A 230686-nucleotide genomic window follows, 5' to 3' on the forward strand; every position below is an offset into this window, starting at 1 on the left:
GGCTGGCTATTGCGCGTAGCCTTGATCTTTTTTTGTTACTTTTTTTGCATCAAGGCAAAAAAAGTAAACAGAGTCTTCGGCCTCCCGTCGAAAAAAAACGCCCTTGCCCGTCCGGCAAAAAATGTAATCAGAATCTTCGCGGCAACCCCTCGAAAAAAAAGCGCCCTTGCCCGCCCGGCAACCCCTATATTTAGAAAATGTTATCATCACCAAACCCCTCCCCATGCGCTCTACTCCACTCCTCGCCTTTGTAATAGCTTTCACTATAACATCGTGTAACCAACCACCCAAAAATCCGGAAACGCTTACGGATTACTTTTCCTACAATGACTCGATCGAAGGAGCCGGAGTAAAGATGATCCCCATCCAAACGCCCGTGGGCGATTTCAAGGTTTGGACAAAACGCTTCGGTTCAAATCCCAAAATAAAAGTGCTTTTACTGCATGGCGGCCCATCATTGACCCACGAATACATGGAATGCTTTGAAACCTTTTTTCAGCGCCAGGGGTTCGAGTTTTATGAATATGATCAGCTAGGCTCCTATTATAGTGATCAACCGACGGACAGCAGCTTATGGACAACGGAAAGATTTGTAGAAGAAGTAGAGCAGGTGCGGCAGGCTATTGGTGCCGACAGTACAAATTTCTATATACTTGGCAACTCCTGGGGTGGTATTCTCGGAATGGAGTATGCGCTAAAGTATCAGCAGAACCTGAAAGGCCTGATCGTCGCCAATATGATGGCAAGCGCCCCTGAATACACCAGGTATGCAGAAGACGTGTTAATGAAACAAATGAAGCCGGAAGTACTTGCCGAAATAAAATCCATCGAAGCAAAAAAAGACTATGCCAATCCCAGGTATTTCGAGCTGCTGATGCCCAACTACTACACAGAACATGTTTGTCGCCTCAAAGAATGGCCTGATGCCGTAAACCGTGCACTAAAACATGCAAACAACGCCGTATACACTTTAATGCAAGGTCCAAGCGAAATGGGTATGACACCGGAAGCGCGACTGGCAAACTGGGATATCAAAGCAAGATTGAAAGAAATTGCCGTCCCCACCCTGATGATCGGTGCAAAACATGACACCATGGATCCCAAAGCAATGGAAGAACAAAGCAAGATGGTTCAAAAAGGCAGATACCTCTACTGCCCTGATGGAAGCCACCTCGCGATGTGGGATGATCAAAAAGTATTTATGCAGGGTGTAATCGGATTTATTAATGATGTTGATGATAACAAATTCTAGCCGCACTGTTATTCAGCATTTTTCATAAAGCGGGTAGCGTGACTGAACGCATCAATACTCAGAGAACTTCTCAATTGTTTTAACTGATACAGCATTCAGGGCGTTATCCGCTTTACACACAAGGATTTTCTTCCCAAAGCCATCTAAGAAAGTATTCGCGGGCATATTAAACTTTATTGTTTTAATGCCCTGGGTTGGATGATAAAGTCCGTTTGCATCTTTAAAATACAAGGTAAGCTCTACCTGTTCGATCTTCCACGCATCAAGCAGAAAATTTGCTTTGTATTCCATTGCCAGTCCAAGCCCGTTTTGATTAAAGGAAGCGAGACTCGTTGCCGGGTTCACCAAATTTGCCGTGGCGGACATGAATAGGTTCAGTGGAAATGTAGCAGATGAGTTGGGTGAGAATGATTGCTGGTTTTTTGGAACTTTAGCAATGAACTCATTCTGCGTATTGCTTAAGTCTTTTGTCATTGCAGGGATCAAACGAAAATTCACCTCAGATTCTTTCTCTTTATTATCAGCCCCTGTCCGGATGGTAATAAACGCGTTCGTCAGGTAATATTGAGAAGCAGATACAGCTGGTTGATATTGGCCCTGGTAACCTCTGAATTTGTACACTGCGAAATTATTGGCCTCATTGGCTTCACTGATCTTTTTGTCTTTATCAACCCAAACCATATAAGTATACTCAGCCGCCGTATTGAAATAATGATCCCTCGCAAGGTTGAAGCAATTGAACACCCCCTCCTTCTCCTGCCCCGGACTCAGCACCGCAGGCATGCTTGACAGAACATGACCTCCCGCTATAAAATAATTCTTGCCATTGACCGGCCATGATGGCGCAGGATCGGTTGGTCTGGCGGGACTGTAATCAAGGTAACCCTGAATACCAATGTTATTAATGTCCAGTGCTTCTGTACCGTTATTCTTAACAACATAATTCACCTGAACCGATCCGCCATTAGCCGGGTTATACTGCAAGCTCCTGATCTGGACGCTGAGATCCTTCCCAGGCGTGAGATTAGCTGTCGACACAGGATCCGGAGTTGACGCAACCGGCGAAGGGAGCGTATTGACAGGTGTTTTCCTCATCACTTCAGTAGACTGCAGCTTTTTGACTTCTGTGGGTCGTTGCACCGAAACCTGGGAACTGGCAGTTAATGATAGCAGGAGTATCGTGGTGGTAAGGCTTGCGATCTTCATATCTTATTTTGCTGTAAATATGATAACTCAGCAGACAGGTTGCAATCGCTGAAAAGTGGTATTTTTCAACGCCCGCTGTGAATGATCACCCCACTGAACGACCGGCTGAACTTTCGCCCCAGCTTCCTGAACATAAAACCTTCAAAAAAGATTATCCCATCAAAATCAACACCCTCATTCCACTTTATACCGTTCAAAGAACGCCTTCTCCAAAGCTTCCCGGTGATCCGGATGAGCAATGCTTATGAGCGCATGCCCGCGCTGCTTGAGATTCTTTCCAAATAAATTGACTTTTCCGTATTCAGTTACAACCCAGTGAATATGCCCGCGCGTAGTGACCACCCCCGCTCCTTCTTTCAGATAAGGAACAATGCGCGATTGATTTTTTGAAGTAACAGAAGGCAGTGCAATGATCGGCTTTCCATCTTCCGACAAAGACGCGCCCCGCATAAAATCCATTTGCCCGCCAATACCCGAGTACTGATACACTCCGATGGAATCAGCACAAACCTGGCCAGTCAGATCAACTTCGATTGCACTATTGATCGCCGTTGCTTTAGGATTCTGACGAATAACGCTTGTATCATTTACATAAGCAATATCCATTACCCGGATCTGCGGATTGTCATTAACAAAATCGTACAATTTGCGGGTACCCGCCATAAAACCCGTCACGGTTCTCCCTACATTCAGCTTCTTCTTACGGTTATTGATCACACCTTTCTCCAACAAAGGGATGATACCATCAGACAACATCTCCGTATGAATACCCAGATCTTTATGATTAAGAAGATTCTGCAACACCTGGTCGGGAATACTGCCGATCCCCATCTGCAGTGTGGCACCATCATCGATCAGCGAGGCGACATTCTTTCCGATCTCTGCAATAGCCGGAGAGATCTTTGCAGAGTAATTCACTTCCGGAAGCTCCGCCTCCTCCCACACCATGTAATTGATCCGGTCTTTATGAATAAAACCATCGCCATGCGTTCTGGGCATTTTCGGATTTACCTGTGCAACGATGATCTTTGCAGTATCAACTGCGGCCTTCGCTATATCTACAGAAGTACCGAGAGAACAATAACCATGACTATCCGGAGGAGAGACATGTATCAATGCCACATCTATCGGAAGAATATTACGCCGGAACAATTGCGGGATCTGACTTAAGAAGACCGGTACATAATCGCCCGCACTGCTATTGACCACAGCTCTCGTATTGGCGGACACAAACAAAGAGTTAAAATAAAAACTTCTGCTGAAATCTTCGCCTGTAAAATCAACCTCACCAAGATTGGTAATACTTACCAGCTCTACATTCTTTAGCCTGTCATGCATCGTCAGCAATTCTTTGATCAAAGCAACGGGCGTGGCCGCACTGCCATGAATAAAAACACGATTACCGGACTGAATGCAATCCAGTGCCTGCTTTGCCGAAATAAAACCCTCTCCGTTGAACATGCTGAAAAGTTTATTAAAAGATGTGGTGTAAAGATAATTGAACAGTTTGCAGCATTTGATCAATCGGTAGCAGATCAGCTTCAGAAATGACAATAATCATACTTCGTACAAGATAAAGCACGATCGGTCCGAAGGGCACCGGCGACTTCCCGGAAGGGCTATCATTGCATCAGAAAAACGGACCGTTCTTTGCCGTTCAAACAGGCGGCGATCAGGCCTGGGCCCATAGCAATATCACCGTGAAGCCCCGCACACAACCTTGCCCGATACGCGACAACTACGCTGCTAATACGCGACAACCACGCCTGAAGAACGCGACAAGCATACAGATAGAGCAAAGAAACATAGGAGATACAGCAAATATGCAATACTTCTGACAAGCCTAAAATATACAGGCGTTGACCAATCGTAGTACATAATCATGAAAATCAGCCATTTGCAAAACGCTACTATCCAGCTGAAGGCAGGCTCACCCTTCTTTCAAAAAAACCAATGTCGTTTAGTTCAATGATTTTCCCGAAAGTTCATTCGATCGCCGATGACTGATGGCCGTTGGCCAAAATACATATCCCTACTCGTGTCAATATCCTATACCAATTAGCAGCAATAGCTTCCATCCAAATGCGGCACCCGGCCATCGGCCATCAGTCATCGGCCATCGAGCCAGTGTAGGATGATCTCCAACTAAACGACATTGCATAAAAAACCCCGGCTTCTGTAAAGCCGGGGTCGAATGACCACCATTAAGGTTTATAAGGTTAAGGTTGTACGATCGGTTAATTGAATTTCCTGGTAATGATGATGATCACACTATTATAAAGAAGATAAAGTCTATGCCTTAGAGGATTTCTTGTAAACGCTCCACTGAGAACCATTCTCCGATTTCAGTATAACTTTTGAATCGGCCTGCTCAAGCGTAATGTAGTAGCTGGTTCCTTCTGCGTTAGACATTTCAAACAGCTCTGTGATCCAGCGTCCACCATATTCTTTCTTCAAAGAACGCTGGAGGCTCATCGGAAGATCCAGTGATCTGATATTTCTCGCCAGACCAAGCATTTCACCTTCATAAGAATAGAAAGCGGCAACATGCTGCTCATTGTAAACAAATGAGGCTTTATAGAAACCCGTTCCGCTTGTCCAGCTCACTTCTTTTGCACCGGCAAATTCACGGCTAAAGGCGGTCTGTACGGCTGCGCTGACATTTGTTTCATTGGCAAATGCGAGGAAACTGCTGATTGCGATTGCGATTGTAAGGATGATCTTTTTCATAATGTTGTATTTGTGTGGTTTACTTTTTTGTTTTTCCCGTTACCGTGTTCAGCAACGATGACAGGACAAAAGTAAAACGCAAATGCACTGAAGGCAAGGCAATTGTGAAGGATGGAACGCCATGTTAAACAGCGTTAATGAGCGTTACGATCCTTTAACAATGGAAGAAAAAACCGGTGTTTTTGTACGGGAAAATGCAGGAAGGTTAATCTCCGTTAACATTAAAAGCAGGGAGATGATCCGAAAACCGGAAGAAGGTTGGACTGGTGGCAGAACAGCCAGGGGAAACTGGCTGGCCAGTGAATGATCAGGATGAACGTGTGGGCCGCTCAGCCTTATCCAAAGTCTGTTCAACTATCCAGTTGAATACAGAACGCTCGCTTTTTAATCCAACAGGAAGATTATAGGCGATCTTATTTTCTATTTCATGAACCTGTTTCAATGTCAGACTGCCGGCCTCAAAGCCATAACAATTGATCAGGAACAGTACCTGGTTGCCATTGAAGGGATCAAATGTCCTGCGGGTTGGGCCACCTGAATAAATAGTCCCTTCTTCATCAACCTCCGGCACCCATCTGTAATGCAAAAAATTCAGATCGTTTTTACAAAATATCATAACAAGTCTTAGGTGAAGGCGTGGAAATGATCCACACCAAATTCATTATCATTTCAGGAAGACCTGTTCCCCCTGAAACGGCCAATGGAAGGAATATTGATAAAATGGTTCATGCTGTTTTCAATACCGATCCCGATAACCGGATACAAGTCAGGCAGACCTTGATCTCTTATCATCCATTAAAGTCAGATTGAAAGATCCAGCCAGATCTATGCACTACAGTGAATCAACTTTACCCATGAACGCAGAAATATTATGAGATACCTGCTCGGTCAAACATACTCTCAATCCTTGCTTATTTCCCTGGAAATTGATCAACAGTTTTTCAGCCGTTTGCTGCAATGAAGTTTTCAAAGCTTCTGCATAGCGGGTGCGCAACTGCTGAAATACATTTTCATCTTCTTTTCTGTTCAGGTTTTTCACCTTTAGTTCAAAATCATACCAAAAGAAAAGAAACGATCTTACTGCTGATTCCCTGAAATTGGCCACAGTTATCTCTGAATTCGACCTCATACTGATTCCGTTTTACGTTTAAAATAAAAAGTGTTTAAGCATCCTTAAGCTCCATATCAAACACATGCTTGCCACGCACACAATTTTGAAATAAGCTGACAACGAAAGCGTACATAGAGACTACAATAAGCAAAAGAGAGAGGGCAGGTAAGGAAAGATCTTTCGGATCTGGCGAATCTGTCTGTGAATATCGATAAATAACTCTTCTGTACTTGAATGAAGATAAGCTTAATAATCGGGCTTTCCCGGAAACTTCGATAATACATGGCGCACCGGAACGCCTGAGGCAAAGTTGTTGGTCAGGCCCCGATCTTCCTTTTCCGGGTTTCAGAGACCGGTTTTGGGTACTCTTTCTTTGATTTGCACTTCTCCTGCCCTGCCATTTTCCCAGATCTTCTCAAACTCACTGGCGGATATGAAGTCCTTTTGATCCGGATCGAGGTCATCTATTGATTGATCGTATAGTGTAGTATCATCAGCGTCTGGCTGTTCTGATGACAGATACACTTTTTTTACCGGAGTCAGCTCAATTTGCCTTACCGCCCTTGCATTATGAAAATGAAGATAGAACAACGTATTTTCTTCTTCCCAGTACTTTTTGATGAATTGATCTTGCATAGCTAACATTTCAGGAAAAGGTGCGAAAAGGGTGCCGCTGTCTGAGCTAATTTATCAGCATGTTATAAAAACGATCAGCACCAATTTGCCCATACCAGACGTAAATACCCAATTTCCTGTCATAAAGACCCCTTAACAGGGCCAAACAGCCAACTGTCCGGCCACGTGAACAACAAAGCCGTTTGATGATCGTTTTAACAGCTGAAGTCCCCCCGGTCATTCTAACCGAAGGCTCAAACCACCCAATTGCCATGAAAAAAAAGACTGTACTTATTTGCGATGACGATCCCGGTATACTTGAAGTGCTGGACCTGATGATCGGACGACATTACAAGACTATCGCGGAGCCTGACAGCTCAAAAGTGCTGCAACTGATCCTCACACATTCTCCGGACCTTTTACTGGTAGATCTATGGATGCCCGTTCTTCCGGGAGATCAACTGACACGGTTGATCAGAAAGGAAGAAGCAGGTAAAAAAATAAAGATCGTTGCGATCTCTGCCAATACTGACGGGTCCGCCGTCGCTCTTTCTGCGGGTGCAGACAGCTTTATTCCTAAGCCTTTTGAAATGCATGAATTAATGAATGAACTCAGCAGGCTGATCGATGAAGCATAGAAAGCACCTCTGTTGATAACCAGAGAGGTCTTCATGAAGAACGATCACCTGCTTTCAGGCAACTTTACCGGAAGCATCCGCTGAGATCTTATAACATAGCTTTCCGTCAGCACCAACCTGCATGCTCACTTCATATCCCTGGAACCGGAGTTCATCTACCATCAACGCATAATATTCGCTGTAGCCGATGGCAAGCGCCTCCTGTTCCCTGGCTGCACCGAAATGCTGAGCAACCACAAAACGGAATATATCAATATCGATCATCGGTTGATAAATTGACTCAGTCGGAATTACTGACTCCGGGTTTTCATTTTGACGGATGAAAACTGATTGGAAAAATTTACGCCAGGTTGTCATTTCAGGGATATTAGCGGGTGATGGATAATTTTGATCGACAGTCCAAAGCTACCCATCCAAATTATCTTCAGCTGTAGTCCATTCAAGGAAAATGGCTGTCGGATGATGACTACAAAATGCCGCTGATTGACCGTTTGCCACTACCGAAGGCTGCTTGATCAGCCGTATAATTATTGCGGAGTAAGCTGAGAAACCAAAGAGCGCTTCGTCGTTTGCTACAACGTAACAAAACCAGCGTCAAGACAAAACTGTTAACGCCTTGCAACAAACGACATTGGATTATAATCATTCGCCTTTTTGCTCTATCTTCACTTCCGATGAAATTATTCGCCTGTATCATGACCATGATAATCTTTGCAGTGAGCCTTGCTCCCTGTAAAGACCTGTCTGCCGGCTTGAAAGACAGTAAGGCGAAAACACAACTCGTCCAGGACGACCATCATGAACATGAAGATGGCTCTGACGACTGCCCGCCATTCTGCGCCTGCTCCTGCTGCGCAGCCTATGGATACCCGAAGTCCTACACCGGCAGTCTCCAGGCAACCCTTTCCTTTGCACCAGCATATGCCGACCGCTATACGGGTGCGTTGATCTCCATCTCGCTCCCTATCTGGCAGCCGCCTCAATTAGTATCCTAAGCGTCATCGCACAAAGGTTATCATTCGTAACCCGGATTTTACTACCGATCAAATTTCCTGACACCCTTGTTCTATGACTTAGCAAAAGTCATCAGACCGTCAGCGTAACACAATATTTAGAGCCGGAGAACATATGCGTCCCAAAGGATGCGGATGGCCGGTATCATTACCATTGTACCGTTCTCTATTGTCGTTTCGCTGCCGGTGATGATGTCTGTTTACAGATACTATTACCTCTTTATATCATTGATCCGTCATGCTAAATAAGATAATTGATTTCTCGATCAGGAATAAACTGATCATAGGATTGTTCACACTTGCCCTGATCATCTGGGGTCTCTGGAGCGCCGGAAAATTACCGGTCGATGCTGTACCCGATATTACCAACAACCAGGTACAGATCATCACTTCCACGCCCACGCTCGCTGCGCAGGAAACCGAACAACTGGTTACCTATCCCATTGAACAAAGTCTTGCCAATTTACCTGACCTGGAAGAAATGCGTTCTATTTCCCGGTTTGGCTTATCGGTGATCACGGTCGTCTTCAGAGACGAAGTTGACATTTACTTCGCGCGGCAGCTCATCTCGGAAAAATTAAAGGAAGCCGGAGAAAAGATCCCGAAGGGGATCGGCAATCCGGAACTTGCTCCTGTGAGCACCGGCCTCGGTGAGATCTATCAGTATGTAGTGCATCCCAAAAAGGGATCGGAAGATAAGTATACTGCCATGGACCTGCGCACTATGCAGGACTGGATCGTTGCCCGTCAGCTATATGGCACCGAGGGTGTTGCCGAGGTCAACAGCTTTGGCGGCTTACTGAAACAATACGAAGTGGCCATCAATCCCGATCGCCTGAAAGGGATGAACATTAATATGGCGGAAGTATTCACCGCACTCGAAAAGAATAATGCCAATACCGGCGGTGCTTATATCGATAAAAAACCAAACGCGTATTTCATCCGCGGGATCGGCCTTGTTTCATCACTACAGGATATTGAGAATATCGTGATCAAAACAGTAAGCGGCATCCCTGTGTTGATCAAAGATGTTGCAACCGTTCAACTCGGAAGCGCAGTCCGCTATGGCGCTGTCACCTTCAACGGCGAAAAGGAAGTAGTGGGAGGAATTGTAATGATGCTGAAAGGTTCCAACAGCGCAGCCGTGGTAACAAGGGTCAAAGAAAAGATGAAGACCATACAGCAATCGCTTCCGCCTGACGTGATCATCGAAGCTTATCTCGACAGGACAGATCTTGTAAACCGCGCGGTTGATACAGTAAAGAAAAACCTGATCGAGGGGGCGTTGATCGTGATCCTGGTACTTGTGCTGTTTCTCGGAAACTTCCGCGCAGGCCTCATCGTTGCTTCCGCCATTCCGCTTTCCCTGTTATTCGCACTGGGAATGATGAATGCCTTTGGCGTAAGTGCTAACCTGATGAGCCTTGGAGCGATCGATTTCGGACTGATCGTGGATGGTGCCGTGATCATTGTGGAAGCCACGTTGCATCACCTGGCATCCCGAAAATCTACCAGCACGCTGACTCAGCAGCAAATGGATGATGAAGTATTCGCATCAGCATCAAAGATCCGCAGCAGTGCTGCATTCGGCGAGATCATCATCCTGATCGTATATATCCCGATCCTGACGCTCGTTGGCATAGAAGGGAAAATGTTCCGCCCGATGGCGCAAACAGTGAGCTTTGCAATCCTTGGAGCGCTGATACTTTCGCTTACCTATATCCCGATGATGTCTGCACTGATCCTCCCTAAAAGACCATTGCATAAGAAAACATTATCTGATAAGATGATAAACTTCCTGCAACGCGCGTATACACCATTGCTGAAGAAAGCCGTAAAGGTCCGTATGGCCCTCGTGGCGGTGACCGTAGGCATATTTGCAGTTGCGCTGTTTTTATTCTCGCGTTTGGGTGGTGAGTTCATTCCCCAATTGCGCGAAGGAGATTATGCATTTCACTGTATCCTCCCCCAGGGAACATCGCTTTCTCAAAGCGTGGAAACATCCATGCAGGCAAGCCGGATCATCAAGTCATTTCCCGAAGTGAAAATGGTTGTTGGCAAAACAGGTTCCGCGGAAGTGCCAACCGACCCGATGCCTCCTGAAGCCACTGACCTGATCATTGTACTGAAGCCACAGAAAGAATGGACAACCACAAAAGATTATGATGAGCTTGCAGAAATGATCAGGGAAAAACTGGAAGTGATCCCGGGTGTTTTTTTTGAAGCAAATCAGCCGATCCAAATGCGTTTCAACGAACTGATGACCGGTGTCCGCCAGGATGTGGCCGTGAAGATCTTCGGAGAGAATATCGACACACTCGCCAGCCTGGCAAACCGTGCAGCACGCCTGGTCCAATCTGTAAAAGGCACCACCTCTCCGCAGATAGAACGCACTACAGGATTGCCACAGATCACGATCAATTATGATCGTGCACGCATTGCTGCGTATGTCATGAACATCGATGATATCAACCGGACCATCAGTACCGCATTTGCCGGACAGGCCGCTGGTGTTGTTTTTGAGAATGAGCGGAAGTTTGATCTCGTTGTAAGGCTGGATAGTGCAAACCGTACATCCATTGATGATGTTAGCAATCTTTTCCTTTCAACAACGGATAGCAAACAGATCCCGCTGTCACAAGTCGCATCTGTATCATTTAAAGAGGGACCGGCGCAGATCAGCCGGGAAGATGGCAAACGACGGATCGTTGTTGGATTCAATGTAGCTGGCCGCGACGTAGAGAGTGTTGTGGAAGAGATCCGGCAAAAACTGAATGCCGCCAACTTGTTGCCACCGGGATATTACTACACTTATGGTGGAACGTTTGAAAACCTTCAGCAGGCTTCCGCACGTTTACAGATCGCCGTACCTGTCGCCCTGGCGCTGATCTTCCTGTTACTCTTTTTAACCTTCAATTCCATGCGCGAAGCTCTGTTGATCTATACCGCGATCCCGATGAGTGCTATCGGCGGAGTGTTTGCACTGCTGATAAGAGGGATGCCTTTCAGTATCTCTGCGGGCGTTGGTTTTATTGCACTGTTTGGTGTGGCCGTCCTGAACGGGATCGTTCTGATCAGCACATTCAATCAACTGGAAAAAGAGGGCATGCACGATGTTTTTCAGCGGGTATTCGAAGGAACCAAAACGCGCCTCCGCCCCGTACTCATGACAGCACTGGTTGCATCGCTGGGCTTCATCCCGATGGCACTCTCCACAGGTGCGGGTGCGGAAGTTCAAAAACCACTCGCAACCGTAGTGATCGGAGGACTCATCAGTGCGACCTTCCTCACGCTCTTCGTTCTCCCACTGCTCTACATTATTTTCTCCAACAAGAAAAAACGCAGCATGAAAATACCGGTAAGTCCTGCATTGATCACAATCGGATTATTCATTTCAGTTTTATCCAATGCACAGCAGGAAACCAACACACGCGTAACGATCCGGCAGGTGCTGACCGCGGCAGACAACAATATGCAACTGGACATTAATAAAGAACAGATCCAACGTGGTAAAGCAATGGTGAATACAGCAAGCGCATTACCAAAGACGGGTGTATTCGCAGAAAACGAAGATCTGCGCCCAGGTGATAAAAAAGGCATCATGAAGATCGGGCTTTCACAATCCGTCGCATGGCCCGGCTTATACAAAGCACAGCGCAATCTGTACCAGGAACAGCTTGAATATTCTGAACTGAATACGGATGTACTGCATACAGAGATCAAACGCAACGTCCGTTCAGTTTACTACCAGCTTTGGTATCTGCAGGACAAACAGGGCCTGTATCGCCGCCTGGATAGCATCTACCGTTCCCTTAGTGATGCTTCGACATTAAAAGTCAAGACCGGTGACAGCCCCGGCCTTGACAGTATTGCCGCAAACGTTCGCCGGAATGAACTACAGGCCATGCTGGAGCAGATCGAAACGGACGTGGAAGTACAACAACAATCGCTGATGCAACTATTGAACACAGACACCAGTTTTCTTCCCGCAGATACGCGGCTTGAAAAGTTAACGATGCCCGTGCTGTCAACAGACTCATCACATCCCCTGATGATCCTGCAAAAGCAGAACCTGGATATCGCCAATGCCGGCATTGCCGTCGTTAAAAATGAGAACCGGCCTGAGTTCTCCGGGCGCTTCTTCAGTCAGCGGTTGTATGGCCTTAATGATCCGTTCTCCGGTTTTTCTGTATCGGTTGCGGTTCCTTTATTCGGTGCAGGCGCTAATCGAAACAGGATAAAAGCCGCCCAGGCTGAAGCAATAATTCAACGGAAGCAATACGAATACGGGCAGCAGGTCTTCAAAACAGAATTGATCAAGGCAGAAAAAGAGGTCAGAAAAAATAACGCCATGCTAAAATTCTATGAAGCGACGGGGCTTCGACAGGCGGGTGAGATCATCAAAGCTTCTTCATTAGCCTATCGCGCAGGCGAGATCAGCTTCGCTGAGCTATCACAATTCCTTTCACAGGCTATCGATATTCAGCGCAATTACCTGGAGAACCTGAATGCATACAATCAATCCGTCATCCAGCTTTATTACTACAATAATCAATAAGATCAAAAGAATACAGATGAAAAATGCAGCAACAATATTAATTTTCACCCTTCTTGCTTGGAAACTGCAATCATGCGGAAGCGCAGACGAAAAATCGCCGGCAGCGCAAACAGAGGAAAAGGGGCACAATGACGAATACGGAAACGGCAATACTGCAACGCTTACGGCGGAGCAGATCAAAAGCATCGGCATTGAGATCGGTGGTATTGAAGAAAAACAACTGACTGCTTCTATCAGGGCGAACGGGGCTCTTCGCGTACCAAACCAAAACAAAGCATCTGTCAACTCGCTATACAGCGGCATCATCAGATCCTTACTGATCCAACCTGGTAACATTGTCAAAAAAGGACAGGTGATCGCAACTGTTGCCAATCCGGATTTTATCCAGTCGCAGGAAGAATATCTTAGTATCAATCCCCGCATTACACTGGCTGAGCAGGAATATAGCAGGCAGAAAGAACTTAATGCGGGAAATGCAGGGGCCCTGAAAAATCTGCAATCCGCCGAATCATCCCTGAACGCGTTGCGTACCAGGAAATCAGCCTTAGCGCAGCAGATCCTGTTAATGGGCATCAATCCATCATCGCTGGAAAATGGCCAGCTGATCTCCGTGCTGTCTCTTCGTGCTCCCATCTCAGGCATCGTCAGCAATGTGTCCGTAAAGATCGGCAGCTACATTGACCTGAATACACCTGTGGCAGATATCGTCGACAACAGCCAGCTTCACCTGGATCTTTTTGTATACGAAAAAGATCTGCCGAGACTGAAAGATAACCAGAGCATTCATTTCACGCTCACCAACAACCCGGGCAAAGAATACGATGCCGAGATCTATTCACTTGGTTCATCGTTTGAAGATGAAAGTAAAGCAGTAAGTGTTCACGCAACAGTGAAGGGAGATAAAACAGGCCTGATCGACGGAATGAATATCACCGCCCTTATCAGTCTTGATAAGATCACCACACCAGCTGTACCGAACGATGCTATCGTGACCCATCAGGGACAGGACTATATATTCCTTGTAAAAGAACCGCAGGATCATAAAGAAACACATGAAGAAACGGGCAATAGCACGACATTTGAAAAAATACCGGTGGCAAAGGGAACTTCTGAAGTCGGCTATACACAGATCACCGTTCTGAAACAAATCCCGGCAAATGCAAGGATCGTCACCAAAGGCGCATTCTTTGTATTAGCCAGGATCACCAATTCCGGCGAGGGAGAGCATGGCCATTGACGAACGATGATCGTTGACCAGGCTTTAAGATTTCAGGAAGGCCGTCAGGATCAGGAATTCCCTGCAGCTATCCGTTTAATTACGCAGGCACGAACGCGGAGGATGCAGCGACATGCAACAGACGTGGTGTGTCGTTGCTCCGCCGCAGGGCCTGCTTCGCAAGAACGTGTAATCTGACCGCGTTCTCTTCCGGCAATACAGCTGGAGTTCTCGCACAACCATCCGTTGACCCGGCTGATCAATAGACATTTTGCCTTAACTTTCGCGCGTGAAACCCTTCTATCCGCAAAAATTCCCGGTCAGCGCGCTGGTCTTTGTGTTCATTATCTGCCTCTGCTTCTGCTCAATCACCGAAGCACAGGAGACCGCTTCCGATACGATCCGCCGCCCATCATTTATCAGACGGCAGATCAATCGCGTATTCAACGATACCGCTGATGAGAACCAGCCAAGTTTCACTTATTATCCTTCCCTGGGCTATTCCCCTGAAACAGGTGTAGAAATGGGTGGCTCGATCCTCAAACTCTTCCGCGCAAAGAAAAACATCAATAACCGCCTCAGTGAGATCAAGGCCAGCGGATTCTTTACTTTCAAAGCACAATATGGAGCCATGCTGGAAAACGCCATCTATGGCGATAAAGACAAATGGTTCTTTCTTGGCCGTACAACCATTCAACGTTTCCCTTTATTTTACTATGGAATTGGCCCGGATACAAAATCCGATAACTATGCAGTGGTTGACGCTCATAATATCATCTTCCGTCAACGCATCCTGCGGAAAGTGAAGAAAAACTTTTTCATTGGACCGGAAATAGACTTCCAGTCATTGTGGAATGTACATTTTGAGCAGCCCCTGCAACAGCCGCATGTCTTACCTGCAGGAAGTGATGGATCAACCAATCTCGGGCTTGGCGTTGCACTGGTTTATGACACACGACATAATGTACTCAACGTCCGGAAGGGCATGTTCGCAGAACTTGCCTTTCTGCAGTATGCTCCGGCCTGGGGAAGTGATTTTCGTTTCAATGTTATCAATGCAGACCTGCGTTCGTATCACAGGCTCAGTCTTCGCAATACACTTGCCTGGCAGGTTTACGGAACTTTTGTAAATGGCAATGCCCCGTTCAACCAACTTGCCTTAATGGGCGGAGACCTGCTGATGCGGGGTTACTACCAGGGTCGCTTCCGCGACAAGAACCTGATAGGCACACAAACAGAATTCAGGATGCTCCCATTCGCATTCCATAAAAGATTTGGCGCGGCGGTATTTGCGGGCGCCGCGGTAGTCGGACCAAAGATCGGCGATATGCGCGTGGCCAACCTGCGCTATTCCGGCGGCTTCGGTATCCGTTACCTGTTGTTCAGGAAAAAAGATATCTATTTAAGATTTGATATAGGATTTACCTCTGAAGGATCGAGCTTCTATTTTCATAGTGGCGAAGCCTTCTGACCACATCAAATCACAGAACACCCAATGAAACTAATTCTAATCTATTTCTTCTGTCCGTTCCCTTTTTGAACGCGTTCATAAAGCACATCAATCAGGAAGACCCTGACGCCCTGACTAACCAAGTCGAAGTAAATGACCTGGGTATTGGCTCTCTTACCGTAAAGCAATAGTTTCTGATCAGGGTCAAGCTACTGTTTCTTTTTCTTTCGCTTGCCCCACCAGATACAAAATCCTGTAACCGGCAATGAAGCAGCGATCAGCGCCACACAAAAAATAAGTATGCGCGTCGCCAGTCCGCCTATTCCACCTGTATGGATATCATACGTCATGCGGTTAGCTTTCTCCCCGCCATTTGCATCTTCGTACAGTCCCCAGTTAGCAGGTTTAAAACGTTGCCCGCTATATTGATCAAAGTACAGGTTATCTGTTCGTGCAAATTTACCTTCATCATAATACATCATCACCTGGTAAGAGGCTGAGTCTGTTTCCGGAAGTCTTACCTGATAATGTTCGAAACCGGGATAAGCCGCTGTGGCCGATGCCAGCACTTCATCGATAACCGATACGTCCGCAGCAGTATCGTCTTTGTAAGATTTGAATACTGGCGGTTTCGGTCTTGTCTTACCTCCGCTGAACACCCAGTATTCCGCAGCCATTACATTTTCAAAGCTCCATGCAAGTCCTGTTACGAGGGTGAATATGAGCACCCAGCTGGCATAAAAGCCCAACACATTGTGGAGATCATAATTCAGTCGCTTTGGAGACGCCCCCATTTCACTTTGAAGCTCGTTTTTCGTGCGCCACGGTTACGGGGCCACCACAAAACGATACCGCTGATGATCATGATTGTAAAAATGATCATGGAAATTCCGGTGATCGTCTTCCCGACAGTCTGCGGAAACCATAGATACATATGGCCACGGAGCATGAACCGGAAGAATTCATCATCCATATTCTGCACTTTCAATACCTCGCCGGAATATGGATTCAGGAATACAGCCCAGTAGTAAGCTTCCTTACCGCGTTTTATAAAATGAACGACCACCGGTTCATCCCGATCTTTATAAATGATCCGTGTCGGCTTTTTATCCGGCAATTGCTGTGCGGCTATTTCTTTTAATCGCGATACCGCCAAATATGGACCGGTTTCTTTTTTGATGCTCAGATGAGATTGCGTCAGCTTTGACAACTCGGGTTGAAAGCAATAGATCGCGCCGGTCAGGGCCATTATAAAAAACACCAGCCCGGACACAAGTCCGAGCCAGAGGTGGATAAAACCCACAATATTTTTGAACCGTCGCTTAGAATTTGAACGAGACACTGCTTATAAAATTTGCTGGTTTCTGTGGTGAACCGTTATTATTCCAGTAACGTTCATTTGAAAGATTATTTCCTTTTAACGAGATCCGGAATTTTGGCGCATCATAAAAAATGGTGCTGCTCAACAGCGTGTACGCAGGGATCTTGAAAGAGTTGGCTGCATCAAACCAGGAAGCACCTGTATAATTCACACCTGCCCCGATCCCCAATCCTTTTATCTCGCCAGCCGGCACTGTATAGCTCACCCACATATTGCCGATATGGTTAGGGCTGAAAATAACATTCTTGTCTTTTAATGCAACTGCTGAGTTCACATATTTGTTCTCATTATAACCATAGCCGGCAACGATCGTCAATCCTTTAACCGGGCTTGCAATAATTTCGGCCTCTATACCACGGCTCCGTTGCGTTCCATCCTGACGGGTGAAATTCAGTCCGTTTACCAGTTCAGTCCTTGTCGAGTTCGTTACATCGATATTATAGAAGCTGACACTACCATTCAGATGAGTATTGAACAGATCGAATTTCACGCCTCCCTCCCATTGATTGCCATATTGCGGCTTCAATTCCAGGATCGTATTATCTGGTTGTGTAACGGGTGCGACATTCACAAAACCGTTCATATAGTTTCCAAACAGAGAGATGCGGTTGCGGATGATCTGATAAACAAGACCAAACTTCGGCGAAACGGAAGTCTGTTCATAGGCTCCGGTGTAGATCCCTGTTGCCGGCGCGTAAGTTCCTTTCGTCGAAAACCGGTCGACACGTACACTCAGCATCGCCATTAACTCTTCCGTAATATTTACAACGTCGGAAACATATACGCTTGCATTCCTGGACACCGTATTGGTAGCTGCAAAGCGGGTTGCTGAAGCGGCTTCGAGAGCCGGCACACTCATTACGCGTGTCGGCCGAAGAATATTGATAGTATCGAAATTAACGGTCGCACGATACAGTTCATTATAGTTATAGTTGTAATCGATACCGGCTACCACGCGGTTTCGGATACCGGCGATCTTGAAATCGCCAATAAAATTCTGCTGGATCTCGATATTGCCGAATGTTTCCGGCGTCTGGTTTCTTACCACGCGGGCAAACATAGAATCATTGATCATGTTCAGCGCGGTCCAGTAAAGATCTTTATAGAAGCCTACGGAATACAAATAGTTAGTTTGGGATTTCCACTGATCAGATATTTTATACTCTATCTGCGCCTGCAGGTTATTGATACCGTTGTTAACATCAACGCTGTTGTTGATATAAGATTTCTTGTAATCCAGCGGAAGATCTTTGAAATTGCGCGCGGTGATATTTGCAAGATTTCCCAAACCGAATGAAACAACGGTATAGTTGCCTCTTGTCATTTCCATATCCAGGGTGAACTTCAAACGATCATTCACCTGGTAGGAGAAGGTTGGTGCAAACGTGTAGTTCTTATTAAATCCCTGATCCTGGAAACTTCCTTCCGATTGGGCCGCTGCATTCATGCGCAGGAGTATGGTCTTCTCTTTATTCAGGGGTGTATTGATATCAGCCGTGATCCTTCCGAACTCGTAACTACCGGCAGCAAAACTGATCTCACCACCGAATTGGTCATACGGGCGTTTGGTGACATAATTGTATACTCCCCCAAAAGTAACGTTCCGGTTGCTGCCAAACAGGGTTCCTGACGGGCCTTTGATCGATTCTATTCTTTCCAGTATCGCAGGATTCAGGGGCACGATCGCACTGGTCGCCATCCCATTCCTCATACCGATGGTAGTGGAAAAGCCACGCATGCTCAATCCCATTGATCCTCCGGCCGAAAAATTCGGTACAGCGCCGGGAATGTTCCGGAACAGATCGGTACGCTCGATGATCACCTGGTCTTGCATCAGTGCCCTGCCTACCACATTATATACCTGTGGATTTTCCAGGTTGCGCAAAGGCATGCGCGCAACATATTCGCTTGATTTGAAAACAAACTTGCTTTTGGAGCTTGTAACCGTTACTTCCTGCAGCTGACTGTTAGAGATCGTAACCTGCAGGTCTGCACTGGCGGCCTGATTTTCTACAATCTCCACCGGCTGACGCAGTGTTTCATAACCAATAAGGGAAACCTCAAGTTGTTGTGCCCCCACCGGTACCTTATTGATTGAAAAATATCCGCCTTCATCACTGATCGCATTCCGGTCAGTGCCGATAACAATAATGGAAACAAAAGCAGCCGGTTGATTATCCTTTGTGGTAACACGTCCTTTCACAGAGCCAGTCGATGTATTTTTCTGCGCAACCCCTACCATCGGTAGTAGTGCGAAGAACAGGTACAGGATCTTCTTCATAACAGTCAGTAAATTTTTTGCAAATGTCCTGCATGATGATCTTGCTACCTTTACACATTAGGAAAACCGATTTACTAGATCGGGAAAACTGTTACTGCACAATAACGACTGTTAGTATTATCGTTAGATTATGACTAGGATTTTTATACACTATTCATACACCACTTTCAGCAATGACACCGCCTGCCTCGGCAACCTCACACTCAACTTCAACTCCCCATTCACCACTTTCTGCCCAGCTGGCTTTGTCAACATCTCCAACTGCCCTGCCTTTTCAAGCACCGCATACTGCTTCGGCGTTGGCGATTCCGGTGAGCCCATCTTCTTCCATACTTCATAGGAATTGCTATGGTCCTGATCGATCCGGTAATGGAAGACCTTTACCTTCTTTGCCGGGATATTCTTCAGGGATAGCTCCACCAGCGCTTCCCCTTCTAAAATATCATCGTCATGATAATTCCAGAGCATTACGGCAGTTGCCTTTTTATCGGTGGATGCCAGGGCGTTTACATCCGTAGCTGTTCCCCGCACACCAGATTCCAGTATCGACTTTGCATCATATGGCAGATCCCCGGAAACGCTTACCCGGTTTCCCGACATCATTCCCAGCATTCTGAAAACGTTCAGCACTGGCTTATCGACGCCATTGGTAGCAAGATCCCTGAAGCCATAGAACCAGGGCTGGTTCTCGAATTCAAAAGACCAGTTCACCGCACCGATGATATTCGTTCCATACGACTCATCGAGATCCATGATCCTTGCAAGCGAAGCTGCCGTATAGCTGGAATACATGGTTCCATTCCTGTACGCATTCTGCGGATCAGTCTTCATACCGCAGGCCGCACATCCTTCAGGGTCGGATTCTCCTATAATGATCGGGATATTCTTCAATTCAGGAAAGGAACTGATGATCTTCAGATGCCTGTTCACATCTTTCAGCTGGTTGCTCATCCCCATTCTCACCCTGTTATTGGTGAACGTCGGCCAACCTTTTGCATGGAAGGCGAGGAAATCGAATGGGGCGCCGGTCTTACCCGTTGCGGCATTCTTTTCATTAAGACAATGCGCAATGAATTTTCTCATAAACTCGCCCGCGCCGCCTGTCGCGTGCGGCCCACCCATCTTCGCAGTTGGCAATGCTCTTTTCACCGCGTCGGCTGCATAATCATACATCTTGCAGTATGTCCCGATCTTATCCTCTACCATCAGGTAATATCCGTCGGCTTCATTCCAGAGTTCCCAGTACCAGGACTCTACTTCTTCCTTTCCATAGCGGTCCACGCAGTGTCTGACCCATTGATAGATCAGCTCTGCCCATTTATTATAATCCTTCGGAGGGTAGGCCCAACCTGTGCAGATCTCCTTATAGTTGATCCCGGGCTTCCAGTAGTGCCTGTATGGCGTCGGATTGGTCGATAAGGCCTCGGGCATAAAACCGATCTGGGCGAGCGGTTTCATTTTACGCTGGATATAGGTATCAAAGATCGAATCGACGATCGTCCAGCTATAAACAGGGTTTCCATCTTTATCTTCCGTATACATATTGGTGGAACCCCATTTCAGGGCCGCAGCACCATCACCGGTGTTCATGAGATTATGAGCACGAACATAAACAGGTACCGGGCTTAATGCCGACAGCTCAGAAAGCAATTTCCTGCCGTCTTTCATATAGGTATAATTCGGCTCGTCGTAGCCAAACCAGGCCCAGATCGGTTTCAGCGGGGATCTTTGCTTTGCAATGTCTACTTCGATGGGAACGACCTGGGTTTGGGCAAGCGCCGGAAAACAAAAAACAGGTAAGAGCAGAAGGGAGAATAAAAGCTTTTTCATAAACAAGAGGAACGCATTTCGTTAAAATGGTCCGGTGAATTTAATTATTTTTTGCGCAGCCCGGGAGCAATGTTGCTTCCTCAGGAATCAACAGTTTGTTCTCCCATCCGGCAGCTTATGCTGATTGCGGTTACGGAGTAGTAAAACCAGTCTAATCTCCTGGAGATCGATGAATGAAGAACGGCACTGGTGCCTGCAGCGCCACGGGCAGGAATAAAAGCTGTTTGCCTGTACCAAAAAACCTTGTCACAAAAACACACAAATAGAAAACCCTTTCGCCACCACGAAAGGGTTTTAACAGCTAAGACTGCTAACAAGCCACCATCTACAAACTTAATCAGTCAGAAGCTAATAATATGATTAGGAAACAACTATTTCAGCAATTAAGCATATTCACTTGTTTGTAAAAAACAAAACACTTAGTTCTTTATGTTTTTGGTGAATCGTCATGGGTATCATTTGACTTATCCAACAAAGCATCTGCATCCTGGTGTAAAGCCTGCAACTGCTCGCAGGTCTTTTTAGACTCTTCCTTCAATTCGCGGCTCTTCTCGATCAGCTGATCGATCGTTGGCTTATCCGGAGTGAATGGTGAAGATATTTTATCATTCATAACGTGCATTTTGACTCAACAAATAGGCTGAATGACGTTACTGAACAATAATGGAGCCACGTGCACTGTCCTGGCATTAAAATGACGAAAGAAAGAGGATAAAGGTAGATATGCCGGTAACTTTCAGGGTTTTCCATGAATCCGAACAAATCTAATCACGCCCCAATGAGAATACTTTTGTTTTTCCCGCCATGCGCTCAATAGCATAAATTCACCTACATTAAAACCTTAACTATGCCACAACATTCATCCTCAGAACACGAACCAAAAGAGCTCAATGTCATCACACTCGAAGAAGCGATGACAAAAACAAATAACTGGCGCGAGGCGATCAAAAGCCAGTTTGATAATAGACCAGGCAAGGTCCCACATGGTTTCTACATCAGTCTAACTGATCTTACCGAGATTGTGAACGATTTTAAGGATCACAAAGTGAATGGCCAGCCTAGACCTTGCGTTGGTGCACGTATTTATTTCACCCTCCCTGACGCAGTCGCTCCGGGAGGCAGTATTCCCGCTGACGCGATCTCCGGCATACTTGTCCCCTGCTATGAAGAAGCTATTCGTACCTCCAGTCAAACAAACAACGATTCTCTTTTCCGGGACATCATTGTTCCGGTAAAATCGGCTGTCAAAGGAGCATACTCGATCTATAATGTTACACAACCCTGTCCCCCTATGTGCGATCCCAATAGTCCCCTGGTATAATTTTCTTACAACCAACCGGAATGAAATACATATTCGCGGGAATAATTGTGCCAGCCAGCATTATTATTCCCGTTATCACGGCTATTGTAAAATGGCGCAAATGGAACAACGCGTTTGGGTTCATCTTTCTTTATCTGTGTTTCTCCCTCGCAGCCAATATTGCCTCGCATATCATGGCCAGGCATGGTATCAATAATATGCCTTTGCTACATGCGGATACTATTATTGAAATGCTGCTGTTCGGTTTCTTCTTTATCAAACTATTTAAAGAACGCCGGGTGCGGCAGTTCATTGGTATCTGCCTGGTACTTTTCTGCCTGTTTACTCTGATCAACTTCCTCTTTATTCAAAGCATATATCAATTCAATACCTATCCCAGGCCGGTTGAAGCGATCCTGATCATCAGCTTCGCGCTGATCTACTGGTGGCAGGGAGATTTCGATCAGGTTTCGGAAGAAAGATGGACAGATATTCCCGTAAACTGGATCATCAGCGGCATCCTGCTTTATTTCTCCAGTACGATGTTCCTGTTCATTTTCTCCAACTACCTGATCCATCAGTTCAGTAAACAGGCCAATATCTTTATCTGGAATCTTCACGCAGCGATGGCGATGCTGATGTATTTACTTTTTTCTATCGGTTTTTATAAATGCAGGAAATGACAGACAATCTTTACATTCTCATCCTACTGGCAATGACAGGCACAGCTATACTTGTGTTCTTCTTCATCCTCCTGCAAATGCGTCATCAGAACAGGATGCATAGCGGAAGAAGAAAGATGCAGGAAGCCGAAATACAACATCAGAAAGAATTGCTCGAATCAGTCATCACTTCGCAGGAGGCGGAACGAAAACGGATCGGCATGGACCTTCATGATGAAATAGGCGCAGCATTGTCCGCGCTCCGCATCAATATCGAAAGAAAATCAGCGGAACTATCATATCCTGTTTTCTTTTCGCAATGCAAAACAGAGATCGATCAGATCATTGATAATATGCGCAACATCGCTCACCACCTGTCTCCCCGGATATCAGGCAGCTTCGGGCTTCATGATGCCATTCACGAGCTGGCGGATATGATCAACAAAACAGGGAAAATAAAGATGCAGGTCCTTTTTGATGAAAACAAAATCCCCGTGTTTACCAATGAGCAATCGCCCATGGCGCTTTACCGCGTATTGGCGGAGCTCGTAAATAACACCCTGAAGCATGCATCGGCCAGCCAGATCATACTATCAGTTGAGATCAAGGACGGCAAAATGGAGTTGATCTACCAGGATAATGGCGATGGCCTGCAAACCACTGATATGGGCAAACAGGGTATGGGTATGCGCAATATCGAAAGCCGCCTCAGTATTATCGGCGCTGGCTGGAAGTTAGCTCAACTACAGTTACAAGGCTATCAAATGATCATAAATGTACCGGTGGATACGCGCCATTTTAAACAACTCCAAAAACCAAACCCAGATGACCAGCATACGCATTGGACTGGTTGATGACCAGGTCCTTTTTCGCCAGGGGCTTTCAGCATTGATCCGCTCAGAACCAGGTTTTTTACTCATACTGGAAGCCGGAGACGGATCGGATTGCCTGCAGCAACTGGCAAATACAAAGGAGTTGCCGGATATCATCCTTGCCGATATGGAAATGCCCGGCATGGACGGGATAGAGTTAAATGAACGCCTGCAAAAAGAATATCCCTCTGTTAAGATCATCGTCGTATCAGTACATACAACAGAAAGACTTATTGCAAGGATGATCGAACAGGGAGCTTCCGGATATCTTGCAAAAAATTGTGATAAAGCGGAGTTGCTGATAGCGATCAAGACGGTTGCCTCAACAGGTTTCTATATAAATGCGCGGGTGTTAAAAGCGATACAAAACACATCAGCCATTCATCATAATCAATCACTGAAAAATATGAATGGCATACCCGTGGAACTTTCTCCCCGGGAAAAAGAGATCCTGCTGCTGATCTGCAAAGAATACACAGCAGGAGAAATTGCCTCACAATTATTTTTAAGCGCCCGCACGGTAGAAGGACACCGTAATAACCTGCTGCAAAAAACCGGCAGGCGGAATACGGCCGGCCTCGTATTATTTGCCGTCAAATACCATCTTCATGAAGTAACATTCTAACGATCACACTATTTACAGATCGCTTTGCGCCCCCGCAATACGGAAACGTCATCAGGTATTTCTACCTGTTCTGAATTAACGCATTTCTGCCTGCATAAAGCATTGGATTGCCCTGTACTTTGGACATCTGTTGCAGTTGACCCGCCCCTGCGGCAAACTGATCAGTTAACCATTTTTTTACAGGAAAAATCTTTATATGCAAACGCTTTCCAAAAACAACTCGGACATTCATTTCCCCGGAAGCAAAATGACCCGGATCGTGGATACAACAAATTTCATCTTCCCTTTCATCTGCTTACTGCAAATAAAATTCGGATCTGGCATTAAGGGACATGCCACCGGCACATTGATCAACGGAAAATATGTACTCACTGCTGCCCATAATGTACACAACAAACAATATGGAAAAGCTATTGAAGTGACCGTAATCCCTGGTCAGAATGGCGATCTGAAACCCTTTGGGGAATTCCAGATGGAAAGATTTTTTGTCCCGGATGAATATGCTGACGATCCGGCTTCTATTCCGGCTGAAGAAGAAAACATCGTGCAGGAAGATCATGTATATGATTATGCTTTGATCGAGTTAAAGGAAGCAGACAACAGGCAAAACCCACTATCCATTCATGTAGCGACAAACGAGGAACTCACCCAGGGAGATGCGTCGATCACCGGCTACCCTGGTGATAAACCAGCAGGCTCTATGTGGGAAGCATCAGGCCAGTTGCGCATTAAGAAGGAAGTTCCTGCATTGCTTTTCTATCAGATCTCCACCTTCCGCGGTGACAGCGGTTCGGGCATCCAAAAGAATATCGATAAAAATTGTTTCATCACCGGCATACACGTGGCAGGTTCAAGTGAAGAGAACACCAATTTCGGTGTACGCATTACACAGGAAGTATCAGCGCGCATCAGCCAGTGGATGCAACAGAAATGATAGCTGTCCGGTAAATAACATGTTCTAAAATTCTAATTTTTAACCATAAAACCTTAATAAAATGGGACAAGGACCAACAATCCAGGAACTCGCGGACAAAGACACAGAATTCCGGAAATATCTTGCACAGATCAATGACGAGGTGCAGGCGGATAAAACGAGGGATATTGATTCCCTGAAAGAAAAGATGACCGAATTCTATAAAGAAGGCGGGTGGAATGATCATAAACCAATCATGCAGCTCGACAAAGTGGAGGTGCAACAGGTCTCATCCTGGTCACTTGATAACGTCACCAAGATGATCACCGCTGTTAAAGATGCTATCTTCGGAAATTCGGAACCTCCTGATGGCGTACAAATAGAGAAACCGGCAGAGTTGCTGCAATCCGTCGCACAGATGAGCAATCTTGGCCTGATGGTCATGAACAAAGCATTTTCAGCAATCCAGGGAATCCTGCAGGCGTTTGCAACCGAAAGCTCCTACAAGGGATCGGCCATTCAGCGTATAGAGGTGATCGCTCCCGGTCTGACTTTGTTTATTTCCATCCGTTCCGACGTGTGGAGAAGCAAAGGCTTCTTTAACAATGATTCCATCGCTCAGTACCTGTTCGTGATCAGATCTCAATTTTCACTTAAACAGGCTGGTGACCTGGCCGACTACAACGCACTAATCGGCTACCAGGAAGTGCATTCCGCTTTTGTAACCCGGTTAAAGGCTTTAGCCAAAGTGATCGCCGATCCGGCAACACCTTACAGGGCACTCCTGGAGCTGGAGGAAGAAATGGGATATTATGCTGAGCAGATCAGTGAACTACAGGCAATGATCAATGCACTGTCAAGTGAAAAGATCAGAAAACACCTCGCTGACGCGAAAGGCGCCATTCACGAACGGAGAAGGGCTGCCGCCTTACAGGAAGCTTAGAAAGTAGCATATGCTTAAACATAAAGCGACAAAGGGAAATTCGGTTACTTTCCCTTTGTCGCTTGTTTATTTTCAAGAAAAAACTCCACCACTACAGAAAAATAAAGCGGTAATATGACTACGGATCTTTCGCTGATAGACTTCCGCTGCTGTTGCCGAAGTGTAAGCAATTACCTCCCTGCAAAGCTGGTACTGTCAAAATAAACATCTTTCAATTTGCCTTCCTTTGTTTTTATCCGGACAACATCATAATGCTTTGCCCCCCGCTTAACCTCTGATCTTTTTACCAGGCTATACCCCGGATACAGATTCTTAAGCCATTTATATTCTTCATCCTTACCCTCTCTCTCAGTAGTAACCTTAAGCACCACGGCGTTGCTGAAAGAAGTCCCGCCATTCAACAGATCGGCACGCGTTACAGTCGGCTCCGCCTTTACCGGCGCCTTTTTAGGGGAGGAACAGGAAGCTAAGGCGATAAGAAGAATAAAGAGTGGTTTTATGATCTTCATAGCAGCCGCATTGCTTTTAGGGAAAAAATTTGCCTTTAAACTCATGTCACATAACGTTTATGTCATCCATGTATACAAACAATATACCTTTTTCCTGCCGCCGGGCATTTGTTTTTCCGGCATCGCAGGTTTCCTGACATTTTCGCCCTGGATCCCTGTTATTTTTACAGGCTTGATCCTATGTATTTGTATTGTCAGCCAAATTGTTAATTACCGTCAGGCTTGCTTAGAGGACGCACTGAACTTTGCGGCAATGTCCAGTTCTCATACGGCATCGGCTTCGCCGGATCGAAATTAAATGCAGGAGATCGCAGCTGTTTTGCCAATTCCGGAATTTTCCGTTTTATTTCCATTACCACGCAGCTCGCCAACTCATACGCGCCATAGGAAGTAAAATGTGTATTATCTTTCAACTCATTGGGCTGGTTAGGGAAACTGTTCGCCGGAAAATGCACAAACGCTTTCAGCGATCTCTCCGGCCCCCATGCTTCATATAAGATCTTACTCATCGCATTCAGATCGATCAGCGGAGTTCCTTCTTCAGCAGCCACCTGCCGCATCGCTTCGGGATAGTCACCAAGTGTATTATTGATCTTCCCAGTTGAATCGAAACTTCTTCGGTGCATGGAAGTAACCAATACCGGAGCCACCCTCCTGCTTTTCGCCGCAGCGATCCACGATCTCAGCGTATCCTTATAACTGGTAAAAGCATCGAGGTGATTACCGCCAGGCTTTTGATCGTTATGGGTAAACTCGATGAATAAGTAGTCGCCGGGTTGAGCACGTGACCAGATCTTTTCAAGCCGTTTTTCTCTTGCAAATGCTTTCAATGTCTCTCCCGATTCAGCATAATTAGCTACAGCAATTTTATGCGGCACAAAGAATGCCGGGATCATTTGCCCCCATGCAGCCCATGGTTCATGTGCCTGATCAACTACCGTAGAGTTGCCGGCCAGAAAGATCGTCTTAGATGAATTGTTCGGAAGGATCTCCAACTGCCGGATCAGGGGAGCTTCATTATTGAATTCGATCGTGAGTTTATTATCCCAATGGCGATAATCCCGTTCTCCCGGCTTTAACCGAACGACTTCCTTTGCCGGTCTGATGATACTGTCACGCACATGCACCGTAAACCATTCTGCACTGAATTTCCCCGGAGCTGTCTCTACCCTTTCCAGCATCAAACGCCTGTTCTCCACTTTGACCGTTGTAACAGTTCGCTGCCTTTCATCTCCCAGCACGAGCTTCATATCATAATTACCTTCCGGCAGGTTCACCGAGAAATAAAGAGGTTTGAATACGGCTGCGTTCGTCACTGTCCGGGAAACAGCAGAGGTATCAAGCCAGCTTTCAGGCTCCCAACCGTATCCTTTTATGGGATCATAAATATCCCCGCGGCTGACATAAATTATTCCCTTTGCTTTTACAGGTTGACTGAAAGAAAATTTCCAGTTGGATTGCGCAGCGCCATTCATTGTGCTGGCAAGTAAGAGTAATAGGCATATAGCAAAAGCAAGTACGTTCTTCATCGTCGCTTGATTAAATAGCAGGACCGGGTTACACAATGCAGGTATACTCTGTTGCGTATCTCAGTAACGCCGCATTGAATTTAGAAAGAAAAAATCATCGTTCGTCCTGTACTGTCAGTTGACCGCACAGGATGAATGATGACATAGTGGACAGATACGCGACATTCAGAGAAATCTGTACCGATCTTATTTATTTATTGCTGAAGATGCCGTTGACGAAAGTTTTATGCGACCTTCTTTCAACTTATCCCCTGTAACAACCAGTTCTATTGGCCCGGCGGATTCACCTGCCTGTACAAGCACCACCAGTTTCCCATTGAACACCTTCATCGTTGGTAAATGAAATTGCTCCACCGAAGTTGCATCACCATTGCATGCGGCCCTGTACTTCCCAGCGCCTTTCACCGAAAACTTCAGCTGATTTGCAGCCTGCGGGCATTCATTTCCGTTCTTATCAACGATCGAAACAGTGACGAAAGAAAGATCTTCTCCATCAGCCTGGATCGTTCTTCTATCCGGATCCAGTTTGATCGCGTAAGGTTTGCCCGGAGTAGAGATCGTTTTCTCAGCAGCAACCTTGCCATCGTTGCCGTAAGCAACCACTTTTACGGTTCCTGGTTCGTATTTTACATCCATCCACATCAACCGGTAACGGTGCTGCGGGGAAGTATTATTTTTTTTCTGAACACCCATGCTTTTCCCATTGATGAACAACTCGGCACTTTCGTAATTGGTATATACGAAGATGGGTGTCACCTCGCCTTCACGCCCTTTCCAATCCCAGTGCGGCAATATGTGCAATGTTTCTTTTTCCTTATTCCACCGGCTCCGGTAGAGATAATAACGGTCTTTAGGCAGACCGGCAAGATCATTGATGCCAAAATAAGAACTACGGGAAGGCCATTTGTCATCATAAGGTGTCGGCTCGCCAAGATAGTCGAATCCCGTCCACACAAACTCCCCGATCACCCATGGCTTATCGTCCTGCAATACAAAATCATCCTCCGGCAGATTTGACCAGCTGCAATACTCAAGATCATAAGACGAAGATTGATTGTCGGGATATTGCTTTTCAACCTGTTTTTGAACAGGGAACTTATACACGCCTCTCGAACTTACTGTTGACGCGGTTTCTGACCCGAGAATGAATCCCTGCGGGAAAACGCGATATGCCTCCTCATATAAATGTGTGCGGTAATTCAGTCCCGGAATATCCAGCAATGCACCAAACCCGGATTGCAGCGTGGCTTTTACCTGGTCCATACCCACTGTTACCGGCCTGGTCGGATCCTCCCGGTGAAACAGTTCCTGCAACCATTTGGCACGTTTCACTCCTTCGGCACCATGCTGATCCGGCACTTCATTGCCTGCGCTCCACATGATGATCGATGGATGATTCTTAGTTGCACGCACCAGGTTTACCACATCCTTTTCCGCATCCGCGTTAAAAAAACGGGCGTATCCGTTTTTCACTTTAGGCTTAGCCCATTCATCAAAAGATTCTGCCAGGAACATAAAGCCCATTTCATCTGCCAGCTCCAGTTGCTCCAATGATGGCATATTATGCGAACTTCGGATCGCATCGCAGCCCATCTCTTTAAGAATACGCATCTGTCTTCTCAGGGCTGCAACATTTACCGCAGCACCTAAGGGGCCAAGATCATGATGCAGGCACACCCCTTTGAATTTCCGCGTCTTTCCATTCAGACTGAACCCGGTTGACGGACTGTATTCGATCTGCCTGATGCCAAAACGCGTTTTCAGCTCATCTTTCAATTCATTACCTGCATAAACTTTTGAAACAGCATAGTACAGGTTAGGTGATTCAGGGCTCCATAGCTTTGGATCTTTGATCAGGAAATTCTGATCAAATTCTTTTCCAAACCGGATATCAGTTTGCCCGGCCACTACCCTGACGCCTGCCGGATCAAAGATCTCTGTAACAAGCCGTACGTTTTCGCCGGATACAGCTGTCCGGATATTCACTTTTGCCAGATCCGTTGTTGCCATTGGCGTCGTAACAGTAGTTCCCCATTGGTCAATGCTTTCTTCATTTTTGAAGATCACGCTGACCTTCCGGTAAAGACCTGCTCCCGGATACCATCTCGATGACTGATCAGGATTATTCAAATGCACAGCCAGTACATTTACTCCGTCATTTTTTATGTAAGAGGTTATATCAAAATAAAAATAGCTGTAGCCATAATTCCACTGACCCACTTTCTGATCATTGAGATAAACCACAGGTTCACTCATCGCCCCTTCGAACAGCAGTATAACACGTTTATTTTTGCCGGAAGCAGGAATACTGAACTTCTGGCGGTACCATCCCTGACCAATATAGGGCAACGATCCGGTCCTTCCTGTTTTCTCCGTTGCAACCTTTTCATTGTTTTGCGTTACAGCAACCGTTTGCTTGTCGATCTCCTTATCAAATGGTCCGTAAATAGCCCAGTCGTGCGGCACGGAGACGGTTTCCCAGCCAGCATCGTCATACTGTGAGCGATAGGCGGCTTCATCAGCATTTCGCGTAAATTTCCAACCACTTTTCAACTCCATCACTTCACGGGATTGTGCCTGTGCCAGCCCGGAAAAACACACCGTCAACAGAATGAAAAAACTGATACTCTTCAGCAATCTCATAGAATCAATTTAAATGTCTGCGTAAACAATTATACTGATGCAAGTTACTGGTAAGTATCGTCTGAACCTCAGCTTATTTTTTCGCCGGAAATTGGTAAAGTTTGAGAATGATGCAAACTTCTCGCCTATGATCTGGGTCCGATGTGCTTTTGTTATAACATCAATGCTTTGGCGCAGGAGTTTAAGAATTCAGTTGGCGAAAATTTCGGACACATCATAAAAGAAGAACAATCATTGTTGCTATTTCGACAACAGATCACGGGTAAAAATCAGCTTAAAAAAATGAATTCATTGCACGTACCATTACAGGTTCAGGGAAACTCCAGTGACGAATTGCTCACCACCAGCATGCTTATTTAATATTCCGTTTACTGATCACCTTATCTATCCCGAGTTTTTTGATCCTTGAAGTAAGGGTATTAGGATTGATCTTAAGTATCTCGGCGGCTCCGCCCGGCCCGGACACTTTCCATTGGCAACTTTCAAGTACACTGATGATATGATCCCGTTCGTTTTCCATGATAGATTTAGGGCGCGCCTTTTCACTGCTGTCGGTTAGAAGCCAGTTGACAGGAAATTTCACGATGGTATCGATCACTTCATCCTTCGTGAGCAGGATCGTTCGTTCAATCGTATTCTCCAGCTCGCGGATATTGCCAGGCCAGTCATATGCCTCCAGCAATTGCATGGCTTCCGCCGAAAAAGACTTCGGAGCATCCTTTTTTATATCGCGGTATTTCTTCAGAAAATATTGGGCCAGCAAAGGAATATCTGTTCTCCTGTCGCGCAGCGAGGGCATTATGATCGGGAAAATATTCAAGCGGTAGTAGAGATCCATCCTGAATCGGCCTGAAGCGACTTCTTCTTCAAGCACACGGTTGGTTGCAGCAATGACCCGTACATCGATCTTCCGGGGCGCACCTCCGATCGATTCGATCTCTTTCTCCTGTAATACACGGAGAAATCTTATCTGAAGATCCAACGGCAACTCGCCCACTTCATCCAGGAAGATTGTGCCGCCCTCCGCCATTTCAAATTTCCCTGTCTTCTTTTGCAGCGCGCCGGTGAAAGCCCCTTTCTCATGACCAAATAATTCAGATTCGATCAGATGTGGCGGAATAGCGGCGCAGTTCACCACCACAAATGGCCCTTTCGATCTTGGAGAGATATCATGAATTGACTTTGCGATCAGTTCTTTACCCGTGCCGCTTTCGCCAAAGATCAATACAGAAGTACCGGACACACCCACCGTTTTTGCCAGCTCAAGGATCTTCAGGAATTGTGGACTTTCTCCTATGAGATGCCTAAACGATATTACCGGCGCTTCGGCAATCACGCCTGGAGACTGCGCACTACCCATTTTTTGCTTTTCCTTTATGCTATGCAGATGAAGCGCAATATCCAGCATGATCAATACATCTTTTGCCCTGAAGGGTTTGATCATATATCCATAAGGTTCGGTCTGCTTTGCTTCATCGAGTATGGAACGATTGGAGTTCGCTGTAAGATATACAAATGCAATACTTCGCCGCTGCAGGATCCTTCCCAGGTCAATACCTGTCCTATCCCCTTTGAGAAAAATATCAACAAGCACGATATCCGGCTTCTGCAGGCCGATCGCCTCCAATGCGGAAGAAACGGAATTAGCAATTCCACAAACAAAAAAACCAGCCGCTTTCAGGATCACGTTGAGGCTCCTGGCTTCGATATATTGGTCTTCTACAATAAGTATTTTGGGCTTCACTACACTAAGTTGAATAAGGTTATCTCAGGCTAAATGTACGATGCAAATCAATTTCAGATCCGGATTCGTTGATCAGAAAAGTGATTAGCGAAAAAACAAAATCGGTTTTACGATATTTCAAAAATGAACAGTGCCAATAAAATCCACCTCGCTGATATGCAGCCATTTATTTTTCGGGCACAATATTGTAAAATGATAAGAGATCATCACTGCTTTCAATCGAAAGCACGATAAAAAATATTATAAAGTCAACGAGAAAATATGAAAAGCTCATACAACAAGCAGTAATTACAGAAAAGCAACTGGTAGAAGTTCGTTTTCTTTATCATGGAGAAGTTCCACGGAAACAAAGACAACCAAACCACTATAACATGATAACATAAGTAAAATCAGGATCAATAGTTATGGACGGGTCGGCTTATTCTCAAGTTAGAGCCATAGCATTAGTATATAAGTTTTCACTCGCGTAAGCATAAGAAAATAATTATATCAATATTAGTGTGAACCAGATTGACGCAACGGTCTACGAAGTAGTTGAAAATATACCGAATGAAATATATGTGAATGTTTGCTACCGGGCTGATACCTGGTCCGAAGATCCGGACCAAATTATTCAACAGTAAACACGCCTTAGATAATGCATACCGGCTTGATCTGAACAGCAGAACATGAAGGCAACGCAGCCTGGATAATTTGCATGCAAACAAATTCTTGAAATATCAAAAACGCATGGACCACAGCGGGCAAGTTGCTCAGTTTCAGAGCAACCAACTACCGGAGTTCTCTTAACCTCTCGGCTTTGAATAAAAGTCCGGGCTTACTTCCACGCTTACTTACCGGTATGTCGCAGCCAAATCAGCCCTGCTCTATTGCTCCTTCCGGCAGATTAAAATTGATCTCTATCCTCGTTCCTTTGTCCGAGGAGATATTAAGGTAACCACCGATCTCTTCTGTAAGTCCCTGCAGCAGATCCATTCCCATTGATCCGCCATTATCAGTCAGCTGATTCATATTGATCCCCTTCCCATCATCCTGAATAACCATGCACAACTCAGATGCAGAAACCAGCTTTAACATCACACGGATCTTTCCTGGATGATCACCGGGAAAAGCATACTTGATCGAATTCGTCACACATTCATTCAGGATCAATCCAAGATTTGTCGCCAGCGAATGATTAAGCCTGATCTGCTCTACTTCCAGCATGATCATGATCCTTCCGCGTATACCAAAACTATCCTGCAAATATTCGATCAGCTCACGAACGTATTCCGGCATATGAATGAATGAAAGCATTTCTGACTGATACAATTTCTGATGCACCAATGACATGGAATAGATCCTGTGCTGACTTTCCTTGATCGAAGACAAAACATCTTCCGTTGCAGGATAGCTTGATTGGATCTCCAGTAAACTGGACACAACCTGGAAGTTATTTTTAACCCGGTGATGGATCTCTTTGATCAACCACTCCTTCTCGGCAACCAGGTGTTGAAGCTGATCGTTTTTGACTGAAATGATCCCGTTAACCCGTTTCTTCAGCTTATACTGCCGGTACACAAGGGCAAAAACCAGCAGCAGGATCACAATGCCGGTAATAGTTATATTGATCAGCAGGTTGGCTCTTTTGGCAGACTGATCCTGCAATTCATTTCTTTGTCTAAGCATCAGGATATCCTGTTCACGGATCCTTAGCTCCTTTCTTGCATTTTCTGTTTCGTATTCCACTTCCAGCTGCTGGATCTGCTTCTTACTTGTCTCGGTATAGATGGAATCGTTAATTACATTATACGCAAGAATGTTGTCAATGGCAGAACTATATCTTTTCATTGCGGTATCAAGCCGAAACCGGTACAGATAAGCGATCCGCATATTATAAGGTTGGCCCATTTTACCACTAAGGGAATCCAGCTTCCGTACATAAACCGACGCATTTACATAGTCGCCCTTTTCGATATAAAGTCTCGACATGCTATGATAAAAATTATGAAGGTTATTATCCAGAGGAGGATAAAGCTCCATCAGTCTAAAAACTTCCCGGCCATACCTCTCAGCACGGGGATAATCTTTCAACATTGTATAAATGATCAGGTAGCAGGATGGGATCACGAACTTCTTTTCATTGGAGGGAGACACCAGGAATTTCGGGTCGATGCTCTCTAAAAAATGCAGTGCCTTTTTTCCCTCGTCCAGGTAAATGTAACTGTTCACTACATTCTGAGCGATCGTAAGAACAGCTTCATTATCATTAAGCCGTTTGGCCACTTCCAGCGCTTCGATAAAATAGCCGATGGATTTTTCCGGCTCTTTAAGATTTGTGTAAGTAACGCCTATCCGGTTATTGATCTGGCACATGGTCATCGTGCTGTCTTTCGCCGCCTTCGCGTCCTTCAATGCCATCAGGCTGTACTGGATCGACTTCTTGAAATTTGCATCATCAAAATAGGCAGAGGCATACATGATATAAACGGCCGACAATCTTGTATATCCTATGGACTGATAGATCAGCAATGCCCGGTCAAGCAGCTCTATCGTTTGTTGCCTTTTGCCGCGCAAAATATAAAGGTCTGCCAGGTAAACCAGTGTGGCGGCATACTTCGCACGATCCGTCGACGCAGACAGTGCTTCAACTGCGAGGTTCGTCAAACGGATCTTCTCTTCATACTCCTTCTCTTTTTCATAATGATAGTATCCCCCGACTGCCAGGTAAGCATTTCCGAGGTATAACTTATTCGTTCCTTTGAGCAGTACCGCAAGTGCTTCCTCCGCCAGTTTCTTTCCGCGATCATATTGCTTCAGTTCCCTGGCCAGTTGGGATCGCTGGAGCAGATGATTCCCCATGAGATCATCGCTCTTACGTTTTGCGATCAGCCGCCCCGATTCATTTATAAAGCGATTCGCTTTATCCAGATCAGCGGGATACTCACCGGGCTTTAGCATGTAATGATCCGCCAGTTCGAAAAGCGTGTTGATCTGACCAGTATCCGTTTTATCAATAGAAAGTGCGTGCATAAGAGAATCCGCTTTTAGATCGGCGACTGCTTGCGCATTGCCCGCAAGCGGTATCACAAGGGATAGCATCAGAAAGCAAATCAGGACTCGCTTCATTAGATTGGCGGTTTAAAAAAAGACAAACCAATATTATACAATTCCGGGCAAATAATATGCTGTTATTCTGCAGCAGGATCTTAAGATCAAGAAGCAATCAGTAACCGTGCTCACTTGCATCGCCAATACAAACCACGAAGAAGGAATTATACATGAAAAACAACAGGAAGTACATTTACGCAGAACAGGCTTTATCTCATCTTTGATCATGGCTCAGATCTCTGCAAAATGCAGGTAAGAACCCGGGTGCGCTTATCTGCTTAAAACAAAAAAAACATAAAACATGTCCACTAAAAAAACATTTGGATTGGGTATGCCATGGGAAAAGGAATATGGGTATGCACAGGGCGTAAGAATAGACAACATGGCCTGGATATCAGGGCAGCTTGGCCATGATGAACAAGGCAATCTTGCCGAAGGGATGGACAAACAATTTGCGTATAGTTACACAAATATTGAACGGGTTCTTGCGGGACTGGAAATGTCCATAGATGATGTAGTGGAAGAAGTGATCTATGTACTGGATATGGCATCCGCGTTCGAAGCGAGAAGCCGGTATGGCCAGGTGTTCTATAAAGAACCGATGCAGGTAGCCAGTACGATTGTTGTGGTACAGGCACTGGCGATACCCGGACAGCTGGTGGAAATAAAGGTGGTAGCCAAAAAAGCGTAAACGACATTTGGACTGCCTGTGCGGTCGTCGGGTTGAAAAGTTCCGCAGCGGCTTTCATGATATTCAACGATAAATTCAGCGATCAAACAACTGACCTCCCTGCGTTCCCTTCACCATACCTCAGTGGGAAGACCATTCGCGTTCCTTCGCGGCCATTCGCGCCCCATTCGCGTTCCTTCGCGGCCATTCGCGCCCATTCGCGTATGTTAAATTATTATTACCTCCCTCCAATTCCCATTCCGCCCACCCACTTTTGCAAAATGAAAACATTTCCCGCCTGGCCAGGCATCTTCCTTAGCTGGTGCATTTGCCTCATCATGCCATCAGCAGTTGATGCGCAAACAAACTCACTGGCCGTTCCGGTGAGTCAACCTTATCTATCCAGCCTGCATCCAGACTCCGCATTCAACCTCATCAAAGAAAAAATGGCGGCATATATACAGGAGAAAGATGAAGCCGGCCAGGCGCATTGCCTGCAACAAATGGGGCAACTGCTTTTTCACCTCGGCAGCTATACACAGGCCGTCGATCATCTCCTGCAGGCGGATAAGATCCTTCGCCAACAACAGCCCGCATCGCTGGCAGCGAACCTGAACATTCTTGGCACTGTATATTATTATAACCAGCAACCAACTCAGGCACGCTTACAGTTTGATGAAGCGCTGGATATATATAAGAAGCAAAACAATGGATCGGGAATTGCCGAAACCTACGGCCTGATCGGCCATATGTTTGAAAAACAATTGAAATACGATTCCTCTTACCTGTTCCAGCGCACGGCACTTTCCTATGCATTGTCAGCAGGAGACACCGTTGTTACTGCCAAGATCTATGAAAATATCGGCAGCATTTATGAAGACAAGGCCATGTACGATTCCGCTGAATATTATTTCGCCCTCTCCCTGCATGCTTATCAGCACTCCGGGCGTGTGATCGAACAGATCGAAGTGATCAACAATCTTGGTGATGTTTGGAGCAAAAGAGGCAACTATAGTAAAGGAATGGTTTATGCCAGGCAGGCTGCCGCCCTCGCCATTCTCACCGGTGAAAAATACCAGTTACAGAGCGCTTATCGCGATATCGCACAAAACTTTGAAGGCCTCAAACAATATGACAGCGCGTATCATTACCTGGAAAAAAGCCGTCAGCTTGTTCAATCGATCTACAGTTTGGAGAACAGCTACCAGATCGGCGTACTTCAGACATTATATGATACTGAAAAAAAGAATGCACAGATCCTTAGCCTGAATGCAGCCAGAAAAGCCAATAAGGTATTGAGTTGGGCCAGTATCATTGTACTGATCCTGATCGCACTGCTCGCTGCTGTCATTATCAACCATCAAAAGCTCAGGATCCGGAATGAAAAAGCGATCAATCTCACCCGCAGCAAAGTATACGAAACAGAAAAAGGCCTGATGGAGTCCGAATTGAAACGCCAGCAACTGGAAGAAAACTCCTTAAAAGAACAACTTGATCTTAAAAGCCGGCAGCTTTCTTCCCACCTGCTTCATCTGATCCAGAAGAACGAAGTGATGGAAGAGCTCAAACAAGGCCTCGCCACGATCATCCGCGATGATAAACGCGATCAGAAAAAACAGATCCGCCAGTTATTACAGCAGATCAATGTCAGCTTCACACAGGATTCATACTGGGAAGAATTCCGGCTGATCTTCGACAAGGTGCACCCTTCATTTGTAACAAGCCTGCAACAAAAATATGCCGGACTGACTGCCGGGGAAATGCGGCTCATGACTTTGATCAAAATGAACTTAAGCTCCGGAGACATGTCCACTTTATTGGGTGTTACGCCTGACAGCCTGCGTGTGCAGCGCTATCGCCTGAAGAAAAAGCTGAACCTGGGACAGGATGATTCGCTGACTTCTTTTGTGCAGGCAGTTTCTTGATATGATCGCGTGTCAGAGCAAGGCAGAGGACGCAAGTAGACCGCCAGGTTCGCAAAGATCTCCTGGCTCTCTTGCGATACTCCACATCTAAAACGGAGGAAATATTCCGGCAACATTGGCGTAATAATTCCTTAATGTACGTTTCTCCGTTTCCCAATCCGATGATTACCAAACAATAAACCTTGATTGATACATGCTTGTTGCTGCCCTGTATACGGTCCAAACCACCCTGTTGCCTTATTGTTCACGCCCCGGATCAGCATCCCTCCGTTTTCATCTTAACATTTGCTGACGAAAATGTTTTTTATGAAAAAACTGATACTTCTTCTTTCCACCATCGTGCCGGCGCTGATCGGGTTCAGTCAATCGGCTGCCGAAACGGCTTTGCTCAAAGGCACCATTTCCGATGCAGCTAACCGGAGCAAACTCGCCGGAGCATCTGTCAGAATTTCCGGTACCACCAACGGCACGGTCGCCGATCTCAACGGGCAATTCACTTTGTACTGTCCGCCGGGAAACGCCTCTGTTGTTATAAGCTTTCTCGGTTATCGGGATACAACCCTCCAGGTAACCCTCCAACAAAACCAGGTGACCACGCTTTCTGTTTCCCTTTCAAGTGGCGTGGCTCAGTTAGGAAATGTACTGATCACCGGCTTTTTGCAGGGACAAGCCAAAGCACTGACCCAGCAAAAAAATGCTGACAATATCCGCAATATCATCTCCTCTGACCAGATCGGCCGTTTCCCCGATCCCAATGCAGCAGAAGCGCTGCAACGTGTTCCGGGGGTGAACATCGAACGCGACCAGGGAGAGGGACGCTATGTACTGATCCGTGGTCTGGCACCGCAGTTCACCAACATCAATATCAACGGCGAACAGATCCCTTCTCCTGAAGCAGATGTCCGCTTTGTTGCACTGGATGCCATCCCAAGCGATCAGCTCGCTTCTATCGAAGTAAGCAAAACCCTTACACCGGATATGGACGGCGATGCAGTAGGCGGATCCGTAAACCTCATCACGCGGACCGCACAAAACAAGTTCACGCATATCAACGGTTCTCTCGCCGGCGGCTATAATAACCTTACAGGGAAACCCAACGTGCAAGGCCAGCTCCAGTTTGACCAGCGCTTTGGCGCCAGAGAAAAACTTGGGGTCATGATCAATGGGAACTATTATCATAATCATCTCGCCAGCGACAACTGGGAATACGCACCGTCTGATAATGAACTCGAATTGCGCGACTATGAACTGGTAAGAACCAGAACGGGATTAAGCTCAACGATCGACTATAAGTTCAACGATCGCCATGAGATCTATTTCCGTTCTATTTACAGCCGGTTCACTGACCGTGAATGGAGAAGACGATATGTATTCATACCGGAAGATGATGAGATCGAGAAACTGATGAAAGATCGTTTTGAAGCTCAATCCATCGCATCTTTCAACCTTGGAGGCAAACACAACTTCCGCAAGTTCTATTTGAACTATGAAGGCCAGTATTCTCAAGGTCGTCAGAACACGCCTTATGATCACGAAGTAGGTTTTATCGCAGGAATGCCATCCAGCTTTGATGTAACAGGTGGTAAATATCCTGTGCTGAATGCAGCAGGCTTTAATGATAACAGCAATTACGAATTTGATGAAGTGGCTTATGGTCACACATTAGCAAAAGACCGGAACATCACGGCTAAATTCGAGATCGGTATTCCTTATAAAACCGGCCGCAGCAGCGGTACGATCAAATTCGGCGGCAAGACGAGATTCAAAAAGAAAAGCTATACCATCAACAGCGAAGCTTATGGCAGCGATGGCGGCGTACCTGAAGCAAACGGGTTTGATGAAGATCCCATCAAAGACAATGGTACGATCCTCGGAGGCCGTTTCAACATGGGCCGCCCCGTGAACGTTGCGTCTTTCAACCGCTTCTTTAACCAGAATCCCGGTTTGTTTGAACTGGATGTAGAATCAAAATCCATTGACGAGGCGCTCGAGTCATTCCAGGCTGAAGAAAATGTATATGCCGCATTCCTGATGGCAAGACATCAACTTAAAAAAGTATTACTCGTTGGCGGACTTCGTTATGAAAGGACCAATGTAAAATACAATTCAAAAGATGTGGTGATCGATCCTGCCGGTGATCTGCAGGAGATCATTCCAGTAAGCGGATCATCCAACTACGACTTCCTGCTGCCGCAGGTACAGGCACGTTTCGAATTAGGCAAGATGACCAACCTGCGTGCATCTGCCGCCTATTCTTATGCCCGCCCAAACTTCAGCGAGATCATTCCCGCACAGGAGATCAACCGGGAAGACGAAGTAGCAACGATCGGGAATGCCAACCTGAAGCCAACCAAATCACTCAACCTTGACCTGATGCTGGAACATTATTTTGGTAATGTCGGTATCGTATCAGCAGGTATCTTCCATAAAAAACTGGATGATTTTATTTACCGCAGAGTATTGTTCAATTCGCCTTACCCGCTAACAGGTACGCCGATCATTCCTGCCATTGACGTGATACAGGCGCAGAACGGCAATGATGCCAATCTCACGGGTGTAGAACTGGCCTTCCAGCGTAAACTGGATTTCCTCCCGGGCTTCCTGAACAAATTCAGTCTTTATACCAACTACACTTACACACACTCAAAAGCAAACCTGCAAAGCCGAACAGCTGATCCATCCAAGCCGAACGAGATAAAAAGCCTGCGTTTACCGGGTCAGGCTACACACGTTGGCAATATCGCTCTGGCTTTTGAATCAAAGAAGCTGCTTGTACGTCTGGCAGCAAACTTTAACGGAGAATACCTTAGCGAGATCGGGGGAGAGCCGGCAGAAGATCTTTATGTAAAAAGCAGGATGCAACTGGATCTCAGCGCAAGCTATGTGATCAACCCACGCTTCCGCTTGTTTGCCGAAGGCCTTAACCTCACCAATCAACCGTTTGAAAGCTACATGGGTAGCAAAAACGTGATCAGTCAGCGTGAATTCTATTCATGGTGGATGCGCTTCGGTCTGAAATTCGATCTGCACGCAAAAAAATAATTTAAACGAACTTTTATGAAATCAATTCAATTGTTGCTATGCGGCCTGCTGCTCCTTTCAGCATGGAGCTGCGATAAAAAAAATGACGACCTGGTTATGCCCAATACGGGTGATAACTTTCCCCAGGTGATCCGCTTTGATGATGAAGGTGACGGGGACCTGGAAGATGCCGACGAATTCAGTTTTAAACTGGTGCTGAATGATCGCTCTGATGCATCCGGCGAAAATCCCGGCGGCAAGATCACTCCATTAAAAGAAGATGTCACCGTTCTTTTTGAAGTGAAAGAAAAAGAAGGATTTAACAACCTGGCCAGTTACATCAAAGGCGTAAAAGCTTTCTACGAGATCGATGATTGCACAACCTCTGAAGACCAGGGAATCGACCTCGATGTAATATTTGACGCGGCGACTGGAAAAGGCTCAGTCAGTTTTCCCAAAGATGTGGAAGAGGTCGAAGTGGTTTTTGAAACAGATGAAGACTTCTTTAATGATAATGTCCTGAACAAAGACGAACGCAGCATTACCATGATCGTAACAGCTGTGCAAACTTCAGGCGCAGAAAAAGTAACGTTCAACAATGCGCTCGAATTCAAATATGAAGTATTGGATGACGAAGGCGTACATGGCGATTGGGAACTCGATCATGAAGATGCCACTGAGTTTGCCCGCTTCAAAGCATTGTTCGGAAAAGTGAATGAAGATATCGCGGGACTTGACGCAGATGATGTAGACAAGATCGAGATCAGCATAGAATACAATGAGGTGAAGGTTGTGGTTGAATTAAAAGAAATGGAGGAGATTGACGAATGCGATGGTCCCGAGATGGTCAACAAAGTGATCGAACTGGAAGCTGACCTCGAAGATCTTTCCACGCTGACAGATGAAGGTGAGATCGAATTTGTCGGCGAAGTAGAGCAACCAGATGGCAGTATCAAAGAATTTGTCTACAAGGGCGAATTCAAGATCACGTCTGCCGGAATTGAACTGGTGCTGAAAGGTGAGTATGATGATGAAGAAACAGATAAAATTACTTTACTGCTAAAAAAATAATATACAATGAATCTGCCCGCATATAAAATTACAACACTTGCGTTCCTGGCTTCAGTGCTTGTCGCCTGTCAGGATACGGAGAACAAACCAACTGAAACAACACCGGAGCAACCGGCCGTTCTTCAACCCGTGGTCATCACTGATACTGTACCCAATGACACGGACGACCCTGCTGTATGGATCAATCACGCAAACCCCGCCGAAAGCCTGATCATCGGCACTGATAAAGACTCCAGTGGCGGATTGTATGTATTCGACCTGAAAGGAAAGATGGATACGGTAAGATCCGTGCGCGGACTCGGTCGCCCGAACAATGTCGACATTGAATACGGTTTGATCCTGAACGGTAAACCTGTTGACATCGCCGTTACTACCGAACGTTTCACCCACAAGCTTCGTATCTACAGTTTGCCGGACATGAAGCCGGTTGACAATGGCGGCATCCCCGTATTCGAAGGAGAAAAACAACCGGAATTCCGGGACCTGATGGGCATCTCCCTATACAAGGATCCCGCAGGAAATATCTATGCCATTGCAGGCCGTAAAACCGGTCCGACGGACAATACTTATTTATGGCAATACCTGCTGAAAGATGATGGCAAAGGAAATGTAAAAGCTGAGCTTGCGCGCAAGTTTGGTAAATACAGTGGCAAGAAAGAGATCGAAGCCATCGCCGTGGATGACAAGCTCGGTTATATCTATTATTCGGACGAACAGGTTGGCGTACGAAAGTATTATGCAGATCCGGCAAAAGGAAATCAAGAACTCGCTTTATTTGCAGATACAGGTTTTGCGGGAGATCATGAAGGCATTTCTATCTATAGCACTTCAGATTCAACCGGGTTTATCATTGTATCAGACCAACAGGCAGATCAGTTCAAAATATTTGCACGTGAGGGTACAGCAGGTGCTCCGCATCAGCACACCTTGCTTCGTACGGTAAAAGTTGCCGCGCATGAAAGTGACGGCAGTGAATCTGTATCTGTACCGTTAGGCCCCGATTTCCCAAAAGGAATATTTGTAGCAATGAGCGATGAACGGACATTTCACTATTATAAACCAGAGCAACTCCTGGGAGATTCGTTGTTAAAGAAGTAAGAGAATTAGTTTATTAAATTGAACGTCCTGCATTACAGCGGGACGTTTGTTTTTTGGAGTAGGAGTATCGCAAAGGGCGCAAAGAGCCGCAACGGGCGCAAAGAGATCAGTCTGTGGCTCAGAATTTCTTAGCGCTCTCTGCGGTTCTCTGCGCCCTTTGCGATACTCCTACGCCATGCTACCCTTAAGTTAACGGACAAGCTTACTCATGTGCACCAGGGTGTAGAAGGGGTTAATTTCCTTGAGGCCTATCACGACCAATAAACCGCTCTTTCCCCAGCAAAAACGCTATCGCCCGCGCAACGTTCCTTTCCACACTTTCGGGTGTCTTTAAATGATCGATGTAGCGGATGATCTCGTGCTGCAATGAAGGTCGCAAGCCATCAAAAACTCTCCTTGCCCCGGGATCATCCTTTAACGCCTTTGCCAGGCTGGGATGAGGCTGAATGCTCCTGTCTGCCTTGTCAACTGCGATTGAAACTTTGATCTTTTCGCCGATGTGCTCCGGTGAATTCTTCAGCATGGTGGTGTTGATGTATAACCGCCACTCACCTCTGTATCTTACGAGCGTTTGCTTATAGGGAACATTATTGATAGTTCCGGATACAGGAATGGGTCCCTTCTCCTTTCCGGCGGCCTTGAAGATCGATGCCAGTACAGCCGGAGGGATAAAGACAAAAGGATTTATCCCAATGATGTGTAATTCAGCAGTAAACTTCTTCACGGCTAATTAGTTTAAGCCGAATATACAATTAGTATTGCATCCTCTTTTCAGTTCGCCATTCCCCACCATTGCTAGGGTCATGCCTGTTCTCCGGGCTACGCCGGGTCATTTGCTTAAACCCATCGGGATCAGTCCCTATCTGTAAGAAGCTCCCGCTCATGTTTCATTTTCGTAGAAAAATGTTTGATCTGCGCAGTTTTTCCAGCTTTATATGTTTGACATTTGCCTGTATATTATCCTAAATCTCTCCATTCAGCCATGAGTACAGCATTGCAAGATCATAAACAACACGTTTGGATGCCTGACTATCTGCAAAGAGAAATGGGGCAATTCAATGTATTTCCTATTTCCAGCACGCCTGCCGATCGTGTAAATTGTCAACCTTATAACCGCAAAGGATTTTATAAGATCAGCCTGCTCAACGGAGGCACCCGGTTATTCTATGCAGACAAGACACTCGAATTTCCCGAGAGCGCGCTTTTGTTCTCCAATCCGTATATCCCCTATTCCTGGGAACATATCGGGGAAGACCGGCAAACAGGCTTCTACTGCATATTTACCGAGGCATTCTTCCAGGAGCGGCAGCATGTCAAAGACTATCCGGTCTTCAAACCGGGAAACAACTGTCTGTTTGAGCTGACCTCTAACCAGGTGGCGGATATTACCCAAACCTTTGAACGCATGCTGGCCGAGATCGATACGGACTTCGCTTATAAGTATGATATCCTCCGTAACCTTACCCTGGATCTTGTTTATAAAGCATTGAAGATGCAGCCCGCAGAAAGCAGGCCTGCGGAATCTAACGGGCCGCTGCGCATTGCCTCTCTTTTTACTGAATTACTCGAGCGCCAGTTTCCGATCGAATCGCCACAGCAGCGCATACGGCTCCGCTTTCCCGCGGAATATGCGGAACATTTGTCGGTGCATATCAATCACCTGAACCGGTGCTTAAAAAAAGTGACCGGCAAAACTACTTCAGAACTGATCGCTGCGAGGATAATGCAGGAAGCCCGCATCTTATTGCAACATACCGACTGGAATATCTCTGAGATCAGTTGGTGCCTTGGCTTCGAAGAATTGCCGCATTTTATCAATTTCTTCAAGAAGAATGAATCCCATACACCAAGGCATTTCAGAAGTCTCCATTAACTGATCCTCTGCACTGTTTTTTTAGATGAAGGGACAGATCTGTCCCTTTTCCTGTTTCATCCACTTCTCCATTTCTCCAAATCTCTTTCGTGTTTGTTTTTTGCAATTTTCGGTTTGGCATTCGCATCAACGATGGCTGTGATCCGCAATAGCTTTGTTCTATCAAAAACAAATGATCATGGCAAATCAAAATTATGTTGGAATGTGGGTCACCGTCGACGGTTATATCCGGCAGGAGCTATTACCAAATGGACGGTATGATGAGGCCCGTGGAAACAAGCCACACGCTTACCAGGGACGATATGAGATCACTGGTGACTCTATCTATTACTGGGATGATACCGGGTTCGAAGCTGATGGCAGATTCACAGCTGCCGACATACTGCATCATGGCGGTTATATCTTCTACAGAGAAAAAAACACAAACAAAAAAGTATAAAATGAAACACTACAGCAAACTGCTCAACCCCTTGAAATTAAAACAAGGTATCGAGTTGAAAAACCGGATCGTCATGGCCCCCATGACGACCTGGGCGGGCAACGAGGACTTTACCGTCTCCGACGAAGAAATAGCATGGTATAAGGAACGGGTGAACGGAGTGGGAATGGTTATTACGGGTTGCACTCATGTCAGGCCTGAAGGCATTGGCTTCACGCATGAATTCGCGGCATTTGATGACAGGTTTGTACCAGGTCTCGCAAAGCTGGCAACCGTTGCAAAAAGCGGCGGGGCACCAGCTATCTTGCAGATCTTTCATGCGGGACATAAGGCAATTCCGGGCCTTATCCCCGGAGGAGACGTGGTTAGTTCCAGTGCCGTCCGGTCAGAGATCACACCCTTTAGTGCTCCAGACCTGATCACACCGCGCGCATTGGAAGAAGCGGAGATCCTGGATATCATCAAAGCATTCGGCGCTGCAACATTAAGGGCGATCAAAGCAGGCTTCGATGGTGTGGAGATACACGGAGCACACGGCTTCCTTAATCAAAACTTCCTCTCGCCCATGATCAACCAGCGTAGCGATCAATGGGGCGGCTCAATAGAGAATAGGCTGCGCTTCTCCACTGAAGTAGTTCGCGAAGTAAGGCGCGTGATCGCTGAATATGCGGACCGTCCATTTGTATTGGGCTTCCGGATCTCACCGGAAGAATCGGCAAAGAACGGCTTGCGGTTGCAGGATACTTTTGCACTGATCGACCGCCTGATCCAACAGCAGGTGGACTACCTTCATTTTTCCTTATTTAATGTGCTGGCACAGAAACCACTTGAAAGCGAAACAAATAAAACTATCGCACAGGTGCTGACATCTTACATCGATGATCGCATTCCCGTGATCGCAGCCGGACAATTGACCACTCCTTCCGAAGCTGACCAGGCGCTCCAGGCAGGGCTTGACATGGTTGCGATCGGAAGGGGAATGGTCATTCATCCACAATGGGCGCTATGGGCAAATGACGGAGAAGAAAAAGAGATCACCATGATCCTGGAAACTCATTTGTCTTCTGAAAAGAAGATCCCGGTGAACATGATGGGAATTGTGCGAAGTGCAAAAGGATGGATCGCGACGGCATAAATTAAAAGCCTCTGATTTCGTATCAGAGGCTTTCATTATTCGTCTGCAGCGGGAATACTACAATTACCTATTCTATATTCGTCACAGTGATATGCTCCAGGTTAGCGTCATCTTTCCAGGACGGTCCGGCAACAGTGATCTTTTCGCCTTCTTTGTATCGTTTGAACTGCCCGCCGCTTTTTTGCAGGTTGATAATGCTGATGGTCGCCACAAATTCTTTTCCCGTTGAATCTTTCAGCGTGGCCATGTATCCGTCTTTGCCATTTTCAATCTTCGAGATCACTCCTGTTACTTTCAACGTGTCTGATTTTGACTGCGCCGAAGTAGTATCCTGCTGGAGCGTTTGCTCTGCTTTGATAGTATCTTCATTAACGGCAGATTCGGGATTGGACGAAGACTCACAACTTGTCATTACTGATGCAAAAACAGCTAAACCAAGGATCTTTACTTTGTTCATTTTAATGTATTCAATTGATAAAAAAGTTAATTACTTACCTAAAAATGATGCCAGCCTTTCAGTTAATACATAAAGATCTTTCCGGCGCTGTTTACTTTTAACATTCTAAAGGAATTGCCTGTAATGAAACCTTCAACCCGACTGTCATACAATAATTGTTCGTAATTTATTCATCACGATAAACATTTTCTATCGCGGCGTTGATCAAATCCAACTCTTCCCCGGTGAGAGTCAGATCCGCTGCCCGGGCATTGCTGATTGCCTGCTCCCTGGTGCGGGCACCGGCAAGCACCACTGAAATACCGGGCTGAACAGTTGTCCATTTAAGAACAAGCTGGCCTAATGTTGCTCCTTTATCTCTCGCGATGGGTTCAATTTTATCCAGCAGTATCCTTACTTTGTTCAGATCAAATTGTCCAAAATAATTATTCCGGTGATCGGTAGCGGCAAGCACATCGCCATGAAAAAATTTACCGGTCAATAAGCCTCGCTCAAGCGGGCTGTAAGCAATGATGCCGATATTATTGTCAATAGCCGCAGGCACCACCGAGTCTTCGATCCTTCTATTTAACATACTGTACGGAACCTGGTTAGCTGCAAGTTTGACATATTGATTTGCCTTCAGCATTTGCGCGGCGTCAAAATTGCTGACTCCCGCTGCCAGAATTTTGCCCTGATCGATCAGGCGCTGCAACGCCTCCATTGTCTCTTCGATAGGCGTTGTCGTGTCAGGCCAGTGAAGCTGCAAAAGGTCAAGATAATCCGTTTGAAGACGCTTCAGGCTTTCTTCCGCCTCTTTGATCACATTAGCAGCCGATGCATACTTATATAACGGATAGAACTTTCCTTCATTCTCCTGGTTCCACATAAAATCACCACGGCCATTATTACTTCCATCCCATACCATTCCAAATTTAGTCAGCAGCTGGATCTTTGACCTGTCCCGGCCTTTGATCGTTTCTCCGATCATTTCTTCACTTAATCCCAGGCCATAAAACGGGGCTGTATCAATGGTTGTTATTCCATTATCCAGCGAAGCTCTGATAGCATCCTGTGCTTCGGACTTTTCAGTGCCTCCCCACATTGTGCCACCGATCGCAAAGCTTCCGTAGGTGATCACTGATAAATGAAGATCAGTGGCTCCTAATTTTTTGTATTCCATCACTCTTGTTTTTTATCCCGGACCGGGAGAAGAGTTGTTCATTTCAATGCCATGCAAACAACTCTTCCTGATCCATTCCTTTATTTTTTTACCAGCCAGCTTTCCACCGCTCTTGAAAAATCCGCCACATCAATTGGATGCCTGCTGGTGATCAGGTTACCATCTGTTACAACTGGCTGTTCCAGTACAGTCCCGCCGGCATTTTTCAGATCAACCTGGATATTCCAGTAACCGGTCAATTTCTTTCCTTTCAAAATATCTGCCGATGCAAGCACTACCGGAGCATGACAGATCGCAGCGATCAGCTTCCCCGACTTATTGAATTCCTGGATAAACCTGATCACATCTTTATCATAACGAAGATTATCCGGGTTCCAAGCACCACCTGGTATAAATACCGCATCATAATCTTTTACGCTGATCTGATCGGCTGTGCGATCAAATTTGATCCAACCAACCGGTTGCAAATATTGAATGGCCATGATATGCGTCTTTGACATTTCAGGATGGCTCAAACCATATCTCTCAGGAGCCGGATTGAATTTCGGCGCTATGATATCCACCGTGGCACCCAGTTGTTTAAAATACCACACCGGTCCTGTTAGTTCAATCTCTTCAAAACCATCTGCTGCGATCACTGCGATCTTCTTACCCTGTAATGTTTTTGTTTTAACCGGCGTAAAGAAGAAAGATTTCAGGGCTTCATTACCCGGAGCGTTCAATAATTTCGAGACAGGCATATTCACGACCGCTGTAGAAGTGGCCAGTTGATTCATTACTTCCAGCTCATGGGATGTATCCTGCGCATTTACTTTACTTACAGCAGCCGCAAAAAAAAGAGCTGCTATAGCGAATGAAGAAAACTTTTTCATTGTTTGATGTTTAATTGTTCTTGATATAAAATTTTACTACTGACGTGTAAGCGGAGAAAATTCAATCAAGCGGTGAAGACCTGATTGGAAAGGTTGCTTCTTGATACTTGTATTCAGGTAATCGATCACCGGCTGTATCGGCGGAAAGTTCAGGTGATACTGAAAAGCCTCTTCACCCCTGAATTTTTCGTAAGTCACAAATTGCGTACTGTCTTCTTCCAGTTGCGAAAGCTGGTAGTTGACCACACCAGGTTCGCTTCGGAAAGGCGGCATTGCTTTATGATATACCTCTTTAAAAAGATTCGCTGTCCCGGGTTTGGCATCCACAAACAACATAATGGTGATCGGCTTATCTTCTTTCCGCGCAACCTTGCGCCATTGTTGCCTGGATAAAGGTTCAAGGTCTTTTACATAGATCGCTCTCGCCGGTTGCTTCAACGAACTGGCCGATAAAGACTCAATGGCCTTGAACGAACGATCTTTTCCCGCTTTCTCAAACGCTTCCCGGCTGCTCCATCTTTCGATCAGCCACAGCACCGCAGTATCCGATTCTTCATGATACCCTTCAGATAAAATGTTTGCCGGATTTTTTAATGACTGCTCTACATAAAGACTGATCGCTTTGCGAAAGTCACCGAGCGTTTCAGTTTTCACTTCATACCGGGTAAGGCGTGCCACCTGCTGAGCAGTCGCCCGTACCTGAATCACGGAAAGAAATATAACAGTCACTATGGTGAGTATCGTTTTAACATTCCGTCCGGAAAAAATTATTGAACGTTTCATCGCTATGCATTTATTTTTTACTTCAATCATACGTGTGATGCAATTTCCTGTTGTTGCTGATACAAATCTACCGCTGTCAGCTGCCGCCGTACAAGGTCAGAGATCACAAAAAAAGTGTGACGCAGATCACACCATTATTTTTTGATCTTCAGCAACAATGATGACACTTCATGTGGCTTTGATAAAAAAGGGGAATGGGATGTGTTAACGCTTTCAACTGTCTGGATCCCCGCAGCAGCGATCATACGATCCTGCAGTGCCGGAGAGATCACGACATCCTGCATTGTCTTGATATACACTTTCTCTACGGAACCGAAGTTTTCTTTTGTCACCTTAACCTTATTGGTGAAAGGAATAGCAGGTTCGGCCCTGTAATGATCAATCACGCGTTGCTTTTCCACATCAGTTCCATCGTTGATGAACAGCCAGCTCAGGCTGTCGCGCTTTACATCAAGCATCAGCCGGTCTGCCGACGGGACCAGCAACGGCCCTAACCTGGAATCGGCATCCGATGAAGCCAGGTCGGTAAGCGCTTCTCCCGATGCGGGGAGGAATGCTCCGATATATACCAGTTTACTGATCTTCGCAGGGATCTTCTCCACCACGCTGGTGATCACCATGCCGCCCATGCTATGTCCGACAAGGATCACACTGCTGTCGGCACTGGAGATTGCATCGATCACCTCGTCCCTGTACACATCGAGACTCAACAGATGCGGAGGCGTTGTATCAGAACCATGCCCGGGAAGCTCCACTACTATGACCTTATTCCCATCAGCAGAAAGATGAGCCTTCACAGAATCCCATACATAAGGTGCCTGCCATGCGCCATGTACCAGTACATAAGTTTGTTGAACAGTCGGAGGTTCGTCTTCTTCATTGTTACATCCGCCTGCAGTGGAAAGGACTGCTGCTGCGAGCAGCGATAGGATCGTCGTTCTCATTTTTTGATTTTTTTGTTTAAACATGAATTGATTAGTTCATTTCGCTGAACGATAATATTGGTAGCGGTAACTACGTCAGATAATAGCGATACCGTCAAACGTTATTACCCGGCGCAGGCATATCAAATCCGTTTAAGATCACTGCAAGAAGTCCGTAGCCTCCGATCAGGAAGAAAAGTTCGGCTACACCATCTTTACCAAGAAGCTTAACAGCCCGGGCATACGTTGTGTCCGGAAGAACATTCCCTTTCGTCAGCACCTGTGTAACGATATAAGCAATATTTTCCTGGTCATTCAGATCATGTGGTTGTATGCCTGCGGCAAGTGACGCGATCGTGTCGTTCGGTATACCAAATGCAGCCCCCATGATCTGATGGGCATATAACTCGAAGCGTGCGCCGTAAGCGGCGGCAACAGTCAGGATCGCCACTTCCCTTACACGCTTATCGAGTATTGCATGAGCGTCCAGTGCGCGCATCAAACTCAATGCAGGTACGCCAAATGCGGGATAGTGTAACATCGCAGGAAACGGCCCGAGTAATGCGCCGGTCTCATCCTGCATCTTCACCGGGCTCTGACTCCGGCGGGTAAGGTTGGCGATCTCGTCATGGACATAGCGGGTTGCCTCCGGTAGTTGCTCCGGTGGTATAGGAGTGATACGCATATTTTGAAATTGAACGTTAAGGATTTTTTTAGCTGCCGCCGTGCATGTCTTACGTTAGCGATCAACTTTAGATCTGAACGGCCTAGGAGTAACGCAGCGAACGCAACGATACGCGGCGAGCGCAACGAAATATAATATCTTCCACGGCTGCTTCGCCGCGTCCGCCGCGTGTACCGTTGTGTTCGCTGCGTTACTAATACGCCATGCCGGTTTATTCAGCTGCACCATCAATCAGTATAAAAACCATCCGGCAGATCTTCCCGGAGCGGTTGGCCCATGCATGATTGGTACCGTTCTGAATCACGATATCCCCTGCACTTAAGGTAGTTTCATCCTTATCCAATACTAATGTGATCTCTCCTTCCAGAACGATCCCATAATCGACCGTCTTGGTCTTATGCATCAACGGATGAGGAGCTGAACTGCTGGATGTTGAAGCCTCTGCCTCTCCCATTGATCTGAATTTTGCAACAGCATCGGCCACCGTAAGTTTTCTGATCTCCTCTCCTTCCGGAGGAAACTCGATCATCCTTAAACGTGTTCCGTTCCCGGGCGGGGGAAGCATCAACCCTTCTTCATCGCGATCGCCCGGTTGCGCCATGATCAGTGCAGGCGTTTCGTTCGTATGCCAGATCTCAAAAAAAGTGGGGCCTCCCGGGCCGCCGACCAATTGCGTGTGCACCGGCGGCGCATCAGATACGATGACTGCATTGCCCTTATCATCATGTCCTGTCACAATACGCCTGAATGTTTTCTGTTGCTGACTCATAAGATATAGTTTAATGGTTACTGCGTTTTCTGAAAACATATACACCGAGGTAATGGAAGAGTACTCCTATACCCCATGCAAGCGTTGACCAAAGCGGCCATGGATAGGTTCTGTCAGTGAAGTACCAAACCAGCCAGCTGACCGGAGTAGCGAGAACAAAAACAATTAAATGGATCCTGAAACCTTTCTTCGGATCGATCGGCGAGGGTGTACCCCAGGGAGATTGATGTGTCATAACAGTTGGTTTCCTACAATATGGCTATATGCATGCCAGCAGAACCTGTTACCGGTGCCAATGGAATCGCATCTTCCAATCAACTGAAATGCAGGCGTCTAAGAAATAAACACTGATTGAAACTTTACGTATTCAATAACACCCGGTCCATAATATCGGAGATTTTAGCGACGAACTCCAATGTTTCGGAGTTTTTTGGACCAGGCATTTCTTTCTGGAATCTCTCTTAAATTTATCAGGCCAAAGGATCAGCCGACTGATCCATTCCGTTCAACTTCATTACAGCTGCTTTGTTAAGATGATCTTTTAAATCAGCGTTTGATAATCAAAAATCGACTCAATTTCTTCCTATGCATCCTGTCCGACATTTCTGTATGATCGCCAAACATCTAAAAATGCTCCGGATAAACATGCTGTGCTTTTTATTTTGCGGATTGATTACATTTTGTGCAAGTTCACAATCCATACAGCCGCGAAATCAGTCTTACACTTATTATCCTCCCTCCAAAGACAGTGAATCCTGGCAGCGTCTGAACCTGCAGCAGAGCTCTACCTTTTTGGTAGTGGCGAGTGAAGGGCAGAGAGACCACGACACCTCCCTGTACCTGGCCAGCCGCTCCATTGGCCTGAGCCGTTATCCGCTTCTTGCGGAAGGGCTGAACGACCCTGAATTAAAAGCACAGTCCTGGTGGATCGATACCCACCAACCGGGTACCGGTGTTCACTTACTATCAGCAGCAACGGGCCAACAACGGTTGAAGTTACTGGTCTTGCTCGGCGCATATTATGCATTTGAACCCGGGAATTACCGACGATACCGTGACAGTGTTGAATACTTTCTGAACAGGGCGATAAAGGAAAGTAATGCGGCGGGAGATAACCGGCTTCGAAGGATCGCACAGTGTTTGCTGGGAAAGATGTACGTCCAGGTGAATGATGCCAAAGGCGATATCATTTTCAATCAGCTGATCGAAGACTGCCGTAAAAGCGGCGACCGGGAAATGACAGCAAGAGCATTCACCTGTCGCGGTATTTATACAGGACCAACGCACGTAACGTTCGCTCAAAAGATCAGTGATCTGCAGAAAGCGACAGACCTTTATGATAGTTTAAATAATAAAGAAGCAGCGATCAATACATTGACCGGTCTCGGTTACATGCTTGTCGTATCCCTGCAACTGGATGGTGCTAAACAAGCACTATTGAAAGGATTAACACTGGCGGAAGATATACACTTTCCGTATACACAGTATATATCAGACGCCTTATCGCTTGTCACGCTGATGCAGGGTAAATTTGGTGAACCCTTCAGGTATTCTCTTCAGTCAATGAAAGCAGCCAGGGAAACAAGGGATAGTCTCGGATGGGGTTTCTTTTATTCCCGGCGGGCCGATCTGTATGATATCGAGGGACGATATAACGAGAGTTTTGAAATGATGGAACAGGCTGCGAATCGCTTTATAGCCGACCGGAACCTGGCCGTGTACACAATACTGGGAACGATTGTTGACCGGATGGGGAATGCAGGCCAGGCAAAGGAAGCATTTCAACTTGCAAGAGATGTAGCCGGTAAGGTCGGGCCGCCGCAAACACTTGTCGAACAATTCCACTACTACCAGATCCTTTCCAACTGCCATATTTATCTTGGGATGCTGGATACGGCCTATTTCTTTGCAAAAAAAATGGACTCACTGGAGGCCCGCGCCGAATTGATCCGCGGGCCATTTCGCAGGGAAACTGTAAATGAACAATTCGGTTACATCCATCTCAGGCGCCGAGAATACCTCAAAGCAAGGGAATACCTGGAGAAATATTTCTCCAACCCCTCCAATGCAAACCGGCTTCTTTCCACCCAACTCGCTAACTACAGGATGCTCATCAGGGTCGATTCAGCATTAGGCGATAAGACAGCAGCTTTATTACATTATGAAAAATATGTGCAATTGCTCGACTCGAATTTCCGCATCACAAAGATCAGGCAGGCCGAGGAATTACAGGTATTGTATAATACGCAGGAAAAAGAGAAAGAGATCATCATGCTTAACCAGTCCTCAACCCTCAAAGACGCCAATTTAAAGCAGGCAAACCTTCTCAGAAACCTCACCCTTGCCGGTATTGCGGGTATGATCGTCATTGCTGTATTATTATACCGTCAGAACAAGTTGCGTAAACGCAACAGTAATCTGATCTCACAAAAGAATGAACAACTGGAGGAATTGCTGGAAGACAGGGAATGGCTGCTGAAAGAGATCCACCACCGCGTGAAAAACAATCTTCAGATCGTAACCAGCCTGCTGAGTTCACAGGCGATCTATATCAACAACGAGGCAGCTCACGCAGCGATACAGGACAGCAAGCGTCGTGTATTCGCCATGTCGCTGATCCACCAGAAGCTTTACCAGTCAAACAATATCGCTACCATTGCAATGGCCGGCTATGTGAACGAATTGATCATGCATGTGCAAACAAGCCTCGGTTCCGGCAACAGGATCACGATCGAACAGGATATTGCACCGCTGAATCTTGATGTATCGCAAGCCATCCCGATTGGATTGATCATCAATGAATGCGTGGTAAACAGCATCAAATATGCTTTTCCTGATAATGTCAGGGGCATGGTCAGGATCAGTCTGCAAAAAGATGAAGCGGATCATATAACCCTTACAATCGCTGATAACGGTATTGGCTTACCGCTGGATTTTGACATTACCGAACAGAACTCTCTTGGCATGGAACTCGTTCGTGGGCTTGCAAAACAATTGAAAGGTCACCTGAATGTTGAAAGCGGTAGCGGTTTGCATATCGTGATCCGTTTTGCTTTGCTGAAAAAACAGATAGAGGAAACTCCCGCAACAATTCATTAAGCATTAATGTATGGGCAAGAAAGTGCTGATCGTCGAAGATGAATTTATTGTCGCCAATGACCTGCGGCTGCTATTATTGCAGGCGGGACATAAAGTAACAGGCATTGCTGTTTCAGCAGAAGAAGCTGAAGAACTGCTGGAACGTCAGAAGCCCGATATGGTGATCGTTGATATAGTGCTGGAAGGAAATCGATCCGGCATCGATCTGGCACGAAAACTACGCGCAGAGAATATCGCTTTTCTTTATCTGTCCGCCAATTCAAACCAGGAGGTCCTGGAACAGGCAAAAGCCACGGAGCCCTACGGCTTCCTCGTAAAACCCTTCCGGGAACAGGACCTGCTCATCGCACTCGATATCGCGTGGTACAGGCATACCCACGGCCTGGAGGCAAAACTGCGGCGCGAAGAATCATTGCAAAAACGGCTGACAGATATCGGGAAAGATGCCACGAATGTCGCGGACAAGTTGCTGCAGGTCGCGCGGGCCCTGCAATCATTCATTCCATTTGACCTGATCACTTCAGGCATGCGCCCTCCCGAGGCAGGTGAGTTCAGTGATATCGCCTTTGTCCGGATCGGCTTTGACGAATATCAGTTCATCGGCAAAACGGAGTTGGAAACGATCACCGGTCATAGCAAAAAACAACTGGCAATTATTGCCAAAGACAACTGTGCTCCCGTCCTTCCTGCCATCTGTGATCTGGAAGCCGAGATCAAGCGAAAAATAAATCCTTCATTGCAAGGGATGATGGCCCATCACTTCCGTCAGAACACGGTGTTGGTGTTTCCTGTCACACTGGGTTATGGTCTGTCTATCCATTATAGCTTGTACAGTCGTCAACCACATGCATATACCAAAGATCATATTGAACTACTGAACAGACTAAAGCCTTCACTGGAACAATTGACAGAACAAACACGCTATTACGCTCCCTCAGGAAAATCACCGCACAATGCTTCCCCTGCTCACAAGACGCCACGTGAGACCGCATCAAACAGCGCTTTTGCCAATATCATCGGCAGCCATCACCTGTTGCTGACAGCGCTGGACCTCGCGGCACAGGTGGCGCCATATACCACGTCGGCCTTATTGTTGGGTGAAAGCGGCACAGGAAAGGAAAGAGTGGCAGCGCTTATTCACGCCCTATCCTCCCGGTCTCAAGGTCCGTTCATCAAAGTAAATTGTGCCGCCATTCCGCCCACCCTGATCGAGTCGGAGTTATTTGGTCATGAAAAGGGCGCATTCACCGGTGCTATCGAAAAAAGAAAAGGCAAGTTCGAATTGGCAAATGGAGGAACCATCTTCCTGGATGAGATCGGCGAGTTACCGGTGGCAATGCAGGTAAAACTATTGCGCGTATTGCAGGAAAGGGAATTTGAATATGTTGGTGGCAATGTTCCTGTGAAAGTGGATGTGCGGATCATCACCGCCACACACCGGAATCTTGAAAAAGAAGTTGGCGAAGGAAATTTCAGGCTGGACCTTTATTACCGGCTGAACGTGTTCCCTATCACGCTGCCCCCATTGCGGGAACGAAGATCGGATATCCCGGCACTGGCTGACTACTTTGCACATAAATTCTGCAGGTTGTTCAACAAACCATTCCATGGCATTACCACTTCCATGTCCGACGAATTGTATGGATATCAATGGCCCGGCAATATCCGTGAACTGGAAAATATAATTGAACAGGTTGTTGTGCTGAACGATGGTCATTCTCCACTGGATCTGACCAAAAAGCTGTCGGCAGATATTATAAGAACTCCCGTGGATGTTACGGTACACACCATGGAGAGCATCCGCGAATCCCAACGCGAAACAGAACGGGCCTATATCAAGGCAGCACTCAAACAAACCAAAGGTCGTATCAGGGGAAAAAATGGTGCCGCCGAATTATTGAAGATCAAACCCACTACACTGGAATCGAAAATGGCAAAACTTCACATTAACCGGATGGATTTCATGGAGCCGTGAAGTACAGGAAGAAGTTATTGGCATAGGGCCACTGACCGGTTTGCGGATGATCCCGCTGGCAGTCGGTCATATAATGAATTCCGGAAGAACGCGTGAGGATACGCCGTAAGTTGATCTTGGTATAGCCCTCTCCTTTTCCGCAATATCAGATTCCCCTTGGTGGTTCAGGAGCATTGAATCAAAGCACCCCTGAATGCACCAGATTGGTCGTATGTGAACATCGTTGAAAGAGCGCCGGCGATCCATAAAACAATTTGCTTCATACAGCTGTAACGGACGATTTTCTGGAAGCTACAATGCACAACGATCCTGGCAGATGGAAGTAAGCGAGAGCCAAAGCAGTTCACCGGATCTCATCCAGCATACACCCACTTCTTTGGCTTCCAGGTTATGTTCCGGTCACTCGAGCGCCTGCTTTTGTGAAAAAAATGCCGTAAAACATGCCTCTTATTAAACTGACTCGTTGCTCCTTACTCAACCAAACCTACCGTTAGCCCTTGAGACAAGTCGCTCGCAACATAGGTACCCATACCGGCTTGAACACAAAGTAATTTACAGCATCACTAATATGAAACGCCAGGCTTAGCAAGTTGTTCTCTTGCTAAGCTGCGCCTTATTACATAATACCAACAAGATTCATTCACTCTTCAAATGAAAAAAAGATGGACCAGAAAACTGCAAAAAAAATAATTGACGACAGGAGGTCAGAAGGTAAAAATGATCAACAGATCTATGATGAACTTTCAGGGCACTTCGACAATAAGAAAAATCTCGCCTTGCTTATCACCGGTACCGCCTCGGTACAAACCAGAAGACAATACAAACTGTACAACAATGTACTGATCGGGTTGCTGGCGATCACCCTTTTATTTCGTTTAATAGGCGCATTTTCACTGGTGGGCGAAGGCGAGATCCTGGGGTTTATTGTTAGCCTGGTAGGCATTTTGCTCCCGGCTCTATTCATTTACGGATTCATTAATTACATGGGGCCTATGTACAAATTTTGCGGCTTTTTAACCCTGTTGGGCATTGTACAATTGATTGCCAGATGGGATAATTCTATTTTAGTGATCATAAGTTTATTGATATTGATTCCCATGGCTTTTTTGTCGTTCTACTTAGCCAGCAAAATGTTCCCCAAATTCAGCCCTGGTAAATTACGGAAAGATGAAAATGGCGCTTATCTATTGAATTAATATTTTGTCATCAATCCCTGCAAAGCGATGTCAACCCGTATCTCATTAGCCGCTGTTACCAGTTGGCTGATACTTACTGCGTGTTCCATCGGCGGAGGCGCAAATAAAGACCTGGCAACGGGCCTGACTTACCGTTATACGCATTGTTCTGTTCGTGATGTGCAACTCGTAGATGTCAGGAACATACCTTTTACCAGCAATGTAGTTCATATGGGGACCACCTTCCTCGTATCTGCTTCCGGTATACAAAATTTCACCCTTACAGACGGTAAAGCCTATCCCGGTTGCGAGCTTACGTTAAAGGATAAACTTGGCAAAACGATCGCCCAGGTGCCTGATTTACTGGAATCAACCGCAAAAGATGGCATCATCACACCCGGGCCGCTAGATCTGGCAGCAACGATTACCATGTCTCCGCCATTGACGAGTGGTGAAACCTATAGGATCACTGCTCGTTTTTTTGATAAGAAAGAAGTTAAAAGAGAAGTGGTAGCCGAGGTGGTGGTACAGCTTGTAGATTGATGATCGTGGTAGAACGTAATGGAAAGTTGAACTTGTACTGCGCTTTTGCAATAAAAGAAGTTATTGATGCTATCGGTGTTATCGAACCAAACCAATACAAAATCGCAATCAAAAATAATAAGCAGTCACCCAACAGATCAGCCGATGCGTTGCATCGGCTGAAAACATTCTTGATGAGTAAAACTAAATAATTGGGTAGGCACCACCGTCCACATGATAATTCACACCAGTAATGTAGTTTGCTTCCGGTGAAACCAGGAAAGCAACCAAACCGGCGACTTCTTCCGGTTCCGACATTCTTCCCAGCGGAACATCCACTTTTTGCGTGACCATTTTAAATGCTTCTTCCAGGGATATTCCTGATGCTGCAGCTATATTTTCCAGGAAAGCGATCATGAGCGGTGTTTTTACAACGCCCGGGGAAACAACATTGACACGAATACCTTTCCCTCCAAGTTCGTTAGATAAGGCTTTGCTGTAAGTATTCAGCGCAGCTTTTGCCGCGGAATAGGTCATGGTCATATCCCAAAGAGGTTTATCCGCAGCACCCGTAGAAATATGAATGATAACGCCGGAGTGTTGGGAAATCATAACAGGTAACAGCGCTTTGTTCATTCGAACGGCGGATAAAAAATTCAGATCAAAATCACGTTGCCAGTGTTCATCGGAAAGAGTATTGTAGCCGCCACCTGGCCCTTGGTTGGCACCGGCGTTGTTAATGATTATATCGATCCTTCCGTATGTATCAATGATTTCACGGGCGATATCCCCGGCACTTTCCGGCACCGTGTGATCGGCTGCAATGAAATGGAACCCTTCAGCAGTTTCTTCGGGTGCACTACGTGCGGTAATCACTACTTTTGCTCCGCATTTTCTAAGTTTCTCAGCGATGGCTTTACCAATACCTTTCGTACCTCCGGTTACCAGAGCAACGTGTTTTGCTAATGAAATTGTCATAATTAATGTCATTTTGAAGATGAAGCCGCAAAAGTAGACCCAATACTGTACATTTGAAAGTAGTTACACGAATGTGAAGTAAGAACACAAAGTACTGTTAAGCAGGTAATCAATTAGTTATGAGACATAAAAATGTAGAGATAGTTGCAGAAAAATGCGCATTACAGGAGATTTTAGATGTTATCGGCGGAAAATGGGCGATGTCAATCATCTATGCATTGTTTTCGGGTACTCGAAGATTCAGTGAATTGGAGCGAATGATCCCCGGCATCAATACCCGCATGTTGGTCAAAGAATTGAAGAACCTGACCCAAAACGGCATCGTTACCCGGAAAGTTTATCCTACTGTTCCGCCGACTGTAGAATACACGCTGACACCTAAAGGCAGAAAACTGGAACCAAGTATTGCTGAACTGTACAAATGGGGGCAGGAATATGTGAAATGACATGGATCATCGGTATAAAGTTGGGAACCTGGATACTCCTTTGCAAACCTTCTTATATAATGGAGGGTAGTGCATCAAATCCTTTCAGATCCGAAGAAACTAAATTAAGACGGAATTGCATCCATTCAAGAAAATGGAAATAAAAGTTGGGTCTCATTTACAATGAGAAGGAACTCTGGGCTCCAAAATCGTCAAATCAAGTTTTAATACACTGGAAAGGATACATTTTAACACTCAATATAGCCCCTAACCGGCACGTCATCACTTCGGGCAACATGCATCTTTTCTACAGGACCCTATCGAACATCCCTTACCCACGATTAAAATCGTGGGCTATGCGCAATCCCCTCATTGTACGAAATCAAAACCGGGCATCATATATTCAGCAAATTACAGCGCACACTGCTCAAATCATATCCAACGATTTCAATCATGGGATATATACAACTCACCCCTTCCCGATCAATTTCAGAAACTCCTCCCGGTAACTGTTCCCAATAGGAATTCCCTTTTCGCCAATATACAACAGGTAGCCATCTACCATCCGGACCTTATCTAAGGAAACTATATACGATTTATGAATGCGGCAGAATGATGCCTTAGGCAACACGTCTTCCAGATCCCTGAGCGACTGGTACGTTACTATTCTTTGCGAAGCAGTAAAAATAGAAACGTAGTTCTTTAGTCCTTCAACATACAGGATCTCATCATAATTTACCTTTATAAACTTGTTCTTGCTCTCCCCCTTTACAAAAAGATAATTTACGTTGCTTTCCTGCATAACCCTGACATGACCGCTAACCGGTTCGATGATCTCCAACGCCTTCTCTGCCGCTTTAAAAAATCGTTCGAAGGCAATAGGCTTTAAGAGATAATCGATCACATTGAACTCATATCCTTCCAGTGCATATTCCGAATAAGCAGTGGTCAGGATCACTTTGCATTTGTTCCCGCAAAGCTTTAAAAAATCCAATCCGGAAAGCTGTGGCATCCTGATATCGAGGAAGACCAGGTCGATGCCGCCTGCCCGGACTCTCTCCAGCGCATCAATAGCATTGTTCGATACTCCGGCTAATTCCAAATAAGGAACCTTTGCGATAAAATCAGCAAGCATCCTGGTAGCGTAGGCTTCATCATCAACTGCGAGGCAACGAATCATAGTAAGAAGTGTAGAAAGTAAATATTATAGACTAGTCAAGTAGGATCTTCAGCGTTGCTTTATATAACTGGTCATCCTGATCAATATGCAGTTCATGTGCATTGGGATAAATAAGCTCCAGGCGACGCCTGATATTCGCCAGGCCGATCCCGCCGGAACTATCTTTATCTCCAAAACTGATATAGTTGGTCACGCTAAAGAACAAGCTTCCGTTATTGGCATTGATGAATATCGTCACAGGCTTTCCGGCATCATCCACTACCCCATGCTTGAATGCATTCTCCACAAAAGGGATCAGCATAAGCGAAGCGACCCGTTTACCAGCGAACGTCCCTTCCACCCTGAAATCAACAAAAAAACTTTCCTGGAAACGCAGTTTGTAGATCCCGATGTAGTTATGAAGATAATCAATTTCCAACTGCAGGTCAATCATACCATCCACGCTGTTGTGCAGCATATAGCGCATCAGGTTGGACAGCTTTACAATGGCCTGCGCTAATGCATCCGAAACCGGGTAAGCCATTGCATACATATAATTGAGTGTATTATAAAGGAAGTGTGGATTGATCTGCGTTTTGAGAAACAATAACTCCGCCTGGATCCTTTCCTTCTTCAGTTGTTCCGTTTCGCGTTCTCTTTTCAATGTCTCCACCAATGCCCAGGCCATAAAACTAAAAATGATTGGTTTCAACGCCCTCCACCAGTTGTCGCCGATATAATGAAGCATCTTTACGCCAGGATCATAGTTCCCATATCCCAGTGTCCACAAATAGATCACTTCCTCGATCAGATATCTCGATCCAACAAATAACGCATCTGCAGCGATCAACCCCAGGACAAAAAGATGGATCTTTTTCCGGCGCAACAGGTATGGATAAACGATAAAAAAACAGAAACTGAACTCGATAAAACTTGCGCAAAGGTTTGACCAAACATAGGGCTGAGAGCCTCTCCTGTTGGCCACATTGTCTGTATAGAGATACGCGACAAGCAAGGCCCACGCCAGTAAATAATATAAAAGCAGTCTGTTCTTTTTCATCAACCCGGTGATTTTGCAGATCAAATATATCGCGGGATATGACTTTGGGATGTTTTTATTATGCAAAACACGGAAAACATTATCCAAACGATGATTTCTATTATACCAATGCAAGCAATTGCAGAATTCCTGAGTTTGAGTAATAGATGAACAGTTTGGGATAATAAACTTCCCCGGGGCCCTCTCTATTCGGATTTTTGACCAGCTGCTGAACAGTACCATTATTTTAGATCAGCAGATAGCACACCAGGTTCACGAAAACAAAAACATATTCACAACCCAACTACTAAAATGAAACATTTACTATTCCCCCTGCTTCTGTTTATTTCCTTTTGCAGTTCTGCCCAGGCAAAGAAAAAGCTGAGCGACCAGGACAAACTGAACAATTGCATTTCGACACATACGCAATATTTCACGTTCAATGATGAAAATCCTTCGGGTAACGCTTGGGACACGCTTAAAAGCTTGTTCGAAAAAAACGAATTCGTAGCCTGGGGAGAATATCACAACTCCCCACTTCTTTCCAGGCTTACAGCCCTTGCGATGGCTGCTGCCAGCAAACACGGTTATCGAACACTGTGCGTGGAAACAAGTCCATTCGTTGCAAGTGAGCTGATGAGGATCTCGCGCACCAATAGTCCTTCTAACACCCTGGAAAAGATCTTTAATGCAGGATATCCGGGTATCGGGACCTTACCCTTCTTTCGTACTAAAGAAGATGCCCAGATACTTCATGCAGCTGATAAACTGAAGTATGATATTTGGGGAATAGATCAGGAGTTTCAAATGGCTTTCTCTTACGGAATAAAAAAGGTTTATGATGCTCAATCGCTAAAAACCAGAACGCGCTTTCAACCGTTAGTTGACAGTTTACTGGCTAGATGGTGGTATCCGGACACAAAGCTGATCGACAGTTTAAAGAATGCAATTCGTCACAAAAAACTCAAATCGATCTTAGATGATATCAGGATCTCGAAAGAGATCTATCGCGATGGCGATAATGAAGGCAGGGCTATGCTGATGAAAAAGAATTTCTTCCGCTACTATAATAAGTCTCCAAACAGTAAGGTCTTTTTCAAAATGGGCAGCAATCATCTGGCGAAAGGCATCAATCTGCAAACCAACGTGTACGATATAGGAAATGCGGTTTATGAACTGGCACAAAGAAGCGGGCGAAACTTTACCAATGTTTACATCATGGTAAGATATACTACAGAAAAAGGCCAGCTGATTGATGACTTCTATTGCGAAAACAATGAAAATCCAAAAGTATTTTCCGGTTTATATGATCAGTCCAAATGGGTACTGGTGGATATCCGTTCGTTGCGAACCAGGCTAAACTACGACAATTCCCTTAGCAGGGATGCCTATGCGGTGATCGAAAAATATGATTATGTCCTGGTTTCTCCTGAAGTAATGCAATGACGAAGAAATGCTATACTACACTCTTACTATTAATTGACGTAAGGCCCCCTCTAAATCTCCCCCTTCAGGCTACCGTGTACCCATAAGTATTTGAATGGCGTATCGCCGCGTCCGCCGCGTTCCTTTGCGCCATCAAGCTATCAAGAAATTATTCGGTCATATAAAAGGAAAATGTGGGTACACGACAGCCATTCAGGGGAGATTTAGAGGGGGCCTTACGCAAGCCAACATAATCTAACCGTTAGCCACCTTTATTCTACATTGACCAGTGTCTTATAATCTGCGGGAACCTACACCGCAAATAAAGAAAGGGAAAAGTAGACACTTCTCCCTTTTGTCGACTGCCTGTCGAATATTAACGGTTAAAACACCACTCGAGCTGCATGGTGCACTCTTCATGTGGCAAAAAATGTATCGGCAGTCACATTAAACTGCTGTTCCGTTTGATTTTTTAATAGGATAAAACGGCCGACCAATTATACCAGGCTTGTTACTGTACTTTTTTTCCGGAGCAGAACCCGCTGTACGGCCTTGACGATATGTTCTGCATCCAGGCCATACTTCTTCATCAGTTGGGCAGGCGTACCGCTTTGGCCGAATTGATCGTTCACGGCCACATATTCCATCGGCACAGGATCATGTTGTATCAATACCTGCGCAATGCTGTCACCCAGTCCGCCGAGGCGATTGTGTTCTTCCGCACTTACCACACACCGGGTTTTCGCAACAGAGCGCAGTACTGATTCTACGTCCAAAGGTTTTATTGTATGTATGTTGATGATCTCTGCACTGATGCCCATCTTCTCCAGCTCTTCCCCAGCTTGTATCGCTTCCCATACCAGGTGCCCCGTTGCGAAGATCGTTACATCTTCTCCTTCATTCACTGTCCAGGCTTTACCGATCTCGAATGGCTGATCTGCCGGTGTAAAAACAGGAACAACCGGCCTGCCGAATCTGAGGTAAACCGGCCCATGATGTTCGGCGATGGCAATGGTTGCAGCTTTCGTCTGGTTATAATCACACGGATTGATCACCGTCATCCCCGGCAACATTTTCATCAGCCCGATATCTTCCAGGATCTGGTGCGTTGCGCCATCTTCTCCCAAAGTCAGGCCCGCATGAGAAGCACAGATCTTTACATTCTTGTCACTGTAAGCGATGCTTTGACGGATCTGATCATATACCCTGCCCGTGGAAAAATTGGCGAAGGTTCCTGTATAGGGAATAGCGCCACCGATCGTCATCCCTGCAGCAATTCCCATCATATTCGCTTCCGCGATGCCTATCTGGAAAAAGCGTTCAGGAAATTCTTTTATAAAAGCTTCCATCTTCAGTGAACCGACAAGATCGGCACACAAGGCCACCACATCCGGATTCCTTCTTCCGGCTTCCAGCAATCCGGCACCAAAGCCGGAACGCGTGTCTTTCTTTTCCGTGAATGTATACTTCTTCATGTTGTGTTAATAATCTTCAAGTGTACTGTTCAATTGCTTTAATGCAAGTTCAAGTTGTTCATCATTGGGAGCAACGCCATGCCATTTGTGCGAGCCCATCATAAAGTCGACCCCATGTCCCATATTGGTTTGCATCAGCAGCATGATCGGCACACCTTTGAACGCGCTTTCTTTTGCAAGCTCCAGTACACGGATGATCTCGGGCATCTCATTTCCATTCACCTCAAATACTTTCCATCCGAATGCAAGCCATTTTGCTTTCAGATCACCCAGTGAAAGCACCTTCTCCGTTGGACCATCTATCTGCTGTCCATTCACGTCAATGGCCGCAATAAGATTATCCACTTTGTTGTGCGCAGCATACATGGCTGCTTCCCAGATCTGTCCTTCCTGCAGTTCTCCATCGCCATGCAGTGAATAGATCAGGCTGTTATCTCCTTTCAGTTTCTTGGTCTGTGCAGCGCCAATGGCTACAGACAAACCCTGTCCAAGCGAACCGGAGGAGATCCTTACACCAGGCAATCCTTCGTGTGTTGTCGGATGCCCCTGCAAACGCGAATCCAGTTTACGGAAAGTCGCCAGTTCTTTAACTGGGAAGTATCCTGCTCTTGCCAGCACACTATAGAAAACAGGAGAGATATGGCCATTGGATAAGAAGAACAGATCCTCACCTCTTCCATTCATGTTGAACGAAGGATCGTGTTTCATGATCTGGAAGTAAAGAGCCACGAGGTAATCTGTACATCCCAATGATCCGCCCGGATGCCCGCTCTGGCATCCATGTACCATGCGAACAATATCGCGTCTGACCTGACCGGCAATATTGGTCAGGTAAGTATAACTTGTCGATTGCATTTTGATAAAATCAATAATTGAAAGATGATCAATTGCTCATTTTCTTCGCATCCTCTACAAATTTTGCAAGGCCGATATCCGTGAGCGGATGTTTTAATAAGGCAAGTATGGAGGACAGCGGAGATGTGCAAACATGTGCACCTGCTTCCGCGCAGGCGATGATATGATTTCCTGTACGGATCGAAGCTGCCAGGATCTTGGTCTGCATTCCCTGCACCGTATAAATATGCGAGATCTGCCTGATCAGGTCAATACCGTCCCAACCTGAATCATCGATGCGGCCAATGAAAGGTGATACATAAGTAGCACCCGCTTTTGCGGCGAGAATGGCCTGTCCGGCAGAGAAGACCAGGGTACAATTCGTCTTGATGCCGTTATTGGTAAACCATTTGATCGCCTTGATCCCATCTTTGATCATCGGAACCTTCACCACTATATTCGGATGCAGGGCAGCCAGCTCTTTTCCTTCTTCAATGATACCATCGAAATCCGTCGATAAGACCTCTGCACTGATATCACCATCGACCATATTGCATATCGTTATATAATGGTTCAGTACAGCTTCTTTCCCGACAACTTTCTCCCTCGCCATCAAAGAAGGGTTGGTAGTTACACCATCTAAAATACCGAGGTCGAAAGCTTCCTGTATCTCTGATAAGTTCGCCGTATCTATAAAAAACTGCAAATGAGGGTGAGACATAAATGTTTTGAATTGATGTTTTGGTTGCGCAAAGCTAAAGTTGACCGTTTGCGGTGGGTAGTATGAATGTTTAAAATGATGGAACAAATGTTCAGATCTGTCGCTTATTCCTGCATTACATATGGTTGCTCACCGTTAGGTCTGAAAAGCTAAAATAAACAAGATTGATTAAAATGCAATCGATTTAAATAAATTATGCCAAAAATGGCGTTTTCGCCGGAAGGTTCCCATCATTTTTCTTTTGACCGAACATATTATATATAATACTGGCTACAACAGACCGTGATCAGTATTGGAGCATTTCATTTCAATCCCCGGTCAAATATTTTCCTGTAAATCAATTTATTAAACTTCATTTACAGTTAAACACTACCTGCTAATGTATTTCAGGCCGTCCCATCCCGCAGGATTTTATCGATTCCGCAGCAAATCAGCACATTGTTCAAGAATAAAATTTGCCGATAGAAAACAAAATAATAGATTTGAAATCGATTGCATTACTTATAGCATTTTGCGGCCCGCATCTGTGCAGTGAGTGGAAATTAAACGCTTTAACGAAATCGCCTGCCATGTCCTCTGTTCGTTGTTCATCTCTTACTTTTTACAGGAAAAAGACACTCCTGCCAATTGTCGTATCACTGCTATTGGGTTGCTTTCTCCCCGTAGGTGTTCTGGCACAAAAAGGCAAAGACTCACGCGCTGCGGCATTCACGGATCAATACCCTAACCTGTTCAAACAAAAAGGCTACACGCAGCAGGCAATAGACAACAAACTGAATAAAGCATTCCACGATGTATTTGAAGGTCCGGAAAAGATCTACTTCGAAGTGGGTGATTCGATGGCCTTCCTCTCTGATCTGAAAAATAAAGATGCCAGAACGGAAGGCCTTTCATACGGAATGATGATCGCCGTCCAACTTGATAAAAAAGAGATGTTCGACCGCGTCTGGCGCTGGTCAAAAAAATACCTGCAGCACCAGGAAGGGCCCCGGGAAGGATACTTTGCGTGGAGCATTAACACGCAAACCATGAAGAAGAATTCCGAAGGTTCCGCATCTGACGGTGAACTGTATTATATCACCAGTCTGCTATTTGCTGCGAACAAGTGGGGAAACAATACCGGAATTCATTACTATAATGAAGCCAGAAGGATCCTCGACGCAATGTGGAAGAAAGATGGCACCGGCAATATCTACCACCTCATCAACACCGAACATAAGCAGATCACTTTTGTACCCGAAGGAAATAATTATAACTGGACCGATCCTTCCTATCACCTTCCCGCCTTCTATGAAGTATGGGCGATGTATGCGAAAGATGGACATGAACAATTTTATAAAGATTGTGCCGATACCTCGCGGGCCTTTCTTCAGCGTGCCTGCCATCCGGTAACCGCACTCAATTCAGACTATACAGAATTTTCCGGCGCACCGCATCCCACTCGCTGGATGCCGCCCGGTTTCAGGTATGATTCATGGCGTGTCCCTATGAATATCGCGATGGATTATGTCTGGTTCAAAAAAGATAAGCAATGGCAGGAAGATTATGCAAAAAAATTCCAGGCATTCCTGCGGTCGAAAGGACTGGATAACTATGACGACCAGTTCAATCTTGATGGAACCAAACCCGAGTTCATCCTTCAGGCAGGTCCCGTAAAAAAACTGCGCCATTCCATTGGACTCGTTTCCACCGCAGCAACTACCGCATTGATCAATAAAGACAAAAGCAGTGACGACTTTGTCAAAGCCATCTGGAATGCAAAGCTGGAACCGTATGAAGATGGCTATTTCGATCCTTACTATGACGGCCTCATGTATGTCTTCAGCCTGATGCACCTGAGCGGAAAATATCAATTGATCAAACCAGCTACCAAATAATATTAGTTAACCAACAGTATAAAACCGATACATGAAACCGATCTGTTCCGCCATCCTGCTATCACTTTTCTCCGTTGCGGCATACAGCCAGCCAACAGAAATGCAGGCGCCTAAAGGATTTGATACACCGCAGGCCGACATTCCTCATGGAACCATTGACACACTCAGCTATTCATCCAAAACCGTTGGAGGTACCCGCAAAACTTTAGTCTACACGCCGCCGGGCTTCTCAAAGAAAAAAAAGTATCCTGTACTTTATCTGCTGCATGGCATCGGTGGTGATGAAAAAGAATGGCTCAATGGCGGAAAGCCACAGGTGATCCTGGATAATCTTTACGCACAGGGGAAACTGGAACCCATGATCGTTGTATTGCCGAATGGCAGGGCCATGAAAGATGACCGTGCGACAGGGAACATCATGGCACCTGACAAAGTACAGGCCTTTGCAACATTTGAGCAGGACCTGCTCAATGACCTCATCCCTTTTATCGAGAAAAAATTTCCCGTATTGAAAGACAGAGAACACCGTGCCATTGCTGGCTTGTCTATGGGCGGTGGCCAATCGCTCAACTTCGGATTAGGCAACCTTGATAAATTCGCTTGGGTGGGCGGCTTTTCTTCAGCACCCAATACAAAACCTCCGAAAGAACTACTGCCTGATCCCGCAGCGGCAATCGACAAATTGAACCTGCTTTGGATCTCCTGTGGTGATAATGACGGACTGCTTATCAACAGCAAGCGCACACACGATTATCTTGTACTGCACAACGTTCCGCATATCTATTATCTTGAACCAGGCGTTCATGATTTTAAAGTATGGAAGAACGGATTGTACATGTTCTCGCAGTTCCTGTTCAAACCAGTTGACAAAAGCAAGTATAGCAAGTACTCCATTTTGGGAACACCTGCCACCTCCAACATCCGCTCAGCCAAATACCCGCAGGTACTCAATGACAGCCGCGTGGCATTCCGCGTAAAAGCACCGGAAGCACAACGGGTACAGATCGATCTGGGCAAGAAATATGACCTGGCAAAGGATACTGGAGGATACTGGGTTGGCGTGACCGACTCCATCTCCGAAGGATTTCATTACTATTCCCTGTTGATCGACGGTGTAGCAGTAGCAGATCCTTCCAGCGAAACCTTTTATGGCATGAGCCGCATGGCCAGTGGCATTGAGATCCCCTTCAAAGGTGATAGCATCTATGCATTAAAAGATGTGCCGCACGGTGATGTCCGCATTAAGAAATATTTTTCAAACAGCACCCGTTCATGGAGGCAGATGTATATCTATACTCCTCCGGGGTACGACGAGAACAGACAGGATAAATTTCCTGTATTGTATTTACTCCATGGCGGTGGTGAAGATGAAAGAGGCTGGTCCACACAGGGAAAAACTGATATCATTCTCGACAACCTGATCGCGGAGAAAAAAGCAAAGCCTATGCTGATCGTAATGATGGACGGCAATTTCGGCAGCGGTGGCATCGCCGGTTTTGGCGAACAATCGCTGCGGATGTTCGAAAACGAATTGAAGCAAAGCGTCATTCCTTTTGTAGAAAAAAACTACCGCTTGGCGACAGATGCCGGAAGCCGCGCATTGGCTGGTTTATCCATGGGCGGATTGCAAACCCTGTATGCAGGTATTAAGAACACGCCGATGTTTTCAAGCCTCGGTGTATTCAGCTCCGGCTGGTGGGCAAATCAACCTGCGCTGTCCGATCCACAATATGCCTACATGAAAACAAATGCAGCAACGATCAATAAGGATCTGAAAAACTTCTGGATAGCGATGGGCGGTAAAGAAGATATCGCTCATGCCAATTGCAAGATCATGCTGAGCAAATTCGATGAGATGAATATCAAATACAGTTACAGCGAATATCCCGGTGGCCATACATGGCCGGTCTGGCGCAACAACCTGTACAATTTCGCACAGCTGTTATTCAAGTGATCAGGAACAAAGACTGCTGCTTCGGATCCTTCCAGGTTTGAAGCGCAGTTTTTTTAGCAACGTATACTTATTAGTCAAAATGACAATTATTTACCAGAAAAGACTTCTTTATCTATGCTGACTCGTGTAGTACCGCTTATTTTTTTACTGCTGTTCAACCTGGCTTCTTTTGCAGAGGTCCGTTTACCGAAACTGATCAGTGATGGCATGGTATTGCAACGCGATGCCCGCACACGCATCTGGGGATGGGCTGCTCCCGGAGAAAAGATCAGTGTCACCTTTCTGAATAAAACACACTACGCAACAACCGCAACCGATGGTAAGTGGCAGATCCTGCTGACCAGTCTTAAAGCCGGCGGGCCTTACGAAATGCAGATCAGCGGAAGCAACATGATCAAGTTGAAAGATATACTGATCGGTGATGTATGGATCTGCTCGGGACAATCGAACATGGAAATGGCCATGAGCGGCGTGCAATCTAAATACCCGGATGATATTGCTTCATCTGAAAACAAATTCATCCGTCAGTTTGCCGTTCCCAAAAAGCACCTCTTTTCCCGGCAGATGGATGATCTCTCCTCCGGCTCATGGATCAGTGCAGACCCGAACAGCGTGCTGAAATTCACGGCTGCGGGATATTATTTCGCCCGCGATCTCTATGCAAAATATAAAGTACCCATCGGATTGATCAACTCCACACTGGGCGGATCAAGAACAGAATCATGGATGAGCGAACAAGCATTGAAACCTTTTCCGGAACTCCATGCCGAAGCGTTGCATTTTAAGGATACGAACAATATAATACAGACAGAAGCCAGCGACCGGCAGCGCATCTCCGAATGGAATAAACGTGCAAGAGAAAATGATGCCGCCTATGCTGATCCTATCGGTCCATGGAACAAGACTGATCATAACACCAGCACATGGGACGAAATAAAAATGCCTGCCCGTTGGGAAACCACGAAGCTCGGTAATATCACGGGCGTAGTATGGCTCAAAAGAGATTTCACTATGCCCCCTTCATCAGAAGGGAAAACGGCGAAGCTCGTGCTTGGCAATATCGTTGAAGCTGACTCTACCTTCATCAATGGAAAATATGTCGGTGGAATGGGTTCTCAATACATTCCACGTAACTATACCGTTCCGGCAGGCCTGTTGAAAGCCGGCAAGAACTCGATCACGGTCCGGGTGGTTTGTCCTTCAGGACGAGGAGGTTTCATCGGAGACAAACAATATGCGCTCATATCAGGTGATCAAACGATCGATCTCAGCGGCACCTGGAAATATAAGTTGGGAGTAAAAATGGAGAACCTCATCGGATCTTCTTTCATTCAATGGAAATCGACGGGCCTCTATAACGCGATGCTCGCTCCACTCCTTCCCTATACGATCAAAGGAGCTCTATGGTACCAGGGCGAATCAAACATTGGAAGGCACATTCAGCAACGTTCATTGTTCACTGCACTGATCAACTCCTGGCGCGAAAGCTGGCAGCAAGGCAACTTTCCCTTCCTGTTTGTACAACTTCCCAATTTCAATGCACCGGTGAACGAACCTTCTGATGGCGGTTGGGCAAGATTCAGGGAAGCACAAACTGCGGCACTTGCTTTACCTAACACAGGAATGGCCGTTGCCATCGATATTGGAGAATGGAATGATATCCACCCGCTCAATAAAAAAGATCTGGGCTACAGGCTTTCTCTGGCGGCGCAGAGAGTGGCATATCATGATAAAAAGATCGTCTATGCCGGACCAGTTTATCAATCAATGAGAGCAGAAGGCAATAAGATCATTCTGTCGTTCGACAATACTGGCGGCGGCTTGATTTCGAAAGGAGACAGCCTTCATTATTTCGCTATTGCTGGTGCGGATAAAAAATTCGTATGGGCCAAAGCGAGCATTCAGAACAACAAAGTGGTGGTTTGGTCTGAAAGCATTGTTCAGCCTGTTGCTGTGCGTTATGCGTGGGCGGATGACCCCAAAGGTGCGAACCTGTATAACAAGGAGGGTTTGCCGGCCGCGCCTTTCAGAACGGATGATTACTGATGAGGTACATTGACAGGTCTGCGTAGGGTTCCCGCAGATTGCGCAGATTTTGTCATAACTATTATTGAAGAGTATTTCAATGAAGGGAAAAGCTTTGATCCGGTTGCACAGATTACGCAGATGGCTAATGATAGCAGCGGATCATCTGCGAAACCAACTATCAATCTATTCGATGATCTAATGAAGGTGTAACGTTCGTTGTATAAAAATCCGCGGAATCTGCGGGAACCACCCCACTTTTCAAAATCAATGTATGTTCAGACAACTCAGCATAATCCTTATACTTTCAACAGCAATCGTGAATGGTTATTCACAAGCGAACGGAGCTGCCAGGAATTCATCCACTCGTGAATTCCGTTACACCAATCCGATCACCCGCGATTCCGCGATCTCGATGCGCGATCATTTTATCATCAAAGCGGATGATCGATGGTATTGCGTAGGCACTTCAGAACCAGTATGGACAGGTCCCAATCCCGGTGTACGAATGCTCGTATCCGATGACCTGATCAATTGGAAACAACATTCCTGGTTGATCGATGCATCCAAACTTCCAGCTGATTGCCCCTATAACGGAAGATTCTGGGCGCCGGAGATCCACTTCATTCAAAATAAATACTGGATGACGGTAAACAGTGGTAAAGTCACCAAAGATGATCCCAAGGGAATGAAAACGCACAGTGTTTGGTTATTCTCCGCAGATAAAATAACAGGCCCTTACCAACTCGTGAATGGTCCGTTAATGCCGCAATATAACAACGACGCAACGCTGTTTGAAGATGAAGACGGACAAACCTATCTCTATTGCAGTGGCAACGGTTTATTCCAGGCAAAGATTGATCTTCCTTCCGGCAAACTCACCACGCCTATTGAAAAGTTTCTCGATAAAAAACAACCCGGCTATCCCGAATGGATGGTCGGTGGAATAGAAGGTCCATTTGTGATCAAAAAAGAGGGCAACTATTTCATGTTCTTTTCCACCTGGACTAGAGGATATGAAGTGGGCCTGTTAAAATCAACAACACCCCTGGGTCCGTGGGAGCTTGTATCACGCGAACCAATCTTCGGCACCCGTAAAAAAGGTTATCGCCCGGAGCTGGCGCAACAGGGAGGCTACGCTCATCTTCAATTCCAGGATACAGAAGATCCCTACCAGGAAACAGGTCACAATGCCTTATTCAAAGGCCCGGATGGCCAGCTCTGGAGCTCCTGCCATTACTTTATGTACGAAAAGCGCCCCTATCCCTATAGTCAAACATTTTTATCCTGGGAAAAAACACCGCAGATGGGATTCGAACCTGTCTACTATAAAGATGGTCGGTTCTATATAAACGGACCTACCTGGACAGAACAGATCATCAAATATTAAAACGCCAATGACTTGACTTTGCCCATGTAGAAGTGATCTAAATACGTCAATGGTCCGCGTTTGAATAGTAACGCCAGTAATGAAATAAATATAAAATGAAATATCGCAACCTGTTATTCGCCATCTTGCTGGCAACATCAGCCAGCGCGCAAAACCCGATCATCTCCGATGTATTCACCGCAGATCCGGCACCGCTGGTTTATCGTGACACCTTGTATCTGTATACCAGTCATGATACCGCATCCGAGAAAGCCACCAACTATAAAATGCCTGACTGGTATGTTTTCTCCACAACTGATATGAAGAACTGGAAAAATCATGGCCCTCTCCTTTCCACCAAAACCTTTTCCTGGGCCACTGGTGATGCCTATGCCGCACAATGCGTAGAACGAAATGGAAAGTTCTATTGGTTCGTATCCACTTTCCACAAGAAAGACAGCACCAGCGGCGGCGGGGCAGCGATTGGCGTGGCTGTATCGGACAGACCCACTGGTCCATTCGTTGACGCCATCGGAAAAGCACTGATCACAAACGAAATGACCACTGACATGAAACACGGATGGGATGATATTGACCCCACCGTGTTCGTAGACGACGATGGACAGGCCTATATGTATTGGGGAAACGGAAGCTGCAAATACGTTAAGCTGAAACAGAACATGACCGAACTGGCTGATACGATCAAAACATTCAAACCGGAACATTACATTGAAGGACCATGGCTGTACAAACGCAATGGCATCTATTACCTTTTGTATGCAGGTGCGGGTACGAAACCGGAGATGACGGAATATTGCACCGCGCCAAGCGCTACCGGCCCGTGGACCTATCGCGGCATCATCCAGGAGAATTCACCCAACAGCTTTACCACTCACCCGGGCGTGATCGATTACAAAGGCAAATCCTACTATTTCTACCATAACGGCGCATTGCCGACCGGCGGCAGTTACAGGCGGTCGATCTGCATTGAGTACATGCATTACAATGCGGATGGAACGATTCAAAAGATCGTGCAGACCACAAAAGGCGTCGACAAAGTAAAATAACTGATCGTTGACTGAACTAAAACTATCACAAACCAATGCTCATGTCAAGTTTCAAACTTTCAATCATCTCCGGCTGCATATTTCTCTCCTGTTGCGATGTACAGGCCCAAAACCCGCTGATACGCGACCAGTTTACAGCAGATCCTACCGCCCGTGTATTCGGAGACAGGATCTATGTATTTCCCTCGCATGATATACTTGCCCGGGAAGGAAAAGGAAGACCCGGCTGGTTCTGCATGGAAGATTATCATGTATTCTCTTCAGACAATTTAACCGAATGGACTGACCACGGCATGATCGTTACGCAGAACGAAGTGCCCTGGGTCAGACCCAACAGCTACAGTATGTGGGCACCTGATTGCATTTATCGCAACGGTAAATACTATTTCTACTTTCCAACATCAGCAGCAGACACGGTTGCATACGGACGCGGCTTCAATATCGGCGTTGCTGTTGCTTCTCACCCTGAAGGACCTTATACAGCACAACCATCACCGATAAAAGGCGTGAAAGGAATTGACCCGAACGTTTTTATTGATAAGGACGGACAGGCCTACCTGTACTGGTCGCAGGGAGACATCTTCGGTGCCAAACTCAAAGACAATATGCTGGAACTGGATGGCGAAGTAAAGACTCTCGGCGAGCTGCCCACAAAAGGATTGAAAGAAGGACCGTTCCTGTTTGAACGGAACGGTATTTACTATATGACCTATCCGCATGTAGAGAACAAGATAGAAAGACTGGAATATGCGATAGGCAATAACCCGCTGGGACCATTCAAATTTTCCGGCGTCATCATGGATGAATCTCCAACCGGCTGCTGGACCAACCATCATTCCATTCTTCCCTTCAAAGAGCAATGGTATTTGTTTTATCATCACAATGACTACTCTCCTTCTTTTGACAAGGCGAGATCGATACGGGCTGACAGTCTCTCATTCAATGACGACGGCACTATCCGCAAAGTGATACCCACTTTGCGCGGCATCGGCATTACCCAGGCTAACAGCCAGATCCAGATCGATCGTTACAGTGAGAAAAGTGCTGAAGGTGCAACCATCGCGTTCCTTGACACGGCCAATAAGTTCGCCGGATGGATGGCCATCCTCGATCAACCAAACGCCTGGTTCAAATACAACACCGTACAATTCACAAAGCCTGTAAAAAAACTGATCATTAAAGCAAAGGCAGCGACGGCCGGAACTATCGTCATTCGCTCGGGCAGTAGCAATGGTCCTGTGATCGCAGAGATCAACATACCGGCAGGGAATGAATGGAAAGAGATCAGTAAAAACATTTCCAGGCCTCCATCAGGAATACAACATCTCGTAATGCAATTAAAGGGCTCAGGAAAGGTGGACACCGACTGGATAAAGTTTGAATAACACCTGTCTCCCCAACCTTCATTTTATCTACACACATAACACACATCAATAGCATGACAACTAAAAACACTTTTCTGATTGCAGGTATGGCTCTCCTGACTTCCTGTACTGCCAGTAAAACAAATACGATCATTCCGGAACCAACTCCATCGTCCGGTAATATTGCCTCATTGAAAGAAGTATTCAAAAAAGATTTCGGGATAGGGACAGCTATGAATACACCGCAGATCGAAGAGCGCGACCCAAAGGTAAATGCGTTTATCAAAGAGCAGTTCAACATGGTTACCCCGGAGAACATCATGAAAGCCGAGGAGCTTCATCCGCAATGGGATGTTTATAATTTCACGCTTGCTGATAAGCTGGTGGAATATGGAAAGAAGAATAATATCAGGATCAATGCACACGCGCTCATCTGGCACAGTCAATTGCCGGCATTCGCGAGAAGGATCCAGGATGTTGATTCGTTCAAAACATTCTTCAAAAATCATATAACCACAGTAGCTACCCGATATGAAGGCAAAGTATTCTCCTGGGATGTAGTGAACGAAGCATTGAACGAAGATGGCACCATGCGCAAATCGATCTTCCTTTCCAAATTGGGAGACGATTTTGTCACCGAAGCATTCCGCCTTGCACAGGCCGCCACGCCTACTGCTGAATTATACTACAACGATTACAATAATGAGCAACCAAAGAAAAGAGCTGGCTGCCTGGCACTCGTCAAAAAAGTAAAAGACGCTGGTGTAAGGATTGATGGCGTAGGAATACAGGGACACTGGCATGCAGGAAAAGTTCCTTTCAAAGAGATCGAAGAGAGCCTCCTGCAATACGCCGCACTCGGATTGAAAGTAATGTTCACCGAACTGGATATTGAAGTATTGCCGCGTAATTTTTCCGGCGCTGATATCAGCCAGCGAATGAAAGAAGATCCATCACTCAATCCTTATGCGAACGGATTACCTGATAGCGTACAGCAACAACTGGCCAGCGACTATGAGCAACTGTTCAAACTTTTCCTGAAACATAAAGACAAGATCACGAGAGTGACATTCTGGGGAGTACACGACGGGCAAAGCTGGCTGAATGGATGGCCTGTCAGGGGAAGAACAAACTACCCTTTATTGTTCGATCGCCAGCTTCAACCTAAACCGGCTTTTTATAGTGTGGTGGGGCTTAAACAGGCGAAGAAATGATCAGCAAAGCCGTCAGGATCGATAGGCGTAGGTTCCCGGTGATTACGTTGATTTTCTCTTACTTTATCAGAGAGTTGCTTATATATTTTGAAGCAATTATTGTTAGTGTAGCGCAGATCTCGCAGATCGCTTTAAAAGAAACGACCGATCCGCGTCATCCGCGCTATAAAACAGAAAGAAAGCTCATTAACTGCACATAACTTCAGATATAGTAAGCGTAAATCTGCGTAATCCGCGGGAACATACGCCAATCACATAAAATCGAATCTCGCTCCTTTAAAACAATAACAATGAAGCTAAAAAAATTCCCTTTCCTGCCATTGCTCATCTTCCTGGCAAGTTGTGCCGGCAAAGAGAACGCAAACACGATCACGATCAATGTCGCGGAAGCAAAAGACACGATCAACAAAAACATCTATGGCCATTTCTCCGAACACCTCGGCAGATGCATCTATGATGGATTATACATCGGAGACAGCAACACAACGATCCCCAATAAGAACGGCATCCGCCTGGATGTGCTCGCTGCACTCAAAAAAATGAAAGTCCCTGTCCTAAGATGGCCCGGCGGATGCTTCGCTGATACCTATCACTGGAAAGACGGTGTTGGTCCAAAAGCCAACCGCCCCAGCATGCTGAACGTCTGGTGGGGAAACACCAAAGAAGATAACAGCTTCGGTACAAATGAATTCCTGAACCTCTGCGAAGAGTTGGGTGCCGAAGCTTATCTCAGCGGAAACGTCGGAAGCGGAACACCCGGTGAACTGAGCGACTGGATCAAATACACCACACATCCAAACGGCAGCAGCCCTATGACCGATCTGCGTCAGGCAAGCGGACGCACCATACCCTGGAAAGTAGGATTCTGGGGATTGGGCAATGAAGCCTGGGGTTGCGGCGGCAACATGACCGCTGAACACTATGCAAATATTTACCGCCAGTATGCCACATTCATGACTGATTGGAATAATAGCGATAAACTTTATCGCATCGCCAGCGGCGCCAGTGACGACGATTATCACTGGACGGAAGTGCTGATGAAGAATCTCCCTGCCTCCATGTTTGACGCGCTGGGCCTGCACCATTACAGCGTGATCGACTGGGGCAAAAAAGGACCTGCCACCAACTTCAGCGAGAAAGAATATTTCATCACCATGCAGCGTGCTTTACTGATGGAAGAACTGATCACCAAACACAGTGCGGTCATGGACAAGTATGATCCGGAAAAGAAAAAGGCGTTAGCGGTGGACGAATGGGGCGGATGGTATGAAGTGGAACCAGGCACTAACCCGGCATTTCTTTACCAGCAGAATACCATGCGTGATGCGATGATCGCAGGAAGCAATCTCAACATCTTCAATAACCATGCAGACCGTGTGAAGATGGCCAACCTGGCACAGATCATCAACGTATTGCAGGCAGTGATCCTAACGGAAGGAGAAAAGATGATCCTTACACCAACGTATCACGTAATGGAAATGTACAACGTCCACCATGATGCACTGATGCTGCCACTACAGGTCACGAGCCAGGACTATGTTCATGAGAAAGAATCATTGAAGGCCATTAACGCATCGGCTTCAAAAGACAAAGACGGTGTCACACATATTTCACTGGTGAACATCGATCCGAATAAAGAGCATTCCATTACGATCAATGTAAACGGCGCTTCTTATAAAACAGTGTCAGGGCGGATCCTGCGATCTGCCAAAATGCAGGACTATAACAGTTTTGAGAATCCTGGGAAGATCAGCCCTGCAGAATTTAAAGATGCTTCACTGTCAGGAAACAGCCTTACAGTGAAGTTACCGCCGACGAGCGTGGTAGTGCTCGCGCTGAAATAAGCTATGACTCTCTTAAATATGACTGACATAGGGTTCCCGCAGATGAGCGCAGAAAAAATGATCTGCGTTCATCTGCGGGAACCTACGCCGCTCGATATTAAAGAATGTAATAGCCGAACAAGGCACTATGTTTGAGGGTTATTTCGCTATTCAATCATTTCATCAACCGATAAGTTTGCCGATATGAAAAAAACAACAACATCATCCCGCCGCCAGTTCATCTACAATTTCGGAATGGCAGGTGTAGGTATACATCTTCTCGGCTTATCTAACAGCATGGCTCAAATGACAGACATCAGCACGCAATCTAAAAAGGAAGGTAAATTAGGGATCGCCCTCGTTGGCCTCGGAGGATATGCCACCGGGCAGCTCGGTCCTGCATTGCTCCAAACAGAACATTGTTACCTCGCAGGTATTGTGACCGGTTCTCCAGATAAGATCCCCGCCTGGAAAGAAAAATACAAGATCCCCGATAAGAATATCTACTCCTACGACAATTACGATAGCATCAGGAATAATCCGGATATCGATATTGTGTATGTGGTGTTGCCTAACAACATGCATGCGGAGTATAGCATCCGGGCATTCCAGGCAGGTAAACATGTAGTGTCGGAGAAACCAATGGCCATCACCGTTGCCGATTGCGATCGTATGATCGCTGCCGCGAAGAAGGCAGACCGGCAGTTATCGGTTGGGTATCGCCTGCATTTCGATCCTTTCAACAAGGAAATGATGCGACTGGGAACACAAAAAGTATATGGCGATCTTCAAAAGATCAGGGGAGGATTTGGTTTTAAAGCAGAAGCCGGACAATGGCGACTGAGTAAAGAATATGCCGGTGGCGGACCTTTAATGGATGTTGGCATTTATGTAGTGCAGGGCATGTGTTATACATCGGGAATGGAGCCTATAGCGGTGACGGCTATCGAAGGACAGAAAACAGATCCTGCACGGTTCAAAGATGTGGAGCAATCGCTGAGCTGGAAATTTGATTTTCCCGGTAATATTGTTGGTGAAGGAGAAGCAACTTATGACGGGTCCATGAACTATCTCACAGCAACGGCGGAGAAAGGACAGTTTGAATTGAAACCTGCTTATAATTATGGCGGACAGAAAGGCACGACGCCTGAAGGCGCGATGAATTTTACACCAGTGAATCAGCAAGCGAAACAGATGGATGCTTTTGCATTGGCTCTTAAAAATAAAACGCGCAGTATCGTACCCGGTGAAATGGGAAAGCGGGATGTGAAGTATCTGCAGGCGATCTATGAGGCGATGAGAACGGGGAAGAAAGTGGAGATCAGGTAAATGTTTTCAATTTGTCCGGCGTAGAAGGAACGCGGCGGACGCAACGATACGCAACGGACGCAGCGAAAACAGCCCTTAGTATATTAGATTTCGTTGCGCTCGCCGCGTATCGTTGCGTCCGCCGCGTTCTCCTACGCCCGGCGAATCAAACCCCCTCACTCGAAAAACGGCACTCCCTTCACCGCATACTTCTTCATCGCCTCCACATTCATATCCACCCCGATCCCCGGCTTTTCAGACAACGTAATAAAACTATCTTTCACCCACTCGCCCTCATATATCACGATCTCTTTGAACATCGGATCAGTATGAAAATAAGACTGCCACTCCAGTATTAAAAAATTCGGGACCGATGCACACACATGGCAGGAAGCCATGCAACCCAGGAACGACGCCACCATATGCGGCGCAAAGGGTGTATAATATAAATTCGCCAGGTTCGCAATGCGCTGCCCCTCTCCCAATCCTCCGGCCTTCTGCAGATCCGGCATGATGATATCCACCGCACCGATCTCCAGCATCTCCCGGAAACCATACGCGAGATACTGGTTCTCTCCCGCTGCAATCGGTGTGCCCGATGAATCCTTGATAGATTTATACGCCTGTACATTCTCTGCCGGTGTTGGTTCCTCCAGCCAGAGAAGATTCAACGGTTCCATTCTTTTCGCTACTGCATGACCCGTAAAAGCATCATACCGTCCATGCATATCCACCAGAATATCGACGTTCGGCCCCACCGCTTCCCTTGCCGCCGCGATCTGATCATACATGCGTTGCAGTTCCCCCGGACTGGCCGTCCAATTATACCGGTCATATTTGTTCGGATCATTCGCCTGATCAAGATCAAACTTGATCGCATTAAATCCCATGCTCTTTGATTTCTTCGCCGCTTCAGCAAAATCCTTTGGTAATGGAAGATTACGCTGATACAACGCCGTATCGCAATACACCCTGATCTTATCACGAAACTTTCCACCCAATAATCGGTACACGGGTACACCTAATGCTTTCCCGGCGATATCCCATAAAGCCGTTTCTATAGCCGACAACACCGCTACATACATTCCGGCCTGCGCTCCCTGGAAGAATCCGCCTTTGCGGATATCTTCAAACAAACGGTTCACGTCGAGAGGATTCCGGCCTTTCAACCGCATCTCAAAATTCTTGACCAGGTAATACGTTCCCATCACAGCATCCACTCCTTCCCCGCAACCATAAATATCCTGGTTGGTGAACACCTTCACAAACAAACTTCCCTTGATATAGCAACATTTGATCTCTGTGATCTTGAGATCGGAAGGCGCAGAAGGTTTAGCGTATTTATCAATAGCAGTTTCATATCCGTTACCAAACGAAGTAAGTGATACGAACGGCGCCATCGCTGAAGCGATCGCAGCTTTGCTTAAAAAAAATCTTCTTGAATTTTTATGCATCATACGGCTTAGCTTTAGTAGTTAAGGAAGAATTTGCTACCAGGTACGGTCTTTCAGGAATTCTTGTATCTGTTCTTTTGCCACCGGCAGTTCATTGATATGATCATTCAGCCATTTGGAAAAATCCTTCTCGATCTCATCAGACCATCTCGCATCGATCTGCCCTGCGGTATACTTCCCTTCCCTCAAACGCTGATGACCGAAGAGATCACGCAACCGGACGATCTCTGAGGTGGTGACCACTTTTTCCGCGAGATGAGGCGGAATAAAAACAACCACACCAAGTTTCCCCAGCACCACATCACCTGGCATAACAGTCACTGTTCTGATCCTTGTCGGTTGATTGATACCAACGATCATCGTTGTAAGATCGCCCGGCGGGTTATGATATGAAGGATCGTAACTCGTATAGTAGGAAGTAAAACCACCAATCTCTCTTAATCCTTCCACATCGCGAAGCGCGCCATCATACACGATACCATTGCCGGTCTTTGCATAGATCGCGTTGCCGACATTATCTCCGATCGTCGGGCCATTGCGTTTGGCACCGAACTGATCCGCTACATAAACATCCCCTTTCACAAGAATATCAACGGGCCAGGAGTTCTGCCCCTTTTTCCCTTGTTTCTTCCCGAAGGAGTCAATCGCCTTCCATACGTCGGGGCGACCGGGCATGAAAGTGGTGGTGACTGCGCGGCCAACGAGTACACTATCGGGATTGATGATCTCCCAACCTTCTGCCACCTGGTAACCATAGCCCGCATTTTTCATTACGGCCCAGGCTTCTTCCACACTGACGGCTTTCATGCGTTTCAGTAGTGCATCGGGAACCTTTGGTCTTCCATCGGCAAAACGTTCTCCTTTCCATTCGGGTGTTAAGGCGACCAGCTGTTCTTTGCTGATCTGCACCTGTTGAGCGAACAGCTGGTAACCGGCTAGCAGCAGGAGTGCAAGGACAATGAGTTTTCGCTTGATCATATGGTTTGATTTTTTTGATAGAGTATGTGAATTGTTCAGCGTAAGAGGAACGCCGCGGACGCAGCGGTACGCAACGGACGCGGCGAAAACAGCCCTTAGTATATTAGATTTCGTTGCGATCGCCGCGTATCGCCGCGTCCCCCCCTACGCCACGCACATCTAAATGTCTACCACTTCTTCCTCCGGATCACGGTTGTGCCACCAACTAGCCAGCGATGACCCCGTCACATTCATCATCGTACCGAAGATCACAGACGCCAATCCAACCGTCGCGATCTTCCCCATGGCTTTTGCCAGTGCAGATGCCAACCCCGCATTCTGCATCCCCACTTCAAGCGCAATCGTCCGGCAATCTTTCTCCGGAAACTTTAGTACACGCGCCGACCAATAACCAAGGGAATACCCTGCAATATTGTGAATGAATGTTGCCACGATCAGCAAGCCGCCAACCTTCAGCAGGTTATCCCTGCCTGCTGCTGTGATCACCAGCAGGACGAGCGCAATCCCCACCATCGACAGCACCGGCATCGCTTTATCGATCCACTTGACCCGGCCACGCACGAGATAATGAAAGATCAATCCCGCAGCGATCGGCAGGATCACGATCTTGGTGATATCCCACACCATTTCCCAGAAATTTATTTGTATATAATCTCCCCCAAGCAACTTCATCAGCAGCGGTGTTAAAAACGGCGCCACCAGTGTTGATACGGTCGTTACGGATACAGACAGCGCAAGATTCGCCTTCGCGAGATAACACATCACATTTGAAGCAAGCCCACTCGGGCAACAGCCGATGAGGATGATCCCCGCAGCGATCTCACCGGGGAAACTGAACAGATGAGCAACCGCAAAACCTACCAGTGGCATGATCGTATAATGACAAACAACGCCGACGATCACGCCCTTAGGCATGCGCAATACCTGCGCAAAATCTTTCAGACTTAATTCAGTACCCATACCGAACATGATCGCCTGTAATAAAATCGGGATAAAAAATGAAGCATCCCTTGATCCGACAGTACGGAAATATCCGGGAAAGAACATTGCCATTGTTGCAACTGCCAGGATCAACACACTGTACCAGTAGCCTTTCAACACTCTTGTCCCCCTGAATGCGATCGCAAGAGAAATAAAGAATAAGGTCAGGAACAATCCCGTAAGCTCTGGCTTTCCATTAAACCAGCCCACCGCTGCTGCCAGTAAAAAGCCAATAGAAAAACCGTACGCTGGTTTAGCATAGAATAATAAAGGCATAACAATCGTATTGATCGATAAAAAGAATAATCAACTGGATTAGTGCTGCAGCGCAGCGATCGCCGCAAACTCACCCGACAACTTTGTACTCAGCCTCGCGAACAGTTTATAGTACTTCAGATAAGTTTGATGCGCCTGCTTATCAGGTGTAACCATATCCACAAGCGATACCGTTTTCGCCGCATCATCCAGCGACTTGAAAATGCCCATCTCTGTTGCGCTAAGGAGATAAGAACCATAGCTGACGCTATGATAGTTCTGACGTAAACGAACAGGTTTATTATAGATATCGGCTACCATCTGTGTCACGAAAGGCTGACTGCCAAAACTACCATTGATGCATAATGTATCTATCTTCCTGTGTTCTTCCAGCGTTTTTCCTATGCTGTAAATACCATAAAGTATTCCCTCGATCGTACTCCGCACAAAATGTGCTTTTTCATGTTTGATATTCACACCGAAGTATACGCCGCGTGCATTCGCATTCCAGATCGGTGCACGCTCCCCTAACAGGTATGGCAAAAAGAGCAGGCCATTTGAACCTGGTGCCACACGCGATGCTTCACTGATCAGTTCACGCATGCTGTGTTCTATATCAAATGGATTTTTGAAATCTCCGAACTGGCGTGTGAACCATTCAAAGATATTCCCGCCATTATTCGTAGGCCCGCCTGATACGTATCGGTTCTCGGTCAGCAAATAATTGAAGAACCTGTGCTGATCATCCTGCAACACCTTGTCACCCATTACACGAACGGCACCACTGTCTTCAATAGTGATCGTAGCTGCTCCTTCACCATTTACACCGTCTCCCAGGATCGCCATACATCCATCACTGGAACCGATCAGGATCTTCGTGCTTGCCGGCAGCCCTAATGATGTTTGATAAGCCTTGCTTAGCTTACCAGCGCGGGTGAACACGGGCACCAGTTCAGGCAGCATAGATGAGTTGATGCCCGCAAACTTCAATGCATCGGCATCCCAGTTGATCTTATGAATATTCAGCAGCCCTGTTGCCGAAGCGATACTGTAATCGATCATGTATTCGCCGGTCAACTGTTGCAGAATGTATGTCTTTATTGAAATGAATTTACTTACCTGTTTGAACTTATCTTTCTCATTATTCTTGATCCACGCGATCTTGGTCAACGGAGACATCGGATGCAAAGGAGTTCCTGTTGCTTTATAGATCTTATCGCCCAGAGTGGTTTGCTTTAAATCCGTCGCTTCTTTGATCGCCCTGTTGTCCGCCCAGGTGATGGCTTTGCCCATCGGGTTCCCGCGTTTATCCACCGCAAGCACGCTATGCATGGACGAGCTGAAACAGATGCACGCCACCTTATATTTTTTAGGATGGATCTTCTCTGTAAGAAGATTCTTCAGCACATACAACATGGTGATGAAAACCTGGTCAGGATCCTGCTCGCTATAATCAGGCTCGCTATGGAACGTTGGGCAATAGCCTTTGAGAGACCCGATAATGTTCCCCTGCAGATCAAATGCATACACCCTCACAGCATTTGTTCCCAATTCAATGGTGATGATACATTCCATAAACAATTATTTATCCTTTAAGTGGTTTTTCCGGAACTGGCTGGGCGTATATCCCGTCAGCTTCTTGAACGTGGTGGAAAAATGTTGTGATGAATAGAAACCTGTATCCAGTGCGATATCCGTCAGACTGATATCGGGATCCTTAAGTAACTTGATCGCTTGCGAGATCCTGATATTGATCAGGTAACTTAATGGCGAAAACCCTGAATAGCTTCTTACCCTTTCATTGAATAAGGTCGTTCCCATACCGATCAATGCAGCCATCTCTTCAACTGTCCATTGATGTGAAAGGTTTTTCCTCAGTTGCTGTTCAAACTCCATGAATGTTCTCGGAAAATCACGGCCAGGATTGGTGACCTTCGTGAATTGCCGCGCGATATGTATCAGCAACTCATCCAGCAGGCCGTTTACTTTCGCACGGTAACCAACTGATTGTGCTGATAATTCAGCTTGTATATTCTTTAATATATTACCTGCGTCAGTGAATTTCTGAAGGATCGGCGGATGTCCCGAGCAAATAACGCTGCCAACCTGCTCACGCTCTTCTTTGTTCAAACGGCTCCATTCACCCGGCACCCAATACCTATTCTGTTGAATACCATCTCCTTCTATTTTGATCCAGGAAAAACTACCGATCTCAAGTACTCCATTTGGATTACCAAAGGCTGCGCCAGGTAACAGTATCACCACATCACCAGGGTAAGCATAGAAAACATTGCCATCAACGCACCACTCAAATTTTCCATCCTGAACATAATAAATTTCGAAATCGGTTGCGGGAGAGTAAGGGAAACCACCAAGACGTATCGAGGAATTTTTGATGACGCCTATCTCCTTTATATGAGGAAACAAGCGGAGATACTGGTCATCGCTTCTACTATGATCAAGTACAAACTGGTTCATAAGCAATGTCAAACAACTTCACTGGTTGTTTAGCGCAATCATTAATGTCAACAAACAGGTAAAGAAAGTGAAAATTGTTTTACCGCCTTTACAAATTCCAACGAAGTTTTTTATTGGAAGTCTTCGTGTTTAAGTATGAATAGTTTAGCAGCAGATTGTCAGCTTACGGATCAGCGTAATCACAGGCATCTTCCTTTAACTAAAACGACTTGCTTTATGAATGTTCATGATCGTTGCACACCCATGCCGGGTGTATTGCGGCTTGCTCTCCCGATCTTTTTTACGCTCTTCCTCTCTGCCGGATATGCACAGACCATAACCGGAACCATCCTGGAGTCGAAAAAGCCCGGTTATTCTGCGGAGACAGTTCGCCTGGATGAGATCCGGCAGAACCGGACTGTCAACGTAATGGGTGCGCTGGAAGGTAAGGTCACGGGCTCTGACGTCTCAACTCCCTCCGCTGGCGCGGGTATAAGCACCGGGATCCACTTACGAGACCGGGCGTCAATGCACGGGTATAGTGTGTTTCCGAATGTGCAAAGCCCTGCCATTCCGGGAGGCTGGCCAGCATGGGAGGAAATGACGCCCTGACTATCCGCGTATAGATGAACAAATAAATTCTCTCAACGATTTTTAACAATCATCGTTTGCGCTACAATAGCAGCAGTTACATAGGCATAAGACCTGTTGTTTCTACATCAGGTCTTTCACTTTGCTAAGCACGGACGACCAATAAAACGAAATGACCGAAGAAAAACAATTGATCGGATTTTCCTTTTCAGCTGAAGGATCAGAAAAATTCACTTCATATAATCCCTCTTCCGGAACAGACAACCCGTTTTCTTTTTATAAAGCAACGGCAGCAGAAGCAGATCGTGCAGCAGAGAAAGCGGCGTCGGCTTTTCCGTTATACTACAGGAAGACGGGAAAAGAGAAAGCGTTATTCCTCGAAGCTATCGCAACAGGGCTCATCGAAGCCGGCGGAGCACTCATTGAAACCTGTCACCAGGAAACGGCACTGCCCCCTGAAAGAATATTGGGAGAACGTGGCAGAACGGTGAACCAGCTGAAAATGTTCGCGGAGCTGCTCCGCGAAGGTTCATGGGTGGATGCGCGTATTGAAACAGGTATTCCGGATCGGCCGCCCGTTCCCAAACCAGACCTGCGTTTTATGCAGATCGCGATAGGACCGGTCGTCGTATTTGGTGCAAGCAATTTCCCGCTTGCGTTTTCTGTTGCGGGCGGAGATACAGCATCTGCATTGGCGGCTGGCTGCCCCGTGATCGTGAAAGCACACAGTGCGCATCCCGCCACTTCAGCCATTGTCGGAAAAGCTATTCAAAAAGCAGCGAAAGAAACAGGCATGCCCGATGGCGTGTTCTCTTTATTGTATGGCGACGGACAAACCACCGGCATACAACTTGTCAAACATCCCGCCATCAAAGCCGTTGGCTTTACCGGTTCTTACAAGGCGGGGAAAGCCTTGTTCGATGCGGCTGTTGCAAGACCGGCCCCGATTCCTGTCTATGCCGAAATGGGCAGCACCAATCCCGTATTCGTTCTTCCGGCAGCAATGAAAGAGCATGGCCGTAAGATCGCTGCCGGATATGCCGCATCTGTTACGTTAGGGGTCGGACAGTTTTGCACCAATCCCGGTATGTTGTTCTATCAGAAAGACGATCAACCAGATTTCACCGACTGGCTGAAAGAATCATTTGAGAATACATCCGGTGCCGTAATGCTTACTCCTGGCATGTCTGCTGCGTATGCCGATGGCGTTGAGAAAAATTTACAGATCAATGGCGTTTCCATTCTAGCGAAGGGCAGTACACCTGAAAGATCAGGCGGACATATCGTAACTCCTCTCTTATCATACACAGATAGTCAGACTTTCCAAAACAATCCCGAACTTGGAGAAGAGATATTCGGGCCAGCAAGTATGGCCGTTGCAACGAACTCTAAAGAAGAAATGCTTGACATTGCCAGCAATCTTTCCGGCCATCTCACAGCAACCGTACACGGTACGGAAAGCGAGTTAGCTCAATATGGAGAATTGATCAGCATACTTGAACAAAAGGCAGGCCGTGTAGTGATCAATGGATTTCCAACTGGTGTGGAAGTTTGTTCAGCAATGGTCCATGGCGGACCATTTCCCGCCACAACAGATAGCCGAAGTACCTCTGTTGGAACAGCCGCCATTTACCGGTTTACACGCCCCGTCTCTTATCAGCAAATGCCACAGGCATTATTGCCGGAAGAACTCAGAGATAAGAATTCGCTGAAAATACTGCGGCTGGTGAATGGCAAACGAACTGAAAATGATATAGATTAGTTGAACAACATTTGTTACCAATTATAATACCATGAGCAAAAGATTAAGAAGCAGAGATTGGTTTGGCAGGAAAGACAAAGATGGAATAATATACCGCAGCTGGATGAAGAACCAGGGCATGCCGACAGATATGTTTGACGGCCGCCCGGTGATCGGCATCTGCAATACATTTAGTGAACTGACGCCATGTAATGCGCATTTTCATAGTCACGCTGAAGCGGTGAAACGCGGTGTGCTGGAAGCAGGCGGGTTCCCTGTAGAATTCCCTATCATGAGCCTTGGTGAAACATTGTTAAAACCAACAGCTATGCTGTTCAGGAACCTCGCGAGCATGGATGCCGAAGAATCCATCAGGGGCAATCCGTTGGATGGTGTGGTGTTACTGACAGGTTGTGATAAAACAACACCCTCAACAGTGATGGGTGCTGCCAGTGTGGGATTGCCGACGATCGTAGTTCCCGGTGGACCGATGCTGAATGGCCGCTATAAAGGACAAACGATCGGCAGCGGCACGCATGTCTGGAAATTTGATGAAGACATGAAGACCGGCCTGATGACACAGGAAGAATGCGAAGTGGCGGAAAGCTGCATGAGCCGCAGTATCGGGCATTGCATGACGATGGGCACCGCTTCCACAATGGCCTGCATGGTAGAAGCACTGGGACTCACCTTAAGCGGAGCAGCAGCTATACCGGCTGCAGACTCAAGGAAGAAGGTGATGGCCCAATTGAGCGGAAGAAGAATTGTAGAAATGGTCAAAGAAGACCTGACGATCGATAAAATATTAACAAGGGGAGCATTTGAGAACGCGATCAAAGTAAATGCAGCCGTAGGTGGATCATCTAACTTTATCATTCACCTGATGGCGATCGCCGGCAGGATCGGTGTTGACATCAGCCTGGAAGATTTTGACAGGCTCGGCAGCAAGATCCCTTTATTATTGAACCTGATGCCATCCGGTAAATACCTGATGGAAGATTTCTACTATGCAGGCGGATTGCCAGTGATACTGGAACAACTGAAAGAAGAGCTGCATAAGAATGTAATAACCGTGTCCGGGAAAAATCACCATGAAAATATTGCTGGCGCCACCGACTGTTACAACAAAGAAGTGATCGCTTCCATCGATACGCCATTCATTCCTGAAGCAGGTTGCGTGGTAGTAAAAGGAAATCTGGCACTGAACGGAGCCGTGATCAAACCTTCTGCGGCCACACCTGCATTGATGAAACATACCGGCCGCGCTGTTGTTTTCGAAAGCATCGAAGATTATAATGCGCGAATAGATGATCCGGAACTTGATATTGATGAAACCTGTGTAATGGTACTGAAATATGTTGGTCCAGTTGGTTATCCCGGCATGCCGGAAGTAGGCAATATGGCATTGCCCAAAAAGATCCTGCAGAAAGGAATTAAGGACATGGTACGCATCAGCGATGGCCGTATGAGCGGCACCGCGTATGGTACGGCCGTACTGCATGTATCTCCTGAAAGCGCGATCGGAGGAAATCTTGCATTGGTCCAAAATGGCGATCTCATAGAACTGGACGTAGAGCAGCGCAAACTTCACCTGCACGTTAACGACGAGGAACTGGAGAAAAGAAAAGCAGCCTGGCTCAAACCGAAGCCTGCAGCAGATCGGGGTTATGTAAGCCTGTACGTGCAGACAGTTATGGGAGCTGACAAGGGAGCCGATCTTGATTTTCTTCGCGGCAGCAGCGGAAGCAGAGTTTCGCGAGACTCGCATTAACAGGTTGGAGAGGTTCAATAGGACAATATTTACTAAACTATCCGCAAATGTCGATGTTCAATATTTTCATGTTACAGGTTAAGAAACCTATGGAAACTCTCGCATCTCCCTCATAACAACAAAAACCTCACTATCTTTTCTCAACATCCCTAAATCAAAAAAATGAAATTATACAACACCCGGGACGGCATTGTGATTGAAAAAGATCAGCAATTATATCTTGTCACAACACAACAATGGGATTCGTTTATCAGTCAGGATGATGTATTGGAGAAGGCCACTGCATCGATCAAAGAACTTTCTCCGGTGCCAGCCATATCGATCAACGAAACCCTTGCTCCCATTGGAAAGAACCAGGAATTATGGGCCTGCGGCGTCACTTACTACAGAAGTATGGTTGGGCGGCAGGAAGAAAGCAAAGCTGCTGGCGGTGCCGATTTTTATGCAAAAGTGTATGAAGCCGAAAGGCCTGAATGTTTTTTCAAAAGCACACCATCACGGGTATCAGGCAACGGGGGATTTGTGAGGATCAGGAAAGACAGCACCTGGGATGTGCCGGAACCGGAATTGACACTGGTGGTCACCTCTTCGGGAAAGATCATTGGTTACACTATCGGAAATGATATGAGCAGCCGCAGCATCGAGGGTGAAAATCCACTTTATCTTCCACAGGCAAAGACATATGATGGTTGCGCTGCACTGGGGCCCTGTGTTTATCTCACTGATAAGCCGCTTGATCCATCAACCAGTATTCATTTGACCATCAAGCGTGGTGGGACTATAGCTTTCAATGCCAGCATTGCGATCAGCCAGATGAAAAGAACACCGGAAGAATTAGTATCATTTATCTACAGGGAATGTAGTTTTCCTTACGGTTGCCTGATCATGACGGGGACGGGTATTGTGCCGGGAAGTGATTTTACGCTGAGATCCGGGGATGAGATTGCCATTGCTATAGATGGGATTGGAGAGTTGGTTAATACTGTTGAATAGCTTGATAAAGGTGCGGCGTAAGGTCCCCGCAGATTACGCAGATCAGTTCCCGATAGCAGATTTTATTCTGCGTAATCCGGGCATGTGATAAAGCCGATAAGAGCATTTAAAGGCCTTCGTTCGATCATAGTGGCAAAATCTGCGTTGATCCGCGGGAACCTGCGCCAGGCATTCATACACCAAATTACCGTCATGGAATTACTTGTCATATTATGCGCCGTATGCCTCCAGATCTTTCTGACATACAAAAAACTTGCACCGTTTCTGTCACTGCTGATCATTTCCATCTTTGCAGGTTTCTTATTGGGAATGACGCCTGCACAGATCATCCAGTCGTTTGAGAAAGGCGTGGGCAACACCATGGGCGGGCTCGCGCTCGTGATCTTCCTCGGCGCTGTGCTGGGAAAGATCCTCGAAAGCGGTGGTGCCACCGGGAAGATCGCATCCACGCTGATCGATGCGTTTGGGGAACGGCGGATCCAATGGGCCGTTATGCTCACCGGCTTCCTGATCGGCATCCCGCTTTATTACAATGCCGGCTTTGTGATACTCGTGCCGCTGGTGTTTTCCATTTCAAGAAAAGCAAACCTTCCGTTGTTATACGTTGCCATACCCATGGCCGCGTCATTATCCACCACACATTGCTTTCTTCCTCCTCATCCCAGTCCTATCTTCCTGGCGAATGCATTCCAGGCTGATATCGGTAAAACGCTGGTGTTAGGCCTGATCATCACCATACCAACGGTGATCATTGCCGGTCCGTTGCTGGGAAGGATCCTCAAAAATGTAGCGTCTTCCTCCACCACATCCTTCTTTACGGCAACCGAAGATCCTTCCAGGCCAACACCTGCCGCTGCCCCAAGCTTCCTGATCGGTCTTTTACCGGTGATACTGATCGCGATCGCAGTAATTGCGGAAGCTGTTTTACCAGGATCTTCCGTCAATGCGATCGCACAATTCATCGGAAATCCGGTGATCGCTTTGCTGATCGCCGCGCTGGTGGCGATCTGGTATTTCGGCATAAGAGCTGGCCAGGGAATGGACGCCACGATGAAGTGGCTGAATGAGGCAATAGCAGGCATTGCCGGCATTGTGCTGATCATTACCTGCGGCGGCGTATTCAAACAGATCTTGCAGGATAGCGGAACGGACGAACATATTGCCGCGATCAGCAGCCAGTGGCAAATGCCACCGCTGGTTTTCGGGTGGATGATCACGGCCTTGCTCAGGGTATCTATTGGATCGGCAACGGTTGCCGGCATCACGGCTGCGGGCGTGGTCAGTCCGCTGGTCGCATCCGGAGCAGTCTCGCCCGAATTGATGGTACTGGCAGTCGGAACCGGAAGCGTCTTCGGATCTCATGTAAATGATTCAGGCTTCTGGATGTTCAAGGAGTTTTTCAGACTATCGCTGAAACAGACCTTTCTTTCCTGGTCGGTGATGGAAACGCTGATCTCGATACTGGGTTTGGCGGGAGTACTGATACTCGACATATTCGTCTAGGAGGAGAGGCCGCTTAATAGTTCAACTGGCGTGATGGGCTCCCGTCTTCAGCCTTTACAGATAAACCTTAAATACAGCCGCTATCTCATCAGGAATGGTCGATGGCTTTATAATCTCCAATCCAGCGGCCTGCTGTTTCCAGTTCAGCTTCACCCTGCTGCCCAATAATTCTACCTTTTTAATTTTTATTCCGGGACTCAAAGACGTTCCCAGATTTTTAATGATGATATTTTCATCAGGCTTACCCATCAGGGTCACATACAAGACATTTCCGTTTTGATTGAACCTGATATCCTTCGCGGTGAATTTAATTTTTCCTTCATTAAAACCCTGTGCGTTGATCGGATTAGAAGCTTCAACGGAAGGCCCCTCGCCAAAAACTTTCCAGGGTCTTGTATCGAAAATACTTTCCTTGTTGATCTCCATCCACGCAGCAATATCCTCCAATACAGCGATCTCCTTATCATCAATCGATCCATCTCCACGGACAGGAATATTTAAAAGCAGGTTACCATTTTTGCTGATCACATCCACCAGCATATGAATAACGCTTTTCCCGGTCTTATACCTGTTGTTTTCGTACACTGCATCATTATAATGCCAGTCGCCTATACAGGTACAGGTCTGCCAGGGAAGGTCCTGGATCTTATCCGGAGCGCCCCGTTCAACATCCCAAACCAAACATTCTTTTTGTTCTGCCGTTAAGATCTTTCCAAACAGTACGGCATCCAGTTTCCCGTTATGAGAGGCCATATTGCTGTTATAAAAATGTGCCGCGATCTTTAGTCCTGCATCGCTGACAGGGTACAGAGGCAAAGCGGTGTCATCAAAATATAATAATTCCGGCTTGAAACGATTGATCATATCAACCGTTCTGTTATAGAATTTTTCACAGTATTCAACGGATGGAACAGACACGCCATTTCCCCAATCCCACTGGCTGTGTATTTTGCCAGTGTGCTCACTACCCTGGCTGAGCGGGTGGTTTTGTGTATACAGGGCCTGCGGATCCAGGCCTTCCCACCATGTTCCCTTGCCATCCGCTTTTGTCAATTTCCCATCATACGGCACTCCTTTGAACGGCCCTGCGGTATCTGAACGTTGTGCGGTTTCAAACCATGACCACGCATGTGCTGCATGCACACTCAGACCGAGCGGTAGGTTGTGTTTTTTCGCAGCTTTTGCCCAACCTTCCAGGATATCCTTTTGCGGCCCCACCTTTACAGCATTCCATTCCTGGTATTTACTATCCCACAGATCAAGGTTATCATGATGATTGGCCATTGCAAAAAAATACTGCGCTCCTGCCCTTTTGTATAATGCTACCAGTTTTTCCGGATCCCATTTATCTGCCTTCCAGCTATGGATCACTTCTTTGAAACCGGCTTTCGAAGGATGACCGTAATTTTTCACATGCCAGTTGTATTGCGCACTGCCCTCATTATACATAAATCGCGCATACCAATCGCCCTGGCCGGGCTGACACTGTGGCCCCCAATGCGCCCAGATGCCAAACTTGGCATTACGATACCATTCCGGCACTTTGTATTGCTTAAGGGACCGCCAGTTTGGTTGAAATTTCCCCGGGGCAACAGGCTCTGCATCCGGACCAACCGGCGATATAAATTTCTCTTGTGCGGCAAGCGAACATTGTAAAAATGTTGCTGCAATCAGCAGCTTATGCTTCATAACGATATTTTTTAAAGTCGGAGATTAGGAGCAGTACCTGTATTTCGCACAGGTTGCAAAGGCTTAACTGCTGACCGGAAAGCCTTTCAATAATTGAAATGATGACATTTATTCTAAGAACGTCTAAGATACTGACAGAAGGCAACATATTGCAATACTGAATGGACTTAAGATAAGTCAGATTGTGAAAAATAGCAGTATGTAACCGCTGACTCTGTATTGCCCGGATCAGGCTTATCAAAGCAGATCGGTTGACGTGCTTTACACATTTCATCCTACTGGTATGGATCTAAACATTCAGCACCTGCAAAACCACGTAACACAATCAGCCAGTCTAATTATCAGCGACTATTGATAATCAATACCAAATCGATCAGTATAGATAGGCCGCCTCTCTCCATTTAGACATTTGTGTGGTTTATTTTGACAAATGTGCCATATAACCGTTTGGCCAAAACCTAGCTTTATTCGTTGTGTATTCCCTTAGGCCTTACCAGAATCCGGTTTTAACCAAGCTTGCTGAAACAATATGAAGAGAGAGATTACTATATACGATATAGCGAAGGAACTAAATGTATCATCCTCAACTGTTAGCCGTGCCTTGCAGGATCATCCCGAGATAAGTCAGAAAACGATCAGCAAAGTGAAAGACACAGCTGAAAAGCTGGGTTACCGTCATAACACCTTTGCCAGTAACCTCCGGACCCGCAAAACTTACACTATCGGGGTGCTCGTGCATGAACTGCAGAGTAATTTCATGGTCTCCGTCCTGGCCGGAATAGAGAAAGTGACATCCGAAGCAGGGTATGACCTGATCATTGCCCATTCTTCGGAAAGCTTCGACAAAGAAGCCGCCAACGCAAAAAATCTTTTCCATAAGCGTGTGGACGGGCTGTTTGTCTCCCTTTCGCTTCAAACAACCAATCTTAAACATTTCAAGCCATTCCAGGAGAAAAACATCCCGATCATGTTCTTTGACCGGGTGGATGAAAACTCCGATGCCACCAAGATCGTGATCGATAATTACCGTTGTGGCTACCAGGCTACCACTCACCTGATCGAACAGGGGTGCAAACGGATAGTGATGGTAACTTCCGATCTGCGCCGGAATGTTTATTCCCAACGGCACAAGGGTTACCAGGACGCCCTGTTTGACCATAAAATAGCTTATGATAGCGACCTGGTCCTGATCAGAGATCTGAGCGAGGAAGGTGGCAGAACTTCCGCTTTGGAAATTCTTAAAAAGACACCTTTCCCGGACGGCGCATTTATTACCAATGATTTCACGGCGGCGGTTTGTTTACAAACACTCAAAGAGCATGGAGTCCGGATCCCGGAAGACATTGCTATCGTTGGCTTCAATAACGACAAGATCTGCAAATTTGTAGACCCAAATCTTACCACCATCAACTACCCGGGATTTGACATGGGGGCCATTGCCGCCAAAAACATGATCCAGCATCTCGAAGGCAAATCAACCATTGATACCACCAGCAAAATCGTTATCCATTCAGAGCTTATTGTGAGAGAATCAAGCCGCCGTAAGAAGGGTTGATAAGCCGCTTACCACAGCCTCCGGGTTCCCGCCAATTTACGTTTACAACTTTATGATGGATTGTTACACAACCTGCTCTTTTCACCGTGCTGGAAGGGACAAGTCATTTTGGCATTTGCAATGAGAAAGTTTCGGTTGGAACGATAACCAGTATTAAACAACCGGAGGCATTTTTCTGACCGCTTCTTGTTCGACGTTAGTTCGGTTCTTGGTCGTCGTTTGCAGGGAATAATAAAATGACCGTAAGAGATAATTTTAACGCATTTAGGAGCCAAAAAAGGAAGAGAAAGGCGACAGGTTGACAGTTTCCGACTAACCTGCTCCAATTAAAATCTGTTTTAGCCATCGTCTATTACTTCCCTAACTTGTTCTTCACTGATGCCGCTGTGCCGGCGCCGAAAAAAAGGAGGGGTGAAGAATCACCCCTCCGACGATTGCTATATAACTAGCTAACTGCTGAATGAAACACTGATTAGAAATCAATGTTGTCTAGTTAAGGATTTCCCGAAAGTTCATTCGATGGCCGTTGGCCGAAAAGACATATACCCACTGGTGTCAATAGCCAATACCAATTAGCAGCAATTGCTTCCATCCAAATGCGACACTCAGCCATCAGTCATCGGCCATCGAGCTAGTGTAGGGCGATCTCTCAACTAAACGACATTGGATTAGAAATATCCCGGGTTCTGCGGAAACGCAGGACCTTCCGTAACGAGATTGATCTGTGTCTGCGGGATAGGTCTTAACATATTATATGGCTGCACACCTGCTGCTCCTTCTGAATTGTACAACTGCACTCTTTCCACCAGCTTTTTTGTTCTTGAAAGATCCCACCACCTGGTATCTTCTGCGAAGAGTTCGCGGCTTCTTTCATTCAGGATAAAATCGATGGTAACCTGCGCCGGTGTCACCTGTTGCGCGAGTACGTTTGCGGTATACTGTGCCGGAGTTTGATTTGCTTTCAACGCCGCTCTTGTTCTCAGCACATTGATCATATCCGCAGCCTGCTGCGGTGTGCCGCCTCCTTTGAACGCTGCTTCTGCGGCTATCAAATACAGGTCAGAAAACCGGAACATGATATACGGCCGGTCCGAATAATCGTTCATATCAATCCTTGTGGAGTCGTCAAACTTGCGCACGCTTGGATAGAAAGCAGTGGTGAAAGGAACCGTAACGCCAGGCAGATGCTCCGGCTCGAAGATCACTCCTTTGAAAGCGGCTCTTTGTGCGGGTGTTATCACCCGGTCTGCCATCCAGATCGATGTATCAACCTGGTTGATGAGCGTACCTCTGGGCGTTGTTGCACCAGTTGTTCCCCTGACGGAATTGGCAACGCTGTTGGACAACCAGGCGGTCTGAAATGTGCCATCATAACGCGAATCTGTTTCTCTGTTGGCAAAAGCTACATCATAAATATATCTTGAATTTGGTCTGATCCGCTGGTAAGGCCGCCCATTTGCCGGATCGCGGACAGTCATATTAGCACCACCTGTTGCCGGATAGTTTGCATTGATATTGGTATAAGTAGGGCGCCAGAAGAAATTCGATTGGTTCGCTCCTGCGCCTCCACCACCTGAACCGGGGGCATTGTTCTGACCGTATTTCAGGTCCCTTGTATGATCGATCACGAACATAACTTCCCTGCTATATTCGTTGCCTTCCCGGAAAACGTCTGGGAAATAAGGGAGAAGATCAAGACCATAGGTCGTTTTATTATCAATCACACCTTTGGCCGTCGTATACGCGTTCTGAAAATCCGTTGCCTGTGCCGCATCAGACCATCCTCTCCATAAATATGTTTTCGCCAACAGGTATAACGCGGTGGCTTTAGTGGCAGGTTTACCCGTGCCGGCAGCCGGCGTATTTGGAAGATCAACGGACGATTCCGTAAAATCCTTTATGATCTGCGCATACACATCCGCTATTGGTGCTCTTGAATCGGCAGTTGATGCAGATGTATTAAATGTTGTATGTAAAGGAACTGCTCCGAAAGTGGTCACTAGATAATAGTAACAAAATCCACGCAGGAATTTTGCTTCGGCCAGCAGCTGCGTTTTCGTAGCAGGCGGAACATTCGCATCGGCACCATACTGCAGGATCCCATTCGCGGTATTGATATCAATATATAGTGTATTCCAGAACCCAAGGTAATCATCCGTATTGCTCTTGATACTCGCATTATTATAAGTGAACCACCAAACCACATCAGCAGCAGATCCGCGTTTCGATTCATCTGTACCCGTGTTGAATAGTTGCGTAAAGATCTGTGTACCCCAGAGTCCGCGGAAACTGGAATAGATCCCGGCAACGCCGCCCTGAAGACCATCTGCCGTCGTAAAAAAGCTGGGAGCGAAGAATGTTCGCGGTTGTTCTTCCAGGACTTTTTTACAGCCTGTGCCGGAAAAGATCACGATAGCAAGCACGACTATGATATATCGGTAATTTCTATATTTCATGTTAGTGTATTTATAAGTTAAAATCTCAGGTTGACTCCGAAAATGAACTGACGGGTAGATGGAACTCCCATGCCAACCAGAACTGCACTGGTTGGAACGGCTCGTTGACCACCCTGTGCACTGATAGCTGCATTATTGGTATTGGATCCATTTCCTTCCGGATCGATACCAAGCCCATCTTTCACCAATGGAGCCCATAGTATAAATGGATTCTGAGCAGATACATATAATCTCAATGATTGAATGCCTGCTTTGGTCAGCCATCTGTTCGGAACTGTATAACCCAGATCGATCGTTCTTACTTTGATGAAAGATCCATCGCGATAAGTAAGTGTTGAGGTGAAATTCTGGCCATCTCTTCCGGCATCAGGTTGCGGAAAATCATTGGTAGGATTGGTTGGCGTCCAGTAATCGACCTTATGTTGCTGCACACGGCTGTTGCCAAAGAAAGGAAAACCTGCTGCACTGCCATCGGCGGACAGATACGTAACAACGGCGTTCTGTCCAAAGCGACCGAACATCACCACGTTCAGGTCAAAGTTTTTATACGCAAAATGGTTAGTTAAACCTGCCACGAAATCCGGCTGATAGTTGCCAATGATCTGCTTATCGTCTGCGGTGATAGCGTTATCCTTGTTCACATCTTCGATCTTGATATCACCTGGTGCTACTCCGTAAACAGCAGCTTGTGCAGCCTCGCTTGTTTGCCAGATGCCAACTTTCCTGTAATCAAAGATCACGGCAATAGGTTGACCAACGAACCAGCCGTTTCCGATATCTCTTTGCAGATTATTTTGCAGGGCTACGATCTTCTCCCTGTTGAAGAACGCATTGAGATCTGTGCGCCAGGTAAATCCGCTTTTTGTCTCCACGTTCAGACTGCTCAATGTAAACTCCATACCATGAGAAGATGTTTTACCCACGTTGGTCAGCTGCGAGTTCACACCAACGCTGCGCGGAAGTTCTTTACTCAGCAGGATATCTTTTGTGCTGGTCCTGTAATACTCAATTGTACCAGACAGTCGATTATTGAATAGAGCGAAATCAACACCTATATTGGTTCCGGCGGTCTTTTCCCAGGTCAGCAGTGGATTTGGTGCAGTGTTGATGGTATAGCCGTTAGCGAGGTTTGTTCCGGCTGTTGTACCTGCTCCAAAATTGTAGAAGTTTGAGTTCAGGCTTCCAAGTGTTGTATATGCATTGATGCCCGCGTTGGAACTGATACCCCAACCTGCTCTCAATTTCAGGCTGGATACAAAGCTCACATTCTCCATGAATTTTTCACGATCGATATTCCATCCGATAGATGCTGCCGGATATGTTGTATACTGATGACCTGGCGCCAGCACCGACGCACCATCTGTGCGAACGGTTGCTGTGAGCAGATACTTATCATCAAAAGAATAGATCGCCCTGCCCATGTAGCCAATGAGGCCGGTCTCGTTGAAATTTCCGCCCTGTGGAGTAACGGTATTCACCAGCACCCAGTTGTAATCCTGGATAAAATCTGCAGGCACACCAAAACCATTGAACTGCTGAGCCTGGAAATGATTCTTCTGAACTTCCTGGAGGGCTTGTACCGTTAACTTATGTTTGTCAAAGGTCCTGCTATATTCAAGTGAGTTATTGATAGTATACTGCCATCCTTCGGAATTGTTCTGGCTAAGGTTAGCCCCTGCTGCGGTTGTATTCGAATTGAATACAGTGTTAGGACCTGTATAGTTGTTGTTCATCGTTTGCGACCATCCATAGCCGAAGGTTGTTCTGAATTTCAGGTCTTTCAATATTTTCACTTCTCCATAAAAGTTATGCTGGAACTGGTACCTGCGCTGATAAGCCCTGATCAGGTCATCATTGCCAATAGATGTCAGCGGGTTGATCTGTTGCTGATCTGCCCCCTGCTGGATCGCGGGTCTGAAGTTGAGTGAACCATCGTCATTATACGGCTTGAACAGCGGCGATAGTCTTGTTGCCGCGCCATAGGCATTTGTTCCGATCCTGTTCGATTTATTGAGTGTATTGAAACTTGTAAACCCGACCTTGATGCGCTCAGAGATCTTATGATCGATATTTACACTGAAAGAAAAACGGTCAAGATTCTGATCATGTACCACACCGGTTTCCCTGAAGTAACCAAGGCCAAAATAGAACTGGGTTCTTTCATTACCACCACGTACACTCACATCGTGTGAGGTTCTGATGCCTGTAGTGAGCAGAAGATCCTGCCAGTCTGTGCTGATCCCCTGGGCAAGATTCGCCTGCTCATCCGCCGTAAGCGCGTACAGATTCTGGCCCGCCGTGTTGGAGTTACCCGCCGCTGCATCTGCTTTGAATTGTGCATACTCCGCTCCGTTGAAAAGATCGTAAGTGCCGATCACATTCTTAAATCCCATGTACCCGTTATAAGAAGTAGTGGCCTTACCCGCAGAACCGCGCTTAGTGGTAATGATCAGTACACCATTGGAACCGCGTGAGCCATAAATAGCGGTGGCAGATGCGTCTTTAAGGATATCCACATTGGCGATGCTTTCGGGATCCAGGTCATTGATGCTGCCACCATAGACCATCCCATCGACCACAAGAAGAGGATTATTATTGCCACTTAAAGAGCGGCTTCCCCTGATGAGAATTCTGCCTCCTGCGCCGATATCAGAGCTATTGCTCACAATATCCACACCGGCAGCACGCCCCTGTAACTGATTATAGATGTTGGGAGCTTTGATCTCATTCAGCGTTTCCCCTTTCACGGAAACAGTAGAACCTGTTACATCCCTTTTCCGCTGAGTGCCATAACCGATCACCACGACATCTCCGAGGGACTTCTCATCCCTGGCAAGTGTGATGGTAATTTCGGATGACGTAACAGTGACTTCTTTTTCAACATAGTTGATAGCACTGATCACAAGTGTGGTTCCGCTGGAAACCGAAATAGAAAAATTACCGGAAGCATCAGAGGCTGTACCTGCAGTACCGCCTTTTACGATAACAGAAGCATCGGGAATGGCTTCTCCTTTATCATTGGTGATACGCCCTTTGACATTGATGCTCTGTGCAAAGGTCATAAAAGCAAAGGCCTGCAAAACCAGCGTAATGCAGAATGCTTTACTGATCCGTTCAAACATGGTTGTTGTTTTTTTAAGCATAGTTAATATTTGGTAGTTATCACATCAGAAATGAGTGCAGCAGTAAGATCGATCCGGCTGAGAATGCCAGATCGGGAACAATTATAAGGAGGGGGTCTGTCAGGATTATCGGGTAAAGGAAATGAGCCGTGTGGCGCCTTGCAGGAAATGATGGCAGATGGACCCGCAGAGATGGGTCTGACTACAGCAGATAGCATTGACGATCTATGTTTCATACAGCAGCAAGTTGGGTTTTACATCAAAAATGAAATCGATTGCATTTTTTTGGCTAAAAAAACAACTTTTCAGTTGTTAAAGCCTACAATCATATTTTTCTTTCCGTTTGTAAAAGGGAGCAAACACAATCTTTTGTTACAGGCAAATTATTCAGAACCTGATAATAACCAGATTCAATAGATGCAATATAGATTATTTTCTGAAAAATACAATCGATTTCATTTTTTTTAGAAAAATACATCCGTGGGTGATATTGGCCCCGAGGACCCTTGCATAAGTCATATCAGCGATGCACCCATCCGTGGAGCTCATTCACAATGCAATCGATTTCACACATTTTCGTGAATATCTTTTACCTTCGCGGCCATAGCAAGCAGCCATCGTATGAAGAAAGGAAAAGACATCACGATATATGATATTGCCAGGGAATTGAAAATCTCTGCTGCAACGGTCAGCCGTGGATTGCAGGATCATCCTGCCGTTAATAAGAAGACCAAAAAGAAAATCAACGACTTTGCGGAAGAGATCGGCTATCGCACCAATCACTTTGCCAGCAGCCTCCGTAAACAGCAAACCAAGACCATTGGTATCATCGTCCACGAGCTGAACAGTAATTTCATCACTTCTGTACTGGCGGGAATTGAAAAGATCACGGCACAGGAAGGTTATGATATCATCATCACGCACTCTTCCGAAAGTTCAAAAAAAGAGATCGCCAATGCCAAAAACCTGTTGTATAAAAGAGTGGATGGCCTGATCGTTTCTTTATCGGCTGATACTGAGAATCTCGACCACTTTCAACCTTTCTTTGATAAGAACATTCCGGTCCTTTTCTTCGACCGCGTTGAGCAGGACGGAGACAAGACGGTCGTTGTGATAGATAACGTGAAATGCGGCTATATGGCTACCCAGCACCTGATCGACCAGGGTTGTAAGCGTATTGCCCACGTCACATCCAGCCTGACACGGAACGTTTATGAAGAACGTTTTCGCGGCTATAAACAGGCTTTGACGGACAATGGGAAAACATTTGACAAAAGCCTGCTCATCGTTGAAGATCTCGACAAGAACGGGGGCATCGAGGCGGCCAACAGGATCCTTGCCATGAAATCGAGGCCGGACGGGGTTTTTATCACCAATGATTTTGTAGCAGCTTTTTGTATGCGCACCCTGATCAGGAACGGGATATCCGTACCAAAGGATATCGCGATCGTAGGTTTCAATAACGATGCGATCGGCGAGTTGATCGAACCTGAGCTGACCACCATCAACTATCCGGGCGAAGACATGGGCGAGATTGCTGCCAGAAACCTGATCAATCATTTAAAAGGAACAGGCAATCTGCATCAGACGAATACAATCGTGGTGAAATCGAACCTGCTGGTACGCCAATCATCATTACGCTTATCAGCGAATGGTAAGGCAGCCAAGAAATGAGCATTCGGCTGAGAAGTACTTTATAGTTTGGCTGGCGTGGGTTCCCGGATCGTAAACCTGCTCAGTTCGGATCCACCGATATCTTATTGCTGATCCTGAAATAATCAAAATCCGCATATCCGCCCTCTGTTTTCGTTGCATAGTTAAAGAGTCCGAACCGGTATCCCATAAAATGCGGAATCGTATAGGCCATCTTCAATATTGAACCGATCTTTTTCCAATCCTTTCCATTCAAACTGTAATAGAAGTATCCTTTATCCGCTCTCTCTTTAAAATCACCATCAGCCTTAAAGTATACCACAGCCTTTTCAACCGGAATGCGTTCAACTTCCAAAGGTTTGCCAGAATCTGCGTTTACCATCACGATAAATCTCTTTCCGCTTTCCAGCTTTATTCCTACCCAACCATACTTCTGCTGAAAAAGTGTAAGTCCGGCCACATCGCCATCCTTCATACCTGATGCATCAATAGAAGTGATCGCGGAAGAATAGGGACCAAATGTCCGCTGCGTCAGCATATTCCTCACCAGCAGAAAGGAAGTATCTATACGGCCGGTTATAATACGCAGGTAACCCGGGCGTTTTTTTAAAGACCAGCGTGCATTATCCGGATTATGATTCCATTGCCATACCAACGGAAGCGGTGCATCATTTTTCTTCCGGCTGAATTCATCTGAGTTGACAATGCCAGGAATAAGTCCGCGGCTTACAGGAAGACCAGTCAGCGAATCCGGTACTTTTCCATCCACTCCCAGTACAGGCCAGCCATCTTCCCAGGTAACAGGTACCCAGTATGGAATGCGGCCAACTGCACCGTAGTCGCGGAACAGGTATGCATACCAATCCCCTTTAGGTGTGCTGATCAATCCGCCCTGCGCAACTCCTTTATCCTGCAATACAACTTTGCCTTCATAAGGCCCCAAGATCCGGTCTGCCCGGTGCACGATCACCGTACGCATGCCACCTTTCGGCCAGGCGATGTTGAACAAATAGTATTTGCCATTCACCTTAAAGAGTTGCGATCCTTCGGCCGGAAGGCCAACATTCGGACCAGCCGGTAAACTCGCATTTTCGATCACTACTTTCGGCTCTGTTCCCGGCCTGATACCAGACAGATCATCTTTTAATTCATTCAAAATGATCCTGCCGCCACCATTCATCAGGTAAACTTTTCCGTCATCATCAAAGAATAATGTATGATCGTGAAGGGATGGCTTGAATGAAATGGCCTTCCATGGTCCTTTCTCTATATTCTTTGTTGTATAAACATAGGTCTTACCGGTCGTCTGCGCGAAAGTGGTTACGTAATACGTTCCATTATGATACCGCATCGAACTGGCCCATGATCCACGTCCGTACGTGCTTTGACCATTATTGAGCGTCAATGCATCAACAGTATCAAGCACATCATAAGCATAGCTGACAAGCGTCCAGTTGACCATGTCTTTTGACTTCATGATCGGCACACCAGGACTCATGTGCATGGTGGTACTGCTCATGTAATAGGTATCTCCCACCCTGATCATGGACAGATCGGGTACATCCGCGAAGATGATCGGGTTTTGCGCGTGCTGCGCTGAGGCAGTTGACAAAAAGGATAAGCCGACGATCGCGGAGAGCAATGCAGGCTTAATGGTTAACGGCTTTATCCGGAAAGATAGTTTCATAATTAAGCTTGAATAATACAAGGCGATATTGTTGAATGCAGTTATCACTACTCGTTCACGATTAATGTGTATACGGCTCCAATCCTCGTAGGCAGGTCATATATAAAAGTGGGCTTTAACTGTGGTTGCTGTTTAGGGACTTTCGGGGATACGATTGCGGTGGCCACCTCTTCTACCGCGAAATACGGGTTGATATTTATTCCTTTTGCCGGCATTAACGCAATTCCATTTGCACTGTTTATAGCATTGGGAACTCTCAATCTTAAATTTCCACCCAGGTTCGACCGGATAACTGCTTTTACCAGTTTACCATCTTTCCATTGCAGATCCTGTATTTCGAAACCGCCAACGGCCCGAATGCCTCTGATGCTGCCTGATGGCCATACATCAGGCAATGCAGGTAATAAATGAATTTCCCCATTTGCGCTCTGAATGAGCATTTCTGTGATACCGGAAGTGCAACCGAAATTTCCATCTATCTGAAAAGGCGCATGTGCATCAAAGAGGTTGTTGTAAGTACCGCCGCCGCCTGCATTTGTACCAACCGGGGTAAGCTGGTTCTGTATAAGTTTGTATGCATGATTGCCATCCAGCATCCGCGCCCACCAGTTCACTTTCCATCCCATGCTCCAGCCGGTTGAGATATCGCCGCGTTGGAGCAACGTCGTTTTTGCGGCATTGTATAATTCGGGTGTACGATAGGCTGAGATCTGGTTGGACGGGAACAAACCGTACAAATGCGAGACATGCCGGTGGTTATCCTTGGGATCATCGAGATCATCCAACCATTCCTGCAACTGACCATATTGTCCTATTTGCATGGGAGGAAGCCGTTTGCGCATCTGCCGCAATGTATCAGCAAATGCAGCGTCTTTCTTTAAAATACCGGCAGCCCTGATCGTACTGGAAAAGATATCAAAGATGATCTGGTTGGTCATGGTTGTACCCGCATCGATGGACGCACCTGAACGGCCGCGTGGTGAATTTTCAGGCGACATATCGGGATTGCTGACCAGCCAGTGATGTACAGGCTCTTCCACCAGGAAGTCTACATAAAATGTAGCTGCCTCTTTCATCACCGGGTAAACAGATGCCAGAAACTTCTTGTCTCCGCTATACAGGTAATGTTCCCATAAATGCTGGCTTGTCCATCCACCGGCTGCACTCCAGACGCCCCAAAGCGCGCCGTCAACAGCACCCGTTACCCGCCAGATATCCGTATTATGATGCGCGACCCATCCGCGTGCGCCATACATATCGCGAGCGGTTTGTTTTCCTGTCACAGAAAGATCCTTAACCATCTGAATAAATGGCTCGTGCAATTCAGCAAGATTTGTTTTCTCCGCCGGCCAGTAATTCATCTGGGCATTGATATTGATCGTGTACTTGCTATCCCATGGCGGCCTGATCTTATCATTCCAGATCCCCTGCAGGTTAGCCGGCTGTCCACCAGGCTGTGAGGAAGAGATCAGCAGATAGCGTCCAAACTGAAAATACAATGTCACAAATTGCGGATCATTCGCCGATGCAAAACTCTTCAGCCGCTCATCTGTTGGCGCGTTGATGGCATCAGTTGCTCCAAGATCCAATGACGATCTGTTGAAAAATTTTTGATACGCTGCAATATGCTGTTGCAGGGTAACAGGATAAGGCCTTCTGATCGCTTTCGCAAGATAATTCATCGCCTGTTTACCCTCATCACCGCTGATATCACTGTAGTTGATAAAATTAGTGGCGATAGAAGTATAAATTGTTGCCGTGGTAGCTTTATCCACGATCAAAGCTGTATCATTAGCCGTTAACGAGCCGCCTTCGAGCCGGATCTGTGTGAGGCCTTTGAACTTCACCATCCCTTTCACTCCTTCATGATCCATGGCTGTGCCTTCTATCGTCAGCAATTTAACCGGCGATATACTGACCGATGCCTTCGGTTGCGGAGTAGACATGGAAGCGATAAAAGAAAGGCTATTCGGTTTGCTTGCCGTCAGTCTTGTCACAAGTACCCTGTCAGGAAATGACGCAAACACCTCTCTTGTATACTTTACGCCGTCCACCGTATATGTGGTTTTTGTTACAGCTCTTTCAAGGTCAAGCTCGCGGTAATAATCACTGTAGTTATTATGGTTATTAAAGCTCAAGAGCAAATTACCGACCGGTTGGAACATCTGCCCGTGTGACTTTTTCGTAATGATCGCACGATTGGCCACCCGTTCTGCATCCTTGTGCTTTCCATCAAAGATCAGCTGGCGGATGGTTGCCAGGGAATCCAGCGCCATGGGATTGTCGTTGCGGTTAGGGCTTCCACTCCAGACTGTATGTTCGTTCAGCTGGATGATCTCCTTTTCAACATTTCCATACACCATCGCGCCAATACGTCCATTTCCAACAGGTAAAGCATTTTCCCATACTTTCCCTGCGGGCTGCTTATACCAAAGTTTCAGACCATGTTTTACCTGGCCCTGGCTCGATAATGCGGAAAGTAAAAGAGAACATAGCAACAATCGCTTCATCAGGTTATTCTTTATCGTATGAGTGATGTTATGAAATAAGAAAGCGGGGCAAGATCTTTCTATTGGCCATTCCGCAATAGCCTGACGTAGTACACCGGTCCCGCAGTGCTGCCGGCTACCGATTGAAATTTTACGACAACCGACTTTTTCCCTTTCAATAATTCCGCCGGAATCTTATATTCCACTTCCTGAAACCGCTGATCGGGCCATTTGCCGGTATTATCAACTGAAACGAGTTGCTGATCATCCAGGTAGATATCAAACTTCCTGTTACCACGATCACCACCAAGAAAACGCAAGCCAAGTGAAAGACCGGTTTCTCCATTCGTAGATAGTTTATATGAGAAGGAACCTCCATCTCTTGCGTCGCGCCAGAAATGATCAAGGGTATTGCCCGAATTGGAATTTTTCCGCTCCATGAAATGGTCGGCTTCAGGCTGTTGTTCCCCCGGCGCTACAAAATCAACCGTGCGTTTCTGTAAAGCGATATTCACTGCTTCTACCCTTGCCAGTGAGTCAAGGTAGGACCGGTAGCCGGTAGAAGACAAATTCATCCAGTATATCATATACCGTGCGTCATGAATACCAAAGAACGGTTCAAGCAAGATCTTTTCAGCTTTAGCAGTTTTCAATGAAGACGCGATAAAATGAAGGGGTTGTTTATTCACAGGCTTCAATGCAGCAGCAATACGCTTCGCATCATTTTCAATAATGATCGGTGCTTCGTTGACCGGTAATTTCTTTCCACTGGCAATGTGGCCCCAGCGACTATCACCTGCTACTAGACCACGCAGATCTTCTGTACCAGCCCTGGCACCCAGCAGCACAGGTCCGTGAAGCACCGCTATGTAGTTGGATATACCCGGCATCTGCTCTATCCTGTTCTGCATTGGCAATGCCACGTTCACCTTATCTCCATCCTTCCACTCCCGCTCAATGACAACGTAGGAAGACGCATCTTTTTTAACCGGATAGGACTTACCGTTGACGGAGATCTTCAAGGCACCTTCTTTTACCCAAGATGGATAACGGATCATCAGTTTGAATTTCGCGGCCCCTTTAATGAGGATACTTGTTTGCTCTTCAAAAGGAAATTTCGTCTGCTGCGTGATCTTTACATTCTTCTCTTTCCAATCAAGTTCAGAAGCGACAAATAAGTTCACGAACAGTGAATCAGACTGATGCGTGTAAATAAACTGACCATACTTTCCATGATTCTCCATACCCGAGCCAACGCAACACCACATCGCTTCATTCGGCGCGGAATAAACCCGGTAATGACGCGGACGTGCAGAGGTGAAATACACATAGCCGCCATGTACAGGATGCTGCGTTGACAAAATATGATTATACAAAGTCCTTTCATAATAGTCAACGTATTTGGCTAAAGGTTTTTCCCTGAACAGCCCTTCGGTGAGTTTGAGCATATTGTAGGAGTTACAGGACTCAGGTCCTTCCACCTCATTTACAAAATCGATCGAAGCCGCTGCACTTGGGAAGAACTCACGGCGACTGTTACCTCCAAATGCCAGCGTCCTGTTTCCGGTAACTGTTTCCCAGAAAAATGATGCGGCTTTATCATAATGATCATCTCCTGTCAATTCAGCTATACGCTGAAAGCCTACAACTTTAGGAACTTGTGTGTTGGCATGTTTGTTATCAAGGTTATCACGTCTTTCTGACATTGCATCAAGCAATACTTTGTGCGAAAACCGCTTTGCTGCAACAGCATACTTCTCCTGGGAAGTCATTTTGTAGGCATCAATCAGCACTTCATTCATTCCTCCATATTCGATGTCAAGCATGGTCTGCATTTGCTGATCGCTTAATGCAGAGGTAATATCGATCGTCCAATCACAAAAGCCGAGGAACAATTTTCCTGCATCTTCATTGCCGGCATACAGCCATGCATCACGGAGCCCCGCAAACATCTTGTGTACATTATACCACGGAACCCATGCTGCGCGTAGCGCACCAAAGTCAGCCTTCCGCAGACCTGTCCATATAGCTTTACTATTTGGAACACCGCCGACATAACCTTTTGCCCAGTCAGGATTATTGGCAGCATTCGCCTGCTCACAGGCCTTCAGTTCCCCGATCATGTATTCCATCTTTGCCTTGCATTGCTGATCTCCCGTTGCAGCATAATTCATCGCTAAGGCAGTGAGGTAATGCCCGCCAACGTGGCCATCCAGTCCATCCCAATTGGCATACCCTTTCGCCTTTGCCGGTAAGCCGGCTTCTTTGCGGAAAGGATAGATCAGACGGTCAATATCATACTGCAACAGGTGTTTGATGTTAAGGTCACGCGCATGACGAAAAAGGCTGTCCTGCAGCTTAACATCCTGCAGCGGAAATTCGTTTTTATACAGCCTGTTCTGAGCAACAGCGTTCTGTAAACAAACAGATATAAACAGAAGGAAGAAAGAGAAGGAAAGAAAAATTCCTTTTCTGAAAAAACGTTTTGCAGGCATGATGAATCGTTTAATTCGGTTAACGGGGGCTGATCGAAAATAATTGTCAACTTTACAATAATTATCCCGGTTACAGGTACAATTATAGGTAATTTTCCGTTTCTTGCAATCGATTTCATTTTTTAATTAATAATAAATTGCTAAACAGACTTTATTTCACTGTTCCTGAAATCTTTTAATAACGAATTATGCTTACCACGTCAATCCCGGACATCAAGTCCCGGCATGTCCTCTTGCCCGTTAATATTAAAAAATGGCTCATAGTACATCTACCTTTCCTGTTTGCCATTGTTTTAGTGTATTCAACAAGTAATTGCCAGGCTCAGCAAGGCACCATTCAAAGCCCTGATAAAAACATTACGGTAACGGTGCAACATACTGATGGCATGCCCTCGTACAGTGTCAGCTACAGGCATAACACTGTGATCAGATCTTCGCGGCTTGGTTTGATAACTTCACTGGCAGATTACTCCAAATCACTTCAGCTGCGCAGTGTTTCAGAAACAAAAGCTGTAAAAGAATCCTATGAACTATTCACAGGGAAAAAAAGCACGGTAAATTTCAAAGCTAACAGGAAAGTATTTTCCTATGCAACAGCGGATGGCAAACCCCTGAATATCCAGTTCCATGTTTCAGATGATGGAGTAGCTTTCCAGTATATTATACCCCGAACCAATGCAGATTCTATTTCTGTATCAGACGAACTGACCACCTTTACTTTTGATACCGCCGCAAAGGGCTTTCTCCAACCAATGCAGGTTGCTAAAACCGGCTTTGAAAGTACCAACCCGGCTTATGAAGATAACTACCGGCAGAATATTCCGGCAGGTACAGCAGCCACGGCAGGTTGGGTATATCCGGCATTGTTTCAAACAGGTGACACATGGGTGCTGATCACGGAAGCGGGAATGGACGGCACATATTGCGCAACGCGTCTCACTAATGCAAAAGGTGACCCATCCTATAAAATCAGCTTTCCCGACCCAAGGGAAACCATGGCACCGGATGGTATCCTGCCACTATCAGGTCAGCCATTCACTTCTCCGTGGCGCGTCATTACCATCGGAAGCCTTGGCACCATCGTCGAATCAACCAACGGAACTGATCTCGCTGCGAAATTCGCCGGTGGCAACACAAAATGGATCAAACCCGGTAAATCATCCTGGAGCTGGATCATGTCCAAAGATGATTTTATTACCTATGACGAGCAGAAAAAATACATCGATTTTGCAGCCGACATGAAATGGCAGTATTGCCTTGTTGATGCAAGCTGGGACACGAAGATCGGGTACGATAAGATCAAAGAACTTGCTGCATACGCCAATTCAAAGAACGTAGGATTGCTATTATGGTATAACTCGGCAGGCAACTGGAATACTGTTAAGATGACGCCAAAGGATAAAATGTTAACGCATGAGAGCCGCGTAAAAGAATTTACACGTTTAAAAGAAATGGGCGTAAAAGGTGTTAAGATCGATTTCTTTGGCGGTGACGGCCGGTCTGTAATACAATACTACATCGACATACTGAAAGACGCCGCACAATTCGAAATGCTTGTTAACTTCCATGGAGCAACCCTTCCAAGAGGATGGAGCCGGACTTATCCAAACCTGGTGACCACTGAAGCGGTGAAAGGATTTGAAATGATCACCTTCAGCCAGGGTGACGCTGACCGCGAAGCCAATCACTGTGCGATGCTTCCATTCACCCGTAATGCTTTTGATCCGATGGATTTCACCCCAATGAATCTTTACCGGATCCCGACCCAGGTCAAAAGAAAAACAACCAGTGCCTTTGAACTGGCCACGTCCGTACTGTTCTTATCCGGTATACAGCATTTTGCCGAATCAGCGGATGGTATGAGCCATGTGCCCGCGGACGTAAAAGCATTTCTTCAACGTTTACCTGTACGCTGGGATGAGGTTAAATTCATTGAAGGTTTTCCCGGTAAGTATGCAGTGATCGCAAGAAAGGCGGGGAATAAATGGTATGTTGCCGGATTTAACGGAGAAAGTACGGCAAGAACGATCAGGCTGGATATAAAATCTTTTAAAGCAAAAAAAGCACTGCTGATCAAAGACGGAGCGAGCCAGCTGGAGTTTGACATTTCAACGCCGGGATTAACGTCAACCATCGATGTGGTGATGCAGGGCGCTGGCGGCTTTGTGTTAGAGTTGGATTGAATCAGGCTGGCGTAGTTTCCCGGAGATTACGCCAGGTCTGCATCTTCAAAGCTGCAGGAATGTGCAGATCACGCAGATAATATGTTTCTAAACAGGAATTATCTGCACGATCTGCACATTTTCCATTTTAATTATACCTCAACAGTTAAACATCTTCCTGAAGACAGAATAATAGAATCAGCAGGAAAGATGCCTGTCTATCATTCAGACTTTTTCTTCTTCTGCGCCGCATACTCCGAAGGCGACAAATTAAACTTCAGCTTGAATGCCTTTGTAAAATAACTCGGTGTTGCAAACCCGACCGCATAGCTGATCTCCACGATCCGCATATCCGTATTCTCCAGGAATTCTGCTGCTTTATTAAGCCTCACCGAACGTATGAACTCAACCGGTGTTTCGCCTGTGAGATCAACCACTTTATTGTACAGTGTAGCGCGGCTCATGAACAGGTGCTTGCTTAATTGCTCAACAGACAAATCATCGGCATCTAATTTCTCTTCAATATATTCTGTGATCTTCAAAAGCAACTTATCATTTTCTGACTGTACCTCAACCGGTGCGGTGTCGACCTTCAATCGCCGTTCATAGGTTTCTTTCAACTGATGGCTTAACAACAGAATATTGCGGATCTTCACTTTCAGTATATCCGCACTGAATGGTTTGGTAAGATAATCACTCGCCCCCGTCTTCAATCCTTTCAACTGATTTGCATCTCCGGTCATGGCAGTAAGGAGAATGATGGGAATATGCGCAGTGCGCTTATCTGCTTTGATCTTATTGCTCAATGTAATACCATCCATCTGTGGCATACTGATATCACTGATGATCACATGCGGATGTGAGGACAGGGCTTTCTGCCAGCCTTCCTTTCCATCAGCAGCCTCTATCACTTTGTAATGTGCTTTCAAATGATCCCTGAGGTATACTCTGAAATCCTCATTATCCTCGATCAAAAGTACTTTCAGCAGTTCATCGCTTTTAAAAGTCATTTGTTCGTCCTCTGCATTTACTATTGCCTCTTCAATCAATTCGCCTGAAGATTGCACTAATAACGGACGCACCGCTTCCAATTCCTGTAACGGCAACGAAACAACAAAATCACTTCCCTTTCCCAAAATGCTGTTAACATCTATTGATCCACCGTGTAAGCGAACAAACTCTTTCGTAATGGATAAGCCGATACCGCTACCCTGGTTCATCACATCGGCAGACGTTTCCCCCTGGAAGAATCTTTCGAATATCTTATCACGATCTTCTGCAGACATGCCGATACCGGTATCCATTATATGGATCATCACTCCTTCCTTACCGGGACTGGCCCGTCCGATCATAACGGTCACCTCGCCATCGGCCCCGGTGAACTTAAAGGCATTACTTAAAAGATTGAATAATACCCGTTCGATCTTGTCTTTATCGAATACCGTATAATAACTTTCAACGGATGAATTGAGGGCAAACCTTATTCTTCTGCGGTCTGCCAGATCTTTGAAGGCCTCGCTCACATCCCGGACGAATGCTACAAGATCAGCCTGAACAGTATTCAGCTTGAGTTCCTTCTCTTCCAGTTTCCTGAAATCAAGCAATTGATTGACCAGGTTAAGCAAACGCCGCGCATTCCGCTTCACCATATTCAACTGTCCGGCCTTCTCCCTGTTCGTTTCCTTATCCAGCAGATTTTCCACCGGCCCGGAGATCAGCGAAATAGGCGTTCTGAATTCGTGGCTGAGATTGGTAAGGAACTTGATCTTCGCCTGGTCAAATTCACGCTGTCTTTCTGCTTCTTTCCTTTCATCCTCGATCATTTGTTTTATCCGGAGCCGCTCCTGCTCGTCGGCAAACTTTCTCTTTAATTTTTGTATGCCCCTGTACCGTATGGCCCATAATATCAATCCGGCTACCAGGGCATACAAAATATATGCATACGCGGTACGCCAGAACGGCGGCTTTATATAAATAAAAATAACCTTCGCTTCTGTGCTCCAGCCTTCATTAAGACTGGTGGCCTTTACCAGCAGTTTATAGTTACCGGGATCAAGATTGGTGAACACAACTGTTTTTAAAGCCCCCACTTCATTCCATTTCTTATCAAATCCTTCAAGAAAGTAGGAATACTGACATTCGGTAGGATTGGTAAAATCAAGCGCCGTGAAATCCACTGAAAAATTCTGCCGGTATTTCAGCCTGATCTTTTCTGCAACACTGATATCTGAATCAATGATTGCGTTTCCCGGAAGCACATCCTGGTTATCTACTTTCAGGCCCGTAAACACAACCTTTGGAATATTCTGGTTATAATGAAGCTTCGCCGGAACGAAATGATTGAAACCTTCGAGGCCCCCAAAATACAATTCGCCACCAGATGTGCGTAAACCGGCTCCCGGAGCAAAAGAGCTTTGCTGCAATCCATTTTCGTAAGTATAGTTGCGTAAGCTTTTCGTTTTTACATCCAGCGAGCTGATGCCTTTATTCGTACTGAACCAGATCCGTCCCGCTTCATCCTGGAGAATTTTGAAGATCATTGAATTGGGCACACGCTGGCTGGTTTCCACACTTTTAATACCAGCAGTTGATGCATCAAAATAATACAATCCATTACCGGCTGTTCCAAGCCATACCCGGCCATCAGTCGTTGCAAGAAATGTATGGATGTCCTCGATCTGCAGCCCGGTATTACCGCGGTTATAAATTTTCAGCGTTTTCAGGACAGGATTGAACACATCGATGCCCCTGCCTGTAGATGCGATCCAGATATTACCGGCATTATCTTCTTCGATTGCTCTTACGAACGCAAGCGTTGCAGGTTTGTCTCCTGTTGCTCCGTGTATATATTCTTCGAATTTTTGAAACTTCCCCGTCTTCGGATCAAAAATGTCAACGCTTTGTCCGTTTGTTCCAGCCCATACATTGCCATAGCGGTCTCTTTTCAACGCAAAGATCTCATTGTTCGATAACCCTGAGACTCCGTCCTCCTTCGTAAAATGCCTGATCCTACCTGTTATGGTATTCATTACAAAGATGCCCTGGCGGTAGGTACCCACCCAAAGGTCATCCCCGGAGCGCTCCATTGACAGGATAGTCAGTGGCGTTTCACCCAAACTGATTTTTTTGAACAGCCCCGTGAACGGATTATACAGGCTTAATCCCCCATCGTCTGTACCAACATAGATCTTTCCACCGGGAGCTTCAGCAAAGCTGGTCACTTTAGGAGAAGAAAGCCCCGACGGATCAAAGGGATTACTCTGCACCAGCGCAAAAGAGGTAAGGTTCTTATCATACTTACTGACCCCGCTTTGAAAGGTGCCTACCCAGTAAATACCTGCGGTATCTATATAAAAACTTCTGAGCGACTTTCCTTTCAGGCTGAACTTATTCCTTGCATCATTAACAACACGCTGAGCTCTGCCCGTTTGCGGATCGAAGATATCCAGTCCGTTTTCCGTACCCACCCAAAGTTTTCCTTCCGGGTCTGCCGCCAGGCAATAGATCCGGTTACTTCTGATGGAATAGGGATCAGCATCTGCGTGCATGTACCGGACGAAGGAAGAATCTGAAGCAATAAATTTGTTCAGCCCCCCATCATTCGTGCCTATCCAAAGATCACCGCGTTGGTCCTGCAGAATCGCTTTGATGATGTTGTCGCTGATAGAACCAGTATTCGGACCAGCCGCAAATAAAAGAAACTGATCAGTTGCCGGTTGATATAACTGCAGGCCGGCATTGGTACCTATCCACATCCTGCCATGATTATCTTCAAACAGGCTGGTCACGGTATTGGAAGCCAGGTGGCCCGGCACAGGATCCTCTACTACATAACGTTTAACCACACCCGTGGAATGATTGTAGCGAAATACGCCACCATAGCCACCCACCCAAAGATTGCCCTGCTTGTCGCCGCACATCACCCTGGCAGCGTTTCCGTAAGTAAGATTGATATGCTCAAATGTATTCCGGCTCCTGTTATACAAAGACAACGATGCGCTTGTACCAACCCATACATTCCCGTCCTTATCTTCATACAGTCCCAGTACGCGGTTGGAGCGGAGCGTGGTAGAATCATTCACATTATGCCGGTAAACTGTAAAACGCAGCCCATCGAACTTGTTCAAACCATCATCCGTCGCGAACCACATAAAACCGTATTTGTCTTTGATGATGGCATTTACGGTGCTGGAAGAAAGTCCTTCCCTGCTTCCGAAGTTCACAAAGTGCAGGTCGATATCCTGCGCAAATAAGTCGGCAGAAAATAAAAGCAGCAGTATCCAAAAAACTTTATACTTCATGAGGCAAAACTTCACAGTATGGATGATGATCTGTATCAATGTTCAATCGCCGGACCAAGGTACGACTTTGAAAGGGTTCCCGCCGATTCCGCAGATTTTATCTTGTCTATTATTAAGATGACAATATTTAACCGACTTTTAGTAGCCCGGATGCGCAGGTTACACAGACAATATCCATCGATAAAAACTAATCTGCGAAATCCGCGCCTTCGTATAAAATACCTGCCTTTGCAAAGGGTGCTCTAACACTACGATTAATAAGATCTGCGAAATCGGCGGGAACTTACGCCAGTCTTTTCGAAAACGCCATCATTTCTTGAACTGCCACCAATCGAATTCAAACAATCGCCCCTCCCCTCCTTTAAAAACAAAGAAAACATCATGCACGCCGGATGCGCGCAATACCCGTGCAGACAAAGTCTTCCAGGGCGAATTGGCCTTCACGCCAAGTGTTCCGATCTTTACTCCATCCAGTGAATCCAACCTCACCTCTATCACACCACCACCAAGACCTAAAACATTCGATATAAAATTTCTTGCCCCTCTTTTAAAATCTACATCCCGTACTTTGATGTAGTCACCGGAATGAATATCCGTAACGAATATATTTCCTCCGCTATGGCTGCTTGTCTCCACTCCTGTCGACCAGGCGATCGTTTCCGCTTGCTGCCGTTGATAGGGATCGGGTTTACCGACACCGGTTGCAAGGGATTCCGTTTGTTTAACCCGTTGCAACGACCCATCCAGGTCGAAAAAAGCTTCATCCACACATACAGAGCGGGTAAAACCACCGCCACCGGGAAGGCCCGCATTGTGATAGAACATAAAGGTCCGGCTCTTATAATCCACTAAACCCGGATGATTGGTAAAAGCAGGCTTTACAGGCAATCTCGTCATAACAGTATCCTGGTACTTCCATGGACCGGTCGGACTGTTACTTGTAGAGTACGCCAAATGCTCGGGAACACCGCCAGCTGCATATAGCAGGTAATAAAGACCATTCCGCTTATACAGCCAGGGCCCTTCTTCATACGCCGAAGGTCTTTTATCAGCTCCTTTATCACGATAATGAAACCCTTGCTTATCGAGCGGTACTTTCACCACGCCGACAGCATTATCATAAGAGATCATATCACTGTTCAGCTTCACATACCAGAGATCAGGATTTCCCCAATACAGGTAGGCCTGTCCATCATCATCAATAAACGCCGCCGGATCGATATCTCCCCAGTGTGCGGCAACCAGCGGCTTGCCCAGCGGATCAATGAACGGACCTGTGGGCTTATCAGCTACAGCCACCCCGATCGCCATTCTTTTCACCGTTGTATCCTTCACACATACATACCAGTAAAACTTTCCATCGCGTTCAATGCAATGACTTGCCCACGCATCCTGCGTAGCCCACTTAAATGTTTTTAAAGAAAGTGGTGATCCACGGTCTGTCCAGTTCACCATATCTGTAGTTGAATATACATGCCAGTCCTTCATCGTAAACCAGGTTGAACCATCTTCATCATGACCAGTATATAAAAAAAGCGTGTCTTTGTGCACGAGTGCGGCAGGATCAGCCGTGTAGATTGCTTGAATGATCGGATTCTGTGCATTTAACTGCAAAAAGCATAAACTGCTCAGAACGAAGTAAAGTATGGAACGTTTCATGATTTTTTTATTCTGTACGATCTTGTTATTGTCTCTCCGCATTTATTTGAAGGGTAGTATGAGAATGGAAGAAATGCATGGCAAAGACATTTATTTACTCTCGTATTTGAAGAAGTCCACATCAACCCATCCTCCCAGGCTTTTAGTTGCGTAGTTAAAGATCGCAAACTTGCTGCCCATAAAAAGTTTGGTATAATCAAAGCGCATTGCAAAATCGATCCCGATCTTATTCCAGTCTTTATTATTTAAACTGTAATAAAAAGTTGCGATATCCCTATTAAGATTAAAATCCGCATCCACGCGCAGGTAAATGATATCAGTAGTAAGATCAACACGAGCTTTCTCCTCCGGGTTTACGCCCAACACAGTCTTGGCGTTGTCCATATCCACTACATTGGTTGCCATGGTCAGAAACTTCTTTCCGTTTTCCATTATCACTGCCAGATTTCCGGCATGTCCGTTAAAGGCACTCAGACCGGCCACATCACCATCCTTCATCTTTGACACGTCAAGACCAATGATACCCGAACAGGTTGGGCCCTCCATCCGTTGCGTGATCGAATTCGGTGCAAGAAATAAATTGTCGACCACCCTGCTCGTTTTCAACCGAAGATAGCCAGGCCTCTCTGTGAGCGACCATGCTTCATTCACCGGGTTATGATTCCATTGCCAGTTGATCTTTAATTTCCTATCTGAAAAATCATCACTTTCCACAAGCCGTTTTCCATTGTCATATGTTTGCAAAGGTATCTCTGCACTCAGTGGTACTTTCCCTGTTGAATCACCAAGCATAGGCCAGCCATCAATCCAGCGCACGGGCATTAGTAAAGGAACACGGCCTACACCACCTCTGTCCTGGAAGATCAGTCCATACCAGTTACCTTTTTCATCATCGATTATCGCGCCCTGACCCGCGTAAGGAAACCCCGCGAAATTATCCTGCAGGATCACTTGCTTTTCGTAAGGACCGGTGATCTTATCTGCGCGATTGCAAACCTGTCGCCTTGGTTTCCCCCTCGGCCAGGAGATCATCAACAGATAGTACCTGCCATTATATTTCACCACCTGGCTGCCTTCCAGCAATCCTGTTTCCGTTCCATCGCGTTCGAAGATCTTCCTGTTAACACCATTGGGTTCCACATCCGAAAGATCTTTCTTCAATTCCCTTAAAGAGCCAGTACCGGAAAAAACATATACACGGCCATCATCATCAAAGAATAATGACGCGTCATGAAAATGCTGGGTGCGCGAGACGAGTGACCATTTTTCCGTTGACGGATTATTGGTTGAATAGATATAAGGCCGGTACGGTTGATCATTCGGTGAAAAGAGTACATAATATTTCCCGCTGTGATAACGGATGGAAGAGGCCCACTGGCCCCTTCCGTAAACCGTCCCATTCAATAAATTATACTTTGAATTATCTGTCAGGCTATCGAATACATAACTGGCAATTTCCCAGTGCACAAGGTCTTTCGACTTCATCACAGGCGCACCCGGCATCAGATGCATAGTGGTACTGATCAAATAATAATCGCTGCCCGAACGCGTGACAGACATATCCGGTACATCAGCCCACATTACCGGGTTAGTGTAACCTGTAAACCCTTTTCCAGCCTCAGTTCCAGTGGATGCATTTTTTGCACCTGCGCATCCGTTGATCAGCATTGCACCTAATGCAGCAACAAGGATTGTTGTAAAAATGGAATGATTCAAATTTCTACATTTAGCTTATGGGATAACAATATCGTTACCTGTTGTCGCATACAAGCCGATCATCTGACCAGTAAAACCACCTGCCACATTCGTTGATAAAATATCACCGGAAACCGTACCCCCAAGGTTTTCGAAATTCACGCCATCAACGGAATAATTGAAGCGGTAATCATCATGGTTGCCGGACACCTGTAGTTGAACAGGTTTCTTTACATCGATCTGTTTGCTTGCTACGATAGTTGACTTTCCATTCTCGGTCCGCTCCAGCACGATATAATAACTTTCACCTTTCCTGGTCAAGCCAAACACATAGTTGAACGATTCTTTCTGGTAACAAACCAACCCGGCAAGTTCTTTTTCGGAAGCGGGCACATATTTCAAGGTTACCGTAGCATCGAATGTAATATGCTGCTGGCGATGGAAGAGTGTGGAGGTAGGTGTATTCGCTTTGATGTTCGCCGCAAAAGGTTTGATGCGCAGTCCCTCTTTCGAAACCACGCTGAACGAATCGCGTGGGCCTCTGATACCAACCCACCGAAAATCAAGCGGACCATTCAGTTCATCTTTGAAAGTGAAATTGCCGTTCGGAAAGAAGCCGGCTTCTCCAGTGCGGTTCGTAATGCCGGCCGGAACTTTCAGCTTCGGCTTCATAGGAACGAGTCCATTCTCAAACACAGGGAACTCACCTGACCAGTCCACCGGGAGAATGAATGTCTCCCGGCCAATATTCACCCGGTTCTTGTCATTCGGCCTGATACCAAGGAACACGCCATAATATTTTCCGCCGGGACCTTCAACCAGATCTGCATGGCCAGCCCAATCCACTTTATCTTTTCTGTTGGGCGGAAAATAGCGTTGGGTGAGGATCGGATTGCTGGGTGCAGGTTTGAATGGGCCTTTCGGGCTGTCACTGACAAAGATCACTTCACTATGCCATCCGCCTGTACCACCTTCCGCACACATCAGGTAGTATTTACCATTTTTCTTGTACATGTGCGGTCCTTCGATCCAGATCGGCTTTTGAGTAATATCAACACCGCCGTCCACAATGATCTTATCTGATCCTGCAATCACCTGGTCTTTCTCCAGGTCATATTCCCAGATCTTGATCACACGATGCCCGTTATACAACTCCTTTCCTTTATCAGGTCCGTCATTGTGCACCACATACGCTTTACCATCTTCATCAAAAAACAAAGCAGGATCAATTCCGGCGAAATTTAATTTATACACCTCACTCCAGCCCTTCATCGGGTCTTTGGTCTTCACCACCATATTACCGATACCGCCGGCGATCTGCGTGGTGATCATGTAAAATGTTTCATTATACTGGTTGTATACGATAGCCGGAGCATAGATACCAGCAGAGATCCCCGACTTCTCTACTTTTAGTTGTGAAGGTCTGTCCAACACATGACCGATCTGCTTCCAGTTCACCAGGTCATTTGAATGAAAAATGGGCACACCCGGGAACATAGCAAAGGATGAGTTCACGAGATAATAATCATTCCCCTTACGCGTGATACTTGGATCAGGATAACATCCCTGCAAAATGGGTGAATAGAACTCATCTTTCCCAAGGGGATTATCCGCATAGATCTTATCATTCCCCTTGTAAACAAACTGTGAGAACAAAGGCAAGTCCTTTTGCCCTTTCTTGTTTTTCTGAGCATTTGTACTTAGAGAGCAGACCATGCCGGAAACCAACAGGAATGCCGATACTTTCTTGATCAGCTCAAACCTTGATACAACTGTTTTCATCATAAGAATTTTGTATAGAGAATAAATGTGTGTTTTATTTTTTATCTGCATTGTGAAGTACCGGAGGTGCCCCGAAATAACTTGCACGTTTATTATCAGGATTTACAACAATGTTTTCCAGCACCAATTCCGGATCGATCATAAATACTTTAAGGGTATGCAACCCGGCTGTTTTCACATCAAGCTCAACATCCAGCCAGCGGAGGTTATCAAATACATCGCTGCGGCGTAACATTCTCGCGCCTGATAGTGCATACTGTTTTTCTGCACGGGGCAATGGCTTCAATACTTTTGACAAGGCAAGATTAGCCGGGGTATATTCGCCGAACGTATCGACGAGGCCCTTTCGTGCATCAATGACTTTTGGTTCCGCACCGTCAATGGAAACGGCGATCCTTAACCCGCGTTCAGGATTTACATCCTGCGTCGGAAGTATACCTAACATTACCGTCGTTTTATCGGATGCCGGTAAATAAACTTTGTATTCCAATCGCGGAGCATTTGCCGGTTCTGCACTGACAGCTGTAACAGGATGAATACCCATATTACCAGCCGAACGGCCGAGATCAGGCAGCAGGATCCATTTAGCCTGGCCGGAAGGAATATTGGCAGCAAAGCCGCGTGCAGGGATCGAAAATTCAGCCCCGCTGAAATTACCATAGAACTTCTCCTTTGTATCGGGTAATACCTGTTTCACTGCTGCCACATTAACGGGAACAACTATATTTCCCTGTTTGATTTCTATGATCCCGGAAAATTGGCCATTGCCCATTGCATTCCAATCCAGCTCTACGAATAAACGGTCCTCTTTTGCAACAGTTCCCTGTTTCTTGCTCAACCTGATCCAGGGTTGATCAGCACTTGCCGTGAAATTGAAATCACCTGTCCCTTTATTGAACACATCTATAAAGTAACGCTGCTTTAACAGACCGTCGAACACGGGTAAGGCCGCTTTTTCATTCGCCGATGGCCATGCCTGCTCAGTTCCTTCAACGGCTACGCCCATAGCAGGCAGTGAGTGCGCAACAACTTCCTTCAGCTCCGGTAGCTTTCTTTTATCAGGCATATTCCAACGATCATAGCCGATGTGAATATCCTGCATCATATTCTTCCATTTTCCGCCTGCCATAGGCCCGTTATACCGGTCACTTAATTGCTGATCGAGCTCAAACAGCTGTCTTGCTCTCGCTGCAAGGTCGTTAGCAGACACACGCCCTTGCTTTGCATAAAGATTATTCCTGCCGGCAGCCAGATAGATCTCTGCTACGCCTGCGGAAGCTTTAGCAGGATATAACACCAGTTGATAATAGGCATCTTTCGCATCAGCAGGGATCTTCTTTTCAAGTGCTTCCGCTTCTGCAGCCAATTCCTGCCACTGCTTCAACACGCTGTCAGCTTCATGGTAATTCACCAAACTAAATATCCGGGGATCCTGCACCTCCGGCTTTCTCCATAAATTATACTTAGAATATTTCGATACAACAGAAGCCACTTCTTTTGCATGTTCCTTTCCAAAAATGCTTTCAGCCCAACCAAGAGTATAATCCATCGTTTTTTCGGCCGGAATAGCTTCCGGGTTCCAGGCATACCGCATAATAAAGTCGATCGGCAATTCCTTCGGCTTGAGATCACCAACATTCACGATCCAGATACGATCGATACCCGTCTGATAAGCGAGATTGAATTGTTCTCTTAATTTAGGGATTGTAGTGGTATTAATCCACCGGTCATTCCATGGCCCGCCATTCATATCAATGTGATAATACATTCCAAGGCCGCCTTTACGTTGTCGCTCAGTCAGCGGTCCGGTACGGCGGATATAGCCCCAATTGTTATCGCAGAAAAGCAGGGTCACATCATCGGGTACAGTCAAACCCGCATCATAGTAACGCTGCACTTCTGTGAATATGGCCCATAGCTGAGGGATTTCAGCCGGGTCTTTCCTGTACACATTCTTAATAATGTCCCGCTGTGCACTGACAACATTCCGCAATGTTTGAATATTGGCCGCATCATCGCCATCTCCCATTGCTACATCACCATCACCCCGCATGCCGATCGTAATGAGATTATCGAAAGACCTGTTGCGTTCCAGGCCCTCTGTGAAAAATTTTCTCAGATTTTTCTCATTGGTCACGAAGTTCCAATCCCCCACTTCTGCTTTCCGGGATGTATATTCTTTATGAGACCGCATCATGGGTTCATGATGTGATGTACCCATCACAATACCGTATTCATCTGCCTTCACAGGATTTAAAGAGTCATCTTCGTTGAACGACTTGCCCCACATGGCCGGCCATAGATAATTTGCTTTCAACCGCAGCAACAACTCAAACATAGTAGTGTACATTTTTGAATTGATGCCGCCGAACTTAGCCCTCGACCATTGCCCAAAGGACGGTTCTTCGTCATTAATGAAGATGCCTCGGTATTTTACCTTTGGAGAAGGCTGCACATATCTTCCTGCTTTAACGAACAGGCTTTTACTTTTTTTAACGGGCGCATCTGCCCACCAGTACCACGGGGAAACCCCGATCTTTTCAGACACATCATAAATGCCGAAAATAGTTCCACGTTTATCACTACCTGCAATCACCAGGTCATTTCCCACTGTCTGTATCAGGAAAGATTCCCACTGGCCCTTAATACCTGAAACATCAATTTTATTTTCCGCGATCAACCTGTCGATAAGCCGGCTCCTGCCGATCGTACCGGCAATAATGCTGCCTTTCTTCACGGAAACATCTCTGATCATTTCTGCTGATGTTCCTGACACTTTTTTCACATCATCACCCAGATCAGCCGCCGCGCGTATAACACCTGGCCAATCTTCCGGATCAACATAGATCTTCGCAGCTTTGCCTTTATTGACAATGCAGAAAGAGCTGGAAGATGATTGGTATTGAACGTAAGCCGGGGTTGTGAGACGCTCACCTTCCGGGTTGAATTGTCCATTTACAACACCTGTTTCCATTATGAAGACACCAATAAAAATGAGTTTTACCCTGATTCCTATCATCATGAACATTTAAAATAAAATAGAGTTCCTTTATAAACCGGACAAGTAATCCTCGGCCATCATCCTGATCACTAAATAAATCTGTTCACCAGGTTTTCCAGGTACTCCTGTTTTCCACTGAGAACTTTTGGCTCACCGTTCTGTACTGCATATTCACGAAGTTCTTCCAGTGATAGTTTCCCTGCTTCAAACTCCGCGCCTTTGCCATTATCAAAACTTGCATAGCGTTCCTGCCTGATCTTTTTGTAATCGGACTTTTCAAGGATAGCTTCAGCGATCAGCAATGCTCTCGCAAACATGTCCATTCCCCCGATATGTGCATAGAACAGATCTTCTGCGTCCGTACTGTTACGCCTGATCTTCGCATCGAAATTGATACCACCGCCCGCAAATCCCCCTGCCTGCAGGATGATCAGCATTGCTTCAGCCAGTTCATTGATATCGTTGGGAAATTGATCCGTGTCCCATCCGTTCTGATAATCGCCACGGTTGGCATCGATGCTGCCAAGCAGTCCGGCATCAGCGGCCACCTGTAATTCATGGGTGAAGGTGTGACCAGCAAGCGTAGCGTGGTTCACTTCAATATTTAAACTGAAATCATCCAGCAATCCATACTGGCGCAGAAAACCGATCACTGTTTCTGAATCATAATCGTACTGATGCTTGCTGGGCTCACAGGGTTTGGGTTCAATAAAGAATTTCCCTTTGAAACCATTATTTCTTGCATAGTCACGCGCCGTTTTCAGGAAGCGGGCCAGGTGTTCCTTCTCCCGTTTCATATCGGTATTGAGCAGGCTCATATAACCTTCGCGGCCACCCCAGAATACATAGTTCTCACCGTCGAGAGCGATCGTTGCATCCAATGCAGCTTTTACCTGTGCAGCACCGTGCGAAAGCACATGAAAGTCAGGGTTAGTAGAAGCTCCATTCATATAACGCCGGTGGCTGAACAGGTTTGCGGTGGCCCATAACAACTTCACACCGGATTCATTTTGCTTTTCTCTGAGGTAGGCGGCAATGGTTTGAAGACGGCGATCATTTTCCGCTATATCATTTCCGTAATCCACAACATCCACATCGTGAAAGCAGTAATAGGGAATACCTAATTTGGTAATGAATTCAAAAGCGGCATCGGCTTTATCTTTTGCGCGCTGTATCACATCTTTGTCTTCATCCCATCCGAAGGAATGCGTTGGCTCTCCAAACGGATCTGCGCCATTCCCGTTGAAGCTGTGCCAGTAAGCACAAGCGAAACGGAGATATTCCCGCATTGTCTTTCCCGCTATTTTCTTATCGGCATCATACCAGCGGAATGCCAGTGGATTGTCTGTATCAAGACCCTCAAATCTGATCTGTCCTACACCTTTGAAATACTCCCTGTTACCTTTTATGATTCTCATGATTATTGTTTATACTATAAAAAACTGAGAGGAAGGGTGAAGAATCACCCTTCCGTATTCTAAAAAACTGCTATACAGAATTTCACGACCTTAAACCCGCACACAGCAAAACAGATATCCATCTATTGCGAAGTGCGGTATTCACCGAAGAAACGAAGTGTGAAGCCCACACTTCGTTACCTGTCGTTAATCACCTCAATACCGGGTTGAAATATTCCGGAGAAACACCGCGGTTACGCATCACCAGGGTATCTGTAGAGGTTATCTTCATCAATGGATGATCGATCGAGTATTCCAGGTAAAGCGCATCCCTGTCGATTCCTCCCCAACTGTTCTTTTCACCTTTCGAAATAAATGCTCCTTTTCCTGTTGCCGTATACCCAGTACCAGAAGCTGCCACAGAACAAACACCCTTGTCATCAAAGGTCAACATCAGGTTCATGGGTATATTAGTTCCGCTTGCATTAGGAAACACCAGGGGTAATTCCACCTGCTTGAAAGCTTTGGTGGTCGTTGCTTTCACTTCATCTTTATCTACGAATTCCTGCCTTCTGACCACGGTTTTATCCAGTGTACTATTTCCAGGCGAGCCTACTATTACATCCCGGCCTCTTCTTAGGTAGAAGCCATGCCAGGGGTTTACATACTTGATCGCATAGACGATGAAGTCCTTTGGTTTTACAGACCAATGAACATCGACATACCGGTTGGGGTTAGCGACATTCGGAGAACCGCGAAGGATCGAATCCGCGTTTTTCACATCTTTCATCAGAAGTGGTATTGCGTAACTGTTAGTCAACGAAAGCGGATCGTTGAAGAAAGCTTCCGTCAGCTTTACTTCTACTCCCCCCAATATCTGACCGGACGGGATAGAGATCTTATTGCTTGCAAGCGTATAGTGCGATGCAGGCAGGGGCAGTATTTTCGGACCGGTGGCAGAAAAATACAGGTTATTCAAAAGGGAGTTGTCAACGTCAAAGCCGATCTCGACGTTACCCGGATTAGATCGTGTGCCGCCGATAGTGGCTTTGATGGAGACCTTCCATTCATTATCGAGTGAGTTATCAACGATCAGATCTTCTCCCAACTCAACGGTTCTTACCGGAAACTGTGAGGCAAAATAGACAGTCTGATAATCATAGTCAGGAAAGTCAAAACCATTATTCTTGGTGCAGGAAGCAAGCGCCCCGGTCATGAGTAACAGGCCTGCAAAAAACTTTTTCATAATCATAGATGATTAAAGTGTTGAAAATCGATTGAAGCGTTACTGCCATCCTTTGTTCTGAACAAGGTTGCTGTATTTCAGCACCTCAGAAAGAGGAATTGGACCGTAATACATATATTCCTGGAAAGCTCTGTTCTCTACCACAAGAGGTGTTATCGTTGCACCGTTAACATTAAGCCCACGGGCTGATTCATTAAGCGGCGCTTTCCAACGACGCAGATCCCAGAACCGGAAACTTTCGAAGCACAGTTCCAGCCGGCGTTCGTTGCGGATCAGTTCTCTCATCTTATCCTTATCACTTTTGATCTCTTCAAGGTAAGCATCAGAATTGCTGGTACCCACACCGGCACGCTTACGTATTGCTTTGATAATATCGTATGCAGAGTAGGCATGCGTACCTGTCCCCAAAGGCCCCCATGCTTCATTAGCGGCTTCCGCATAGGCAAGATAGAATTCCGTATAACGAAGCCTTGGCTGGTATTTGTTTTTGCCCGTTGTTGACGCGGGGTTGCGGTTAACATCCATCCGCAAACGTTTTTTCATGTAATAACCCGTGCGCGTCGAAGTTGGCCTGATGTTAATCCCATTGTCAGTGCCGGAAGCACTTCCCGTGTATATTACCTGGTTCCCAACGCCGGCCGTACTACCATTGTAAATAATATAGCGGGCAAGGCGTGGATCCCTTCCTGTATATGGCGCGGCAGCATTGTAATTACTGTTGGAATTATTAATCGGGTAGCCATTCGCCATTGGAAACGCATCCACCAGATTTTGGGTAGGGTTCATATACCCCGTGCCAAATAAGGTCGGTGGAAAATTCTGCGCTTCCTGGTCTCCATTATTGGTTTGGATATTATCTCTCCAGATCATTTCCGGAGGATTACTGCCATTGCTCAAACCGTCTATTTCACCGGTATTGGTGTAGAAAGTTCCACCATTTGCAGGGAGACCATTAACACCCCCTTTGTAGTCTACAACTGCAGCCGCAAAATCAGCAGCTTTTGCCCAGGTGGTTGTATTGGAAGCATGCTGGAAAGCCGGGCTTGCAGCCAGTAATCCCACTCTTGTCCTGTATGACCTTGAAATAAGCCCGTTGAACAACTGCCGTGCGAACGCGCCCATCACGCGGTTGTAAGCTTCTGTCTTTTGAGTGATGGCGCGGAAGCGTTCAGGGATCTGTGCGGTAGCAGACACATCGACATATTCAACAGGCAGATTATAGTCCGCACTATCCAGGTCCTTGTAGATCTGCTGCAAACAGGCCTCAAACGATGCGCGGGGAGTATTCAGTTCAGAAGTAACTGTCTGAAATTCGGTAACTATAGGAACACCCAATAACTGTCCATCGGCTGAAAAACCACCGTGGGCCCTTAGCAGATAGAACATATAGAGGGAACGAAGACCGAATGCTTCACCTCTCATCCTCATCCGGAAAAGTGCTGACACTTCAGGATCTGCGGCCCACTTAACTTTATCAGTGTTTGCAAGAAACAGGTTGATATACTGCAACGCACCATACGCATTATTCCAAACGGAAACAGGACTATTTGCCGCTGTCCAGGAACCGGTAGCAAGTTGAAGATATCCGTTACTTAACTGATTGGTCACCGCATCATCAGTGGCATAATCACTGTTATCATAATAACCCGGCATCGTACGATAGCCATTGAGCAGAAATCCCTGAGCATACGAAGGATCGGTGTACATCTGCTCAACAGACCGCAGGTTCTCCTCGTCGGGAGTCAGGATCTTTTTACAACCAGTAGCCATCAGTGCTACCGCTGTAACTATTATCAAATTTCTTTTCATACAGAAAATGCAATTTTTAGTTCGTTAAAATGTAGCCCTGAGACCAAGATTATAGAAACGGTACTGAGGCTCCATGCCTACATTCGTTTCCATCAATTTCCGTTCTTTGGAAAGAACAAGCAGATTGTCTCCAAGAACATATACACTCATGCCGTGCACAAAAGAATTCTTGAAGATCTTTGAATTGAAATCGTAGGTCAACTGAACACGGCTAAGATTGAACCGGTTGTTTTTATACATCCAGAAAGTGGAATTCTGAAAGTTATTAGCGCCTGCTGTTGACGTAAGGCGGGGATAAGTGGCTGTATTCTTTGTATCCTCCGTCCAACGTCCCCAAACAACATCGGAGTATTTGCTTGCACCTCTCACCCAGAAGTAAGGAGTATTCTTGAAAGCAATTGCGCCTGACTGTCCGTTACCAAGAGCGAACAGCGTGAAATTCTTATACTTCACGGTGAAATTAATCCCATATGAAAAAGGATTGGCAGCCCAGCCATTGCGGCCAAGATCAACCTGGTCCCTGCTGTCGATGATACCGTCACCATTCACATCTTTATATTTCAGATCTCCCGGCTTTACTACACCGCCGAATGTCTGTCTTGCATGCGCATCGATCTCCGCCTGGTTCTGGAAGAATCCTTCATTGATCAATCCCCAGTAAGCATCGAGGTCGCGGCCCGCTCTGTTCTGATAGTCGACTGCCTGGATCTCATCCCGAACCAGCGCCTTTGAAGAGAACAGCATTCCAACAACACCAACTGACAATTGAACATCACCGATCTTGTTGTTTACGTTAAGAGCAAAATCTAAACCTGTACGTCTGTCATTATTGTAGTTAAGCCATGGACGGAAATCTCCCGAGCCAGTGAAATAAGAAGGAATAACGGATACACCTCTTGTAAGCAACCCACTGGTGGTCTGATGAAAATAATTAGCTTCCAGGTTGATCAGGTTCTTCAGGAACGAAGCCTGCATGCCTGCACGATATTCCTTTCGCTCAATAAAATTCAGATTGGGATTCTCTCCCTGTCCGGACATGGTTGCTACCCAACCACCGGCAGCAGCATCTCTCCATTGATACCATCCGCCCAACACGCTGTTATTGCCATAGTATCCTGAATACAGATAATAATCCGTGGCTACGCCATTCTGTTTTGTACCCGTGATATCGATATCCTGTTTGATAGAAGCATAGGAGGCGGTGAATTTCAGATCATCAATAAAAGACACATTGTCTTTAAAGAAATCTTCCTGGCTGACCCTCCATCCCAATGTTACTGTTGGTGATACAGCATTTCGGTTTTGGTCAGGAAGTTTTGCCGAATGCACATAAGCCCCGGAAAAATCAACATAATATTTCTTACGGAAATTATAACCTGCCTGGAAACCAAGATTCGTGTTTCTGTCAGGATGATAGTCACTGCCGCCATCATTATCGGGATCGCTGGAGAACTGTGTCATGTACCACCAGCCCAGCATGTTGGCCGTTACATTATGATCATTGCCAAAAGTCCTGTTGTAACCGAGTTGCGCCCTGTAAGACATCGTTTGAGAATAAGTCGTTCTTCCGATGAATTCATTGGTTGAGTTCTGGTCGTTATTGAACTTCTCCAGCGAAGTGATCACGTCCTGTCCATTTACAGTAGACCAGGTCGGACGATAAACAGCATAAGGCAACTGATAAGCTTCCGAATAAACGGCTGTATAATCAAGACTGTACGTAGACTTAAAAGACAAGCCTTTTACCAAAGCACCGAGATCAGCATTTACACCGACATTATACATGAAGGCCCTGAATCGCGTTTTGATATAACCCGCAGCGACCATATCCCCGAATACGTTGGTCAGGTTGGTCGACTGACCACCGAGCAGGAACTGTCCGTCAATCAGGTGATTGCTGTTATCAGCGATCGTTTGAAGTCCTGGTTTGGAAGGATCGAACATGCTTACAGGCACAAACGGAGAGTAGCGGTTGAAATTAGGAGCGATCGTCGAAGATGCACCCCAGAAATCACCTCTTCCCGCATACCTGTTTCCGAAATTCACAGCAACATCAGTGGACGCCGTCAACCAGCTGTTCAGATCCATGTCCACATTTCCCCTGACATTGAAACCAAAATCGTTGTTGTTCTTTTGGTCTCCGAACTTCATGATGCTGTTATTATAGTTCAGACCGATGTTGGTATAATAACGTGTCCGTTCATTTCCTCCGGAGATCTCTGTAGTAAGATCAGAGCGTGTATATGCTTTTTTGAGATAATCAGAACTGAAAAAATCAATATCCGCATATCTGAATGGATTTACACCGGATCTTGTTTTATCAATCTCATCCTGCGTATACCCTGCACCGCTGGTTGATATACCATCATTTGTCAACGCTTCGTTATACAGGGTCATATAGTCCGCGGCATTCAGATACCCGGGATATCCTTTTGGCACAAATACTCCGGAGTTTGCCCGTACATCGATCGTTAATGGCTTGACCGCTCCTCTTTTCGTGGTGATCAGTACCACGCCTTTTGCTGCATTGCTGCCATAGAGAACTACAGCGTTTGCTCCCTTCAGCACGGTGATCGATTCCACCTCCGTCAGTCTTACATCACTTGCCCGGCGCGGAATGCCGTCAACGAGGATCAATCCAATTTGTCCCCAGATATTTCCCGTGTACCCGCCAACAAAACTCTGGAGATTGTCCAGGCTGGATACGGCATAATTTTTCTTTAATAATTCAGCCACATTGACCGTTGACACAGCACCCAGCAGATCCTCCCGGGCAACTGTTCCGAAAGCCACGTTCACCAGGCTATCTTGTTTTTCCTGTGCATTTCCTCCCAGCGCACTGAATACAGCGCACGCGAGAAGAATACAGGAAACCTTTATATTTTTTTTCTTCATTGTTTCTAGTTTTTTAATTACCAACCCGGGTTCTGCTTGAAATCAGGATAGATATTCACATCACTCAAAAGGAAAGGGAACCAGTAATGACGTTCACCATATTGTCTTTCAAATAGGATGCTTTCCCTGAGGTTCTTTACATGTCCGTTTTTCGGATCTGCATAAAGCACACTTGTCGGAACATCATTGGCACGGTCAAAATCCACGGCTTTCTTCAGCGTGTAAGGACGTTGTGTCAGCAATAACCAGCGGCGCAGATCTACAAAGCGGTGTGCTTCGAAGGCGAGTTCGACAGCGCGTTCACGCCTCAGTTCACTCATGAATGCTTCTGTATTCCCCAGGAATTTAGCAGCCACATTCGCCACCCCTGCCCTCGCTCGAACTTTATTTACCGCATCTACAGCAGAAAGAGAAAATCCGCCGGCTGTGCTTTGAGGAGTACCATAACCATTCGCGGTAGCTTCGGCATACAACAGGTAAACATCAGCGAGACGCATCAGGCTGAGTACCATCGCGAGATTCTCGCGGTATCCGTCCCATTCATTTAAAAGTTTGTTGGAAAATTTGGATTGCATATATCCGGTCCAAACCCTTTTATTAGCGTTGTTCACCCGGTACCATCCCCCGGTGAAAAGACTTGCATATTGTCTGAATTGATCGTTACCTACCTGGGAAGCTCCTGAAGAAAGTTTCTCTCCGTCATAAACTATATCGTGATAGAATCTCGGATCCCTGTTTCTCCATGGATATTCTGGATCATAACCCGATTCTGCATCAGCCTGCTCGGGGTTTACAATCGGAAGGCCATTAGCCATACCATAATAGTCGACATAGTTGGCGGTTGGATATACTTTGATACCTGTTGTCAACAACGGCGCCGGACGATAGTCATTGATCTGGTTCCAGCGGAAACGGGCTTCGTTGATCTCCGCCAGATTCTCCAGCAGGATCGCTTCTTTAAGGCCAGGCAAACGGAACGCCTGGTTATGCGTATAAAATATCTGTGTATACTGATTGAAAGGAGCCAATTCATATCTGCCGGTAGTTTCACAGATCTTCAATGCTTCACCGAACACATCCGCGGCTTTTTTACAATAGTCGGCATTATAAGTACTGTTTCCTGTTGATGACCTGTTCATTAACGGACTTCCGGCCCACAGGTAATTCTTTCCCAAAAAACCCAGCGCCATGATCTTGTTGATACGCATACTATTGTTGCCGAGTGTTTGCTGGCCGATAGTGGTTTCATCCCAGTCTAGAGGCAACAGCTCAGATGCTTTCTGCAGATCAGCTGCCACTTTATCGGCGGTCTGATGATAATTCAGGCGCGGAAGCCTTGGAGCAACATCACTTGGTATCACCTGGTCAACATAAGGAAGGCCACCCCAATATTCCATCAACACATGATGAAAGAAGCCACGGAAAAAGTAAAGCTGACCAGCGATCAGTTTTTTCTCTTCCTCTGTTGCATCTGCAAGTTTATCCAGATTCGCTATCCCTATGTTGGCTTTACGGATAGCGTACCAGGAAAGGCCCCAGAGCTTTCCTTTCCGGTTTCTTGCAGTAGATGCTGGATCAAAGTCCCTGGCACCAAACCAGTTGTAGAAGGCTCCATTCCATGCCCAGTAATCGCCCTGGTCAACGTTATACGAAATAAGACGCGTCTCCCCTATTTCCCAGAACTCATCTTCTCCCAAATTGAAACAATTGTGTGCTTCAACGGAGCTAAGCAGCGGAATACAGTTATATAATTCTTCAGTAAAGCCCTGAAAATTCCTGAAGTTTTTAAACGGATCATCGTCCTGGATATCTGTGAGCGGCGAACGCTCCAGGTATTTTTTACAGGAGCTGACAGACAATACGCCGAGCAGCATGATCGCCGAATAGAATATATTTCTGAGAATATTTTTCATGTCAAGCATTTTTATAAGGTTATATCAACACCGAGGTTGAAACGTTTAACGGTGGGATAAGCTCCGAGAGTAGAGTTGCCACCAGTAGCAAAATTCGACTCACGATCATCCGGCATCTTGGTCCATAAAAGCAGGTTGTTGCCATTCACAAAAACACGGCAGCTTTTCAGACCTATTCTTTTGATCATGCCTGCTGGTAACGCATAATTTATTTCAGCATTCTTTAACCGTACATAAGAACCATCAAATTGATAACGTGTACCACTGCCTCCACCGCCTTCAAGGTTCGACCAGCGCGGCAGCGGTATTTCGCCCCCTTCACCTTTTGTCCAGTAAACACCTTCTACATACGCCACATTCGACGATGAGTGAAAGGTTGGGAAAGCTACTTCGCGCGTTACATTATTCACACCATAGAACTGAACAAAGGCCGTGAATCCTCTCCAGTCAACCCCGATCGTTGCATTGTACGTGTTCTGAGGCGTAGTGGCATAGCCATAGGGAGCTGTATCATTTCCGTCAATGATACCATCACCGTTGAAGTCGATAATATTAAAATCACCCGGAAGTTTATTCTGGTTATTGGTGGAACGCTGCGTGCTGCCATATATATCATCCCAGCTTGCAAGAAATCCGTTATCGATATACGTTCTTGTTTGACCAAGCGCATAGCCGGCCTGGCGTTGATAAGAAAGGCGCAGTTCCGGATCATCACGCTCAATGATCTTATTGGTCGCATGCGTCATATTGGTGTTGATCCATACACGCAGATCCTTAGTGATCGATTGATTGAATTTGAGTTCGATCTCAAACCCTTTACTCGTCACGCGGCCAAGATTCACACTTGGTGCGGCTACACCGAAATAAGTTGGAATAGCCCGGCTACCGCCGCCGATAATAATATCTGTCCTGTTATCGCTGAACACGTCAACATTACCCATGACCTTTCCGTTGAACAGGGAATATTCGATACCTATATTCCGTTTCTCCACATTCTCCCAGGCGATATTCGGATTACCCAAACTGGCAATACGATAGAATGTATATGGCGATGCTACCGTTGGGCTACCCATCCTTGCCGCGCCACCAAATGTAAGTTGATCACGGAACGGCCAGCGGCCCACACTCACGGCATCATCACCGATCTTCCCCCAGGATGCACGCACTTTCAACATGTCCAGGAAATCTACCTTCGACATGAAGTTTTCATTACCGATCATCCAGCCGGCTGAAACGGAAGGGAAGAACGCAAACCGGTAGTCCGGTCCAAATTGCTCAGACCCGTTATATGCTCCATTCGCCTCAACATAATATTTGGACGCATAGTTATAAGTAGTCCTGAACACCCAATCCTCCCGGTAGCGGGCAAACTGAGAACCGGTAGCCACTCTTTCTCTTTGCATCAGCCCCATGGCTGTTACATCATGCTTGCCAAATCTGCGTTTATAATCCAACTGCAGTATGTAGTTAGACCTGCGGTAAGTAGCGCCACGGTCAACTGATCCTGCCTGGTTTGACCAGCGAACAACGTCTACAAAATCGAGTTGGGTACCCGGGTTAAGCGGTTGCTCCAGGAAAACAATACCACTCGTAGGATCGATCCATTTACGCTGCGCCGGATTGAACTGGTCATTCAGTCCCCTGCCGGCTTCCCTGAATGTATTATCCAGGGCAAGGCTTCCCCTGAAGCTAAGTCCCGTTAACACCATGTCCAGTTTCTGCTGTAAAATGAAATCCGTTGTGATCTGCGTATTCGTCCTTTTTTCAACGCCGGACACCGCAAGGTTATAAACGGAATTAGGCACATCCGCGATACGGTCTTTGAAGAAGCCCCATGTTCCGTCGGAATAGATGGGACGCATCGCGTCAGGTGAAGTGCGGTAAGCAGACACCCAAAAACTCTGATCACCATCACCAGCGCCAAATGGCACCTGGCGAACACCGTTTGAACCAAATAATTTTGTAGAGAAAGTGGTTGTTTTAGTGAGATTGAAATCAAGATTGCTGCGGAGGTTAACACGCGTATAGCCATAACCGGATTCGTAGCCGCGGCCATTCTCAAATCTGCGGAAGAGATCGCCCTCTTTCACATAATCGATCGCCGCAAAATATGTCACGAACTGTGAACCACCCGAAACATTCACCGCAGTATTATAAGACATCGCCCTGTCTTTGAATAATGCATCTACCCAATCTACATTTGGGTAACGATCCCATTCTGCAGCATCCAGGGGATTCCGGTATTTATCCAGGACCTGTACGGGTGTATAAAGGTTCCAGGCATTGCCTGATAATAATAACTCACGTTCCAATGTGCGGTTCTTGATCGCTAAACCATCATAGGAATCGAATTTCTCCGGCAGTTTCGAAGGAGTCTTAGCCGTCACATTCGTACGCACCTGTATCACCGCTCTGCCCGAAGTTCCTTTCTTCGTTGTGATCAGGATCACGCCATTTGCTCCTTTCACACCATATACTGCGGTGGCGGAGGCATCCTTTAATATGGAGATATTCTCAACGGAAGAGATATCGATTGAATTCATAGAACGTTCAATACCATCTACAAGTACCAGCGGAGCACTGTTATTCCATGAGCTTTGCGCCCTGATCACGATCTGGGGATCTTCCGCGCCCGGCATACCTGAAGAAGACGTTGTGATCACACCTGGCAGGTTACCCGTGAGCGCCTGGCCAAGATTGGTCACACCACCGGTACGTTCCAGCACTTTGCCGGAGACCTGGGAGATCGCTCCTATTATACTCGCTTTCTTTTGCTGTCCATAACCGATCACGACCACATTATCGAGCTCCGCGACAGCTTCAGCCAGCGTTATCGTAACGCTGCTTTCGCTGTTCACCCTGATCTCCTTGTTCGCTTTACCGACATGGCTGACAACAAGGGTCTGGGGACCTGAACGAATAGACAAAGAGAACTTACCATCTTTATCGGTTTTGGTGGAAGGGCCATTCTGCACACTGACGGTGGCATCTGACAACGGCACCTTCTGAACATCAAGCACTACCCCTGTAATGACGCGCGTTGCTTGTGCGCTGACCGGGGAGTTGTGAAGCATGACTGAAAGCACCAGCATAAGCATGGGCAAGCCTTTCAGCATCATTGATCTGAGCATCATGATGAGCTTTATTTTTTGATTTGATTGGAATTTTTTGAAGAACCGGCTTGACTGTCCGGGTATGCATAGCCTTATTGCAGGGGTCATCCCCGATACCGGACAGCATGATCTACCGCTTAATAAATGTTATTATGACACTAATTGGAACGCGACAGAAGACGTCGCAGCAGCGTGAGCTCACAGGCTTCATAAGCAATCGTTTTTGGTTTGGTTAGTTAGAAAGGCCGCTTTTCTATAAAGCGCAACAGTTTTCAATGACAGTTACCAAAACTATGTTTGCACTCAAAAAAGGCATGGCAGGAATCGCTAAATAACTAGCAATAATGTCAATTGAGAGGGAAATGCAATCGGTACTCTATATTATAAATAGCTACTTTTCAATAATTTAATAAAAATGCAACCGATTTACTTTTGAGCCGGGGTGCAACCGCCTGCGGAATAATTGAAAGGAACGAGACATTAAAAAACTGAAGGGCAAAGTCATTTAAACTGAACTGTGATGTATCGCGGATAGAATAAAAAGAGATTTAACCGGGCGCTCAGCTTCATATTATTGTTGAGGATTCGAATGTCATTTAGTCAGAGAATGCAAGAGAACTTCAGGCAGTTTATTTCGACCCGCCTGGCATAAGGTTCCTGCAGATGCACGCAGATCAAGCGCAGGTACGCAGACTAATTCCTGACAGCAGACAGATATCTGCGTGTAAATCTCCATCCACCTGCTGGAACCTTACGCCATCCCCACGATCTGTTTAATCCGGTGTTGACACGTATTTCTAAAAAAATGTATTCTCGTTTTGACATTAATGCCAGTATTCTAAACAAATGTCACCCTGTACCGGATAATGGAACTGTATTTTTAGAACCAGCGGAGTCAGGTCGGAACAAGAGCCTGTACGCCCCGTTTGCCATATCTGCCCGCACATGCATAAACTGTTCTGCTTTATTCACCCGGTATTACTACCGCATTCTCCCGTCCCGTGACACTGGCCGGTTGACCGCTAACCCTTCCTAACCTCGCTTCACTTGCCAACAATCATGAAACACCTTATCCTTCTTTTCTACAGCTGTTTTATATCCTTTGCCGCAAGGGCGCAAGCTCCGGGCATACAATGGCAACGCATCTATGGCAGTTCGGATGGCGATGGGCCAAAAGCCATCCGCGCAACTCCGGACGGTGGTTTCATCGCGGCAGGCATCAGTTATGGTAATGATCAGGATGTTTCCGGACATAACGCCACTTCGTTCTTCAGCGATGCCTGGGTTGTCAAACTGAACAGTTCCGGCGCTATCGGATGGCAAAGAAGTCTTGGAGGAGGTCTGACGGACCAGGCTGCCGACATCTGGCCTACGCCCGATAACGGATACATGCTTTTCGGATCCACCAGTTCATACGATTGCGGTATGCCCGGTACAAAAGGCGGCAGTGATTACTGGCTGGCGAAACTGGATGCTGAAGGGAACATTTTATGGGAACGGACTTATGGCGGATCAAATGAGGAACAGGCAAAAAGCCTCTGCCCAACGCCGGACGGCGGCTATATTCTCGCAGGCACTGCTCTCTCCGCTGATGGCGATGTCACCGGTCATCATGGTAATGGCAGCGGAGATTACTGGTTTCTCAAGGTAAATGCCAGCGGTGATCCCGAATGGAATCTCGCAACCGGTGGCAGTTCCGTGGAATGGCTGCTACAGGCCGTTGCGACCCGCGATGGTGGTTGCATTGCTGCCGGTTATGCAGAGTCTTCCAACGGAGATCTCACAGGTAATAAAGGTAGCCTCGATGCATGGATCGTTAAGATCAGTCCCGGTGGAACCATTGCATGGCAAAAGAATCTCGGTAGTTCGGGAGGCGACCAGGCAAGATCGATCCTGCAAACACCAGACGACGGTTATGTTTTCGCCGGCTATGCAAGCGAAAACGATGGGGATCTTGCCGGTATCCTACCCAGCCCGGGCAGGGAAGAAGACTATTGGATCGTCCGGCTGGACGCTGCCGGAAATGTACTCTGGCAAAGAACCTACGGAGGTTTTTCATCCGATATCGCAAACAGCGTCGTCATCACAAGTGATGGAGGGTTTGTTGTTGCGGGATATTCAGCTTCTTCCAACGAAGATTTTACCTGCAATAACGGCGGCCTCGATACCTGGATCATCAAGCTGAATACAGCCGGGGTACTGCAATGGCAGCGCAACATCGGAGGCAACAACAACGATGCCCCCGAGCAGATCATACAAACAACTGATGGAAACCTGCTGGCAGCCATCACCACCTGTTCTACGGATATTCCCGGCTATCATTCATCTGCTACAACTCATTGCCAGGATATGCTCATCGTAAAACTAAGCGGTGGAGGCGCACCACTGCCGGGTCCATCTTTAACGATCGAGCCTGTCTCCGGCAGCATTTGCGGCGAAACGATCAACACATTCAGGGCATCGGCATCAAACATGAGCGCAACGGTTCGCTATCAATGGACGAAGAACGGATCGCCCGTGGGTACCAATCACCCTGTATACCAGGCAAACGATATCGTCACAGGTGATATGATCTCCTGCACTGCAACCGATCCATCAGGCTGCGATAATGCTGGCCAGGCAACGGCCACCATTACAACAACTGCAAAAACGATATTGCAACCTTCCATCAACATATATTCTTCTTCACAGGTTGCGTGCAATTGCAAACCGATCAGTTTCTCGGCAACTGTGACCGGCGGCGGCAGCAATCCGGTTTATGAATGGCGGATCAATGGAAAGAAGACCGGTGCCACCACTCAGCATTTTATCGTCAGCAATATTTATACGGGGGATATCGTCACCTGCGTTTATCGCGACAATAGTGGCTGCATTGCAAATGGAGAAGTAATATCCAATGCGATCACAATGTCTACCACGCAGACCCAAACCATCACGGCGTCCATTACTCCTTCAACAAACAATATCTGTCAGGGAATGAATGTCGGCTTTACCGTGACAGCGATCGATCCTGATCTTCAACCTTCCTATCAATGGATGATCAATAACAATACTGCTGGAACAGATAGCCCGTCTTTCTGGTATTCTTCGTTAACAAACGGAGACCGGGTCACCTGCGTGATCACACTCGCACCCGGGCCATGCGGATCCATTCCATTCACGACTGATCCCGTTTCTGTTACCGTTCGCCCCAAAACAACGCCATCGATCCTCATATCGTCCACCTCCACCAACAATGAATTTTGCCCAGGTGTTCCTGCCAGCTTCAGAGCATTGTACGCAAATGCTGGTGATAACCCATTATTCCAATGGATGATCAATGGAGTGAATGCTACAGGAGGTAATGACGCGATATTCAACACGACTGCACTGCAGAACGGCGACCAGGTGAGCTGTATATTAATGGTTGACCCAGCTTTTGCAGAGTGTGCCACTGTTCCATCTGTGGCGTCAACGAGCATCACCGCTTCTATCATCAATAGGCCAGCGCCTGTTATCAGTATCAGTGCTGACAAGCCTGCTATCTGCCAGGGAGAAACGCTGAGCTTTAGTGCCGCTTTCAGTAACGCTGGCACGGATCCAGTTATGCAATGGCTGGTTGATGGAGTGATTCGCGGAAACGGTTCCGGCTTCTCCACCAACTCACTCATGAACGGCTCAACCGTTCAGTGCACACTTGAGCCCGGCGCGGGAGCTTGCAACATTCCGCTTGTTTCCAATACGATCATTCCGGTCATTCACCCAAGGGCAACTGTCAGTATACAACCGGCCGACACCATTATCAAGCCCGGTACTAAGGCCTTCCTAAAAGTGCAGGCAGGTCCGGCACCGCTGACTTATCAATGGTCACCCGCATCACAACTGGAAACTCCTGCTACAGGTTCCTCCTATACGACGGCGCTGGATAAAACTGTACATTATACGCTTACTGTCAGAACACCGAACGGATGCATCGCTTCTGCATCAAATCTGGTCAGCGTCAGTGGCCCCTTCCTGATGCCTTCCGCCTTTACACCAAACCGTGATGGATTGAATGATCTGTTCATCATCCCCGCTCATGCAAGCATAGAGCTCGAAGAATTCAGCATTTTCGATCGCTGGGGCATCAGGATCTTCAGTACGAAAGACATTGGTAAAGGTTGGGATGGGACAGTGCAGGGCGTTCCTGTTGAATCCGGAGCTTTTGTGTATCTCATCAGGGGGAAAAACAATGAAGGGAGCATAGCGCTGAAAGGAACGGTTACACTGGTAAGATAAGAATCAAGATGGCCACATCCGCTTCCTGAAACATTTAAAACATCACAAAAGAACAGATACACCATTTTTGTGTAATTCACGGGACAGGAGCTCATTCTCCCTCAGGCTTATTCTTATTTAACAAAAAAAGCCGGCAGGAAATATCTCTCCCACCGGCATCGCTATGGAACGTTTCTCAATAGGACTCCAGCAAATGTTATGGCAGCAATACCCTGTCAATCACATGAACCACACCATTGGTAGCCATAACATTGGTGGCGATTATATTGGATCTTGCACCCGCATTGCCATTTCCGGTGATGGTCGGTCCGCCCGCTGTACCATTGGTTAGATTGATGGCAGCAGAACCTCCGGCAAACATGCTAACCGTTCCGTTCGCCAGTGCTGAAGAAAACACGCGTCCGGCCACCAGGTGGTAAGCCAGCACAGCCTGCAGCGTAGCAATCGGAATCTGATTAACATTACTGAGTGACAATGCGCCCAGCAGATCACGGAAGGCTTTATTGGTAGGTGCAAAAACAGTCAGAATATTAGAATTGATCAGGGTGATCAACCCTGGTGCGGCAGCATCCGCGCGCACGATGGCTTTTACCAGAGAGTCAAGTCCATTGTCACCACCGAGATTAGCCTGTGCAGTCGTTACTATATTGCCCCCCGGAGGTAACAGCACTTTTTCCATTACGTGGATCACCCCATTATCAGCATCCACATCAGCGGTGGCTACTTTGACCCCATTCACAAAAACACCTGAAGCATTTTTTGTAACAAAAATGGAATCCGCGGGAGAATTGGCGGTGCTTACTTTCGCATTAGGTCCGGCAGGTACATTTGCGGCAACTACCTCAGATGTAAGGGTGTGATACAACAAAAGCTTTTTCAAAGCATCTGGGGACATTCCATCAATAGATGCAGATGAAATGCCTGATGCTGCAAATGCCGCATCATTCGGCGCAAAAACAGTAAACGGCCCGGTACCTGACAGCGTGCCTGCCAGTCCTGCTTTTACGACGGCCTTTTCAAGCAGGGAGAAATTTGCATCAGCGACTACCTTCCCTGTAATGGTATTGTCCGCTGGCGGGTTATCATCGTCATCCTTGTCGCAGGATACAGCAGTTGACAGTAATGCGGCAAAACCCATGTACAGAAGCGACCGTTTCATGCTAATAGTTGGTAACATAGTGTATTTTTTTTGTTTAACTTTTGTTTGAAATAGTTATGCAAAATTCTATCCGGATTTCGTGCGTAAAGAGTGAATCGTCATAAAACCGGAGTAGATAGTGTGGAAGAGTCGCTGAGCGGATAAGCGGTATTTTAAAGAAGAAGTTTTGACTTGTACAGGGGGATTTATATGGACATATTGGCGTGGCTTCCCGCAGATTTCGCAGATTTAATTCCCACGAAACACGAAATTTCTACATGACAAGGAGTAGCCTTTAATTGACTGAGCAGATAAACCAAATCACTGTGATACTAAAGAAATGAATCCGGGCAATCTGCATCACCAGGTAACAAACATCATCAGCGCCAGGTTCCCTTTTTGTGAAATGGAACATAAAATCTGCGCAATCCGCGGGACGTGTCCGCTTGTGGAGGAATCCAAGCCCATTGATGCAAAGCAAAAGGTTAAACAAGATATCTCAACAGATCATGCGGAGACTGTAGCAAGTGCGTATGCTTACCTGCATTTAGAGATTGCGTCACAACAGAAGAACCTGTATACAATAAGGGAAGATCTTTCGGCAGCCCCATCAGTTTCCGGATCTCTTCCAGATCTGTTTGTACAGGACGTGTAACAAAAAATAACAGTACATGCGAGAATTCCGTTTTTGACAGCACAGATCTCACCTGTTCATAAGGAACATTCTGGCCCAGATAGATCGTCTCAATTTCTTTTGAGCGGATCATATAATTTGCAAAAAGCAGTCCTATTTCATGCCATTCACCCGGCGGCAACATCAGCAGAAATTTTTTACGGCGCTTCCTTTTCAGCACCAGCGCATCTGCCGCGGCGATCAGTTTACGTCTCACCACAGCGGACGCAAAGTGTTCCTGGACAGGCATCATATCATCTGTGATCCACATGATCCCTATCTTCTCCAATAAAGGATAAAACACTTTTAGCATCGCATCAAACACGCCATACCGCTTTACCGCTGAAACATAAGTTTGCTCAAACGTATGCTCATCAAACGTCAGCATGGCCATCACCAGTTCATTAATTAGTGATGTCGCAATCGCATCCGGATCAGTCGACACACCCTGTAATCCCAGCACCATCGCATGAATATCCTCCTCGTCCAATTCGGCGATCTTCGCCAACTTATAGCCATTGGACAGCAGGGTCACAATATTCAATAGCTTACGCACCTGATGATCATCATACATCCGGATGTTTGTATCAGTCCGGCCGGGCTGAATGAAATTATACCGCCGTTCCCACGCACGAATGGTCGGAGCTTTGATGCCCGATAACTGCTCCAGCTCTGATATGTGATATAATTTCATAATGACGGCAAAGTTAGTAGTCTGTCGTCATTCCCGCATATCGCAAAAATTCCTCTTTCACATTACTGTTATTGAATTTCCCGCCATAATAAGAAGTAACAGTTGCGGAGTGTGTATCCCTGATTCCCCTTGAAGCCACACAAAGATGCTTTGCATCGATCACTATTGCTACATTCTCCGTATCCAGTATCTGCTGCAGTGCGCGGCCGATCTGCACGGTCAGTCTTTCCTGCACCTGGGGCCGGCGTGCGTAATAATCCACCAGCCGGTTAAGTTTTGACAAGCCGATCACCTTACCCGATGAGATATACGCAACATGAGCTTTTCCATAAATCGGAACAAAATGATGTTCGCAATGACTGTATACAGTAATGTCCTTCTCCACCAGCATTTGATCATACCGGTATTTATTGTCGAAAAGAGTCACATCGGGCTTATTTGCCGGATCAAGCCCGCCGAATACTTCTTCCACGTACATTTTGGCAACACGAAGCGGCGTCCCGCTTAGACTGTCATCGTTCAGATCAAGTCCCAGGGTCTCCATCACCTGGCCGAATAAACCTGCTATCCGGTTGATCTTCTGCTCACTGCTTAATAAAAATGCGTCGGCCCGTAACGGCGTTTCTTCCGACCCAGCCAAATGATTATCTCCTATTTCCTTCATCAGATCAGTTAACACCACCCTATTCCTTTTACACATACAAAGGCCATTCTGTCCGTTTTCCATCAGATTATTTTTATTGACACCATAAAGGTAAGATTATTTCTGTTCAACTTTTTACTAAATTTGTTGAACAAAAAAATAACGAGTTGTTACATACCATAAAAACGCGTCAGCTGATCAAAAGCGATCTCAGCTCCATCTGGTCCTTTATGAGTGATCCGGGTAATCTCGCCAGGATCACTCCTGCTTACCTGGGTTTCAAGATCCTGAGTGAGGATACTGGCAGAGGAATGCATGCCGGTCAGATCATTGAATATTACGTACGCCCCTTGCTGGGCATCAAGCTTCACTGGGTTACCGAGATCACGCATGTGGAACAAGGAAAGCTTTTTGTGGATGAACAACGCTTTGGTCCTTATTCTTTCTGGCATCATAAACATTTTCTGGAAGAGACACAGGAGGGAGTTATCATGACGGACCTGGTGCATTATAAACTGCCGCTTGGCCCCCTGGGAAAATTGGCCAATACGCTGTTTGTAAAACGTCAGTTAGATGGCATCTTCCGTTACAGGTATCAGCAGGTTGAACAATGGTTTACTGGACCAATTACTAACTGACAAGAATCCCTGGATATGTATACGATAAGAGAGGGGGCCGATCACTTCTTTTAAAAGACAGTTTTTTACACGGGTACGGCTAAAATAATTTGAAAAACTGACCGTAAAAATAAAAAGGCTGATAACATTCGACAGTTCGCTCCGGAATTTCGCGGATTCACTCCCGGAGCGTTTCCGACGGCAGGATTTAGGCTGTTATAAATCATATTTTAAGCGCTGAAATTCAGTGCAGGAACAAATCAGGTTTCTGATCAGTACAGTAACAGCTTTTCCTATGCCATTAATGATATGATCTATGTTCACTCATAAATACAGATATCTGTTCATCGCGTTGCTGTCGGCCTATGCCTACATCAATACCGTATTGTGTGAGGTGTACCGTTATTTCAATATCCGTGTTGCCTGGTACGACGCACTGATGACGATCATCCTGATCACTTTGTTAAGTTGGGAGGGCAACCGTTTGGCAGAAAGAAAAATACGGAAGCGCTTTCCGCCAGACCAACAGCGGATCAGGTTTCTGCTGCTCTTTTTTACCACTGGTATCATTATTTCGTGCGTAGCAGCCTCTTTGGTGGTTGGTATTAACGGCGCCTGGAAGTATCGTTATTCCTGGTCGGAACTTGAGATGCCGCTTAAATTAAATCTGATCTATGCAGGACTGATCAACCTATTCTTTCATCTCTTGAACACCATCCTTTTTTTCTTCCGTGAATACAGGATGAAATCACTTGAAGCGGAAGAACTCAAACGCATCAGCGCGCAGGCTCAATTGCAGGCCGTAAAAACACAGGTCAATCCTCATTTCCTGTTCAACAACCTGAATGTGCTTTCAGGCATGGTGATCAAAGACAACCCGAAAGCCAACCGGTTCATCGAGGAGTTTTCAAAAGTATACAGATACATCCTCAATAGTCAGGATAAAGAATTGGTGGAATTAGACCAGGAACTTGCATTCATTAAACCCTATGTTTACCTGTTGCAGGAGCGCTATCCCGATGGATTGAAAGTGGATATCGGCATACCTGAGAAATATCATTCCAGTTATATCATTCCCGTTGCTTTGCAGATGCTTATTGAGAACGCCATTAAACATAATGTTATTTCGCGAAGCAATCCTCTTTGCATAGAAGTTAAGGCAAATGGATCCGGGATGCTGACCGTTCGCAACAACCGTCAGCCGCGCCATTCGGTGGAGCAGTCAAACAGGATCGGGCTTACCAATATCGCCAAACGGTACGAGCTAGTATGCGGCCGTCAGATAGAAATACAAATAACACCGGAAGTATTTGAAGTGAGTGTTCCATTACTGAATGTAAACTGACTATATGAAAGTATTAATTGTGGAAGACGAACTGCTGGCCGCAAGCCGCCTGCAACTGATGATCACGCAATATGATCCATCTATCACTGATATACATTGCACCGACAGTGTGGAAGAAACGATTGCCTGGTTAGATGATCATGCAACACCAGATCTCATCCTGTCAGACATTCAACTCTCCGATGGCCATAGCTTCGACATTTATCGCCGTACGGAATACAAGGGCCCCGTAGTGTTCACCACCGCGTATGATCAATATGCACTGGAAGCGTTCCGTCATTTCAGCATAGATTACATCCTGAAGCCTGTGACGGCTGAGGCGCTTTCCATAGCGCTGGACAAATACAAACAGATCATTGTGCCGCAGGTGGATTACCAGCAGTTGCAGCTTAAAGTGCAGCAGGGAACATCAGCCCCCTATAAAAGCCGGTTTCTCGGCCGCATCGGTCAGCGCCTGCAATTTGTAAAAGCGGAGGATATTTCGTTCTTCCATGCAGATAACAAGATTGTTTATCTCACCGATACGCAAGGCGGCCGTTACCTGATCGATTATACGCTGGAAAAACTGGAGCAGGTGCTCAACCCACAGATGTTCTTCCGTCTTAACCGTCGTTACATTGTTCGTTACTCAGCCATCGAATACATCAAACCGTATCTCAACAGCCGGCTGAAATTGACCCTGAAAGGCGCAGGCATGCAGGAAGAATTCATCATCAGCCGGGATAGGGTAGCAGAGTTTAAGACCTGGGCAGAATCGTAAAAACAATACCGCACAATAAGCGAAATATAAGCGAATGAGAAAAAGAATAGCAATTATAGGTTCAGGCTTTTCAGGATTATCAGCTGCCGCTTACGCAGCGAAGGAAGGTCATGATGTGCATGTATTTGAGAAAAACAGCATACCCGGAGGCAGGGCCCGCCAATTCAAAACGGATAATGGATATACGTTTGATATGGGGCCAAGCTGGTACTGGATGCCTGATATGATCAATGCATTTTTCAACGACTTTGGCTATGAAGCTACCGACTTTTACAAACTGGTAAAGCTAGACCCACAATTTGAAATGATCTTCGCGGATGGCAGACTGAATATACCGTCAGCCTATTCGGATCTCAAAACTTTATGCGAAGACATTGAGCCCGGCGCCGGCGAAAAGCTTGAGGCCTTTATGAATGCAGCGCGATATAAATACGAGGTGGGGATGCGTCAGTTTGTACAGAAGCCCTGTCACTCGTGGTGGGAATTTGTCACTCCGCAAATAGCTGCAAGCGCTGTCAAACTGGATCTGCTCTCCAACTTCCGCAGCTATGTGAAGCGATATTTCAAACATCCCTGGCTTGTTGCATTAATGGAGTTTCCCGTGATCTTTCTCGGCGCTTCACCAAAAAAAATCCCTGCACTTTATAGTTTAATGAATTATGGCGGCTATGTTCTTGGCACCTGGTACCCGATGGGCGGATTCTATGAACTGGTGCTGGCCATGCAACGGATCGCGGAAAGCGAAGGAGCGAGCTTTCATTTCAATCAACCCGTGGAAGAGATCTGCACCAATAAAGGAAAAGTAACCGGACTGATCGTTAAAGGTGAAGAGCTGGCTTTCGATGCAGTGATCGCCTCTTCCGATTATCATCATACCGAAACCTTGCTGGATGCACCTCTCCGTAATTACCGGGAAGACTATTGGGAAAGCAGGACTTTCGCCCCATCTTCCCTCATCTATTATCTCGGCTTCAACGAACCGATACCAAATCTTAAACATCATACATTATTTTTAGAGCATGATTTCGACGGCCACATTGACGATATCTATACCGATAAAAAATGGCCGGGGCAACCTTTGTTCTATGCCTGCTGCCCATCAAAGACAGACCCTTCTGTAGCACCAACCGGTCACGAGAACCTCTTCCTGCTGATGCCTTTGGCACCCGGTCTTGAGGATAACGTAGCAATGCGTGAAAAATACTTCCGCGAAATGATCACCCGGATAGAAAAAGCCACCGGCGTAACCAACCTTGTCAGCAAGATCGATTATAAGCATAGCTACTGCGTCAACGACTTCATTGGTGACTATAATGCGTATAAAGGCAACGCATATGGGCTGGCCAATACACTGGCGCAAACTGCCGTGCTTAAACCAGCGATCCGAAATAAACAACTGAGTAATCTTTTTTATGCCGGACAACTTACAGTGCCGGGTCCGGGAGTGCCGCCTTCATTGATCTCGGGGAAGATCGCCGCAACTGCCGTCAATAATCTTAAATCATTCCGTTTTGAAAAAACTTTTTGACCAGGTCTCGCGGCAGGTGAGCAAAGACATCACCCGAACATACAGCACCAGTTTTTCACTGGGCATCCTGGCGTTGAGTTCATCCATCCGACCTGCTATCTATGCTATTTATGGATATGTTCGTCTTGCTGATGAGATCGTTGACAGCTTTCACGACTATGACAAACAAGTGCTGCTGAACAGATTTGAAGAGCAGACATGGCAGGCACTTGATGAAGGCATTTCGCTGAATCCTGTTCTGCAGTCGTTCCAGGAAACTGTCAGCCAGTTCAGGATCGACAGAGCGTTGATCGCGCAGTTTCTCAACAGCATGCGAATGGATCTCTCTTCCATTGAATATGACGCTGACCGCTACGAGGAGTACATACTTGGATCGGCCGAAGTGGTAGGATTGATGTGCCTGCATGTGTTTGTCGAAGGCAATGTGTCAGCATACGACGCATTAAAGCCTTACGCCATGAAGCTGGGATCTGCATTTCAGAAGGTGAATTTCCTGCGTGATCTGAAAGATGATTACCATGTGCTGGGACGCATTTATTTTCCGGATATTAAACAAGGTATTTTTGATAACGAGATCAAATCAGCCATTGAAGAAGATATTGAGAAAGAATTTAAAGAAGCGCTGACGGGGATCGAAAGATTGCCCGCCTGTTCGAAATTTGGTGTATATCTCGCTTATAAATATTATCTGTCGCTGTTCAGGAAAATAAAACAAACGCCGGCGCAGCGGATCATGCAGGAGCGGATCAGGATCCCCAACTCAAAAAAACTTTCAGTGATGATGAGAAGTTATGTCAGGTATAAGCTTGCTTATCTGTGACACGATCAGATCGTTGAATAGCGTAGGACTGGTCGAAAAGATCAGCGAACACGTTAAGTATACAGGCCGGGAAATCCAGGCAATTAGCAAACATCATTGCATTTTCTTTTAACCTGAAATGCTGCTTTATAAAAACGTTATACTGAAATCGGTGACACAATTCGACAACAGTGTGGCAAACTCCAAAAACTGATTGTACAATCTGGTTTTTGTAATAATGATCCGCACGAAGGACAATCTCAGTAACTGGACTGAGCTTGTTCGTCAACACAGGTGATGATCCTTCTTCTACAGATCGTCCATACGATCAAGACAATCCGCCGCACGCAGTAAAATTGCTTTACGTTCGGTCGGCCTCATCTTATCCCATAGCCTGTACACCATACTCAACCGTGGATTCTTCTCCAGCTTATCGCGATGCCGGTCATGAAAATCCCAGTAAAGACTATTGAACGGACAAGCAGCATCCCCTGTTTTCGCAGACCGGTCATAGTAACAGGATCCGCAGTAATTGCTCATCTTGTGTATATAGTTCGCGCTGCCTGTATATGGTTTTGATGCAGTGATTCCTCCATCCGCATACTGACTCATTCCCCTCGTATTAGGCAACTCCACCCACTGGATCGCATCGATATAAATACCCAGGTACCAGAAATCGACATCCGCCGGCTTGATACCCGCCAGCAACGCGAAATTACCCGTGATCATCAATCGTTGGATATGATGTGCGTATGCATACTGCAGTGACTGGCTGATGCACTGTTTCAAACAATTCATTTTTGTTGCGCCGGTCCAGTACCAGTCCGGCAGTTTGCGCTGGTGGTCAAAGAAATTCACTTCCTCAAACGACGGCATCTTCATCCAGTATAACCCGCGCATGTATTCCCTCCAACCGAGGATCTGTCGCACAAAACCTTCGAGTTGATTCAATGCAATTATTTTGCTGTTGCTCTTCCATTCCTGCAGAGCCGCATTCACAACTTCTGCGGGACTGATCATTTTTGTATTCAGACTGAATGACAGCCGCGAATGATAGAGCGACCATTCATGTTGCTGCATCGCATCCTGGAATGTACCGAACAATGGCAGGCATTCCTTCAGGAAATGATCCAGCAAGGCAAGGGACTGTTTCCTGTTCAATGGCCAGCCAAGATCATCAGGCATAATGGCGCCGATCGTTTTCATACCTGTTTTGCTGATGCGTTCATACGTTTTCCTTACATCATTATGAAAAAGCAGCGGCGGGGTTGGTTTATGTTTGGCAGGCAGTTTCTTCCGGTTTTCTTCATCAAAATTCCATTGATCACCCAGAGGGTCCCTGCCGATCATCAACACATCGTGTTTGCGCCGCATGGCCCTGTAGAAATTCTCCATCAGGATGGTTTTCTTTCCTTCGAAAAAAACAGCCAGTTCATCACGCGTAGTATAAAAATGTTCCGAATCCAACATTGCAGATGAAATGTGTAGGCTTGTGCAAAACTCCTTCAACTCAGAATCGACTCGGTATTCATCCGGTTGCTGATATTCAAAATGCCTGATCTGAAATTGCCGGATGAGGTGTGCGCAGTTGGAGGAAAATGTCTGCAGATTTTCAGGATCATCAAGTTTATAATAAACAACAGTGTGTCCTTCAGCATTGAGCATTGAAGCAAATTCTTCCATAGCGGCTAAAAACGCGCAGACCTTCTGGAGATGATGCCAGACATAATCTGTTTCTGATCTTAATTCCATCAACACATACAATACATCATCGCGCTTTTCTTTGAACCAGGAGTGTTGCAGGTTCAATTGATCGCCGAGCAACAGACGTAAGGTGGTATATTTAATTTTCATTGCAAAACAACGATTAAGCATATTGATTTTACTCTGCCTCCTACTTCCCTCCAGCTATCTTCCTGATCATTCCATTAAAAATAAAGTAGTGAAATGGTAACACGGCATACCAGTACAACCTTCCCCCAATCCCCAGCGGGCGGAAAGTGGCTGTCTGCATTACCTCATCGCCTTTCACCGTGAATTCGAGCCAGGCTTCTCCCGGCAATTTCATTTCAGCATATAGCAAGAGCCGCTGTTCTTTTCTATCAGCATAAATCACTCGCCAGAAATCAAGCGACTCACCCGCTGCGATCTTTACCGGGTTCTTTCTCCCCCTCTTCAAACCAACGCCGCCAAACAGTTTGTCCAGGAAGCCACGAAAACTCCACAACCAATCGGCATAGTACCAGCCCGATTGTCCTCCGATCGCAAAGATCCTGTTCAATGCCTGCCCAGGATCTTTTGTTACAACCTCCTTCTTATCGGTGAACACACCAAAGGTGGGCACCTGCACATGTTGTGAAAGGCGATGTATGGAAGGTCCTCCGAAAGCATCTTTCCAGGTGGACAGCACCATGTTCTGCTCGATCTTATCGAATGCAATGCGGATCGCTTCTTTGTAGGGGATCAGTGTGATGCCGAGGCGATCTTTCAGGTCATTCGGCGTAGCCACCACATCTACCTTCATGCTCTCCACCAGGTTTCGCGCAAGGGCATAGGAAGTGGATGTTACGAAATATAACCAGTATGATGATAACTTCGGCGTCATCACCGGAACTGTCAGGATAGACCTTTTCAAACCGCGCACTTCAGCAAATTGAAGCAGCATTTGTTTATACGTAAGAATATCCGGGCCATAGATATCATAGTGCTGACCATAACTAAATTCCTTCCCAAGTACGCGGGATAGGAATTCGATCACGTTCCGGATGGCAACCGGCTGGCATTTCGTGTAAAGCCATCTCGGTGCGACCATTACGGGAAGTTTCTCCACCAGGTCGCGGATGATCTCGAACGAAGCACTTCCTGAGCCAACGATAATGCCTGCACGCAACGTAGTTACTGGTACGTTGCCCCCAGACAGGATCTCTTCCACCTTCTTCCGCGAAGAAAGATGCGCTGATAATTCCTTGTCATTGATGATGCCACTCAGGTAGATCACCTGCTTTGCATGAGTGGCTTGTATGGCCTGCACAAAGTTGTTGGCCGACTGTTCCTCCAGTGAACTGAAGCCGCCCCTGGCACTCATGGAATGCACGAGGTAATAAGCCGCATCGATATCGGACGGGAATGAAAGACTGCCAACATCCAGCAGGTCTGCTTCCACCACCCGGATCCGTTCCGGATGACTATACTGGCTTTTGTCAAAGCGGTTTGCATCACGGCTGATGCAAACCAATTCATGACCGTTCTCCAGCAATACAGGCAAAAGCCGCTGCGCGATATAGCCGGTAGAACCGGTCACAAGTATTTTCATATTTATTTTATAATTGACCCTAAACCACCATTTACGCCGATCACCTGTCCGGTGATCCACGTCGAATCTGTAAGCAGGTAGTATGCGAGAGAGGCATGCTCGTCCACCGATCCGACCGTGCGCAACGGATGTCGTAGTTTCGCAGCCTCCACCTTAGCCTCTGTATTCAGCAATCCTGATGCCAGCGGCGTATCGGTTAGTGACGGCGCAATGGCATTCACCCTGATCGCCGGCGCCAGTTCTGCTGCCAGTGCCCGACTGAGTCCTTCGACTGCTCCTTTCGCCATCGCAACGCTTGCATGAAAGGGCATGCCTGTTTGTACCGCTACCGTACTGAACAACACAACAGACGCGCTGCCGCTTTCTCTCAACTGCGGAAGATATTGCCGGACGAATAAGAATGCAGCTTTCGCATTCAGCGTAAAATCCCGGTCGACATCCGCAGTGGTCAGGCGCTCCACCGGTTTAAGCATGATACTGCCAGGACAAAAAGCCAGGCCGTGTATTGGTCCGATTACGACGGGCAGGGAATATTCCTGCAGAAGATCAACTGCATAATGCGTGTATCCTTGCCGATCCTGCAGTGGGCCCGGCGTCCGGCTTACGCCATGCACACGATGACCTGCATCCAATAATCTTTTCGCAAGTGCCAGACCTATACCGCTGCTTGCGCCTGCTATGATGAAAGTTCTGACTAAAAGACTCATCTTGTTGTGTTTTTATAGCTGAAGGATGTATGTTTCTTCAACAATTCAATGGCGCTGCCGCAATGGCTGAACAGCGAACAATCTTTGCTATAAATCGATGAGATGGAAAATTGTTCACGGGCGTGCTGAATTCTCCCGGAAATATTTTCGGACTGACGAGTGCCGCATTCCTAATGCCAGGAAATTTTCCCCTGAACGGCAGAGGCTCCCGCTGATTACGCTCACAAACATGGCCGACAGGATTTGACACCCGATGAACAAAACTTCCTTTCACTCGTTTTCCGTAGACAATGAATGACGGCTGCTCTGTCTCTGTTGCTACTGAAAGCATGATCATTATTTTGCTTCAGAGGGCAGGCAAATAAATGAAAACGGATCAGTTTGTGCTTTACTCGCAGATATAAACTCAGACACCAATGAAAAAATGGCAATTATTAACTTTAAGCCTGGCTTTGCCACTTGCGGTCGGGGTTATCGCTGGATTAGTCACAGCCCAGAATGTACAGGAATGGTATCCCACCATCAGGAAGCCTGGTTTTACCCCACCGAACTTTTTATTTGGCCCGGTATGGGCGGTACTTTACATAACAATGGGCATCTCACTATATCTTATTCTTAAACAGCCCGCCTCCCGCTACCGCCAGAATGCAGTCATCAGCTTCGGCATTCAGCTTTTCTTGAACTTCTGGTGGGGCTTTGCTTTTTTCCAGTTCCATTTGATCGCTCTTGCTGCCATCATCATCATCGCACTGTGGATCTGCATCCTGGTAATGATCCGGCAATTTTATAAGGTCTCGCCACTGGCTTCCAACCTTCAGTGGCCTTACCTGGCCTGGGTCAGTTTCGCCTCTGCATTGAATATTTCGATATGGTATCTGAATTAGTGCGTCTACTGCGCATGGGAAGGCCTCGGACGCGGCGATACGCAACGGACGCGTCGAAATAGCCGGGAGGTAACATTGCATTTCTCCGCGCTCGCCGCATCCGCAGCGTTCCTAATAAGCCCCGGCTTGCATTAACATTGTGTCAGGAATTAAGCCTCCCGACCACAATACAATCAGGATGCCTCTACGACAACGCCGCTTCTGTTTAACGCCCTTTCAAATGTACTGGTGACATTGGCCTTGCCGATGGCGAACAATAAACGTGCAGTTTTCAGTTCCCGCAGCACCTGTTCGGTGGAGATCAATATGAGCCGCAGCGGTCTCGCGGGCCTTTTGTAGACGGTAAGGGAAAATGTGGTGAGGATCCTGGGAGAGTTCAAGGAAGAGGCGATAATTGAAACGAAGGGAAGAAAGATCATCGTGCATAATATTAATAAATTGCTTGCTATTGCGGATTACCGGTAGACATTTTTTACTATCCGGCTTCCTACTCCGCCGCCATCAACCCCGCTGCCCATCGGATCCCATAAGCAGCTTTGCGATACTTTACCTGCAACTCAATCACTTTCTGCTGCATTTCCAGTGTCTTATTCTCTCTTGCATTGATCAGGAACATCGAACTCTCGCCCTGTGTGAATTTCAATTCCTCCGTTCTTAACAATGCGGTGTAGGCGGTAGTCATCTCCCGCGCAGCCTGCAACTGATCCTGCAACTGAACAGCTTCTGCATAATACTTCCTGACCTTATTCTGCAGGTCCCATTGCTTCTTTTGCAATTCAATATTGTTATCCCTGATCTTGATCAGCACATTTTTATAGTCGCCGCGCTCCTGCCGTAGAAGCAATGGAACACGTACGTTGATACCCCACTTGTAATTATTATCGAGGTAAGCCCAGGACATTTTATCATACTGGTAATAATCCTTGCTGAGTACATTTGCCTGCAGGTTGACTACAGGCAGTAGGTTCTGACGTTTCAGCCTGCGTTCGGCATCGAGGATATCTAATTTGAAAAGGGCCGACTGAATCGCGGGATGAGCACTGGTTAGTTCTGTGATCAACGAAGTTGTGTCTGGCAGCAACTGCAAAGCCGGAAGTGCGAGCGTATCGGGTGTATATTCTTCGGGCAACAGGTAAGGGGCTTCATTCGCTGTCCAGAGATAAGCGGAAAGATCCAGTATTTTTTTATTAAGGTTCAACAAGGCGTCTGATTGCAGCAGCCTGACGTTCTGCAACTGTGCCCAGGCCTCTACCGTATCGGCCATGGCCCGGTCACCATTCTGAAAAGAGATGCTGACAAGCCGTGCCCGTTTTGCTGCTATGCCTATGTAATTTGTATAAACGCGATAGAGATACCATGCACCCGCCCATTCCCAATAAGAAGTGCGGGCATCAAATAACAGATCATTGATCACTAGCAGTCGCTCCTGTGCCGTCTGCTTTGTATAAATTTCCGCCTGGCGGAGCGTAGTGCGTTTCTTATCTGTCAGCAATCCGTTCAGCAACGGCAGCTCCATGCCGATATAACTGGCAACCCCACGGGTGCGTTCAGGATTGATGTATTGACCTTCCGCTTTTTCAAAGCCTGTTTTCAGGTTAACGCCTGCAGCCGTCGGGATCTTCAGTTCGGGATTGGCGTAATGATAATAGTTAACCCCATCCAGCGTTTTAGCAGTATTGCCCGTTTCAAATAGCGGATCGAACGCGCCACGTGCACTGAGAAGATCGGCCGCTGCTTTTTGCGTCAGCAGATCGGCTTGCTTTATGACCGGGTGATATTGCTTCACCTGCTGAATGAATGACTCTTCCGTTAGCAACTGCGTATCCTGTGCAGATGCTGTAATGTAACGCATCAGTAGCAGCATGACGGTAACTGGTATATATTTCAATATCACGTGTCTCATTTGTCGACTGATCTATTTGTACATGACCTTTTCTTTCTGACCGGATTCTTCCAGCTGATAATACTCAGGTGGAAAGCCGTTGATGTTCCGCCACAGTTCATAATATACAGGAACATCTTTCAGCAACATGATGCCTTCCGCGCCACCGCCTATCCGCAACAGTGCTGGCCATTTCCTGTCTGCTGTATCTTCCACTACCAACACGCGGAATTTACCATTGGCGCTCACTGAATTCTCCACAGCCACCACCTTACCGCCAAATGTGCCGTAACTGCCACCCGGCCAGCCACTGAAGACGATGGCCGGAAAACCATCGAATACAAACCTCACTGTCTGCCCCCGGCTGATCAACGGAAGATCCATCGGCTTTACAAACAGTTCGATCGCATACTGGATCTTATCCGGAACGATCTCAACGATCATATCGCCTTCTTTGAGGAACTCTCCTATCCCGGCCTTCCTGGCCTTCGTGATCTGTCCGCTCTGCGGTGCAATGATATAATACAGCTTACTCCGCGCATCGTAGTTTGCCAGTTGATTCTGTAGTTTCAAGAGCTCCGCTTCGGTGCTGGCAGCGTCAGATAACGAGGAGAACCTGTCACCGCTCACTTTGGCGATCTTATCCGTATATTCCTGCAAAGTTGACTGTTGCTCGATCCGGAGATTGATCATCTCCTGTTTGCTCTGTTGAAGTTTATTGCTGGCACTGTTCCATTTCGCAAGTCCGTTCTGGTAATTGATCTTCCTTCTTTCAAAGTCGGTCAGCGAGATCGCTCCGCTATCGAGCATCACACGGGCAGCTTCCGACTGGCGTTTATAAGCTTCCAGTTCATTGGTTGCCGCTGAAAGATCAGCCTCTTCAGTCCTGATCTTTAATTCCTGCTGCGCGATCTTGTTGTCCAGCGACTGCAGCTTGAGTTCCCTTGCTTGTTGCAGGGCTTGTGATTGGACGACAGTCGTTGCTGCTTTTCCCCGGTAACTTTCCATGGTCTGTTGCTTGGCGCTGATCTGCTGCTGCGTTCTGTTAAGCAATTGAGGATCGAAATAATCCACTTTCACCTCACCAAGTTGCAACAGTGTATCTCCCGCCTTTACAAAATCGCCCTCTTTGATATGCCATTTCATAATACTGCCGCCGATCATGGTGTTCACCTGTTGAGGGCGTTGTTCCTGCCGCAGTGTTGTCACCGTTCCTCTTGCACGGATGTTCTGCGTCCACGGTAAGAACATGATCGCTAACAGCAGTAAGAGCAGTCCCCATAGCCATCTTTTTATCCTGCTCTTACGATAGAACAGGTAAATATTGGAAAAACATCGAAGCTTGCTTTCGCCCGCTATGGTGTCTATATCTGATTGTAAATACTTGCTCATGTTATACGTTTTTAGGACAGTACTTCTCCCTCAGGGCTAAGTTGGATCAACTGGTCGCAATACTGGCTGAGCGTTTCATCCTGTGAAGCGATAAGTGTGGTAGACGCTGCCTCTTTCCTGATATAGGCAATCATCTTCGCTTTATTTTCATTCGGAAGGTGTGCAAATGGCTCCTCCAGCAACAGCAATTTATGTTCGGCAAGCAATGCTCTTACGAGAAGGATATTCCTGCGGACATTTTCTGACAGTTTATTACCTACGGGCAGCAACTGCGTATCGTATCCCTTCCCAGAAGATTTCACAAAATTGATCAGACCTGTTCTCTCGCAAAGCTCATTTACCTGCTGCATAGTGATGGCATCATTGCCCATCGTGAGGTTTTCCCAAAGCGTTCCCTGGAAGATATCCTGGCTACCGAGCAGTATGCCAGTGTTCCTGCGCAGGTTGGCCACATCGTAATTAGCTACAGGTGCGCTGTTCAGCAAAACATGTCCTGTATAATTTTTAAAAGCCCCTGTCAGCAGCCGCAGCACGGTGGACTTACCTGAACCGGATACGCCTTTGATCTGCACCATTTGTCCTGCCTTTATGCTGAAGTTGATATCCTTCAGCACAGGTTTGTTATTGCCATAAGCAAACCCCACCTGCTTGAATTCAACAGAAACGCCCTCCTGTTCTACCGGCAGTTGCAGGCTGCCGCTTTGTTCTGTTTCCGCATTAGTGATCGCGCTTAACTTTTCCACTGAAACGATCGCATCATAAACAGTATCAAGATTGACGATCAGCTTTTCGATAGAAGCGATGATCGCAATGATCACAATGTCTGCGGCGATAAACTGACCGACATTGATCTGCTGATCTACCAGCAGGTAGGCTCCGATGATCAGCATCGCGGCAGTGATGATGATCTTAAAAGAGATCAGGCTCCAGAACTGCGTTAAAAGAATGCCGAAATAACTGGTTCTGGAAGAAAGGTAATCACTCACCAATGCGTCGGTCTTGTTCATATGAAGTGAAGTGCCTTTCGTATATTTAAAAGACTTAATTGTACGGGCGATCTCCTGCACCCAGGCGGCAACGGCGTATTTATAGTCGCTGGCTTTATAGGCAGTCTGCAGCCCCTTCGTGGAGGTGAGCCGGATGATCGTGAGTACGATCCCAATCAGCACGATCCCAAAGGCAATGAACAAGGGGTGATAAAAAGAAAGCAGCACCACACCCAGTATGACTTGTATCACTGACGCAGGCAACTCGATCATGAGTTTATCAATGCCTTTTTGCAGGGAAACGCTGTCGAAATACCTGTTGACCACTTCCGGCAGATATTCATGATCGAGGTTTTCGATATTGAGTTTCGGAATGCGGTCACTGTATTCAAGCGAATACCTGACGAACAGTTTCTGCTTCACCTTCTCAATGATCTGCAGCTGCCTGACCTGCAAGAGTCCGTTGATGAACACGCCGAAGACAACCATGGCGATCAGCACCACGATGGAGGTTGAGATGGTACCGGCCAGTACAAAGCTGATGATGGATTGAATGCCCAGCGGAAGGGATAGCTGAACGAGCCCTGCCAGCAGGGCGAATACGCAAGCTGCCGCAAAGTCTCTCTTTTCGAGCAGCAGTATCCGGTTGAGCCTCAACACGGATTTTACGAGTGAAACGGTTTTTTCTGCCATTGCGGTTAGTTATGCCTGAGCGAATATTTTTGCAAATATAATAATCAAACTTTTACGAATAATAGTATTACTATCACAAAAGATTGTAAAAATATACCAGTCAATAGTTTAACTTCGGAAAGAATTCTCATTTTTGCGTTATGGAATTTCAGTTGCAGATTAAAATGAATCCCAAGCTCTATTTGCGCGACCCGGAGCAATCCCCGCTTGGAAGGAATATCATCCAGCATAGCATCCGGATGATCCATAAGATCGGGTTTGAGGATTTTACCTTCAAGAAACTGGCAACAGAGATCGGCACAACAGAAGCGAGCATCTACCGGTATTTTGAGAACAAGCACAAGCTGCTCACCTATCTTATCGCCTGGCTATGGACCTGGCTGGAATACCAGTTGATTTATCATACCAATAATGTAACATCGCCAAAGGAAAAGATCAACGTGGTCATCAAACTGCTCACCTTCCAACTATCTGATCAGTTCACCTTCACTCATATCGATAAGAACCTGCTCTACCAGATCGCAATCACAGAGGGCAGCAAGTCCTATCTCACCAAACATGTGACGCAGGATAATAAAGATCGCTTCTTCAAGCCATACAAAGACCTTTGCGGCAGGATCGCTGAGATCTTTAAGGAATACAACAACTCCTATAAATACCCCAGATCGCTGTCAAGCACTTTGCTTGAAATGGCGCATTACCAGTTCTTCTTCAAAAAGAACTTGCCATCGCTGACAGATTTTGGCAACGATAAAGATGATACGGGTGTGGTGCAGTTTTTACAACACATGGTTTTTACATCCCTGAAGAAGGAACGTTAGGTTCCGATAGTAGTCAGATCCTGTAAAAATCAGGATCTGCTGAGTTTCATCTGACAACACGAAATCCATAAGGATTGCACCGGGTGTAAAATGCTATTAAGTTAATCCTTGTTACAGGTTTACCGGATGATAAAAACCTTCGTTGCCTGTCCAGCCCTGATGAAATAAATTCCTTTAGCAAGATTCGCAAGCGAAATCACATGGCTTCCTTTGTTCAGTTGCTTTTCCATTATCACGCTCCCCGCAGCATTCAAGAATTGAACACTGCCTGTCGACGCAAGGGTAAGAGCAACCGACCCATTGACGACAGGATTCGGGTAAATCTTCAATTCACTAATGATGGAAGCAATATGGATGCTGATCGTTTTGCTGAAAGAACCTGATCCATCCGCGTCTACCTGGTATAAGCGGTAATAGTTCATTCCTGCTGCGGGTTGTTTATGTAAATAACTATAACGGCTCTCCAGTTGGGCGTTACCGGTGGCGGCAATCGTTCCGAGGTCCTTCCAGTTTTGTGCATCGGTACCATGCTGGACCCGGTAATGTACAGCACGCTCTTCCATAGCAGTTCTCCAATCCAGCACTACTGCTCCCTGTTCAAGTTTAGCGGTGAAATCCATCCAGGTTACCGGCAACACCACCGCAGCATCTCCCACCACAAATGGCGAAAAGCTTCCTGTATATCCCTGGTATGTCAGCGTATTGGATGTAAAGGACGTACTACCAGTTTGCTTTTGCCAGCCTGATGCATAATGATACAAGGCAGCACTCGAAAACGAAGAATTTATTTCATCGCTATTCCAGTTGAACAACAGATCTATCCCACTACCACCATTGGCATTTGCCTTGCCTATATCCCAGGTGCGTTTGACATATTTACCGGATACAGGTGTGCCACTATACCCATTCATATAAACATCATCCAGCACACGCACGCGGAATTCATCAGTGGAGCCTGTGCGGTTAGTGATCGTCACCGGGTTAAAGCTGCTGTTGCCTGTTGCAAAACTGAACGTTGCATTGTTGACAAGTGTCTTCCTGAGTTGTCCCGCCCCATTTGTCCGGATATAGTTTGTAGCATTCACATCATAAAGAACGCCGTTGACAGTAAGATCAAAGTTTCCCAGAATGATTTTACGGTTACTTCCGTTAAAATGAAGATCACCAATGATTCTTGAAGCATCGAGGACAAGATCGGCGGTGGCAGAAGGATCAATGATAATGTTTGCGCCGGTAGCCGGAACGGCCGCGTCCCTCCAGTTTGTACCAGTATTGTAATCCGTGGTAGATCCCGTCCACACTGCACCGTTCTCCCTGAGCAGAATGTTGATGCCGCTTGTCAGTACAGGATTAAAAACCGACGTATTGATATCGGTATTGTAACGTACTTTGCCGATCTGTGTGCTGACCAACTGATACAGTCCACTGCTGCCGGCAAGTGTTCCCGAATGTAGCCGTATGCTTCCGCCTGTTCCTGCGGATAAGGCAGGTGTACCCGTTACAGTGATGTCTCCCCCGGCAATTGTACCGGCAGTGCTTCCGGATCCGGCAGCGATCACCATAGCTGTTGCGCTTGTGCTCTGCGAAGCAATGTTCCCGCTGATCGTGATGCCATGCGCGGGTGTGCGGATACTGATCGTTCCTGTGGCTGCGATATTCTTCAACTCAAGTGCGGCATTGTTAATGAAACTGATCGCCGTGGCGTTGCCCGATAATTTCGACACATTGTTACTTGTATTCGTAAGGGCGAAACTGCCCCTCTCAAGATCCAATTGTTGCGCGGCTGCAGTGATTGCACCTGTTTGCGTCACTGCGCCCGATGTTTGCAGGCTGATATCATCATTAAAAGAGACTGTGGCCACAGAGATATTCCCGGTCTGCGTGCTATTCCCAATCACGATGCGGCTAAAGCCATCCACAAAGTTGGTGGAGAAATAGGTCGCGGGTAGTGCAAGCGTACCGGTAGCTCCGCCAATGCCGATCACTGTTGATGCTGTAAGAGGCTCGAGGGAAAGTTCCCCGGTCGACTGAAAACGTGCGGCTGCAGGTAGCGCGGCCAGTCGGTTGGTCCTGATACCGATGTTGCCACTGCAGGTATTAACGCCGTCATATCCTACATTGATGCCCCCACTGATCGCAATGCCATTCAATGAAGCATTGGCACTGCGTCCGATAAATGTAATATTGCCGGTTTGGCTATAGACCCGGCGGCTGCCCGACCCTCCACCGGAAAATACCAATCCTCCATAGGATGTGTTTGACACATTCTTATTATTCCCATCGATCGTTACCGCTCCGCTGACAGAGCTGATCTCATTAATACCAAGTGTGCCTACCAGCCATTCGAAAATACCCACTCCCCCACTGTGATTGAAATTATAGCTCGTGATAGATTCCCCCACCAGTGATATCCCACCAGAAGTTGACCGAATAGTGTTCGGCTCGGTTGATCTGTCGGAGGCCAGCAGGATACCCCAGAACCAACCACTGGCATTTCTTACAGAAGCTGATATCCCTGTCAGTGAAATGCTGCCTGCGTCTGAAATTATACTGGATCCTCTTTGTACCAGCACACCTATATGCCCATAGGCAACACTTTCCCCGGAAGATTCACCGGCGAGATAGATATTTCCACCGCCAGAGCTGATAGAAGAATTATCGATGGTGATTGCATTCTGGTAATCCTGCGACTGGTTATTCAATTGTTGTATCTGCGAAACGGATAAGACTGTTTTGGCGCGGGCATATCCGTTTCCAACGGTCAGCCCGTTCCAGATGGTAGAGCCTGACCCGCCGGCCATCCATAGATGACCGCCGTTCGTGGTGATGCGGCTGCCGGGTTTACAATGGATCATTCCTCCGCCCGTGCCATCAGCATCTGACCAGCATACCAAGTTCAGAGAACTTCCGGTGGCGGTGATTGCACGGCTGCCCGTTAGTGTGATATCCCCATTGGTTTTTAAAGTCAGCGTGCGTATGGTATTCAATGCCGGCAGGATATCCTGATCAATAATGATCTCTCCTGATGCAACAATGATAAGGCTTCCTGTGCTCTCCAAATGGTTAGTGATAACAGATGCCTGAATGCTTGCTGCTCCGCCTGAAACAGTTAATATATTCCCTGATAGCGACCAGTTAGTGCCGGAAACCCCTGTTTGCCCTGAGGAAATAACAGATAATGTATTCTGTGCTGATACTCCCGAGACGCAGATACCCGTCACAAGCAGTAAGAGCATTCGAAGATGGTTTTGTAAAAATGGTTTCATTGGATTGTTTTTTAGAATAAGGGATTTTTATGCGACCGGCGCTAAGTATTCAGGAAATAGTCAAGCCGTCAATGGCTATAAAATCGGATGAGTATGATATTTACTACAGTATAACAGAAGCGCTGGTGTTTTGTCTGGCCGGAAGCTGCCGGAAACTGATGAGGTTGAACAACTGATCTCATGGTAGTGGATTTATGTAAGCGATTTTTACAATCTCACATCACGAAACTAATATCCCATTCATGTCTGCGCAAGCCGCGCATCCGGAAAAACCGTTTTATTGACAATTACCAATATTTTTTTTACAAGGCACACACCGCCGCCTAAGAAGCCTTGCCAAGCTTCCCGTTGATCATACAGAAGGTATGCTTGGATAGAACAGACCTGGTGTTGATCAGGAATAATCATGCTGTCGGCGAAATCTGCGTTTCCTGCTGCCAGGAAGATCAGCGCTTAAAGATAAATTATTGAGAAAGAGATATAAATCTGCGGAATCAGCGGGGATATACGCCAGCCAATAAAAAATGTGCGCTACCAACAGGCCAAAGAAGGGTCAATAAAAAAAGCTCCGGGTAGAAACCGGGAGCTTTCCTGATTAATATTTTTATTAACCATTAACCTTATCCTATGAAAATTCAGGTCAAAGATAGATGCTTGTTAAATACATGAATAGGAAAATTGTGAATTTAACAATGCATATCAGGCACCAGCGGTCTACAGGTCAAGAGAAGATGTCCGGCAACACTGTCAGCCATTTCAGCGGGCGGATTATTGAAATGGACTTCACTAATTGCTGACACACAATTACTAATTCAAGCCGGCAATAATAAAAACAATACATTTGCTGCAAACAACCTTCCACCTTGTTTGATCATAACGTACAGCCATCATTGATTACAATCAACAACGATCCGGGTTTTATAAAGAATGTGAATGAACTCATCGCAGCACTCTCCTGGTTTCATCCAGTTTCTGATGAAATTGCTGAATTCTTCCGGCATCATCTATTTCCCATAAAACTCCCAAAAAAGAAACTGCTGCTCAAGGCTGGTATGGTTTGCGGACATTTGTATTTTATCAAGAAGGGTGCGATCCGCGGATTTTTAAAACACGGAGCAAAAGAGATCACCACCTGGATAACCGTCGATGGAGAAATTGTCACTTCTATCGGCGGGCTGAATGGTCAACAGGCCTCCAAAGAATACATTCAATCTGTTGAAGCAAGCGAATTACTCGCTATGAAATTTGAGGACCTTGAAAAATTATATGACACTTTTCCAGCCTTCAATATCATTGGCAGAAAGTTGCTGCAGAAATATTATCACGATGCCGAAAACCGGGCATTACTGGTCCGCATACCTAAAGCGGAACACCGCTATCTTCATTTTATCGATACGCAGTCGCACCTGGCCAACCGTATACCCCTCACATATATTGCGTCATACCTGGGGCTCAGATTAGAAACCCTGAGTAAAGTCCGCAGCAAGATTGCCAGACATGCACGCTAAAGTATCCCGGTTGTAGATTCCCGCAGATGAATACAACCTTGACGGTTGTCAGAAAATTGCCGGAGGAAGGCGATGCAATGTGTTTGGCCCGAAATCAGCCCAGGCCTTATGCGGGCGGCCTGCATACACAATGGGGATAATATTCCTCCGGGTGCGGAAAGTTCCAGAATTCGTTTAACGTTTAGCGAAGAAGTTGCAGACAACATTTAACACAGGATCAGATCATCAATGATTTTGAGCTGGCATGTTGATTGGTTTGTGATGGCAGTCCCACAAAATCTTGTTTTAAATGACACGCATTCTACTTGTTGACGACGACGTTGATTTGCTTATCTCTCTTAAAACATTTCTTAAGAAGCAGGGATATGAGATCACCACAACGACCACCTGTTCAAGTGGATTGAACATTCTGAGATCAGTTGAGCCCAATCTGGTAATATTGGATATAAATGTAGGCGAGGAAGACGGAAGATCGATGTGCCGGCAGATCAAAAGAGAAGCTGAGCTGCAACATATACCGGTCATCCTCATCTCAGCTAACCATCAGGAGCTCGGGTTTTACAAAAATTACGGAGCCAATGCATCCTTACCCAAGCCATTCCGCCTCAACGATCTGTCTGAACTGATACAGAAGACCTTATCTGGTGATAACACAATTCAGCAATAATATCGCTCATCACCGCCTCCGGAGCTGCACGAACCAATGTTCCGGTCCGGTGTTATAGTCATGCAGACGTTTAAATGGCCACCTTTGCTGAAGGAATTAAATTTTCTTCATCTGAATGAAAGAATCTTAATGCATCATTTTAGCTCATTTTCCACCCGGATGATAGTTTTGGGCCGCGTTAAAGAATTGGGTATATGAATTGCCACCTAAAGAAGATATTAGAATCTGCATCCGTTCTCTGTTCTGTTAGCTAATCATTTTGCCAGTAACTTTTAATCCGCCCTGTGTCACCAGTTTAACCGATGAAAATTTTATTAATAGAGGACGAACCTAAAATTGGACTTTTTCTATGCGAGGGGTTAACAGATCTTGGACATACCTGTGATCATATTACCGATGGAGCAGCAGCGCTGAAAGCCGCCTTCTCCGGAGGTTACGATCTGATCATACTGGATTTGTTACTGCCGACCTACAATGGTTTCGAAATCCTGGAGACACTTAAGGGCATTCCATCACAAGCACCTCCAATACTTGTACTAAGTGCGTTGAGTGATACAAAACATGTAATACGAGCGTTGGACCTTGGCGCGATAGACTACATAAAAAAGCCATTTGATTTTGAAGAACTGCTGGCGCGTATCAGGAAAATAAAGCGCATGCAGTCCCAAAATCCGATCTATCATCTGCAGATCGATGACCTGCAGCTCGATCTTCTCACCCGTGAAGTAACCAGAAGCGGCCATAATATACAATTAAGCTCCAGGGAATTCATGCTACTGGAATTTTTGATGAATCGCCCTAACCAGGTAGTAACCAAGGCTGAGATCCTTAAAGGCGTATGGAAGATCAACTTTGATCCCGGAAGCAATATCGTAGAAGTACATATGTACCAGTTGAGAAAGAAACTGGAATTAGACAATTCTAATTCCCTTATTCAGACAGTTGTTGGTAGAGGTTACATGATCATGGGAGACATCATTAAGAGCTAACTTATGTCACCACTGAAAAAGTATATCGGGCTCAAAAGAAAGATCTCAATCATTTTTAGCATTATTTTCCTTTTCCTCGGACTTTGTTTTAATAGCTGGGATTACCGTCGTATCAAAGGACTGCTGATTTCAAATCATGACTGGTATCTCACTACAAAAGCTGGTGAAGAAATAACGAAACCCGATACCGGGAGATGTATTGCATATATACGCGAAGACACTTTACTGCAGAAAAGAATAGGGGCCAGAACAGACACCTCAGTCACCTGCACTATTGCGGGGTTTCCTGATCTGACAAAGCTTAAGCCCGGTATCACAGATACGCTGGGCTACCGCTTCGCCCTGGTTGAAAGTAATAACCCAGCAAAGAAGCAGCTAATTGTTTTTGGACTAAAAAACAGTAAGCTTTATGCCCATTTATCTACGATATTGTACTGGCTGGTGTTGTCTACTATTTTAAGTGCTGTGCTTGCCGGAGTATTATTCTATTTCACCCTCAGGCTTATCTTATCGCCTCTACAATTGCTGATCGAACGCGTAAAAAACTTTACCGCCACTCACTCACCCCAGCCGCTGCACCTGCAGCCCGCCGGAGATGAATTGTACGAACTGACCTCTTCGATCAACGGCATGATGAAACGGATAGAAGATTCCATCCGGCAGCAGCAGGGCTTCTTCGCATCTGCTTCACATGAATTAAAGACACCGTTGGCTATACTACGCACAGAGTTGGAGGTAAGATTGGCTAAACCAGATGCAGATACACACAACAGCGTGTTCTTAAGAAATCAACTGGAGGAAATTGTACGATTGCAGGATGTGGTCAACCATTTTCTCGTGGTAAGCCAGGCAAGAACCGGCAGCCTTTCCATCTTTTGTCAGCCATTTGATATAATGTTACTGCTCTTGCAGGTATTTGAACGTCTTCAACCGATCCTGCATAAAACCCGCCTCATTCCTACTCTTCATTTTGATAACGAAATTGCCGGAAAACTGATCAATGCGGATAAGGACATGCTGCGGATCGTGCTGATGAATTTACTGACCAATTGCACTAAATATGGCATCCCGGGTTCAAGACTGAATTGCACAGTTTCCGCATCCGGTGAAACAAATCAGTTGAGCATACAGATCACCAACGCTATTGAAGAAGAATCGCTGAATACAGACAAACTGCGCAATGCGTTTGTTCGCGGATCGGTATCCGGGGAGGGCTCAGGGTTGGGTTTGTGGCTGGCAAACGAGATCATTACACAGCATAACGGAAAATTAAAGATCCTCAGCATTGATCAGACTTTCACCGCCATCATCCTGATCCCGGGGCTACAGGCCGCAGATGAACTGGTCATGAAGGAAAATAACGTTCAATGACACCTGTAAGATCTGCAAGCTCACATGGCTTCCTGATATAACCATCTGCACCAACCTCCTTCGCCAGATCTGCAAGCTCGTTATGCGCACTGAAGTAAATCACCGGGATCGACCTGTGATCGGCATGTGCTTTCAGCATTCTGATAGCGTCTGCGCCATTCATACCCGGCATATGATGATCCATAATGATCAACCGCGGGCGATATTGCTCTATTACTTCAACCAAACGTGAACAATCCGGTATGGTAAAAACATCGTATCCCCTGCTGTTAAAAAGGGTCTCGCAAATAAAACGGTGCTCGGGTTCGTCGTCAACTATTAAAATCTTCTTTTCACCTGTCATGGTAACAACAAATAAGCCTTCAAGGTAGTTACAATGTTTGTGTATACTGCCGTTTCTCCTGCCTATGAAGAGAATTTAATAACCGGGGAATTATTTTCCCTCCCTTTTACTTTAGATCAGAGGGGTATAACCATTGTTAGTACCGGTATTGACTTAGCCCATAAGATCTGATTGAGATTTTTATTGACCTAACTCAAGAAGAATAACCCCTCACACTCCATATCCTCGTTAATGAATTCTAAATTAACAGCTATGTGCAGACAACTATTGGGAATATTGCAACGATTATGTAACTTATACATATAAATGAAAAGATCCGGCGCGATAGTATTTTTCCTCATCTACCTGGCAGCGGTCATCCAGATCGAACAACTGGTCAAGATCCCCGTCCTGTTCCAGCATTACCGGGAACACATCCGTATGGAGGGGAAAATCTCTTTTCTGGCCTTCCTGCAGGAACACTACGTTCAGGATGACGGCCCTGATGCCGACTATGCACGCGACATGCAGTTACCGTTTAAAACGTCCCATCACTTTTTTATACTGATGACCGCTGCAGCGCCCAAACCTGCTGCGGATTATGTTAGTCCCGCGGTCGATCCCAGGAGCCATTATATAAGCCCGTTCGATGATCCAGGCCCTGCAAATCTTTTTACAGATCAGATCTTCCAGCCTCCGCGACGCAGCTCACTCATTTAAAAGTTAAAAGGTTTAAAAATTTAACGTTTGCATTGAACTGGTAAACATTAAACTTTAAAAACTCCACTTCTCTATCCATTTTATTTCACTACACCCTTAAAGTATGAGATATATTTTAATGGCATGGTTATGCCTTGCCTTGCCGTTCTCACAGGATTGGATGAGCGATATGAGTAAAGCTGCAGCCATCGCCCGTGATCAGAAAAAACTGATCCTGCTTAATTTCTCCGGATCCGACTGGTGCGCGCCCTGTGTGCGACTGAAAAAAGAGATCCTGCAGTCAACCGAATTCGGCGAGGCCGCTAGTTCGCTGGTTCTCGTGAATGCAGATTTTCCGCGCAACAGAAAAAACCAACTGAGCAAAGAACAGCAGCAATTGAACAATGAACTTGCAGATCGCTACAATCCCGAGGGAAAGTTTCCCTATACGCTTTTGCTTAATGCCGAAGGAAAAGTATTACGTGCATGGGACGGGTTCCCATCCAACGGCAAAACAGCTTTCCTCGAAGAATTAAAAAAACAATCCATACAAAATGCACCTAAGTGACCAATGAAAGAATATAGACGATCGTCACGGCTGATGGGCAATCATTTTGAGATCACTGTTCTTGCCGGCAATGAACAGAACGCTCATGAGTTTATCGAAACAGGATTTAACGAAATAGAGCGGATCGAAAAACTACTGACGACTTTTGATGAGTCCAGCCAGGTGAATAAAGTGAACGCGAAAGCCGGTATTAGCTCCGTTAAGGTAGATCGCGAAGTATTCGATCTTATTGCACGATCTATCCGGATATCAGGCATCACTGACGGCGCATTTGATATCACCTACGGTTCTATTGACAAGCGGCTCTGGAATTTTGACCGGACAATGACCGCATTACCCGACCCGGAAACAGCACGCCGGATGGTCCGCCTGATCGATTATCGCAAAGTGATCCTCGATGAACAAGCCGCCACCGTTTACCTGCCGGAAAAAGGCATGCGGATCGGCTTTGGCGGTATCGGCAAAGGCTATGCGGCTGAAAAAGCAAAGACCTTACTTATGCAGCAGGGAATTCCCGGCGGGATCATTAACGCTTCCGGAGATCTTGCTGCCTGGGGAAAAGATGCATCAGGAAATGACTGGACGGTCGGCATCAGTAATCCCGACAACGCCACCGATGTTTTTTCCTGGCTGCCGCTAAAGGATATGGCCATTGCAACTTCCGGCAATTATGAAAAATATGTGCTCATCAATGGTCAAAAGTATTCGCATACCATCAACCCCAAAACAGGATTGCCGGTAACCGGTATCAAAAGCGTAACCGTTCTTGCCCCGAATGCCGAACTCGCAGATGCTATGACCACACCCGTCATGATCATGGGCATCAAAGCTGGCCTTTCCCTCATCAACCAGGTAAAAGGACTGGCTTGTATAATCATCGACGATCATAAACACATCTATTCATCTTCAAACATTCGATTACAATGAAACAGAATAAACAGATTTTATCCATGCTCGCTGTCATAGCAAGCGTAAGTGCAATGACATTAACTTCCTGCACAACAGTCAAAGAATATCAAAAGAACAAACTCAATGATGGAGAAATGACATTGGGAAACCGGAAAGTAGAAAAAACCGAATTGAGTTTCCAGTCATACAGAGAAGGCGCATCCGGCGCCAACGCCGGCAAATCAGGAGGTGGTTGCGGCTGCAACTAATGTGGTTGCAAATTTAAGAATCAGTTGTACAGCCAGGCAGCGCCGGCTTTAACTAAACACCGTTTAAACATTATGAAAAGAATATTTCTGAGTGCCGCAGGACTCTTCATGCTGTCGCAGCTCATTGCGCAACAAAGAGATTCAACAGGCTTCCAGGCAAGAAAATTAAAGGTCGAAGAAGTGAACCTCGTTTCCAGCTACTATAGCCAGAACGGAAATAATGCTGCCGTTACCGGTGGCATTGGATCGCAAAAACTCACTGATATAGCCAACGTGTTTGACGTAAAATTAGTGGGCTATGATAAGAGAAAAAGAAAGCATTCACTGGATGTGGAGCTTGGTATTGATCATTACACTTCCGCATCCTCTGACAAGGTTGACCTGAAAAGTAATTCATCTGCCTCACATGCCGATACAAGATTTTATCCTTCTGCTGTGTGGACCATCGAAAATGAATTGAAAGGTCACTCTTTTTCTATCGGGCTTTCGTCTTCTACAGAATTTGACTACCAGTCTTTCGGAGGCAATCTTAGCTACTCGAAAAAAACAAAGAACAAAAGCGGGGAATTCACTGCAAAGGCACAGGTTTATCTTGACCAGGTGAAACAGGTGACTCCTGTGGAATTGCGCCCGGGTGGTGAACGTGATGAACATTATCCTGGCGAGAACAGGAATACATTTGCCGGATCACTTTCCTATACGCAGATCATCAATCAGCGGCTACAGGTGGCAGTACTCGCCGACGTCGTGCGGCAACAGGGATTTTTAAGTCTTCCGTTCTACCGCGTTTATTTCAACGACGGCTCTGTTCACCAGGAAAAACTACCGGATAGCCGTTTCAAGCTTCCCCTTGGATTACGCGCGAATTACTTCGTCGGAGATAACATTATCCTTCGAAGCTACTACAGGTTTTATACTGACAACTGGGGGATCCGATCACACACTGCGGAAATGGAAGTGCCTGTGAAACTGAACGCTTTTCTTTCGGTGAGTCCGTTCTACCGGTATTATACGCAAACATCTGTCAAATATTTTGCGCCTTATGAAAAACATACCGCGCAGGATGCGTATTACACGAGCAACTATGATCTGTCAAAATTCAACAGTTCTTTCTTTGGAGCAGGCCTTCGCTGGTTACCGCCACAGGGCCTGTTCGGTTTACAGCATTTCAACATGATTGAGGTGAGGTATGGACACTATAAAAAGAACATTGACATGCAGTCGAACATCATCTCATTGAACTTGCGGTTCAAATAACGCACCTGTGCGACCGGGAGCTGATTAAAGTTGCCTGTTATAGGCTCCCGCTGATTACACAGATGATACTCTCATCTCCAGTGAGATCACGTTAGCTAATGTACAATCCTGACCCTGGAGGCGCTTCGAATATTACGGAGACGATCAGCGTAATCTGCGAAGCGCCTCCAGGATCAGGGTTATTCGATGAAAAAATGATCGCTCCATAGACGAACAGTGTCATCTGCGTAATCAACGGGAACCCAAGCCAGGCAGCTTTTAATCACTCTGTTGCATAAATCTTTCAGAAAAAGTTGTCCGCCCCGCCCACTGACCACAATCATTAAACCCGCTGACACGACTCAGCATCTGTTATCATGTATCTACAGACATTTACATAAAATCAACACCATGAAATATACTGACATAAAAAATCTTGGATTCAAATCCAATGAGTGGCTGGGCTCCCTTGGATTTTACCGTGAGGAATTTGAGATTTTGGGAAAATGTCTCGCAGAGGTTGCTAATAAAAACACACGCGAAGAAGCGTTAAAAGGCGTCGAGCATTTTCAGAACCAGCTCGAAGTACAAAACAGGAATATTGATGCCTATATCCGTCGCATAAAGACCTACCAGCATTTTTGCGCTGAAGATGTTAAAGCTCATGCAGGAAAGGTCAATGTTTCACTAGATAAGGACCAGGAAGAACTTGAACGTGATCTGCTTTTTTTTGAAGAGCGGATCAAGCAGCTCAGGGAAGAGTTTAACCTATTCCTGGTGAAATGGATGTGACCGTAAAACAGAGGTAATACTGTGATCAATACAGCTTTTAAAAAAAATATGCGTCAAAATACAGTGCGCCTGGGGTATGTTTCCGCCAGCATAGCTTTTATCGCCACGCTGGGTTTTGGTATAGCACAATTGCTACAGGTAGCGGGCGTCCTTCACTATCCTCTCGATGAGATCCTGATCTACGCGTTTTCTTTTTGTATCAGTGTCCCACTATTGGTCTCCCTGAACGTACTTCATGAGTTCGTATCAGATAACCGGAAAACCTGGAGCAGGATCGCCATATCACTGGCCATCTGCTACGTTGTATTTGCGGCGATGGTGTACACTGTTCAACTGGCAGTTGTTCTTCCCAAATCACACGAAACCGCCTCCAGCCAGGTTTTAATCCTCTCCCCGCACTCCTTATTCTGGATGCTGGACGGGTTGGCTTATCTCTTTATGGGTTTGGCTGTACTGTTCCTGATCCCCGCATTGCTCGGTGATCATCAGGCAAAGTTGCTAAGGCTGTTTTTTCTTGCACATGGCCTGATGACTCCCGTGGTAGTATTGGAATATATCTATCCGGATTTTTCGATCATGCTCCTTTTCCTGGCCTCGCCCTGGATCATTAGCGCCTGCGGTTCGTGGTTGCTGATGGCATTGTATTTCCGAAAAAAACTCAGGGATACACAAACTACCTGAAAAGCGATCAGCCAAGTCTATTCGATACTTGTCCCTGACATGATCGTTGGATGATGGCCGATGAGCGATGGCCGTTGGCCGAAAATACAGAGACCTGTTATTGGCAATCCACTATACCAATTAGCAACAATAGCTTCCATCCAAATGCAATACCCGGGCATCGAGCTACTGTAGGAGGATCTCTTAAACGACATTGCATCGCAATGGTTGAGCGACAGGCATGACTTATATCATCCTTCCTTCTGTCCGTCCTCATAAAACCGATCCAGCAGGTAAATTAACTTCATCAAACAACATGGTAATATGAAAAAGATCTTACTTGCATTTGACGGCACACATTATTCACAGGCTGCACTAGAATTTGCTTACCTGATACATCAAAAAGACCACATCTTTCTCACCGGTGCATTTCTACCACAGGTCGACTACTCAAGCCTGTGGAGCTATGCCACAACAGAAAGAGAAGGAAGAGTTGTGGCGCCTTTACTGGAAGATTCCACTGCGGAGGAAGTTCAACAGAATATTCTGCGCTTTACTGACTATTGCCAGCAGCGTGGAATACCGTGTAAAACACATACCACCTACCTTGATTTTGCGATGCCTGAACTAAAGAAAGAATCCCGTTTTGCCGATCTGCTGATCGTGAGCAGCCAGGAATTTTACAAACAGGCGGGATCGGAAGTATCAAATTACTACCTGAAAGAAATACTGCATGAACTGGAGTGTCCATTGATCGTTATACCCGAAAAGTCAATCGCCCCGTCAACCAACATCCTGGCCTATGATGGAAGTGCTTCTTCCATGTATGCGATTAAACAATTTGCCTACCTGTTTCCCGCATGGGCTAACAACCCCACAACCATTGTTTACGCAACACCGCAGGCCGGGCGGGAATGGCCCTACGATACAGAGATCAGGGAATTCATTGAATCCCATTTTAAGAACGTGAACTGGCAACGGCTCGTGATCCCAAACAGGAACTTCTTCTCAAGCTGGCTGATGGAAAATAATGATGCCATCCTGGTAAGCGGGTCCTTTGGCCGGTCTGGCTTATCGATGTTATTCCGAAAAAGTTTCATCGCAGAAGCCATTAACGAACACTACATGCCCGTATTTATTGCGCATCAATAACATTAAAATTCTTCACTAAATAGATTTCATATGAAAAGGATACTCCTGGCAGTTGATGCAACCAAACCCGATTCACAGGCAATCGATTTTGCCTGTTATATTGGCCGGCTGACAAAATCTGTAATTACCGGAATGTTTCTGGAGAATTTTGTGGCCGATGAAAAACCGGTGATAAGGGAAACGCCCGGACTACCACATGTTGAATGGGACGCTGATAAGGAAGGAACAGCCTTCTGGAATAAGAAAGCGCTGATTGAAAAGAATGTAGAAAACTTCAGCGACTGTTGCGAACGTAAGTCGGTTCGAAGCAGCTTCCGGCTGGCCGGCGGCATTCCGGAAAAAGAACTGGTTACAGAAAGCCGATATGCAGACCTGATCATCGTTGATGCGTCCACGTCCTTCAACAGGCTGTACGATGGACGGCCAACGGAATTTGTCAGAAGTATTCTGCAGCACGCTGAATGCCCCGTCATCATTGCTCCCGGTTCATTCGAAGGTATCGATGAGATCGTGTTTGCGTATGACGGTTCCAAATCTTCAGCATTTGCGATCAAACAATTCGCCATACTCCTGCCGGAACTGCATGATAAAAAAGCAACAGTGCTTCACGTCAGGAAAAATGGAGAATGGAGCAATGAAGAAAAACAACATTTCCTTGACTGGATCCAAAATCATTATTCCAATATCGGTTTCAGGGTAATCGAAGGAAATACGGATGACGGTTTGTTTGACTACCTTTTTAAACGAAAGAATTCCTTTATTGTGATGGGAGCATACGGTCGCAGCAATATTTCACGGTTCTTCCGCCACAGCGAGGCTGACCTGCTGATCAATGTGATGACACAACCCATTTTCATTGCCCATTACTAACGCAATGCCATGCACAAGATCATTGTGGCGATAAATGGCCTTAATTTTTCACCAAGTGCAGTATGGTATACCATTTAATTATCGCAGCCCGGTAAACTGCATATCACCGCAGTATTTCTTGATAATGCCAGTAATAACAGCAACACTATATAAGACATGGTAAAAGCAAAAACCACCCCTATTGGTTCAGCAGAAGATCGGTTCTCAGGCTGTAACACAATTTGAGGCCGACTGCCGGGATGTCCTGGGGTTGATTGGCAGCAAACACATGACAGGAATCATATTCTTATGAAACGCCCGTCAGCAGATACAAGACAGCAGAGAATTACATTCGGAGAAAATTACCAATGAAAGCGCTTATCTATCATGGTCCCGGAAATAAATCCTGGAGCGAAAAAGACAAACCCGTCGTTCAACAACCAACCGATGCGATCGTTAGGATCCATAAAACGACCATCTGTGGAACAGATCTTCATATCCTGAAAGGTGATGTGGCAACAGTGACGGGGGGCCGCACCCTCGGGCATGAAGGGGTGGGTATTATAGAAGAGACCGGCGCATCCGTGGCTAATTTCAAGACAGGAGACCATGTGCTGATCTCCTGTATTACATCCTGTGGCAAATGCGCCTATTGCCGCAAAGGAATGTACTCGCATTGTGCCGATGGAGGGTGGATACTCGGTAATACGATCGATGGCACACAGGCTGAATACGTACGCATCCCCCATGCAGATACAAGCTTGTACCAGATCCCTGCCGGAGCTGATGAAGAGGCACTGGTCATGCTGAGCGATATATTTCCCACCGGCTTTGAGTGTGGTGTGCTGAATGGTAAAGTCAATCCGGGAGATACTGTTGCAATTGTCGGAGCCGGACCTATCGGTCTTGCCTCATTACTGACTGCACAGTTCTATTCACCGGCAAAGATCATCCTGATCGATCCCGACGAAAACCGATTGGATACAGCTAAAAAGTTCGGCGCTACTCACGTGATCAATAATAGCTCGGGCAGTGTTGTCGACAAGATCAACGAACTTACGGACGGCGTTGGTGTGGATGTAGCCATCGAAGCCGTGGGCATTCCCGAAACCTTCGGTATCTGCCAGGACATTATTGCACCCGGCGGCAGGATTGCAAACGTTGGCGTGCATGGCAAAAGTGCTCAACTTCACCTGGAGACACTTTGGTCAAAAAATATCACCATCACCACCCGTCTCGTTGATACGGTCACCACGCCTATGCTGTTGAAAACCGTGCTGTCCTCCAAACTTCAACCAGCCCAGCTGATCACACACCGGTTTAAATTATCCGAGATCATGAAAGCCTATGATACATTTTCAAAAGCGGCGGAGACAAAATCACTCAAAGTGATCATGACCAACGAATAAAATGAATGTCGTTCAAGAAACCTATGCCCATCGATACAATGAATTGCCGTACTCTCAAAGCCGCCATGAACGAACATGATGGAGTCTCCCGTTCGCTGGAAAAACAATCCTGTTATGAGATCACCACACTGCATATATATCCTGATGCTGTTGCTGATTTTACTCACCACCAGCCATCCATCTTCCTATGCTCAGCCCAACAATAAACCGGATACCACTAACGGGTTGACTATCTACCTGACCTTCGATGACGGGCCTATGGACGGTAGCCGATTCATCGATTCACTGGTAAAAAACGACAGTATTCCTCTTGAAGTACTGGTAACAGGTTTTCGTATCCGGGACAATGTAAAAATGACAGCGCAGTTGAATTCCTACAGAGACGAGCCACTGATCGAGATCGCCAATCACAGTTTCTCCCATGCAAATGGTCATTTCAGGATGTACTATTCAGCCCCCGCTGAGGTTGTCAATGATATCTTAAGAAACGAAAACAGCCTGCAACTGCTCTCAAGAATCGTGCGTTTACCGGGAAGAAATACCTGGAGGATCGGGGGACGGAAAAGAACAGATCTGCCGGATGCGAACGCTGCAGCGGATTCATTGGCGTCGATCGGCTACTTCATTTTCGGATGGGACCTGGAATGGAGATACGATACTTGCGAGAACCGCTACTACTCAGCGAAACAAATGCTCACGCTGGTAAAACGATACAGACAATCAAAAAAACTCTTCACTCCGGGACACCTGGTGATCCTTTGCCATGACTGGATGCTTCCCGATGTCTATTTCAGAGAGCAACTGTCTTTGTTTGTAAAAGCGGTAAAATCAACAAACACTGACCGGTTTGCCCACCTCAGTGCCTATCCTTGCTTACCATGGAACTCCGTAACGACTCCAGAACACCTTGAATGAATATTATCTGTTATTAAATTTGTCAATCATGCGCCGTAATTATTCCTACCATAAAATAGCTACTCTTTATAAAAGATTCCAATTTCATGCGTCTGCCTTTGTTTTGACTATTGCCGGCCTGTGGATAGCCTGGAAGATCTCACGGCAGCCTTTTGTTCCGGAATGGATGTTCACCATCCTGATCATATGGATAGTGGCGCTGATTATCGAGATGCTCAGATTTGCCTATGTTTTCAAACGTCGTAAGCGTAGTAAATAATGATCCTGCCGTCCTTATCGCTGACCATCGTTATCAGCAATCGCGAATGTAGGAACAATCAACCGTCTTGCTTAATTCACCACCAGCATGACCACTGTCAACCCTGTAGATGATGAAGATCAAACATTCGCTCAACAGGATTGAATAGCTTTAGTGACACTGATGAATGTTAGCGGAAGTAAAAGCCAGTATTCATTAGTTGCCTGTTGAACACCGGCCTATAGATCCCTTTTATTCAACCCTAAATCATCCCTGGTCATGAAATCAATAGTTGCAGCAACCAATTTCTCAGACGCTTCCACGAATGCAGTGAATTATGCCGCCGATATGGCTGCTTTCCTGGATGCAAATCTGTGTATCGTCTATATCAATCCACTGCCGATCATGTATAATGATGTGCCGCTGCCGGGGGATGCTTTTGCAAGCAAGGTCACCGATGCGGCAGGTGAACTGAAAGAGCTAAAAAAAAGCATCAGTTCCAGAACAAACAACCGTTGCGTCATTCACACACAGCTGTTGGAGGGAACCGTGGAATATCAACTCGAACAATACTGTAAAAAAGTAAAACCATTCGCCGTGGTTATGGGTTCCGAAATCTCTTCTGCGATAGAACGGACTTTATTCGGCGCGAAAACAATCACCGCTATGAAGCATCTTCACTGGCCATTGGTCATCGTACCGAAAGATGCTCAATTTTCGCCCGCAAAAAAGATAGGTTTCGCCTGCGACTTCAGGAATGTTCGTGATACTATACCCGTAAAAGAGATCATTGAACTGGTTACCACCTTCAAAGCTGAATTGCATATAATTCACGCCAGCCCGGAAAGCGGCAGCTCATTCAACGCAGAAACAGTTTCCCAGGCGGAACATATAAGAGACCTGTTTGCTGAGATCAATCCTAAATATCACTTTATCCAGACATTGAATATCGAAGAACCCGTCCTGGACTTTGCGGAGAAAAACAAATTTGATCTTCTGATCATCGTTCCCAAAAAGCATGACCTGTTTACACAACTCTTCGCGCATAGCCATTCAAAACGAATGGCAATGCAGGCACATCTCCCGATAATTGCAGTACACTAAAATCAGCAACCATGGATAAATATATCGTTGGTTTCTCGCAGATCTCCATCCAGGATGTTGGAAAAGTGGGTGGAAAAAATGCTTCCCTCGGTGAAATGTTTTCCAGGCTTACAGCTAAAGGAATTCCTGTGCCTGATGGATTTGCCACCACTGCTTTTGCCTTTGATCAATTTCTTTCCACCAACGCTCTAAATGAACCCTTACAACGGCTGATGAGGAAACTTGACAAAGTGAATTACAGGGATCTCGAAGCAACAGGTGAGCAGGCCCGGAGATTAATATTACAGGGCAAGTTGCCGGACCACATCCGTGAATCCGTTCTCTATGCATATCGTCGTATGCAGGAAAAGCATCCTGGATCTGTGGCTGTCCGCAGTAGTGCAACCGCTGAAGACCTTCCACAGGCGAGCTTTGCCGGCCAGCATGAATCTTACCTGAATATCAGCGGCGAGGAAGAGTTGCTCAAAGCCATCCAGCGATGTTATGCATCCCTGTATACCGCCAGGGCTATTAAATACCGGGAGGATAATGGCTTTGCACATGACAGAGTGTTATTATCCGTCGGTATTCAGCAAATGGTTCGCAGCGATCTTGCCAGCTCGGGTGTGGCATTTACACTGGAACCCGAATCAGGCTTCAAAAATGTGATCTCCATCAGCGGCGTATGGGGATTGGGCGAGAACATGGTGCAGGGAACAGTAACGCCTGACGAGTTCACTGTGTTTAAGCCAACCCTCCGGTTGAACAAACAGGCGATCCTCCAGAGGAAGCTGGGTGATAAGGTCAAGACCATGCAATATAACAATGATGCCGCTGCTCTGGAGACCATTGTCAATATTGATACTTCTGCTGAAAAAAGGAAGCAGTTCACCTTGTCTGACGATGAAGTCATATCCATTTCCCGCTGGTGTCTGATCATCGAAGAGCACTATGGGAAACCCATGGATATTGAATGGGCGAAAGACGGGATCTCCGGAAAGATCTTTATTATACAGGCCAGACCCGAAACGGTGCATTCCCAACAAAATCCGTATATACAGAAAGTGTTTGAACTGCAGGAAAAAGGGCAACGTATTGCGGAAGGTAATGCAGTCGGAGAAAAGATCGCCGCAGGTATCGCCCGCGTTCTTTCGGGCCCCGGCGAGGGAGAACAGGTCAAACCTGGCGAGATCGTCGTTACTGATATCACCAGCCCGGATTGGGATCCGGTATTGAAAAGATCTGCCGCTATTGTTACCAACAAAGGAGGCAGAACAAGTCATGCTTCCATTGTCGCCAGAGAACTCGGCGTTCCGGCCATCGTGGGAACGGGCAATGCCACCAGTGTAATAAAAGATGGAGAAGTCATTACGGTTTCCTGCGCCGGAGGCAAAACTGGTTATGTATACAGGGGAAGTTTAAGTTACAGAACAAGGGACATTGATTTCAGCAAAATAACCAAACCATCGTCCACAAAAGCCATGCTGATCGTAGGCGATCCCGATCAGGCATTTAAACTCTCCTTCTATCCTAATGATGGCGTGGGGTTGATGAGGCTGGAATTCATTGTTACGCATTCTATCCTGATACATCCGATGGCCCTGATCAGGTTTGATCTGCTGACAGACGCTGCCGTCAAAACCCGGATTGAAGAACTGACATACGGATACCCTGATAAAAAACAGTATTTCATCGATCAGCTATCCCAGGGAATTGCTACCATCGCGGCAGCATTCTATCCGAAAGACGTCATCGTGCGCACAAGTGATTTTAAAACCAACGAATATGCCAACCTGATCGGCGGAAGCATCTTCGAGCCCATTGAAGAAAATCCTATGCTGGGGTTCAGAGGAGCATCGAGGTATTATAACGAACGTTACAGGGAAGCGTTCGCTCTTGAATGTGAAGCATTGAAAAAAGTACGGGAGGATATGGGACTGACAAATGTAAAAGTGATGATCCCTTTCTGTAGAACAATAGAGGAAGCGAATAAGGTGGTGACTGTTATGCAGCAGAACGGGCTCGACAGGGAAAAAGACAGCACCCTTGAGTTCTATATGATGGTGGAAATTCCGTCCAACGTATTACTGGCCGAAGAGTTCGCCAAAATATTCGACGGCTTCTCCATCGGCTCCAATGACCTTACTCAACTGGTGCTGGGTGTAGACCGGGACTCATCTGTTATCAGTACGGTTTTCAACGAACAGGATCCAGCAGTAAAAAAAATGATCGCAATGGCCATACATAAGGCAAACCTGTCGGGAGTAAAGATTGGCTTGTGTGGTCAGGCGCCAAGTGATTTCCCGGCATTTGCAGAATTCCTGGTACAGCAGGGGATATCAAGCATCTCCTTTAATCCGGATGCGCTGTTGAGCGGACTAGAAAACATCAATAAGGCAGAACATGAATCCCGTATCGGAGCGCACATCTGAGACGAAGAAATCAATATAACATCTCACCATGACAAAATACGGATAAACTATACGTATGCAATGGATAAAAAGATTTGGCTGGTTGTTCCTCTCGCTGGGCGGCATTATCCTGTTGGCAACAGGGATCGCTTGCTTTGTGAACCCTTTTACAACCTATGTTAACCTGGTAAAATATACCGGGCTGGGATTAATATTGAACAGCATACTATTACTGGTCGCGGCTTTTTTACATGGCCAATCGAAAGCCGAACGGAACTGGTTCATCGCGAAAAGTGCGCTGGATCTGTCCTTTGCCCTGATCCTTTGCTTTAATCCTTTCCTGACCTTTATAGCTTTCCCTCTGTTCCTTGGGTTGATCATCCTTTGCTTGGGAATGTTCAAAACCGCCGCCTTCCTTTTGTTAAAGGTCAGAACAGAAGTCCGCCATGCGCCCCTTGTTACAGGAGTGTTGTTCATTACATTTGGCATACTACTGATGCGGACACCCTCGCGGCCACTCATGGACGTAAATATTATTCTCGGCCTGTTTGGGTCTTCACTAGGACTGCTATATCTGTACGACTCGATCAGGGGCCATATAAAAACCGGCTACCAAATTTCCCTGAAGGAGAAGGCCACTTCGTAAGTGTATTCAACCTTTTTTATATTCACTCTATTTCCATGAAAAAGATAATTGTGCCAACTGATTTTTCTGATGCAGCTTTCAATGCTGCCACTTATGCAGTTGAAATGGCACTTGAACTTCAGTTGGAACTTCTGCTGCTGAATGTTTACCAGATACCTGTCGGATATGTAATAGAGCCTCCGATCTTTCCGCTTTCGATGGAAGAAATAAAAGCAGACTGTAAAAGGAAGCTAGACGGATTACGCCTCCATCTCGAGCGCATTACCGCAGGAAAAATAAAGATCTCAACCATCATACAGTTAGGAGGTTATTGAGGCACTGGAAGAAACCTGCAAAAAAACAGAACTTTTTGCTGTAATCATGGGGACTTCCGGAAAAAGTGTCAAGCCTCATCTTTCGTGGGGAAGCAATACCGTTACAGCAATCAGGCACCTCGATACCCCCCTGATCTGCATTGACGCCAGCCAGACATATAAAAAAATAAGAAAGATCGCTTTCGCCTGTGATTTTAAAGACGTAAATGAAACAATTCCGGTCGAATTGATCAAACAGACGGTGAAAATATTCCAGGCGGAGCTTCACATAATACATATACATCATCCGGGAGAACATCTATTACAATCAACACATGTACATCAGTTGTTTGACGATCTGCACCCAACCTATCATTTCCCGAATCATCAAGAAATCGAAAAAGCCATCAATGGGATAATCCGCCAGGAGGCGCTGGACCTGTTGATCGCTGTACCAAAAAAACATAAATTATTTGACGGCATATTCCACCCCAGCGATACAAAAAAAATGCTTTTCCATTCCATTGTGCCGCTGATGTTCATCCGGAATTAATCATTTACTTAACTGATCCACCAATGTTAAAAAAATCACCTGATACAAACAGCGAAACACTGCTAAAAAAACTGCAGGATCTGATAGCAGACAACAACATCAGGAAGATCACCATCTATAACAGAGATTGCAAAGAGATGCTAAAATGCACTCTTGAAATTAATAGTACGCATAAGATCTTCCTTGCGCTACCGGAATCCATCATTGATAAACTGTCTGATCCCCCGGTTAAAGTCGAAGAACGAAAGGAAACCGGCACTATTATCCAACAACCGGTACTTATCGCAATCATAGACCATTCACTAAAAAAAATAATGAAGTACCGGCAGAATATGCAGCGGGATATGGCCGCGGAAGACGTACATCAATTCAGGGTAGAGGTAAAAAAACTTCGGGCTTTTCCACGCATGATCTCCGCCGATCAGAGAAATAAAATAAAAATTCCGGGAAGACTACGAGATGAGTATCGAAAAGCCGGCGCTATCAGGGATCTGCAATTATTGACCGGTCACACAACCGGCGCAGTGGTTAAAACTAAATATGCGCGTGAACTGGATGGAAAGAGAAAAAGTTTGATCAGCCATGCCGGAAAAACCGGGATAATCCGCTGGATAAAAAAGGCAGATAAAAAAATAAGGAAAGGGCTGCCGCAATATTTACCGGTCGCAGTTGCTGCAAAGTTCATTGAAGGTAAATTAGCGTTTACACGTTCAATTACCAGGAAGAGAGCTATCTCCAACGAAGAGATGCACTCAGTGAGAAAAAACCTTAAGGACATCCTGTATGATGTAAAAAATATAGGCGAAAATGTTCCGGCCATTTTGTGGGAACTGCACTGGTCTAAAGAAAAGCAGGAATTTTATGCGCGGCTTGCCGAAGATCTGGGGAAGTACCATGACTGTACTATTGAACTGCAAAAACTGGAGGAGACAAGCTATACCAAAGACACGGAAAACAACAGGGAAATGATACGCCGGTGTGACGAACAGCGAACAATCAGAAGGCAGTTAAACACTTCAATACGGAAGCAATTTTCTGATAACAGGATCCAGGATGATTAAGCAATTCCTGCACGCGTTGATCGGAAGAAAACACTATACGATTATCGGCTTACTTCTTTCACCAACTTATAGAGACGCTCACAATCAGCCAGGTGGCATAGTTCGGTTCCTTCATGCAGTGTAGCCGCTGTTCCGCACGCAACACCAAACTTCACGGCATCCTGCAACGATCGGCCCATTGACAAAAAACGGATCATTCCTGCCACCATGCTATCGCCGGCACCGACGGTAGTTTTAACATCGGTGTCAGGACCTTTGAATAAAAATGTATTGAGACGTGTTACAAGCATGGCTCCTTCTTTTCCGAGAGAAACCACCAATGCCTCGCATGAATATTTCGACAGGATCCCTTTGGCTGCGGCTTCAGCTTCTGCCATGTCAATAACCGGCAGGCCGGTCAGCTTCCTTAATTCATTAAGGTTTGGCTTTGCCAGATAGATGCCCGCTTCCAGTGCATGGACCAGCGAGGTGCCGGACGTATCAACAACCAGGCGACAATCCTGTTGAAGCGCATATGAACGAATATTGCTGAACATATCTGAAGGGAAATTAGCGGGCATACTCCCGCTGATCACCAGGTAATCCAGGTGAGCTGTTGCGCCCCTCAACACCTGGAAGACGGCTTCATATTCCTCTGCGCTAAATTCGGGTGGAGGCAATATGAACTGGTAGTGACGGGAAGGATCCAGTTCAGTGATCATGATATTCTCTCTTGTATCGCTTTTTACCTTAACCTCCACCAGAGGTACCTCTTCACGTCGCAGCAGCATCGCCAGCAACTCCCCCGTCCTTCCGCCCGATGGAAATATGGCCGTGGCACTGCCACCCAAACGCCGCAAAGCCCTGGCGACATTGATACCTCCTCCGCCGGCATTATACCGCGGAGCAGAGCAATACAACTTTTTAGAGGGAATAAACCTGGGAGAAGAGAAACTTTTATCAACGCTGGGGCTGAATGTCAGCGTAACAATATTTGTCATCGGCGAAGTTCCTTGTGTGATTGTTAAAAAGCCCGCTGCGGGCGCAGCGGGCAATTTGCCGGGCCTTTCAGCCTATTTCACAGCTATCTGTTTAGCTGCTTCCTTCCTGGTTTCCGACTTGAGCGGAAGAGAAAGACTTAATACGCCATTCTCATACCGGGCTTCAATTTTTTCCTTGTTCACTTCCTCCGGTAAATTAAAACTCCGGCTGAAGGAGGAATAGCTGTACTCTTTTCGGGTGAACTTCTTTTCCTTCTCTGTTTTGTTCTCTTCATTTTCAGCGCTGATCGTCAGCATATCGCCATGAATATCAACTTTAAAATCGTCTTTCTTCATGCCGGGTACCGCAAGGGATACTTCATAGTGATCTTTATCTTCGGAAATATTTACCGCAGGAACAGAAAGTGTTCGACTCCAAAGGCTGTCTCCATTACCAAACCATTCATTCCAGGGTTTGAAGAGATCGTCAAAAGCAGCAGGAAATCTTTCCGCTCTTTTTACAAGTGATTGATTGGACATAATTGCCTCCTTTTTATTTTTAATAATTATAGAATGAATTTACAGGATCCCTTTCCGGTATTTAATGACGATGGTCAGAGCCATATATGAAAGATGTCAGCGCAATTGCCTCTGTTATAACCCATCGGCTCAGTGATTCATTTAATGGCATGTCGCCCTATCAAAGCAATGTGATGATAACCTGCCAGTTTACCATCCGGTACAATTTCAACATCACCACCAGCCGCCAGCACCATTTCAATGGTTTCATCAACGGCATTCCTGGCAACAGTTCCTTCTGCAAAACGTTCGTCGATCCGGGAATTGGGAAGAATGATGGCTGGCACGAAATGCTCTTCGACGATCAGCAAGCGCGCATTGTGATGCCCGGCCTGTTTCCAAACCTCCCGGATGCCCACCCCAAGCTTATTGAAATCAGCGGCGTCTTCTATTTGATTCAGCAGATCCCGCATCCTGATTGACTGCCATTCCATCAGGTGAGGCGCCAGTATTTCCAGCACCTCCTTCGGACTTATATCGGGATGATCTCCATGAACGATCTTCACAATGTTTTTGGAGCAGGATGTAAGGGCCATAAAATGTTCCGCAAGGCGTGGTGATCCCATTAAAAACACTGGCAGCGGATAATCTTTTAACAACTGTCGCAACGATTTATCGGCGCTTCTCAGGAAATTATCGAGATGTACTCCCCTGATATCATTCGCATCCCAAAAATTCCCAACCTTTTCTGGCAGGCCTTTTTCAAATGATGCGATATCAACCGCTGTATTTTTATTCATTGTGCATACTGATCTGCCGTCATACCTCAGTATGGTTGTATGATGCCCGTCAAGCTTCAGGATCAGAATTTCCCTGGAATCTTTTTTTGCGCGGATTATCTCCCGGATATCAAAGTACTCCCCAATGGATATTTTTTCATTGAGAGGAATATCCATGTAAATGACCCGTTCAACAAGGGATGAGACATATATCGCCACACTTTTTTTCAGTTTGTTGTAATCAAGCTCCGTTATAACTTTTTTCAATTTAGCGAGAATAAGATCGCTCGTTCTATAATGGTAGCGGATGCGTAGTTCATTTCCAATCAGACCAATCGCCTTCCTCATCCTGGCTGCTACTGTCTCTTTTGATGTCATGTGGGGTTCAAAAGGCATCAGTATTGATACCGCCGGAGCACTGGCAGTAAGGCTCTTCTTATCCAGAGGATGATTTTTGATCGTTTGCATAAACATGATTTTTTCAGATGGCATAAAGAGGCATGGATGAGAAACTCATTCCTGCCAGAACTGAGTAATAATTTGAACACCTCCAAGCTACCTTCATTTTTACCGGGAAAACATGACGCTGCTCAGGAAGGAACATGATATAAATGCAATGACGTTCAGTTAAGAGATCCACCCACAGTAGATCTATGGGTGATGACTGATGGCCGCATTTGGATTGAAGCCATTGTTGCTAAACGACCATAGATATTCGTAATAGTTTTTTTGGGGCCATCGGTCATCGAACGATCTTTAAACTACTGCTCTTATAAGTCAATAAAGCGTTTTTCCCAAACCTTTTCGTTTACTACACAGTAGCATGTTGCCGTTACACCTTCAATGGTTTCTTTGGCCACATTCATTGAAGCCGAATTAATTTACCACATAATACATGCAGGCTGATACGGAATTCCCCAGACAGGCAACTACTGTCGGCTGATCATGACTTATGATCGCAAACATATCTTAATCAGCAAAGTCACTGATCCATGTCATAGGTATAGCAGTACTATTGACCTACCTTGAGGGACACTATAAACTTATTCAATGATCAGTCATTTGTCCTTTAAGGATCATTTGCACGAATACGAGTCATGGTTTGACCGCCATGCGTACGTATTTGAAAGCGAATTAGCGGCACTTCGCAAAGTATGGCCACAGGAGCCTGGCCTAATGAGCCTTGAAATTGGAGCAGCAACAGGCCGGTTCTCCAAGGAGTTAAAAATCACCGAAGCGCTCGACCCGGATTCAAGCCTTTTACTGATCGCGGAAAGCCGTGGCGTACATATCATGCCAGGCATGGCTGAAGAACTGCCTTATGCATCTAACCAATTCGACGTGGTTTTTATTGGAACAAGTATTCACTATTTCGCCAATCCGCCCAAGGCACTGAAAGAAGCCTACAGGGTATTAAGAAACTCAGGAAAACTAATAACAGCTTTCATCGATAAAGATAGTGAGATCGGCAAGAGTTATGAAAGCCGGAAAGATCACAGCACATTTTATGCAACGGCCCGTTTCTTTGCAATAGACGAATTAGAAAACGAAATTGTCAATGCAGGTTTTGTAAGCCTGGAATTATCACAAACCCTGTTTGGCAGCCTTGACAATATTCAGCAGCTCCAGGATAGCAAAAGCGGTTATGGTGAAGGTTCTTACATCATCATCAAGGCGGAAAAACCCGGGTATGATTACCCATGGCACTCACAATAAGCAGTATCCATTGGCATTAAACAAATCCTCCGGTGCATCAACACCAGTATCAGCAAAAAGCGCCTGGATTGATCTGAAATCAGCTGGCGCTCATACTCAGCGAAAACAGGAATTACCCGACAGTAATCGAACCTTAATGCAACAAAGGAAAATATGACCGCGTATTGCCCGGTATGCAGAAAGAAATGTACAACGGCTTTTCTTGCCGGTCACCGTTGAACATTTGAGCAATGCAGCCTGCCCGTCTGCAGTAAGTAAGCGGCATAATCACTGGCCAAAATAAAGGAGGCTGCTCAAATACTGAGACAGCCTCGCTGACACATACATTATCAATCAAAAAAATCTTTTATCAATTGCCATCCGAATCGAATACATAGGAAGGACTTTCAACACTCAGCAGGCTTTCTACCCTGCTTATACCGGGAGCAGACCATGCCGCTTTTTCCGCATCTTCCTTTTCGGCAAACGATCTTACAGCGCCGCGAAGCGTAGCCGTGTTTCCTGTTACCTCCACCGAGATCTTCTCCGCATCAACAGTAGCACTTCTGACAAGCGCCGCGCTTATTTTATCCCTGATATCAGCTGAAGGAAGCGTCGGCTTGATCGTGATGTAATTATACACCCGCTTTACTCCCGTCAGCAGCTCAACCGCTTTTTCTGTCGCCTGCTTCTGATATCCCCACTCAACCTGGCCCTCCAGCGATACAACTCCTCCCTCAACTTTCACCCTGATATTATCCTCCTCTATCTCACCATGCCACTTTAGTGTCTGTAAAATGGATGCTGCAATTTCAGCATCTGTTCGTTGAAGAGACGTCAACATCCCCACCTCGATCTCTTCAGCAACCGCTCTGACTTCACTTACCCTTTTTGCCGCTTTCTCTGCAGCCAGCTTTTGATTGTAGCTGTTTACCTTTCCCGATAGTGTTACTACCCCCTGTTTTACAGCTACACCGATCTCGGCAGCTTTCAATAGAGGTTCCCAACGGAGTTCGTTCATCACGTCCTGCTGGACCTCAAGATCTGTCTTCATAATAAATGATTTAAGAGATCTAAAAAACCTTTTTTAAAAGCGTGGGCATTCTGTTTGTAACGATCATGCACGGCGAAACAGAGCAGACCGATCAAAGGACAAAGCAGCGTCATGCAAAAGACCGTTCACTCAGGTTGCAAACTGTCCGCTGGCATCAGCGTGTTCAAAACGGCCGGTTTTATTATCTACTTTTATCCTGAAAAAAATTCCTTTAACTTCCCCGGTTTCTGCCTCTACAAATGGCCACTCAGCATTGATCTGCATCTTTTGAGATGTTCTCACAGGAAAATGCCTCTTATTCAACAGTGACAAGGCTTCGATCCTCCCGGCTTCTTCGTCCAATTCTTCAAAATCCCCCCAGCAGATCACGCTTCGCCAATTTGAGAGCTCTTTTGTATCATCTACCTGGAAACATACTTGCCCGTTTTTACGCAACATGGCCATCTTCAATCCGTCCATGCTATGGCAGTAAATATACCCATCTGTATAAGCGTAGCTGATCGGAACAACATAAGTCATCCCATCAGCATGGCAGCCTAACCTGCCGATCATCTGCCGGCCAAGCAGCTCTTCTATCTCCTGTTGATCAAGTGTTCCAAACATATTCACTGTTTTACCAAAGCAACATATTTTTTCGTTACCGAAAGATGACAGATATCAGTTACAGTACTGACTTTGAATGGAGTTTCCGACAGACAGAAAGAACTGTCTTTCTTATATAGCAAAAATCATTTTTTGGTGACTATATAAACGCGAATAGTATTCACCCATCATTCGCCTACTGTCAAAGAAGGGAAGAACATCCCTCATTCCATTTTTGACCATATTCATCCATTGCCCGGGAGCATCATAATAAAGGGAAATGATCTCTTTTTCGAGAAGATCATATAGCACGGAAGCTTCTTTTTCATCCTGTTCGTGATCCTGCAGTGTGGAGTCTGCCGGGGGAATGACAAAGCAGTTGATCTTGTCCTGCGCAAATTCGGGAAACCATCCATCCGGCATTGAAACATTCAATGCGCCATTCATAGCCGCAGACATCCCGCTTGTGCCTGAGGCTTCATGCCCCATCCGGGGAATGTTCAACCAGATATCTGCACCAGCTTTCAGTAATTTTGACAATTTCATTTCATATCCAACCAGTACGGAACAATTGGTATAAGTCTTACAAATCTCGACGATCCTGTTAAACAGGGAAATGGCAGGGAAATCCATCGGGTAAGGCTTACCCGCCCAGATTAGTTGTACCGGGCGCGTGGCATTGCTGATGATCCGCTTAAAACGATCCATATCCGACAGTAACAATTCCGCTCTTTTATATCCTGCAAATCGCCTGGCAAACACAATGGTGCACACATCGGGGTCATATACCTCTCCTGTCTGGTCCGCCACTTCCTCAAATAAGAGCCGTTTGGTTTCCTTTTTTCTTTCCCGGAGTGCCGCATTATCGTCATTAGCTATTGCCTGGTACATTGACTCATCATGCCAATAGGTAAAATCCTGGGCATTTGTAATGGAAATAAGGCTGTCTGTATCCTGAAGGGATTTCATCTTCCTCAATGCTTGCTCATGTAATTTAGATACGCCGTTCGAAATGCCGGCCATCTGTAAGGCAACAGCTGTATTGTCCAGCAGATCATTATCCGGATGAAGAAGGGATTTTACCTCCGCCATGTTCAATGAACCAAAAAAGCCAAGCCTGGCAAGCAGGGACAACGATGTTTTTTCATTGCCCCCAGGCTCACAGGTATGATTTGTAAAAACCAGCCTTTGTCTTACATCTTCCATATTTCCGAATTTTCCATACAGGTAGAATGCAAGAGGCAGTCCATGTGATTCGTTGAGATGATAGATCTCCGGGAGCCAGTTGATCTTCTCCAGCAGCATTGCTCCACCCTGCCCCAAAAGAATAGCCGCGGCAATTTTTGTTTCGGGGTTGGAGTCATATAGCTTATGGCAAATGGTCCGGGAGAGATAATCATTTTCCGGGATATCTGTTGTCAGGAAGAACACCGGCGCGGTGTTAAAAATATCCGGTGGCAGGTAGTATGCCGCAACCCAAACGTCATGACCGGACACACGGATAGAAAACTGGATATTGGTTTTCTCCAGGAACCCGTATGATTTTTCCTGGAAAAGAACATCCATCCCCTGGTCTTGTTTTCTTACCTGATCATAATAGCCGAACTTCCAAAGAATACCAATACCGACAACCGCCTGCTTTAATTCAAACGCACCACGCATCTGAGAACCCGCCAGGTAGCCCAATCCACCAGCATACGTTTTTAGTGGTTGATGAATTGCATACTCCATGCAAAAGTAGGCTACACGTTTGGAGTACCTGCTGTCGGTAGTATACGGAAAGTGAAACGGAGTATACATTCAGAAAAATTAATAGACAACGATCTGCTGATCTGCCTGCTGCTTTTTTGCCACACCTTTTGAAATACAAATCTCCAGCGTTCCCTGCCGGTATTCTGCACTGGAGAAAGCAATATCCGCAGTATCAGGCAACAGAATCTCTGCAATAAAATAGTTACCGGTCCGCAGCCTGTCCTGTTTTTGCTTGCCATTCCCCTTCTCCCTGAAAGCGACGATCAGTTCACCGGCATGAAAATACAACAGCACCTCATCTTTGTTGGAAGCGTGTGCCGTAACTTCAACCTTATAGTGATGGTCGTATTCCTGGATAGAATAGGGCAGGTTGGTAAATTTTTGCCTTCGGACACGGGAAAGTTGTTTTAGAAGATTCTCAGAACCCGCTGTTGGTATATACCAACCCGGATAAGAACAACAACCGTCAAAAGATGTCTGCATATTCATGATTGGTATTTTATGTAAGGTACGAATGGAGGTATCCTGGAAAAATGATCATTGAATGAATGGCGGATGACATTCGTCAGGTTTAGGGGAATACTGGTAGAAAATTTCCGTGTATTTTAAGACATTAAGCTTGTTAGATGGCTGAACGCAGATCAATTTGAGAACCTTAAGCCCACCGGAAAACGCCTCAGCTCCTATTTCGGCCGTCTCTCCTGAACACAAGCAGAAACTGCAGCAGGAGCAGCAATCCCCAAACAATGACCGCAAAGAAAGGCCAGTACATCATCACCTGTAACGATGACCTGTATAGCAGTGCGATAAATGTGATCACAACAAAATAGACCTCCAGATTAAGATTGAAGATCCATACGGAAAACCGTCGCTTTTCAAATCTGTGCTTTACGTCCTTCATATAGTCCGGGTTTTATATTTTCAGTATCTCCTGTTGCTTCCTGTTAATTACTTAAGATCACACCTGTTGATACATAGTAGTCTCCAGGTACTTATATAAACCCGCCAGATTTTCTTCCTTAACGCCGTCATATCCCTTCAGCATCTTGCGACCATTTATTTTTCCGGCGAAAAATGCACCGACCCGTAACATGAATCTATCTTTCAATGATAGTTTCTGATAGTCCAATCGCCCTTCCAGAAAAAATATCTTACATTTTTCAGCAATTACTGCCGGAACTGAAGATTTAATATAACCCTGCAGTTTATCCCTTTCACCGGATGGTGTGCCGCTCACAACAAACAGTATCAACTGCCTCCCTCTTAAATAGTCGAGATGCTGGCGTATCCATTTTGTCATTTCCAGTTTTCCGATATATACACTCGACCCAAGAACAAGCAATTCAGCATTCCTAAGCTCTTCCGCCGTACAATCTTCAGTTGTGCGAACAGTCAGGGCCAACTTCTGGTGCAACCATTCTGCATATTGCCGGGTAGCACCATATCTTCCACGATAAATGATCATACTTTTCATAAAACCCTTCTTTAAACTGTTTTTTCTCTTCATTACCACGCCGTACAAACCGGCGGCCGATAAAACCATCAATAGACCGGCAAAAAGAACTTGTATATTCAAAATATCAGCTCAAGCAAGCGACATAAGTCCCACGTTCAATGCAAATAGACAAAAACGTATCTGCAAATTGCATGACCGCCGTCAGCAATACGAATGATTCAAAAGGCATTGTTATCTGCAGGCAGAGCCTTTTTCAGCCCGAAAGTGAATATTGAAGAGCCAAGTACTCTATTACGGTCGCAGGACTTGCCGATTCTCTCAGCATAAGGCGATTAGTTAAAGAACTGCGGTTTCGATCAGGATAAACAGATCATATCGGCCAACATTACCTACCTTTAGATACTATCAGAACTCCTCTGGATTTTACTACACTTATTTAAGGCAGTTGCCTGCAGTCAACTGATGCCGGTTGTTTTGTTTGACCGGTTCGTTAGGCGTTAGGAAGTACTTACTATATCTAAGATCAGCAAGATCATTCAGTCAAATAGATTGAAGTACTTCGGAAAGGCTTGTTATTTGCAACACAGGGCATGCAACTATGTTAGAAAGTTCAAATTAAAATATGCGTATGTCTTACGGGGAGTCATCGTCGAATATCAATAGCGAAACGATTGTAGAAGCGCTGTTTAACAGCATCCGGGAGAGCGCGGCGATCATATCGAAGAATGCAAACCAGCCGGTTTTCTGTAATGCTGCCTGGCGAAAAATGTTCGGGGCAGGCACTTCAGATCAACTGGCTTTTCATCAATTTAACCAATTGCGTAAGATCCCGCTTTCCGTCAGGGAACTGCAAATCCAGACCAGGATGATCGAAGAAAAAGGGGTTTTCACAGAGCAGGTCGAATATTTGTCTGCAAACAGTAAGCCTTTCCGGGGAGATACTACCATCCGTACCATGGCAAATAATGGTGATCTTTTCTACCTGATTGTCATTGACAGGATCGACAGCCTGAAAGAAAGCAAGCTAAGGCTGATCCGGAACAGGCAGGGATTCAACGTATTACTGGAATATGCCAGCATTGGAATACTGGAGGTAAATCGTAACGCGGAGATCATCAACATCAATTTATTTGCACTGCGTCTTTTCGGATACAACAAACAAGACGTATTGAGTAAGAATATCGAAATGCTGATCCCCCATCGTTTCCGTAATGATCACCAGCAGCACAGAGATCAGTATTTCAACCAGCCAGAGCACAGGCTTATGGGTATGGGAATAGACTTATATGCCTTAAAGAAAAATGGGGCGGAATTTCCTGTAGAGATCAGTTTATCAAATTACACATTTGATAATGAAAAACTCACCATTGCTTTTATCAGCGACATCTCTGTTCGGAAAAAGAATGAACAGGAAATCAGAAATTTGAACAATGCACTGGAGCAACCAGTTGAATCGAGAACAAAAGAACTGAAAAACGCGATCCACAACCTGGAGGTCTCCAAAGATGAACTTTCAAAATCCCTGCTAAAAGAGAGAGAATTAAGCGAGCTGAAATCAAGATTTATCTCGATGGCCTCTCATGAATTCAGAACACCGTTAAGCACTATCCTGTCCTCCGCATTTTTATTAGACCAATATAATACCGGCGAAGAACAACCGAAAAGAGAAAAACACATCAGGAGGATCGTATCATCAGCCAATATGCTGACAGATACATTGAATGATTTCCTCAGCGTGGGCATGATCGAAGAAGGAAAAATTCACACGAGGATCTCGGAAATAAATATTCAAAATGCAATTGGTTCGGCCATTGAAGAAATAACAGTGAACCTGAAAAAAGGCCAGAAGATCAGTTATATCCATGACGGGGATCTCTCGGTCAGGCTTGACCCTTCTCTGTTGAAACACATCATCATGAATCTTGTTTCAAATGCCAGTAAATTTTCTCCCGAGAATAGCATCATACAGATCCGTACGTCGACCCAGCAATATGTGCTGATGCTTTCAGTAAAGGATCAGGGAATTGGAATTTCCCGGGATGATCAGAAGCATTTAATGGAGCGCTTTTTTCGCGGCACCAATGCTGTCAACATACAAGGTACGGGGATTGGCCTGCATATCGTAGCTAAATACGCCGAGCTTATGCACGGAAAGATTCAATGTATTAGTGAACTGAAAAAAGGAACAAAATTTATTCTCTCATTTAACTTAAATGAAACACCTGATGAAAAAGATCCTGCTAATTGAAGACAATGAGAATATCCGCGCAAACACTTTGGAGATCCTTGAACTCTCCGGGTATGAGGTAATAGAAGCTGAGGAAGGTAAAACCGGCATTGTCAAAGCTATTCAGAATAAACCTGATCTTATTATTTGTGATATCATGATGCCCGAGTTGGATGGATATGGCGTGCTGCGTGCCATTCAAAATAACGACACCATCAGGAATACACCGTTCATATTTCTTACGGCAAAAACAGAGCATAGCGATTTCCGCAAAGGAATGGAATCGGGTGCAGATGATTATCTTACCAAGCCTTTTGACGGCAATGAACTGCTGAATGCCGTCAGTGTCCGTCTGAAAAAGATGGATCTCGCCCATGCAGAAGTTCAGCCTGGCATGAATACAGCTCAGCAATTGCCGGAGGTCTCATCCGGTAAAAAAGAATTCGAGAACCTGACCGTCGGCAGGAACATTAACCACTACGCAAAAAAGCAGGTCATTTATTCCGAGGGTAATCACCCCAACCGGCTTTACTATGTATTGAAGGGACAAATCAAGGTATTCAAGACCAACGGAAACGGTAAGGAACTGGTGACTGATCTCTTCAGTGAAGGTGAGTTTTTGGGCCACACAGCACTGCTGGAAAACTCAGCCTATAAAGATACTGCCGCTGCCCTCGAGGATGCTGAACTTGCAGTCATTCCAAAAGAAGATTTCGATAAACTGATAGACTGCTACCCGGAAATAGCTAAGAAATTCATCCAGCTGCTCGCCAGGAATATCTCCGATAAAGAACTGCAGCTTTTAAAACTGGCGTATAGTTCCCTGCGAAAAAAGGTTGCCAATGCACTGTTGCTGATCCAGAAGAAACACAAGGGAAGTTCCAGAGACTTTACGATTGAATTGAGCCGGCAAAACCTGTCCAACATAGCCGGTACAGCCACTGAATCGCTGATACGAACATTAACTGACTTCAAAAATGAAAACCTGATAGACATACAGGAGGGATGCATCTCTATCCTCAATCAGAAGAAACTGGAGAATCTGCCTGATTGAATAACCAATGTCGTTTAGAGATCCTCCTACAGTAGCTAGATGGCTGATGACCGATGGCCGAGTGCCGCATTTTGATGGAAGCTATTACTGCAAATTGGTATAGGGTATTGACACTAGTAGGTATATTTATTTTCGGCCAACGGCCATCGGTCATCGGCCATCGGTCATCGGCCATCGGTCATCGGCCATCGGTCATCGGCCATCGGTCATCGGCCATCGGCCATCGGTCATCGGCCATCGGTCATCGGCCATCGAATGAACTTTCGGGAAATTCCATAACTAAATGACATCGGATTGAGTGCACAATTACAGAGTCATTTGACCTCGTCATGAAGCATCTCATTTCCGGTCACAGTTGCCTCTATTGTTGTCATATAACCAACCTTTATTTGCACGGCCCTCCCGGATTTCCGGTAACTGGATTGCATGCCGTAACGCCTTCGGTCCAAGGGCCCGGACATTGACTCTTCTCAGAAATTATGTAAGGCGAAGCGATTGAACCTGTTCGCCAGATCATCGAATTTTGTCTTTGCCGCTTCGATCCTTGAAGTGATACTCTTGCGGCTGGCAAGCACCGCATCAATCGTCAATCTCCCCACAGATTCTAGTTTTATCGAAGACTCAAAACCTGCTATAGCATTCCTTAACACCCTGATCAGATCATCCTGGTCAATAAATTTGTTCTGAAAATCTTCTGTTTCATCCAACAACTCCTGGCTTAACTTGTGTTGAAGTAGTTCAGACAGCCGGGCCTTCATACGAACGTTTCCCTCCGTCATGAATTTCAGACTGTTCTTCCAGTTGTCGCTTTCGAATTCCAACTGTTTTATTTTAATTGTCGATAACATTGCATCTCATTTAATCTTCCTCATTCTTCAGGGCCTTACAAAAGTACAGTTCGTTCTACAGTTTGAAAACGACTGCCGTCAATGGGTTTGCTGACACTGGTCAGGCTGCAGAATGCGGATCATGTTGAAAAGTTGGGGGATGGTCTGCAAAATGGCTTGGGTTGAAATGTTCCGGATGAGCATCGCTCGTATAAACTTCTGCCGGCCCTTCCACCGTAGCGAAGCGGAGTAGGGAACCTGGGCCAGTCGCTCAAAAGATTTATCACCCTCGGCGTGTCAGCTTGTCACCATTTTTCACTGCCTGAAATCCCGTCAAACTTTGGACGGCCAAAGGACGACCAAGAGACGAACTAACGACGACCAACAACCATTTCAAAAACACGCGAAGTTTGACCCTGAATGATTATCATCAGCAACACATCAGCTGGCTTCGCGTGCCAGAATGTCGTATCTACGGAGCAAATATCGCTTCAAGGCGTGCTCACGTTTTTGGTGCCCGATCAGACAGCTATCGCTTAAAAACCTGTAAGTGGACAAGTGATAATAACCCGTTTGCAGAATACCGGCAAGCCTGATTACATCAGGCGGGGAACCGAAGCAAAAGCAAAAACTTTAAACTTTTAAACCATTAAACATTTAAACAACCATCCCACAACTTTTACGCTTGATCCCAGAATGCCGCGTTTTGTAATTTTCCGGTAAGATCTGTGTAACTTAAGTCACGCAGGCCTGTTCATTCAGCAATATTTTTGCAGTCAAAAGAATACAAAAGAATTAACGCATACTACCTCAAATGACTACCGCACAACTAACTAAAAGCTTCCCTGGACTAGAACGGGCATTGTATGAAGAACTCGGTAAGGAAGGCCAATTAAAAGAGTTCAGGGAGGGAGAGATCATTCTCCGGAAAGGACAGTTCATCCGCTCAGCCGTTCTGCTGCTTGAAGGAACCATCAAACTTTACCAGGAGGACGAAGACGGAGGTGAATTTTTCATGTATTATATCCAGCCTGGTGAAGCCTGTGCGGTTTCAATGATCTGCAGCCATGAACAGGAGACCAGCAGTGTTCTGGCAACTGCGGCAACAGACTCGACCGTACTTCTTATACCGCTTTCCTGTATGGATCAATGGATGAGCCACTACAAAAGCTGGAGGCAGTTCGTCATACAGGCCTACCGCTCGAGATACCAGGAATTGCTGAATACGATAAGTGAGATCGCATTCCGCAATATGGATGACCGCCTGGAATTCTATCTGCGGAAGCAGGTGAAACAATTCGGGAAGATCATCAGGTTCACCCACCAGGAGATCGCTAACGATCTTAACTCATCGCGTGAAGTGATCAGCCGCCTGATGAAAAAGATGGAAAACAATGGATGGGTGATCCTTCACCGAAACTCCATTGAATGGATAAAAGATGATTTTAACGCGGCGTGACAATAGTCACTGAAGAACGATCCGTTCTGTGTGATCTTGCAGCATAATCTTGATCATGGAAATAATCGGATATGTTGCTGCAGTGCTCATTGGACTGTCTTTAGGCCTGATCGGTGGCGGGGGCTCAATTATGACCATGCCGGTGTTGGTTTACCTGTTCCGCGTTCCTCCCATGCTGGCCACTTCTTATTCTCTGATCGTTGTAGGCATTATCAGCCTTTTCGGGTTTGCCGGGCACCTGAAAAGAAAGACCGTATCAGTACAAACCGGCCTTTTATTCGGTACCGCCTCTGTTATTTCAATCTTCCTGACAAGACATTTTCTCCTTCCGGCGATCCCTTCTGTTATCTTGAGGACAGGCAACACCATCATCCATTTCAGCACACTGACCATGATCCTGTTCGCCCTGCTGATGATCGCAGCGGCTATTGCGATGATCTTTCAGCGGGCCAGGCCGGACGAGAAGGAACATTCAACAAAGAAACGTCCCGTATTGCTTTTGGTATACGGAGGACTTATCGGGCTGACCACCGGCCTACTGGGCGCCGGCGGCGGATTCCTGCTGATCCCGGCACTTGTATTGTTTGCACGGTTGCCAATGAAGGAGGCCATTGGTACATCCCTGATGATCATCACACTGAATTCCTTTTTCGGCATGCTGGCAGATCTTGGTCATGTTCATCTGGACATGGCACTATTACTGCGCATTACCCTTGTTGCCACTGGCGGACTCGCAGCTGGTATGTATCTCGGGCGATTTATCCAATCTTCCCGGTTGAAATTGGGTTTCGCGGTTTTCGTATTGCTGATGGGCGCCTATATGCTGATCACAGAACTGATCAAATAAATTATTCAATGTGACATAAGTCATAGATAAGCTTTGCCAGTCAATCGATCTTTGGAAATATAAAATATGTTATTATGAAAATAGAACAGATCTATACAGGATGCCTTGCTCACGGTGCCTACTATATCGAAAGTGATGGAGAAGCCGCCATCGTTGATCCGCTACGGGAAGTAGATCCCTATATCAAAAAAGCGGCGCACAATGGAGCAACGATCAAATACGTACTGGAAACCCATTTTCATGCGGATTTCGTTTCCGGCCATCTCGATCTTGCAAAGAAAACCGGTGCGAAGATCGTTTACGGCCCCACTGCAGAACCGGCTTTTGATTTCTATCCTGCCTGGGACGAGGAAGAACTGCCCTTAGGCAAAATAAAGATCCGCGTGATCCATACCCCCGGCCATACTATGGAAAGCACCTGTTATCTCGTACTGAATGAGAACGGAAAAGAAGTTGCACTCTTCAGCGGAGACACGCTCTTTATCGGAGATGTGGGCCGCCCTGATCTTGCGCAGAAAGTGAACGCCACCCTCACCCCCGAAAAGCTGGCCGGTCATCTCTATGATTCCCTGCAGGAAAAGATACTGCCACTGCCGGATGACGTGATCATTTATCCCGGACATGGCGCCGGTAGCGCCTGCGGAAAAAATATGAGCAGCGAAACAACCGATACGTTGGGGCATCAGAAAAAAGTGAACTATGCATTAAGGCCCGGACTTGCCAAAGAAACATTCATCAGGGAACTAAATGAAGGGCTCGTTCCCTCTCCTGCTTATTTTCCAGCTAACGTACTCATGAACCTTCGCGGCTATGAAAGTATGGACCAGATCCTGCTGCGAGGCCTCAACCCGCTTGATCCCGCTGCATTTGAACAGCTAGCCAATGAACAGGATGCACTGATCCTGGATACAAGATCCGCGGACGCATTTGCAGAAGCGTTTGTCCCGGGTTCGATCAATATCGGGCTGGATGGTTCATTCGCACCATGGGTCGGCACGCTGATCACAGATATCCGTCAGCCGATCTTGCTGGTGGCAGATGAAGGGCGTGCAGAAGAAGTGATCATCCGGCTCAGCCGTGTGGGATATGATCATGTACTTGGTTATCTCGAAGGCGGACTTACTGCATGGATCAAAGAAGCTAAAGAAACGGATCATATAGAAAGAGTCAACGCAACACAACTGTCCGGCATCGTATCATCAGGCTTACCTGCCAACATACTGGATGTCAGAAAAAGAAGCGAGTTCCTCAGCGAACATGTAGTTGGAGCAACCAACATACCGCTTGATTTTATCAACGAAGAAACCAGCACACTGGATAAACACAAAAAATGGTTTGTTCATTGCGCAGGAGGCTATCGCTCCATGATATTCACCTCGATCCTCCGTGCCCGCGGATACCGCAACCTGGTAGATGTGCGTGGCGGTTTTAAATCCCTTAAGGAACAGGGAACTTTAAAATTGACAGAGTATGTTTGTCCTACAACGATGTTATGATAACGGACGTTTGCCGTATCGTGGGAATAAGGTTGAGGTTTCACGGGTTTGATAGATCATACAAGTCTATGTTTGAAAATGAAACTGACCCTATAAAGCCTCATGAACATATGGAAACTATCAACCTATGGAACCTGCGAAACCTCGTTAGCGTTGAATAGCGAACTGTATTTACAAAACAACTTCCTTTATGACAGATTTCCTGAAACATCCCTGGCCCTGGTATGTGGCCGGGCCGCTGATAGGACTGATGGTGCCCGCATTGCTCCTGATAGGTAATAAGCATTTTGGCATCTCAGCGAACCTGCGTCATATCTGTGCAGCCTGTATTCCTGCAAAGATCCCTTTCTTTCAATATAACTGGCGGAAAGAGAGCTGGAACCTCTTTTTTGTAGCCGGGATATTCGTTGGCGCAGTGATCGCTTCCAACCTGCTCCGCGATCCTGATCCGCTTGTAATAGCCCCGGCTTTAAGCGAGGAAATGGACAGCTACCATCTGGCTCAGACGGGCACGCTATTACCGGCCGGTCTTTTTTCCTGGAACAGCTTACTGACGTTAAGAGGATTGGTGATCATGGTCATTGGCGGATTCCTGGTTGGCTTTGGTACACGCTATGCCGGCGGCTGTACCTCGGGCCATGCGATCCTGGGATTAAGTACCCTTCAATGGCCATCGCTGGTTGCGACTATTATGTTCATGGCTGGAGGCTTTATCACGGCAAACCTGCTTCTCCCCGTCATTTTGAAACTATAACCAATACGATCACGTCTTTCCATAGATAATAATACTATGATACAAACAAAGAACAACGATCAGCATGATTTTGAGGTGCGTTCACAAGACACCATTTGCATAAATGAATCAACGCAACAACATCCCTGGTGGTACAACATGAAGTATCTTGCGGCAGGAATACTACTAGGTATCGTATTTGTCAAAGCGGAGATCATTTCCTGGTACAGGATCCAGGAAATGTTCCGTCTTCAGAACGTTCACATGTATGGAGTGATTGGGTCTGCTGTTGCAACAGGAATGTTATCCGTGTGGCTGATCAAACGCTTCCGAATCAAAACAATCTATGGCGAACCAATTGTTTTTCATCCAAAAAAATTCAATAAGGGGCAGATATACGGCGGCCTGCTTTTTGGCGCAGGTTGGGCGTTAACGGGTGCTTGCCCCGGCCCTTTATTCGCACAGATCGGTACAGGCGCAACGGTAGTAATCGTTGTATTGTTAAGCGCAGTGGCGGGTACATGGGTATATGGAAGATTGCGTGAGAAGCTGCCGCATTAGATTTTAAGACACCTCGGTGCGTGTCTCACCATAGCCTAGCCGTCAACTTTAGGTTTGGTTCGTGTAGAAGGAACGCGGTGGATGCGGCGATACACAGCGAGCGCCGCAAAATACAAGGTATTGTATGGCTGTTTTCGCTGCGTATCGCCGTTTTCCTTCTATGCTGGTTCTACTGTGACGGCGTGCAATTGATTCGTTTAAATTGAGGGAATTCGAGGGATTTTGCCCCTATCCAAATCTCTTCACAATCTCCCTTTCCAATTCATCCCGCTGTGCCGGGTGCGCGATCTTCGCCAACGCTTCTGCCCGTTGCCGTAAGTTCTTTCCAAACAAATACGCCACGCCGTACTCCGTAACGACATAATGCATATGCGCACGTGTTGTCACGACCCCTGCTCCTGCTTTCAGGAAAGGGACGATCTTGGAGCCGCCTTTGCTCGTTGCACGGGTGTAGCCGCACTGCCATGAACAAAAACCCTGTCGCCGCTTTTTACAGCCTTCAATGCTTCTTCAGCAGGAACAAATACCGGATCCACCATTTAATAAAACTTAAACTTGAAAATCATGAGATGCGATTGCTACGGTCAACACCCGGGAAAGTTAAGAGCGGATCAGCATGGCAGGTCAGCTCCGCCAAATGGTCTTACTCCGGTTATTTCATCGAATATAGCAGGTTGCAGATCACTATGATATGATGATCATCTTTGTTGTGGATGATTAAGAACACTCCCCTTACTCAATTAAGGACGTATGAGTTAAATCAGTTAACCTGTTGACGGTCGTCAAAGAAAATCGTACACCACCTATTTATCTTGCTGGAGACACGGAACCAGTACCGCTTAGTTAACTTAACCTGCTGGTTGTTTCCATAATTAAAAATTCAAAAGTAAAAAAATATAAGCGTTCTGGCCGTTTTCTCTGAGAAAGATGAGATCCTGCCTCTTTCCGGATCTTTTACTTTTTGCTTTGAATTTTGCCTTCGCTTGTAATGCCATCACCAGTATAAATTCAATTTATGGCAAATAGAGACACACTCGTAACTATCAGCGCATTCATCCTATCCATCTTTGGCTTTTTTGCATTGGCGGTAAAGTTTGGATCATCAGTCATGAGGGCCTTGCTGGCAAAACTGTATGATCTCATTTTCCGTCACAAAGCCAAAAGCCTCTAAACAGATCGTTATGGATAAAATACATGAAACAGAAAACCTGGATCAGTTTGCAGAAAATATGAAACAGCTGGCACAGGATTACTTTTCGCTGCAAAAGCGCATTGCCCGGCTTACGCTGATCCGCTACCTGGCAAAGGCCGGTGGAGGTATTATGGATGGAGTAATCCGGTTCATTCTATTGACTGCCGTACTGGTTTTCGCTGCAATAACGGGCGCATTTTTTTTGAGTGAGCAACTGAAAACTTATGCCGGCGGATTCGGATTAATGACGCTTATCCTGCTCATGATCTCCATACTGATCCACCTCGCAAGAAAGGTCCTCTTTGTAAATCCGATCATTCACCGCCTGGTCAAAAAGCTACATGCGGAAACTGATCTAAAGCCGGAAGAATATGAAGACAACAATTCAAATCAATAATCTCAATGATCTTGAAAAAGAATTGGCCAGGCTTCACCAGCAGCTATCGGCAAAAGAAACTGCAATAACGCAGCATTGGGTTGGTCTTAAAAGAAATGCCTTAAAGCTTTGCTGGAATTCATTCAGAGCAGGATTCGCTTCGAGCATGCTGAAGTCTGTGCTGGGTGGTGAAGCCGACCATCCTGTAACAATAGCTTTGCGGGATGGTATTAAATGGATAGCTGCCAGGTTTAAGAAGCAGGGAGGCTGAGTTGTTACAACCTTCTTCCGTCTGGCGTACAAGTAACGCGGCGGACGCAACGATACGCAGCGAGCGCGGCAAAATACAGAATAACTCCATGCTTGTTTCGCGGCGGACGCAACGATATGCAGCGAGTGCGGCAAAATACAGAATAAGTTCATGGTTGTTTCGCCGCGTCCGCTGCGTATCGTTGCGGACGCCGCGTTACTCCTCCTTCCTTCCAGAAATACCGACTCAAAAAAGAAACCCTACGCTATTCATCTGTCAGGATCACCATTCAATGAACAGTCCTCTTCCTCGCGCACGTGTTGAGTCCAAACAAACTATACGCCGGGCAGACGCCGACCAAACTCGTCAGCAGGAAAACTGCAGCAACAACCATCAGGACTATAAAACTAAGCCCGTTTACTACGTGGGTCACACACAATAGTATTAAGCCGATCGCAATGATCGCACGGATGATCCGGTCAGCCAATCCCATATTCTTTTTCATATTCTTTGTTTTAAATAATCAAAAATTTCTTTAAAAGAACAATAGATTCAAAACTTCCAGTTAAAAAGCTTTCATTTTTTCTGACTGCTTCGCCAGCACATCCTTTCGCATCATGTCCTTTACGACCAGCAAACCGAATTGATGCGCCATCGCATTAACAGTTGTCGGGTCGAAAGAACGTGTCTGCGCTGAATACACCTGTCCGTGGTCACTGAGATCATACAGGTTGGTCTCCCAGAAATAACTGGTGGTTTCAATTGACTTATCTGACTGGTATACGCGATCATAAGTACTTTGGTAATAGTCCCACAATTGATGGTTGTTACCGGGATTATGATCGACACCTCCGGGCTGATACTTCTGTTTTTCTTTACTGAGCAGAACAATGGTCAATACCGCATCAAAAGAGTTCTCTTCCATTTGGGCAAGCATCTGCGCTTCTGTCAGTCCATAAAAGGTATTCGGTTGAAACGCTTCGCATGCACATACGGCCACATAGCCGAGTTTACGAAGATCATCCGCAATATGAGTTTCGATCTTTTCTCTTACGGTACGGTCTGGCTCATTGATAAGTCCCAGTATGAGTATTTTATTATAGGCCTTACTGACCATCCCCGGACGGGTCCAGGAGCTGACCATATCGGATGAAGCGCAACTGACCAGCAGCACCAGTAAAGAAAGGGAAATGGCGGGCAAAGGTTTTCTCATACCTCCAAAGTATGAATGAAATGATCACCAGCGTATGAGCCAGATCAGTAGCGGAACCAATTGATGTCAGTTGTCGGCATGACAGGCATTTTCAGGAAAGAACATGAAGGATAAGCGAAAATGGAAAATGACCGTAACATAACTCTCCCGTCGTCAGTCTCAACGGGCCTGCTGTAGCCAACAGGCTGATCACAAGTTGACCTGGGCGCAAGCACATCGTAGCATCATGCTTTCCAACGGCGCTTCTTCCATTTAACAATTTCATACCAGATAACGCTTACACACCCAATTCCAATACTTAACAGCAATTCGCCGATTCTTAACGCGCCAAAAGAAAAGAAATGGGTCAATGGCTCTATGTATAGTAAGAGTGCCGTCAACGCAACCGTCGCAATAATGATGATCAATACCAGGTTGTTCTTATAGGTGAGCGTCGTAAAAACAGAATAGTAAAATGAGCGGTTCACCAGGGTCAGAAATATATTGGCGGTGACAAGACAGGTGAAAACCATTGTCCGGGTAACAGCCTCGTTTGCCCCTTCACGCACTGCATACCGGTAACATAGTAAGGTCCCTGCCGTTATCAGCAAGCCCTGAACGATACTGGTCATTAGTTCTTTCCTGTTGAAAAATGTACTGCTGAACGGGCGGGGATTGTTTAGCATAGTGTTTTTTTCCATCGGTTCATTCTCATAGATGATCGAGCAGGTTGGTCCCATGATCAATTCCAGGAAAATAATATGCACAGGGGTAAAAATGTTCGGATAGATCCATCCCAGTGACAAAGGAATAAAAACCGTTAGTATGATGGGTATGTGAATGGATATAATATACCGGATCGCTTTCTTAAGATTGGTATATATTTTTCTTCCCATCGCCACCGCATCTACCATTTTTGAAAGGTCATCCTCAACAAGGATCAGCGAAGCAGCCTGTTTGGCAATCTGTGTCCCCTTCTTGCCCATGGCAATACCTATATGAGCGGCCTTTAATGCGGGACCATCGTTCACACCATCGCCGGTCATCGCCACGATCTCCTTGTTCGCCTTCAGCGCATTGATGATCCTTAATTTGGCATCGGGGAACATCCGGGTAAAAATATTGGTATCAGCAACAGTTTTTTTTAAGGATGCATCTGGTAGCTTCATCAGTTCGTCTCCGCTGATACTTTTTTCATATCCCCTGAAGCCGATCTGTTTGGCGATCGCACCCGTTGTCGCCGCATTGTCACCTGTAATGATCTTTACGGAAATTCCCGCCGTATAAAAATCCGAAAGCACTTTATGGATATTATCTTTAGGAGGATCGTAGAAGGCAACAATACCTTTGAAGACGAATGGAAATTCCTGTTGGCTGGCGGGATAATTATTGCCGGTGAAACCTGATGCCCCTACCGCCAGTACACGATACCCATCCGCGGCAATCGTTTTAATCGCTTCCTGGACCTGTTGTAGTTCCGGAATTGATAACCCAGCGATATTCATCAAAGCCTCCGGTGCGCCCTTCGCCGCAATGATGCGCCTGCCCTCCGCATTCTCAAAAATATGTGTCATCATCGGCGGCTTGCCGCTTAATGGATATTCATGGATCATTTTAAACGACGGTCTGTCATCAGCTGTTGTCAGCTTTTCATATTCTTTGTGTAAAGCGATCTCCATAGGATCAAACGGGATCGGCTCACTTGCCCACATGGCCAGCGTGATCAGTTGCTTTTCATTGTCCGTTAATTCATCAGTAGCTGTTGTGATCTTACCGGATGTCAATACAAACAATTTTGCCAGGCTCATTTTATTTTCCGTGATCGTTCCCGTTTTATCCGTACAGATCACGGTGGCGCTGCCAAGCGTTTCAACCGTCTTCATTTGTTTTACCACGATACCGAGTTTCATCAGGCGCCAGGCGCCCAGTGCCATAAAGGTGGTGAATGCCACGGGGATCTCTTCCGGAAGCACACTCATGGCAAGTGTCAGCGCTTTGAGCAGGCTGTCCAGTATATCGTATGTTTTAAAATAATTGATGGCCCATACAATGACGAACACCACAGCCCCCGCTATGACCATCTTCTTTACAAAGTTGTTTATCTGTAACTCCAGTGGTGTTTTTTCTTCTTTGATGGATTCAAGACTTTTCCCGATCTTCCCGAGCCTCGTGGAGTTGCCGGTATGGGTAATCGTAGCAATCGCCAATCCACTTGATACGGTTGTCCCAAAATAGACGATGTTGTCCGTGGACGTTTTATCCTTTTCAACGGCAAAGGATTCACCTGTTAATATCGATTCGTTTACAGAGAAATCATTTGAATGCACAATGATCCCATCTGCCGCCACCGCTTCGCCTTCTTCCATCATAAGACTGTCGCCAACAACCAACTCATCACTCTTTATTTCCGTTACCACACCATTCCTGATCACTTTGCATTTAGGCTGAATAAAATTCTTTAACTGTGATAATGCATTGCGGCTTCGTGCATCCTGGTACAGGGAGATAGCTGATACTAGTACGATCGCCGATACCATAAAAAGACCGTCGCCGGTATCACCACTGATAAAATAGATGGAAGATGCCGCCAGCAGTAAGATCAGCATCGGTTCTTTCAGCAGCCCCACCAGGGTGCTAACAAACCCGGATTCCTTTTTGTACTTCAGTTCATTTGAACCAAAACTGGCTCTTGCGGCGACGACTTCGCTATCCGTTAATCCCTGTATATTGAAATTATCTACCGGCATGAATGATACTGAATTAATGATTACTCATCCTTCTTTACAGGCAATCTCCCCCATAAAGACACTTTGAGTATCTGAAGATAGCGATTGTTGATGGTAAACGCTGGACCTGCCGGGTGAACGGTGAACATAGTTTAGGATGCCGCAAATGTGGGATAGTAATCGCGTTGCAGGAATCCTTATTGGTTCTGTACATGTTTCATTTAGCCGGGATGAATCTAAACTCCTTAAAGTACCCTTCGGTCCCAATATCAACCCAAAGCCCGATCGCACCATACGATTGAGTACCGCGCGGCTCCATGACGCTCAGGACAGGTATTTTCCCTTCATTGATGTATAAGCGTCGCGCGTATTTTGTAATCTCCAGTCTGAGGCTGATCCATTCATTCAGGCCTATGTCCGCCCCTGATTCATAAATGCCCGGCGCTTCACGGCGCAGGCGATCAAACTTATGATCGGGGTAAGCAAAGTATTGAACGGCATGGCTTCGCATGGCAGAATCCGTTGATCGTCCGTTGGAAGGGCGAAGATAAACGGATTCAAAAGCCTTATCATCCTCTCCGATATAAAAAACGAGACCAATAAAACCACGCGCCTGTTTAAAGGGTGAATCAGGTTTTATCCGGCTGAACACCTTAACTTCGATCACTCCTGCACTCACATCATGGGCAAGCCATTTCACATACGTCGGCTGGTCGACTGTTGCCGCCAGCCTTGCAGTATCAAATGGTAAGGCTTTAAGGTCGCGTTCCACTTTCAGTATTTGTTCACTACCAGAATCTACAACAGTAGCCTTAACATTAATAGGTTGCCAGGCTCCGCCCTGCCAGCTGAACTTTTGGTTGCAACCGGCAAGTGCAAGGGCCAGGACGGTGATTATAGTAGGCGTTTTATTCATCTTGACGGAAGAATGCGATGATCCGCGACGGTGTGATAGCGGATCATTCCCTTTTCTATAATAAAAGTATCTGAACCCATCGGTATAGATGCCGTTGGCGATTCGCTGCTCCAGGCAATATAAGCGACCGGGCCGGAGAGTTCCTGCCGGATCATCTCAAAGGATGAACCGGTAGGAATCAATTGGAAGAAATGTTCAAAGAACGTTCTGATGTTGGCCAGACCAACAACCGCACCATCTTTGGTCAGGATCACCGATTCTTCCGAATAATCTTCTAAAATGGCCTCCAGGTCATTTGATCCAAATGCCGAGAGATGATGATGTAGAACCTCAGCGATGGTTCGTGTTTGCTCTACAGGCATGCTTAAATTTTTGTTTTGGCTTCTGCCAGGGTTACCGTCTTGCCGAGTGCGCCAAACTGGTGCAGATCGCCGAATACTTCCATCCGGATGGATTGGTCGATGCCGCCAATGCGCAGTGGTTCAAAACCTACAGCACGGATCAGGTCTTCAACAGGTCCATTGACCGCTGCATCATCTGCTGCATAAAATAACACGGCTTGCTCAGGTGAGCCAAATGCAGCAGCACTCAATGATTCGGCACCGAGGCTTCCCAATGCTTTAGCAAACCTTGCTCCGGCTGGCAATATTGAGGCGAGTACCTGTCCTGAAGACTGGTCCTGCGGAATGATCTTTTTAAATCCACCTTTTTCATCAGGGGCGATCGGGTTAGATGGGTCTATGATGAGTTTGCCGTTCAGTTCGCTTGCGTAAGCTTTCAAAAATTGTTGAATACCATCAAAATAAATGGCGGGGACGATGATGTCCGCTTTCGCAATCGCGTCCCTGATCTCAAGCGGTATAGCAAGCGACCCTAGTTCATCAGCGGTCTTTTGCGCTTTTGCCAGTGTTCTTTCTGCTACCAGGACGGGGCTCCCTGCTTTCACGATGTTTGCCGCCACTACCCGGCCAATACTACCCAGGCCGACCACGGCGATGGTTGAAGTCTTTGTCATTGTTTTTGGGGGAAGGTTTGATTTGCTTCCGGGTACAAAGCTCCGGCCATACCGTGTGTTCAACCAATGATCTTGTTCAATAAATAGACTTGATGTAGTTTAAGAATTGTCTGATCCCTGCTTTGCTTTCTGATTGCGGAGGCGGCTTAAGAACTCTGGAGTTACACCGAGATAGCTGGCAATCTGGACCTGCGACAAGCGAGCACTTAACTCGGGATAACGGTCCAGAAATGCCTGGTAGCGGTGCTCCGCTGTCGAGCTGATATTGTGCAGTAAACGCTCCTGCAGATTGATAAAGGCGTTTTCCACCAGCACACGAAAGATGCGATTTAACCGGACAGACTTCTCATAGAGTCTGACTAATTCATCACGCGTGATCTGCAGCACCACCGTATCTTCGAGTGCATCAATCGATAACGCGGTGGGCTTCAGGCCATGAAAACTGCCAAGGTCACTGATCCAATGATTCTCCGGAGCGAATTGCAAAGTATGTATGGCGCCTTTTTCATCGATTTTGTACAAACGCAGGCAACCGCGTACTACAAAATTGAAATGCAAGCACGAATCTCCTTCCTGAAGTACGTACTGTTTTTTGCGGTAGAGCCGGGCATGAAACGAGGCGGCAACCCACGCAACCTCTTCCGCACTTAACGGAAGTATGTTGTTGAAGTAGGTAGTCAGTATATCCGGGGATACATCCGTTTGAGAGCGGCGCATGCGTTGTACGTTTAATCCTTCTGTAGCGGCAAAGATAGGTTTTCAGGGATTGCTATTGATCCGTAGGACAATACTTATAATCGCTGCTCCTTACGCCTAACCAACAGGATTTTTCATGGTTAAGCATATTTTCCCGCCAAACATAAAAAAGTGGGCGCAAATCGCAAAAGCCCGAATCAGGTTGTAAAGCCTCAGGATGATCTTTTTTCAAGGACAGTATAAAATTTCCACGGATTTCGCTGATTTGGTCTTTACTATTACCTGACTTTGATTTGAGATGATGAATATTCTTTACCCGGACGTATAGCTCCCGCAGACAATTAGCTGAATCCGGAAGCCATTGGTGAATCTGCGGATCCAATAAAGGTTTTTACTGCTTTTGAAACATGTGTCGCTGGTAGTGATCCAAGATCTGCGAACTCTGCGGGAACCTTACGCCAGGCGACTTAATCTGCTGATCTGGCGGCCCGGGTAAGTTGTGTTTGAGACTGCCTAATCATTGTCCGGTATACCACAAATTCCTGTTCTCTTCAATTGCCGGGCGCAGATATTTGTTGAAGATCTCGATCAAATAGGGATAACTCAATGCATCATCCGGATAAATGCTGCAACGATATCTTTCATCGTGGTTATGTTCATCATATTCAACAGATATGACAAATCCCCTTTCGGGTTCAGAAAAATCAAACCGAAAAGTCCCTTTACGATTTGCCTTTTCCGAAACGGCGGTGAACCGGAATTGCTGGCCAAAATCGCTCACCCTGATCTCATTGATCCATGTTTGATGCATAGTCGAAGGAGTTGATTACTGTAAACAGCAAAAAATCGACCGCTTATTCACAAAGTCCCCTGTACTTGTAAGAAACTTTCAAAAAAAATTGCCGGATTCAAAATACATCGTAATATTGCGATATAAATGGGACTTACAAAAACGGAAATATTCACTGAAAAGCAGAATAAGCTGGCCACAATGCTGAAAGCAATCGCTCATCCGGCCAGGATTGCTATTATTCAGCACCTCATCAAAGCGCAGGCCTGTATATGTGGTGACTTGGTGGAAGAACTGGGACTGGCCCAGGCAACCATCAGCCAGCACTTGAAAGAACTGAAAAACGCCGGTCTGATCCAGGGTACGATCGAAGGAACCAGTGTATGCTATTGCATCGATCCGAAAGTTTGGAAACAATACAAAACAGCCCTCGAAGGATTCTTTGCAATGGAGATCAGCAATAACTGCTGCTGATTTTTTTTGAACTTATTCATCGCAATATTGCGTTATACCAATAAAGATCACAAACATGGAAACACCCGAACAATTAAAAGAACTGGTACGGCAGAAGTACAGCGAAATTGCCCTCCAGGATAAAGAAGAGAACGCTGCTTCCTGCTGCGGTTCAGGCGGCTGCTCAACAGAAGTGTATAATATCATGACGGACGACTACAGTGACATGAAGGGGTATACTCCCGATGCCGACCTGGGTTTAGGTTGCGGTCTTCCCACTCAATTTGCAAGGATCAAAAAGGGTGATGTAGTCGTAGATCTCGGCTCCGGCGCCGGCAACGATGCCTTTATTGCACGCGCGGAGACAGGTGAAACCGGAAAAGTAATTGGCATTGACTTCACCCCTGCCATGATCAGCAAAGCACGGCTTAACGCGGAAAAACTTGGCTTTCACAATGTAGAATTCCGCGAGGGAGATATCGAGCACATGCCGGTGAATGATAGTATTGCAGACGTGATCGTCAGCAACTGTGTGCTGAACCTTGTTCCGAATAAGGAAGGAGTGATAAAAGATATATTCCGCGTACTGAAGCCCGGCGCTCACTTCAGCATTTCCGATATCGTATTGGAGGGCGATCTGCCGTTGAACATTAAAACAGCCGCAGAAATGTATGCCGGTTGCGTATCCGGTGCTATCCAGAAAAAAGACTATCTCTCCCTGATTGAAAAAACCGGTTTCAGTGACATCACAGTTCAAAAGGAAAAAAAGATCATCGTTCCGGATGACATCCTTTCTCAATTCCTCGATGCAGAACAGTTGACCGCTTTCAAACAAAGTGATACCGGCATCTACAGCATTACGGTGTTTGCAAAAAAACCGGGCGGGCAAACTGCGTGCTGCGCACCCGGTTGCTGCGATTGATCCGATGAAAGCTCATACAGTTAAAACGCTACAGATGCCCGATGGCCACTGGATGATGGCCGTTGTCTCAAAAAATACACATACATGAGTGCTAATAATTGCGCACCCGCTGCTGAACGGAAAAAACTAAGTTTTCCCGACCGTTACCTGACATTGTGGATCTTTCTGGCGATGGCTTCAGGAGTGGGTATTGGTTATTTCTTTCCCCGCTCTTCGGCCTGGATCAATTCTTTTTCATCTGGCACAACAAATATCCCGCTGGCGATCGGGCTAATACTGATGATGTATCCTCCGCTGGCAAAAGTACGTTACGAAAAGATGGGCGAAGTATTTAAGAATGTGAAGATCCTTGGAACTTCCCTGTTACTCAACTGGGTGATCGGACCGCTATTGATGTTCTTTCTGGCAATCATCTTTTTGAAGGATCACCCCGCTTATATGACCGGTCTGATCCTGATCGGACTTGCAAGATGTATCGCCATGGTGATCGTCTGGAATGAACTCGCGGAAGGGAACAGGGAATATGCAGCGGGATTGGTTGCCCTCAACAGCATCTTCCAGGTGATCTTCTTTAGCTTCTATGCTTACCTGTTCATTACCGTGTTGCCGCCGCTGTTTGGAATGACGGGAGCAGCCGTCGATATCAGCATTGGCCAGATTGCAGAAAGTGTAGCGATCTATTTAGGAATTCCTTTTGCCGCAGGTATCCTGACCCGTTTCGCCTTACTTAGGTTAAAGGGAGAAGAATGGTATCAAAACAAATTTGTTCCTCTTATTTCTCCTGTCACTTTGATAGCATTGCTGTTCACAATTATTGTTATGTTCAGCCTGAAAGGAGAATTGATCGTTAAGATCCCAATGGATGTGGTACGCATTGCGATTCCGCTGATGATCTATTTCGCGATCATGTTCCTGGTGAGTTTCTTCATCGGCAAAGCTCTCGGGGCAGACTATTCGAAGAACGCTTCGATCGCCTTCACTGCAGCAGGCAATAATTTTGAGCTCGCTATAGCGGTGGCTATTGGAGTTTTCGGGATTAACAGCGGTCAGGCATTTGCCGGAGTTATCGGACCATTGGTGGAAGTGCCGGCGTTAATTGCCCTGGTGAATGTAGCGTTCTGGCTCCGGCGGAAATATTATCTTCCGAAAGACGCAAATACCCAACCATCATGAATCAATAAAACTAAATCCATTTATATTTTTTATGAGAATTGCTTTATTCAGTGACATTCATGCCAACCTGCCGGCATTGGAAGCCTTTTTCGACCATGTAGAAAAGCAGCAGGCAGATGCGATCTACTGCCTCGGAGATCTGGTTGGCTACAATATCTGGCCCAACGAAGTGATCAATGAGATCAGAAAAAGAAAGATCCCCACTATTGCAGGAAATTATGATTTTGGGATTGGCAGGGAAAGCAATGATTGCGGTTGCGCCTATAAGTCAGACGAAGAAAAGGCTAATGGCGCGATCTCTATCAGCATGACCAACCAACTTATCAATGAACAGGAGCGCGCATATCTGCGCACCTTACCCGCTCATATCAACGTTGAGTTTCAGTTGAACAATGACAAGCTGAATTTATTACTGGTACATGGCAGCCCGCGACGTATCAATGAATACCTGTTTGAAGACCGGGAAGAAAAAAGCATGTTACGGATCATGCAGGATGCCGGTGCGGATATTTTATGCTTTGGACACACGCACAAACCTTATCACCGGATCCTGCCTTCGATTCCGGAAGAAAACGAACATTATCGGCATGCGATCAATATAGGATCTGTCGGTAAACCAAAAGATGGCGATAGTCGCGGCGGTTATGTGCTCCTTACTATCCATCCTGACAGCAGCATTTTTTCAAAAGAAACGGTACAGGTTGAATTCGTCCGGTTCGACTATGATATTGAGAAAGCTGCAAGAGCGGTTGAGAATAGTGCGCTACCTGATGCCTATGCAGAAAGCCTGCGCAAAGGTGTGTGACTTACGATAGAGACTTCTTCGCGGCGACGAACTCATGAGTATGCCCTGCGTAAGGTTTCCGAAGATTTCGCTGATTTTACCTCCACCGTGGTTGCAATATCGCTTAGTAAATGAATACTTCTTTTTTTTGGAGTGCGCAGATTTCAAATACAGGCTATCCATATGAATCAACACTGTACGATAATGGTAAGGATAAAATCTGCGTAATCCACAGGAAACTTATGCTAGGCTTATTGGGGATCACTATCGCAGGAAAGACAATTTTGCGCAAACCAATCTCATTCAGACTGACGGATTCGTTGTATACCTTCCAGCGGATGTTCACCCTAGCGGTATTTTTGTGTTTGATTGTTTCAGTAATTCTTTCCTGTTCCTTCTATTCAGCCTTGTTTTGGTCCGATTTACCATTGTGGGTTGGATAGACGTATTCACGCGGCAGCCTTCCCGGAATATACTGCTCGAAAATATCCGTAATTCAACAAAACAGGGAGCTATTACTTCACGCGTGGTGCTTTATGGGCAACCATATTCGCCTGCCGGTTACAGCTGACAAAACGGATCTCCGTGTGTTATCCGGGAGAGATACGTATGTCTCTGCCTAAGCAGGACTCCTGACTGTTCGTCGGTTCAATACCTGTTAGGTCGAGGATTAAAGAGAATAGTCGTTTTTGTTAACGGTCACTTCGGAAAAATACTTCACTCATAACAACGTTGCATGAACTTTACCTGATTCGTTTCATGGGAAAAGCTTGTCTGCGCTCCTGCCCGTTTCTACTCCCTCCTATTTCCGCAACTAATGAGTCTGTAGCAATTTGGGTATACGAAATTGTTTTTGGAAAATCGTGTTGGGGATTTTCAAACACCATTTTAGTTGCTGAAATAGTTGTGGCGGCAAATCGAACAGGAAAAGCATCATTTTGATTTTTAACCGTGGGGACATAAAACAATCCGTCTGTTTCCTGCACCAGTCGTATTGTTTCAAAAACAATAGTATCCCGATCCTTTAGGATGTAGCTCTTCCCGGAGAATTCGTCTGCGCTCACTTTCCTCCAGGTTTCGTAAATAGTTCCTTTTGGGGTCTTGTTCTCCCAGGTTCCGATCAGCCATTCCGTTTTCTTGATATCTCTTGCCGGCTTTGTCGTCCAGGCATAAATAAAAACGAGGCTGACAATAACAATGAAAAGTTTCATTTCTTTTTTCATGTTGTTAATTGATTGAATGAACAGCTAGTCTATTACCTTCTGTGTCTATAAACATACCGAAATATCCCATTTCAGGACTGATCTGGGTTTTGGGAACAATTACTGTCCCCTTGTTTTTCCCTACCTTATCTAATACAGTCTGCAGATCATTCCCACCATTCAGATATACAACCACTCCTTCTTCTGAGGGTTTATAATCATCGCCCTGCACGATCGCTCCGGAAACGTTTGTTCCATCGGTTGGGAAAAAGCCCATTTTGGTACCAAACATGTCGGTCTCTTTGATTTCCAGATCCAGAACGGATGTGTAAAAAGACACGGCCCTGTTAAAATCTGTTGCCGGAATCTCAAACCAGGTGATTAAATTCTCCATTGTTAATTATTTATGTCAGGCCACAAAGTTGATTTGCATTTGAAACTAAAAATTGTAAAAATGCGACAAGACTAATCCGTACCGTAAAAAAGAGAGGACATTTTCAGGTTCGTTCCGTAAAATTCTTTGGGTGTAAATCCTGTAAATTCTTTAAAGTCTTTAATAAAATGAGCCTGGTCATAATATTCATTCTCGTATGCGAGGGCGGTAAGGCTGGTAAATTTTTTATTGAGCAGCATTTTTAGCGTGGCCTGTAATCTTATGGTTTTGGAAAGCTGTTTGGGACTTAAACCAATCGCTGACGAGAACTTTCGTTCCAGTTGTCTCCGGTTCGTGTTGATCTGCCTGGAAAGTTCATCTATAGAAAGCTGTCCGTTGGCTGTCAGGATCGTTTCAACTGTTGATTTAACGATGCGGTCAATGGTTTCGCTGGCCGACAAACGTTCCAGTAAAAATGTTTCGATCAGCTCAATCCTTTCCATTGTGGAGTTCGCATTTATGATCTTTTGTTCGATCTCCTGCCCGCTCTTACCAAACAATTTCTCCAACGACACGGCTGTATTTTCCATTTCCTTTATCGGAATCGTAGTAACAGGCAAGAATCCGTCAGGCTGAAAGCGAACAGAAAATATGCCGGTCTCCCCGGTTGGTTCTATTTCAAGCGGTCGTGTCAGTTGCCCCATGACAAAACATTTAGGCTGAATGATACTATTGCAGTTTTCAGTGTATTGCTTATAGAGATCGCCATAATGAAAAATCATTTCCATGCAGCCGTCGGGAACGATCGTTTGCTTTTCGGATTTATCTTGCTTTGGGCTTTCCAATGTCCAGTAGCATTTGATAAGTGGGGCTAAGTCATTATGCGGTTGAAAAGTTTGATAGTTCATTTGTTTCCTGTTTGCGGCTTAAAAAAATACAGGCTACAGCGATTGATCTTCAGAATGATCTGATCCGCTAAAAAATTCTTTAGCAAAATGAAGAGGCTGTCAAAATCTTGGCGACCTTCCTACAGTTTCACTTTTACCTGTTTCCCCGCATAATTAACGTTCGAGGTTTTACCAGCCTGCTGCTGCACTAAGGTCACATTGAATTTTCTGTTGGAAAGCATTCCCGGAAATGCGCCCGCCCTGTCCGCAATCGTCAATATCTTTTTCTTATCATCCCAGCGGAAAGTGATGGTTGAGAAGACCCCTTTCTCATAGTTGTAATTATCGTTCTCGTCTTCATACAATACAAACTCACCGTCTGCGCCGGGATATACACGGATCTCTAACTCATCCCATTTCTTTTCAGTGGCATACTGAACGGAAGGCCCCGCAGGAAGAATTGAACCAGCTTTTACAAAAACAGGGATGATATCGATCGGCGTTTCCTTCTTCACCCACTGTCCTCCGTTGTTTGGCTCACTGGTCCAGAAATCAAACCACTTGCTGCCGGCTGGCAGGTAGGCATCTCTTGTTCTGACCGTACTGAAATCTTCCGCCATAGTTGTATCCTTTCCTGCGATAACCTTCTTTACATACATCGGTTTCACTACAGGGCAAACCAGTAACGATTTTCCAAACATGAACTGATCGCTGATCGGAAGAACATTCTTATCCGAAGGAAAGTCCATCATCAGTGCACGCATCATGCTCGATTGATTGGCCGTTACCTGGTAAGAGGTGGAGTAGATATAAGGCAGCAAAGTATACCGAAGCCGGATGAACTTTTCTATAGCATCATAGACCTTGTCTCCTTTCTTACCAAACTGATAGATCTCTCGCGGCGCATCTGCACCATGGGAACGCATCATGGGGTTAAATGCACCGAATTCCAACCAGCGCGTATACAACTCACGATATTCCGGATCATCCAGTTTTCTCCTGAAATTCCAAAGAAAGAATCCTCCGATATCACTGTTCCAATGCGGAATGCCTGTCAATGAAAAATTCAATCCTGCAATGACCTGGTTATGCAAAGCATCCCAGGAAGACACGACATCACCCGACCATGTATTGGCACCATAACGCTGTTGACCTGCAAAGGCCGAACGCGTCAAGATGAAGACACGTTTGCTGTTATCAACCTTTCTTTGATTCTGATAAACACCACCAACCGTCATCAACGGATAAGCATTGCGGACGCGACGGAAAGAACCGAGAAACGTTTTTGTATTGAGATCAGCATCCGTCGCATTGAAATGATCCGGCTCAGAGGAATCCATCCACCAGCCATCTATACCGATCGAATGCATATTCTTCAGGTATTTCCAATAGATATCACGCGCTGCCGGGTTGTATGCATCATACACCCGTACACCAGAGGGATAGTTCGGGTTGGGTGGCCATTTCTCAGAACCCGATTCGGGCCATGTTTTGAAATTGAACAACGCATTGATCTTCTCGAGTTCTTTATACTGTAATGTTTGCGGCCCGAAGCTCGACCAGATCGAAATGATCATGTGAGCATTTAACCGGCGAACATCTTCCACCATTTTTTTGGGATCAGGAAAGTCCACATTCAGAAAATCCATTGCATTCCAGAGATAGTTGTTCCCCCAATACTGCCAGTCCTGTATCACACCATCCAACGGCACATTCAGCTGCCTGTACTTTCGCACTACGTCAACCAATTCGGCCTGGCTCTTATAACGCTCCCTGCTTTGCCAGAAACCATAAGTCCATAGCGGGAACATAGGAGCCTGACCAGTGAGGCTGCGCATCTGTGCGATCACGCCGTCTGCATTACCGCCGTACATAAAGTAATAGTCGACGCAATCACCCACTTGTGAACTGAATGAAGTTGCGGCTGTATTATCTTCAAATATTGTAGGAGAATAATTATCCCAGAAAAGGCCGTATCCTTTTACTGATTGAAAGAAGGGTACATAGTCGTCTGTATTACCCTGCACCATATTCATCTTCAGGTTACGCTGGATCATCTTGCCACGCTGTTGTGAACCGAGGCCATAGATCGCTTCCTCCGGATCCAGCTCAAAAGCCTGTTTGATCGCATAAGAACTTACGCCCGCATCATTGAATGGCTCAAACGATGTACTTCCGGCTTTCTCTTTCAGCAAAGGAGTTTTGCTTTTCTGACCGAGAAAACTGACCTGCCCGTCACTCAAATTAACAGCAACGTTCACCTGACCACTGCTAACGGTTACTGTTCCTGCTGAACGCTTCAGGGAAACATTCACCTTTACCGGCGTTGCAATCACCGACAAACTTTTCGGATCCGTTTCTTTCCCTGCAGGATATTTCAATACACGAACAGTCGATGCGTTATAAAATTGCAGTTCAACAGTTGTTGTGTTCAAGGCCAGCTTTACTCCACGTTCTGTTTGCTGAACGTCCTGTGCAATACACTGCAGCATGATTACCATAAAAAATACGGTGAAAACATGTTTGCTGAATTTCATTACTATCATTCGCATTCGTTTTTTGTTTCTTAAGAATATCCGCCGATAGCGGTATAGGCAGAGCCGGCCCACCTATTCATTGCCCAATAAAATACCTGTTTTCTTACCCGTATAAGTGATTGTTTTCAGGGACCGGCTTTCCCCCACGCCATAACCATTTGTGTGATCTGCGGGCACGAGCTTAAAAACATACTGTTTGCTGGTGGTCATATATTTTCCTTCCTGCGCCCCAATCGTTAGTGTATTCAACTTGTCATTCCAGGAAAAAGGGATCGCCTGGTAGTTACCTTTCTCATAATTATAATTATCACCTTCATCATTGTACAGGGTAAATTGGCCATCAGCACCGCGATAGATCCTGATCTCCAAAGTATCCGTTTTCTTCTCTCCAGTATATTGCATAAATGGCCCCATAGGAACAATAGATCCGGCTTTTACGAGCAATGGTAGCCGGTCCTGCGGAGCATTGACAGCAACGCTTTGTCCACCGTTGAAATGCTGCCCCGACCAGAAGTCATACCACCCACCTGCAGTGACGGGGAGATACACCGGCCAGTCTTTTACTCCCGGCGAAGTGACCGGTGCCACAAGAAAAGCTTTACCAAACATATACTGGTAGGCTTGTGAGATCGCAGCCGTATCATTTTTAAAATCCATCACCATCGGGCGCATCATCGTTGAGCCTTTGCTGGAGATCTGCCATCCTTCGGAATAAATGTACGGCATTAAACGGTAACGAAGATCAAGCATGGCACGCATGCCATTCATCACCGTATCACCATATTTCCACGGCTCCGTCTCGGTCTGATACCCATGCATGCGGAAGATGGTATTAAAAGCACCCCATTGAAACCAACGCAATAAAATATCGTGATATTTTGGATCCGTGTATTGCGTTCTGCCCGGCCGGAAGAATCCGCCGATATCGGTTGTCCAGTAAGGCATACCGGTCAGCGAAAAATTCAGTCCTGCCACGATCTGTCTCTTATACGCATCCCAATCCCAACCAATATCGCCAGACCAGTTGATCGTCCCGAAACGTTGTTGTCCCGGAAAAGCCGAACGCGTCAATGTCACAACTCTTTTATTCGGATCAGTCATACGCTGACCATCATACACTGCTTTACTGACGAAGAAGGGATAGACCAAACGGTAAAATTCACCGGGACCAAAAAAAGTTTGCTTTCCTTTCAACGCATCATTCTCGGGCTCGGTTGCATCCATCCACCAGGAGTCTACACCATAAGCAAACAGGTTTTTATTTAATGCATTCCAATGCGTTTGCTGCGTTTGCGGGTTAAAAATATCTATCCAAGGGCTGTTCGGGATGTACAGGTTCTTATCAAGATAATCTTTCGCGACCTCAGATTTCTTATCAAGATTCTCCCAAACAGAGATAGAGAACTTTGCATTAAGATCGTGTAATTGCCGTATGAATTTTTCCGGTTCAGGATAGTTCGCTTCATCAAACTTAGGAACACCCCAACCATATTTCCCCCAGTATTGCCAATCCTGCACGATCACATCAACAGGAAGTTTACGCTTGCGGAATTCCTGCACCGTTTCCACCAGATGTTTACCTGATGTATAACGTTCACGGCATTGCCAGAATCCATACGCCCAAAGTGGTAACATCGGTACATTGCCGGTGAGATTGCGGTAACCCGCGATCACTTCATCAGCACCATTGCCCTGGAGAACGATATAGTCGAGCGATTTTGCATTTGGTGACCGGAACGTGGTTACATCTTCCGTCATCTTCCAGGAGAGCGAAGGGCGATTATTGCCCTGGCACACCACCTGCACTTTATGCCGTCCTGCTTTCAACCGTATATTTTTACTGGCGGCAGGTGGCAGCCATTGATTTGACTGATCGATCAGGGGCACGCCATCAATCACTACCAGGTGCCGGCTATCCATTCCGCCGAGATCAAGCATGATGGTATAGGCACCATCTTTCGGCATATTAAATTCACCAGAATACAACGCCTGGCGGCGAAATACTTTCTGAGTCCCCGCTGTGGTCGTCACTTCCAATTCTCCGCCACCGGCCGCTGAAGTATCCGTCTTTATTAGCGTGATGCGATTGTCAGCAGGATTAAAATCAGTGATCCCATACTGATGCCACAAGATGCCATATCCTTTGCTTGAATAAAGGAACGGGATCGCAATCTGTGAATTCACCTGTATCAGTTGACGCGTGATATTTTTCAAATTATAATGACCATCCTGGAACTGCCCTAATCCAAACAGGTATTCATCAGCAGGTGATTCGAATTGTTGTTCTGCAATAAAACAGGATTGTCCCGCAACCGTGTCCGGTTGCAACCTGCGGCCTCCGGCTTTTTCGCGAAGAAAGGTTTTACCTGCCGCGTCTTTGTATTCAATACTGCCGGTTTGTTTATCAAAATACACTGATACAAACCTTGTGCTTAACCGGAGCTTTTGTCCCTCCGCTGATACTTTGAACGCTATATTTTTCTGCAGCGCATTCAGCACAAATTGTTGCTCTTCTTTCACACCATTTTTTTCCCACTGTACCCTGATCGCTCTGTCTGCCAGTGGATGGATATTCAGTACTCCTTCCCCCAGACGAATTGAAAGCCGATCCCGTTTCACTTCATGGCCGCGATAGACCTGCGCTGACACAAAACACGGCAGAATGAATAAACAAAAAATAAATAATGATCTCATCTTGTTGTACCAGGTTTATAATTTCCTATTGAACAGGTTTGAAGGATGCTGCGAAGCCGCCGCGACGCAAGAGACGCACATCAACGGAATCCGATCGCTGCACCATGCGATAAGATGGCAACAACTCTTTATCATGTTTGCCATCTGCGATCAGTATCATTTTATACTTCACTCCTTCCTGTAAAAAATCAAGTTTGATGGTCTTTTTCTTTTCACGGTTCTGGCCATTGATGGATCCTACGTACCAGTTATCGCCCTTCCGGCGCGCCATAGAGATCTCCTGGCCGGGATAACCATCCAGCAGTTTAATATCATCCCAGGCATTGGGCACATCACGCAGAAAAGTTCTTGCCGCATCCGGCAATGAATAATAACCATCGGGACGATCAGCAAGGTGCTGCAGTCCCGATTCGAATAATACACTCAGGGCAAGTTCATGTCCATACGAGGTAATATGCGGATGTTGTGAATTGGTGAATGTTACCGGTGTATAATCCATCGCCCCCACTACATTCCTGGTGAAGGGAAGAATGGTATTGTGTGAAGGGGCAGCATTCGTAAAGTCAGGAACATTGTTATACCATTCAGCTCCTCTCACCGCTTCATACGTCATCAGGTTCGGATATGTTCTTGCCCATCCACGCGGTACAAGACAGCCGTGGAAATAAACCATGATCTCGAATTGCGCAGCATCGCGGACAATATCGAGATAATATTTGATCATATCCTGCTTCTCGCTTTCAAAGAAATCCACTTTGATCCCGTCCACACCAAGCTTTTTCAATTTTGCAAATTCTTCCACGCGATTCTCATGGGTCAGCATCCGATCCTTCGGCGTGGCATTGACCCATGTATGATTGCCCCCAGAGTTATACCACATAAGCGGTTTAACCCCTTTGGCATGAATATACCTGATTGCATCTTCAAGCTTTCCGCCATTGCCCATGGCATCCCATTCCCAGTCGAGCAAAGTATATGGCCAGCCCATCGCCGCAGCCAGGTCGGCAAACTCGCAAACCGTTTTAAAATCTTTTGTACCGTGATTGTCTGACCAGTAGTTCCAGGATACCAATCCCGGTCTGATCCACGCAGTATTCGTGATCCGTGATGGCGGCGACACATCATCCACCAGTGTGGATTCAACAATATCTGACAGGCTTCCGATATTGATCACACGCCAGGGCGACTTCCACGGCAAATTGATCGTGGGCGTTGACTCTCCCTGCCCTCTCCCATCTTTAGGGTTCGGAAAGCTTAATTTGTATTTCGATGAATCAGCCATATTGCTCAGCTTTGTTCCGCAGTAGGTTTCATCCAGGTCAGCTTCATGCAGTAAAAACCAACAGGTGCTGTCGGTCGATTTGAACAATGCCGGATAACACCACTCGCCCGGAGTAGCCTGTGCATTCTTCATTTCCGTATAATAACCTTCATTCGCGGGATTCCATTTCTCCAGCCATCTTGTTGTCTCGCGGCTGATGCTATAGCTTGTCAGTTCATCCTTCACCACGAAACTTCCCTGCTTATCAGGAAACTCATAGCGGAAAACAACCCCATCATTGTAAGCGGCTATGATAATATTGAGCTTTGCTTTTGAAGGATTTTCAAAGCTGGCTACCACCTGGTTGCCCGTATTGCTGTGAACGGATCTTTTTCCATGCACCGTCGTGTATTGTTCTTTCAGCAACGCCGGCTTGCCTGCTCTAATGAACTTTAACTGTTTGGAAAAATCCTGGTCATTGCGGATCAACCCGAGATCAATACGCGGAATAGCTGTTACTGCTGTATTATTATGCTGATAGGAAACTTTCAGGTACCACTCACCTGTATTGTTTTGCTGCTGGCATAGCAGTTCAGCTTTGATCCTTTTATCGGGCGATTGTATAGTGATGCTTTGTGAAAAGACCTTTCCACCGCTGATCAATTGCAGCAGAAGCACCAGGACCAACGACCGTATATATTTATTCACTCAGCGGTGGTTTAATGATCAATTTTATTTCACTATTTATAAACGAAGGATCTACTGAACAGACACTGTCAGTTTACGCAGATCTTTATCCGCAGAACTCGTTCCGTATAAGATCTCATACTGTCCCGGTATTACTTTCATTTCAAGTTGTTGCTCACCATAAAATTCAAAGGAATTATACGGAAGAGACAACACGGCATTGGCCGACTTACCCGCCATCAACTCTATCTTTTTAAATGCCCTCATTGTTTTCAGAGGGCCCTCTGTATCATTTGTTCTCCGGATATAAACCTGCAATACTTCCGTACCTGCGCGTTTGCCGTTGTTACTGACCGGAACGGTCAGTGTAAGCTGATCATTTTGTTTGATGAATGATGAAGAGAGACGGCCTTCACCTATCGCAAATCTTGTGTAGCTCAATCCGTATCCAAAAGGGAAAAGCGCATCGTTCATGAAACGATAGGTCTTTCCTTTTAATGAATAATCTTCAAAATTGTCGGGCAGTTGTTTGGTGTTCCTGTAAAATGTAACAGGCAATTTACCTGATGGGTTATGATCACCGAAGAGTACATCTGCTACAGCCTGCCCGCCTGATTGCCCGCCATACCAGGCTTGCAATATCGCATCGCAGCTCTCTGTTTCTGGTGTCAATGCGATCGCGGAACCGGAACAGTTCACGAAGATCACTTTCTTACCCGCTGCTTTCAATGCTTTCAGGCAATTGCGCTGCACTTCGGGCAATTCGATATCTGTTCTGTCGCCACCTTTAAAACCCGGGAAAGACACAGGCATTTCTTCACCTTCCAGCAAGGTGGACAAGCCTCCGGCGTATACCACGACATCAATGCCTTTCAATTGATCGATCAGCAGGCCGAAATCGATCGGGTTCTCTTTACCAAAATCAATTTCAAGATTGGCCTGCCAGTTGTTCGACTGTGCGAAGCGGATCTCGATCTTGTATGTTTTACCGCGTTCAACTTTATAAGGGAATCGGGCTGGTACGGTTCTCCAGTTGGTATATTTTACAAGAGACTGGCCATTCACCAGTAATTCAAATTCACCGGTTGCGCCACCTTTGAAGACTACTTCTTCCGTTTCAGGTGCGGTAAATTCTGCTTCGTACAAAGCGGAGAAACCCTCGAGTTTCACACCCGAAGCAAATTCATGCTGGCCTGCCGTGGTCAGCTTCAAGGGTTCAGTTACCTGGACGGTGATCGCGGGCTGACCACTTCTCTCTTTGTTGTTCCAGTAAGTTGCTTTGAAGCCTTTTTTGCCTTCGTGCAAAAGTTTGGAGAAATAAGTTTCCGTCACTTTGTTCTCCACAAGATCTGTGGCTTTATTATAGAATACATTGCCGGGTTTAAGTTTGGACTGAATGCCTTTGAGGATGGTCACAGTGCTGACCGGCGTACCGTTATAGTTACCCCACAGCATCGGTTCATTATCTGCATTGGGCCCGATCACAGCGATCTTCTTCGCGGATCTGCTCAGTGGAAGAAGATTATTGTTGTTCTGCAAAAGCGTCATGGACTGCCGCGCCATATCTAGTGCCAGTTGCTGATGTTTTTTACTGTTGATCACTGATGCCGGTGTAGCGGCCCATGGCACAATGCCATCGGGATCCATTTCACCGAGTTCAAAGCGCCCTATCAGTACACGCAGCAGGCTTTCATCGATCTTTTTTTCATTGATCAATCCTTTCTTCACTGCATCCGGAAGATTCGCATACGCGTATCCTTCCCATACACATTCCACATCTGTTCCGGCGAGGACGCCTTTCGCAGCAGCGTGTGAAGGAGTGGACGATACTTTATGGCTGGTATAAAAATCCGTGATCGCACCACAATCGGAGACAACCAGATGTTTAAAGCCCCATTGTTCGCGAAGGATATTTTGCAGCAGGCGGTTATTTGCACAGCAGGGTTCATCATCCAGGCGCTGATAGGCGCACATCACCTGGCGTACATCAGCATCCTGCACCAGGGCCTTGAAAGCGGGCAGGTAGGTTTCCCAGAGATCGCGGGGTTTAACCGCATTCAGATTCAGTTCATGCCGGCTCCATTCCGGACCTGAATGCACGGCATAATGTTTCGCACAGGCGAGCAGCTTCCGGTATTTTGCGTTGGGTGGACCCTGCAGACCTTTGACTACGGATACACCCATGCGGGTGGTGAGATAGGGATCTTCGCCGTATGTCTCCTGCCCCCGCCCCCAGCGCGGGTCGCGGAAGATGTTGACATTGGGCGTCCAAACCGACAAGCTTAAAAACCGTTTATTCTCGCCACCATTGCGGATCGTTTCGTGATACCTGGCCCGCGTTTCATCGGATACGGCGTCGAAGATGATCTGCACCAGTGAATCGTTGAACGAAGCCGCCATCCCTATCGGTTCGGGAAAAACAGTAACACCATTATTATTGGCCAGGCCGTGAAGCGCTTCACTCCACCAGTTGAATTTTTTAATACCCAGCCGCGGAATGGCGGGCGACTGGTCCTGCATCAGGAGTACTTTTTCCTGGAGGGTCATTCGCGAGATCAGATCTTTCGCGCGCGCTTCCGAAGTCAGTGCAGCATTACGAAAGGGAAGTTCCTGGGAAAATGACGCGTTACAGCAGAGCAGGTTTATGGCAATAAATACACAGAGATACCTGTATAACAGACTGCCCGGTATTTTCTTCATCATATTTAATTAGGCTGATGGATCAGGTTAAAGTAGCCAGGGAAAGAATCGGTAAGAGAGACCGGGATGATCCGGCGCCAGTCAGGCACTGATCGGATTGGCTTGTTTGGAAACATAATGCAATCGTTTTAGCTCCGGTGGAAAGAATAACCGGAAATACCCGATGAAAATAAGGCTATAGCGACGGCATACCTGATAATTTTGTCTAATCCTCTACAACAAATGTATAATTGAATAATTTCAGCATTGATATTCAACCTAATATAATGAGGCCTTTTCCGACATTGGTCGCAATCGGTTGTGCTGGATGGAAGGGCGGCCCGCTCTTCGCGGATGGATCATGCAGATAAGGTTCCCGCTGATTTGCGCAGATAGCGGCGCAGATACGCAGATATCTCTCTGTCATCCGCGACTGATCTGCGCATCTGCGTCTTGATCTGCGCTTGATCTGCGGGAACCTTACGATCTCCGAAACTTCATTTTTTGGCTTCGATCAGTTTCTTTATCGCTGAAACGGTTTTATCGGTTACATCCCAACCCGCAATTTCCCGGTCCACAAGATCCTTGTACTTCTTCCGGATATCCCGTAACGCATTGCCAACGGATTTTACCAGGTACTCTGTTTCATCAGCTTTGACCCTTAGTTGGGATATGAGTTGGATCGCTATCTCCGGGTTTTCTTTGAAGAAAGGCCGGCCGGTCCAGATCCGGAGGCCTTCCACCACCGCCCTTCTTAGGTTCGGATCTTTAGCCGAAAGCCATTTCTTAATAAGCGGCAAAGATTCCTTATATCCTTTAGAGTGGCAATAATGATCGAATGCCTTGGCCAGCATTTCCTGCACACGCCAGTTGTCGTCCGCCGCCACTTTTGTTTCGAGCACCTTCAAGGCCTTCACATTAACGGTGGAAAGTTGTCCCAAAAGATAGGTTGCCAGCATTCTTACCTGGTAACTATCATCTTTCAGGTATGTTGTTGCGAGGGCAAAATGATCAGCAGAAGCGTCGGCCAGTATGCTGTCACCCGCAGCACAGATATGTTTGAATCCGTGTTCGACACCTTTAATTTGATCAATTGTTTTGTTCACCTTATCCCTGGTATGGCTCATTGATCATGTTTTGAATTCAAACACGAACTTAGTTAATATCTGCTGCAGACTTTATGACTTTGATCAGGGTTGACCGGGATAATGGAGGATAAACCCATGGGCCAATGACGCATTTCAGCGAATCCGATAAGCGGCATTAAGAAGCAAATAGCAGAGTGGCCGGCCATTGGAGACCACTGCTGCTTTCTGTTGAAAGTCAAACGAACCATACTAAGACCAGTCGGCAATCGCTGATCAAAAACAATCTGCCCAGCGATAGATCATGTTAATCAGATAGTAATCCGCTTTGCAGCATAGATCACACCGGTTGCCCGGTCCTGGAGGAAGCCGATCAGTTCCCACTCATTAATATTGAAATCCCGTGGCAATTCCAATTTGAACTGATTCTTTGGAGCAACATCGATATCAAAACTGTGCAGCCTCCGAACAATTTGCGAGTGAGATAGCGTTCTTCCTTTATTCTCGCCGGCCTTTACTCCGCTCGTCGCATGCTTCTGCACTACGGCGATCATCAGCTTAAGATGACTCCGCCTGCTTTCAACCTGGTAACTGGCTTTCAACGAATCATTTTCTATCGATGCGGTAACGGAGAGAGAACCGGCCGAAGATGTTGCCAGCGCTTTGCTGATCGCGATATCAGCTGCCTCCGCATCTGACCCTACAAACTCGGTTGTGCCATTTACGATCACCTGTGGTGTGTATACCTGGTCTGCAAATCTGCGACTGTATTGGTATTGCCTCTCTGTAAAAGCGGGATCACTAAAAACATCTTTCCACCCATTCCGGTCCCAATAATCAACATGATAGGCGAGTACATATACCGGCTTGTCTCCTGCAGACTGCTGTATCCGGTTCATCAGTTCATCTGCAGGCGGGCAACTGGAACACCCTTCTGAAGTGAAAAGTTCGAGGAGGGCAAAGCCGGGTTCAGGAAAAGCCGGGACTGCTTCGGATGTGTCAGTTTTGTTTGCAAATAAAAGCCCCGTTAATACCAGAGATGTGATAACAATGATAAAGGGAATTCTGAATAGTTTCATCTTGTTGAATTTATTTGACACAAAACTATTTATGCGCGACGTTCCCGATCGGGTTGAATCCCGTGTAGTGGACAT

At 46.2% G+C, this 230686-nt stretch carries 184 protein-coding genes and 1 pseudogene; 91 read left to right on the top strand and 94 right to left on the bottom strand.

What is annotated here, in order from left to right; genetic code table 11:
• Together LZZ85_RS17735 and LZZ85_RS17740 are read left to right on the top strand one after the other, a co-directional pair.
• Positions 1-194: hypothetical protein (locus LZZ85_RS17735; protein ID WP_237874681.1), on the top strand; the 194-nt coding region annotated here is incomplete at its 5' end.
• A 29-nt stretch (positions 195-223) separates the two neighbouring features.
• Positions 224-1252 (top strand): proline iminopeptidase-family hydrolase, encoded by a 1029-nt coding sequence (locus tag LZZ85_RS17740; RefSeq protein ID WP_237874682.1) that lies wholly within the window; start codon positions 224-226, stop codon positions 1250-1252.
• Between the two features lie 51 nt (positions 1253-1303).
• On the opposite strand, the gene LZZ85_RS17745 is transcribed toward LZZ85_RS17740, so the two are convergent.
• The 3 genes from LZZ85_RS17745 to LZZ85_RS17755 form a co-directional block, all read right to left on the bottom strand.
• Positions 1304-2458 (bottom strand): CARDB domain-containing protein, encoded by a 1155-nt coding sequence (locus LZZ85_RS17745; protein WP_237874683.1) that lies wholly within the window; start codon positions 2456-2458, stop codon positions 1304-1306.
• 174 nt (positions 2459-2632) lie between these two features.
• Positions 2633-3919 (bottom strand): acetyl-CoA hydrolase/transferase family protein, encoded by a 1287-nt coding sequence (locus LZZ85_RS17750; RefSeq protein WP_237874684.1) that lies wholly within the window; start codon positions 3917-3919, stop codon positions 2633-2635.
• 831 nt (positions 3920-4750) lie between these two features.
• Positions 4751-5188 (bottom strand): hypothetical protein, encoded by a 438-nt coding sequence (locus LZZ85_RS17755; RefSeq protein ID WP_237874685.1) that lies wholly within the window; start codon positions 5186-5188, stop codon positions 4751-4753.
• Between the two features lie 160 nt (positions 5189-5348).
• Here LZZ85_RS17755 and LZZ85_RS17760 point away from each other — a divergent pair, with 160 nt between their 5' ends.
• Positions 5349-5495 (top strand): hypothetical protein, encoded by a 147-nt coding sequence (locus LZZ85_RS17760; RefSeq protein WP_237874686.1) that lies wholly within the window; start codon positions 5349-5351, stop codon positions 5493-5495.
• Here the strand turns inward: LZZ85_RS17760 and LZZ85_RS17765 are convergent, their stop codons facing one another.
• The 3 genes from LZZ85_RS17765 to LZZ85_RS17775 all read right to left on the bottom strand — a co-directional run bounded on the left by LZZ85_RS17765 (position 5496) and on the right by LZZ85_RS17775 (position 6935).
• Entirely contained in the window at positions 5496-5804 is a 309-nt protein-coding gene (locus LZZ85_RS17765; protein ID WP_237874687.1) for a hypothetical protein, read from the bottom strand.
• A 216-nt stretch (positions 5805-6020) separates the two neighbouring features.
• Positions 6021-6317, bottom strand: a complete 297-nt coding sequence (locus LZZ85_RS17770) for a hypothetical protein (RefSeq protein ID WP_237874688.1) — start codon at positions 6315-6317, stop codon at positions 6021-6023.
• A gap of 327 nt (positions 6318-6644) precedes the next feature.
• On the bottom strand, positions 6645-6935 hold the full coding sequence (locus tag LZZ85_RS17775; RefSeq protein ID WP_237874689.1) for a hypothetical protein: 291 nt from the start codon (positions 6933-6935) through the stop codon (positions 6645-6647).
• Positions 6936-7186: 251 nt separating this feature from the next.
• Between LZZ85_RS17775 and LZZ85_RS17780 the strand changes: the two genes are divergently transcribed.
• On the top strand, positions 7187-7552 hold the full coding sequence (locus LZZ85_RS17780; protein ID WP_237874690.1) for a response regulator: 366 nt from the start codon (positions 7187-7189) through the stop codon (positions 7550-7552).
• A gap of 54 nt (positions 7553-7606) precedes the next feature.
• Here the strand turns inward: LZZ85_RS17780 and LZZ85_RS17785 are convergent, their stop codons facing one another.
• A complete protein-coding gene (locus tag LZZ85_RS17785; RefSeq protein WP_237874691.1) occupies positions 7607-7816 on the bottom strand; it encodes a hypothetical protein in 210 nt (69 codons plus the stop codon).
• 410 nt (positions 7817-8226) lie between these two features.
• Between LZZ85_RS17785 and LZZ85_RS17790 the strand changes: the two genes are divergently transcribed.
• The 4 genes from LZZ85_RS17790 to LZZ85_RS17805 all read left to right on the top strand — a co-directional run bounded on the left by LZZ85_RS17790 (position 8227) and on the right by LZZ85_RS17805 (position 15810).
• Positions 8227-8547: a DUF6660 family protein gene (locus LZZ85_RS17790; protein ID WP_349291747.1), complete on the top strand. Its 321-nt coding sequence runs from the start codon at positions 8227-8229 to the stop codon at positions 8545-8547.
• 256 nt (positions 8548-8803) lie between these two features.
• A complete protein-coding gene (locus LZZ85_RS17795; protein ID WP_237874693.1) occupies positions 8804-13123 on the top strand; it encodes a CusA/CzcA family heavy metal efflux RND transporter in 4320 nt (1439 codons plus the stop codon).
• Between the two features lie 16 nt (positions 13124-13139).
• Complete coding sequence (locus LZZ85_RS17800) at positions 13140-14360, top strand: efflux RND transporter periplasmic adaptor subunit (RefSeq protein ID WP_237874694.1); 1221 nt, start codon at positions 13140-13142, stop codon at positions 14358-14360.
• 268 nt (positions 14361-14628) lie between these two features.
• Positions 14629-15810 carry a BamA/TamA family outer membrane protein gene (locus tag LZZ85_RS17805; RefSeq protein WP_237874695.1) on the top strand — a complete coding sequence of 394 codons (1182 nt, stop codon included), beginning with the start codon at positions 14629-14631 and terminating at the stop codon, positions 15808-15810.
• 188 nt (positions 15811-15998) lie between these two features.
• Here LZZ85_RS17805 and LZZ85_RS28850 read toward each other — a convergent pair.
• The 4 genes and pseudogenes from LZZ85_RS28850 to LZZ85_RS17830 all read right to left on the bottom strand — a co-directional run bounded on the left by LZZ85_RS28850 (position 15999) and on the right by LZZ85_RS17830 (position 21894).
• Positions 15999-17038 (bottom strand): annotated as a pseudogene (locus LZZ85_RS28850) (PepSY-associated TM helix domain-containing protein).
• A 73-nt stretch (positions 17039-17111) separates the two neighbouring features.
• Positions 17112-19451, bottom strand: a complete 2340-nt coding sequence (locus tag LZZ85_RS17820; protein ID WP_237874698.1) for a TonB-dependent receptor — start codon at positions 19449-19451, stop codon at positions 17112-17114.
• Positions 19452-19601: 150 nt separating this feature from the next.
• Positions 19602-21281, bottom strand: a complete 1680-nt coding sequence (locus LZZ85_RS17825; RefSeq protein ID WP_237874699.1) for a GH39 family glycosyl hydrolase — start codon at positions 21279-21281, stop codon at positions 19602-19604.
• A 427-nt stretch (positions 21282-21708) separates the two neighbouring features.
• The gene (locus LZZ85_RS17830; RefSeq protein WP_237874700.1) at positions 21709-21894 is read right to left on the bottom strand and encodes a hypothetical protein; all 186 of its coding nucleotides are present in this window, start codon (positions 21892-21894) and stop codon (positions 21709-21711) included.
• 234 nt (positions 21895-22128) lie between these two features.
• Between LZZ85_RS17830 and LZZ85_RS17835 the strand changes: the two genes are divergently transcribed.
• From LZZ85_RS17835 to LZZ85_RS17860, 6 genes are all read left to right on the top strand, one after another.
• Positions 22129-22602, top strand: coding sequence for a hypothetical protein (locus tag LZZ85_RS17835; RefSeq protein WP_237874701.1), 474 nt, complete (start codon positions 22129-22131; stop codon positions 22600-22602).
• Positions 22603-22622: 20 nt separating this feature from the next.
• Positions 22623-23264, top strand: a complete 642-nt coding sequence (locus LZZ85_RS17840) for a hypothetical protein (RefSeq protein ID WP_237874702.1) — start codon at positions 22623-22625, stop codon at positions 23262-23264.
• On the top strand, positions 23261-24097 hold the full coding sequence (locus LZZ85_RS17845; RefSeq protein ID WP_237874703.1) for a sensor histidine kinase: 837 nt from the start codon (positions 23261-23263) through the stop codon (positions 24095-24097). The genes LZZ85_RS17840 and LZZ85_RS17845 overlap by 4 nt, the downstream gene beginning before the upstream one ends.
• The gene (locus LZZ85_RS17850) at positions 24069-24740 is read left to right on the top strand and encodes a response regulator transcription factor (protein ID WP_237874704.1); all 672 of its coding nucleotides are present in this window, start codon (positions 24069-24071) and stop codon (positions 24738-24740) included. Before LZZ85_RS17845 ends, LZZ85_RS17850 begins: the two co-directional genes overlap by 29 nt.
• Positions 24741-24936: 196 nt before the next feature.
• Positions 24937-25674 carry a trypsin-like serine peptidase gene (locus LZZ85_RS17855; RefSeq protein ID WP_237874705.1) on the top strand — a complete coding sequence of 246 codons (738 nt, stop codon included), beginning with the start codon at positions 24937-24939 and terminating at the stop codon, positions 25672-25674.
• A 61-nt stretch (positions 25675-25735) separates the two neighbouring features.
• Positions 25736-26596 (top strand): hypothetical protein, encoded by an 861-nt coding sequence (locus tag LZZ85_RS17860; RefSeq protein WP_237874706.1) that lies wholly within the window; start codon positions 25736-25738, stop codon positions 26594-26596.
• Between the two features lie 170 nt (positions 26597-26766).
• On the opposite strand, the gene LZZ85_RS17865 is transcribed toward LZZ85_RS17860, so the two are convergent.
• The 5 genes from LZZ85_RS17865 to LZZ85_RS17885 form a co-directional block, all read right to left on the bottom strand.
• Entirely contained in the window at positions 26767-27150 is a 384-nt protein-coding gene (locus tag LZZ85_RS17865; RefSeq protein WP_237874707.1) for a hypothetical protein, read from the bottom strand.
• Positions 27151-27311: 161 nt separating this feature from the next.
• Positions 27312-28634, bottom strand: a complete 1323-nt coding sequence (locus tag LZZ85_RS17870) for a rhamnogalacturonan acetylesterase (RefSeq protein ID WP_237874708.1) — start codon at positions 28632-28634, stop codon at positions 27312-27314.
• A gap of 186 nt (positions 28635-28820) precedes the next feature.
• Positions 28821-31277: a DUF4982 domain-containing protein gene (locus LZZ85_RS17875; protein WP_237874709.1), complete on the bottom strand. Its 2457-nt coding sequence runs from the start codon at positions 31275-31277 to the stop codon at positions 28821-28823.
• Positions 31278-31629: 352 nt separating this feature from the next.
• A complete protein-coding gene (locus LZZ85_RS17880) occupies positions 31630-33021 on the bottom strand; it encodes a sigma-54-dependent transcriptional regulator (RefSeq protein WP_237874710.1) in 1392 nt (463 codons plus the stop codon).
• Positions 33022-33876: 855 nt separating this feature from the next.
• Positions 33877-36129 carry a sensor histidine kinase gene (locus LZZ85_RS17885; protein ID WP_237874711.1) on the bottom strand — a complete coding sequence of 751 codons (2253 nt, stop codon included), beginning with the start codon at positions 36127-36129 and terminating at the stop codon, positions 33877-33879.
• A gap of 283 nt (positions 36130-36412) precedes the next feature.
• On the opposite strand from LZZ85_RS17885, the gene LZZ85_RS17890 reads away from it, so the two are divergent.
• The 5 genes from LZZ85_RS17890 to LZZ85_RS17910 all read left to right on the top strand — a co-directional run bounded on the left by LZZ85_RS17890 (position 36413) and on the right by LZZ85_RS17910 (position 43896).
• Positions 36413-36802 (top strand): Rid family hydrolase, encoded by a 390-nt coding sequence (locus tag LZZ85_RS17890; protein WP_237874712.1) that lies wholly within the window; start codon positions 36413-36415, stop codon positions 36800-36802.
• 260 nt (positions 36803-37062) lie between these two features.
• The gene (locus tag LZZ85_RS17895) at positions 37063-38706 is read left to right on the top strand and encodes a tetratricopeptide repeat protein (RefSeq protein WP_237874713.1); all 1644 of its coding nucleotides are present in this window, start codon (positions 37063-37065) and stop codon (positions 38704-38706) included.
• A 306-nt stretch (positions 38707-39012) separates the two neighbouring features.
• Positions 39013-41748, top strand: a complete 2736-nt coding sequence (locus tag LZZ85_RS17900; protein WP_237874714.1) for a TonB-dependent receptor — start codon at positions 39013-39015, stop codon at positions 41746-41748.
• Between the two features lie 15 nt (positions 41749-41763).
• Complete coding sequence (locus LZZ85_RS17905) at positions 41764-42798, top strand: hypothetical protein (RefSeq protein WP_237874715.1); 1035 nt, start codon at positions 41764-41766, stop codon at positions 42796-42798.
• 6 nt (positions 42799-42804) lie between these two features.
• Entirely contained in the window at positions 42805-43896 is a 1092-nt protein-coding gene (locus tag LZZ85_RS17910; RefSeq protein WP_237874716.1) for a phytase, read from the top strand.
• Positions 43897-44128: 232 nt separating this feature from the next.
• Here the strand turns inward: LZZ85_RS17910 and LZZ85_RS28680 are convergent, their stop codons facing one another.
• The gene (locus tag LZZ85_RS28680) at positions 44129-44620 is read right to left on the bottom strand and encodes a YdeI/OmpD-associated family protein (protein WP_237874717.1); all 492 of its coding nucleotides are present in this window, start codon (positions 44618-44620) and stop codon (positions 44129-44131) included.
• A 258-nt stretch (positions 44621-44878) separates the two neighbouring features.
• Here LZZ85_RS28680 and LZZ85_RS17920 point away from each other — a divergent pair, with 258 nt between their 5' ends.
• From LZZ85_RS17920 to LZZ85_RS17930, 3 genes are all read left to right on the top strand, one after another.
• Complete coding sequence (locus LZZ85_RS17920) at positions 44879-45769, top strand: helix-turn-helix domain-containing protein (RefSeq protein ID WP_237874718.1); 891 nt, start codon at positions 44879-44881, stop codon at positions 45767-45769.
• Between the two features lie 178 nt (positions 45770-45947).
• A complete protein-coding gene (locus LZZ85_RS17925) occupies positions 45948-46208 on the top strand; it encodes an Atu4866 domain-containing protein (RefSeq protein WP_237874719.1) in 261 nt (86 codons plus the stop codon).
• Between the two features lies 1 nt (position 46209).
• Positions 46210-47343, top strand: coding sequence for an NADH-dependent flavin oxidoreductase (locus tag LZZ85_RS17930; RefSeq protein ID WP_237874720.1), 1134 nt, complete (start codon positions 46210-46212; stop codon positions 47341-47343).
• Between the two features lie 67 nt (positions 47344-47410).
• Here LZZ85_RS17930 and LZZ85_RS17935 read toward each other — a convergent pair whose 3' ends face one another.
• From LZZ85_RS17935 to LZZ85_RS17970, 8 genes are all read right to left on the bottom strand, one after another.
• Complete coding sequence (locus LZZ85_RS17935) at positions 47411-47800, bottom strand: hypothetical protein (RefSeq protein ID WP_237874721.1); 390 nt, start codon at positions 47798-47800, stop codon at positions 47411-47413.
• A gap of 166 nt (positions 47801-47966) precedes the next feature.
• Positions 47967-48962 carry an aldo/keto reductase gene (locus LZZ85_RS17940; RefSeq protein ID WP_237874722.1) on the bottom strand — a complete coding sequence of 332 codons (996 nt, stop codon included), beginning with the start codon at positions 48960-48962 and terminating at the stop codon, positions 47967-47969.
• An 80-nt stretch (positions 48963-49042) separates the two neighbouring features.
• The gene (locus LZZ85_RS17945; RefSeq protein ID WP_237874723.1) at positions 49043-49834 is read right to left on the bottom strand and encodes a DJ-1/PfpI/YhbO family deglycase/protease; all 792 of its coding nucleotides are present in this window, start codon (positions 49832-49834) and stop codon (positions 49043-49045) included.
• 36 nt (positions 49835-49870) lie between these two features.
• Positions 49871-50617, bottom strand: coding sequence for a putative quinol monooxygenase (locus LZZ85_RS17950; RefSeq protein ID WP_237874724.1), 747 nt, complete (start codon positions 50615-50617; stop codon positions 49871-49873).
• Between the two features lie 134 nt (positions 50618-50751).
• The gene (locus tag LZZ85_RS17955) at positions 50752-51561 is read right to left on the bottom strand and encodes an alpha/beta fold hydrolase (RefSeq protein WP_237874725.1); all 810 of its coding nucleotides are present in this window, start codon (positions 51559-51561) and stop codon (positions 50752-50754) included.
• 94 nt (positions 51562-51655) lie between these two features.
• Positions 51656-52225 (bottom strand): carboxymuconolactone decarboxylase family protein, encoded by a 570-nt coding sequence (locus LZZ85_RS17960; protein ID WP_237874726.1) that lies wholly within the window; start codon positions 52223-52225, stop codon positions 51656-51658.
• A gap of 211 nt (positions 52226-52436) precedes the next feature.
• Positions 52437-52994 carry a cupin domain-containing protein gene (locus tag LZZ85_RS17965; RefSeq protein ID WP_237874727.1) on the bottom strand — a complete coding sequence of 186 codons (558 nt, stop codon included), beginning with the start codon at positions 52992-52994 and terminating at the stop codon, positions 52437-52439.
• Between the two features lie 10 nt (positions 52995-53004).
• Positions 53005-53229, bottom strand: a complete 225-nt coding sequence (locus LZZ85_RS17970) for a 2TM domain-containing protein (protein WP_237874728.1) — start codon at positions 53227-53229, stop codon at positions 53005-53007.
• A 395-nt stretch (positions 53230-53624) separates the two neighbouring features.
• Here LZZ85_RS17970 and LZZ85_RS17975 point away from each other — a divergent pair, with 395 nt between their 5' ends.
• From LZZ85_RS17975 to LZZ85_RS17990, 4 genes are all read left to right on the top strand, one after another.
• Complete coding sequence (locus tag LZZ85_RS17975) at positions 53625-56093, top strand: sensor histidine kinase (RefSeq protein WP_237874729.1); 2469 nt, start codon at positions 53625-53627, stop codon at positions 56091-56093.
• 10 nt (positions 56094-56103) lie between these two features.
• The gene (locus LZZ85_RS17980) at positions 56104-58068 is read left to right on the top strand and encodes a sigma 54-interacting response regulator (protein ID WP_237874730.1); all 1965 of its coding nucleotides are present in this window, start codon (positions 56104-56106) and stop codon (positions 58066-58068) included.
• Between the two features lie 662 nt (positions 58069-58730).
• Positions 58731-59264: a hypothetical protein gene (locus tag LZZ85_RS17985; RefSeq protein ID WP_237874731.1), complete on the top strand. Its 534-nt coding sequence runs from the start codon at positions 58731-58733 to the stop codon at positions 59262-59264.
• Between the two features lie 27 nt (positions 59265-59291).
• Positions 59292-59786, top strand: a complete 495-nt coding sequence (locus LZZ85_RS17990; protein WP_237874732.1) for a hypothetical protein — start codon at positions 59292-59294, stop codon at positions 59784-59786.
• Positions 59787-59969: 183 nt separating this feature from the next.
• On the opposite strand, the gene LZZ85_RS17995 is transcribed toward LZZ85_RS17990, so the two are convergent.
• On the bottom strand, positions 59970-60743 hold the full coding sequence (locus LZZ85_RS17995) for an SDR family oxidoreductase (protein WP_237874733.1): 774 nt from the start codon (positions 60741-60743) through the stop codon (positions 59970-59972).
• Positions 60744-60862: 119 nt separating this feature from the next.
• Between LZZ85_RS17995 and LZZ85_RS18000 the strand changes: the two genes are divergently transcribed.
• Positions 60863-61189 carry a winged helix-turn-helix transcriptional regulator gene (locus LZZ85_RS18000; RefSeq protein ID WP_237874734.1) on the top strand — a complete coding sequence of 109 codons (327 nt, stop codon included), beginning with the start codon at positions 60863-60865 and terminating at the stop codon, positions 61187-61189.
• A gap of 448 nt (positions 61190-61637) precedes the next feature.
• Here LZZ85_RS18000 and LZZ85_RS18005 read toward each other — a convergent pair whose 3' ends face one another.
• Positions 61638-62348: a LytR/AlgR family response regulator transcription factor gene (locus LZZ85_RS18005; RefSeq protein WP_237874735.1), complete on the bottom strand. Its 711-nt coding sequence runs from the start codon at positions 62346-62348 to the stop codon at positions 61638-61640.
• A gap of 31 nt (positions 62349-62379) precedes the next feature.
• Positions 62380-63387, bottom strand: a complete 1008-nt coding sequence (locus tag LZZ85_RS18010; protein ID WP_237874736.1) for a sensor histidine kinase — start codon at positions 63385-63387, stop codon at positions 62380-62382.
• A 291-nt stretch (positions 63388-63678) separates the two neighbouring features.
• On the opposite strand from LZZ85_RS18010, the gene LZZ85_RS18015 reads away from it, so the two are divergent.
• Positions 63679-64812, top strand: a complete 1134-nt coding sequence (locus tag LZZ85_RS18015; RefSeq protein WP_237874737.1) for a hypothetical protein — start codon at positions 63679-63681, stop codon at positions 64810-64812.
• 476 nt (positions 64813-65288) lie between these two features.
• Here LZZ85_RS18015 and LZZ85_RS18020 read toward each other — a convergent pair whose 3' ends face one another.
• The 3 genes from LZZ85_RS18020 to fsa are packed head-to-tail and all read right to left on the bottom strand — an operon-like array spanning position 65289 to position 67821.
• Positions 65289-66266, bottom strand: coding sequence for a transketolase family protein (locus LZZ85_RS18020; RefSeq protein ID WP_237874738.1), 978 nt, complete (start codon positions 66264-66266; stop codon positions 65289-65291).
• A 6-nt stretch (positions 66267-66272) separates the two neighbouring features.
• Positions 66273-67121 (bottom strand): transketolase, encoded by an 849-nt coding sequence (locus LZZ85_RS18025; RefSeq protein ID WP_237874739.1) that lies wholly within the window; start codon positions 67119-67121, stop codon positions 66273-66275.
• A gap of 28 nt (positions 67122-67149) precedes the next feature.
• A complete protein-coding gene (gene fsa / locus LZZ85_RS18030; protein ID WP_255724162.1) occupies positions 67150-67821 on the bottom strand; it encodes a fructose-6-phosphate aldolase in 672 nt (223 codons plus the stop codon).
• 569 nt (positions 67822-68390) lie between these two features.
• Here fsa and LZZ85_RS18035 point away from each other — a divergent pair.
• From LZZ85_RS18035 to LZZ85_RS18075, 9 genes are all read left to right on the top strand, one after another.
• On the top strand, positions 68391-69698 hold the full coding sequence (locus LZZ85_RS18035; protein ID WP_237874740.1) for a family 8 glycosyl hydrolase: 1308 nt from the start codon (positions 68391-68393) through the stop codon (positions 69696-69698).
• Between the two features lie 31 nt (positions 69699-69729).
• Positions 69730-71652, top strand: coding sequence for an alpha/beta hydrolase-fold protein (locus LZZ85_RS18040; protein ID WP_237874741.1), 1923 nt, complete (start codon positions 69730-69732; stop codon positions 71650-71652).
• A gap of 114 nt (positions 71653-71766) precedes the next feature.
• On the top strand, positions 71767-73698 hold the full coding sequence (locus LZZ85_RS18045) for a sialate O-acetylesterase (RefSeq protein ID WP_237874742.1): 1932 nt from the start codon (positions 71767-71769) through the stop codon (positions 73696-73698).
• A gap of 253 nt (positions 73699-73951) precedes the next feature.
• Positions 73952-75067, top strand: coding sequence for a glycoside hydrolase family 43 protein (locus LZZ85_RS18050; RefSeq protein ID WP_237874743.1), 1116 nt, complete (start codon positions 73952-73954; stop codon positions 75065-75067).
• 95 nt (positions 75068-75162) lie between these two features.
• A complete protein-coding gene (locus tag LZZ85_RS18055) occupies positions 75163-76113 on the top strand; it encodes a glycoside hydrolase family 43 protein (protein WP_237874744.1) in 951 nt (316 codons plus the stop codon).
• 41 nt (positions 76114-76154) lie between these two features.
• Positions 76155-77498, top strand: a complete 1344-nt coding sequence (locus tag LZZ85_RS18060; RefSeq protein WP_237874745.1) for a family 43 glycosylhydrolase — start codon at positions 76155-76157, stop codon at positions 77496-77498.
• 53 nt (positions 77499-77551) lie between these two features.
• On the top strand, positions 77552-78691 hold the full coding sequence (locus LZZ85_RS18065; RefSeq protein ID WP_237874746.1) for an endo-1,4-beta-xylanase: 1140 nt from the start codon (positions 77552-77554) through the stop codon (positions 78689-78691).
• A 290-nt stretch (positions 78692-78981) separates the two neighbouring features.
• Positions 78982-80535, top strand: a complete 1554-nt coding sequence (locus LZZ85_RS18070; RefSeq protein WP_237874747.1) for an alpha-N-arabinofuranosidase — start codon at positions 78982-78984, stop codon at positions 80533-80535.
• Between the two features lie 183 nt (positions 80536-80718).
• Entirely contained in the window at positions 80719-81843 is a 1125-nt protein-coding gene (locus LZZ85_RS18075) for a Gfo/Idh/MocA family protein (protein WP_237874748.1), read from the top strand.
• 155 nt (positions 81844-81998) lie between these two features.
• Here the strand turns inward: LZZ85_RS18075 and LZZ85_RS18080 are convergent, their stop codons facing one another.
• The 5 genes from LZZ85_RS18080 to LZZ85_RS18100 all read right to left on the bottom strand — a co-directional run bounded on the left by LZZ85_RS18080 (position 81999) and on the right by LZZ85_RS18100 (position 87968).
• Entirely contained in the window at positions 81999-83279 is a 1281-nt protein-coding gene (locus tag LZZ85_RS18080) for a mandelate racemase/muconate lactonizing enzyme family protein (protein ID WP_237874749.1), read from the bottom strand.
• Positions 83280-83312: 33 nt separating this feature from the next.
• Complete coding sequence (locus LZZ85_RS18085) at positions 83313-84254, bottom strand: RraA family protein (protein WP_237874750.1); 942 nt, start codon at positions 84252-84254, stop codon at positions 83313-83315.
• Positions 84255-84413: 159 nt separating this feature from the next.
• Positions 84414-85511, bottom strand: a complete 1098-nt coding sequence (locus tag LZZ85_RS18090) for a bile acid:sodium symporter family protein (RefSeq protein ID WP_237874751.1) — start codon at positions 85509-85511, stop codon at positions 84414-84416.
• A 39-nt stretch (positions 85512-85550) separates the two neighbouring features.
• Complete coding sequence (locus LZZ85_RS18095; RefSeq protein ID WP_237874752.1) at positions 85551-87065, bottom strand: gluconokinase; 1515 nt, start codon at positions 87063-87065, stop codon at positions 85551-85553.
• Positions 87066-87071: 6 nt separating this feature from the next.
• Positions 87072-87968 (bottom strand): helix-turn-helix transcriptional regulator, encoded by an 897-nt coding sequence (locus LZZ85_RS18100; protein ID WP_237874753.1) that lies wholly within the window; start codon positions 87966-87968, stop codon positions 87072-87074.
• Positions 87969-88184: 216 nt separating this feature from the next.
• On the opposite strand from LZZ85_RS18100, the gene LZZ85_RS18105 reads away from it, so the two are divergent.
• The 5 genes from LZZ85_RS18105 to LZZ85_RS18125 all read left to right on the top strand — a co-directional run bounded on the left by LZZ85_RS18105 (position 88185) and on the right by LZZ85_RS18125 (position 94546).
• The gene (locus LZZ85_RS18105) at positions 88185-88559 is read left to right on the top strand and encodes a hypothetical protein (RefSeq protein ID WP_237874754.1); all 375 of its coding nucleotides are present in this window, start codon (positions 88185-88187) and stop codon (positions 88557-88559) included.
• Positions 88560-88710: 151 nt separating this feature from the next.
• Positions 88711-90300, top strand: a complete 1590-nt coding sequence (locus tag LZZ85_RS18110; protein WP_237874755.1) for an aldehyde dehydrogenase (NADP(+)) — start codon at positions 88711-88713, stop codon at positions 90298-90300.
• Between the two features lie 31 nt (positions 90301-90331).
• Positions 90332-92050 carry an IlvD/Edd family dehydratase gene (locus tag LZZ85_RS18115; RefSeq protein WP_237874756.1) on the top strand — a complete coding sequence of 573 codons (1719 nt, stop codon included), beginning with the start codon at positions 90332-90334 and terminating at the stop codon, positions 92048-92050.
• A gap of 162 nt (positions 92051-92212) precedes the next feature.
• The gene (locus tag LZZ85_RS18120; RefSeq protein WP_237874757.1) at positions 92213-93043 is read left to right on the top strand and encodes a fumarylacetoacetate hydrolase family protein; all 831 of its coding nucleotides are present in this window, start codon (positions 92213-92215) and stop codon (positions 93041-93043) included.
• Positions 93044-93235: 192 nt separating this feature from the next.
• Entirely contained in the window at positions 93236-94546 is a 1311-nt protein-coding gene (locus tag LZZ85_RS18125; RefSeq protein WP_237874758.1) for a gluconate:H+ symporter, read from the top strand.
• Positions 94547-94600: 54 nt separating this feature from the next.
• Here the strand turns inward: LZZ85_RS18125 and LZZ85_RS18130 are convergent, their stop codons facing one another.
• Positions 94601-96235: an alpha-L-fucosidase gene (locus LZZ85_RS18130; RefSeq protein ID WP_237874759.1), complete on the bottom strand. Its 1635-nt coding sequence runs from the start codon at positions 96233-96235 to the stop codon at positions 94601-94603.
• A gap of 529 nt (positions 96236-96764) precedes the next feature.
• On the opposite strand from LZZ85_RS18130, the gene LZZ85_RS18135 reads away from it, so the two are divergent.
• Positions 96765-97790, top strand: a complete 1026-nt coding sequence (locus tag LZZ85_RS18135; RefSeq protein WP_237874760.1) for a LacI family DNA-binding transcriptional regulator — start codon at positions 96765-96767, stop codon at positions 97788-97790.
• 668 nt (positions 97791-98458) lie between these two features.
• On the opposite strand, the gene LZZ85_RS18140 is transcribed toward LZZ85_RS18135, so the two are convergent.
• The 3 genes from LZZ85_RS18140 to LZZ85_RS18150 are packed head-to-tail and all read right to left on the bottom strand — an operon-like array spanning position 98459 to position 103604.
• Complete coding sequence (locus tag LZZ85_RS18140) at positions 98459-100246, bottom strand: RagB/SusD family nutrient uptake outer membrane protein (protein WP_237874761.1); 1788 nt, start codon at positions 100244-100246, stop codon at positions 98459-98461.
• Positions 100247-100263: 17 nt separating this feature from the next.
• Positions 100264-103389 carry a SusC/RagA family TonB-linked outer membrane protein gene (locus LZZ85_RS18145; protein ID WP_237874762.1) on the bottom strand — a complete coding sequence of 1042 codons (3126 nt, stop codon included), beginning with the start codon at positions 103387-103389 and terminating at the stop codon, positions 100264-100266.
• 2 nt (positions 103390-103391) lie between these two features.
• Positions 103392-103604, bottom strand: a complete 213-nt coding sequence (locus LZZ85_RS18150; RefSeq protein ID WP_237874763.1) for a hypothetical protein — start codon at positions 103602-103604, stop codon at positions 103392-103394.
• A gap of 385 nt (positions 103605-103989) precedes the next feature.
• Here LZZ85_RS18150 and LZZ85_RS18155 point away from each other — a divergent pair, with 385 nt between their 5' ends.
• The gene (locus LZZ85_RS18155) at positions 103990-105042 is read left to right on the top strand and encodes a LacI family DNA-binding transcriptional regulator (RefSeq protein ID WP_237874764.1); all 1053 of its coding nucleotides are present in this window, start codon (positions 103990-103992) and stop codon (positions 105040-105042) included.
• Between the two features lie 61 nt (positions 105043-105103).
• On the opposite strand, the gene LZZ85_RS18160 is transcribed toward LZZ85_RS18155, so the two are convergent.
• Genes LZZ85_RS18160 through LZZ85_RS18170 form a run of 3 tightly spaced genes read right to left on the bottom strand, consistent with a single transcriptional unit; the run spans position 105104 to position 111692 of the window.
• Positions 105104-106708 (bottom strand): glycoside hydrolase family 43 protein, encoded by a 1605-nt coding sequence (locus LZZ85_RS18160; RefSeq protein WP_237874765.1) that lies wholly within the window; start codon positions 106706-106708, stop codon positions 105104-105106.
• A 47-nt stretch (positions 106709-106755) separates the two neighbouring features.
• Entirely contained in the window at positions 106756-109218 is a 2463-nt protein-coding gene (locus tag LZZ85_RS18165) for a glycoside hydrolase family 95 protein (protein WP_237874766.1), read from the bottom strand.
• 59 nt (positions 109219-109277) lie between these two features.
• Positions 109278-111692 carry a glycoside hydrolase family 127 protein gene (locus LZZ85_RS18170; protein WP_237874767.1) on the bottom strand — a complete coding sequence of 805 codons (2415 nt, stop codon included), beginning with the start codon at positions 111690-111692 and terminating at the stop codon, positions 109278-109280.
• A 188-nt stretch (positions 111693-111880) separates the two neighbouring features.
• Here LZZ85_RS18170 and LZZ85_RS18175 point away from each other — a divergent pair, with 188 nt between their 5' ends.
• Positions 111881-113875 carry a glycoside hydrolase family 97 protein gene (locus tag LZZ85_RS18175; protein WP_237874768.1) on the top strand — a complete coding sequence of 665 codons (1995 nt, stop codon included), beginning with the start codon at positions 111881-111883 and terminating at the stop codon, positions 113873-113875.
• A 200-nt stretch (positions 113876-114075) separates the two neighbouring features.
• On the opposite strand, the gene LZZ85_RS18180 is transcribed toward LZZ85_RS18175, so the two are convergent.
• From LZZ85_RS18180 to LZZ85_RS18230, 11 genes are all read right to left on the bottom strand, one after another.
• Entirely contained in the window at positions 114076-118155 is a 4080-nt protein-coding gene (locus tag LZZ85_RS18180; RefSeq protein ID WP_237874769.1) for a hybrid sensor histidine kinase/response regulator transcription factor, read from the bottom strand.
• A gap of 309 nt (positions 118156-118464) precedes the next feature.
• Positions 118465-119814: a glycoside hydrolase family 43 protein gene (locus LZZ85_RS18185; RefSeq protein WP_237874770.1), complete on the bottom strand. Its 1350-nt coding sequence runs from the start codon at positions 119812-119814 to the stop codon at positions 118465-118467.
• A 90-nt stretch (positions 119815-119904) separates the two neighbouring features.
• Complete coding sequence (locus LZZ85_RS18190) at positions 119905-121530, bottom strand: glycoside hydrolase family 43 protein (protein WP_237874771.1); 1626 nt, start codon at positions 121528-121530, stop codon at positions 119905-119907.
• A gap of 15 nt (positions 121531-121545) precedes the next feature.
• Positions 121546-123291: a glycoside hydrolase family 43 protein gene (locus LZZ85_RS18195; protein ID WP_237874772.1), complete on the bottom strand. Its 1746-nt coding sequence runs from the start codon at positions 123289-123291 to the stop codon at positions 121546-121548.
• 34 nt (positions 123292-123325) lie between these two features.
• Complete coding sequence (locus tag LZZ85_RS18200) at positions 123326-126313, bottom strand: glycosyl hydrolase 115 family protein (RefSeq protein ID WP_237874773.1); 2988 nt, start codon at positions 126311-126313, stop codon at positions 123326-123328.
• 68 nt (positions 126314-126381) lie between these two features.
• The gene (xylA, locus tag LZZ85_RS18205; RefSeq protein WP_237874774.1) at positions 126382-127710 is read right to left on the bottom strand and encodes a xylose isomerase; all 1329 of its coding nucleotides are present in this window, start codon (positions 127708-127710) and stop codon (positions 126382-126384) included.
• A gap of 190 nt (positions 127711-127900) precedes the next feature.
• A complete protein-coding gene (locus LZZ85_RS18210; RefSeq protein ID WP_237874775.1) occupies positions 127901-128935 on the bottom strand; it encodes a DUF5627 domain-containing protein in 1035 nt (344 codons plus the stop codon).
• 39 nt (positions 128936-128974) lie between these two features.
• Positions 128975-130744, bottom strand: a complete 1770-nt coding sequence (locus LZZ85_RS18215; RefSeq protein WP_237874776.1) for a RagB/SusD family nutrient uptake outer membrane protein — start codon at positions 130742-130744, stop codon at positions 128975-128977.
• 24 nt (positions 130745-130768) lie between these two features.
• The gene (locus tag LZZ85_RS18220; protein WP_237874777.1) at positions 130769-133639 is read right to left on the bottom strand and encodes a SusC/RagA family TonB-linked outer membrane protein; all 2871 of its coding nucleotides are present in this window, start codon (positions 133637-133639) and stop codon (positions 130769-130771) included.
• A 17-nt stretch (positions 133640-133656) separates the two neighbouring features.
• Entirely contained in the window at positions 133657-135552 is a 1896-nt protein-coding gene (locus LZZ85_RS18225) for a RagB/SusD family nutrient uptake outer membrane protein (RefSeq protein WP_237874778.1), read from the bottom strand.
• Positions 135553-135563: 11 nt separating this feature from the next.
• The gene (locus LZZ85_RS18230) at positions 135564-138686 is read right to left on the bottom strand and encodes a SusC/RagA family TonB-linked outer membrane protein (protein WP_237874779.1); all 3123 of its coding nucleotides are present in this window, start codon (positions 138684-138686) and stop codon (positions 135564-135566) included.
• A gap of 1038 nt (positions 138687-139724) precedes the next feature.
• Here LZZ85_RS18230 and LZZ85_RS18235 point away from each other — a divergent pair.
• Positions 139725-142922: a T9SS type B sorting domain-containing protein gene (locus LZZ85_RS18235; protein ID WP_237874780.1), complete on the top strand. Its 3198-nt coding sequence runs from the start codon at positions 139725-139727 to the stop codon at positions 142920-142922.
• A gap of 196 nt (positions 142923-143118) precedes the next feature.
• Here LZZ85_RS18235 and LZZ85_RS18240 read toward each other — a convergent pair whose 3' ends face one another.
• From LZZ85_RS18240 to folE, 3 genes are all read right to left on the bottom strand, one after another.
• Positions 143119-144099, bottom strand: coding sequence for a fasciclin domain-containing protein (locus LZZ85_RS18240; protein ID WP_237874781.1), 981 nt, complete (start codon positions 144097-144099; stop codon positions 143119-143121).
• A 446-nt stretch (positions 144100-144545) separates the two neighbouring features.
• Positions 144546-145427: a MerR family transcriptional regulator gene (locus LZZ85_RS18245; RefSeq protein WP_237874782.1), complete on the bottom strand. Its 882-nt coding sequence runs from the start codon at positions 145425-145427 to the stop codon at positions 144546-144548.
• 13 nt (positions 145428-145440) lie between these two features.
• Positions 145441-146154, bottom strand: coding sequence for a GTP cyclohydrolase I FolE (gene folE, locus LZZ85_RS18250; RefSeq protein WP_237874783.1), 714 nt, complete (start codon positions 146152-146154; stop codon positions 145441-145443).
• 83 nt (positions 146155-146237) lie between these two features.
• Between folE and LZZ85_RS18255 the strand changes: the two genes are divergently transcribed.
• The 5 genes from LZZ85_RS18255 to LZZ85_RS18275 all read left to right on the top strand — a co-directional run bounded on the left by LZZ85_RS18255 (position 146238) and on the right by LZZ85_RS18275 (position 151140).
• On the top strand, positions 146238-146708 hold the full coding sequence (locus LZZ85_RS18255; protein WP_237874784.1) for an SRPBCC family protein: 471 nt from the start codon (positions 146238-146240) through the stop codon (positions 146706-146708).
• A 295-nt stretch (positions 146709-147003) separates the two neighbouring features.
• On the top strand, positions 147004-148032 hold the full coding sequence (locus LZZ85_RS18260; protein WP_237874785.1) for a sensor histidine kinase: 1029 nt from the start codon (positions 147004-147006) through the stop codon (positions 148030-148032).
• Positions 148033-148036: 4 nt separating this feature from the next.
• Positions 148037-148792, top strand: a complete 756-nt coding sequence (locus LZZ85_RS18265) for a LytR/AlgR family response regulator transcription factor (protein ID WP_237874786.1) — start codon at positions 148037-148039, stop codon at positions 148790-148792.
• Positions 148793-148826: 34 nt separating this feature from the next.
• A complete protein-coding gene (locus LZZ85_RS18270) occupies positions 148827-150320 on the top strand; it encodes a phytoene desaturase family protein (RefSeq protein ID WP_237874787.1) in 1494 nt (497 codons plus the stop codon).
• Positions 150304-151140, top strand: a complete 837-nt coding sequence (locus LZZ85_RS18275) for a phytoene/squalene synthase family protein (RefSeq protein ID WP_237874788.1) — start codon at positions 150304-150306, stop codon at positions 151138-151140. The genes LZZ85_RS18270 and LZZ85_RS18275 overlap by 17 nt, the downstream gene beginning before the upstream one ends.
• Positions 151141-151428: 288 nt before the next feature.
• On the opposite strand, the gene LZZ85_RS18280 is transcribed toward LZZ85_RS18275, so the two are convergent.
• From LZZ85_RS18280 to LZZ85_RS18290, 3 genes are read right to left on the bottom strand one after another with little or no spacing between them, the layout of a single operon-like run.
• A complete protein-coding gene (locus tag LZZ85_RS18280; protein WP_237874789.1) occupies positions 151429-152973 on the bottom strand; it encodes a cryptochrome/photolyase family protein in 1545 nt (514 codons plus the stop codon).
• 40 nt (positions 152974-153013) lie between these two features.
• Complete coding sequence (locus LZZ85_RS18285) at positions 153014-154432, bottom strand: SDR family oxidoreductase (protein ID WP_237874790.1); 1419 nt, start codon at positions 154430-154432, stop codon at positions 153014-153016.
• A gap of 2 nt (positions 154433-154434) precedes the next feature.
• On the bottom strand, positions 154435-155139 hold the full coding sequence (locus LZZ85_RS18290) for an SDR family NAD(P)-dependent oxidoreductase (protein ID WP_237874791.1): 705 nt from the start codon (positions 155137-155139) through the stop codon (positions 154435-154437).
• Between the two features lie 416 nt (positions 155140-155555).
• Here LZZ85_RS18290 and LZZ85_RS18295 point away from each other — a divergent pair, with 416 nt between their 5' ends.
• Entirely contained in the window at positions 155556-156023 is a 468-nt protein-coding gene (locus tag LZZ85_RS18295; RefSeq protein ID WP_237874792.1) for a TspO/MBR family protein, read from the top strand.
• A 173-nt stretch (positions 156024-156196) separates the two neighbouring features.
• On the opposite strand, the gene LZZ85_RS28855 is transcribed toward LZZ85_RS18295, so the two are convergent.
• Complete coding sequence (locus tag LZZ85_RS28855) at positions 156197-156442, bottom strand: hypothetical protein (protein ID WP_237874879.1); 246 nt, start codon at positions 156440-156442, stop codon at positions 156197-156199.
• On the opposite strand from LZZ85_RS28855, the gene LZZ85_RS18305 reads away from it, so the two are divergent.
• Complete coding sequence (locus tag LZZ85_RS18305) at positions 156414-156488, top strand: hypothetical protein (protein WP_432422774.1); 75 nt, start codon at positions 156414-156416, stop codon at positions 156486-156488. The two genes, LZZ85_RS28855 and LZZ85_RS18305, sit on opposite strands and share 29 nt — an antisense overlap.
• A gap of 22 nt (positions 156489-156510) precedes the next feature.
• On the opposite strand, the gene LZZ85_RS18310 is transcribed toward LZZ85_RS18305, so the two are convergent.
• The 3 genes from LZZ85_RS18310 to LZZ85_RS18320 are packed head-to-tail and all read right to left on the bottom strand — an operon-like array spanning position 156511 to position 160976.
• Positions 156511-157926: a TolC family protein gene (locus tag LZZ85_RS18310; protein ID WP_237874793.1), complete on the bottom strand. Its 1416-nt coding sequence runs from the start codon at positions 157924-157926 to the stop codon at positions 156511-156513.
• Between the two features lie 12 nt (positions 157927-157938).
• Positions 157939-159297 (bottom strand): HlyD family secretion protein, encoded by a 1359-nt coding sequence (locus LZZ85_RS18315; protein WP_237874794.1) that lies wholly within the window; start codon positions 159295-159297, stop codon positions 157939-157941.
• An 11-nt stretch (positions 159298-159308) separates the two neighbouring features.
• Entirely contained in the window at positions 159309-160976 is a 1668-nt protein-coding gene (locus LZZ85_RS18320) for a peptidase domain-containing ABC transporter (protein WP_237874795.1), read from the bottom strand.
• A gap of 164 nt (positions 160977-161140) precedes the next feature.
• Between LZZ85_RS18320 and LZZ85_RS18325 the strand changes: the two genes are divergently transcribed.
• Positions 161141-161797 (top strand): TetR/AcrR family transcriptional regulator, encoded by a 657-nt coding sequence (locus LZZ85_RS18325; RefSeq protein WP_237874796.1) that lies wholly within the window; start codon positions 161141-161143, stop codon positions 161795-161797.
• A gap of 119 nt (positions 161798-161916) precedes the next feature.
• Here LZZ85_RS18325 and LZZ85_RS18330 read toward each other — a convergent pair whose 3' ends face one another.
• A complete protein-coding gene (locus LZZ85_RS18330) occupies positions 161917-165063 on the bottom strand; it encodes a T9SS type A sorting domain-containing protein (RefSeq protein ID WP_237874797.1) in 3147 nt (1048 codons plus the stop codon).
• A gap of 890 nt (positions 165064-165953) precedes the next feature.
• Between LZZ85_RS18330 and LZZ85_RS18335 the strand changes: the two genes are divergently transcribed.
• The 4 genes from LZZ85_RS18335 to LZZ85_RS18350 all read left to right on the top strand — a co-directional run bounded on the left by LZZ85_RS18335 (position 165954) and on the right by LZZ85_RS18350 (position 169598).
• Positions 165954-166571 (top strand): Crp/Fnr family transcriptional regulator, encoded by a 618-nt coding sequence (locus tag LZZ85_RS18335; RefSeq protein WP_237874798.1) that lies wholly within the window; start codon positions 165954-165956, stop codon positions 166569-166571.
• A gap of 289 nt (positions 166572-166860) precedes the next feature.
• Entirely contained in the window at positions 166861-167238 is a 378-nt protein-coding gene (locus LZZ85_RS18340; RefSeq protein ID WP_237874799.1) for a response regulator, read from the top strand.
• A gap of 302 nt (positions 167239-167540) precedes the next feature.
• Positions 167541-168227, top strand: coding sequence for a response regulator transcription factor (locus LZZ85_RS18345; RefSeq protein ID WP_237874800.1), 687 nt, complete (start codon positions 167541-167543; stop codon positions 168225-168227).
• Between the two features lie 3 nt (positions 168228-168230).
• Positions 168231-169598 (top strand): sensor histidine kinase, encoded by a 1368-nt coding sequence (locus tag LZZ85_RS18350; protein WP_237874801.1) that lies wholly within the window; start codon positions 168231-168233, stop codon positions 169596-169598.
• Here the strand turns inward: LZZ85_RS18350 and LZZ85_RS18355 are convergent.
• On the bottom strand, positions 169573-169941 hold the full coding sequence (locus LZZ85_RS18355; RefSeq protein ID WP_237874802.1) for a response regulator: 369 nt from the start codon (positions 169939-169941) through the stop codon (positions 169573-169575). The two genes, LZZ85_RS18350 and LZZ85_RS18355, sit on opposite strands and share 26 nt — an antisense overlap.
• 306 nt (positions 169942-170247) lie before the next feature.
• Between LZZ85_RS18355 and LZZ85_RS18360 the strand changes: the two genes are divergently transcribed.
• The 18 genes from LZZ85_RS18360 (at position 170248) to LZZ85_RS18445 (ending at position 185642) form a co-directional block, all read left to right on the top strand.
• Entirely contained in the window at positions 170248-170640 is a 393-nt protein-coding gene (locus tag LZZ85_RS18360; RefSeq protein ID WP_237874803.1) for a hypothetical protein, read from the top strand.
• 103 nt (positions 170641-170743) lie between these two features.
• The gene (locus tag LZZ85_RS18365) at positions 170744-171187 is read left to right on the top strand and encodes a thioredoxin family protein (RefSeq protein WP_237874804.1); all 444 of its coding nucleotides are present in this window, start codon (positions 170744-170746) and stop codon (positions 171185-171187) included.
• A gap of 3 nt (positions 171188-171190) precedes the next feature.
• Positions 171191-172114 (top strand): FAD:protein FMN transferase, encoded by a 924-nt coding sequence (locus LZZ85_RS18370; RefSeq protein WP_237874805.1) that lies wholly within the window; start codon positions 171191-171193, stop codon positions 172112-172114.
• Positions 172111-172344, top strand: coding sequence for a DUF4266 domain-containing protein (locus tag LZZ85_RS18375; RefSeq protein ID WP_237874806.1), 234 nt, complete (start codon positions 172111-172113; stop codon positions 172342-172344). Before LZZ85_RS18370 ends, LZZ85_RS18375 begins: the two co-directional genes overlap by 4 nt.
• 72 nt (positions 172345-172416) lie before the next feature.
• Positions 172417-173601, top strand: coding sequence for a DUF3570 domain-containing protein (locus tag LZZ85_RS18380; RefSeq protein WP_237874807.1), 1185 nt, complete (start codon positions 172417-172419; stop codon positions 173599-173601).
• Between the two features lie 390 nt (positions 173602-173991).
• A complete protein-coding gene (locus tag LZZ85_RS18385; RefSeq protein ID WP_237874808.1) occupies positions 173992-174372 on the top strand; it encodes a hypothetical protein in 381 nt (126 codons plus the stop codon).
• 48 nt (positions 174373-174420) lie between these two features.
• Positions 174421-175053: a hypothetical protein gene (locus LZZ85_RS18390; protein WP_237874809.1), complete on the top strand. Its 633-nt coding sequence runs from the start codon at positions 174421-174423 to the stop codon at positions 175051-175053.
• 303 nt (positions 175054-175356) lie between these two features.
• A complete protein-coding gene (locus LZZ85_RS18395) occupies positions 175357-176184 on the top strand; it encodes an adenine nucleotide alpha hydrolase family protein (protein WP_237874810.1) in 828 nt (275 codons plus the stop codon).
• Between the two features lie 30 nt (positions 176185-176214).
• Positions 176215-177054 carry a universal stress protein gene (locus LZZ85_RS18400; RefSeq protein ID WP_237874811.1) on the top strand — a complete coding sequence of 280 codons (840 nt, stop codon included), beginning with the start codon at positions 176215-176217 and terminating at the stop codon, positions 177052-177054.
• A 347-nt stretch (positions 177055-177401) separates the two neighbouring features.
• Entirely contained in the window at positions 177402-178442 is a 1041-nt protein-coding gene (locus tag LZZ85_RS18405; RefSeq protein WP_237874812.1) for a zinc-dependent alcohol dehydrogenase family protein, read from the top strand.
• Between the two features lie 114 nt (positions 178443-178556).
• Positions 178557-179357 (top strand): polysaccharide deacetylase family protein, encoded by an 801-nt coding sequence (locus tag LZZ85_RS18410; protein ID WP_237874813.1) that lies wholly within the window; start codon positions 178557-178559, stop codon positions 179355-179357.
• A gap of 28 nt (positions 179358-179385) precedes the next feature.
• Complete coding sequence (locus LZZ85_RS18415; RefSeq protein WP_237874814.1) at positions 179386-179616, top strand: hypothetical protein; 231 nt, start codon at positions 179386-179388, stop codon at positions 179614-179616.
• A gap of 258 nt (positions 179617-179874) precedes the next feature.
• Positions 179875-180699: a universal stress protein gene (locus tag LZZ85_RS18420; protein WP_237874815.1), complete on the top strand. Its 825-nt coding sequence runs from the start codon at positions 179875-179877 to the stop codon at positions 180697-180699.
• Positions 180700-180710: 11 nt separating this feature from the next.
• Positions 180711-183110 carry a phosphoenolpyruvate synthase gene (gene ppsA / locus LZZ85_RS18425; RefSeq protein WP_237874816.1) on the top strand — a complete coding sequence of 800 codons (2400 nt, stop codon included), beginning with the start codon at positions 180711-180713 and terminating at the stop codon, positions 183108-183110.
• A 55-nt stretch (positions 183111-183165) separates the two neighbouring features.
• On the top strand, positions 183166-183735 hold the full coding sequence (locus tag LZZ85_RS18430) for an HdeD family acid-resistance protein (protein WP_237874817.1): 570 nt from the start codon (positions 183166-183168) through the stop codon (positions 183733-183735).
• A gap of 35 nt (positions 183736-183770) precedes the next feature.
• Positions 183771-184049: a universal stress protein gene (locus LZZ85_RS18435; protein ID WP_237874818.1), complete on the top strand. Its 279-nt coding sequence runs from the start codon at positions 183771-183773 to the stop codon at positions 184047-184049.
• Positions 184050-184095: 46 nt separating this feature from the next.
• Positions 184096-184581 carry a hypothetical protein gene (locus LZZ85_RS18440; protein ID WP_237874819.1) on the top strand — a complete coding sequence of 162 codons (486 nt, stop codon included), beginning with the start codon at positions 184096-184098 and terminating at the stop codon, positions 184579-184581.
• Positions 184582-184604: 23 nt separating this feature from the next.
• Positions 184605-185642 carry a CHAD domain-containing protein gene (locus LZZ85_RS18445; protein ID WP_237874820.1) on the top strand — a complete coding sequence of 346 codons (1038 nt, stop codon included), beginning with the start codon at positions 184605-184607 and terminating at the stop codon, positions 185640-185642.
• Positions 185643-185683: 41 nt separating this feature from the next.
• On the opposite strand, the gene LZZ85_RS18450 is transcribed toward LZZ85_RS18445, so the two are convergent.
• The 3 genes from LZZ85_RS18450 to LZZ85_RS18460 form a co-directional block, all read right to left on the bottom strand.
• Positions 185684-186622 (bottom strand): 1-phosphofructokinase family hexose kinase, encoded by a 939-nt coding sequence (locus tag LZZ85_RS18450; protein ID WP_237874821.1) that lies wholly within the window; start codon positions 186620-186622, stop codon positions 185684-185686.
• Positions 186623-186694: 72 nt separating this feature from the next.
• A complete protein-coding gene (locus LZZ85_RS18455) occupies positions 186695-187141 on the bottom strand; it encodes an Hsp20/alpha crystallin family protein (RefSeq protein ID WP_237874822.1) in 447 nt (148 codons plus the stop codon).
• 137 nt (positions 187142-187278) lie between these two features.
• On the bottom strand, positions 187279-188367 hold the full coding sequence (locus LZZ85_RS18460) for a baeRF3 domain-containing protein (RefSeq protein WP_237874823.1): 1089 nt from the start codon (positions 188365-188367) through the stop codon (positions 187279-187281).
• 582 nt (positions 188368-188949) lie between these two features.
• On the opposite strand from LZZ85_RS18460, the gene LZZ85_RS18465 reads away from it, so the two are divergent.
• Complete coding sequence (locus tag LZZ85_RS18465; RefSeq protein WP_237874824.1) at positions 188950-189615, top strand: class I SAM-dependent methyltransferase; 666 nt, start codon at positions 188950-188952, stop codon at positions 189613-189615.
• 349 nt (positions 189616-189964) lie between these two features.
• On the opposite strand, the gene LZZ85_RS18470 is transcribed toward LZZ85_RS18465, so the two are convergent.
• The 6 genes from LZZ85_RS18470 to LZZ85_RS18495 all read right to left on the bottom strand — a co-directional run bounded on the left by LZZ85_RS18470 (position 189965) and on the right by LZZ85_RS18495 (position 194456).
• Positions 189965-190648, bottom strand: a complete 684-nt coding sequence (locus LZZ85_RS18470; RefSeq protein ID WP_237874825.1) for a BON domain-containing protein — start codon at positions 190646-190648, stop codon at positions 189965-189967.
• 129 nt (positions 190649-190777) lie between these two features.
• On the bottom strand, positions 190778-191251 hold the full coding sequence (locus LZZ85_RS18475; RefSeq protein ID WP_237874826.1) for a pyridoxamine 5'-phosphate oxidase family protein: 474 nt from the start codon (positions 191249-191251) through the stop codon (positions 190778-190780).
• 111 nt (positions 191252-191362) lie between these two features.
• Positions 191363-193030, bottom strand: coding sequence for an alpha-glucan family phosphorylase (gene glgP, locus LZZ85_RS18480; RefSeq protein ID WP_237874827.1), 1668 nt, complete (start codon positions 193028-193030; stop codon positions 191363-191365).
• Positions 193031-193039: 9 nt separating this feature from the next.
• On the bottom strand, positions 193040-193471 hold the full coding sequence (locus LZZ85_RS18485) for an Hsp20/alpha crystallin family protein (protein WP_237874828.1): 432 nt from the start codon (positions 193469-193471) through the stop codon (positions 193040-193042).
• Between the two features lie 187 nt (positions 193472-193658).
• A complete protein-coding gene (locus tag LZZ85_RS18490; protein WP_237874829.1) occupies positions 193659-193883 on the bottom strand; it encodes a 2TM domain-containing protein in 225 nt (74 codons plus the stop codon).
• A gap of 57 nt (positions 193884-193940) precedes the next feature.
• Complete coding sequence (locus LZZ85_RS18495) at positions 193941-194456, bottom strand: flavodoxin domain-containing protein (protein WP_237874830.1); 516 nt, start codon at positions 194454-194456, stop codon at positions 193941-193943.
• A 604-nt stretch (positions 194457-195060) separates the two neighbouring features.
• Between LZZ85_RS18495 and LZZ85_RS18500 the strand changes: the two genes are divergently transcribed.
• Positions 195061-196686 carry a sensor histidine kinase gene (locus LZZ85_RS18500; protein ID WP_237874831.1) on the top strand — a complete coding sequence of 542 codons (1626 nt, stop codon included), beginning with the start codon at positions 195061-195063 and terminating at the stop codon, positions 196684-196686.
• Positions 196664-197719, top strand: coding sequence for a response regulator (locus LZZ85_RS18505; protein WP_237874832.1), 1056 nt, complete (start codon positions 196664-196666; stop codon positions 197717-197719). The genes LZZ85_RS18500 and LZZ85_RS18505 overlap by 23 nt, the downstream gene beginning before the upstream one ends.
• A gap of 470 nt (positions 197720-198189) precedes the next feature.
• Here the strand turns inward: LZZ85_RS18505 and LZZ85_RS18510 are convergent, their stop codons facing one another.
• The gene (locus LZZ85_RS18510) at positions 198190-198567 is read right to left on the bottom strand and encodes a hypothetical protein (protein WP_237874833.1); all 378 of its coding nucleotides are present in this window, start codon (positions 198565-198567) and stop codon (positions 198190-198192) included.
• A 793-nt stretch (positions 198568-199360) separates the two neighbouring features.
• On the opposite strand from LZZ85_RS18510, the gene LZZ85_RS18515 reads away from it, so the two are divergent.
• From LZZ85_RS18515 to LZZ85_RS18535, 5 genes are all read left to right on the top strand, one after another.
• Positions 199361-200005 carry a Crp/Fnr family transcriptional regulator gene (locus LZZ85_RS18515; RefSeq protein WP_237874834.1) on the top strand — a complete coding sequence of 215 codons (645 nt, stop codon included), beginning with the start codon at positions 199361-199363 and terminating at the stop codon, positions 200003-200005.
• A gap of 55 nt (positions 200006-200060) precedes the next feature.
• Positions 200061-200852, top strand: coding sequence for a sulfite exporter TauE/SafE family protein (locus tag LZZ85_RS18520; protein WP_237874835.1), 792 nt, complete (start codon positions 200061-200063; stop codon positions 200850-200852).
• 74 nt (positions 200853-200926) lie between these two features.
• Positions 200927-202348, top strand: a complete 1422-nt coding sequence (locus LZZ85_RS18525) for an MBL fold metallo-hydrolase (protein WP_237874836.1) — start codon at positions 200927-200929, stop codon at positions 202346-202348.
• A 190-nt stretch (positions 202349-202538) separates the two neighbouring features.
• On the top strand, positions 202539-203102 hold the full coding sequence (locus LZZ85_RS18530; protein WP_237874837.1) for a YeeE/YedE family protein: 564 nt from the start codon (positions 202539-202541) through the stop codon (positions 203100-203102).
• 36 nt (positions 203103-203138) lie between these two features.
• Positions 203139-203642: a DUF6691 family protein gene (locus LZZ85_RS18535; RefSeq protein WP_237874838.1), complete on the top strand. Its 504-nt coding sequence runs from the start codon at positions 203139-203141 to the stop codon at positions 203640-203642.
• A 228-nt stretch (positions 203643-203870) separates the two neighbouring features.
• Here the strand turns inward: LZZ85_RS18535 and LZZ85_RS18540 are convergent, their stop codons facing one another.
• On the bottom strand, positions 203871-204146 hold the full coding sequence (locus LZZ85_RS18540; RefSeq protein ID WP_349291750.1) for an acetyl-CoA hydrolase/transferase C-terminal domain-containing protein: 276 nt from the start codon (positions 204144-204146) through the stop codon (positions 203871-203873).
• A 511-nt stretch (positions 204147-204657) separates the two neighbouring features.
• On the opposite strand from LZZ85_RS18540, the gene LZZ85_RS18545 reads away from it, so the two are divergent.
• The 3 genes from LZZ85_RS18545 to LZZ85_RS18555 are packed head-to-tail and all read left to right on the top strand — an operon-like array spanning position 204658 to position 205481.
• Positions 204658-204813, top strand: a complete 156-nt coding sequence (locus LZZ85_RS18545; protein WP_237874839.1) for a hypothetical protein — start codon at positions 204658-204660, stop codon at positions 204811-204813.
• A 10-nt stretch (positions 204814-204823) separates the two neighbouring features.
• Positions 204824-205231: a hypothetical protein gene (locus tag LZZ85_RS18550; RefSeq protein ID WP_237874840.1), complete on the top strand. Its 408-nt coding sequence runs from the start codon at positions 204824-204826 to the stop codon at positions 205229-205231.
• Positions 205206-205481 carry a hypothetical protein gene (locus tag LZZ85_RS18555; protein ID WP_237874841.1) on the top strand — a complete coding sequence of 92 codons (276 nt, stop codon included), beginning with the start codon at positions 205206-205208 and terminating at the stop codon, positions 205479-205481. Before LZZ85_RS18550 ends, LZZ85_RS18555 begins: the two co-directional genes overlap by 26 nt.
• 268 nt (positions 205482-205749) lie before the next feature.
• On the opposite strand, the gene LZZ85_RS18560 is transcribed toward LZZ85_RS18555, so the two are convergent.
• The 8 genes from LZZ85_RS18560 to LZZ85_RS18595 all read right to left on the bottom strand — a co-directional run bounded on the left by LZZ85_RS18560 (position 205750) and on the right by LZZ85_RS18595 (position 212816).
• Positions 205750-205965 carry a YgaP family membrane protein gene (locus tag LZZ85_RS18560; RefSeq protein ID WP_237874842.1) on the bottom strand — a complete coding sequence of 72 codons (216 nt, stop codon included), beginning with the start codon at positions 205963-205965 and terminating at the stop codon, positions 205750-205752.
• 60 nt (positions 205966-206025) lie between these two features.
• A complete protein-coding gene (locus LZZ85_RS18565) occupies positions 206026-206673 on the bottom strand; it encodes a hypothetical protein (protein ID WP_237874843.1) in 648 nt (215 codons plus the stop codon).
• Between the two features lie 224 nt (positions 206674-206897).
• A complete protein-coding gene (locus LZZ85_RS18570) occupies positions 206898-209399 on the bottom strand; it encodes a cation-translocating P-type ATPase (protein ID WP_237874844.1) in 2502 nt (833 codons plus the stop codon).
• Positions 209400-209595: 196 nt separating this feature from the next.
• Positions 209596-210294, bottom strand: coding sequence for a hypothetical protein (locus LZZ85_RS18575; protein WP_237874845.1), 699 nt, complete (start codon positions 210292-210294; stop codon positions 209596-209598).
• On the bottom strand, positions 210291-210656 hold the full coding sequence (locus tag LZZ85_RS18580) for a YybH family protein (RefSeq protein WP_237874846.1): 366 nt from the start codon (positions 210654-210656) through the stop codon (positions 210291-210293). Before LZZ85_RS18580 ends, LZZ85_RS18575 begins: the two co-directional genes overlap by 4 nt.
• 2 nt (positions 210657-210658) lie before the next feature.
• A complete protein-coding gene (locus tag LZZ85_RS18585; protein WP_237874847.1) occupies positions 210659-211309 on the bottom strand; it encodes an NADPH-dependent F420 reductase in 651 nt (216 codons plus the stop codon).
• 99 nt (positions 211310-211408) lie between these two features.
• Positions 211409-212026 (bottom strand): Crp/Fnr family transcriptional regulator, encoded by a 618-nt coding sequence (locus tag LZZ85_RS18590; protein ID WP_237874848.1) that lies wholly within the window; start codon positions 212024-212026, stop codon positions 211409-211411.
• 496 nt (positions 212027-212522) lie between these two features.
• On the bottom strand, positions 212523-212816 hold the full coding sequence (locus tag LZZ85_RS18595; RefSeq protein WP_237874849.1) for a hypothetical protein: 294 nt from the start codon (positions 212814-212816) through the stop codon (positions 212523-212525).
• A 126-nt stretch (positions 212817-212942) separates the two neighbouring features.
• On the opposite strand from LZZ85_RS18595, the gene LZZ85_RS18600 reads away from it, so the two are divergent.
• From LZZ85_RS18600 to LZZ85_RS18615, 4 genes are all read left to right on the top strand, one after another.
• The gene (locus LZZ85_RS18600) at positions 212943-213269 is read left to right on the top strand and encodes an ArsR/SmtB family transcription factor (RefSeq protein WP_237874850.1); all 327 of its coding nucleotides are present in this window, start codon (positions 212943-212945) and stop codon (positions 213267-213269) included.
• 55 nt (positions 213270-213324) lie between these two features.
• Entirely contained in the window at positions 213325-214170 is an 846-nt protein-coding gene (locus LZZ85_RS18605) for an arsenite methyltransferase (protein ID WP_237874851.1), read from the top strand.
• 84 nt (positions 214171-214254) lie between these two features.
• Entirely contained in the window at positions 214255-215343 is a 1089-nt protein-coding gene (gene arsB, locus LZZ85_RS18610; RefSeq protein ID WP_237874852.1) for an ACR3 family arsenite efflux transporter, read from the top strand.
• Positions 215344-215374: 31 nt separating this feature from the next.
• Positions 215375-216148, top strand: coding sequence for a metallophosphoesterase family protein (locus LZZ85_RS18615; RefSeq protein WP_237874853.1), 774 nt, complete (start codon positions 215375-215377; stop codon positions 216146-216148).
• 722 nt (positions 216149-216870) lie between these two features.
• Here the strand turns inward: LZZ85_RS18615 and LZZ85_RS18620 are convergent.
• The 9 genes from LZZ85_RS18620 to LZZ85_RS18660 form a co-directional block, all read right to left on the bottom strand.
• Positions 216871-217350 (bottom strand): DUF6265 family protein, encoded by a 480-nt coding sequence (locus LZZ85_RS18620; RefSeq protein ID WP_237874854.1) that lies wholly within the window; start codon positions 217348-217350, stop codon positions 216871-216873.
• A gap of 4 nt (positions 217351-217354) precedes the next feature.
• Positions 217355-217723, bottom strand: coding sequence for a VOC family protein (locus LZZ85_RS18625; protein ID WP_237874855.1), 369 nt, complete (start codon positions 217721-217723; stop codon positions 217355-217357).
• Between the two features lie 71 nt (positions 217724-217794).
• Positions 217795-218610 carry a helix-turn-helix transcriptional regulator gene (locus LZZ85_RS18630; RefSeq protein WP_237874856.1) on the bottom strand — a complete coding sequence of 272 codons (816 nt, stop codon included), beginning with the start codon at positions 218608-218610 and terminating at the stop codon, positions 217795-217797.
• A gap of 119 nt (positions 218611-218729) precedes the next feature.
• On the bottom strand, positions 218730-221135 hold the full coding sequence (locus LZZ85_RS18635) for a glycoside hydrolase family 31 protein (RefSeq protein ID WP_237874857.1): 2406 nt from the start codon (positions 221133-221135) through the stop codon (positions 218730-218732).
• Positions 221136-221198: 63 nt separating this feature from the next.
• The gene (locus LZZ85_RS18640) at positions 221199-223820 is read right to left on the bottom strand and encodes a glycoside hydrolase family 31 protein (protein ID WP_237874858.1); all 2622 of its coding nucleotides are present in this window, start codon (positions 223818-223820) and stop codon (positions 221199-221201) included.
• Between the two features lie 25 nt (positions 223821-223845).
• The gene (locus LZZ85_RS18645) at positions 223846-225789 is read right to left on the bottom strand and encodes a glycoside hydrolase family 97 protein (protein ID WP_237874859.1); all 1944 of its coding nucleotides are present in this window, start codon (positions 225787-225789) and stop codon (positions 223846-223848) included.
• Between the two features lie 51 nt (positions 225790-225840).
• Positions 225841-228471, bottom strand: a complete 2631-nt coding sequence (gene xyl3A / locus LZZ85_RS18650; protein ID WP_237874860.1) for a xylan 1,4-beta-xylosidase — start codon at positions 228469-228471, stop codon at positions 225841-225843.
• 473 nt (positions 228472-228944) lie between these two features.
• Positions 228945-229574, bottom strand: a complete 630-nt coding sequence (locus LZZ85_RS18655; RefSeq protein ID WP_237874861.1) for a DNA alkylation repair protein — start codon at positions 229572-229574, stop codon at positions 228945-228947.
• Positions 229575-229843: 269 nt separating this feature from the next.
• Positions 229844-230611, bottom strand: coding sequence for a DUF1223 domain-containing protein (locus LZZ85_RS18660; protein WP_237874862.1), 768 nt, complete (start codon positions 230609-230611; stop codon positions 229844-229846).
• Positions 230612-230686: the final 75 nt, after the last annotated feature.

Source organism: Terrimonas ginsenosidimutans, from assembly GCF_022012415.1.
GTDB lineage: Bacteria > Bacteroidota > Bacteroidia > Chitinophagales > Chitinophagaceae > Terrimonas_A > Terrimonas_A ginsenosidimutans.

What these genes read in the sequence shown, in the direction of transcription:
- LZZ85_RS17740 (WP_237874682.1), top strand. Translation starts at nt 224, where the DNA reads ATGCGCTCTACTCCACTCCTCGCCTTTGTAATAGCTTTCACTATAACA.
- LZZ85_RS17745 (WP_237874683.1), bottom strand. Translation starts at nt 2,458, where the DNA reads ATGAAGATCGCAAGCCTTACCACCACGATACTCCTGCTATCATTAACT.
- LZZ85_RS17750 (WP_237874684.1), bottom strand. Translation starts at nt 3,919, where the DNA reads ATGTTCAACGGAGAGGGTTTTATTTCGGCAAAGCAGGCACTGGATTGC.
- LZZ85_RS17755 (WP_237874685.1), bottom strand. Translation starts at nt 5,188, where the DNA reads ATGAAAAAGATCATCCTTACAATCGCAATCGCAATCAGCAGTTTCCTC.
- LZZ85_RS17760 (WP_237874686.1), top strand. Translation starts at nt 5,349, where the DNA reads ATGGAAGAAAAAACCGGTGTTTTTGTACGGGAAAATGCAGGAAGGTTA.
- LZZ85_RS17765 (WP_237874687.1), bottom strand. Translation starts at nt 5,804, where the DNA reads ATGATATTTTGTAAAAACGATCTGAATTTTTTGCATTACAGATGGGTG.
- LZZ85_RS17770 (WP_237874688.1), bottom strand. Translation starts at nt 6,317, where the DNA reads ATGAGGTCGAATTCAGAGATAACTGTGGCCAATTTCAGGGAATCAGCA.
- LZZ85_RS17775 (WP_237874689.1), bottom strand. Translation starts at nt 6,935, where the DNA reads ATGCAAGATCAATTCATCAAAAAGTACTGGGAAGAAGAAAATACGTTG.
- LZZ85_RS17780 (WP_237874690.1), top strand. Translation starts at nt 7,187, where the DNA reads ATGAAAAAAAAGACTGTACTTATTTGCGATGACGATCCCGGTATACTT.
- LZZ85_RS17785 (WP_237874691.1), bottom strand. Translation starts at nt 7,816, where the DNA reads ATGATCGATATTGATATATTCCGTTTTGTGGTTGCTCAGCATTTCGGT.
- LZZ85_RS17790 (WP_349291747.1), top strand. Translation starts at nt 8,227, where the DNA reads ATGAAATTATTCGCCTGTATCATGACCATGATAATCTTTGCAGTGAGC.
- LZZ85_RS17795 (WP_237874693.1), top strand. Translation starts at nt 8,804, where the DNA reads ATGCTAAATAAGATAATTGATTTCTCGATCAGGAATAAACTGATCATA.
- LZZ85_RS17800 (WP_237874694.1), top strand. Translation starts at nt 13,140, where the DNA reads ATGAAAAATGCAGCAACAATATTAATTTTCACCCTTCTTGCTTGGAAA.
- LZZ85_RS17820 (WP_237874698.1), bottom strand. Translation starts at nt 19,451, where the DNA reads ATGAAGAAGATCCTGTACCTGTTCTTCGCACTACTACCGATGGTAGGG.
- LZZ85_RS17825 (WP_237874699.1), bottom strand. Translation starts at nt 21,281, where the DNA reads ATGAAAAAGCTTTTATTCTCCCTTCTGCTCTTACCTGTTTTTTGTTTT.
- LZZ85_RS17830 (WP_237874700.1), bottom strand. Translation starts at nt 21,894, where the DNA reads ATGAATGATAAAATATCTTCACCATTCACTCCGGATAAGCCAACGATC.
- LZZ85_RS17835 (WP_237874701.1), top strand. Translation starts at nt 22,129, where the DNA reads ATGCCACAACATTCATCCTCAGAACACGAACCAAAAGAGCTCAATGTC.
- LZZ85_RS17840 (WP_237874702.1), top strand. Translation starts at nt 22,623, where the DNA reads ATGAAATACATATTCGCGGGAATAATTGTGCCAGCCAGCATTATTATT.
- LZZ85_RS17845 (WP_237874703.1), top strand. Translation starts at nt 23,261, where the DNA reads ATGACAGACAATCTTTACATTCTCATCCTACTGGCAATGACAGGCACA.
- LZZ85_RS17850 (WP_237874704.1), top strand. Translation starts at nt 24,069, where the DNA reads ATGACCAGCATACGCATTGGACTGGTTGATGACCAGGTCCTTTTTCGC.
- LZZ85_RS17855 (WP_237874705.1), top strand. Translation starts at nt 24,937, where the DNA reads ATGCAAACGCTTTCCAAAAACAACTCGGACATTCATTTCCCCGGAAGC.
- LZZ85_RS17860 (WP_237874706.1), top strand. Translation starts at nt 25,736, where the DNA reads ATGGGACAAGGACCAACAATCCAGGAACTCGCGGACAAAGACACAGAA.
- LZZ85_RS17865 (WP_237874707.1), bottom strand. Translation starts at nt 27,150, where the DNA reads ATGAGTTTAAAGGCAAATTTTTTCCCTAAAAGCAATGCGGCTGCTATG.
- LZZ85_RS17870 (WP_237874708.1), bottom strand. Translation starts at nt 28,634, where the DNA reads ATGAAGAACGTACTTGCTTTTGCTATATGCCTATTACTCTTACTTGCC.
- LZZ85_RS17875 (WP_237874709.1), bottom strand. Translation starts at nt 31,277, where the DNA reads ATGAGATTGCTGAAGAGTATCAGTTTTTTCATTCTGTTGACGGTGTGT.
- LZZ85_RS17885 (WP_237874711.1), bottom strand. Translation starts at nt 36,129, where the DNA reads ATGAAGCGAGTCCTGATTTGCTTTCTGATGCTATCCCTTGTGATACCG.
- LZZ85_RS17890 (WP_237874712.1), top strand. Translation starts at nt 36,413, where the DNA reads ATGTCCACTAAAAAAACATTTGGATTGGGTATGCCATGGGAAAAGGAA.
- LZZ85_RS17895 (WP_237874713.1), top strand. Translation starts at nt 37,063, where the DNA reads ATGAAAACATTTCCCGCCTGGCCAGGCATCTTCCTTAGCTGGTGCATT.
- LZZ85_RS17900 (WP_237874714.1), top strand. Translation starts at nt 39,013, where the DNA reads ATGAAAAAACTGATACTTCTTCTTTCCACCATCGTGCCGGCGCTGATC.
- LZZ85_RS17905 (WP_237874715.1), top strand. Translation starts at nt 41,764, where the DNA reads ATGAAATCAATTCAATTGTTGCTATGCGGCCTGCTGCTCCTTTCAGCA.
- LZZ85_RS17910 (WP_237874716.1), top strand. Translation starts at nt 42,805, where the DNA reads ATGAATCTGCCCGCATATAAAATTACAACACTTGCGTTCCTGGCTTCA.
- LZZ85_RS17920 (WP_237874718.1), top strand. Translation starts at nt 44,879, where the DNA reads ATGAGTACAGCATTGCAAGATCATAAACAACACGTTTGGATGCCTGAC.
- LZZ85_RS17925 (WP_237874719.1), top strand. Translation starts at nt 45,948, where the DNA reads ATGGCAAATCAAAATTATGTTGGAATGTGGGTCACCGTCGACGGTTAT.
- LZZ85_RS17930 (WP_237874720.1), top strand. Translation starts at nt 46,210, where the DNA reads ATGAAACACTACAGCAAACTGCTCAACCCCTTGAAATTAAAACAAGGT.
- LZZ85_RS17935 (WP_237874721.1), bottom strand. Translation starts at nt 47,800, where the DNA reads ATGAACAAAGTAAAGATCCTTGGTTTAGCTGTTTTTGCATCAGTAATG.
- LZZ85_RS17940 (WP_237874722.1), bottom strand. Translation starts at nt 48,962, where the DNA reads ATGGAATACAAAAAATTAGGAGCCACTGATCTTCATTTATCAGTGATC.
- LZZ85_RS17945 (WP_237874723.1), bottom strand. Translation starts at nt 49,834, where the DNA reads ATGAAAAAGTTTTCTTCATTCGCTATAGCAGCTCTTTTTTTTGCGGCT.
- LZZ85_RS17950 (WP_237874724.1), bottom strand. Translation starts at nt 50,617, where the DNA reads ATGAAACGTTCAATAATTTTTTCCGGACGGAATGTTAAAACGATACTC.
- LZZ85_RS17955 (WP_237874725.1), bottom strand. Translation starts at nt 51,561, where the DNA reads ATGAGAACGACGATCCTATCGCTGCTCGCAGCAGCAGTCCTTTCCACT.
- LZZ85_RS17960 (WP_237874726.1), bottom strand. Translation starts at nt 52,225, where the DNA reads ATGCGTATCACTCCTATACCACCGGAGCAACTACCGGAGGCAACCCGC.
- LZZ85_RS17965 (WP_237874727.1), bottom strand. Translation starts at nt 52,994, where the DNA reads ATGAGTCAGCAACAGAAAACATTCAGGCGTATTGTGACAGGACATGAT.
- LZZ85_RS17970 (WP_237874728.1), bottom strand. Translation starts at nt 53,229, where the DNA reads ATGACACATCAATCTCCCTGGGGTACACCCTCGCCGATCGATCCGAAG.
- LZZ85_RS17975 (WP_237874729.1), top strand. Translation starts at nt 53,625, where the DNA reads ATGCTCCGGATAAACATGCTGTGCTTTTTATTTTGCGGATTGATTACA.
- LZZ85_RS17980 (WP_237874730.1), top strand. Translation starts at nt 56,104, where the DNA reads ATGGGCAAGAAAGTGCTGATCGTCGAAGATGAATTTATTGTCGCCAAT.
- LZZ85_RS17985 (WP_237874731.1), top strand. Translation starts at nt 58,731, where the DNA reads ATGGACCAGAAAACTGCAAAAAAAATAATTGACGACAGGAGGTCAGAA.
- LZZ85_RS17990 (WP_237874732.1), top strand. Translation starts at nt 59,292, where the DNA reads ATGTCAACCCGTATCTCATTAGCCGCTGTTACCAGTTGGCTGATACTT.
- LZZ85_RS17995 (WP_237874733.1), bottom strand. Translation starts at nt 60,743, where the DNA reads ATGACAATTTCATTAGCAAAACACGTTGCTCTGGTAACCGGAGGTACG.
- LZZ85_RS18000 (WP_237874734.1), top strand. Translation starts at nt 60,863, where the DNA reads ATGAGACATAAAAATGTAGAGATAGTTGCAGAAAAATGCGCATTACAG.
- LZZ85_RS18005 (WP_237874735.1), bottom strand. Translation starts at nt 62,348, where the DNA reads ATGATTCGTTGCCTCGCAGTTGATGATGAAGCCTACGCTACCAGGATG.
- LZZ85_RS18010 (WP_237874736.1), bottom strand. Translation starts at nt 63,387, where the DNA reads ATGAAAAAGAACAGACTGCTTTTATATTATTTACTGGCGTGGGCCTTG.
- LZZ85_RS18015 (WP_237874737.1), top strand. Translation starts at nt 63,679, where the DNA reads ATGAAACATTTACTATTCCCCCTGCTTCTGTTTATTTCCTTTTGCAGT.
- LZZ85_RS18020 (WP_237874738.1), bottom strand. Translation starts at nt 66,266, where the DNA reads ATGAAGAAGTATACATTCACGGAAAAGAAAGACACGCGTTCCGGCTTT.
- LZZ85_RS18025 (WP_237874739.1), bottom strand. Translation starts at nt 67,121, where the DNA reads ATGCAATCGACAAGTTATACTTACCTGACCAATATTGCCGGTCAGGTC.
- fsa (WP_255724162.1), bottom strand. Translation starts at nt 67,821, where the DNA reads ATGTCTCACCCTCATTTGCAGTTTTTTATAGATACGGCGAACTTATCA.
- LZZ85_RS18035 (WP_237874740.1), top strand. Translation starts at nt 68,391, where the DNA reads ATGTCCTCTGTTCGTTGTTCATCTCTTACTTTTTACAGGAAAAAGACA.
- LZZ85_RS18040 (WP_237874741.1), top strand. Translation starts at nt 69,730, where the DNA reads ATGAAACCGATCTGTTCCGCCATCCTGCTATCACTTTTCTCCGTTGCG.
- LZZ85_RS18045 (WP_237874742.1), top strand. Translation starts at nt 71,767, where the DNA reads ATGCTGACTCGTGTAGTACCGCTTATTTTTTTACTGCTGTTCAACCTG.
- LZZ85_RS18050 (WP_237874743.1), top strand. Translation starts at nt 73,952, where the DNA reads ATGTTCAGACAACTCAGCATAATCCTTATACTTTCAACAGCAATCGTG.
- LZZ85_RS18055 (WP_237874744.1), top strand. Translation starts at nt 75,163, where the DNA reads ATGAAATATCGCAACCTGTTATTCGCCATCTTGCTGGCAACATCAGCC.
- LZZ85_RS18060 (WP_237874745.1), top strand. Translation starts at nt 76,155, where the DNA reads ATGTCAAGTTTCAAACTTTCAATCATCTCCGGCTGCATATTTCTCTCC.
- LZZ85_RS18065 (WP_237874746.1), top strand. Translation starts at nt 77,552, where the DNA reads ATGACAACTAAAAACACTTTTCTGATTGCAGGTATGGCTCTCCTGACT.
- LZZ85_RS18070 (WP_237874747.1), top strand. Translation starts at nt 78,982, where the DNA reads ATGAAGCTAAAAAAATTCCCTTTCCTGCCATTGCTCATCTTCCTGGCA.
- LZZ85_RS18075 (WP_237874748.1), top strand. Translation starts at nt 80,719, where the DNA reads ATGAAAAAAACAACAACATCATCCCGCCGCCAGTTCATCTACAATTTC.
- LZZ85_RS18080 (WP_237874749.1), bottom strand. Translation starts at nt 83,279, where the DNA reads ATGATGCATAAAAATTCAAGAAGATTTTTTTTAAGCAAAGCTGCGATC.
- LZZ85_RS18085 (WP_237874750.1), bottom strand. Translation starts at nt 84,254, where the DNA reads ATGATCAAGCGAAAACTCATTGTCCTTGCACTCCTGCTGCTAGCCGGT.
- LZZ85_RS18090 (WP_237874751.1), bottom strand. Translation starts at nt 85,511, where the DNA reads ATGCCTTTATTATTCTATGCTAAACCAGCGTACGGTTTTTCTATTGGC.
- LZZ85_RS18095 (WP_237874752.1), bottom strand. Translation starts at nt 87,065, where the DNA reads ATGGAATGTATCATCACCATTGAATTGGGAACAAATGCTGTGAGGGTG.
- LZZ85_RS18100 (WP_237874753.1), bottom strand. Translation starts at nt 87,968, where the DNA reads ATGAACCAGTTTGTACTTGATCATAGTAGAAGCGATGACCAGTATCTC.
- LZZ85_RS18105 (WP_237874754.1), top strand. Translation starts at nt 88,185, where the DNA reads ATGAATGTTCATGATCGTTGCACACCCATGCCGGGTGTATTGCGGCTT.
- LZZ85_RS18110 (WP_237874755.1), top strand. Translation starts at nt 88,711, where the DNA reads ATGACCGAAGAAAAACAATTGATCGGATTTTCCTTTTCAGCTGAAGGA.
- LZZ85_RS18115 (WP_237874756.1), top strand. Translation starts at nt 90,332, where the DNA reads ATGAGCAAAAGATTAAGAAGCAGAGATTGGTTTGGCAGGAAAGACAAA.
- LZZ85_RS18120 (WP_237874757.1), top strand. Translation starts at nt 92,213, where the DNA reads ATGAAATTATACAACACCCGGGACGGCATTGTGATTGAAAAAGATCAG.
- LZZ85_RS18125 (WP_237874758.1), top strand. Translation starts at nt 93,236, where the DNA reads ATGGAATTACTTGTCATATTATGCGCCGTATGCCTCCAGATCTTTCTG.
- LZZ85_RS18130 (WP_237874759.1), bottom strand. Translation starts at nt 96,235, where the DNA reads ATGAAGCATAAGCTGCTGATTGCAGCAACATTTTTACAATGTTCGCTT.
- LZZ85_RS18135 (WP_237874760.1), top strand. Translation starts at nt 96,765, where the DNA reads ATGAAGAGAGAGATTACTATATACGATATAGCGAAGGAACTAAATGTA.
- LZZ85_RS18140 (WP_237874761.1), bottom strand. Translation starts at nt 100,246, where the DNA reads ATGAAATATAGAAATTACCGATATATCATAGTCGTGCTTGCTATCGTG.
- LZZ85_RS18145 (WP_237874762.1), bottom strand. Translation starts at nt 103,389, where the DNA reads ATGCTTAAAAAAACAACAACCATGTTTGAACGGATCAGTAAAGCATTC.
- LZZ85_RS18150 (WP_237874763.1), bottom strand. Translation starts at nt 103,604, where the DNA reads ATGAAACATAGATCGTCAATGCTATCTGCTGTAGTCAGACCCATCTCT.
- LZZ85_RS18155 (WP_237874764.1), top strand. Translation starts at nt 103,990, where the DNA reads ATGAAGAAAGGAAAAGACATCACGATATATGATATTGCCAGGGAATTG.
- LZZ85_RS18160 (WP_237874765.1), bottom strand. Translation starts at nt 106,708, where the DNA reads ATGAAACTATCTTTCCGGATAAAGCCGTTAACCATTAAGCCTGCATTG.
- LZZ85_RS18165 (WP_237874766.1), bottom strand. Translation starts at nt 109,218, where the DNA reads ATGAAGCGATTGTTGCTATGTTCTCTTTTACTTTCCGCATTATCGAGC.
- LZZ85_RS18170 (WP_237874767.1), bottom strand. Translation starts at nt 111,692, where the DNA reads ATGCCTGCAAAACGTTTTTTCAGAAAAGGAATTTTTCTTTCCTTCTCT.
- LZZ85_RS18175 (WP_237874768.1), top strand. Translation starts at nt 111,881, where the DNA reads ATGCTTACCACGTCAATCCCGGACATCAAGTCCCGGCATGTCCTCTTG.
- LZZ85_RS18180 (WP_237874769.1), bottom strand. Translation starts at nt 118,155, where the DNA reads ATGAAGTATAAAGTTTTTTGGATACTGCTGCTTTTATTTTCTGCCGAC.
- LZZ85_RS18185 (WP_237874770.1), bottom strand. Translation starts at nt 119,814, where the DNA reads ATGAAACGTTCCATACTTTACTTCGTTCTGAGCAGTTTATGCTTTTTG.
- LZZ85_RS18195 (WP_237874772.1), bottom strand. Translation starts at nt 123,291, where the DNA reads ATGAAAACAGTTGTATCAAGGTTTGAGCTGATCAAGAAAGTATCGGCA.
- LZZ85_RS18200 (WP_237874773.1), bottom strand. Translation starts at nt 126,313, where the DNA reads ATGATGATAGGAATCAGGGTAAAACTCATTTTTATTGGTGTCTTCATA.
- xylA (WP_237874774.1), bottom strand. Translation starts at nt 127,710, where the DNA reads ATGAGAATCATAAAAGGTAACAGGGAGTATTTCAAAGGTGTAGGACAG.
- LZZ85_RS18210 (WP_237874775.1), bottom strand. Translation starts at nt 128,935, where the DNA reads ATGAAAAAGTTTTTTGCAGGCCTGTTACTCATGACCGGGGCGCTTGCT.
- LZZ85_RS18215 (WP_237874776.1), bottom strand. Translation starts at nt 130,744, where the DNA reads ATGAAAAGAAATTTGATAATAGTTACAGCGGTAGCACTGATGGCTACT.
- LZZ85_RS18220 (WP_237874777.1), bottom strand. Translation starts at nt 133,639, where the DNA reads ATGAAGAAAAAAAATATAAAGGTTTCCTGTATTCTTCTCGCGTGCGCT.
- LZZ85_RS18225 (WP_237874778.1), bottom strand. Translation starts at nt 135,552, where the DNA reads ATGAAAAATATTCTCAGAAATATATTCTATTCGGCGATCATGCTGCTC.
- LZZ85_RS18230 (WP_237874779.1), bottom strand. Translation starts at nt 138,686, where the DNA reads ATGATGCTCAGATCAATGATGCTGAAAGGCTTGCCCATGCTTATGCTG.
- LZZ85_RS18235 (WP_237874780.1), top strand. Translation starts at nt 139,725, where the DNA reads ATGAAACACCTTATCCTTCTTTTCTACAGCTGTTTTATATCCTTTGCC.
- LZZ85_RS18240 (WP_237874781.1), bottom strand. Translation starts at nt 144,099, where the DNA reads ATGTTACCAACTATTAGCATGAAACGGTCGCTTCTGTACATGGGTTTT.
- LZZ85_RS18245 (WP_237874782.1), bottom strand. Translation starts at nt 145,427, where the DNA reads ATGAAATTATATCACATATCAGAGCTGGAGCAGTTATCGGGCATCAAA.
- folE (WP_237874783.1), bottom strand. Translation starts at nt 146,154, where the DNA reads ATGGAAAACGGACAGAATGGCCTTTGTATGTGTAAAAGGAATAGGGTG.
- LZZ85_RS18260 (WP_237874785.1), top strand. Translation starts at nt 147,004, where the DNA reads ATGTTCACTCATAAATACAGATATCTGTTCATCGCGTTGCTGTCGGCC.
- LZZ85_RS18265 (WP_237874786.1), top strand. Translation starts at nt 148,037, where the DNA reads ATGAAAGTATTAATTGTGGAAGACGAACTGCTGGCCGCAAGCCGCCTG.
- LZZ85_RS18270 (WP_237874787.1), top strand. Translation starts at nt 148,827, where the DNA reads ATGAGAAAAAGAATAGCAATTATAGGTTCAGGCTTTTCAGGATTATCA.
- LZZ85_RS18280 (WP_237874789.1), bottom strand. Translation starts at nt 152,973, where the DNA reads ATGAAAATTAAATATACCACCTTACGTCTGTTGCTCGGCGATCAATTG.
- LZZ85_RS18285 (WP_237874790.1), bottom strand. Translation starts at nt 154,432, where the DNA reads ATGAAAATACTTGTGACCGGTTCTACCGGCTATATCGCGCAGCGGCTT.
- LZZ85_RS18290 (WP_237874791.1), bottom strand. Translation starts at nt 155,139, where the DNA reads ATGAGTCTTTTAGTCAGAACTTTCATCATAGCAGGCGCAAGCAGCGGT.
- LZZ85_RS18295 (WP_237874792.1), top strand. Translation starts at nt 155,556, where the DNA reads ATGAAAAAATGGCAATTATTAACTTTAAGCCTGGCTTTGCCACTTGCG.
- LZZ85_RS28855 (WP_237874879.1), bottom strand. Translation starts at nt 156,442, where the DNA reads ATGATCTTTCTTCCCTTCGTTTCAATTATCGCCTCTTCCTTGAACTCT.
- LZZ85_RS18310 (WP_237874793.1), bottom strand. Translation starts at nt 157,926, where the DNA reads ATGAGACACGTGATATTGAAATATATACCAGTTACCGTCATGCTGCTA.
- LZZ85_RS18315 (WP_237874794.1), bottom strand. Translation starts at nt 159,297, where the DNA reads ATGAGCAAGTATTTACAATCAGATATAGACACCATAGCGGGCGAAAGC.
- LZZ85_RS18320 (WP_237874795.1), bottom strand. Translation starts at nt 160,976, where the DNA reads ATGGCAGAAAAAACCGTTTCACTCGTAAAATCCGTGTTGAGGCTCAAC.
- LZZ85_RS18325 (WP_237874796.1), top strand. Translation starts at nt 161,141, where the DNA reads ATGAATCCCAAGCTCTATTTGCGCGACCCGGAGCAATCCCCGCTTGGA.
- LZZ85_RS18330 (WP_237874797.1), bottom strand. Translation starts at nt 165,063, where the DNA reads ATGAAACCATTTTTACAAAACCATCTTCGAATGCTCTTACTGCTTGTG.
- LZZ85_RS18340 (WP_237874799.1), top strand. Translation starts at nt 166,861, where the DNA reads ATGACACGCATTCTACTTGTTGACGACGACGTTGATTTGCTTATCTCT.
- LZZ85_RS18345 (WP_237874800.1), top strand. Translation starts at nt 167,541, where the DNA reads ATGAAAATTTTATTAATAGAGGACGAACCTAAAATTGGACTTTTTCTA.
- LZZ85_RS18350 (WP_237874801.1), top strand. Translation starts at nt 168,231, where the DNA reads ATGTCACCACTGAAAAAGTATATCGGGCTCAAAAGAAAGATCTCAATC.
- LZZ85_RS18355 (WP_237874802.1), bottom strand. Translation starts at nt 169,941, where the DNA reads ATGACAGGTGAAAAGAAGATTTTAATAGTTGACGACGAACCCGAGCAC.
- LZZ85_RS18360 (WP_237874803.1), top strand. Translation starts at nt 170,248, where the DNA reads ATGAAAAGATCCGGCGCGATAGTATTTTTCCTCATCTACCTGGCAGCG.
- LZZ85_RS18365 (WP_237874804.1), top strand. Translation starts at nt 170,744, where the DNA reads ATGAGATATATTTTAATGGCATGGTTATGCCTTGCCTTGCCGTTCTCA.
- LZZ85_RS18370 (WP_237874805.1), top strand. Translation starts at nt 171,191, where the DNA reads ATGAAAGAATATAGACGATCGTCACGGCTGATGGGCAATCATTTTGAG.
- LZZ85_RS18375 (WP_237874806.1), top strand. Translation starts at nt 172,111, where the DNA reads ATGAAACAGAATAAACAGATTTTATCCATGCTCGCTGTCATAGCAAGC.
- LZZ85_RS18380 (WP_237874807.1), top strand. Translation starts at nt 172,417, where the DNA reads ATGAAAAGAATATTTCTGAGTGCCGCAGGACTCTTCATGCTGTCGCAG.
- LZZ85_RS18385 (WP_237874808.1), top strand. Translation starts at nt 173,992, where the DNA reads ATGAAATATACTGACATAAAAAATCTTGGATTCAAATCCAATGAGTGG.
- LZZ85_RS18390 (WP_237874809.1), top strand. Translation starts at nt 174,421, where the DNA reads ATGCGTCAAAATACAGTGCGCCTGGGGTATGTTTCCGCCAGCATAGCT.
- LZZ85_RS18395 (WP_237874810.1), top strand. Translation starts at nt 175,357, where the DNA reads ATGAAAAAGATCTTACTTGCATTTGACGGCACACATTATTCACAGGCT.
- LZZ85_RS18400 (WP_237874811.1), top strand. Translation starts at nt 176,215, where the DNA reads ATGAAAAGGATACTCCTGGCAGTTGATGCAACCAAACCCGATTCACAG.
- LZZ85_RS18405 (WP_237874812.1), top strand. Translation starts at nt 177,402, where the DNA reads ATGAAAGCGCTTATCTATCATGGTCCCGGAAATAAATCCTGGAGCGAA.
- LZZ85_RS18410 (WP_237874813.1), top strand. Translation starts at nt 178,557, where the DNA reads ATGAGATCACCACACTGCATATATATCCTGATGCTGTTGCTGATTTTA.
- LZZ85_RS18415 (WP_237874814.1), top strand. Translation starts at nt 179,386, where the DNA reads ATGCGCCGTAATTATTCCTACCATAAAATAGCTACTCTTTATAAAAGA.
- LZZ85_RS18420 (WP_237874815.1), top strand. Translation starts at nt 179,875, where the DNA reads ATGAAATCAATAGTTGCAGCAACCAATTTCTCAGACGCTTCCACGAAT.
- ppsA (WP_237874816.1), top strand. Translation starts at nt 180,711, where the DNA reads ATGGATAAATATATCGTTGGTTTCTCGCAGATCTCCATCCAGGATGTT.
- LZZ85_RS18430 (WP_237874817.1), top strand. Translation starts at nt 183,166, where the DNA reads ATGCAATGGATAAAAAGATTTGGCTGGTTGTTCCTCTCGCTGGGCGGC.
- LZZ85_RS18435 (WP_237874818.1), top strand. Translation starts at nt 183,771, where the DNA reads ATGAAAAAGATAATTGTGCCAACTGATTTTTCTGATGCAGCTTTCAAT.
- LZZ85_RS18440 (WP_237874819.1), top strand. Translation starts at nt 184,096, where the DNA reads ATGGGGACTTCCGGAAAAAGTGTCAAGCCTCATCTTTCGTGGGGAAGC.
- LZZ85_RS18445 (WP_237874820.1), top strand. Translation starts at nt 184,605, where the DNA reads ATGTTAAAAAAATCACCTGATACAAACAGCGAAACACTGCTAAAAAAA.
- LZZ85_RS18450 (WP_237874821.1), bottom strand. Translation starts at nt 186,622, where the DNA reads ATGACAAATATTGTTACGCTGACATTCAGCCCCAGCGTTGATAAAAGT.
- LZZ85_RS18455 (WP_237874822.1), bottom strand. Translation starts at nt 187,141, where the DNA reads ATGTCCAATCAATCACTTGTAAAAAGAGCGGAAAGATTTCCTGCTGCT.
- LZZ85_RS18460 (WP_237874823.1), bottom strand. Translation starts at nt 188,367, where the DNA reads ATGCAAACGATCAAAAATCATCCTCTGGATAAGAAGAGCCTTACTGCC.
- LZZ85_RS18465 (WP_237874824.1), top strand. Translation starts at nt 188,950, where the DNA reads ATGATCAGTCATTTGTCCTTTAAGGATCATTTGCACGAATACGAGTCA.
- LZZ85_RS18470 (WP_237874825.1), bottom strand. Translation starts at nt 190,648, where the DNA reads ATGAAGACAGATCTTGAGGTCCAGCAGGACGTGATGAACGAACTCCGT.
- LZZ85_RS18475 (WP_237874826.1), bottom strand. Translation starts at nt 191,251, where the DNA reads ATGTTTGGAACACTTGATCAACAGGAGATAGAAGAGCTGCTTGGCCGG.
- glgP (WP_237874827.1), bottom strand. Translation starts at nt 193,030, where the DNA reads ATGTATACTCCGTTTCACTTTCCGTATACTACCGACAGCAGGTACTCC.
- LZZ85_RS18485 (WP_237874828.1), bottom strand. Translation starts at nt 193,471, where the DNA reads ATGAATATGCAGACATCTTTTGACGGTTGTTGTTCTTATCCGGGTTGG.
- LZZ85_RS18490 (WP_237874829.1), bottom strand. Translation starts at nt 193,883, where the DNA reads ATGAAGGACGTAAAGCACAGATTTGAAAAGCGACGGTTTTCCGTATGG.
- LZZ85_RS18495 (WP_237874830.1), bottom strand. Translation starts at nt 194,456, where the DNA reads ATGAAAAGTATGATCATTTATCGTGGAAGATATGGTGCTACCCGGCAA.
- LZZ85_RS18500 (WP_237874831.1), top strand. Translation starts at nt 195,061, where the DNA reads ATGCGTATGTCTTACGGGGAGTCATCGTCGAATATCAATAGCGAAACG.
- LZZ85_RS18505 (WP_237874832.1), top strand. Translation starts at nt 196,664, where the DNA reads ATGAAAAAGATCCTGCTAATTGAAGACAATGAGAATATCCGCGCAAAC.
- LZZ85_RS18510 (WP_237874833.1), bottom strand. Translation starts at nt 198,567, where the DNA reads ATGTTATCGACAATTAAAATAAAACAGTTGGAATTCGAAAGCGACAAC.
- LZZ85_RS18515 (WP_237874834.1), top strand. Translation starts at nt 199,361, where the DNA reads ATGACTACCGCACAACTAACTAAAAGCTTCCCTGGACTAGAACGGGCA.
- LZZ85_RS18520 (WP_237874835.1), top strand. Translation starts at nt 200,061, where the DNA reads ATGGAAATAATCGGATATGTTGCTGCAGTGCTCATTGGACTGTCTTTA.
- LZZ85_RS18525 (WP_237874836.1), top strand. Translation starts at nt 200,927, where the DNA reads ATGAAAATAGAACAGATCTATACAGGATGCCTTGCTCACGGTGCCTAC.
- LZZ85_RS18530 (WP_237874837.1), top strand. Translation starts at nt 202,539, where the DNA reads ATGACAGATTTCCTGAAACATCCCTGGCCCTGGTATGTGGCCGGGCCG.
- LZZ85_RS18535 (WP_237874838.1), top strand. Translation starts at nt 203,139, where the DNA reads ATGATACAAACAAAGAACAACGATCAGCATGATTTTGAGGTGCGTTCA.
- LZZ85_RS18545 (WP_237874839.1), top strand. Translation starts at nt 204,658, where the DNA reads ATGGCAAATAGAGACACACTCGTAACTATCAGCGCATTCATCCTATCC.
- LZZ85_RS18550 (WP_237874840.1), top strand. Translation starts at nt 204,824, where the DNA reads ATGGATAAAATACATGAAACAGAAAACCTGGATCAGTTTGCAGAAAAT.
- LZZ85_RS18555 (WP_237874841.1), top strand. Translation starts at nt 205,206, where the DNA reads ATGAAGACAACAATTCAAATCAATAATCTCAATGATCTTGAAAAAGAA.
- LZZ85_RS18560 (WP_237874842.1), bottom strand. Translation starts at nt 205,965, where the DNA reads ATGAAAAAGAATATGGGATTGGCTGACCGGATCATCCGTGCGATCATT.
- LZZ85_RS18565 (WP_237874843.1), bottom strand. Translation starts at nt 206,673, where the DNA reads ATGAGAAAACCTTTGCCCGCCATTTCCCTTTCTTTACTGGTGCTGCTG.
- LZZ85_RS18570 (WP_237874844.1), bottom strand. Translation starts at nt 209,399, where the DNA reads ATGCCGGTAGATAATTTCAATATACAGGGATTAACGGATAGCGAAGTC.
- LZZ85_RS18575 (WP_237874845.1), bottom strand. Translation starts at nt 210,294, where the DNA reads ATGAATAAAACGCCTACTATAATCACCGTCCTGGCCCTTGCACTTGCC.
- LZZ85_RS18580 (WP_237874846.1), bottom strand. Translation starts at nt 210,656, where the DNA reads ATGCCTGTAGAGCAAACACGAACCATCGCTGAGGTTCTACATCATCAT.
- LZZ85_RS18585 (WP_237874847.1), bottom strand. Translation starts at nt 211,309, where the DNA reads ATGACAAAGACTTCAACCATCGCCGTGGTCGGCCTGGGTAGTATTGGC.
- LZZ85_RS18590 (WP_237874848.1), bottom strand. Translation starts at nt 212,026, where the DNA reads ATGCGCCGCTCTCAAACGGATGTATCCCCGGATATACTGACTACCTAC.
- LZZ85_RS18595 (WP_237874849.1), bottom strand. Translation starts at nt 212,816, where the DNA reads ATGCATCAAACATGGATCAATGAGATCAGGGTGAGCGATTTTGGCCAG.
- LZZ85_RS18600 (WP_237874850.1), top strand. Translation starts at nt 212,943, where the DNA reads ATGGGACTTACAAAAACGGAAATATTCACTGAAAAGCAGAATAAGCTG.
- LZZ85_RS18605 (WP_237874851.1), top strand. Translation starts at nt 213,325, where the DNA reads ATGGAAACACCCGAACAATTAAAAGAACTGGTACGGCAGAAGTACAGC.
- arsB (WP_237874852.1), top strand. Translation starts at nt 214,255, where the DNA reads ATGAGTGCTAATAATTGCGCACCCGCTGCTGAACGGAAAAAACTAAGT.
- LZZ85_RS18615 (WP_237874853.1), top strand. Translation starts at nt 215,375, where the DNA reads ATGAGAATTGCTTTATTCAGTGACATTCATGCCAACCTGCCGGCATTG.
- LZZ85_RS18620 (WP_237874854.1), bottom strand. Translation starts at nt 217,350, where the DNA reads ATGAAAAAAGAAATGAAACTTTTCATTGTTATTGTCAGCCTCGTTTTT.
- LZZ85_RS18625 (WP_237874855.1), bottom strand. Translation starts at nt 217,723, where the DNA reads ATGGAGAATTTAATCACCTGGTTTGAGATTCCGGCAACAGATTTTAAC.
- LZZ85_RS18630 (WP_237874856.1), bottom strand. Translation starts at nt 218,610, where the DNA reads ATGAACTATCAAACTTTTCAACCGCATAATGACTTAGCCCCACTTATC.
- LZZ85_RS18635 (WP_237874857.1), bottom strand. Translation starts at nt 221,135, where the DNA reads ATGATAGTAATGAAATTCAGCAAACATGTTTTCACCGTATTTTTTATG.
- LZZ85_RS18640 (WP_237874858.1), bottom strand. Translation starts at nt 223,820, where the DNA reads ATGAGATCATTATTTATTTTTTGTTTATTCATTCTGCCGTGTTTTGTG.
- xyl3A (WP_237874860.1), bottom strand. Translation starts at nt 228,471, where the DNA reads ATGATGAAGAAAATACCGGGCAGTCTGTTATACAGGTATCTCTGTGTA.
- LZZ85_RS18655 (WP_237874861.1), bottom strand. Translation starts at nt 229,574, where the DNA reads ATGAGCCATACCAGGGATAAGGTGAACAAAACAATTGATCAAATTAAA.
- LZZ85_RS18660 (WP_237874862.1), bottom strand. Translation starts at nt 230,611, where the DNA reads ATGAAACTATTCAGAATTCCCTTTATCATTGTTATCACATCTCTGGTA.